This window comes from Pseudomonas fluorescens (assembly GCF_003732425.1).
Taxonomy (GTDB): Bacteria; Pseudomonadota; Gammaproteobacteria; order Pseudomonadales; family Pseudomonadaceae; genus Aquipseudomonas; species Aquipseudomonas fluorescens_BE.
The window spans coordinates 461,373-690,345 of the sequence record NZ_MOBX01000003.1 but is presented as its reverse complement, the minus strand read 5'-3'; the positions used below and the strand labels follow the sequence as shown (position 1 = coordinate 690,345).

The window sequence follows — 228,973 nt, the reverse complement described above, 5'->3', positions numbered from 1 at the left end:
AATGCTCAACGTCACCGGCAGATAAAACAGCGCCAGCAGCAACACGCGCTTGTCTTTCAGCGCATGCAGCGGGTTGCCGTGACGGGTCTGGCCGTATTCCTGCAAATCCTTTTTCAGCTCGCCGGTCAGCCAGTCCTTCTCCGCCTGATCCATCCATTTCACTTGCTGTGGGCCGTCCGGCAACCAGCGCAGCACCGGCCAGGTCAGCAGGATCGCCGGGGTGCCAATGACGATGAACAGCCACTGCCAGCCGTGCAGGCCCAGAACGCCGTCCATGCCGAGCAAACCGCCGGAGACCGGGCCGGTAATCATCATGGCGATGGGTTGGGAGAGGATGAACAGGCCGAGGATCTTGCCGCGATGGCGCACCGGGAACCATTGGGTGATGTAGTAGAGAACGCCGGGGAAAAACCCCGCCTCGGCCGCGCCGAGCAGAAAGCGCATCACGTAGAAACTGTGCGGGCCCTGAACGAAGGCCATGCCGATGGTGATCGCGCCCCAGGTGATCATGATCCGCGCAAACCAGCGTCGTGCGCCGAAGCGTTCGAGCATCAGGTTGCTGGGGATTTCGAGGAGAAAGTAGCCAATGAAGAACAGCCCGGCGCCAAGGCCGTAGGCGGCATCGCCGATGCCAATGTCGGCGCCCATGTGCAGCTTGGCGAAGCCGACGGCGGAGCGATCCACATAGGCGATCAGGTACAGCAGGATCAGGAAGGGAATCAGTTTCAGCGTAATGCGCCGGATTAGCCGCAGTTCCTGGCTCATGAGATCGGTCTCCGATTGTTGTTTTTATAGAACCTCGGGGGACGCCTCTCACGGTTAACCGTCAGGGCCATCCCTCCGTCGAAAACGACTATATAGTAATACTAATTCACCAACAACACTTCCAAACCTAGGATTTTGCGCTTAGATTAAGCCGTAGCTGGAACACTATAGTCATACAATAAGAGAATCGATCATGTCTGATAAGAAACCCACACTGCGCTCCGCCCAGTGGTTTGGCACGGCCGACAAGAACGGCTTCATGTACCGCAGCTGGATGAAGAATCAGGGCATCGCCGACCACCAGTTTCATGGCAAGCCGATCATCGGCATCTGCAACACCTGGTCGGAACTGACCCCGTGCAACGCGCATTTCCGCCAGATTGCGGAGCACGTCAAACGCGGGGTGATCGAGGCCGGTGGCTTTCCAGTGGAATTTCCGGTGTTCTCCAATGGCGAATCGAACCTGCGCCCAACCGCCATGCTCACCCGCAACCTGGCGAGCATGGACGTTGAAGAAGCAATTCGCGGCAACCCGATTGATGGCGTGGTACTGCTGACCGGTTGCGACAAAACCACCCCCGCGCTGCTGATGGGCGCGGCCAGTTGCGATGTGCCGGCCATCGTTGTCACCGGCGGACCGATGTTGAACGGCAAGCACAAGGGCAAGGACATCGGCTCCGGCACCGTGGTCTGGCAGCTCAGCGAGCAGGTCAAGGCCGGCACCATCACCATCGACGATTTCCTTGCGGCCGAAGGCGGCATGTCGCGTTCGGCGGGCACCTGCAACACCATGGGCACCGCATCGACCATGGCCTGCATGGCTGAAGCACTGGGCACTTCCCTACCCCACAACGCGGCGATCCCGGCAGTGGATGCGCGACGTTATGTGTTGGCGCACATGTCCGGCATGCGCGCGGTGGAGATGGTTCGCGAAGATTTGAAACTGTCGAAAATTCTCACTAAAGAAGCCTTCGAGAACGCCATCCGGGTCAACGCCGCCATCGGTGGTTCGACCAACGCGGTGATCCACTTGAAAGCCATCGCCGGACGCATCGGCGTCGAGCTGGATCTGGATGACTGGACGCGCATCGGGCGCGGCATGCCGACCATCGTCGACCTGCAACCTTCCGGGCGCTTCCTGATGGAAGAGTTCTATTACGCCGGTGGGTTGCCAGCGGTACTGCGTCGCCTCGGCGAAGCCAATCTGATCCCTAACCCGAATGCACTGACGGTTAACGGCAAGTCGATCGGCGAGAACACCAAAGACGCGCCGATCTACGGTGAAGACGAAGTGATCCGTACCCTCGACAATCCGATTCGTGCTGACGGCGGCATCTGTGTGCTGCGTGGCAACCTCGCGCCACTTGGTGCCGTGCTCAAGCCGTCCGCCGCAACCCCGGAACTGATGCAGCACCGTGGCCGCGCCGTGGTGTTCGAGAACTTCGACATGTACAAGGCGCGGATCAACGATCCGGAACTGGATGTCGATAAGGATTCGATTCTGGTGATGAAAAACTGCGGGCCAAAGGGTTATCCGGGCATGGCCGAAGTCGGCAACATGGGCTTGCCAGCCAAGTTGTTGGCGCAAGGCGTGACGGACATGGTGCGCATCTCCGACGCGCGCATGAGCGGCACCGCCTACGGCACGGTGGTTTTGCACGTGGCGCCGGAAGCAGCGGCTGGCGGGCCTTTGGCGGCGGTGAAGGAAGGCGACTGGATCGAGCTGGATTGCGCGACCGGGCGTTTGCATCTGGACATTCCGGATGCCGAACTGGCGGCACGCATGGCCGATCTGCAACCACCGCAGCAGTTGTTGGTGGGCGGCTACCGTCAGTTGTACATCGACCATGTGCTGCAAGCGGATCAGGGTTGCGACTTTGATTTCCTCGTCGGTTGCCGAGGCGCCGAGGTCCCGCGCCACTCTCATTAACACCGCCTTCCCTGTTGCTAAACACCTGTGGCGAGGGAGCTTGCTCCCGCTGGGCGGCGCAGCGGCCCCAAAACCGGCAAATGCGATCTTATTGTGAGATCGCGGCGCCCGATTTGCGACTGCTGCGCAGCCGAGCGGGAGCAAGCTCCCTCGCCACAGGTGATAGATTTCAAGCCTGATGATTGCGCCTCTCGCCTGCTATGATGCGCGGCATCTCCATCGCTCAGGATCGCGCCGTTCCCCATGGATTACCGCAAACCCTCCGACCGTAAAAGCATGCACTCGCGCATCGTCCAGGAACTGGGCATGCAGATCGTCTCCGGACGCTTTTTGCCCGACGACAAACTGCCCGCCGAAGCGCTGCTCTGCGAGGAGTACGCGGTCAGCCGGCCGGTGTTGCGCGAAGCCACGCGGGTGCTGGTGGCCAAGGGGCTGGTGTATTCCAGGCCTCGTGTTGGCACGGTGGTCAAAGCACGCCGCGAATGGCACATGCTCGACCCCGACGTACTGCACTGGCTGATGCAAAGCAGTCCGCAGAATGAATTCTTCAATGTGCTGACCAGTGTGCGCAGCATTATCGAACCGGCCGCTGCCGCCCTCGCCGCCCAACATGCGACCGAGGCGGATATTGCCGCGATTGGCGAGGCTTACCAGCGCATGGAAGCGGCGCCGACACCGGAAGCGTTGTTGCAGCCGGATCTGGATTTTCACAGCCGGATTGCCGACGCGACGCACAACGATTTGCTGGCAAACCTGTGCAACATGTTGTCGGTGGCGATTGCCGAGGCGTTGAAGCATTCCAATCAGCGGCCGAATCTGCATGAGCTGGCGTTGCCACGGCACAAGGCGATTCTGACGGCGATTGAAAATCGCGATGCGTTGGGCGCGCGACATGCGACGCTGGTGCAGCTGGATGATGCGCGCAGTGCGTTGAGTGCGGTCCTTGGGGCAGAGCTTTCCTGACGAGCCAGCGCGCCGCCCTCACCTGCCGCTCTGAACCTGGCTGGGTGGTATCCAGATACCGCACCGGTCGAGTGTTCCGGTTTTATTGTGTGCAATCCTCAACGTGCCAAGGATTGCACCATGTCAATTTCCGCAACAGCCGTGATAGCGGACTCAAGCGCTATCGTCGCGCGCGCCGTCAGCGCGCAGTTTGACCACCGCCCCACACTGCGCGCGCAAACCGCTCATTTGCTCAAGGAAGGCCTGCTCGAAAAATACCCCGGGCTCGACTTCGACCCCTACCGAACGCGCCTGGCCCGGCCCCTTCCGGAGGGTGCCTGGAGTCTGTCGTTATTACTCGACGAAGTACTGACCTATCTTGCCACGGGCATAAAGCTCGATCTCTCTGACCAATACGGCCGCCACTGCTTTCTGACCAACAAAGTGCCCAAACAGATGAGCGTCGGCAAAACCACCACGCGGCTGCCCGACATGCAAGTCATCGCCGATGTCATTCTTGACCTCCCGGCAATCCTGTACATCGGCTTGCAAGAGGCCGTGACGACATACTGGAACGAGGACATCGGCGCTGGGGTAAGTCGCTGGCAGTGGCTCGGCGATCTTCTCGCCAGCGCACTGCAAACAGCGGCGGTTCGGCGCAGGGGACTGAACGCCTTGCAGGCCGAAGTGCTGATGGAACTGGCTGAGCTTCCCGATCGCCGGGCGCGGTTGCAAAAGCCAGGGCCGAGAGCGGTCATCCAGGCATGTACACTTCAGACCACTCTGAGCAAAGGCACAGTCTGCGCGACGGTGCAGACACCTGATCTGCTGATCAGTTGTGCTGACACTCACCTGTTGTGCAGCGTGAACGGCAACGTCGAAGTCTATTCCTCGCTCGACGAATTCGCGCTGGCCTGGGCCGAGCGTTTCCAGCAGCACTTTACGACCGACGCCATCAGCTGGAAACGCTTTGAGCCCGATGGCAACATTTTCGATATCCAGGCTGCGCTGTTGCTCAATCAGCAACTGGAGAACATTGCCGCACTGACACTCCCCACGAACCAGCCCTTGAGCGAATTGCAACAGCGCATCGACGCGCTCACCAATGTCGCCGGCCTGTTCCGAAATACGCAGCCATCGCCCACAAACCTTCAACCGATCAAGGCGAGTCTGCCGCACTGGCTGCAAACCGCTGATGGCACCGATCGCATGGCCTACCGGCAGCACGTTCTGGCGCTTGCAAGTCTCAGGCAGCAAACCCGGGGGCGCGCCTTCAACGACGGAATCGATGATCTGCACACCTTTGCACGCAAAGCGCTGCACAAACAGATGCTCGAGGATCACCCGCAAGCGCCTGGCTACAACGCCGATGACCTGGAGCTGACGTTCCATGTCCCGGTCGGTGACCTGGGCAGTGGCTACATCGACAAGGTCACGATGTCGCTCACAGAACTGGCCATCCACAACCTTGCGGGCAAACCCAAGGGGCGCATGACCATTCGGCACACGGGCAATCAACTGATTCAGGACTGGACCACAGCAGCCTATCTGCTGGATCTGGTGAGACGCATCGACGTCGGCAAACACTATCCCGCGCTGCTCGAAAACAGGCTGTTGCGAGACAGTACCGAAAGCCGCGAACGGGAACGCCTGTTTTCGCGGGAACTTGCCATCCAGTTGCCGTTGCAGGCGCTGGAACATTCCATTCGCGCGGAGCACGGCTTCAACCGGTTGGGCTATCGATATGTCAACGCGTTGATGCAGAACACCGCCGCCCGGCGAATCGTCGAGGGGCTGGCGATTGTCATCAGGCCCTTGGCATTTCAACGCAAGGCCCACGCGGACTGGGATGGGGTGACCAATATGTTTGTCATCGAACCCAAAGACCTGAACGCCGAGGGCCCTTGCATCCTGTATCGCCCGATGTATGCCCCGGCGCTGCAGCAATTCAGCAGCCGCCGGGAGCTGCTCAAGGCGATTGCCGTAGCCGGACCGCTGCAAAACAGTGTGTTGATGTGGCTGAGCGATCGCGCCAGGCCGATTTATGCCAACAACGGATTCAATGAGCCGCACATCATTCACTTCCATCCTGGCGACGACTTCACACCTTTCGAAAAACCGGCCCCCGCCATTCTGGTTGGCGACGCCGCTGCAGCAGACTGGTTGAAGGCCGTCGAAGAAAATCGAGTGTTGGCCAGTCTGTTCACCAGCAACGCTCGGGCATTGATTCAAACGGCGGATCAGCAATCGGTGTCCAACGCAGAAAGCCGCTGGGCGCTGATCTGTGAAGGTGGCTGGCTGATCTTCAATATCCTGCTTTTGCCGCTGGACGGCCCGGCCATGGTGGTCGGCTGGATGGTGCAGATCACCCACAGCCTGATCAACGACCTGCCGGCCCTCGACAGCGCCGATGCCGCTGTGCGAAATCAGGCGTGGACCGATTTGCTGTTGAACATCGGACTGGTGCTGCTGCATGTGGCCAAGCAATCCGCGGTGTCGCTGCCCGATAGCGCGGAGGGTCTGGTTCCGGCCGTGCTTGAGCCATTGCGTCACCCTTCTGACGCTTACCCGACGGCGCTTGAACCGGTTATCCGTGAGCAATCTCCTGCGCTGCCCGCTGAGCCTCCGGGCGATGGCAAGACAACAGTGGATTTCACATTGTCCACCGCGCGGGAATCGGCCTCGACCCGATTATTGACCACGCTGACGCAAGCGCACGTCCCATGGCCAGCGCACTTGCCGGCCCCCGTTGCAACCGGTGCCTTCAAGGGCTTGTATCAAATTGACAATCAATGGCATGCCAGTGTCGGCGGACTGCTGGTTCGCGTGCGCACCGTGCCCGGTTTCGGCGAGGTGTATCTGGCTCATCCCGACCATCCCGGCATCCGCTTGAAAAGCAATGGCCGCGGTCAGTGGATGGTCGAGCGCGGCGTGAAACTGCTCGGTGGCGGGCCTAAATCACGAATCAAGGCCCAGCGCGATCAGGCGAAACGTCGTATCGAAGTGCTGGATCAGAACTACGCGACCTTTGTCGGGCAGCAAGAAGAGGTGCAGCGTGGTGTCGACATCGCTGAACGCCTGATGATTCAGCAGCGCGACCTTGCGACGGCTACCGAGCAGGTACGAGCCAGGTTCAGGCAGATCTTCGACAGCAAACTGAGCCAGCAGACCGACCAGTACCTGACGCAGATCGCCGAACTGAAAGAAGTGGCCGTGCTGAAAAAAACCGATCCGATATATACCGCCATCGCCTCCCTGTTGGAAAACAGCATCAACAATGTGCGCAAACGGATCATCATGGCTGATCTGGATCGACAAGCCATGCTGCGTCGATATGCCGAATTTAACCAAGGCACTCGCCAGGTCGCTGCCACGCTGCTGGCCGGGGGCGAAGCCACGCGCGATCGGTACCTGGACTTCCTGCGCGAAACATCGTCCATCAACGAGAACATGATCAAGCTTTACGAGGAAGCCGACGGGCGACTGCTTGAGTTGAAAAATGTACCTCGCCTGGGGCCGGATGCCTGGGAGCGATTGACGGTGGGGCGGGCGGGCCACGAGTTGACGGCATTACGGCTCAAGGCTTTTCAATTACAGATCCTGCGGCCGATCAGTGTGAAGGCCTGGGCTGTGCAAACGGTGCTGGGGCTGGACGATGCCATCGACCCGGTGGTGCTACTGTCTCGTTCCCATGCTGACCTGCAAGGCGTGGAAGTCTATGAAAGCGCTGATCGTATCGCGGTGTTCGATAACCTCGTCGATCGCTACGGCAAGGCGCAGGATGCCCTGGAAAGTATTGGCATTTTCCATGGCGAGGAGTTACAAGCGGCCCACTTCAATCGGATCCGCGAGATCATTGGCGAATTTCGCCTCGACGCTGAACAGCGTCTGGCCGACGAGCTGCAGCGGTTGCCCGAAAACGCGCAGGTGTCAGGCCCGTCGACCGGTGGCGAGCGTTCCCCCGCCAGACCTTCTCCAAAAGCAAGTCGCAAAAAAGTCATCAAGACCAGGACCAAAGGCACGCTGATTGGTGATCTGCGCCCGCGAGTCGCCGACCAGGGTGCCGATATCGTCGACATCAAAAACCCGATGGACGAGGGCACGCTGCTGTCTTTCCACGAACAGGCACCGGACGTCTGGGAAGAAATCACTGTCGAGGCCGAGTACGAGCAGCCAGCAGCTCGGCCGCGTGCCAGGCCTTATGCGCAACTCAAGGGTGATGCCCGCAAGGCCCTTGGAAAGGTCGATCAACAGGTGCAGAAAATCGAGGGTTATGCGCAGCGTGCGAGCTCTCCGATGGAAATCGAGGAACAGATGCAGCGCGAGGCCGAGAAGTTGACGGCTTTCGCCGACACTCTGCAGCGCCATGACGATGCGCCGGTCAATCGCGAGCAGGATATGGCACTGATCAACCAGCTACGGACCAAGGCTGAGGCACTTTTGAACAAGGCGAGCGAGCTGCGCACGCGCATGACTCTGAACAAACCACCGACCAGCGAAGGCGTCGCGTTTCTGCTGGAAAAGCGCGCCATTTATGCCCGCATGGTGGACGGGCCAGTCCAGCTCACCACCGGCCGCAAGGACTTCATGCAGGAATACGTTCTGCTCGACGAGCGGGATCAGCCCGTCTGGTACGCCCACTTCCACTATGCGACCGACTCAGCCGCAAAGGCCGATTACACCCGCGCTCATTTGAAAACCCGGGATCAACAATATGAAACCTATGAGTCGGCCATGTTGAAGGCGACGAATCCGCAACAGAAAATCGATATTCATCGCGGCGCCATCAGCCAGACGTTGGCAGCCACGGTGTTCCTGCCATTGGAACCCCGCTGATTCCGGCAGCAGCAAAAAAGCCGCAACCCTGAGGTTGCGGCTTTGTCGTTTCAGGCCTTCAGATCAATGGGCAAACAGCGAATTGCCCTTCTGCCCCGCCAGTTTCTCCGGCTTGATCAGGAACTTCGCCAGTGCCGGCAGCAGCCACAGCGCACCGAACATGTTCCACAGCAGCATGAAGGTCAGCATCAGGCCCATGTCGGCCTGGAACTTGATCGCCGAGAAGATCCAGGTGCACACACCAATGGCCAGGCACAGGCCGGTGAACAGCACCGCTTTACCGGTGGATTTCAGCGTCTGGTAATAGGCTTCCTGCAACGGCAGGCCCGCGCGCAGGAAACTTTCCAGACGGCTGTAGATGTAGATGCCGTAGTCGACACCAATCCCCACGCCCAGCGCCACCACTGGCAGTGTCGCGACCTTGACGCCGATGCCCATGAACGCCATCAGCGCGTTGCCCAGTACCGAGGTCAGCACCAGCGGCAGGACGATGCACAGGGTCGCCGCCCACGAACGGAAGGTGATCATGCACATCACCGCCACGCAGATGTACACCAGAATCAGGATGGTCAGCTCAGCCTGTTTGATGACTTCGTTGGTGGCCGCTTCGATCCCGGCGTTACCCGCAGCGAGGATGAATTCCAGGCCGTCCTTGTTGTTGTCCTTGGCGAATTCCTGCACCGCGTGCACCGCCCGATCGAGGGTTTCGGCCTTGTGATCGTTGAGGAACACCAGCACCGGCGCCAGCGAGCAACTGTTGTTGTACAGACCGTCAGCGCGGGCAATCGAGTTGTTCAGCACGTCCGGGTTGCGTGACAGGGTTTCCCATTTCAGGTTGCCCTCGTTCATGCCCTTGATCATCTGCTTGGACACGGTCACCAGCGAGATCGCCGACTGCACGCCCTCAGTGTTCTGCATCTTCCACATCAGTTCATCGATCGGCGCCATGGCCTCAAAGCGCGAGCAACCTTCAGCCTTGGTCTTGACCATCACCACCAGCACGTCGGAACTGGTCGAGTAGTTGTTGATGATGAAGTTGTTGTCCTTGTTGTAGCGCGAGTCCGGGCGCAGTTCCGGCGCGCCCTGGTCGAGGTCGCCGATTTTCAGGTTCTGGCTGTACCAGAGGCCGCCGCCGAAGGCGATCAGTGCCAGCACCACCGAAATACGTGCGACTTTCGGGTTGGCGAAGTTCGACAACAGGCGCCAGAACGGGTGTTCGCGGTTCGCGTCTTTCTTGCTCTTGGCAATCGCGCGCTTGCTGATGCCGACATAGGAAATCGCCACCGGCAGCAGGATCAGGTTGGTGAACACGATCACTGCCACGCCGATCGACGCGCCGATGGCCAGTTCCCGGATCACGCCGATGTCGATGATCAGCAGCGTGATGAAGCCCACCGCATCCGCGAGAATCGCGATCATCCCCGGCAGGAACAGTTGCCGGAAGGTACGCCGCGCTGCAGTCAGGGCGTTGTCGGCCTCGCTGGATTGCAGGGCGATGCCGTTGATCTTCTGCACGCCGTGGGAAATACCGATGGCGAAGATCAGGAACGGCACCAGCATCGAATACGGATCAAGTCCGAAACCGAAGAAGTGCATCAGACCGAGCTGCCAGACCACCGCCACCAGCGTCGTACTCAAAACGGCGATGGTGCTGCGTACGCAGTTGGTGAACCACAGCAGCAGGATCAGGGTGATGACGAACGCGATGCCGAAGAACAGCACCACCATCACCAGCCCGTCGATCAGGTCGCCGACTTTCTTGGCGAAACCGACGATGTGGATCTTGACGTTGGGGTTCTGCGCTTCGAACTTGTTGCGGATCTTGTCTTCGAGTTCATGAGAGAACTTGCGGTAGTCCAGTGCGAGCAACTTGCCCTGATCCTGCGGGTCCGGGTAGGACTCCAGCAGCGGGATGTCGACGATACTCGACTTGAAGTCGTTGGCCACCAGACGCCCGACCTGGCCGGACTTGAGCACGTTGTTGCGCAGCAGGTCGAGGCTGTCCTGCGAGCCGTTGTAGCTCTGCGGGATCACTTCACCGCCGGCAAAACCTTCTTCGGTCACTTCGGTCCAGCGTACGCTCGGGCTCCACAGCGACTTCAGGCCGGAGCGGTCAACACCGGAGATGTAGAACACCTCGTCGTTGATCTGCCGCAGGGTCTCCATGTACTCCTTGGAGAAGATGTCGCCGTCCTTGGCTTCCACCGAAATACGCACGGTGTTGCCGAGGTTCGCCAGATCGTTGCGGTGCTCCATCATCTTCTCGATGAACGGGTGCTGGAGCGGGATCATTTTTTCGAAACTGGTCGACGGCCGGATCAGCGTCGCCTGCCAGAATAGGAAAATGCTCACCACCAGACAGATCAGGATCACGGCCGGGCGGTTGTTGAAAATCAGGCGTTCAAGAAACGTCGCCTTGTCCTGCTGAGGAGTGATCAAGGAAGTCATAGCCCCGCCTTCTTATTATTGATCTCGGCACCGTTTGGCAGCGTGGTGTGGACGCCACCCTGCCCGGTCAGAATCAGGTTGCCGTCGCCGGCGGCAGTGACCGACGACAGGGAAATACGGTCCGGGCGGTTGAACACACTGAAGGTTTCGCCGTTGTCGCTGCTGCTGATCACCGAGCCGCCGTTGCCGACGATGACAATGGAACCGTCCTCAAGCAGCGTAGCGCCGGACAGACCAAACTCCAGTGCACCGCGCGCAGCTTTGAGTTCGACCTGTTCCCAGGTGCTGCCGAAATCCGTGGAGCGATAAAGATTGCCGCGCAAACCGTAGGCCAGCAGCGTTTGCGGTTGCGCCGTGCCGATCACGCCAAACAGCGAACCTTCGTACGGGCCTTCGAGTTTTTCCCAGGTCTGGCCCCAGTCAGCGGAGCGAAACATGCTGCCCGACTCGCCGACGATAAACAGCCCGGCGTCTTTTACCGCCGCGATGGCGTTGAGGTGGAATTGATCTTCGTTGTCGAGGCGGTCACTGACGTCTTGCCAGTTTTTGCCGCCGTCGGTGGTCTCCAGCAGTGCGCCGTACGCGCCCACGGCGAGGCCGCTGTTGGCGTCCTTGAACCAGACGTCGAGCAGCGGCGATTCGCGTTTGAGGTCTTCGAATTGCTTGGTCCAGGTCAGACCGCCGTCGGCGCTGGCGAGAATTTGCGCGTCGTGGCCGACCGCCCAGCCGTGCTTGTCGTCGACAAAGTACACCGCAGTCAGCAGTTGCCGGCTCGGCACCTTGGCTTGCGTCCAGGTTTTGCCCTGGTCATCGGAATAGAGAATGTGCCCGCGATCTCCCACCGCCACCAGGCGCGCGCCGGCGTGGACGACATCGAGAATCAGGCTTTTCGCAGCTTTGGCGGATTCGGTGGCATAGACCACGTCGGCGGGTGCCTCGGCGGCAATCACAGGTGCCGATAACGTGGCAAAGCCCAGCAGCGAGAGTGCTGTGGCCAGCAACGCGGTGCTGCGTAACGCCGGCGGGCGGCAACGACTCATAGACCTTCCCCTATTTATTATTGTTAGGCCATCTGGCCTTCAAGGGCGCCGCAAGTGTGCTCCGCTGATGGCTGGTCAGAAGCATAGTCCTGAAACCCGCAATCCAGAGCCACTTCGGAAGCTGACTCATCCTATCGGGCTTTCGAAACGTCTGACAATCGGCGCCACGTTATCTTTTGTTAACCGAAAGCAGCCCTCTACCGACGCTGATTTGCATTGTGGGAGCGAGCCTGCTCGCGAATGCGGTGCACCAGTCACCCAGTTTATTGGCTGACCCACCGCTTTCGCGAGCAGGCTCGCTCCCACAGGCTTTAGAGGCGGTCTTGGGATTTGTGGTTGTCAGTGAATGCAGCGCCATTCGCCGGATGGATGCGGCAAATCTTGCGAGGGGGACTTGCACGATCGGTATTATGGTATACCATCAGACGCACAGACACTCTCAATCCCCCTACGGAGCAGCTCATGAGTTTCGAAATTCGCAAGATCGTCAGCTATGTCGAAGAAACCTTCATTGAAGGCGGCAAAGCCACTGACAAGCCGGTAACCATGGTTGGTTTGGCCGTGGTGATGAAAAACCCTTGGGTGGGAAACGGTTTCGTTGAAGATCTCAAGCCGCAGATCCGCGCCAACTGCTCCGACCTCGGCGCACTGATGGTCGAGCGTCTGGTCGGCATCATCGGCGGCGCGGAAAAAATCGAGGCCTACGGCAAAGCGGCCGTGGTCGGCGCTGACGGCGAGATCGAGCACGCCTCCGCCGTGATTCACACCCTGCGCTTCGGCAACCACTACCGCGAAGCCGTCAACGCCAAGAGCTACCTGAGCTTTACCAACAAGCGCGGCGGCCCGGGCACCTCAATCCAGATCCCGATGATGCACAAGGACGACGAAGGTCAGCGTTCGCACTACATCACTCTGGAAATGCAGATCGAAGACGCGCCGCGTGCCGACGAAATCGTCGTGGTGCTGGGTTGCGCCGACGGTGGTCGCCTGCACCCGCGCATCGGCAACCGCTACATCGATCTGGAAGAACTGGCCGCCGAAAAAGCCCAGTAATCACAATAAAAAGGCATTGCAGGAGCGCTCCATGATTCGGCTCACCGCTGAACTCACCCCGGCGGGCACCAGTTACCTGGCGACCGGCCAAGGCCAGCCCGTGGTTTTGATCCACGGCGTGGGCCTGAACAAAGAAATGTGGGGCGGGCAGATTGTCGGCCTGTCCAGCCAATACCGGGTGATCGCCTACGACATGCTCGGCCATGGCGCCAGCCCGCGACCGGCCAGTGGCACCGCCCTGCTCGGGTACGCCGATCAGTTGCTGGAGCTGCTCGACCACCTGAATCTGCCACAGGCAGCGGTGATCGGTTTCTCCATGGGCGGTCTGATCGCGCGGGCCTTTGCCCTGCATTACCCGGAGCGCCTGCAAAGCCTGGTGGTGTTGAACAGCGTCTTCAACCGCAGCGAAGAACAACGTGCCGGTGTTATCGCGCGCACCGCGCAAGCCGCCGAACATGGCCCGGACGCCAATGCCGAAGCGGCGTTGTCACGCTGGTTCAGCCGCGAATATCAGGCGGCCAACCCGGCGCAGATCGCCGCGCTGCGCCAGACTCTCGCTAATAATGATCCGCAGGGTTATCTGACTACCTACGAACTGTTCGCCACCCAAGACATGTACCGCGCCGACGACCTGGGCAGTATTCAGGCACCGACGCTGATCGCCACCGGCGAACTCGATCCGGGTTCGACCCCGGAAATGGCCGAGCAACTGGCCCGGCGCATCCCCGGTGCGAAGGTTGCCGTGCTGCCTGAGCAACGGCATATGATGCCCGTAGAGTCGCCGCGTCTGGTCAACCAGACGCTGCTGGAATTTCTGCAATTCGCACACTCCCGACAAAACCATATAAAGGGGATCGTTGCATGACACTCGCACGCTTCCAGATGTGCATCGGCGGAGAATGGGTCGACGCCCTCTCCGGCAAGACTTTCGAAAGTCTTAATCCGGCCACTGCCCAGGCTTGGGCAGAACTACCCGACGCCGATGAGGCCGATGTCGAACGCGCCGTGCAGGTCGCCCAACAGGCCTTCGAAAGCCCGGCATGGCGCGGTTTGACCGCCACCGCGCGCGGCAAACTGCTGCGCCGTCTCGGCGACCTGATCGCCGAGAACAAGGAACAACTGGCGCAGCTGGAAAGCCGCGACAACGGCAAACTGATCCGCGAAACCCGTGGGCAAGTCGGTTATCTGCCCGAGTTTTTCCACTACACCGCCGGTCTGGCCGACAAGCTTGAAGGCGGCACGCTGCCGCTGGATAAGCCGGATCTGTTCGCCTACACCGTGCACGAAGCGATGGGTGTGGTCGCCGCGATCATTCCGTGGAACAGCCCGCTCTATCTGACCGCAATCAAACTGGCCCCGGCCCTCGCCGCTGGCAACACGATTGTGATCAAGCCATCCGAACATGCGTCGGCGACCATTCTTGAGCTGGCGCGTCTGGCCCTCGAAGCGGGAATACCGCCGGGCGTGGTCAACGTCGTCACCGGTTACGGCCCGAGCACCGGCGCCGCCCTCACCCGTCATCCGCTGATCCGCAAAATCGCCTTCACCGGCGGCGCGGCAACGGCGCGCCATGTAGTGCGCAGCAGCGCCGAGAACTTCGCCAAGTTGTCGCTGGAACTGGGCGGCAAGTCGCCGAACATCATCTTCGCCGACGCCGATCTGGACAGCGCGATCAACGGCGCGATTGCCGGGATCTACGCGGCGTCCGGACAGAGTTGCGTGTCCGGTTCGCGGCTGTTGGTGCAGGACGAGATCTACGACGAATTCGTCAGCCGACTGGTCGAGCGCGCCCAGCGCATTCGCATCGGTAACCCGCAAGAAGACCACAGCGAGATGGGCCCGATGGCCACCGCGCAGCAACTGGCGGTGGTCGAAGGTCTGGTCGCCGATGCCATCGCCGAGGGCGCGCGTTTGCGCACCGGCGGCAAGCGCCCGACCGATCTCGGCGAAGGCTGGTTCTATGAGCCGACGCTGTTCGAGTGCGACCGCAATTCGATGAAGATCATGCAGGAAGAAGTCTTTGGCCCGGTGGCTTCGGTGATTCGCTTCAAAGATGAAGCCGAAGCACTGGCGATCGCCAACGACTCGCAATTTGGCCTCGCGGCCGGCATCTGGACCCGAGATCTGGGCCGCGCCCATCGCCTCGCCCGCGATGTGCGCTCGGGGATTATCTGGGTCAACACTTACCGCGCGGTGTCGGCGATGGCGCCAATCGGCGGCTTCAAGAACAGTGGCTATGGACGCGAAAGCGGCATCGATTCGGTGCTGGCCTACACCGAACTGAAAACGGTGTGGATCAACCTTTCTCAGGCACCAATGCCTGATCCGTTTGTGATGCGCTAGGAGTCCTGCGAAATGATCGAACCCGGCATTTACAAAGACGTCATGAGCTCATTCCCGTCCGGCGTCACGGTGGTCACCACCCTCGACCCGGATGGCGGCATCGTCGGTATCACCGCCAGCGCCTTCAGCGCGCTGTCGATTGACCCGGCACTGGTGCTGTTCTGCCCTAACTACGCTTCCGACACCTACCCGGTGCTGCGTGACAGCAAGAAGTTCGCGATCCATTTGCTGTCGGCTGACCAGACGGCTGAGGCCTATGCGTTCGCCGGTAAAGGCAAGGACAAGGCCAAGAACATCGAGTGGCACTTGAGCGAACTCGGTAACCCGATCCTGGCCAAGGCCACGGCGATTATCGAGTGCGAGTTGTGGCGTGAATACGATGGTGGCGATCACGCAATCATCGTCGGCGCGGTGAAGAACCTGATCCTGCCCGAGCAACCGGTGACGCCGATGATCTACCACAAAGGCAAGCTCGGCCCCCTGCCGACCCTGGCCTGACGGATTCACACAAATCCCCTGTAGGAGCTGCCGAAGGCTGCGATCTTTTGACTTTGATTTTCAAGAGCAAGATCAAAAGATCGCAGCCTTCGGCAGCTCCTTCACAAGGGATCTGTGGTGACTGGAGGAATGATGAGTAACGAAAAGTACGAAAAGGGTCTGAAAATCCGCACTCAGGTCTTGGGCGAAGCCTACGTGCAACGTTCGATAGAGAACGCCGACGACTTCACCCGCCCTCTGCAGGAAATGGTCACCGAATACTGCTGGGGCCATGTCTGGGGTCGCGAAGGTTTGTCGCTCAAGGAGCGCAGCATGATCAACCTGGCGATGATCTCGGCGCTCAACCGCCCGCATGAACTCAAGCTGCATGTGCGCGGCGCCTTGCGTAACGGCCTGAGTCGTGAGCAAATACGCGAAATTCTGCTTCAGGTCGGTATTTATTGCGGCGTCCCGGCAGCCGTGGACAGTTTCCGGCTCGCCCGTGAAGCCTTCGCCGAAGCCGACGCCGAGGCCTCCAGTTAACCCCTCGGCTGTTTAGATGCCCGTCTGGCATGGACAGCCAACTTAAAGAGCGGACCCCATGAAACGCCAGCCACTCGACGACAGCTTCAAGGTCAATCGCAACCCCGTTACCCTGCGCGAAATCGTGCTGGATAAACTGCGTAGCGCGATCATGAATTTCCAGCTCATGCCAGGGGATCGTCTGGTCGAGCGCGATCTGTGCGATCGCCTCGGCGTGAGCCGTACGTCGGTGCGTGAAGCCTTGCGTCACCTCGAATCCGAAGGTCTGGTGGAGTTCGCAGACGCCAAAGGGCCGCGCGTGGCGATCATCACCCTCGCCGATGCGGTCGATATTTACGAACTGCGTTGCGTACTCGAAGGCCTGATCGTCCAGCTGTTCACCCTGCGCGCCAAAGCCAAGGACATCAAAGCCCTGGAAAAAGCCCTCGACGACAACCGCAAGGCGCTCAAGGACGGCGAATTGCAGCAAGTGATCGACTCGGTGCAGGGTTTCTACGACGTGCTGCTCGAAGGCTCGGGCAACCATGTGGCGGCGACTCAGCTGCGTCAGTTGCAGGCGCGCATCAGCTACCTGCGCGCGACTTCGGTTTCACAGGAAAACCGTCGCGGCGCGAGTAACCACGAAATGGAAAAAATGGTCGAGGCGATCAAGAGCGGCGATCCGCTGGCGGCGCATCAGGCCTGCGTCGATCACGTTCGCGCCGCTGCTGCGGTGGCCCTCGATTACCTCAAGCGCAACCAGGAAGAGACCGGCGCCACGCCGAACATCACCCTGCCCATCGCGCTGAAAGAACCCCGTATAGGTCACTGATATGTTCAGCCCGAGCTATTGCCCGAAATGCGGTGGCCCTGACCTCGGTCAGCAGATACCGGCGGGCGATACGCACGAGCGCCTGATGTGCCGCGGCTGCGGCTACATCCACTACGTCAACCCGAAGATCATTGCCGGCTGCATCATCGAGCAGGACGGCAAATACCTCCTGTGCCAACGCGCGATCCCACCGCGCCCAGGCACCTGGACGCTACCTGCCGGGTTCATGGAAAGCGGCGAGACCACCGAGCAAGCGGCCATCCGCGAAGTCTGGGAAGAAAGCGGCGTACGTGCGGAAATCGTCTCGCCGTATTCGATCTTCAGCGTGCCGAAGATCAGCGAGGTGTACATCATCTTCCGCGCGATCGCGCTGGAGATCACCGGACAGTACGGCCCGGAAACCCTGGACTACAAGTTCTTCGCGCCTGAAGACATCCCGTGGGAGCAGATCTATTACCCGGCGATCCGGCAGATTCTCGAGCGATATATCGAGGAGCGCCAGGCTGGGGTGTATGGGATCTACATGGGCAATGACGACAGCGGCAAAATCCACTTTATCCGCTGATTTCCAGCATTAACCAATCACTGTAGAAGCTGCCGAAGGCTGCGATCTTTTGACTTTGTTTTTGGAAGCAAGATCAAAAGATCGCTGCCTTCGGCAGCTCCTACAGGGGTGTAGTGGTGTCGCTTAGATTGGGGCGATGCCCTCAACGATGATGATTTGCGCCCTCGCCCATTCCTCGCGATAACTCTTCGCTTCCTGATACGCCGCCGAGTGGTAGCACGCCACGGCTTTTTCGTAGCTCTCGAATTCGATCACCACGCTACGCTGAGGTGTAGCCCGGCCTTCCATCGCCTCGCTGCGCCCGCCCCGAGCCAGAAATTTCGCGCCGAATTCGGCGAACGCTGCCGGCGCACGCTGGGTGTATTGGCTGTAGTGCTCGGCATCGGCAATGTCCACATGGGCAATCCAGTACGCCTTCATAGTGACCTCTTTGTTAATTTTGTATTATGGTATACCAATATATTTCCAACGAACCCTGAGAGTCCAGCATGGCCTTCAACAGCATCGAAGAAATCATCGAAGATTATCGTCTCGGCAAAATGGTCTTGCTGGTCGATGACGAAGACCGCGAAAACGAAGGCGACCTGCTGCTGGCCGCCGATTGCTGCACGCCCGAGGCCATCAGCTTCATGGCTCGTGAAGCGCGCGGGCTGATCTGCCTGACATTGACTGATGAGCATTGCCAGCGTTTGGGCCTGGAGCAAATGGTGCCGGCCAACGGCAGCGTATTCAGCACCGCGTTTACCGTGTCGATTGAAGCGGCGGTTGGCGTGACCACCGGCATCTCCGCAGCTGATCGCGCCTGCACCGTGGCCGCCGCCGTCGCGCCGAATGCGCGCGCGGAAGATCTGGTGCAGCCTGGCCATATCTTCCCGCTGCGCGCCAAGGAAGGTGGCGTGCTGACGCGCGCCGGCCATACCGAAGCGGGATGTGATTTGGCTCGATTGGCCGGTTTCACCCCGGCTTCGGTGATCGTCGAGGTGATGAACGACGACGGCACCATGGCCCGCCGTCCGGATCTGGAAGTGTTCGCGCGCAAGCACGGGATCAAGATCGGCACCATCGCCGACCTGATCCACTATCGCCTGAGCACCGAGCACACCATTGAACGCATCGGCGAACGAGAGCTGCCGACGGTGCATGGCACGTTCCGCTTGATCACCTTTGAGGATCGCATCGAGGGCGGCGTACACATGGCGATGGTCATGGGCGATTTGCGCCGTGAAGAGCCGACGCTGGTGCGCGTGCATGTGATCGATCCGCTGCGTGATCTGGTCGGCGCCGAGTACAGCGGGCCGACCAACTGGACGCTGTGGGCGGCGTTGCAACGGGTCGCGGCTGAGGGCCATGGGGTTGTCGTGGTGCTGGCCAATCACGAGTCTTCGCAGGCGCTGCTTGAGCGGGTGCCGCAATTGACCCAGCCGCCACGGCAGTTCAGTCGTTCGCAATCGCGGATTTATTCGGAAGTGGGGACCGGGGCGCAGATTCTGCAGAACCTCGGGGTTGGCAAGCTGCGCCATCTCGGCCCGCCGCTCAAGTACGCCGGCCTGACCGGGTATGACCTGGAAGTGGTCGAGAGCATCCCCTTCACCGAATAACTCCCAGACACAGGTGATTTCGTGTGGCGAGGGAGCTTGCTCCCGCTGGACTGCGCAGCAGGCCCGAGCTCTTTAAAAAAGCGAGGGTCGCTTCGCAACCCAGCGGGAGCAAGCTCCCTCGCCACAGACATTTGTTCGCTGCAGATTCTTGATCGATCAAAAAGCACATTCGCCAGATAACCGGTAAGGCAAAGTGCTTGCACAAAGTTTGGAATACCATAATATGATATTCCATAGACCGGACACTCAAACGAACGTCCATCTACTGCTCCCGACAGGCGGGCAACAACGCAAGCCCGCTCAAAAACACAACAATGAGGGCGTAAAAATGGTGTTGAACAAAGCTGCAACTGCGATCTTTTTCGCGGGACTGCTCAGCGTTACCGGCCAGGCTGCCATGGCTGCCGAGAGCGTGAATTTTGTCAGCTGGGGCGGAAGCACCCAGGACGCGCAGAAACAGGCCTGGGCCGATCCGTTCAGCAAGGCCAGCGGCATCACCGTCGTGCAGGACGGCCCGACCGACTACGGCAAACTCAAAGCCATGGTCGAGAGCGGCAACGTGCAGTGGGACGTGGTCGATGTCGAAGCCGATTTCGCCCTGCGCGCCGCCGCTGAAGGCCTGCTCGAACCGCTCGATTTCAAAGTCATTCAGCGCGACAAGATCGACCCGCGTTTCGTCAGCGATCACGGCGTCGGCTCATTCTTCTTCTCCTTCGTCCTCGGCTACAACGAGGGCAAACTCGGCGCCAACAAGCCGCAGGACTGGAGCGCCCTGTTCGACACCAAAACCTACCCCGGCAAACGCGCCCTGTACAAATGGCCAAGCCCGGGCGTGCTTGAACTGGCGCTGCTGGCCGACGGCGTAGCCGCCGACAAGCTCTACCCGCTCGATCTCGACCGCGCCTTCAAGAAACTCGACACCATCAAGAAAGACATCGTCTGGTGGGGCGGCGGCGCGCAGTCGCAGCAACTGCTGGCGTCCGGCGAAGCGAGCATGGGCCAGTTCTGGAACGGCCGCATTCACGCCCTGCAAGAAGACGGCGCGCCAGTGGGCGTGAGCTGGAAACAGAACCTGGTCATGGCCGACATTCTGGTGATTCCAAAAGGCTCGAAAAACAAAGATGCAGCGATGAAGTTTATCGCCGCCGCCAGCGGCGCCAAAGGCCAGGCCGACTTCTCCAACCTGACCGCCTACGCCCCGGTCAACCTCGACAGTGTGGAGCGTCTGGATTCGACGCTGGCCCCCAACCTGCCGACTGCCTACGCTAAGGATCAGATCACTCTTGATTTCGCGTACTGGGCCAAAAACGGCCAGGCCATCGCGACACGGTGGAACGAATGGCTGGTCAAATGAAAATGGCGGCCACCGCGTCCCGTCCCTCCACTGCCACCGGGAGCGCGACCAGCGCTGCCGGTAAGGCCCACGGAACACAGGCGGTTGCGATGCAGCAAACCCCGTCCCTCAGACAACGTTGGCGCGGCGCCGGCAATCTCGTGCCAGCGCTGCTGTTCATCGGCCTGTTCTTTCTCGCGCCGTTGATTGGCCTGCTGTTGCGCGGCGTGCTCGAACCGACACCGGGCCTTGGCAATTATGAACAACTGTTCGCCAACTCGGCCTACGCGCGGGTGCTGCTCAACACCTTCTCGGTGGCTGGGCTGGTGACGCTGTTCAGCCTGCTGCTGGGCTTTCCGCTGGCCTGGGCGATCACTCTGGTGCCACGCGGCTGGGGGCGCTGGATCCTCAACATAGTGCTGTTGTCGATGTGGACCAGCCTGCTCGCCCGCACCTATTCGTGGCTGGTGCTGCTGCAAGCCTCCGGCGTGATCAACAAGGCCTTGATGGCGATGGGCATCATCGATCAGCCGCTGGAGATGGTGCACAACCTCACCGGCGTAGTGATCGGCATGAGCTACATCATGATCCCGTTCATCGTGCTGCCGTTGCAGGCGACCATGCAGGCCATCGACCCGATGATTCTGCAGGCCGGCTCGATTTGCGGCGCCAGCCCGTGGACCAACTTCTTCCGGGTGTTCCTGCCGCTGTGCCGGCCGGGTCTGGCCTCCGGTGGTTTGATGGTGTTCGTCATGTCGCTCGGTTACTACGTGACCCCGGCGCTGCTCGGCGGCGCGCAGAACATGATGCTGCCGGAGTTCATCATTCAGCAGGTGCAATCGTTCCTCAACTGGGGCCTGGCCAGTGCCGGCGCCGCGTTGCTGATCGCGATCACTTTGGTGCTGTTCTACTTCTACCTGAAGCTTCAGCCGGAATCCCCGGTTGGCGCCAGTAACGCGAGGTAAGCCGACATGCTCCTGACTCCCAATGCGATGAGCCGGCGGATGCGCTTCGGCTTGTATGCAACCACCGGGCTGATCGGTTTGTTCCTGCTGTTGCCGATCGTGTTTATCGTGCTGTTGTCGTTCGGCTCCTCGCAGTGGCTGGTGTTCCCGCCACCAGGCTGGACGCTGAAATGGTACGGCCAGTTCTTCTCCAACCCCGACTGGATGAACGCTGCAGCAGCGAGCCTCAAAGTTGCTGTGCTGACCACGATTTGCGCCGTGGCCCTTGGTTTGCCGACTGCGTTTGCGCTGGTTCGCGGGCGCTTTCCCGGTCGGGAAATGCTCTACGGCCTGTTCACCCTGCCGATGATCGTGCCGCTGGTGATCATCGCCGTGGCGGTGTACGCGCTGTTCCTCAAGCTCGGTTACACCGGGACCATGTTCGCTTTCGTCGTCAGCCATGTGATCGTCGCGCTGCCGTTCACCATCATCTCAATCATCAACTCGCTGAAGCTGTTCGATCAGTCGATTGAAGACGCGGCGGTGATTTGCGGTGCTTCACGCCTGCAAGCGGTGTTCAAAGTGACGTTCCCGGCGATCCGTCCGGGCATGGTCGCCGGCGCCCTCTTCGCCTTCCTCGTGTCGTGGGACGAAGTGGTGCTCAGCGTGATGATGGCAAGTCCCACCCTGCAAACCCTTCCCGTGAAAATGTGGACCACCCTGCGCCAGGACCTGACGCCAGTGATCGCCGTCGCTTCGACGCTGCTGATCGGCTTGTCGGTTTTGGTCATGGTCATCGCCGCCGCATTGCGCCGGCGCAACGAAATCAGCGCCTGAGCGCCCAGGAGTACGACATGAGTGCCGTGATCAAAGACGCTTCCCAGCAGAACGACAAACCCCTGGTCAGCCTGCGCAACCTGAACAAGCACTACGGCGACTTTGCCGCCGTCGACAACATCTCGCTGGACATCAAGGACGGCGAGTTCCTGACCTTCCTCGGCTCCAGCGGCTCGGGCAAGAGTACGACCCTGTCGATGCTCGCCGGGTTCGAAACACCGAGCAGCGGTGAAATCCTCGTCAACGGTCAGTCGCTGGTGAATGTGCCGCCGCACAAGCGCGACATCGGCATGGTGTTCCAGCGCTACTCGCTGTTCCCGCATTTATCGGTGCGCGACAACATTGCGTTTCCGTTGGCGATTCGCAAACTGGCAGCGGCCGAGCGCGACAAACGGGTCGATGCGATGCTGAAACTGGTGCAGCTTGAGCAGTTCGCTCATCGCCGCCCTTCGCAACTGTCTGGCGGCCAGCAACAACGCGTCGCCATCGCCCGGGCGCTGGTCTACGAGCCGCGCATCCTGTTGATGGACGAACCGCTCGGTGCGCTGGATAAAAAGCTGCGGGAAGATTTGCAGGATGAACTGCGCCAGCTGCATCGCCGCTTGGGTATCACCATCGTTTACGTGACCCACGACCAGGAAGAAGCCATGCGTTTGTCGCAACGCATCGCGATTTTCAGTCACGGCAAGATTGTTGGTCTGGGCAGTGGTTATGACCTGTATCAGAATCCGCCGAATGCGTTTGTTGCGTCGTTTCTGGGCAACTCGAACTTCCTCAAGCTCAAGGCGCAAAGCAACGCAGCGGCGAGTTTTGAAGGGCAATCGTTGTCGATTCGGCTGACGGCCGGGTTGCATACCGATCAGGATGTGTTGCTGATGGTACGGCCGGAAAAGGCCTTGGCATTGAGCGTGGAGCAAGCGATCAGCGAACCGTTGCCGTCGGGTTGGAACGAGGTTTCAGCAAAGGTTGTAGAAGTGCTGTTTCTCGGTGAGAGCCAGACCTGCAGCGTGGTCACTTCGGGCGGGACTTCGATGACAGTGAAGGCCTTGTCCGCCGCCGGCATGCCGCTCAAGGCCGGCGATCCGGTGCAAGTGCGCTGGGCGACTGCCGATGCCTGCGTGTACACCGAATGGACCGAAAGCGATCTCAATAAAGCGGCCGGCGCTCACTGAAATCCCCTGTAAGAGCTGCCGCAGGCTGCGATCTTTTGATCTTGCTGTTAAAAACAAGATCAAAAGATCGCAGCCTCGTTTCACTCGACAGCTCCTACAGGAATGCATTCCAAATGTGGGAGCGAGCCTGCTCGCGAATGCGGTGTGTCATTCAACGTTGAGGTTGACTGACACGGCCTGTTCGCAAGCAGGCTCGCTCCCACAGGGGTTTGGTGGCGCTAGACGATCGGGGTAAGACCTTCGATCTGATCCGGCCAGGCGGTGAGGATTTCAAAGCCGGTTTCGGTCACCGCGACCATATGTTCCCACTGCGCCGACAACGAGCCGTCCTTGGTCAGCACGGTCCAGCCATCCGGCATGTTCTTCACATGACGCTTGCCGGCGTTGAGCATCGGTTCAACGGTAAAAATCATCCCGGCCTTCAACTTCATGCCCTGATCGGGAAAGCCGTAATGCAGAATCTGCGGCTCATCGTGATAAACCTTGCCGATCCCGTGCCCGCAGTACTCACGCACCACGCTGAAGCCTTCTTTCTCCGCCAGGCTCTGGATCGCATGGCCGATATCGCCCAACGTGGCGCCCGGCTTCACCACACGAATCCCCGCGCACATGGCGTCGTAAGTGGTCTTGATCAGATGCTGCGCCTCAGGTGTGGCCTCGCCGACCACGTACATGCGACTGGTGTCACCAAACCAGCCGTCCTTGATCACCGCTATGTCGAGGTTGACGATGTCGCCATCCTTCAACGGTGTTCCCGACGGAATCCCGTGGCAGACCACATCGTTGACCGAGGCGCAGACGGTTTTCGGAAAGCCGTGATAGCCAACGTTGGCCGGCACCGCTTTCTGCACGTTGACGATGTAGTCGTTGCACAGTTGATCGAGCTGATCGGTGGTGACGCCCGCCTTCACATGCGGCACCAGCATGGCCAGCACTTCAGCGGCGAGTTTGCCGGCAGCGCGCGATTGCGCGATCTCGGCCGGGGTGTTGATCTTGATCTGGTTTCTCATGCGCTGACGGCTTCCTGAGTCAGTTGTTGCAGATCCAGCCCGCCGTTCTGTTCGGCGCGAATCAGCAAGCGGCAAATGGCGCTGTGGTCAAGGTTGGGGTGCAGTTCGGCGAGCATGCCGATGCGCATCCAGTGCTCGGCCTGCGCGTTGATCGAGCGGCTGAGCGCATTGCTCGAGATGCGCAGATTCTCGTGCATGTCCTCTGAAATCTTTACGATGCCCATATATGGATCCGATACGATGTGTATATGGATCGTATATTAGCCAAGCCTTGCGCGAAATTGCAAATCAACTCAGCGCCGCGTCGAAAAACGATGAGATGAGCCGACTGGAACGCCGCTCTGCCAGACAGTACAGATAGGTCTCGGTAAACAGCTCTTCGCCTTCGATTCTGATCGTGCGGATGTTCGGGTCGGCAATGAACTCCGCTTCCGACACCACACCCAACCCCAACCCGCGCACCACCGCTTCACGCAACGCCTCGCGACTGCCGATTTCCATGGCGATGCGCGGTTTGACCTGCGCGGCGATCAGCGCCTGTTCCAGTACCAGGCGCGTGGTCGAACCCGGCTCGCGTTGCAGCAGTCGCTGCCCTTCCAATTCCTCCAGCCGCACGCTGCCACGATTGGCCAGCGGATGCTCATGGTGCGCGAACAAGATGATCGCGTGCTGCGCATAACGCACCGAACACAACGCTGGATCATCCTGACGCCCAGCCAACACGGCGATATCTGTCACGTAATTTTCCAGATCCGACAGCACTTGCGCCGAGTTGCCGACGCGGATCGATACGTCGATATTCGGATGCTGTTGTAAATAGCTGTCGACCATCTCGATCACATGAAACGGCCCCACCGCACCGACCTTGAGCTGGCCGCTGTCGAGCCGCCCGGAATCGCGCAGCAGGTTGTGCGCCTCCAGTTCCAGCAAGGCAATCCGTTGCGCGATCGGCAGCAACTGCCGCCCGACATCGGAAAGCTCGATCCGCCGCCCGCGCCGATGGAATAGTTCAACATTGTGCTGGCGTTCCAGGGCTTGCACTTGCGTGGTCAGGGTCGGTTGGCTCAAACCCGACGCCCGCGCCCCGGCACTGAAACTGCCGTGACGGGCGACGGCGAGAAAGGCCCGCAGTTTGGCGCTCGACATCCATAGACTCCATCAATAGTTAGCTGCCGTTTCCCATATTGAATTGATTGAATGACTGTCACGTGACAGACCTAGCCTGTGGCAACTCCCAACCACACCGTGGAATGCCATGAAAACAATCAAACAGTTTCTGCGTGTCGCCAGCCTCACCGTTATTGCCTTGGGCGCCAGCCAGGTCTGGGCCAAGGACAAACTGACCATAGGCCTGATTCCCTCGGAAGACTCCCAGGCAATGATCGAATCGAGCAAACAGGTACTCGATGATCTGCAAGCCAAGATCGGCATGCCCGTGGTGCCGTTCGTGGCCACCGACTACAACGGCATCATCGAAGCGCTGCGCTCGGGCAAGCTTGATGTCGCTTACCTCGGGCCCTTTTCCTATGTGCTGGCGACCTCAGTGGCGGATGTCGAGGCGTTCTCAGTGGCGGTGACCAAGAAGACCGGCCAGAGTGCTTACAAAAGCGTGATTCTGGCGCGCAAGGACAGCGGCATTCATTCGCTGGCCGACCTGAAGGGGCATACGTTTGCATTCGTCGACCCGAGTTCAGCGTCCGGGCATCTGTTTCCCAAGGCTGGCCTTGAGCAGGCCGGTTTTGCTCCGGACAGCCTGTTCAAACGGGTGATTTTCTCCGGCTCCCACGACGCCAGCATCCTTGCGGTGGAGAACAAGAAAGTTGACGCGGCAGCCGTGGCTGACCGCATCTTCGCCAGTGCCGTGGCCAAAGGTGTGGTGAAGCAGGATGATTTCGAAATCGTCTGGAGTTCCAAGCCGATCCCCGAATCACCGATGGTCTGGCGCAAGGCACTCGATCCGGAGTTGAAGAAAAAAGTCGCCGACGCGCTGGCTTCGATCAAGGATGTGCCGTGGGGTGATCAGGGCGTGCTCAATGGCTTCCAGCCCACTACTGACGCGTCGTATGACGTGGTGCGCGAAACCGCCAAGGTGCTCGATCTCGATTTGCGGAGCATGAAATGATCAGCATCCGCCAACTGACCAAACACTACGGCAGCAACCCGGTGTTGCGCGGCATTGACCTGGAGGTCGCGGCCGGTGAGTTCGTCGTGGTGCTCGGTCAGTCCGGCGCCGGTAAATCGACCTTGCTGCGCTGCATCAATCGTCTGGCACAGGCCGACAGCGGCACGTTGACCGTGGCCGGTATCGACGCCCTCGCCTGCCCTGACACCAGCGTTCTGCGCCGCGAAGTGGCGATGATTTTTCAGCACCACAACGTCGTGCCGCGCTTGAGCGTATTGAAAAATGTCCTGACTGGACGCCTCGGTTCCGTCGGCACCCTCGCCTCGATTCTGCAACTGTTCCGCCGTGACGATGTGGCGCTGGCCATGCAGTGCCTGGAGCGCGTCGAACTGGCGCACAAGGCTGGCGAGCGCACGGACTCGCTGTCCGGCGGGCAGAAGCAGCGCGTCGGCATTGCCCGCGCCCTGGCGCAACGGCCGCAGGTGATTCTGGCCGACGAACCGATTGCCAGCCTCGACCCGAAAACCGCGCGCCTGGTGTTGCAGTACCTGCGTGATGCCAGCCGAGAACTGGGCATCACCGTGCTGTGCAACCTGCATCAGGTCGAATACGCCCGCGAGTTCGGCGACCGCGTGGTCGGCCTCGCGCACGGCAGTCTGGTGTACGACGGTAACGCGTCGGGCATGACCGAGGCCGATCTGGCGCGAATCTATCCCGGGCAATCTGCGCAGCCATCCACCGATGTTGCGGCACCCACCCTGTCCTATCGCACAGCCTCGAGGGCTTGAACATGCAAGCGCAAAACTATCAGTGGGTGGGCGACCGTCCCCGTGGCCCGCGCAGTTGGCTGACCACAGCCGGTGTTGTCCTGATCGTGTTGTGGACGCTGAACTGGAGCGCCCAAGGCGCGCAACTGAGCCTCGGTGAACTGGCAGCCGGGTTGCCGCAGATCGGCGACTTCCTCTCGCGCACCTTTCCGCCGGACCTGAGCATCCTCCCGCGGCTGCTGGCGCCGGCAGTGGAAACCCTGCAGATCGCCATCTGGGGCACCCTGCTCGGGGTGTTGCTGGCGATTCCGCTGTCGTTTCTCGCCGCGCGTAATCTGAGCCGCAATCGCTGGCTGTTTCACGCCACCCGTCAGGCACTTAACTTCACCCGCAGCATCAACGAACTGATCCTCGCGCTGATTTTCGTTTCAGCCGTCGGCCTCGGCCCCTTCCCCGGTGTATTGGCGCTGGCGCTGCATGGCCTGGGCATGCTCGGCAAGTTCTTCGCCGAGAGCATCGAAGAGATCGACCAAGGCCCGATCGAAGCGCTGCAAGCGACCGGTGCGCGGCCACTGCAGGTGATCGTGTTTGGCGTTTTGCCGCAAGTCATCACCGCGTGGATTGCAGTGATTCTGTACCGCTTCGAGGTCAATCTGCGCTCGGCCACGGTGCTGGGAATGGTTGGTGCCGGCGGCCTGGGTTTCGAACTGGTGAGCAGTCTCAAGCTGTTCAAATATCAGGAAACCGCGACCTGCATCATCGTCATCACTTTCATGGTGATCGTCGCCGACGCCCTATCGAGTCGACTGCGTGCCGCCATCCAGAGCGGTTCAACGCATTAACCGCCGCTGTTATCGGTTCAGCCGATTCAAACCTGCGATTTATCGATTTGTACCGTTGTCGACCGCCCTCGACTATGTGGCCACACGACAACAACAAGAAGGATTGACCATGACTGCCCGCTTCCAGAACCCCGTCGATACCCGTTTCGGCTGGGGCAGCCTGCAAGAACTCGCCGCCATCACCGAGCAGCAGACCGTCGCCCTCGTGACCTTCCCTGAGGCCCGAGGGCTGGGATTGGTGGACCGTTTGCAACGCTTGCTCGGCGAACGTCTGATCTACATTTTCGAAGACGTCCAGCCCAACCCCGACGTCGCCCATCTGCGCAGTACCTACGAGCACTTCTGGCAGCACGCCGGTGACTGCGACGTGGTCCTCGCCGTAGGAGGAGGCAGCGCCATCGATACCGCCAAGGCGTTGATCGTCGGCACCGAATCCGGCCGCTTCGATGAACTGTTGAGCCTGCTGTCGAGCGGCAAACCGTTCACCCCGGCCCGTTGCAAACAACTGATCGCCGCACCGACCACCGCCGGTACCGGCAGCGAAGTCACCCCGTGGGCAACGATCTGGGACAGCGCCAGCCAGAAGAAATATTCGCTGCACCTGGACTGCACCTGGCCACGGGTGGCGATCATCGACCCGCAACTGATGCTCACAGTGCCGGCCGGCGTGACCGTTTCCACCGGGCTCGACGCCCTGTCCCATGCACTGGAGGCGATCTGGAATGTGAACGCCAACCCAGTCTCGGACACCTTCGCGATCTCCGCGATCGAGGACATTCTGGAATGCCTGCCGCGCCTGCACAAAGACCTCTCCAGTCAGGAGTTGCGCAGCCGCATGGCGCTCGCCGCGCTCAAGGCCGGGCTGGCGTTTTCCAACACCAAAACCGCGTTGGCGCATTCGATTTCCTATGAGATGACCTTGCGCCACGGCTTGCCCCACGGCATTGCCTGCTCCTTCACCCTGCCGCTGGTATTGGGTTTGGCCTGGGGCCATGACGCCACTCGCGACCGCACCTTGCAACGGATATTCGGCGATGACCTGGGCAAAGCCCAACAGCAACTGCGCGAGTTCTTGCACAGCCTAGGGGTGAAAACCGAGTTCGCCGATTACGGCGTCTCGGCCAAGGACGCCGAAGCCATCATCCACCTCGCGATGCAGGGCGCGCGCGGCAAGAACTTCATTGGCTCGCAAGCCGCCTGACGCCTGATAACACCCGAGTCACCCAAGCACCGCCAGCGGCATGCAGCCGCGGTGATTTCCTGCCGCACCGAAAAAGAGTGCACCCGCCGCCGACACCCGGCGGGAACCGACAACAATAAGGAAAAGATCATGAATCGTGCCGAAACAATGCCTGGTCTCGCCGTCCGTTCTGCCTCGTTCCGGGTCGCGCAGTGGCGCATGCTGCTGGCGGCGATGTTCTGTTACCTGTTTTTCTACACCGGTCGGCAGACCTTCGGTTTTGCCATTCCGGGGATTCAGGCCGAGTTCGGCCTGAGCAAGGAAACCCTCGGTTGGGCTTCTGCGGCGATGCTTTGGGCCTACGCCATTGGCCAGGCGATCAACGGCAACCTCGCCGACAAGTTCGGCGGCCGGCGGATCATGACCCTCGGTGCGGTGCTGTCCTGCGCGGCGAACTGGGTGACCAGTTTTGCCAGTGGTTTCACCAGCCTGATTCTGCCATGGGGCGTCAACGGCTACTTTCAGGCCTTGGGCTGGGCGCCGGGCGGTCGGCTGATTGCCAATTGGTGGGCGGCGGGCGAGCGCGGCAAGGTGTATGGCTTCTACACCTTCGCCGCCGGTTGCGCGTCGATTCTGTCGTACGTCACCTCTATCGTCGTGCTCGAAGTGCTGCAACTGGAATGGCGCTGGATCTTCCGTTTGCCAGTGCTGCTGATGCTCGCCGGCGGGATCATTTTCTATCTGGTGGCCCGCGAACGGCCACAGGATCTGGGCTTCGAGCCGGTGGCCGACACCGGTGTAGCCAACGCTGACGACAAGCATCAGGAAGCGGCACAGGGCGAAGTCGAGTCCTCGACACAACGCTACAAAGCCGTGCTGAAAAATCCCCGCCTGCTCATCGCCGCGTTGTCACTGGGCTTTCAGAACGCTGCACGCTACGGCTTGATCGTCTGGGTGCCGGTGCACTTTCTCGGTGCTGACTGGAAAACTGGTGACGGCATGATCGATCCGAAATGGATCACCGTCGCCCTCCCTGTCGGCATGGCGGTCGGCGCGTTGAGCAACGGTTGGGTGTCGGACAAGCTGTTCGGCTCCAAGCGATATCTGGCGATCATGCTCTATATGTTCCTCGGCGCCGCCACCAGTTTGTGGATGTGGAGCCTGCCACCCCACAGCGTCATCGGCCTGATCGCCCTGTTCCTTTGCGGCTTCTTCGTCTACGGCCCGGCCTCGAGTTTCTGGGCGCTGTGCCCGGATCTGGTCGGTGCCAAACGCGCCGGTACGGCGACCGGGATCATGAACTTTTCCTCTTACCTGTTCGCCGGATTGGCTGAGCCACTGATCGGGCGTCTGCTTGACACCACGGCAAATACGTCTCTGATCTTCATAGTGGTCACCAGCGCCTGCCTGTGCAGTGCGGCAGTGGCATTGTTCATTCGACGCTGACGGGGCTTGCATGTACCAGTATCACAAGTGGTTGCGTTCGTTCCATGCGGTGGCCAAGACCGGCAGTTTTACCCTTGCTGTTGAGTTTCTCAGCGTCGGTCAACCGACCGTCAGCGAGCAGGTCAACGCGCTGGAAAACACTTTCTCGGTGGAGCTGTTTCATCGCCGTGGACGCTACATCGAAATGAGCGCCGCCGGGCACAAGCTCTACGCCATCACCCAAGGCCTGTTCGGTCAGGAGGATGAAGCCGTGCAACTGTTGCAGAGCTTCAAGCAGCGCAAGACCGGCATGTTGCGCCTCGGCGCAGTGTCACCGCCGATTGCGATGAACCTGACCTATGAGCTGATGCAGCGCCACCCGGATATCGAACTGGAAACCTCGTTTTCCTCGGAAAAGGACACCCTGGCGCGGCTGTTCAACTTCGATATCGACGTGGCGATTCTAGCGCTGTCGGAGTTCGATCAGCGTTTCCACACGCGGCTGTATCACCGTTACCCGATTATCGCCGTGGTCCGCAATGACCATCCGTGGGCCAGTCAGGCGCAGGTTCACGTCAGCGAGATCAGCGGCGAGAAATGGGTAATGCGCGAGAAAAGTGCGCGCACCCGGCAACTGGTGGAGGAAAGCTGTAACCGCCTCGACATCGCACTCAATTGCGTGATGCAACTGAACAGCCGCGAAGCCATCGTTCACGCCATCGTCAAGGGCATCGGCATTGGTTTTGTCTCGGCGGTCGAGTACGCCGAAACCCCGGGGACCAAACCGATCACCTTTGTCGACCACCCGTTTTTCATCGAATACCACCTGTGCTGCCTGGGCATCCGCAGGAACCGGCCAGTGATTGCCGAACTGTTTGATTCGAATCCACCGCTGACCTGATCAGCACTGACCCTTGAACCGCCTACCTCATTGCCGAGGGACGGCCCACGCTTACCTGAAAACGGAGATTGACCATGCAGTACCAACAACCGACTCACCTGCAAGCCGCGATCCTCGACTGGGCCGGCACCGTTGTCGATTTCGGCTCGTTTGCGCCGACGCAGATTTTCGTCGAGGCCTTTGCCGAATTCGGCGTCGCCGTATCGCTGGAAGAAGCGCGCGGGCCGATGGGCATGGGCAAATGGGATCACATCCGCACCCTGTGCAACCTGCCGCAGATTGCCGAACGTTACCGCGCGGCGTTTGACCGCTTGCCGAGTGACGAGGATGTTACGGCGATCTACGAACGCTTCATGCCGCTGCAGATCGAGAAAATCGCCCTGCATTCGGCGCTGATTCCAGGCGCCCTTGAGGCGATTGCGGCGCTGCGCGACAAAGGTTTGAAAATCGGTTCGTGCTCGGGCTATCCCGCGGTGGTGATGGCCAGGGTCGTCGAACTGGCGCGGGAAAATGGCTACGTCGCCGACCATGTCGTCGCCACCGATGAAGTACCCAATGGCCGCCCATATCCGGCGCAGGCGTTGGCCAACGTGATTGCTCTGGGCATCGATGACGTGGCGGCCTGCGTCAAGGTCGACGACACCTGGCCGGGGATTCTCGAAGGGCGCGCCGCCGGTATGTGGACGGTGGCGCTGACCTGCTCCGGAAACGCACTGGGCCTGACCTACGAGCAATACAAGGCGTTGCCGTCCGATCGACTGGCGGAAGAACGTGTGCGGATCGGCAAGATGTTCGCCCCCTCGCGGCCGCACTACATGATCGACACCATCGCCGAGCTGCCCGAAGTGATCGAAGACATCAATGCGCGCCTGGCCCGGGGCGAAACCCCGCAGTCCTGCTAAACACCCACTACCCCTGTAGGAGCTGCCGAAGGCTGCGATCCTTTGATCTTGTTTTTGAAGAGCAAGATCAAAAGATCGCAGCCTTCGGCAGCTCCTACAGGGTCATGCGCAACAAATTTCCGGCAAAAAAAAGCTGCCAAAACTGGCAGCAAAAACTTTAAGAACACGCGATGTATTGGCCTCAGCATAGACGCCGGATAATGACAGTGTCATGACAGCCGCACATTCACTGAACCGCCCCTGCCCCGTCATCAGGATGTCATCAAGATCACGGCAAAATCCTCGCAAACCGTCTTGAGCCTTCGGGCGGATGCTCTGCAAGGATTCCCATGAAAGAAGACGCCTCGCTGTTTGCCGCCATCGACCTGGGTTCGAATGCCTTTCGCCTGATGATCGGCCAATCGGTGCGCAGTCGAAAGGGCCTGCAGATTCAGGAAGTGAAAACCCTGCGCGAGCCGGTGCGCCTCGCCGAAGGCTTTGACGGCGGCGCACTGGATGCGTTGGCCCTGGATCGCGGCTGGCAGGCGTTGGCGCGGTTCGGCAAGAAGCTGCGCGGTTTCGAAGCCGGTCGAGTCCGTGCGGTGGCGACCAGTGCGGTGCGTGAGGCGAACAACGCACAGCTGTTTCTCGCCAGTGCCGAACGGCATCTGGGTTTTCCCATTGACGTCATTTGCGGCCACGAAGAGGCGCGGCTGGTCTACGCCGGTGTAACCCATGCCTTGCCGAGCGCTGCTGACATGCGCCTGGTGGTCGACATCGGCGGCGGTTCGACCGAGCTGATCCTCGGCCAGGGTTCACAACCGTTGCTCACCGAGAGCATCGCCATCGGCAGCGGCACCCTGAGCACGCGATTCTTTCGCGGCGGCGATGTGTCCGCCGGCGCGCTACAGGAGGCCGAACGCTTCGCCATCCTGCAGTTCGAAAACGTTGCCCGGCGCTATCGCGCACAAGGTTGGCAGCAGACCATCGGTTCGTCCGGCACCGCGCGCATGCTCGCCAAAGTACTCAAGGCTAATCGCCTCAACGACTTCGGTCAGGACGGCATCACCTACGGTGGACTGCTGCGCCTGTCGCTGCTGCTGTTGAAGGTGAACAACGTGCAACAGCTCAAGCTTGCCGGCCTGCAACCGCATCGCCAGAGCATTTTGCCCGGCGGTCTGGTGTTGATGCTGGCGGCGTTCAAAGTATTCGGCATCGGGCAAATGCTGCCGTCGGAACCGGGCCTGCGTTTAGGCGTTTTGCACGGTTTGATGAGCCAGCACTGATCCTCGCCACGACAGATTCGGCTCCCCTTCAGCGGCTTGATCGACTACCATGCCGCCGCTGGTTCCCGAACGGGACTAATAGGGAATCCGAGATGCTTGCACAGCATTGATCGGAACTGCCCCCGCAACTGTAGGTGCCGAGCCTGCTCCACAACGGCCACTGGGTAAATCCCGGGAAGGCCGGAGCCAGGCGATGACGCATCAGTCAGGAGACCTGCCGGCACAATGACGACTAACCGGCGGGGTGTCCGGGAAGGACATCGTGCCGTGCGCGTCTTCGATTGCTGCCCGGCCTTGCGCGGTTGCCCTGACCGCGCTCGATGGTGTGTTTCCAGACCGTACTCTCCCGCTCCCCGTACGGTTCCCTCTGGAGACTGCCCCATGCTGCTGCCCCGCGTTGCCACCCTCCTCACCGGCCTGAGCCTTTGCGCCCTGGCGCAGGCGGCACCGACTGTCTATCCGCTGACGATCGAAAACTGCGGCAGTACCCTGACCTTCCCGCACGCCCCGACGCGCACCGTGACCATCGGCCAGGCCGGCACGGAAATGCTCTACGCCATGGGCCTGGGCGACAAAGTGGTCGGCACTTCGCTGTGGTTCAACAACGTGCTGGACAAGTACAAGGCGCAAAACGACCAGATCGAGCGCCTGGCCGACAACGAGCCGAGTTTCGAATCAGTGATCGGCAAGCGCCCGGAACTGGTCGCCGTGGAGCTGGAATGGATGGTCGGCCCGCAAGGTGCGGTGGGCACGCGCGAGCAGTTTCATGAGCTGAAGATTCCAACCTATCTGCTGCCCTCCGATTGCGAAGCCAAGGACAACCTCGTCGGCTCCGATGGCACGCGGCTGGCACCGTTTCGCATCGACACGATTTACAAAAGCGTGAGCCAACTGGCGCAAATCTTCGACGTGCAGGAGCGTGGCCAGCAGCTCAATGATCAACTCAAGGCCAGCCTCGCCCATTCGATTGCCACCGCCCAAGGCAAACAGCTCAAGGACGCCAGCGCGCTGGTGTGGTTCTCCAGCGCACAAATGGACATCGAGCCGTTCGTGGCCGGGCACAAAGGCGCTCCCGATTTCATGCTCAGCACCCTCGGCGTGCGCAACGTGGTGCAGTCGGATGAAGAGTGGCCAACCGTCGGCTGGGAAACCATCGCCAAGGCCAACCCGACCTTCCTGGTCATCGCGCGCATGGATCGTCGACGCTTCCCCGCCGATGACTACGAAAAGAAACTCGCCTTCCTGCGCAGCGATCCGGTGACGCGCAACATGGACGCGGTGAAGCACAATCGCATCATCATTGTCGACGCCATGGCCCTGCAGGCGAGCCTGCGCATGTTCGATGGCATCGAGCAACTGGCCACGGCCATCAACGGCTATGACCTGTCGCAATGAGTGCCAGCCTGATCCGTACGTTGCTGGCCTTGGCGACTCTGTTGTTGGCCGTGATCGCCGGCGTGGCCATCGGTGAAACCTCGATTGCACCGGGCGTGGTGTTGCAAGTACTCGCCAACAAATTATGGGCCGCCGGGCATGTGCTCGACCCTATCGATGAAGGCATCGTCTGGAACTACCGCCTGACCCGCGCACTGGTCGCGGCGGCGTGCGGAGCCGGGTTAGCGACGTGCGGAGTGATTTTGCAGTCGCTGCTGCGCAATCCGTTGGCCGATCCGTATCTGCTGGGCATTTCTGCCGGCGCCTCGACCGGGGCGGTGATGGTCGCGCTGCTTGGCGTCGGTGCCGGGCTGATCTCGCTGTCGGTCGGTGCCTTTGCCGGCGCGGTCACGGCGTTCGTGCTGGTGATTGTGCTGGCGCGGGTCAGCGGCTCGGCCAGCGGCACCGGGCAGATCATTCTCGCGGGGATCGCCGGCTCGCAGCTGTTCAATGCGCTGACGGCGTTTCTGATCACTCGCTCGGCCAGCTCCGAACAGGCGCGCGGGATCATGTTCTGGTTGCTGGGCAATCTCGGCGGCGTGCGCTGGCCGTCGGTGTGGCTGGCGGTGCCGGTGGCCGTGTTGGGGTTGGTCGTGTGTCTGTGGCATCGGCGGGCGCTGGATGCGTTTACCTTTGGCGCGGATTCGGCGGCATCGCTCGGCATTCCGGTGCGGCGTGTGCAGATTCTGCTGATCGGTTGTGCAGCGCTGGTGACGGCGGTGATGGTGTCGATTGTCGGCTCAATCGGTTTTGTCGGTCTGGTGATTCCTCATGCGGCGCGCCTGTTGCTCGGTACGGCTCATGCGCGATTGTTGCCGGCCAGTGCGTTGGGCGGCGCGGTGTTTCTGATTGCTGCTGACGTGCTGTCGCGCACGCTGATCAAGGGCCAGGTGATTCCGGTCGGGGTGATTACCGCACTGGTCGGCGCGCCGGTGTTCGCCTTGATTCTGGTTGGCCGCAGGTCCGCGCGATGAGCAGTGTTCTGAGTTGTTCCGGTCTGAGCTTCAGGGTGCGCGGCGCCGAGTTGCTCAATGGTGTCAGCCTCGAAGTCCAGCGCGGCGAGACATTGGGTATTGTCGGGCCGAATGGCTCGGGCAAATCCACCCTGCTCAAACTGCTTGCCGGCCTGCGCGAACCGAGCGCTGGCGAGGTCCTGCTCGACGGTCAGCGCCTGGGCAAAATGGCCCGACGCAGCATCGCGCAAAAACTCGCGGTGGTCGAACAACAGGCCGACACCGATGACGGCATTCGCGTGTTTGATGCCGTGGCGCTGGGGCGCACGCCTTGGCTGTCGGCGCTGCAACCGTGGTCGGACGCGGACGACGCCATCGTCCAGCAGGCACTCACCGATGTTGACGCCATGCACTTGCGCACGCGCCTCTGGCGCAGCCTGTCCGGTGGTGAACGACAGCGGGTGCACATCGCCCGGGCATTGGCGCAACGGCCGCAGATTCTCTTGCTGGACGAGCCGGCCAACCATCTCGACATTCAGCATCAACTGACCATTCTCAACGTGGTGCAGGCGCTGCCTGTGACCACGCTGATCGCACTGCATGATCTTAATCAGGCATTGAAATGTGATCGTCTGGCGGTGCTGGAGCGCGGGCGACTGGTGGCGCTGGGCGAGCCGCTGGAAGTGCTGACACCGCAGCGCTTACAGCAGACGTTCGGGGTCAAGGCGCATTACCTGACGGACCCGTTTGATGGGGCGCAGATTCTGCGCTTTCACTCATGACGTTGTGCCACTAGGTTGTTCACGGATGCTATTCGGCTAATCGGTGGCAACTACCTCAGGCTGGAACCTGCGCGATGCGCCATCCTCAGATCGGTGGTTGCAGCAGGAAGTCTCAGCCCAGATCAAGCTGTTCGTGCCCATGAAGACGCCCTTTGAATACTCAATGGCGCCTGAATGTAAACGCGCTCGAATCGCCTCACGCGCTTTGTGCTTTAGTTCTATCGTTAGATCGAAATGGCAGTAATTCCAACCTACTAAAGGTTGCGACAGTTGATGTCTGAGCCTATGTTGCACGCGAGTCTTTCCCCGCGAATGGAACGCGATCAACACCACTAAGAGGTGAAGAAATGTCAAAGGAATCACGCCCTGCGGTACTTGGGCTGATAGGCAACACTCCGCTGGTTCAAGTCACCCGCTTCGACACCGGGCCTTGCACGCTGTTTCTCAAACTCGAATCGCAGAACCCCGGGGGGTCGATCAAGGACCGCATCGGTCTGGCCATGATCGACGCCGCTGAGCGTGATGGTCGTCTGCAACCCGGTGGCACCATCGTTGAGGCCACCGCCGGCAACACCGGCCTGGGCCTGGCACTGGTTGGCCGCGCCAAAGGTTATCGCGTGGTGCTGGTGGTGCCGGACAAAATGTCCACCGAGAAAGTCCTGCACTTGAAGGCCATGGGCGCCGAGGTGCACATCACCCGTTCCGACGTCGGCAAGGGTCACCCCGAGTATTACCAGGACGTCGCCGCGCGTTTGGCGAAAGACATTCCCGGCGCGTTTTTCGCCGACCAGTTCAACAACCCGGCCAACCCGCTGGCCCACGAATGCAGCACCGCGCCGGAGATCTGGGCGCAGACCGAACATGACCTGGACGCCATCGTCGTCGGTGTCGGTTCGGCCGGCACGCTGACGGGCCTGAGCCGCTTCTTCAAACGCGTGCAGCCGGATCTGGAAATGGTCTTGGCCGACCCGGTCGGTTCGGTAATGGCGCAATACAGCCGCGACGGCTCCCTGCCCAAGCCCGGGTCATGGGCGGTGGAAGGCATCGGCGAGGATTTCATCCCGTCGATCACCGACCTCTCCAGCGTGCGCCACGCCTACTCGATCAGCGATGAAGAAAGCTTCGCTCACGCCCGCCAGTTGCTCAAGGCCGAAGGCATTCTCGGCGGCTCATCGACCGGCACCCTGCTCGCCGCCGCACTGCGTTATTGCCGCGAACAGACCGAGCCGAAACGTGTGGTCAGCTTCGTTTGCGACACCGGCACACGCTACTTGTCGAAGGTCTACAACGACCAGTGGATGACCGATCAAGGTTTGTTGCAGCGCAAAGGCTACGGCGACTTGCGCGACCTGATCGCCCGACGTTTCGAGGACGGCCGCGTGATCAGCGTCGGCCCTGGCGATACGCTGCTGACCGCATTTCAGCGCATGCGCCTTGCCGATGTCTCGCAACTGCCGGTGCTGGTGGAAGGCAAGCAACTGGTCGGGGTGATCGACGAATCGGACATCCTGCTGGCGGTGCACGAAGATGCCGCCCGCTTCAGCCAATCGGTGTCCAGCGTGATGACCGACAAGCTGCAGACCCTCGCCCCGGGCGCCAGCCTTGCTGAGCTGGAAGCGGTGCTCAGCCGTGGCCTCGTCGCGATCATCGCCGATGCATCGGGCTTCCATGGCCTGATCACCCGCACCGACATGCTCAACCAATTACGGAGATCCCTCGCATGAGTCAGCACGACGATAAATCCCAAGGCTTTGCGACCCGGGTGATCCACGCCGGGCAGGAACCGGACCCGACCACCGGCGCGCTGATGCCGCCGATCTACGCCAACTCCACCTACCTGCAAGACAGCCCCGGCGTGCACAAGGGTTTCGATTACGGGCGCTCGCACAACCCGACACGTTTTGCCCTTGAGCGTTGCGTGGCGGACCTTGAAGGTGGCACCCGCGCGTTCGCCTTTGCTTCCGGGCTGGCAACGATTTCCACGGTGCTCGAACTGATCGATGCCGGTTCGCACGTCATCTCCGGCAATGACTTGTACGGCGGCACGTTCCGCCTGTTCGACAAGGTCCGTCAGCGCAGTGCCGGACACCGTTTCAGCTACGTCGATCTGACTGACCTGGCGGCGTTCGAAGCGGCGCTGCAGGACGACACACGCCTGGTGATTGTCGAGTCACCGACCAACCCGCTGCTGAGCCTGTCGGACCTCGCCGCTATCGCCCGTATCTGCCGTGCACGCGGGATCATCAGCGTGGCCGACAACACCTTTGCCAGCCCGTATATCCAGCGGCCGCTGGAGTTGGGTTTCGACATCGTGCTGCACTCGACCACCAAGTATTTGAACGGCCACTCCGACGTGATCGGCGGGATTGCCGTGGTCGGGCAAAACGCTGAACTGGCGGAGAAACTGGGTTTTCTACAAAACGCCGTCGGTGCGATTGCCGGGCCGTTCGATGCGTTCCTGACCTTGCGCGGGGTGAAAACCCTGGCACTGCGCATGGAGCGTCATTGCAGCAATGCGCTGGACCTGGCGCAGTGGCTGGAACAGCAGCCGCAGGTCAAACGCGTCTACTATCCGGGGCTGGCCTCGCATCCACAGCATGAGTTGGCCAAGCGCCAGATGCGCGGTTTCGGCGGGATGATTTCCGTGGATCTGAACAGCGATCTGGCCGGTGCACGGCGGTTTTTGGAGAACGTGAAGATCTTCGCCCTGGCGGAAAGTCTGGGCGGTGTGGAAAGCCTGATCGAGCATCCGGCGATCATGACCCACGCGACCATTCCGGCTGATACTCGGGCAAAACTGGGGATTGGTGACGGGTTGGTGCGGCTGTCGGTGGGGGTTGAGGATGTTGAGGATCTGCGGGCGGATTTGGCGCAGGCTTTGGCTAAGATGTGATTCTTTGAAGGGGCTGCATCGCAGCCCAACGGGGATAAATCCCCTCGCCACAGGGGTACGCGGGAGATCTGTGGAGAACGACAAAGCCCGCACGAAGCGGGCTTTGGTGTTTGAGCAGGCGGCCAGTGCTGGTCTCTGGCTTACAAGGTTTATCGGGCTTCCCACAGTACCAGGCCAAATTGAAAAGGTACGGCCTCGGCTGCTTCACACGGCATAAGGGCTGGATCTCAGCGCGGAGATCTTTCTAACCGTGTACCTTTCGGAGCGCGCCCCACGCCCCCTTGCTATCCGATTGCGCATCAGTCTGCGTCTTCGCCTACATCTTTGAGCCTAGCAAAGGTTCGTCAACGTGGATCAGTGTTTTTAGACTGATTCGAGCTTTGCCTGAATCGCGCAGGAAGAGAAGCGCCTAACGCTCGTCGCTCCTCCACCGCCCCGGCTCGCAATCGCGATCTATACTCAATCGGTTCGATCATGATTCTGTCGACACCCGCACACCTGACGGTGTGCCCGTGCCTTTCGCCCACCAGACTGACCCAGGCCAATGGTTCGCAGCACCAGCGAACACTTGGCAACAACGCCTTATCGCTTTGCGGCTGCCGGGTCATGGAGAAAACTATGAAACACAAGCTATTGTCAGGCGTGCTTCTGGCGGTCGTGGCGACCGTGGTGGTGCCCAATGTCTGGGCGGCGCAGCCGCAGGCGTTGGCGTCCGATGGATCGGATCATGTGGGTGCCGGGTCGGTAGCTTCAGATGGCTCAGATCATGTTGGCGCAGGTGCGGTCGCTTCTGACGGCGCCGATCATGTTGGCGCGGGCGCCGTGGCTTCTGACGGTGCTGACCATGTCGGTGCAGGCGCCGTGGCTTCTGACGGTGCTGACCATGTCGGTGCGGGCGCTGTTGCGTCTGACGGGGCCGACCATGTTGGCGCTGGCGCGGTGGCTTCTGACGGGGCCGCTCATGTCGGTGCTGGCGCGGTAGCCTCCGACGGTGCTGATCATGTCGGTGCTGGCGCGGTAGCCTCTGATGGCGCTGATCATGTTGGCGCGGGGGCGTTCGCTTCTGACGGTTCTGATCATCTCGGTGCAGGCGCGGTCGCTTCTGATGGCGCTGATCGTACCGGCGTCAACCGGGTTGCCTATTCGCGTGTCGGCGTTGGCTCTGATCGTGTTGCCTCCGCGTTGATGACGGGTAGTTATTCCGACCAGTTCAACAGCCCGCAATAATTCTCCCCAGGCCCGGCAGACGGCTCCAGCGAGCCGCCTGTTGCGCGCCGCACTAGCACATTTGTGCTAGTCGACCGCCCTGTCCGCTGGCGTTATATTCCCCCGCAACCCCAATGTTCCTCAACGTTGCCCGTTCGCAGCGTGCGGGATCGTTGTGCCTGGAAATCAGAACAACACCAAGGAAGAAACACCATGAAATCCCTGATCGCAACACTCAAACTTAGCGCCCTGCTCGTCACCGGCTGCGCCACTCCAAAACAATGGGAAGCCACCGGCGGCAGCAAACGATCGCGTCGTCCAGGTCTCCTATGAACTGGGTCAATTCGAAAGCGGCCAGACCAGCGCCGAACAAGGCCTGACAGTCGCCGCGCAACGCTGCAAGACTTGGGGTTATAAAAATGCCGAGGTCATCGGCTCCGAGAAAAACATCTGCCGGACCATGGAGCAATACAACTGCCTGCAAACCACCATCACTCAAGATTACCTGTGCAAGCGCTGATCTGAAGCTGTAGGAGCCAGCCTGCTGGCGATGACAATGGGTCAGTCATGAAGAGCGCGAGTTGAACGTGCCCTCCCGGGCTGCGGCGACGGTGAGATATTCGGGGGGAAGTTAGCGCTTGTGTATTTGAACCGAGTGATTTTCCAGCGCCTTTTTGGACCTTGGTTTGTCCAGAGAGAAATATGATCTAACGCTCCAGATCAATTCTAGCCCCTCAGCTCGGGCCGTCCCAGCCGCCACTACCACCTGATTTTGAAGGTTTTAGCGGATTGGATTTCGGCTTCGAACCTGACGCATCTGTTTGCCCACTACCCGGGCTATTGTTTTTTGTGATCCTCAAAACCTCTTTCTGAAACCATTCATGCAGTTCACCGACACTGTCAAAGCGTATGGAGAAACATTTGTTTTTCTCGTCTCGCCGTGCAGCTATCAAACAAATTTCACTTCCTTTTTTACCCTTCGTAGTGACGCTGACAAGCATATTAAGATACTCATCAAACTCTTTGGCGGGCAATGCATACAGAGAACCGCCGGAGAACAGATCAACGGCATAATCATACAATTCAATTTCTTTGCTTGGATCACACTTAGTATACAAGCACTTCAATCGCTCTCCGAAGAATCCTTGCAACACTTGCGTATTACATACCGCGTCCCGGTAGATATAGAAAGTCTGCGCACCATCCACATCATCCCCAGCAAAGAAATGGCATTTATTATGAAGCTCCCGCATACGCGAGTTCTCATAAAGCGACTCACAAACCGGGTATACGCGTAAATTCTTCTTTTTTTCAGATTTATTTTTCGACAGGGAATCTTTGAACTCAACCAAACTATAGTTCACTGAATTTGTGAATACAGCATCACCCAATAATTTTCTATCAGCGCCACCCGTTGGATAATGCTTGAAGATTGCTCCGCACTTTGCCGCCAGATTGTTCAGATTATCTACAAAAGCGGAGATCACGCCATTCTCATTATCCATAATGGACCCTTCAGTTGAATTTCCCTAAAAACCGCCGAATCGTACCATGATGAAAGACTCAAAAACGCTGCGAGTACTGTCTGAGTTGAAAACGTAGTCCTGACAAAATTCAGTCAACCGAAAACTGACTGGTTTTCGGATCACCATAAATGTCGAATAGACTGCCGAGGCCATCTGCGCGCGACGCCCTGAGAATCAAATTATCTCTCAGTATCACGGATCCACCTGCGCCATCAGCTCGGGTACTGACTCAGGGCGTTTGGCATAACGCTGCGCCAGCACCGCACAGACCATCAACTGAATCTGATGGAACAACATCAACGGCAGGATCAACACGCCAATCGTGCTGCCGGCAAACAACACCTGCGCCATCGGCACGCCAGTGGCCAGACTCTTTTTCGAGCCGCAGAAAAGGATGGTGATGCGATCATCCTGGCTGAAGCCGAACGCCTTGCCCAACAGCGTCGACGCCAACAGCACCAGCGCCAGCAGAATGCAGCAGACCACCACCAATCCCAGCAGATCAACGACCGGAATCTGATGCCAGATGCCTTCGTTGACCGCCTCGCTGAACGCGCCGTAGACCACCAACAGAATCGAGCCCTGATCAACAAATTTCAGCCAGTTCTTGTTGCGCCCGACCCACGCACCGATCCAGCGACGGGCGATCTGCCCGGCAATGAATGGCAGCAGCAATTGCACGCTGATTTTCAGGATCGCGTCCAGCGTCGAACCGCCGTCACCGTGCACGTTGAGCAACAGCGTGACCAACAATGGCGTGAGGAAAATCCCGAACAGGCTCGATGCCGCCGCGCTGCAGATCGCCGCCGGGATATTGCCCCGGGCCAGCGAGGTGAAAGCGATCGCCGACTGCACCGTGGCCGGCAGTGCGCACAGGTAGAGCATGCCCATGTATAACTTATCGCCGATCAGCGGGGACAACAGCGGTTTCAGCGCCAGACCGAGAATCGGGAACAGCACAAAGGTCAGGCTGAACACCAGCAAATGCAGGCGCCAGTGACCGGCACCGGCGATGATCGATTCGCGGGAAAGCTTGGCGCCATGCAGGAAAAACAGCAGCGCGATGGCGATGTTGGTCAGCCAGCCGAAGCCGACGGCGACTTGGCCGCTGGCCGGCAGGAAACTGGCCAGCAGCACGACGCCGATCAGCGTCAGGGTGAAGTTGTCGGGCAAAAAACGTGGGCGAGTCATGGTCGGTTCATCCGGGGGTTGCCAGTGCGTGCCGACGACTCTAACGTGGCAGCGAATTACCGACTAACGCCGAAGGGCCACAAGATGCCGCCTAAAGGACATGACAAAAGCGTCCGTCGCAGCATTCCCGGGCTGCCCAGCCTGCCGCGTCCACTCTACGGGCGCACCGAATCGCTGCCCAATCGCGCACTGACCCGGCGCCACAGCCACCCGTGGGTGCAGTTGTCCTACGCGATTCAAGGTGTGCTGGAAATACAGACCAGCGCCGGCCGCTTTGTCGCCCCACCGGAGCGCGCCGTGTGGATCCCGGCGGGCGTGCCACATCGGGTGTTCAGCTCGCCGCACACCGAAATGCGCAGCCTCTACATCGATTGCAGCGTCGCCGGATGGGCGCTCGAGCGTTGTCATGTACTCGGCGTCAGCGATCTGCTCAGGGAATTGATCCGCGCGTTCAGTGAGGTTCCGGTGGAATACGACCAAAGCGGCCCGCACGGACGTCTGGCCCAAGTGATCCTCGATCAACTGGCCGAGGCGCCGCAGATCGATCTGATGCTGCCGTTGCCGCAAGATGCCCGCTTGAAGCAGATCTACCTGAGCCTGGAACAACATCCGGAACAGCAGACCACGCTAAGCCACTGGAGCGAAAAGTTCGGTGTCACCGAGAAGACCCTCACCCGTCTGTTTCTGCGCGACACCGGCCTGACCTTCCGCGCCTGGCGTCAGCGTTTGCGCCTGCTCGGTGCGCTGACACCGCTGGAGAAAGGCGAACGCGTCACTGACGTCGCACTGGCCTGCGGTTACGACTCGACCTCGGCATTTATTGCGGCGTTTCGCCAACAGTTCGGGGAAACGCCCGGTGAGTTTTTTCGCTGATCAGCGATCCGCCAAGTCCTCCAGCAAATCCGCCGACGGCACGAAATACAGGCTCCCAGTAACAGCCGTGCTGAAGTCCAGCAACTTGTCGTAGTTGCCCGGTGGCTTGCCGACGAACATGTTTTCCAGCATCTGCTCCATCGGCTCGGGCGAGCGCGCGTAACCGATGAAGAACGTGCCGAACTCCCCTGTCCCTGGCCGGCCGAACGGCATGTTGTCACGGAGGATCTTCACTTCCTCGCCGTCAGCATTGGTAATGGTGGTCAGTGCGCTGTGCGAGTTGCTCGGTTTGACCGCGTCATCCAGTTCGATGTCGGAGAGCTTGGTGCGACCGATAACGCGCTCCTGCGCTTCAACGCTCAGGCCGTTCCACGCGGTCATGTTGTGCAGGTACTTCTGCACCAGCACGTAGCTGCCGCCGCTGAAGCCCGGATCTTCGTCACCGACAATGGTGAAATTCACCGCTTTGCGCCCGACCGGGTTTTCCGTGCCGTCGACAAAACCGATGATGCTGCGCATGTCGAAATAGCGGAAACCCTGAACCTCATCGACCACGGTCACCGCATCGCCGAGAACCGCCATGATTTGCGTGGCCAGTTCAAAACACAGGTCCATTTGATCGGCGCGAATGTGTAGCAGCAGATCGCCCGGGGTTGCCGGCGCGTGCCGCCCTTCCCCGCCAAACTCGCGAAAACCGTGCAGGGACGCCGGGCGCGGACTGCCAAACAGGCGATCCCAGGCGTTCGAGGAAAAGCCGCAGATGCACGTCAGATTGCCTGTCGGTACGCGCTTGCCAACCGAACGCACCAGGCCGGCGACATCGCCGCACCAGTCTTTGACGGTTTGCGCGGCTTCAGCCCCCGCATTCAGCGTCGCAACGATGAAAATCGCGCTGCTGGTGATCGGACTGCACACCGCTTGAGGTTCGAGGATGTCGGTATTCATCGCTGAAAACGCTGCTCCCTAAAAAGTGCCCGTGCTGCTAACGAGGGCTGATAGTTCGTTTTTAACGAACTGTTGCGCAGAAATAAACGATTTTTCTTTGCCGCAAAAGCGTCGCTAGCATGGCCTCGTCTGACCCCAATCCGAGAATAGACAGGGAGCGTGACATGCCAGCCACAAACATTAATATCGGCGAACCATGGATGTGGGGCGCCTTCATCGTCTTCGTGCTTGCCATGCTGGCATTGGACCTGTTTGTCTTCGGTGGGCGCAAGGCGCATCGGGTGTCAGTGCGCGAAGCCTTGTCCTGGGTCATCGCCTGGTGCTTGCTGGCACTGAGTTTCGCGGCGCTGCTCTGGTGGTATCTGCACGGCGCGTTCGGCGCCGAGATCGCCCGGCAGAAAACCCTCGAATTCCTCACCGGTTATCTGATCGAGCAATCGCTATCGATCGATAACATGTTCATCTTCGTGATGATCTTCAGCTACTTCGCCGTGCCGCCGGAGCTGCAGCGACGGGTGCTGCTGTACGGCGTGCTTGGCGCGATCGTGATGCGCGCGGTGATGATTTTTGCCGGTGTCTGGCTGGTGTCGCAGTTCGAGTGGCTGCTGTATGCGTTCGGCGTGTTCCTGATCATCACCGGGATCAAGATGCTGGTGTTTGCCGACCATCAACCCGATCTGGAAAAAAATCCGTTGCTGCGCTGGGTGCGCGGGCATATGCGCATCACCAGTGGTTTTCATGGTGAACGGTTTTTCGTCCTGCAGAACGGCGTGCGCTGGGCCACCCCGATGTTCCTGGTGCTGGTGTTGATCGAGGCCAGTGACTTGATGTTCGCGGTCGACAGCATCCCGGCAATCTTCGCCGTGACGACTGACCCGTTCATTGTCTTCACTTCGAATATCTTCGCGATCATGGGCCTGCGGGCGTTGTATTTCCTGCTGGCGGACATGGCCGACCGCTTTCACTTGCTCAAGTATGGACTGGCGATTGTGCTGGTGTTTATCGGCGGCAAAATGGTCTTGATGCCGTGGTTGCACATGCCGGTGGAATGGTCGCTGGCGGTGGTCGGCGGGGTGATTCTGAGTTCGGTTCTGCTGAGCCTGGTGGTCACCCGAGAACGCGAACGCAGCACTGAATGACACCACACAAAACCCTGTGGGAGCGAGCCTGCTCGCGAAGACGTCGGACCAGTCAACATCGAAGTTGAATGACACACCGCTTTCGCGAGCAGGCTCGCTCCCACATTTTGATTGCGGTGATTGTTATTTATCAGACTTGATGTTGGTCCATACGCGGGTGCGCACGCGCTCGAGTTTCTGCGGCAACGGTTGCACGACGTAGAGGTTTTTCAACGCTTCCGGGGTGGGTGTCAGGTTCGGGTTGTCAGTGATTTCCTTGTTGATCAGCGGAATCGAATCTTTGTTCGCATTCGGGTAACCGAGGAAGTCGCTGATCGGTGCGATCACTTTCGGATCGAGCAGGTTGTTGAGGAACTCATGCGCTTCGGCGACGTTCTTCGCGCTTTTCGGAATGGCGAAGGTGTCGAACCAGATCGGCGCGCCTTCCTTCGGCAGACGCCAGTCGACCACTACGCCGTTTTTCGCCTCTTTGGCGCGATTGCCGAACTGATAGAAGCTGCCGGAGTAACCGATGGCCACGCAGATGTCGCCGTTGGCAATGTCGGTCATGTATTTAGCCGAGTTGAAGTAGGTCACGTACGGGCGAACCTTGAGCATCAGCTCCTTGGCTTTTTCATAGTCGGCGGGGTTCTGGCTATTCGGGTCGAGACCGAGGTAATGCAGGGCCAGCGGCAGGATTTCCGTCGGCGAATCAAGCATCGCCACGCCGCAGGATTTGAGTTTTTCCATGTTCTCCGGTTTGAACACCAGATCCCAACTGTCCACCGGCGCGTTGTCGCCCAATGCTGCCTTGACCTTGGCCGGGTTGAAGCCGATCAGGACGGTGCCGACCATGTAGGGCACGCCGTACTGGTTGCCCGGATCGTTCTTGCCCAGCAGTTTCAACAGTTCCGGATCCTGGTGGCTCCAGTTCGGCAGTTTGGATTTATCCAGTTTCTGAAACACGCCAGCCTTGATCTGCGTTTCAAGGAACTGATTCGACGGCACCACCAGGTCGTAACCGGAGTTGCCGGTCAGCAGTTTGGCTTCGAGGGATTCGTTGGTGTCGAAGGTGTCCCAGGTCACTTTGATGCCGCTTTTTGCGGCGAAATCCTTGGGCACGGACGGCAGGATGTAATCCGCCCAGTTGTAGACGCGCAGTTCGCGTTGCTCAGCCTGGACGGCGCCGGCCAACAGCGTCAGCCCACACACAGTGGCACCCAGAATGCGTTTCATCGTGACCATGGTTGTTCCCCAAAAGGCAGCGTGAGTTCGATGGTTTTTATGTTCTGTACACGGCAGCGGCTGTAAACGTAGCCAAGGAAATAAAAGGTTCAGCGTCTGGTTGTGGCTTTGATTCTTGCTGACAGCGTAGCCGGAGCACAGTGGGGGATGGGCCAAAAGGGGATCGATGTGGCCAATTTGAATGACCATCGGGATGCGGAAGGAGGATGTATAGCACCGCTGTAATACTGTTCAGTCGCAAACAGTAGAAGCCAGGAGTCATTGTGGCGAGGGGATTTATCCCCGTTGGGCTGCGAAGCGGCCCCCTTCATCTACAAGGGCGCCGCGTTCGCCAACTTTACGACTGCTTCGCAGCCGAGCGGGGATAAATCCCCTCGCCACAGCCCAATTGCGCCGCCCTGCTCTGCTCAGCCTGGCCGCGTGTCGCCAGGCAGTAATACAGCGGAACGGTAACCACCAGGCCCACCAGCCATGATAAATCCGCACCCTCGACCAGATTGGCGTAAGGCCCGACGTACAGCGAGGTATTGGCAAACGGTAACTGCACGATGATGCCGATGAAGTAAGCAATGATCGCGTGCAGATTAAAGCGTCCGTAGATTCCACCATCGGCGCAGAAGATCGAGGTAATGTCGTAGCAGCCGCGCTTGATCAGGTAGAAGTCGATCAGATTGATCGACGCCCACGGCACCAGCACCAGCAACAACGCCAGAATCAAACCGATGAACTCGGAAATGAAATCCGCCGACGCACCGAGTGCAACCACGCAGCAACCCGCCAGCACCACGCTCGACAACACTACGCGCACCTTGATGCTCGGCGTCCATTGACTGGCAAAAGTCTGAATCGAGGTGATGATCGAGAGCACCGCGCCATACAGGTTCAGCGCGTTGTGGCTGATGATATTGAGCAGAAACAACACCATCAGAATCGGCCCGAGCCAACCCGTCGATTGCTTGACCGCGACCATCGCTTCGGTGCCTTCCGGAGTGGCCAGCACGGCAACCGCGCCGAAGCTGAAGGACAGAATAGTGCCCAGCGTCGCACCCAGATAAGTCGCCCAGAACGGCTTGGCTATGCCGATATCTGCCGGCAGATAGCGCGAGTAATCGGAGACGTAAGGCGAGAAACTGATCTGCCAGATGATCCCCAGCGACACCGTCGCCAGCCAACCGGACAGGTTGAAGCTGCCACGGCTAAGAAAATCCGCCGGCAAGTCATGGGCAAAGATATAGATGAAACCGGCGAGCAACGCGCCACCCATCACCCACGTACCGATGCGATTGAGCGTGTGAATGAAGTTGTAGCCGATCACGCCAATCGCCGTGGCCGCCAGCGCACCGATCAAAATGCTCAACGGCGCCGGCACCGAGGGCGCGATGCCGACGATGGATTTGCCCGCCAGGACGATGTTGGAAATAAAGAAACCGATGTAGATGAGCGCGGCGAAGAACACGATCAGCAGCGCGCCGTAACGACCGAACTGGCCGCGACTCTGGACCATTTGCGGAATGCCCATGCGCGGGCCTTGCGCCGACGCCAGTGCGATCACCACGCCGCCGATCAGGTGCCCCAGCGCAATCGCCAGCAGCCCCCAAAGCAAATCGAGATGGAACACCTGAACCACCATGGCGCCGGTGACGATGGGCAGTGGCGCAATGTTGGTGCTGAACCAAAGGGTGAACAGGTCGCGGGCCTTCCCGTGGCGTTCCGCGAGTGGGACGTAGTCGACCGTGTGATTCTCGATCAACGGATCTTGCCGGGACATCTGGGACATATGCATGAACTCGAGTTTGTCTGTTCTTATCGTTGTATGAAGCCAAACCGGGAGGACTCTCTGGCCGCCCCTCAGATGCAGACCATATTATGGTATTCCAAAAAATCCACAAGACTGCTCCGTAGTTTACGACGCCAGCTGATACGCAATCCTCGCGGAAACTGCGGCTTGCAGACCAGCCGAAAGCCCCGTAAATGCTGAGTTTCCGACGAACGTGGCACGTTTATCGGTTCAGCTTAAAAGCCCTTGCAAAGATCGAATACTGGTATACCATCAGACCAACAAACACATAAAAACAGCAACACATCACCCGAGGACCGACCAATGATCGATGCCGCCATCTACAAACAAGTCATGGGCTCGTTCCCGTCCGGCGTAACCGTTATCACCACCCTGGACGATGACGGTCAGATCGTCGGCCTGACCGCCAGTGCGTTCAGCTCGCTGTCGATGGACCCGGCGCTGGTGCTGTTCTGCCCCAACTACAGCTCTGATTCCTATCCGGTGCTGATCAAGAACAAGCGCTTTGCCATCCACGTTCTGTCCGGCGGCCAGCAAAGCGAAGCCTACGCCTTCGCCCGCAAAGGCAAGGACAAGGCGCAAGGCATCGAGTGGACCTTGAGTGAATTGGGTAACCCGATCCTCGCCAACGCGACGGCTATCATCGAATGTGAGCTGTGGCGCGAATACGAAGGCGGCGACCACGCCATCATGGTCGGCGCGGTGAAGAACCTGATCGTCCCCGAACAGCACAGCGGACCGCTGGTGTATTGCCACGGCAAGATGGGCGCCCTGCCAGTACTGGCCTGATCGTCAGATCCGCACAAATCAACTGTAGGAGTGAGCCTGCTCGCGATAGCGATTTATCCGATGTCGATGTGTTTTGTGACACACCGCAATCGCGAGCAAGCCCGCTCCCACATGTAGCCTCAACAATAAAAGATCCGAGGAAGCGTCATGAAATTTTCCCTGTTCATCCACATGGAACGCTGGGACGAAAGCGTCAGCCACCGCCAACTGTTCGAAGACCTCACCGAACTGACCCTGATGGCCGAGGCCGGCGGTTTCAGCACCGTGTGGATCGGCGAACACCACGCCATGGAATACACCATCTCGCCGAGCCCGATGCCATTGCTCGCCTACCTCGCCGCCAAAACCACCACCATTCACCTCGGCGCCGGCACCATCATCGCGCCGTTCTGGCACCCGTTGCGCGTTGCCGGTGAATGCGCGTTGCTCGACGTCATCAGCAACGGCCGCATGGAAGTCGGCCTGGCCCGTGGTGCCTATCAGGTTGAATTCGATCGCATGGCCGGCGGCATGCCTGCCTCCAGCGGTGGCCAGGCATTGCGCGAAATGGTCCCGGTGGTCCGCGCCCTGTGGCAAGGCGACTACGCCCATGACGGCGATATCTGGAAATTCCCCACGTCCACCAGCGTGCCGAAGCCGGTCCAGAAACCGAACCCACCGATGTGGATCGCCGCCCGCGACCCGGATTCGCACAACTTCGCGGTGGCCAACGGCTGCAACGTGATGGTCACGCCGCTGATGAAGGGCGACGAAGAAGTCCTCGACTTGAAGAACAAGTTCCAGACGGCGCTGGACAACAACCCGGATGTGCCGCGCCCGCAATTGATGGTGCTGCGCCATACTCATGTGCACACCGCTGATAATCCGGACGGCTGGAAAGTCGGCGCGAAAGCGATCTCACGTTTTTATCGCACCTTCGATGCGTGGTTCGGCAATAAGGAAACTCCGGTCAATGGCTTTCTGGCGCCGAGCCCGGAAGAGAAGTTTGCCGGACGTCCGGAGTTTGAGCTGGAGAGTTTGCACAAGACGGCGATGATCGGTACGCCGGAAGAGATCATTCCGCGGATCAAGTACTACCAGGAACTGGGGGTGGATGAGTTCAGTTTCTGGTGTGACAACAGCTTGCCGCATGACGAGAAGAAGAAGTCGCTGGAGTTGTTTATCAAGCATGTGGTGCCGGCGTTTCGGTGAGCGTCCGAAATTTAGTGTTCGATAAATGAAAAACGCCCCGGTTGATTTGGGGCGTTTTTTGTTTTAGCCGGAGTCGCTCGAGTTAAACGTCAGTTCATGAGCGCGGGCGACACTCGGCCACTGTCGAAGAGCTGCTTGAATATCTCCACGACAATCTCAAAATTTGAGCAGATGGCTGAACCAGCAACGGCGTCGCCTTGGATATGCATGATTCCGGCACGATTTTTATCGCCGCAAAATACTTTGACATCGTAGTCATCGCCATCATCAACGCCGAGAGTCAGTGCGTACTTGCCTGTCTCTGCAACAACCTGCAATGTCAAGAGTTCGAAGCCTGCTAATTCTTCAATATCCAGGGTTACACTCCCCAAATTTCGGCAGGACTCCTCAAGGTGCGCAACGACATCATTCCAAGATGGATCTCTTTGCGTGCCACCTTCACAGGTTCTGCCAAAACCGACCGTCCAAGAGAGAGAGCGCTTCATATTATTTCACCTCTTTTACTGATTTCATTCCAGGGCGCCAATAAAGCGTTTTACCTGTCGCAAGCTCTTTGATGGTAAGTGAGGACAGACCAGACTCGTTAGCCATAGCAGCAATGTCTCCACGGCAGAACCCGCATACTGCCTTTCCAGATACCCTGAGTTCCATACTCGCCCCGACCGTTTTCCCTGCAGTGAACGCCTGCTGGATCACACCAATTTCTGCATGTGCATCAGCCATATTGCCATTTGGGAGAACTTTCTTGGTGGACGTCGCTTTGGTCGTGACTCGATTAGAGAAGGAAACGGGGACAGACCCCATTTACCCCCTTTCATTGTGGCGCCTTGGCCTGGAATACTGGCGTAGGTGCACAGAGTTCGGAGGCAGCGAAGACTGGAAAAGATTGGAGAAAGCTCTGCGCGATGAGGTGCATCATCAGGCGCAGAGCCTGGAGTAGATTTGGATCCCTCAGGGACAGACCACGTTTTTTGAATAAATTGCAAAGCCGTGGTCCGCCCCCTTGTCTAAACGTGGTCTGCCCCCATTTACCTAAAGAGATTTATTGAGCTTTGCCATTCAACTTTCCTACAAACTCTTCAATTACATTCGAGATGAGTTCTCCCTCCTCGGGAGAGACTAAAATATTCATGACTTGCTCATCACAAGTGCAGTCATAAATATCAAAACCCGTCCAGCCTTCAGACCAAAACTCTACAGTTGCCAGTTTCCCAAAGCCTTCCAACTCTACTCGTTCCAAGTCACCAAAATCTCCGCCTGCGAATTTTGAGCTCGTCACAGTGTAGCCTTTGAGCAGAGGCATAATTTTTATTTCAAACTGAAAATAATCCATATCCCCCTCACTTTTTATCTAAGATTTTAATATTTTTCACTTCAGGCAGATGTTCTCCGCCCTGCTTTTCCAACAGATACTGCTGAGACTTACTGGCATCTTGACCAATTGGGCAAAAGGGGACAGATTTATTTTCAATCTGCGATCTGCGATCTGCGATCTGCGAAGTCAGCTTAAGCTTAGATAAAAATAAATCAGTCCCCTTTTCCTCCTCTCAGGATCAGCCCTCATTTACCTTGGTTCAATTTCCGAAAAGACAGTTAAAGTACACAAATGGCAGTTATAACTTGCTGAGGCTCTTCCTCTAGTGGCACCCCCCACCCTGACACTTCAACTAAGCCGAAGCTCTCATCTGTCACAAACCACCCCTCACCTCTATCAAACTCCAAGGACGTATAGGGCATCAACTCTGCAACAACACTTCCCAACCCTATATTCGAGTGCAGCAACCCCTTATAGACAAAATCATTAGCAGGTTCGCCTGGAAAACTAAAGTCATAGATCTTTATTGCGAATACTTCTCCCTGCCTCAGCTGAATAGTTAGCGCAGGAATCCCTCTTTTATTCAAACTAACAATATCGCTTTCAAATAAGTCAAATATATACCCGCGCTCCCCTACCCCCCCCTCAGACCTTGCCATTTTAAGAACCGGAGATCCTTCAAAACGATACAGAGTTCGTTTATCGTCAATCGCATACATTGCCAGTTCTGACTCAAACTCGGCCTCACTCAACCCCAAAGGTATTCCCGCAAGAGATACCCCTGGAGAAATAGCCGCAAACCAAGATATAGAAAAACTATTCATTTAGGCACCCATTTGTTGGTGGCAGGATTAAACGATACTTCCTGCCCCTGCGGATTCATGAAAAGCGTATCCTTGTCGTAAATTGGCTCATTCGGCCCTTTAAACTGCGGCCTATATGTATCGGGATCAACAACTTTCACCGAGGTATTGTCGCCATACGTAATTCTATAGTATCCGCCTATATGTTTTGATTTGTTAGCACTATCAACTGTTGACGGACTATATTGAATTTCCTTAATCCCAGTTGCACTACCGGTAATCTCATACACTTGGGCATTACCTGACGTTTTGCTCTTTGTCGACAAGGTGGCAGTCGCGCCATCCATTGTGAGCGATTGTTTGAGATCTTCGATCGACCGTCCCCACACACTGGATGGATTTCCAATCATATCCCTCGGAATACCCGCCTGTCCTGCGAGATCTTCTCTCAAGCCTACGCGCGAAGTGGCGGATGTGGCAGGAGGAATATCGTCTGTAATCGGACCTCTTGTTGCCGAGGTAGTCGACGCAGATGATTCATTACTTTCTACGATACCGGTCTTAGTCGTTCCTTTACTGCTACCCGGCCTACCACCGCCCGCGGTATCTGCCAATACTTCTGCAGCATCCCCCCAGAAAGCGCCCGCCTCACCATCACGCTGAACAACAACCTCCCTCGTGATCGTATTTTGTGCAGCCTGGTTATTCTCGGTGATGACCCAGCCCACAGTTGCAGCCGCACCTATATCCCCGCTAAGCCGGAGTTGCTCTGCCAGTTCTCGGATTTTCGGTGCATCGGCTTGCAGTTGTGCCGAAAGCTGGTTGCAGGCCGTTATATTTTTCTGGCAAAGGCTGCCCAGCTCTGCATTTCTCTGCTCATCCAGATCGGCATAGCGTTCCCGCACTTCTGTTTTGCAGGTTTCGGTTGCGCACTTTGCCTGCTCATCGAGCATTTCCACGATTTCGTGGTGCATCAGGTAGTTGTAGTTGGTGGCGTCTTTCGCAATCGTGGCGCCGTCTTGAAGGTTACCGTTGCTCAAGGCAGCCGCGGCTACACCCACCAATTGGGAGGACATCGACAACAGGTTGCTGTCGTTCTTCACCAGCGTGGCCAACTGGGTAACCAGGGCCTCATTAGCGCCAGCGGCCAATGCACCCGTTTTGAAATCACCACCTGCTGCTTCGTTCAGCAACCCGCCAACAACTGCGTGCAATGCGATTTTCTCAAGACTCCCGTCCTTCCAACCCTGACTAGCAGCAAAGTCGCCTACCGCGTTGAATGCCGCCGCATTCAAGGTGCTCAACAGAGCACCTGTCAATGCGTTACCGAAATCCGCATGCTGACCAAGAGCCCCCCCCAAGACAGTCGAAGTGGTGTTCTGCAACAGCTGGTTACCGGCGAAACGGCCGATACCTTCCAGACTGCTCAAGTCGGTCATGACTTTGCCGGTAATCGGGTTCGTCGTGGTCTTGAGAACACTGTCGAAGTAACCTGCGGTAAGGCCAGCGGTCACTCCGGAAATCACGTAACTGGCCAGTGCATCCGAGGAAGTTACATCCTGGAATACAGCCCCAAGGTTTCCGCCGTTATTGATGAAGCTTGTCGTGGCATTTGTTGCCGCGCCGGTAGCCACAGCCGCAAAGGTCGCGGCCCAGAACGTGCCCATTCCGCTCAACGCTGTCAGGGCAGCCGGTCCGACGACGGCGGCCATGACGATCGCGATGATCATCTGCGATGCCGGACCAAGCCCCGAGTTGTTGTATTTGAACGACTCGTGAATCTCCTTCACCAGCCGCCAATCCACATCCCCCCGCGCCTCGGCTTCTTTCAACCATGCCAACTGCGGGTCAGCCTTGACCATGCTGTCGATGGTCTGGCTCACGGACTCCTGATTGACATCCTTGATATCAATCTTCAGCCCATCAACGGCCTTGATCACGATGTTGCCCTTGGCAATCATTTGTGTCTGACGCAAGGTCTCATCGGTGTTGCCGCGCCCTTTGGCCGAGACCCACGCGGCGTTGTTGTTGGTTTTGGTATGGCTCTCATCATGCAGATCCTTCACCCCTTCAAAGGTGATGGCGCCGCCGCTGTCGAGAACGATGTCCTTGCCGCTGTCGAGCTTGGCCACTTGATAGAGCTGGTCACCCTTGCTGACGAGCGAGAGGTTGCCACCGGTCTTGATCTCGCTACCCACGTGGGTGACCTGGGTGACTTCGTCGCGCTTGAGTTTCAGGCTGCCGAAGCCTCCCTTCTCTTTCATGTCATAGAGGGAATAGTCCTTGTTCTGCGCGGCCAGCAGGTTCAGATCATTGCCGGCGTAGACGTAGGCTTCATTGCCTGCGCTGATCTTGCTCGCAACCAGTGTGGTGTCGCGGCCGGAACTGGTTTTTACGTCGCCTCCAGCGATGAATTCAGCGGTTTTCTGAACGGTGTGGTTGTCTTCTTCGTGGACGCGTTTCTTGCCGTCCTTGCTGTGGGTTTCGACGTTGTTTTCGTCGCCGGCCGAGGACATGTAAATGTCGCGCTTGGCGTCGGCGTTGAGGTTGCCTTTGGCTTCGGCGGTGCTGGCGACGACGTTGATGTCACGGCCGGCGTCGAGCTTCAAGTTGCCACCGCTTTTCACCGTCGACGCAAGGTTTTCCACGGTGGTGGTGATGACGGAGCGATGGCCGCCATTGAACACTTCGTGCAGTTCGTTTTCGTTGCGCGTCGCCAGCAGGTTGATGTCGCGGGTGGCGCTCAGGCTGGCGTCGCCGCCGCTGCTGATTGAGGACGAATTGACCAGATCGTTGCCGGACTTAATGGTCAGGCTGTCGCGCGCAGTGATGTTGCCGCCCTCATCGACGAGGGTGCGCATGCCGTTGCCGTCACGCACCGCGATGGCGGTACGATCGTTGACGATGTCGCCTTTGAGGCTGGTCAGTTCGACCTGGTTGCCACGGATTTCGCCGGCCAGTGCGTTGCGAATACTGTCGGTGGCCATCAGCTTGATGCGCTCATTGGCTTCGACCAGGCCACCCTGATAGAGGCTGCCCTTCACATCGACAGAAACGTCTTTGCTCGCGCTCAAGGTACCGACGTTGACCAGATCGTTACCGGCCAGCAGTTCCAGATCACGGCCCTGAATCAGGCTGCCGCCACGCACGTTGCGCGATTCGGCCTGGGCCAGGTAGAGCACAGGCACCAGCACTTTCTGGCCGTCGACGATGCGCTCTTCCATCCACACGATGTCGTGGGTCAGTGCAGCGACCTGTTCAGAAGTCAGGCTGACGCCGACCGACAGGTTCAGTTCGTTCTTGCTGGCGAGCGCGTTATCCATCAGGTAACGGAATTGCTCGTAGTCGTTCTCCAGGCCATTGGCGAGGAAACGCTGACCGGTCTGGGCCATGACGGCGTCGCTGATCAGGCGCGATTCATAGCGGCCATCGCCGAGGCGGCGCGCGGTTTCATCGGCGCTGAAATTGAGTTTGCCGAGCAGGTAGTCGGAACTCATGAACGGCGCGGTCTGGGTCAGCTCCGGGTTGGTCTCGATCAGGTAACGGCTCTGTGGATTGCTGCTCTGCACGAACATGCCGTACGGGCCTTTCGGCAGACGGAACGTCGAAGACGCCGTCGGATCAACCGCCGCAAACGGCACACCTTTGAAGTCGACCGGAACAAAGCTGATCTGCTTCACGCCGTCGGCATCGACATGCTCGATGCGAGTCACGGCGGTCGGTGCCTGGACACTGGCATCGGTGCTGCGCTTGCCCAGATTGATGTTGATGCCACCGACCGCATCGGTCTGGTCGCTGGACAACGAACCGGTCAGTTGGCCATAAGTGTTCTCGTACAGCGTGCCGTTCTGAATGCTGTTGGTCACATCCAGCTTGACCTTGCCCCCGGCCTGGAGCACCGCCGCGTAAACGTTGTTGCCGTTGTCATTCCATGTGGTGACGTCGCTGGTTTGAGCAAAGCGCGAATCGCTGGAACGGCTGACCAGTTCTTCGAAACGAGCTTCATCGAAATTGCCCGCCGCAGTCGCCGCGTTGAAGGCCGGGATATCGATGAACTCCATCTGATCCCACAGGCTGTTGTCGATGTGCCCCGGCGTGCCAATCTGCACCACGCGATGGCCCGAACGCGATACCGCGCCTTTGTTCAGCAGACTGTCGGCCGTAATGCTCAGATCACCATTTGCTGCCAGCAGGCTGTAACGGTTTTCCACCTGATTGGCGTGAATGGTGAAGTTCTTGCCGGCGACGAAACGCGCCGCACGGGAGTCTTTGAGGACCCGGTCGTCGAAGTCGGTGGTGATGGTGATGTAGCCGCGTTTCCAGCCGTCACCGCCGCCGCAATGCTGACCGCAGACCCAACTGAGGCTGCCGGACGACTGCCCTGAGGTCATCTCGAATTCCGCCTTGGCGTTTTCCACCGAGACCGCGTTGATGTCGATGTCACCCTCGCCTTCGACGGTGCCCGACAGGTTGCTGAAGACCGCAGCGCGACCACCACCGACGGCGTCGAAGCTGAGGTTGCCACGGCTGTAGATGTCGCCGTAGAAGTTGTTCAGGCTGTTTCCGTGCAGCTTCATCGTGCCGCCGCTGAACAGCAGCGTATCGGCGCCGTTGTAAATGCCGTTGGCGGCGGTGAATTCGAGGTTACCTTGGGCGCCGAGGGTGCCTTTGTTGTTGATCTGCGCCGCCGTCACCATGAGGTTCTGGTTGGCGATGAGGCGGCCGACGTTGTCCAGCGTGCCGCGCAGGGTCATGACGGTATCGCCACCGCTGACCAGTCGACCGTCCTGTTGAATCACGTCGTTGGCGTTGATCGTGAGTTTCTGCTGCGCCGAGACTTTACCGCTGTTGAGCAGATTGCCGCCCAGGTTCAGGGTCAGGTCACCGTCGCTCGCCAATTGCCCGGCGTTGTTCAGGTTGGCGACATTCAGATTCAGTGTCGAAGCACTGGCGATCCGGTCGCCGGCGTTGAGCGTCAGGTCCTGCGCGCTGGTGTAAGTCAGCCCGCCGTTGAGCTGCCAAGTGCCGACGCCATTGACCGCGCCAACATCCCATACGCCCTTGCCCAGACCGGTGAGGCTGCCTTGGGTGCCGGTCAGTTGGCTCAGATCCAGATCGAACAGACCCTGCGCCGCGTGGCGCACGTTGCCGCTGAGGTTATTCAGTTGCGCGCCGGACAGCACCAAGTCCTGGCTGCCGATTTCGATCACGCCGCTCTGATTGTTCAGGTTCCCGGTCAGTTTGATCTGACTTGCGACGCCACCTAACGCACGGATCTGGCCGCCAGCGCTGTTATCCAAGCCGCCGGCAGTGAGTTTGAGGCTGGTGGCCGATTCGATCAGCCCGCCCTGATTGAGAATCTGCCCGACCGCTTCGAGGCCCATTTGATTGCTACTGATCTCGCCGCCGGTGTTGTCCAGGCTGGTGCCGGTGAAGATCAGCTGATCCTTGCCGAACAGTTTGCCGGCGCGGTTGGTCAGACGGGTTACGGTCAGCGTCAGGTCATCGATCAGGCTGGAAATCAGCCCGGCCTTACCGTTGACTGCGCTGTTGTCGAGGTCGGCGCTGGTGATATTCAGCGAGTCGGCTTGCAGGGTGCCGCCCTGGTTCTGCAGACTGCCGGTACCCAGCGCCAGTTCGGCGTGGCTGCCGTTGGCGAGGATGATGCCCTGCTGATTGAGCAGGGTCTGGCCGGTGATTTTCAGGCCGTCGCTGCCGGCGATGATCTGCCCGCCCGCGTTGTTGTTGATCGCCGCGCTGGTGATGTCCAGACGCTTGCCTTGCAGGGTGCCGCCACGGTTGTCCAGCGACGTGAGTTGATCGAGCAGCAGACGCTGATCGCCGGCATCGACCACACCGGTCAGGTTGCTGAACACACCGGCAATGTTGAGGACAACATCACCGCCGTTGCCGACGATGCCGCCCTTTTCATTGTTGCTAAGTTGCGTGGCGTTGATGTCGATGGTTTTGCCGAGCAGGACACCGGCGCGGTTATCGACGACATCGCTTTCGATGTGCAGGTCGGCCTCGCTCTGGATCCGGCCCTTGTGGTTGAGCAGTTGCGATTGGCCCGGCGCGGTTTGCGTGAGGAGCAATCGCGCGCCATCGGCACCCGCCGCCAAAAGGCCGCTGTCACTGTTATCGAGGCTGGCGGCGTGCAGCTCCAGACCGTCGGCGATCATGCGCCCGCCACGGTTGTCGATGTGGCCGTCTTTCGCCACCATCAACAGTTGTTTTGCGGCAACGATACCGCCACGGTTATCGACCGAGCCGGCCTGAATGTCGATGTCAGCCTGACTGGATTGCAAGCGACCCAAGGCGCTGTTCAGGTGTTGCTGGACGACTAGCGTAAGCTGGCCGGTTTCGGCGCTGATCGTGCCGTCATTGTTGCCGGTGAGATTGCGCAGGTTGGCATCGACCACGCCGCCGAGCAGCTTGCCGCTGGCGTTTTGCACATCCTGCGCGGTCAGGTTGAGGCGGTCGGTGCCTTGAATCAGACCTTGGCTGTTGTCCAGGTCTGCGCTGGTGATCAAAGTGTCAGCGGAGGAAATCGTGCCTTGGGCGTTGTCGAGCGCGCCAACGCTGTTCACCTCAAGGGTCTTGCCGGTCAGGCTGGCGTTGCGGTTGTTGATGCTCTGCGCGGCGACCGTCAGGCGTTCCGACGCCTGCACTTTGCCGTCGTGGTTATCCAGATCCTGCGTCAGCGTCAGTTCGGCTGTACCGTTTTCGGCACTGATGACACCTTTGTCGCTGTTATCGAGGCGCGCCGCGGTGACCTTGATCTGGTCAGCCGCCAGCGTACCGCCCTGATTGAGCAATTCGCCGCCAGACACTGCCAGTGTGGTTTTCGCCTGAAGCTTGCCTTTGCCGTTGTCCAGACGCTCACGGGCGACCACTTTGGCGTCGCTCTGGCTGGCGCCGATCAGGCCGCTGCTGTTGTCGAGTTGGCGGGCATCGATGTCCAGGCGCCCAGCGATGATTTTGCCGTCGGTGTTTTTCACTTCTCGGGCATTGAGCTTGAGGCTGCCGCCGGCGATTTCGATGCGGCCGTGACGGTTGTCCAGACTGTCGACCACCAAGGTCGCCGCTTGGTTATCGGCGAAGCGAATCAGACCGTTGAGGTTGACGATGGCCGGAGCGCTCAAGGCCAGGCGAGTCTCACCGTAAATGCGTGCATTGACTCCTTGGTTGACCAGACGCGCAGCGTTGAGGATGACGGTTTTTGCCTGGACGATGCCGTTCTGGTTGTCCAACACAGTCGCTGCCGTGGCATTCAGGGTGCGGCTGGCCAAGACACTGCCAGTGTTGCTCACGGCGGCGCTGTTGATGGCCAGATCACCGGTGGCATTGCGACTGTTGTCGGCATTCACCCCGGCTTCGATCACGCCATTGTTGGTCAGCTTGCCGCCGCTGCTCAGGCTGACGCTGTCGCGGGCGGCCAGGCTTTGGCGGTTGATCAGTTGCTCGGCGGTTTGCACGTTCAGTTGCGTGCCGGCGTACACCGGCCCTTGAGCATCGAGGCTTTTCGCTTTGATGGCGACGGCGTTGCTCGCCGTGACCTTGGCCATGCTCAACTGGCCACTGGCGTCGATCTGGATATCACCGGCACTGGCCGCGAGATCGCCCGCCAGTTTCACGCCGACGCCCTGCTCGGTGCCTACCAGTTTGATCGCACCGGCATACATGCCGCCGAGCGCCGAGGAGTCGATGGCCAGTTGTGGTTTGGCGCTGCCGTCGTCGGCGCGCGCAGTGGCAGCGAGAGTGTCAGCGTTGACGTCGTTGCGGCCGGTGGTGATGTTGAGGTTCTTGGCGTGGATCTGCGCGTTGATCTGCGCACTGCGGGTGATGATTTCGAAGCTGTCGACGCTGTTCGCATCGAGGCCGACACCATCGATGGAGATGCTGCCCTGATCCACCTGAAAATGATCCAGCCGACCGTTGTCGAGCACCGGTTTACCGGTGGTCAGCGTCACGCGCGGGGTGTTGATGAAACCGCACCCGTTGCAACTGATGCCGTAAGGGTTGGCGACGATGACCCGCGCCGACTGCCCCGCCACTTCGGTGTAACCGCGCAACTGGCTCGGGCTGCCGCCGTTGACTTCGTTGAGGATGGCTTGCGCCGCCGCTCCACGCAGATTCTGGTTGCCGAGAATGATCCCGCCCAGTTGCGTCAGTTGTGTGCGCGCGGTGGCGTTGTTGAGGATGACGCCCTGCGCGCCGACGTTGTAATCGTGAAACTGATTGTGCGACAGCCCGCTGGCGTTGGGCGCGGCGATGTTGACGATCGGCACGCCATTGCCCGCGCGATCCAGACTGGTGCCCGGCGCGTTGACCACGATGCCATCCGCCTGCGCCCACATCGGTTGCCAGAACATGACGTTGGCCAGCAGGAACGCTAGGCCGCGTTTAGGCATGCCCCAGAAGTGCTCGCGCGGTTTGACGGCCGCAGAAGGTTGGCCGGCCATGAAGGTCAGGTGGCGAATGTCCATATCAGAATCTCGGGGCAGGCAAAAATTAAATGAAGAAATCCAGACGGAAGTAGATCGGCGCTTCACGCTCGGTCAGCGCGTCCGGTCGTTCCAGGGAATGGGCAAAGGTCACGCCGGCAGAGACGTATTTGCCACGGGCGAACAGGTCCAGCGAGTTGCTCGACATACGGCCGTGCTGATTGCCGTTGTAGCGATCACCGCGAATCACACCCTGGTCGTAACCCAGGCTGGTACCGTATTCGGAGAACACCGGTTGCAGCCATTCGATGGTCACCGGACGCGACCAGCGCAGATCGTTGCGCCAGTAACCACCGCTGTCGCCGGACAGCGATTGATCCTTGTAGCCACGGATCGACGAGGATCCGCCGAGGCTGGTGCGCTGTGAGCTGAACAACACGTCTTCACTGCGCTGGCCGGTCATCAGGCTGCTGAAACTGAACGACTCGCCCCAGAGTTTGAATGGCTGCAAGTAGCTCAGGGTGGCGGTGTATTTGCGGTAGCGCGCATTCGGCTCACCGGGGCCGGGGTCATGGCTACCCTGTGCGTCGAATGCGCCAATGCCTTCCTGCATACCGGCGTCGAAGTTGACGAAGGCACTGCCAACACGGCGACCGTGGTTGAAGCCGAACTGCGCTTCGCTGATGCGGTTGCTACTCAACTTGAGTTTGCTGTCTTCGATGAAGCTGTTGGTGCGCAGGTACGACAGGCCGGTGCTCAGCGAGGTCTTGCTGACGGCGTCGCGGTGGATCACCCGCTCGGCGCGCAACTGATGGTTTTCGCTGTCACCGGTCTGTTTGAAGTTGTAGCCGTTGGCGGCGATTTGTGAGCGGTACTCGCTCTGGCTGTAGGTGTAGCTGAAGGTCCACCAGCCCCACGGCAAGCTGTAATTGAGCATGGCATTGTTGGAGGTGTGCTGGTGATCGGTCATCGCGTCGTGACCGCCGCGCAGGCTCAGTTGATCGGCCAGACCCAACGGGCTGTCCCAGTCAAACGTGGTGCCCCACTGCTGCTCACCGGTGCTGCGCTGGCCGTCGTTGTTGCGTGACAACCCAACTCGCCATGGCTTTTGCGGGGTGTTGTTGACCAGCACTTCGCTGCCACCGACGTTCTGGCCGGGCGCCAGCTCCATTTTTGCCTGGTTCGAAGGCAGACGATTGAGCTGATCGACCATTTGCTCGATTTCGCGCAGGTTGACCAGTTCACCGGTTTTGCCGGGAAAGGCCATTGCCAGTTCGCGCTCCGAGAGCTGGCTGTTTTCCGCACCCTTCATGCCTTCGAGCTTGCCTTCGACCACCAGCACTTGCAGGTGGCCGGTGGACAGATCCTGCTGCGGCAAGTAGGCGCGGCTGGTGACCAGACCTTTCTCGATGTAGTAATCGGTGATGACCTTGAGCAGTTCGTTGAGCTGAGGTACGCCCAGGCATTCGCCGATGTAGGGTTTGAGCAGGCGAGTCTTGTCGCGCTCGGAAAGACTGTCGGCGCCCTTGAGCTCGACGTCTTTGATCGGGAAGCAGCGGGTATCGGTGGGGGCTGCCGGTTGCGTAGGCTTGGCGTCCTTGCCGGGCAGGTCCTTGAGCTCTTCGAGTCGCCGCTGCTGCTCTTCGAGCAGGCGATTCTGGCGGTCACGGATAAGGTCGGTTTCACCGGGTGTAGGAGCCGCAGCGGCAATCTGGAGTGGAGACAGGCACAGCAACGCTACGCACAACCTCGCCACGAGGGCGGGTGAGGACATGTTCGATCCCTCGATACGAAAGTGACATCAAAATAGTGGCGCGATATTAGATGGCCATCATTTTGACGTCAAACAATCGTTTCGACCTTTTGTCGAGTTTGTATCAAGGATTGAACAAGCGGGGCCGTTGCAGCTCCGCAATGCTTCTGACTGGCTTACCCGCGAATACGGTGCTCATCAAAGGCATAATCTTCCTGGCAATCCGCCGAAGGACCTTTCTCCACATTGACGTAATGCACCGTGTCAGCATCGGTAAACTTGTAGGTGTAAATATCAGGCGCAGCGACGCCATTGGTTCTCAGCACACTCTTGCCATTGGTAGCTGCCCAGGTGCCATGCTCGGTTTGCACCCTCTGTGTCTGCTTGGCGTCGCGGAAAAAGGTGATGGAGAAAGTACCGTCGGCGTTGAACTGGTTTTTCCAGGACATGAACTGGCATTTTCCGTTTTCGTCGCGCTGACCTTTCCATGAACCGACCAGCGATGGATCAACGACCGGCTTAGTAGTGGCGCAGCCAGACAATGTGGCGGCCAGAATAATAAGTGCCAGGGAGAGATTCCGTTTCACAGGGTATTTCCTTTTTTTCGATAAATTCAGTGCGCTGTGCATGCCGACTCAACTTTTTACGAGCGTGCGCTGCCGGGGTTGAGTAACGTCATAAACATGCTGTTCGCAATGCTCACCGCTGAACTGGAACTCCACCTGGTAGACCTTGCCACGCTCGGGAGTGAAAACAGTGGTCAGCGGCCCACAGGTATAAATACCCGCCGTAACCCGGCTGTTCGAATACCCCGAAACCTCAAAGGGCTTACCGGCATCCGCTTGTGCCTCCACTTGCGGGAAGCGCTTGACCGTGGCGCTGTTGGCCACTTCATTGAGTTTGGCGATCCAGCCGAAAACGTGGCCCCGACCTGAATCGACGACCGTGCCAAGCACTTCCATTCGGCGATCAGGGTCATCCGCACGCCGGATGGAAAACTCCACCGGATTGGTGCCACCGGAGGCTTTCATGATGACCTTGGCGTGCTGGTCATCCGTTGCCACTTTGTTCTGGCCCAGTTGAACACCATCTTTCAGCAGGCTTGGAGAGGAATCCCGAACATTGGAATGGCAGCCTGCCAGCGTGAAAATCACAGCCAGAGGCAATAATGCGCGTTTATTCACGGACGAAGTTTCTCGATTAAGGACAGGAGCCAGGAATGACATTAAAATAGTGGCGCAATATTATTTGGCCATCATTTTGGCGTCAAACCTTTGTTCGTCAGTGCTCAACACCCAGTCGCGTCGCGACGCCATCGTGTGCAAGCAGGCGACCATCGGCCGCGATCAACTCCAGCTTGCGAATCGGCTGCCGGTTTTGCGCATCAACCATCACCGAACCCGGTTCACCCGGCGCATACATGAACTCACCGCCCCACTGCGACAGCGCGACGATCACGGTCTGCAAGGCTTTGCCGCGCTCGGTCAACACGTATTCCTTATAGGCGCCGCCATCGGCCGCTGGCAGCGCTTGCAGAATGCCCTGCTCCACCAGACCTTTGAGGCGCGCGCTGAGCATGTTCTTGGCGATATCCAGACTCTTCTGAAAATCATTGAAACGCCGAATCCCGTCCAGCGCGTCACGAATGATCAGCAACGACCACCAGTCACCAATCAGGTCCAGTGTCCGGGCAACGGGGCAGGCATTGCCCTGCAAGCTTTTGCGTTTCACGTCGACATACTCCCTCGATTCAGTCCCCGCCGTGCGGCTTTGAGTTGCATCATACAACTCTGGCGCCCATCCACGATTGATCCGACGCAAAACCAGCACCTGCATACAAGTAGCCGGAGCGCTTTGCGCTGATAGTGAATGTCGCCATTCCGGCACAACGTGCGATCCCTGACGCAGGAGTTTCCATGAGCACCTTCACCACGCAAGACGGTACCGAGATTTACTACAAGGATTGGGGCAGCGGTAAGCCTGTGCTGTTCAGCCACGGCTGGCCGCTGGATGCCGACATGTGGGAATACCAGATGGAATACCTGAGCAGCCGTGGCTATCGCACCATTGCGTTCGATCGTCGCGGTTTCGGCCGGTCCGATCAGCCGTGGACCGGTTATGACTACGACACCTTTGCCGATGACATCGCGCAACTGATCAACCACTTGGACCTGCGTGATGTGACGCTGGTGGGCTTCTCCATGGGCGGCGGCGACGTCAGCCGCTACATCGCCCGGCATGGCAGCGAGCGCGTTGCCGGTCTGGTGTTGTTGGGCGCGGTGACGCCGCTGTTCGGCAAGAAAGCCGACTTCCCGCAGGGTGTCGACACCTCGGTGTTCGACGGCATCAAGGCCGGCCTGCTGCAGGATCGTGCACAGTTCATCGCCGATTTCGCCGCGCCGTTCTACGGCACCAACCAAGGCCAGAAAGTCTCTGACGGCGTGCTCACGCAAACGCTGAACATTGCTCTGTTGGCTTCGCTCAAGGGCACCGTGGATTGCGTGACCGCGTTCTCGGAAACCGACTTCCGCCCGGACATGGCCAAGATCGATGTGCCAACCCTGGTGATCCATGGCGACGGCGATCAGATCGTGCCGTTCGAAACCACCGGCAAACAGGCGGCGGCGCAGATCAAGGGCGCTGAACTGAAGGTTTACGCCGGGGCGCCGCATGGTTTTGCGGTGACGCATGCGCAGGCGTTGAATGAAGATTTGCTGGCGTTTCTCGACCGGTAAAACCGTTCAATCAAACCTGACACCACACCTGTGGCGAGGGAGCTTGCTCCCGCCGGGTCGCGAAGCGCCCGCTCTTTTGATTTAAAAAAGACAGGCCTGCTGCGCAGTCCAGCGAGAGCAAGCTCCCTCGCCACAAAATCATCATTGGCTGATAGCCGTGCGTAGCTTCCCCCCGCCGCAACGCCACGTATTTAAAGGCATTCAGCCCTCTGCATCAGAATTTTATCTTCACATCCCAGCTTAATAATATTTTACCGATACCCCCCTCCTCCCTAGTCTGACCTCAAGCCAAACGGACAAGCCAACAGCGGCCCGAATCCCACTGCCTTGCTAGGAAGGATGTAGAGATGACCCCTGAAATAATAAAAACAGACACGCTGATCGTGGGTGCCGGCCAGGCAGGCGTCGCCATGAGCGAGCACCTGAGCAAACTCGGTGTGCCGCACCTCGTGCTGGAGCGCAATCGCATTGCCGAACGCTGGCGCACCGGGCGCTGGGACTCGCTGGTGGCCAACGGCCCGGCGTGGCACGACCGCTTTCCCGGCCTGGAATTCGATGACGTCGATCCCGACGGTTTCGCCCCAAAAGAACGTGTGGCCGACTATTTCGAAGCCTATGCGAAGAAATTCAATGCACCGATCCGCACCGGTGTGGAAGTGAAAAGCGTGGTGCGCAATGTCGGTCGCCCGGGGTTCACTGTCGAGACCTCTGAAGGCGTGATCGAAGCCAGCCGCGTAGTCGCCGCGACCGGACCGTTTCAGAAACCGGTGATCCCGGCGATTGCCCCGCAAGACCAACGTTTGTTGCAGATCCATTCCGCTGACTACCGTAACCCGCAGCAACTGCCGGCAGGCGCAGTGCTGGTGGTCGGTGCCGGTTCTTCCGGCGTGCAGATCGCCGATGAGCTGCAACGCTCTGGCAAGCAGGTTTACCTGTCGGTCGGCGCCCATGACCGCCCGCCGCGCGCTTATCGCAACCGGGATTTCTGCTGGTGGCTGGGCGTGCTCGGCGAGTGGGATCAAGCGGCGATGAAACCGGGGCGTGAGCACGTGACCATCGCGGTCAGCGGCGCCCATGGCGGTCGCACCATCGATTTCCGTGGTCTGGCCCATCGCGGCATGACCCTGGTCGGCGTGACTGAATCGTTCAATAACGGCGTGGTGACCTTCAAGCAAGACCTGCTCGGCAACCTCACTCGCGGCGACGAAAACTACCTGGCGCTGCTCGATGCTGCGGACGCCTACATCGAACGCAACGGCCTCGATCTGCCGGAAGAACCAGAAGCGCGCGAAATCTATCCGGATCCTGATTGCGTGAAAAACCCATTGGTCGATCTCGATCTGGCCAAGGCTGGCGTCACTTCGATCATCTGGGCCACCGGGTTTGCCGTGGATTATTCGTGGTTGCAGGTCGCAGCCTTCGACGACAAGGGCAAGCCGGTGCATCAGCGCGGCGTGTCGAGTGAGCCGGGGGTGTATTTCCTCGGTCTGCCGTGGCAGTCGCGCCGTGGTTCATCGTTTATCTGGGGTGTTTGGCACGACGCCAAACATGTCGCCGACCACATCGCCACCCAGCGCAAGTACCTCGACTACCGCGATGCCGAGCAGCGCGAAGCCGAGTTGCACCAGAACAGCCACAGCAAAGCCGCCGACACCGTCGACGCTTGAAATCCCTTTTTCGCGCCGGCGCCGATTGCGCCGGGCAAACCTTCTTCAGGAGCCTTTCATGAGCCAGCCCACCCACACTCGCATCCGCATGTTCAACACCAAGGACACCTACCCGAACCAGACGCTGGACAACGACCTGTGCCAGGCCGTGCGTGCCGGCAACACCGTGTATGTGCGCGGTCAGGTCGGCACGGATTTCGACGGCAATCTGGTCGGCCTGGGGGATCCGCGCGCGCAGGCTGAACAGGCCATGCGCAACGTCAAGCAACTGCTCGAAGAAGCCGGCAGTGACATGAGCCATATCGTCAAGACCACCACGTACCTCATCGATCCGCGTTATCGCGAGGCGGTGTATGGCGAAGTAGGCAAGTGGCTCAAAGGCGTGTTCCCGATCTCCACCGGGCTGGTGGTGTCGGCGCTGGGACAGCCGCAGTGGTTGATGGAGATTGATGTGATTGCGGTGATTCCTGAGTAAGTCAGGAAACCGAGCCGCGGCCTTCGCGAGCAGGCTCGCTCCCACATTTGGAATGCATTTCCATGTGGGAGCGAGCCTGCTCGCGAAGAGGCCAGTCCAGACACACAAGGAGTTCATTAGATGACCTTTTCAATCGCAGCCCGCTGCGCCGAAACCGGCCAGTTCGGTGTCGCCATCAGTTCCTCCAGCATCGCCGTCGGTGCGCGCTGCCCGTGGCTGCTGCCGGGCGTTGGCGCGGTGTCGAGCCAGAACATTACCCTGCCGTCCCTCGGCCCGGAAGTCCTCGCGCTGATGGAGCAAGGCCTGGCCCCTGACGATGCGCTGGACAAAGTCCTCACGCGCAACGGTTACAGCCAATATCGCCAGATCACCGCGATCAACCACCTCGGCCAGACCGCACATTTCAGCGGTGCGCAAACCCTCGGCGTGCACAATGCCGTCACCGGCGAGCAATGCGTCGCCGCCGGCAACATGCTGGCCGGGCGTTCGGTGATCGAAGCCATGGTCAGCGCCTTTGAGGACGGCGAAGGTCAACTCGCTGATCGCCTGCTCAGAGCCCTGCACGCCGCGCAAGCCCTCGGCGGTGAAGCCGGCCCGGTGCATTCGGCCGCTGTCGTGGTGGTCGGCGAGCAGACCTGGCCGATCGTCAACCTGCGCGTCGACTGGGCCGATCAAGACCCGATCGGCCAGTTGCAAAAACTCTGGGATGCCTATGCGCCGCAGCTTCAGGATTACATCGATCGCGCCCTCGACCCGGCCAAAGCGCCGGGCTATGGCGTGGCCGGGGATGATCGATGAACAGCGTCGAGCTGCTCAAGGCGCTGGTGGCGTTCGACACCACCAGCCGAGAATCCAACTTGCAGCTAATCGAATTCGTTCGCGATTACCTCGAAGGTTTCGACGTACCTTGCGCGCTGATCTACAACGATGAGCGCAGCAAAGCCAACCTGTTCGCTACGATCGGCCCGGTGGATCAACCGGGCATCGTGCTGTCCGGGCACACCGATGTGGTGCCGGTCGATGGCCAGCCGTGGACGCTGCCGCCATTCGAACTGAGCGAACGCGAGGGCAAACTGTACGGCCGTGGCACGGCGGACATGAAGGGCTATATCGCCTGCGTACTGGCGTTGGTGCCCGCGCTGGTGCAGGCATCGTTGCGCATGCCGGTGCACATTGCCCTGTCCTACGACGAAGAGGTCGGCTGCCTCGGCGTGCGTTCGTTGCTCAAGGTTTTGCAGCAACGCCCGATCAAACCGTTGCTGTGCATCATCGGCGAACCGACCGAACTGAAACCGGTGCTCGGCCACAAAGGCAAACTGGCGATGCGCTGCGATGTGCAGGGCCATCCGTGCCATTCGGCCTATGCGCCGCTCGGGGTCAATGCGATTGAGTACGCCGCTGAACTGATCGCCGAGCTGGGCCGTCTCGGTCAGCAACTGAAAGCGCCGGAGCATCACGATGCGCGCTTCGATCCGCCCTACAGCACGGTGCAGACCGGCGTGATCAGCGGCGGCAAGGCTTTGAATATCGTGCCCGCCGATTGCCGTTTCGATTTCGAGATCCGCGCCCTGCCCTCACAGGATCCGGTGCTCGTCGCCGAAGCACTGAAAGCCTATGCCGAACGCGAAGTGCTGCCGCGTATGCGTGCGGTCAGTGCGCAGAGTGATATTCGTTTCAGCGCCTTGTCGGCGTATCCCGGGCTGGGCACCGATGCGCAAAGCGAGGCCGCCGAGTTGATCTCCACGTTCTGCGGTTCAAAGGATTTCGGCACCGTGGCCTTTGGCACTGAAGGCGGGTTGTTTGATGCGGTGGGCATTCCCACCGTGGTGTGTGGCCCCGGCAGCATGAATCAGGGTCACAAGCCCGATGAGTTTGTCAGCCTCGATCAACTGCAGGCGTGCGATGAAATGCTCCAGCGTATGCTGGCGTTTATCACTCTCTGACAAGCGGTTCGGCGGCACTCACGGGTGCAGTCGAGCCAGCTCCTCGCGGCAATGGTCGACAAACAACTGCACCGGTTTGGTCAGTTGCACGCGGCGCAGCCAGGCCGCCGACAATCCCGAACCGGTGACGTCTTCCGCCAGCGGCACACACACGACTTGCTGGCCGTCGTAGGTGTAATCGCTGAAGGGTTTGGTCACCAGAATCGAAAAGCCGAAACCGTTGCCGACCATGCCGCGCACCATCTCGATCGACGGTGAGCTGAAGACAATGTTCGGCGTCAGTCCGCGCTCTTCGAAGATGCTCACGAAATAGGTGCGGCTCGGCACCACGTCGAGCAAGATCATCGGTTCCAGCACCAGATCATGCAGCGAGACTTTCGCCTGTTGCGCAAAGCGATGGCTGGCCGGCAGCAATGCGTAAGGCTGTTGCGGCGGCATCAGCGGCGTGGTTTCGATGGTGCTGTCCAGGTCGTGTTCGAACATCATCGCCACGTCGATGCTGCCGGCGGTGAGGGCCTGCACCAACTCTTGCTGTTCGCCATCACGAATGCGGATTTCCACCCCCGGCCAACGCGCCTTGAAGCCGGCGATCAGGCGCGGCAGGTACAGCGGCGCGACGGTTTCGAAACAGCCGATATCGATCTGCCCCGCGACCACATCATTGTCGGCCAGCGCGTTTTGTTCGAACTCGTGGGCCACCCGCAGCAGCTCCAGCGCCTTGCGATAGAACCGCGAGCCACTGGGCGTCAGCGAAACACCTTGGGCGTGGTGACGGATGAACAGCTGCACGCCGAAACTTTCTTCCAGATGCTTGATCGCGGTGGAGACCGACGGCTGCGCGATGTAGAGCTTGCGCGAGGCTTCGGCGACGCTGCCGCAATCGGCGGTGGTGACGAAGTATTTGAGCTGGCGCAAGTTGTAGGCGGCCATGAGCACCTCCGGTGAAATAAGTCTGGCAGTACTTTTGTGGCGAGGGGATCTATCTGTGGCGAGGGGATTCATCCCCGTTGGACTGCGCAGCAGTCCCCTGCTTTTTTAGATCAAAAGAGGGGCCGCTTCGCAGCCCAACGGGGATAAATCCCCTCGCCACGGGACCCGGCAAGTCTTGATATGAAAACAGGGTTGACCATACCGGAGCCCCCACCACCCGAAGCATATTTTTTTTAAGGTCTGTAGCAACAAACTTACTAATTTATCTATCCCGATGCTTTGCACATGATCACTTCAACAAGAAATGCGCCGCCCGTGCCGGCGCTTGCCGAAGTACGTCCACGTACTCATCCTTGCCTTGGAGTTAGTCATGGCTACCCCTGCAGCATCCTCCGCTCCGCTGATTGAAAAACACACGATAGGCTACGTGCCCCCCGAAGATCGCCACGGAAAGGTCAGGGATCTGTTCACCCTCTGGTTCGGCGGCAACATCGCGCCGTTGCCCATCGTCACTGGTGCGCTGGGCGTGCAGTTGTTTCACTTGAATCTGCTCTGGGGCATCGTCGCGATTCTCGTTGGCCATCTGGTCGGCGGCGTGCTGATGGCGCTGCACTCGGCACAAGGCCCGCAAATGGGCATTCCGCAAATGATCCAGAGCCGCGCCCAGTTCGGCTCCCTCGGCGCCTTGCTGGTGGTGCTGATTGCCGGCGTCATGTATATCGGCTTCTTCGCGTCCAATATCGTGCTGGCCGGCAAGTCGTTGCATGGCGTGGTTGACAGCGTTCCGGTGCCGGTCGGCATCGTCATCGGCGCAGTCGGTTCGGGGATCATCGGCATCATCGGCTACCGCTTTATCCACGTGCTCAACCGCATCGGCACCTGGGTGCTGGGGATCGGCATCGTTGTCGGCTTCGGCTACATCTTCACCCACATCCAGACTGACGACTTCCTCACCCGGGGCAGCTTCAACCTCTCCGGCTGGCTCGCCACCGTGTCGCTCGCCGCGTTGTGGCAGATCGCGTTTGCGCCGTACGTGTCCGATTATTCGCGGTATTTGCCGGCCGACGTGAAAGTCTCCTCGACGTTCTGGACCACGTATCTGGGTTCGGCGCTGGGCTCGAGTCTGGCGTTCATCTTCGGTGCCGTTGCTGTGCTGGCAACACCGGTGGGCATGGACACCATGGACGCGGTCAAACTCGCCACCGGTTCGATCGGCCCGCTGATGCTGGTGCTGTTTCTGCTCAGCGTGATCAGCCACAACGCCCTCAACCTGTATGGCGCGGTGTTGTCGCTGATTACCTTGGTGCAGACCTTTGCTTACCGCTGGATACCTACCGCCAAGAGTCGCGCGGTGATCTCGATCATCGTGTTGCTGGCCTGCTGCTTTGCCGCCGTCGGTGCCTCGAAGGACTTCATCGGCCACTTCGTCGACATGGTGCTGGTATTGCTGGTGGTGTTGGTGCCGTGGACGGCGATCAACCTGATCGACTTCTACGCGATCCACAAAGGCCAGTACGACATCCAGTCGATCTTCCAGGTCGACGGCGGCATCTACGGGCGCTACAACCCGCAAGCGTTGCTGGCTTACGCGATCGGCATCGCCGTGCAGATCCCGTTCATGAACACGCCGCTGTACGTCGGCCCGGTGTCGGCGCACATCAACGGCGCGGACCTGTCCTGGCTGGTGGGACTGCTGGTGACCTCGCCGTTGTATTTCTGGCTGGCCAACCGCGACACCTCCTATCGTCGGCGGATGATGGGCGGCAAACTGGCGAGCAGTCTGTGAGATTGACGCGCTGAAAAATGAAGGCCCGCACTGTGCGGGCCTTCTCCGTTGCGGTGTGGTATTTCTTTACACCTGACAACGATTGGGTAAGGGACATCCAATGCTGCGAATACTCGGTAAAGCCTCATCGATCAACGTGCGCAAAGTCTTGTGGACGTGCGCTGAATTGCAGATCCCCTTCACACGTGAAGACTGGGGTTCGGGGTTCAAATCGACGCACGATGCGCAGTTTCTTGCTTTGAATCCCTGCGCCATGGTGCCGGTGATTCAGGACGGTGATTTCACGCTGTGGGAATCGAACACGATCATTCGTTATCTGGCGTCGCGCTATGACGGTTCACAGCTCTATCCGAGCGAACCGCAAGCCCGGGCGCGGGTTGATCAGTGGATCGACTGGCAAGCGTCGGAGCTGAATCGCTCGTGGTCATATGCGTTTCTGTCACTGGTGCGCCAATCACCGGAGCATCAGGACAACGCCGCATTGTCAGCCGGTTGCCGCGACTGGGCGCGGAACATGGCAATCCTCAATCGACAACTGGAGAAGACCGGTGCCTACGTCAGCGGCGAAGAGTTTTCCCTGGCGGACATTCCCATCGGACTGTCGGTAAACCGCTGGTTCGAAACGCCACTGGCTCACCCAGACTTTGCCGCGATGAAAGCCTATTACGAACGTTTGAGCCTGCGTCCCGGCTACGTGCTGCACGGTCGAAACGGCACGCCGTGATTGAGGTTATTTGCCTTTGAACGCCTCACGCCGCGCCTGCCGTTCGGCGGCGTAGGCTTCTTGTGGCTGGCTGATCAGATCTTCCCGACGCAACGGTTCGCCGCAGTGTTCGCACAGTGGCCCGAGGCCGGCGCTGTGGTTGCAGCTTTTGTGGGTCATGTTCACCGCCAGCCCCTCCTCCGGTGATTTGCACCAGGTCTCTCCCCACGCACGCAACGCAATGATCACCGGGTAGAACGCCTCGCCTTTCGCGGTGAGGTGGTACTCGTAGCGTTTCGGCCGCTCGTTGTATAACCGGCGTTCAACCAGCCCATCCGCTTCCAGACATTTCAGACGCGCGGCGACCATTTGCGGCGTACCGCCGGTCTGCGCCTGGATCTCGTCATAGCGATGATTGGCCATGAACAACTCGCGCAAAACCAGCACGGTCCAGCGGTCGCCGACGATCGTCTCGGCACGTGAGATCGGGCACAGCGTGTCGGGAAGACTATCGTTTACTGCCATCAGGGCTTGCCTCTTTTACAGTTACTATGATTATCATACCTACAAGATGCCGGGACAAGCCCTGTGCACCGATAATCCCATTGCCGGAGCAAGCCGCCATGTCGAATACCCCCTATCCGCTGGACAGAACCGCCTACCTGTTGGTCGATCCGTACAACGATTTTCTCTCGGAGGGCGGCAAGATTTTCCCTTTGATCAAACCGATGGCCGAGCAGAACGGCCTGCTCGACAACCTGCGCAAACTCGACCGCACGGTGCGCGACCTGAACATTCCGGTGGTCATCGTACCCCATCACCGCTGGGAAAAAGGCGACTACGCAAACTGGGATCACCCGACCCCGACCCAATGCAAAATCATGCACATGCATCATTTTGCTCGTGGCGAATGGGGCGGCGAATGGCACCCGGATTTCGCCCCGCAAGCGGGCGACATTGTGGTTCAGGAACACTGGGGGTCCAGTGGTTTCGCCAACACCGACCTGGATTTTCGCCTGAAACAGCAAGGCGTCACCCACGTGATCATCGTCGGTCTGCTGGCCAACACCTGCATCGAAGCCACCGCGCGCTATGCCTCGGAGCTGGGCTACCACGTCACCCTGGTCCGCGACGCAACGGCGGCCTTCAAAGCGGAAATGATGCACGCCGCCCACGAACTCAACGGGCCGACCTTCGCCCATGTCATTGCCAGCACCAACGAACTGATCGCCCGTCTGCAAGCGCGGGGTGAAGCGCAATGAATCTGACCGGCCATTTGCTGATCGGCGCGGCGGATGTCGCCGCCACCGAAGGCACGATGAAAGCGCTGAACCCGGCCACTGATCAATTGATCGAGCCAGAGTTCGCCTTCGGTGGTGCGGCGCAAGTCGATCACGCCGCCCGACTCGCCGACGCGGCGTTCGACAGCTACAGCCACATCTCGCTGAGCGAGCGCGCGGCGTTTCTCGAGAGCATCGCTGACAACCTTGATGAGGTGCGCAGCGAACTGGCCACACGCGCTGCGCTGGAAACCGGACTGCCCGCAGCTCAGCTTGAGGGCGAAGCTTTGCGAGCCGCGACCCAGTTCCGCCAGTTCGCCGACGTGGTGCGCAAGGGCCACTTCCTGCAACTGGCGATCGATCCAGCGCAACCCGAACGTCAGCCGCGCCCACGGATGGATCATCGTCTGCAAAAAGTCGCCATCGGCCCGGTGGCGATTTTCGGCGCGAGCAACTTCCCGATTGCCTACTCGGTGGCGGGTGGCGACACCGCGTCAGCACTGGCGGCCGGCGCGACCGTGGTTCTCAAGGCCCACAACGCCCACCCCGGCGCCTCGGAAATCCAGGCGCGGGCCATTCGTAAAGCGGTGCAGGCGCACGGCTTGCCAGAAGGTGTTTTTTCGATGGTGCGTGGCGGCGGCAATGCCATCGGTGAAGCGCTGCTAGATCATCCGCTGATCAAGGCTGTGACCTTCACCGGATCCGAACCCGGTGGCATGGCGCTCTATCGCCGCGCGCAATTGCGCCCCGAGCCGATCCCGGTGTTCACCGAGATGACCAGCGTCAACCCGACCTTCATCCTGCCCGATGCGCTGGCGGCTCGCGGCGCCGAGATCGGTGACGGCTTTATCGAGCGCATGCTGGTCAACGTTGGTCAGGCCTGTTTGTGTCCTTCGATGCTGATCGCCATTCGCGGTGCGGGGTTTGAGGCGTTGCGCAGCACCATGCGCAAACGGGTCGGCGAAGCACCGGCGCGGACAATGCTGACGCCAGGCATTCATGGCGCTTACGTCGAGGGTCTGATGGCGATGGAAGGGCCGGCGCGCAGGTGATCGCCGTGGGCACGCCGGCCGATGCCACATTCGCCGGGCGTGCGATCTTGCTGGAAGTCGAGGGACACCAATTGCTCAGCAAACCGGCACTGGCCCATGAGGTGTTTGGTCCGTCGGCGCTATTGGTTGCTGTCAACGATGAAGCTGAGCTACTGGCCGTCGCCCGTTCGTTCAAAGGTCAGCTCAGCGCGGCAATTCACCTTGAAGGTACCGACCTGGGATTGGCGCGGCGCCTGCTGCCAATCCTCGAACGCCGCACCGGACGCATCGTGGTCAACGCTTTCGCGCACCCACAGGAAGTGACCTTTGCCACGGTACACGGCGGACCGTTTCCGGCGACCTCGGACAGCCGTTTCACCTCCGTCGGCATGACCTCGATCGAGCGCTTCTTGCGGCCCGTGGCGTATCAGGGGTTTCCGGATGAGTTGTTGCCGCAAGTGTTGCGCGAGAGTAATCCGCTGAATCTGCCGCGCAGCGTCGACGGGCAATAACGGCGCTCCCCGTGCGCGCAGACGCGATCATGAGTCTGCCCGCACCACGCCGCGCTCTTCCAGCAAGCGCACAAACATGCTCAGGCTGCGCGACACCGTGCCCCGCCGCCACACCAGCCACGTGGTCAGATAGCGAAAATCCGACGCCAATGGCCACACACTGACGGTCGCGCTGCCGGGCATGCTCTGCAGCATTTTGCGCGGCATCAGCGCCAGGCCGGCACCGGCGCTGACGCAGGCGAGCATGCCGTGATAGGACTCCATTTCGAAGATCTTGCCCGGCACGGCAGCGTCGGTGCTGAACCATTTTTCGAAGTGATGACGGTAGGAGCAGTTGGAGCGGAAGGCGTAGATATTCTCGCCATTCACATCCGCTGCACGTTTTACGGGCGCGTGATTGATCGGGGCGATGATGACCATTTCCTCCTCGAATGCCGGCACGCCTTCCAGCGTCGGATGCAACACCGGGCCGTCGACAAAGGCTGCCGCGAGCCGCCCGGAAAGAACGCCGTCGATCATGGTGCCGGAAGGTCCGGTGGACAGGTCCAGATCGACTTTCGGGTGCAACTGGTTGTACGCCGCCAGCAACTCGGGAATGCGCACCGCCGCCGTGCTTTCCAGCGAACCCAGCGGAAACGCGCCTTGCGGTTCCTCCCCCGCCACCGTCGCCCGCGCCTCTTGCACCAGGTCGAGAATACGTCGCGCGTACTCAAGAAAACTCCACCCCGCCGGCGACAGGCGCAAACGGCTTTTCTCGCGGATAAACAGATCAACGCCCAGATCCTGCTCAAGCTGCTTGATCCGCGTGGTCAGGTTCGACGGCACGCGATGGATCTGCGCGGCGGCAGCGCTGATGCTGCCGTGTTCGGCAACGGCTTTGAAGATTTCCAGCTGCACCAGATCCACAGTCATTCTCCAATCGTGAAAGAAACGATCTTTATTATTCAGTTTCAAGAAAACAAACACCACCCTACTCTAGGCCCATCCGACGAACCTGCAGGACGATGTCATGAGCCAGATTTCCAGCCAGACCCACGCCATCTCGATCAACCCCGCCACGGGCGAGCAGATCGGTCATTACGCCTTTGAATCCGCCGCCGCCCTCGACGCCGCACTGACCCGCGCCGCTTATGGTTTCGGCAAATGGAAGCGCAAGCCGCTGCAGGACCGCTCACGCTTGTTGACCGCACTCGCCGGTGCGCTGCGTGAAACCAGCGATGCCATGGCCACCATGATTACTCAGGAAATGGGCAAGCCAATTGCCCAGGCCCGTGGTGAAATCGAGAAATGCGCCAAGCTCTGCGAGTGGTACGCCGAGAATGGCCCGGCCATGCTCGACGCTGAACCGACCCAGGTTGAAGGCGGCAAGGCGCGCATCGAATACCGTCCGCTTGGCCCGATCCTCGCGGTGATGCCGTGGAACTTCCCGATCTGGCAAGTGCTGCGCGGTGCTGTTCCGGCGCTGATTGCCGGCAACACTTACGTACTCAAGCATGCGCCGAACGTGATGGGCAGCGCCTATCTGTTGCGCGACGCCTTCACCCGCGCCGGTTTCGCTGATGGCGTATTTGAAGTGATCAACGTCACCCCGGAAGGCGTTTCCACTGCGATCGCCGACCCGCGCATCGCCGCTGTGACCCTGACCGGCAGCGTACGTGCCGGCATGGCCATCGGCGCTCAGGCCGGTGCCGCGCTGAAGAAATGCGTACTGGAACTCGGTGGTTCCGATCCGTTTATCGTGCTCAACGACGCCGATCTGGACGAAGCCGTACAAGCGGCAGTCATCGGTCGCTACCAGAACTCCGGTCAGGTCTGCGCAGCAGCCAAACGCCTGATCATCGAAGAAGGCGTGGTCGAAGAATTCACCCGCAAGTTCGTCGAAGCCACGCGTAAGTTGAAGGTCGGTGATCCGTTGTCCGCCGAGACCTACATCGGTCCGATGGCGCGTTTCGACCTGCGTGATGAACTCGACCAGCAAGTGCGCGACACTCTGGAAGAAGGCGCGACGCTGTTGTTCGGCGGCGGCAAAGCCGAAGGCCCGGGCAACTACTACGAGCCGACCGTGCTGGCCGATGTCACCGACCGCATGACCTCGTTCAAACAGGAACTGTTCGGCCCGGTTGCCTCGATCATCACCGCCCGCGATTGCGCGCATGCCGTGGCCTTGGCCAACGACAGCGAGTTCGGCCTGACCGCCACGATCTACACCGCCAACGTGGCACTGGCCCAGCAACTGACCTGCGAACTGGACACCGGCGGCGTGTTCATCAACGGCTACTCCGCCAGCGACCCGCGCGTGACTTTTGGCGGCGTGAAGAAAAGTGGTTTCGGACGTGAACTGTCGCACTTCGGCGTGCGCGAGTTCTGCAATGCACAGACCGTGTGGCTGGATCGTAAATAATCCAGACACCTGAAACCCCTGTAGAAGTGAGCCTGCTCGCGATGAGGCCGGCCCAGTCAACATCTCCATTGTCTGACTCACCGCTATCGCGAGCAGGCTCACTCCCACAGGGATTCGCAGACAGATTGAAAATAGGTGGCTTGGCACAATCCAAAGTGGGGGCGAGCCTGCTCGCGAAGAGGCAATCTCAGTCAACACATCCGTTGCTGACTCACCGCTTTCGCGAGCAGACTCGCTCCCACAGGGATTCGCAGACAGATTGAAAACAGGTGGCTTGGCACAATCCAAAGTGGGAGCGAGCCTGCTCGCGAAGAGGCAATCTCAGTCAACACATCCGTTGCTGACTCACCGCTATCGCGAGCAGGCTCACTCCCACAGGGATTCGCAGACAGATTGAAAATAGTTGGCTTGGCACAATCCAAAGTGGGAGCGAGCCTGCTCGCGAAGAGGCAATCTCAGTCAACACATCCGTTGCTGACTCACCGCTATCGCGAGCAGGCTCGCTCCCACAGGGATTCGCAGACAGATTGAAAATAGGTGGCTTGGCACAATCCAAAGTGGGAGTGAGCCTGCTCGCGTTGAGGCCAGCCCAGTCAACATCTCCATTGTCTGACTCACCGCTATCGCGAGCAGGCTCGCTCCCACAGGGATTCGCAGACAGATTGAAAATAGGTGGCTTGGCACAATCCAAAGTGGGAGCGAGCTTGCTCGCGAAGAGGCCGGCCCAGTCAACATCTCCATCGTCTGACTCACCGCTATCGCGAGCAGGCTCGCTCCCACAGGGATTCGCAGACAGATTGAAAATAGGTGGCTTGGCACAATCCAAAGTGAGAGCGAGCCTGCTCGCGAAGAGGCAATCTCAGTCAACACATCCGTTGCTGACTCACCGCTATCGCGAGCAGGCTCGCTCCCACAGGGATTCGCAGACAGATTAAAAATAGGTGGCTTGGCACAATCCAAAGTGGGAGTGAGCCTGCTCGCGATGAGGCCGGCCCAGTCAACATCTCCATTGTCTGACTCACCGCTATCGCGAGCAGGCTCACTCCCACAGGGATTCGCAGATAGATTGAAAATAGGTGGCTTGGCACAATCCAAAGTGGGAGCGAGCCTGCTCGCGAAGAGGCAATCTCAGTCAACACATCCGTTGCTGACTCACCGCTTTCGCGAGCAGACTCGCTCCCACATTGGGTTTATGCGGCAGCCTGTTGTGGCTCGGCGACGCTGCGATCCTTGCTCAACAACCCCAACACCACCGCCGCCGACATCAGTGTGATCACGGTCAGGATGTGCAGCAGGTACTGAAACGCCGACGCATAACCTTGCACCAAACGCTCGTTGGCCAGCCCCGGAACGCTGTTGATCGCATGCGCCATATCGCCGGTGGTCACCCGGTGCGCGGTCTCGGCGATCAGCGACGCCTCGGCACTGCCTGTCACTGCGTGCAGGGCACTCGACAGATCAGCGTGCAGCAATGACGCCAGCACTGCCGCGACAATCGCCAGAGCAATCCCCTCACCCGCCACGCGCACGGTGCTGAAGATACCCGCCGCCATACCGGCGCGTTCTTTCGGCACGACACTGACCGACAAACCATCCATCAGCCCCCACGGTAAACCGGCGCCCATACCGATCAGCAGCATCGGCACCACCAACGCAATTTTCGGCTCACCGACGTTGTACAGACTCAGCCAATGCAAGCCCACGGCGGCAATCAGAAACCCGGCACCGGACAAGATGCCGGCAGAAACGAAGCGCGCCAGCGACGCGGCCAGCATCGGCACCACCAGCATTGGCGCCGACAACGCCAGCAACAGCAGACCGGCATCGATCTCGCTCAGGCCCTCAACACCGATGAAGCGCAGCGGCAACATCACCACCAGCACGATGTAGCAGAAACAGGTGCCGATCGGCAGCATCTGCACGCCAATGAATCGCGGATAACGGAACAAGGTCAGATCCAGCATCGGCCGCTCGACACGCATTTCGACGATCACGAACGCTGCCAGCAACACCGCCGAAGCGCCCAATAGACCGAGCACCAGCGGACTGTCCCAACCACTGTCCGGCGCCTGGATCAGGCCAAATGTGAACAGCGCCAGCATTGCGCTGAACAGCAGCGTGCCCGGCCAGTCCAGCCCTTTGGCCTGCGGGTCGCGGGTTTCGCGCATGCGCGGCACCCCAAAAACCAGCGCGATGATTCCAATCAACGCGGTAAAGACAAAAATCGCCCGCCAGTTGAAGGCCTCGATCAGCGCGCCGGCGACCAACGGACCGAAAGCCAGACCAATGCCGAACGTAGTGCCCAGCACGCTGTACGCCCGGGTCCGGGCATGCCCTTCGAACTCTTGCGCCAGCGCCGCCGAGCCACTGGCCAGCGCCGCCGCCCCCGCGACACCTTGAACCGCGCGCAACACGTCCAGCCAGAACACCGAAGGCGCCAGACTCTGCGCGATCGACGCAACGGTGAACAGCAGCATGCCGAAGGTGAACAGGCGTTTGCGTCCGTATACATCAGCCAACGCCCCGGCGGCCATCAGCAAACTGCCGAACGACAACATAAACGCATTGGTGATCCAGGTCAGCGCCACCGGGCTGCCGCCCAAGTCCCGGCCGATGGCCGGTGTCGCCACTGCGCCGCCAGTGAAACTTAACGGCAGGACCAGTGCCGAGAGGCACACGGCCGCCAGTATGAGCAACTTGTCGCGCGTTCCGTGCGGCTGAGTCATAGCGTTCATCATCCCATCCCTTGAGCAATCAAAAAGCTGCATGACGCAGCGAATAAGGCGTGAAAAATCCAGAAAAATCCACCGAAGTTTGCAGACGGTGAATGAGCGCGAGCGGCCTCAAACCTGGTCGAAGTTGATGCGATTTTAAGGCCGTGCTACTGATGCGATAATCCCAACAAATTTGCATGACTTTGTGAAAGGCATTCACAGATGAAATCACCTTCGGCGGCAGATCTGTCCGTATTCCTGTGCACCGCGCAGCATTTGAACTTCAGTAAAGCGGCCATCGAACTGGGCCTCACACCCTCCGCCTTGAGCCATTCGGTAAAGGCCCTGGAAAACCGCCTCGGCGTGCGCCTGTTCAATCGCACCACCCGCAGCGTGGCGTTGACCGAGGCTGGCGAGCGTCTGTATGCGCGGCTGAAACCGGCGTTTCGCGACATCGACGACGCTTTGGAAGACCTCAACCATTTCCGCGACAAACCCTCGGGCAACCTGCGCATCACCTGCGGGCGGCAAGCCTGCGAACTGGTGTTGCTGCCAATTGCCAGCGAGTTTTTGCAGGCGTATCCGGACGTTCGTCTGGAAGTGGTCGAGAGCGATGCCCTGTTGGATATCGTGGCCAGCGGGTTCGATGCCGGCGTGCGCTTCGGTGATCGCCTGGAAGCCGACATGGTGTCGCTGCCAATCGGACCGACCCTGCGCTCGGTGGTCGTCGGCTCACCCGCGTTTTTCGAACGCCACGCGGCACCGCAAAAACCCGCGGACCTGCACGGATTACCGTGTATCCGCCACCGTTTCCCAAGCGGCTCGCTGTATCGCTGGGAACTCGAACGTGGCGGCATCGCCCAGGAAATAGAAGTCAACGGCGCGCTGACCCTCGGCGATGTCAGCCTGATGGTCGGGCCCGCGCTGCAGGGGCTGGGGCTGGCTTATGTGTTCGAAGACATGGTCAGCGAACACCTCGCCAGCGGACGGCTGGTGCAAGTGCTGGCAGACTGGTGCCCCTACTATCCGGGTCTGCACCTGTACTACCCGAGCCGGCGCCACGTGCCGGCGCCGCTGAAGGCGTTTATCGACTTCGTGCGCAACCGGCGTTAGGCCTTTACAGATATTTCAACCAGGCCATGTCGCGGCGCCGGGCCTTCAACGCCGAAAACCAACGCACGGCCGGGAACAGCGCAACCGCCAGAATCACCGCCGCCAACCAGATCGCCGCCACCGACGAAAAGCCGAAATAGCTGCCCTGATTCAGCCCGAACAGGGCCACGCCGATCAAGTACATCACCTTCAACGCGTACAGATGCAGCAGGTAGAAAAACATCGGCGCCGAACCGAACACGGTCAGCCAACGAATCCAGCGACGATCCTGTACACGCTCGAACGCCAGTAGCAGCAACAGCCCGACGCTCACGGTCAGCGCGATAAACAACAACGACGGCGGGTACTTGGTGATGTTGAAAAAGCTCATCAGGGTTTGCAGCAACGTGTCGCCCGCGGTCCATGGTTTTTCGCCATAGCCGTTGATCAACCGCAGCCCGACAAAACCGAGCAGCCCGGCGCTACCCGCGATCAGCAGGTGGCGCTGACGCAAACCCGCTTCAACGCCGCGAGCAAACCACGGCCCCAGCGCATAACCCAGACCGATCACACCGATCCACGGCAACAACGGATAGGACGTGCGCAGACGAAGGTTGTCGCTGACTTCGATCCAGCCGCGATCATGCAAAATCGCCCACGGCACATGCAGCACCGACTCCACTGGAAAATGCACCGCGTCGAGCAGGTTGTGTCCGCCGATGATCATCAGGCTCAACGTCAGCAACAACCAGCGCGGCAGCCACACCAGCAGCGACAAGGCGATCATGCTCAAGCCGATCGCCCAGATCACCTGCAGATAAATCACGCTCGGCGGCAGCTGGAACGTCCACGCGAAGTTCACCAGCGTAAACTCCAGCACCACCAGAAACAGACCGCGCTTGAACAGAAACGCACTGACATCGGCCTTGCCCGCGTACTTTTCGCCGAATAACCATGCCGACAATCCGGTCAGCAACACAAACACCGGCGCGCACAGATGCGCCAACGTGCGACTGAAAAACAGCGCCGGCTCGGTGCTGGCAATGTCCATCGGGTCGACGACCTGGCGATGCAGCAAAAAGGTTTCACGCACGTGGTCCAGCAGCATGAACAGAATGACCAGGCCTCTGAGGGCATCAATGGACAGCAGCCGGCCAGTCAACGGGGCAGAACGGGGGAGCACAATGGTCATGAGCGTTTCGCAATCGAAGGGATAACAGCGGGCGCCGACAAGGACTACCCTGAAAAATTCGCGTTACCTTATAACACCAAAAAGCCAAATCCAAAGCGCAATCGATAGCGATTCTCAGAAAACCGCAGCCGATCACGCCATCCAGGTTGCCCTCCGGCCTCAGGCTTCTATAGTGATCAGGTCCCCCTGCCCTTGCGGCCTGTTGTCGAGCGTTGTCCATGGTCAACACCGAACACCTGATCATTTGCGAACACTGCGACTGCGTGTACGAAAAAGCCGTGCTGGCCAAACACCAGAAAACCTCCTGCGTACGTTGCGGCGGCGTGCTCCAGCGCTTCAACGGTTTGACCGTCGAACAACGCCTGGCCCTGACCTTCACGGCGGCGATGCTGTGGCTGTTCGCCAACTTCTACCCGGTGATGAGCATCAGCCTCAAAGGCCTGAAAAACAGCGCGACGCTGTGGGATTCGGTGCTGGCGCTGAGTCAGGGGCCGATCACCTTCATGGCGATGGTCGCAGCCATTTCGATCATTATCGCCCCGGCGTTTCAATTGGTGCTGCTGGTCTGGGTGCTGAGCTTCGCCCTCTCTTCGCGACGTGCCCCGGGCTTCAAGTTATGCATGCGCTGGCTGGAAACCCTGCGGCCGTGGAGCATGCTCGAAGTGTGTCTGCTGGGGGCGATGGTGGCGGTGTTCAAACTCGCCGGAATGCTCGATGTGTTGCCCGGCATCGGCTTGTTCGCGCTGGCCGTGTTGAGCCTGATGATGATCAGGATTGCCGGCCGCGATATCCGTGATCTCTGGGACATTCCATGAACCGACCCGCGACTGCCAGCGAACTCAACCTGTGCCTGTGCCACAGCTGTGGCCTGGCCTGCGACATGACCGACGGGCCGCACGAATGCCCGCGTTGCGATGCGCCGCTGCATCGGCGCAAAACCAACTCATTAACGCGTACGTGGGCGTATCTGCTCGCCGCGCTGGCGTTTTATGTGCCCGCCAACCTGCTGCCGGTGATGAACACCACCATGCTCGGCAACGGCGCCGACAGCACGATCATGAGCGGCGTGCTGGAGTTCTGGCAGCATGGCGCGTGGGACATCGCACTGATCATCTTTATCGCCAGTATCGCCGTGCCGGGCGTCAAGTTCGTCGCCCTGTCGCTGTTGTTGATCACTGTGCAACGCGACAGTGGCTGGGCACGCCGGGAGCGCTCGAAAATGTTCCGCTTCGTCGAGCTGATCGGCTACTGGTCAATGCTCGATGTGCTGGTGGTCGCACTGGTCGCAGCGTTGGTGAAGTTCCAGACACTGGGCGATATCGAACCGCGATCGGGCATCCTGTTCTTCGGCATGGTCGTGGTGCTGACCATGCTCTCGGCAATGAGCTTCGACCCCCGGCTGATCTGGGACAACGCTCCGGACGATGAACAGCTCAGCGACGCAGAGCCGTCAGCAGCACCTGCAACGGATGGCGCAGTGCCTGATCCGACTGGCGCTTGACCTGACTGCGGCAGGAATAACCGGTCGCCAGTGCTTCGCCCTGCTCTGCCGGCGCCTCTACCTGACGCGCCCACGACTGCTCGTAGATCACCGCTGAAGTTTCACGATTGCGCGCTTCGTGGCCGTAAGTGCCGGACATGCCGCAGCAACCGGTGGTTTGCGTGGCCAGTTTCAACCCTGCGCGCTCGAACACTTGTTCCCACTGCCGAGTCGCGGCCGGGGCATTGGTTTTCTCGGTGCAATGGGCGAGCAGTCGGAACGATGCGGCTCTATCTTGCTGCGCCTGCTCCGGCATGACCTTGAGCAACCATTCCTGCACCAGCGCCACCTCCGGGCATTGCTCCATGCCGGGGACTTTCAGGTATTCCTGGCGATACACCAACGTCATCGCCGGATCGAGGCCCAGTAACGGCACACCGATGTCCGCCAATTCCCGCAACTGCCGGGCATTGCGCAACGCCGCGCGGTTGAACGCCGAGAGGAAGCCCTGCACGTGCAACGGCTTGCCGTTGGCGCTGAACGGCGCCAGATACACCTGATAACCCAGACGCGAAATCAGCTCGACCAGATCGGCCAACAGCGGCGCTTCGAAGTAGCGCGTGAAGGCATCCTGCACGATGACCACGCTGCGTTCGCGTTGCGCCGGAGTCAGCGTCGCCAGGGTCGACACCGTCGCTGGTTGCACCTGCCAGCGGCGCATCGCCGCGTGGAAATCGAAGCGACTGAGCAGCGGCACATCGACCATGCCACCGACCCGTTCCAGCAGGCGGCGCACCCACGCAGCGCCCATCAAACCGTTGTACAGCGCCGGAATCCGCGCCATGTACGGGATGCTGTATTCCAGCGAAGCGATCAGATAATCCCGCGCCGGGCGCAAATAACGGCTGTGATACAGCTCGAGAAAGCGCGAGCGAAACTCCGGCACATTGACCTTGACCGGGCACTGCCCCGCGCAGGACTTGCACGCCAGACAACCGGCCATGGCGTCGTAGACTTCGTGGGAGAAGTCTTCGGCCTGCGCACGACTGTTGCGCCAGCGCTGCCACAACGTGCTGAAAAACGCTGGCTTGCGAATCGCATCCGACAACACATCGACACCCGCCTCGCCCTGCAAACGCAGCCACTCGCGGATCAACGAGGCGCGGCCCTTGGGCGATTGCGCACGTTCGCGAGTGGCTTTCCACGACGGGCACATCGCGTCGTCGGGATCAAAGTTGTAGCAGGCGCCGTTGCCGTTGCAGTGCATGGCCGCGCCGTAGCTCTGCCAGACCTTTTCGTCGATCTGCCGATCGAGTTCACCGCGCAAAGTGACTTCGTCGATTTTCAGCAGTGCAGCGCCAGTGTTGGCCGGGGTGGCAATCTTGCCCGGGTTGAACTGGTTGAACGGATCGAACGCGGCCTTCAAGGCTTGCAGCGCCGGGTAGAGTTCACCGAAAAAGGCCGGCGCGTATTCCGAGCGCAAACCTTTGCCGTGCTCACCCCACAACAGGCCACCGTAACGCTGGGTCAACGCGGCGACGCCATCGGACACCGGGCGCACCAATGCCGCTTGCTGCGGATCTTTCATGTCGAGAATCGGCCGCACGTGCAGCACGCCTGCATCGACGTGGCCGAACATGCCGTACTGCAAACCATGGCTGTCGAGCAGGTCGCGCAACTCGGCAATGTATTCGGCCAGGTGCTGCGGCGGCACCGCGGTGTCTTCAACAAAAGGCTGCGGCCGCGCTTCACCGGCGACGTTGCCGAGCAGGCCCACCGCACGTTTGCGCATGCCGTAGACCTTGTTTACCGCTGCGTGCCCGACCGCCAGCGTATGGCCCAAACGCTCGACAGTGCGGTCGCTGCTCAAGTGCTCGACAAACGCCTCGACGCGGCGTTGCAGCTCTTCGGGATCGTCGCCGCAAAACTCCACCAGGTTGATGCCCAGGGTCGGCCGCTCGGCGCTTTCCGGGAAATACTCGGCGACGCCGTGCCAGACGATGTCTTGCATCGCCAGCAACAGCACTTTCGAGTCGACGGTTTCGATCGACAACGGCTTGAGCGCCATCAAGGCACGGGCGTCGCGCAGTGCGTCCATGAACCCGGCGTAGCGGATGTTCACCAGCATCGTGTGCTTGGGAATCGGCAAGACATTCAGCCGCGCCTCGACGACAAACCCCAGCGAGCCTTCAGCACCGCACAGCACGCTGTTGAGGTTGAAACGGTTGTCCGCCTCACGCAGGTGCGCCAGGTCATAACCGGTCAGGCAGCGGTTGAGATCGGGGAAACGTTCTTTGATCAGCTCACCCTGCTCATCAATGATCTGCCGGGCGCAGCGATAGACTTCACCGACGCGATCTTCGCGGGCGCACAGGGCTTCGAGTTCGCTTTCCTCAAGAGGCAGCCCGTGCAGACGCTCGCCACCGCGCAGGATCATGTCGAGTTCGAGCACATGGTCACGGGTCTTGCCATAGGTGCAACTGCCCTGACCACTGGCATCGGTGTTGATCATGCCGCCGACGGTGGCGCGGTTGGAGGTCGATAGCTCCGGAGCGAAAAACAGCCCGGCGGATTTCAATGCGGCGTTGAGTTGATCCTTGACCACCCCGGCCTGCACGCGCACCCAGCGCTCTTCAACGTTGATTTCCAGAATGCGGTTCATGTGCCGCGACAGGTCGACGACGATGCCGTCCGTCAGCGATTGGCCGTTGGTGCCAGTGCCGCCGCCACGCGGAGTGATCACCACCTGCTGGTACGCCGGTTCGGCGATCAGCCGTGCCACTCGCGCCACGTCTTCGGCGTCCAGCGGAAACACCGCCGCTTGCGGCAGGCGCTGATAGATCGAATTGTCCGTCGCCAGCACGACGCGACTGGCGTAGTCGGCGCTGATTTCCCCGCGAAAGCCGCTGGCTTTCAGGGCTTGCAGGAACTGCTGGTAATTGCGGGTCAGGGCTTTGGCGGGGGACAGCTGGGCAATCATCGGTCAGGTTATCTCGGTCAAAATCGGGCCGCGTGGCGGTGAACAGTTGTACGCAACGAATGATTGCGTCAGGCTCCGCCATCTCATGGTGCCCATGTTCATTGCTGACGAACGCCGGGACAACCGTAAATTCGACCCGCTATTGATGACTTTTACGAATGAATCCGCGCACGCTCACCCCTTCCATGTCGTTATTGCTGGCCTTCGAAGCGGCTGCGCGCCACGAAAGCTACACCCGCGCCGCTCATGAACTGTCGCTGACGCAGAGTGCAGTCAGCCGTCAGGTGCAGATTCTCGAGAAGATGCTCGGCATGCGCCTGTTCACGCGCGAAGGCCGGCAAGTGGTGCTGACCGATGTCGGGCGCATGTATCAGCGCGAACTCGCCGAAGCACTCGGGCAGATTCGCAGCGCCACGCTGCAGGCGATGGCGTTTGGTTCGGGCATTCATAGCTTGCGTCTGGCGACGTTGCCGACCTTTGGCTCGAAATGGCTGCTGCCACGGCTGAAGGATTTCTACACCGCGCATCCGGGCATGACCGTGCACTTGCATTCGCGGATCGAAGCGATCGACTTCGACACCAGCGAAATCGATGCAGCGATCTGCGTCGGCGGTGGTGACTGGCCTGGATTGACCGCACTGCCCCTGCACACTGAAGAACTGGTGGTGATCGCCAGTGCGCAGTTGTCCGAAGCAGAACGCAACGACGCCGAACAGCACATCGCCGGGCAACTGCTGCTCAACGTCAGCAGCAATGCCCAGGCCTGGGCGGAATGGTTCAGTCATCACGGCTTGGCGCACCGCAGCATGCGCATCGGTCCGAGCTTTGAAATGACCTCGCACTTGATTCAGGCCGTGCGGGCCAATATTGGCGTGGGCTTGGTGCCGCGAATCCTGGTTGAAGACGAGTTGTTGAATGGCGAGTTGCTGCAACTGGGCGAGCCGATTACCAGTCGCCGCAGCTATTACCTGGTGTATCCGCCGCGCAATGAAAATTTGCCGTCGCTGAAAGCGTTTCGGGATTGGCTGATTCATACACTTTGAAGAATGAGTTGCCCTCTTCGCGAGCAGGCTCGCTCCCACACGTTGGAATGCATTTCCCCTGTGGGAGCGAGCCTGCTCGCGAAGAGGCCAGCGAGAATGACATCAAAACCTCGGCTTGACCGCCTTCCAGTCCGGCTTGTAGCGCTGCATCTGCCGCACATCATCACGCTGACGAATCCCGCACGTCAGGTACTGATCATGCAGCTTGCCCAACTGATCATGATCCAGTTCCAGCCCAAGCCCCGGCGCGCGGGTGATTTTCACGCAGCCATCGACAATCGGCAGCTTGCCACCCTTGATCACCTCTTCATCTGGCTCCTGCCACGGGTAATGCGTATCGCAGGCGTAATCCAGATTCGGCACGGCCGCCGCCACATGCGCCATCGCCATCAGGCTGATGCCCAAGTGTGAATTGGAATGCATCGACACGCCAAGACCGAACACATCGCACATCTTCGCCAGCGTCTGCGTGTCGCGCAGACCGCCCCAGTAATGGTGATCCGCAAGTACGATCTGCACACTGTTCTGCGCAACGCTGCGGCGGAACTCGTCGAAATCGGTGACCACCATATTGGTCGCCAATGGCAGGCCGGTGCGCTTATGCAACTCCGCCATGCCATCGAGACCCGGGGTCGGGTCTTCGTAATACTGCAGATCATCACCGAGCAATTCGGCCATGCGAATCGAGGTTTCCAGCGACCAGTTGCCGTTCGGATCGATGCGCAACGGGTAGCCGGGGAAGGCTTTTTTCAGCGCCTTGATGCACGCCACTTCATGCTCCGGCGGCAACGTACCGGCCTTGAGCTTGATGCTCTTGAAGCCGTACGCCTCGATCATCCGCGCAGCCTGCGCAACGATCTGTTGCTCGCTGAGTGCCTCGCCCCAGTTGTCCGGCTTGTAGGGCGAGTCGACATGCTGCGCGTACTTGAAGAACAGGTAAGCACTGAACGGCACCTCATCTCGGATGGCCCCACCCAGCAGGTCCACCAGCGGCACATTCAGGTAATGCGCCTGCAAATCGAGGAACGCCACTTCGAACGCCGAGTAGGCATTGCTCACCGCTTTGCTGGCGTGGGAACCGGGCGCCAGTTCTGCACCGGCAAGGCTCGCAGGTTTGTTCGCGGCAACAGTGGCCTGGACGATGGCGCGCAATTGGTTGAGGTTGAACGGATCGAGGCCGATCAACTGCGCCTGCAACTGCTGCTGAATCGCCAGCGCCGGGGCATCGCCGTAGCTTTCGCCGAGGCCGATGTAGCCATTGTCGCTTTCGATCTCGATGATCGAGCGCAGGGCAAAGGGTTCGTGGATGCCGCTGGCGTTGAGCAGCGGCGGATCGCGGAAGGCAATCGGAGTCACAGTTACGCGGGTGATTTTCAAGATAACGCTCCTGATAGATCAACAATCAATTCAATGGCTCGCGGCCGGGCTGGCCGTTGCGACAACGGCGGTCTTGTCATGGGGCTTTGCCGGGGTCTGACCTTTGCCGGCCGGCGCCGTGCGGGCGAAAAAGATCACCACCGCTGCGATCAGCGACGTGGCCGCCAAGCCATACAACCCGCCCTCGATGGAGCCGGTGGTTTGCTCAAGAAAACCGAACGCGGTCGGCGCGACGAAACCGCCGAGGTTGCCGATGGAGTTGATCAGCGCGATCACCGCCGCAGCGATGCGTGCATCCAGATAGCTTTGCGGAATCGGCCAGAACAGCGCCGAAGCAGCCTTGAAACCGATAGCGGCGAAGCAAATCGCGACGAAGGCGAAGATCGGCCCGCCGGTGGTCGACATGAACATGCCGATCGCCGCGATCACCAGCGTCAGCGCAACCCAGGCCTGCTGGAACTTCCACTTGCCGGCCATCGCCGCAAAGCCGTACATGGCGACAATCGAAATGATCCACGGGATCGAGTTGAGCAGGCCGACCTGGAAGTCACCGAGATTGCCCATCTTCTTGATCATGCTCGGCAGCCAGAACGTCGCGCCGTAGATGGTCAGGGCAATGGAGAAGTAGATGAAGCAGAACAGCGCAATCTGCCGATCTGCCAACAGTTTGAACATCGACGGCTTGGCCACCTGCACCGCCTCACGGACACGCTGCTCTTCGGCAATCGCCGCCACCAGTGCTTCGCGCTCTTCTTCGCTCAACCACTTGGCCTGACGCGGATGCGATTGCAGCCAGAACCAGACGAATGCGCAAAGCACCACTGACGCTGCGCCCTCGATCAAGAACATCCACTGCCAGCCGTGCAACCCCAAACCACTGATATGCAGCAGCGCACCGGACACCGGGCCAGAGATCACCGAGGCAATCGCCGAACCGCTGAGAAACACCGCCATGGTCTTGCCGCGCTCGGAGGCCGGCAGCCATTGGGTGAAGTAATAAATGATCCCCGGAAAGAACCCCGCCTCCGCCGCACCGAGAATAAAGCGCAGCACATAGAAACTGGTTTCACCTCGGACGAACGCCATGGCCATGGCAGCGGCGCCCCAGGTAAACATGATCCGCGTCAGCCAGACCCGCGCGCCGTAACGCTGCAGGAGCATATTGGACGGCACTTCGAAAAGCGCATAACCAATAAAGAACAAACCGGCGCCGAGTCCATAGGCCGCTGCACCAATGCCCAGATCGGTCTCCAGGTGACTGCGCACAAAACCGATGTTGACCCGATCGATGTAATTGACGATGAACATCACCACGAACAGCGGCAGCACGTGGCGCTTGACCTTGACGGCGGCACGGGCGAGAACCGTGACGTCCAGCGGACTCTGGAGGGTTTTCAAGGGCGACTCCCGATCTTGTTTTTTTAGGGATGGCGTGAAGCGTGGGACCGATCATGGACGGGGTCATTGATCCCGTCTAATCTAACTTGGCATTCGATTGATACCCGGATTAGATCAATGTTCGAACTGACCCAACTGCGCTGCTTTACCACGGTTGCTACCGAACTCAACTTTCGCCGCGCCGCCGAGCGACTGAACATGACCCAGCCGCCGCTGAGCCGGCAGATTCAATTGCTCGAGCATCACCTCGGTGTCGAATTGTTTACCCGCAGTACCCGCAGCGTTGCGCTGACGGCTGCCGGCCGCGCGTTCTTCGTCGAGGCACAGAACCTGCTGGAACGCGCACAGCAAGCGGCGGTCACTGCCCGACGGTTCGCCGAGGGTGACATTGGATCGGTGAACATCAGTTTTGTCGGCAGCGCGGTGTATGAGTTTCTGCCCAAGGTCATCGCCGAGGCCCGCCTGAAACAGCCGCAGGTGAAAATCGATCTGTCGGAGATGAACACTTACCAGCAACACGAAGCCCTGCGCGCCCGCCGCATCGATCTGGGCATCGCCCGCGCGCCGTTACTGGAACCGGGGTACGCCACCGAGTGCCTGGTGCGCGAGCCGTTTGTACTGGCGGTGCCGAGCAGTCACGTCTTGGCAACAGCGGCTGAGGTATCGGTCAGTGATCTGGATAAGCAACCCTTCCTGATGTACTCCCACGCCGCGTATCCGCCGTTCAATGAATTGCTGACCGGAATGCTGCGCTCGGCCCGGGTTGCGCCGGATTATGTGCAGTGGCTGGGCTCGTCGCTGACGATTCTGGCACTGGTCAACGCCGGCATGGGCCTGGCGCTGGTGCCGCGCTGCGCCACCAGTGTGGTGTTCAAGAATGTGGTGTTTCGCGACATCGATCTGGGTGAAGGCGTGCAGAGCGAACTGCATCTGATCTGGCGGGAGAACAATGACAACCCGGCGTTCGCGATGTTGCTGGAAGCGATTCGCCGGGCGGTGGCTGAGGGTTGGGGCTAAGTGGCTGGCGACGCTGATCAGCGCTTTGGCGGTGGAGGTGCACTCGGCCCCTTGACCAGCGGTTTTGCCAACGGCTTGCCGTCTGGGCCCACGAAGAGACGCGCCACGTGAGGTGGCATGGGATTGGGTGCTTTTGCGCTCATGAAACAACCTCCTCGACAGAATTGAATTCGACCCACTGAACTTTCGAGGAATCTATCACCATTAATTCGGCGCCAAAAGTGAACACCTCGCCACCATCGCCAAGCCATTGCGGATTCAGCAAGATAAATTGCCCTTCCGAGGGACTGGAAGGCCACTCCAAAGGCCAGCCAAACAATCGCCTCTCGTCATTCAGTTGCAAAGTGACAAGGCGATCCTGTCGTTCAAAAGCGCTGTACCACTCACTGGGATGGGAGCTTTTGCGTGTCAGGTGTCGCTTGCGTAGCCACACATGCAACATCCCGTTTGAAGCCAAATAGCAGAAAAGCCCGGCGAGACATACTGAAACAATAAATGCCCACAATGCTTCCGCCCGAGCATCCCATTTCCCTAAAGAAAAGCCTTTCGAACCCACCCACAGACAAATTATCCCGATCCCCAATACCGTGCCCTGAATCACAAACGTAAAAATCAACGCCTGCACAATCTGCCCAAACGTATCGGGTCGCTTGAATGCCGTCAGCGAATAAAAAATCCACGCCGACAAAAAACCGGGAATCAGGTACTGCAATAACGGAATAACTTCTTTGACCAGATCGTCCATGATCCGAGACTCCTTGAAAGACCGGCCGAACTGACTATCGACCGCCCCGCAAAAGCCTAGTGCACACGGAGAAAACCCTTCGTGCGCAACTGTCACCGTTCATTTCGCCAATCAGACCCAGACCTTTCAGCCTCCAGGCAGCCAAAAAAAAACAGAAACCGACGATACGGCTTCTGCTTTTTTTGTCTCTGCAGGCGTCGTTACAGGCAATCACGCACCGATTGGCGCAACGACCCGGACTTGGCCCACGGTGGCCCCTGATACAACGAAACCCGGCTGCCATCCTTGTATTTGACGATATCGAGGATCTCGTCAGCCGTAATGACGCTTGGCGCCGTGATGCGGTAGCCGTTGGAAATCGACGTCTGCGAAGTCTTGGCCACATCCTTCTGCCACAACGGTAATAAACACGCAGCATAGTCCTTGGGTGACTTGGCGCTGGTCTTGCTGATATTCGGCTCACCCGGCACCAGCGATGCCGGCAACGAGCAACCCGCCAACAGGGTCAACGTCAAACTCCCGATCCATATCCGCATGCTGTGTTCCTGATTCTGAAAAAAAGTGAATGTAGCGCGTAAGCGGCTCTACATCCATCGTGGCACCGCGCCCTTCGCGCATTCTGCACAACTTTTCACAACCGTTCAGCCTGCTGACAAACAGGCTTTGCCCATCGACGAAAAATACGACTACTCTTTTCTACCGAGAATGTTCTGGAGGTGATCATGCGGCTCAATGAATACGAACACGAACTTCAACGCGACCTGCAAAGCGTTGCATCGGACTTGAGATGGTCGGCGGTCGACCTGAAACGTATCGCGGAACAATTGCGCAAATCCGGCAACGAGGCAGATGCGCAGACCGTGCTGAGATCCTGCGAAGTGCTGCAAAGCGATGAAGAACGGCTGCAACTCTATGCCCGGGAAGTGAAAGCCCGCGCCATCAGCCGAACCAAGGTCCACTAAGACCACCCTCCCCCCATAACAGAAGCCCCGACACAGGCCGGGGCTTTTTCGTTACAGCCAGACACTCAGTGGCTTTTGTGACTTTGCGCGCGTGGCGAGCGTTTTTTGTAGCCAGGCAGTGCGGCGGCATAGGCCAGCGCCTCCTCCCGACTGCCAAACGACGCCAGCCGATCGCCCTGGGTGCAAACCCGCCATGGGCCATTGTTCACGCTAAGCACGTCATAGCCGTTCATGTGCATCTTGTTCAACATCGGCATGCTCATGGACACCTCCATTTTCGCTAACGGTCAGATCCAGCTTCACGCTTTTACCTTACACCCTGATCCGCCCGAGATGCCGACCGGGTGTCGCACGCCGCGTCCGTCATGGCTCTGGCACTTTTCGCCGCAGCGAACGCTCCAAACTCCAATGAAACCTTTGGCGCTAGCTCCGGCTCAAATATTGCAGTTTTATTACCATTTCGTGACAAGCAGTCAACAGGTAACAGATGAAAGTACGCGCAACCGTTATATGCGAACAGGATCGCCACGTTCTCCTGGTACGCAAATCCCGCTGCCGCTGGACATTGCCCGGTGGCAAGGTCGAGCCCGGGGAAACCCCAGCGCAGGCTGCCGTACGTGAACTGCAAGAAGAAACCGGCCTGGACGCCGACGATGTGTTGTATTTAATGGAATTGCAGAGCGGCAGCACGCAGCATCATGTCTACGAGGCATCCGTGCTGGACTTCGAGCAAGTGCGGCCGCAGAACGAGATCATTGATTGCATCTGGCATCCGCTGGAAGCAGTGCGCAATCTGCACACCAGTGAGGCGACGTTGCGCATTGTTGAAGCGTTTCAACGACGTTTATGAGGCGTTAACCAGCAAAGGCCCGGCGGCCGGCGCTCATTTCGGTGCGTAACTCACCGATGAAGTTGGAAATGTCACGGATCGTGACGAGGTGTTCCGGGGAAACGCCATTGAGCAGCAGTTCAACACGCCCGCTGTCCGGCTCATAAACCTTGATTTGCAGCAGTCCCTGCGCACTCGGAATGCAGTCACACTTGAACGCAGGAAAGCCGGATTCGACAATCCGGCAAATATCGTCAATGGCAAGCATGAGTGCACGCCTCGCAGGCGTCGGTCAGTCGACTCGTTGAGCTTAGATGAGCAATGTGTGGCTCGCCCGATACAAAATGCCAACCCGATCACAACATTTCACCCCGCCCTCAATGCGCGTCGTGATCCCAAATCCAGTTCCACATTCCCGGCAAATTCACCGGCTCCGAGCTTTTTTCCACGGTACGCGCCAGTGCAGCTTTCTCCAGCTCAGCGTGATCATCATAGAAAGGCTTGTCTGCCAGCTTCACGCCCGTCGCGGCGGCGCTATCGAGCAAAATCTGCAGGTATTCGCGCGTGTGCCGCGCGGTATAGCGGTTGAGATCATGAAACGTCACCACCACCGGAATGACCCCGTCCACGGTCGGTAATTCGCCGAGGGCAACACGCTCACGGACTTCCGATAACTGCCGCAACAGGTTGGCCCGACGTCGCGGGCTGGCATTGAAGCCCCAGATCTTGCCGTCGTTGGCGCTTAAATCCGTGAGCAACACATGCAAGCCGTGCTGTTGATAGGCGGCGAAGGTGCGTTTGTCGTAATTCCAGAACGGCGGGCGGAGCAACTTCGGCGGCGCCCCAGTGATGGCAGCGATATCAGCCGTGCCGTTGGTCAGCGATTCTTCAAGCTGCTGCGGGTCGAGCGAGCGGTGATTGGTGTGCCAGTGGGTCGCCGTGTGAAACGCCAGTATGTGCCCCTCCTCATGCTCACGCCGCATGATGCTGCGCCCGATGTCACTGTTGCCCGCTCGTGGCGCGCGCGTCTGCACGAAGAACACCGCTTTGATATTCGGCATCAGCGGATTGTCCTTGAGGCTATCGAGTACCGTGGCCGACGGATTCCAGAAACTAGACGCGCTTGGGCCGTCATCGAACGTCAACAGAAAGCGCACCGGTGCCTGGGTTTTCAGGCGCGTTTCAGTTTGCGTGGTCATTTCTATCGGCGCGGCGATACAACCGGCCAGCCCGAGGGCGATAAGCGCTGCACAGAGAAGTTTGAATCCGGATGTCATGTTTTGCCTTGAGCACGGCGGCTGCCGTCATGTTGTCGATTGGCAAAACTCCCTCGCCCTTATCCATCCCTGCGCTCCGCTACGCGAGCGGTGGTTGGATAAGGTACACAGGGTTTGGTTCCGGCGCTCGCTTAGTGCGCCAGTGCCTGCTGAAAAGACGTGTCGATAATCCCGGCGGTCGCCAACGGCGCCGGCAGCGCTTTCACTTTGAACAGGAAATCCGCAGTACTTTGCAGGTCTGTCGCCGCTTGCTGGTCCACCGGCCCGACGGTCATGTGCGCCTGACGCAACCAGTGGCGCGACACCTGTTGATCGAGATTGGCTTTCTTCGCCCACAGATCGGCATATTCATCCGTGTGGCTGTCGACCCATGCCCGCGCCTGCTTCAGGCGCCCGAGAAAGTCCGCAATGGCGGCACGCTTGCTGTCGATCGACGGCGTGGATGCCGCGATGGCACTGAGCCCCGGCATCAGATTTTTTGCGGTGAGGATCGGCCGCGCGCCCGAGAACACGATCTGCTGGGAAATATACGGTTCCCATACCGGGAAAGCGTCAATGCTGCCCTGTGGCAGGGCTGCGGCCGCATCGATCGGCATCAGCTTGACGAAGTCGACGTAGTTTTCCGGCAGACCACCCTGCTCCAGCGCACGCAAGGTCAATTGCTGACTCCAGGCACCAGGCCAGTAGGCGACTTTCTTGCCTTTCAGATCAGCGATGGTTTTCACCGGCGAATCCTTTGGCACCAGTAGCGCGATGGTGTCCGGGTTCTGCCGCGATACGCCGATCAGTTTCACCGGCGCCTGCCTGGCTGCCAGAAACAGAAAACCGGAATCCCCCAGGAAGCCCAGATCCAGCGAACCGGTCTGCAATGCTTCAGCCAAGGGTGCCGCCGCCTGGAAGTGTTTCCAGTCGACGGTATAAGGCGCGTCTTTCAACACGCCGGACGCCTCCACCGAGGCACGGATGTTGTAGTAGTTCTGATCACCGACGTGCAGGACCAAGGACTCGGCAGCGTAGGACAGTGGCGACGTAAACAGTGCAGCGCTCAACGCACTGCGTAGGAACCGAGAAAGCTTCATGGCACATCCTGCAGAAGGGAAATTTCATAGACGATAACGCTCTTAATAAAAGGTTTTGAAATTCGATTAACGCATAAGCTCATCACTGTCGATTACCACTGTTCGTACAGCAACAGTGGCAAACCACAGTGTTGCCCCATCAACAGTCGAAATCCTCAACCTCGACTTGAAACCCGTGTAAACCGGCACCTCCAGGCACATGGCACAGAGCCTGCAATATTCCATTCATGCAGGAAGCATTCGATAAAAATATCATTTTGGACATAAGAAACCTGTGCCTTTGCCGGAGCGCCCCCATGACATCGTTCTTTCCCCGACTCAAAACCCTGCTGGCTGCCAGTGCCATGGTGCTGGGCCTGCAACCGCTTGCCCACGCGACTGAAATCGCGCCGGCGGAAGTGCATCTCGACTACGCCTATTACTCGCCGGTGAGTCTGGTGCTCAAGCACTTCGGTTTCCTCGAGAAAGCCTTGCCGCAAACCAAAGTCAGCTGGGTTCTGAGTCAGGGCAGCAACCGTTCGCTGGAATACCTCAACAGTGGCGGCGTTGATTTCGCCTCCAGCGCCAGCCTTGCTGCGGTACTGAGCCGCGCCAATGGCAGTCCGATCAAATCCGTCTACGTGTATAGCCGCGCCGAATGGACCGCTCTGGTGGTGCGCAAGGATTCGCCGTTCCAAAGCGTCGCCGACCTCAAGGGCAAAAAGATCGCCGCCACCAAAGGCACCGACCCGTATCTGTTCACCCTGCGCAGCCTGCAGCAGGCCGGGCTGAAAAAAGACGATGTGGAACTGGTCCACCTGCAGCATCCAGATGGCCGCACGGCACTGGAAAAAGGCGATGTCGACGCCTGGGCCGGACTCGATCCGCACATGGCCGCCAGCCAGGTTCAGGCCGGCTCGCGCCTGCTGTACCGCAACCCGGCGTTCAACAGTTACGGCGTGGTCAGCGTCACCGAGCAATACGCCAAAGAACATCCGCAGACCATCGACACCGTGATCAAAGCCTACGAGCAGGCCCGCGAATGGGCGCTGAAAAACCCTGATGAATTCGCCGCCCTGCTCGCCAAGGAGTCCGGCTTGCCGCTGGACGTGGCGAAGTTGCAACTGTCGCGCACTGACCTGAGCAGCCCGCAACTCACCCAGCAGGACATCAGCGCCTCCAAGGCTGCGGCACCGATTCTGGTCTCCGAGGAACTGGTGCGTCGTGGGGTGAATGTCGATCACGTTATCGATCAATTGCTCGACAGCGGTGTGCAGCAAGCCGTCGCCCGCCAGTAACCGATCAGTCTCACGGCAACTGCGCGCCCGTCGCGGAGTTGCCGTGAGCGGAGCCAAATCCATGACCACTCAGAGCAAAGACCTGCCCGCGCCACTTGTCATGTCGCGACAGCACCCGGCAGGTTTCAGTCCGACGTGGCGGCGCCGCTGCAAAGGCCTGGCCCTGCCGCTGCTGATCATCGTCGCGCTGGAAATAATCGTACGCATCGGTTGGCTGCCGTCCTACCAGATGCCGGCACCGAGCGAGATCGCCCTGACCCTCACCGACCTCGCCGAAGGCGCGCTGTGGAAACACATTGGCGCCAGCCTGATCCGCGTGCTGCTAGGCTTTGCCATTGGCGCCAGTCTGGCGCTGGTGTTTGCCGCCTGGGTCGGTTTGAGCCGCGAAGCCGAGGCCTATCTGGAACCGACCTTTGCTGCCCTGCGTTCCATTCCGAGCCTGGCCTGGGTGCCGCTGCTGCTGTTGTGGCTGGGCATCGACGAAACCTCGAAAATCGTCTTGATCGCCATTGGCGCGTTCTTTCCGGTGTACGTCAATGTCGTCGCGGCCATTCGCAACATTGATCGCAAACTGGTGGAAGTCGGCCGCATCTATGGTTTCAGCCGCTTGCAACTGGTGCGACGGATCTTGTTGCCAGCCGCCCTGCCCGGCCTCTTCACCGGGTTGCGCAGTGGCATGAGCCTGGCGTGGATGTTTCTGGTGGCCGCCGAACTGATCGCGGCCACCAAGGGTTTGGGGTATCTGCTCAGTGATGGCCGGGAAACCTCGCGGCCGGACATCGTGCTGGCCGCAATCATCGTGCTCGCCTTGCTCGGTAAACTCAGCGACGGCTTGCTGGCCGTGCTCGAACGCCGCTGGCTGAGCTGGCGTGACACCTTCACCGGGCAGAACGCCAACGACTAAGCTGAAAGCTCCAACCGGAGACTCAGCCATGTGCGGAAGACTCTCGCAGTACCGGGGCATTCACGACTTCGTCGCCGTGCTAAGCATTCCCGACGCATTGATCAATCACGTCGGCGATGCGCTGCTCAATCGCTACAACGCGGCACCAACTACTGCGTTGGCCGTCCTGCATCAACAAGGCCAACAGCTGCAGGCCGACAATCTGCGCTGGGGCTGGCGTCCGCACTGGGCCAAGGATCGCCCACCACCGATTAATGCCCGGGTAGAGAAAGTCGCCCACGGAGCGTTCTTCCGAGCGATCTGGCGACATCGCTTGATTGTGCCCGTGGACAATTGGTTTGAATGGGTCGATAGCGAAGACAAAACCCGACAACCCTGGTTGATTCGTCGCGCGGATCATGGGGCGATTTTCTGCGCTGCCATAGGACAAATTCCGACGGCCGAAACGCCGGCCCGGGACGACGACGGTTTCGTGATCATCACCGCCGACGCCGTCGGCGGCCTGCTCGATATCCATGATCGCCGACCAGTGGTATTCCGCGCAGAGTTGGTGCGCGAATGGCTCAACCCCGCGACACCCGTTGAACGCGCCGAGCAAATGTTGCTGTTCGAAGGTGAAGTCAGTGAAGTGTTCGAATGGTACAAAGTCGGCAAAGCGGTCGGTAACGCACGCAATCAGGGAGCCAGTTTGATTAATGAGCAGGCTTGAACATTGTCCGCCTTCACGCGTTATCAATGGAGGAAGTGCCGCATGATCGTTACAACAGCTGTTTCATCTTTGAAACGCTGCAAATAAAACACACGTTCGAATGAACTAACCGCCTGTCAGACATTTCAACCGTCATACATACATTTAGATGCACTACGGCTAGCATGCGCGCCGCCTTTCCGATTGGTATACCAGTTGACCAAAGAGTCAATAAACCAGGAATCCCCCACAACATCTACAAGCCTTGCAGAGAAATAAGTTGCGCGACGATTTTGCAATCAAACAGGTCAGCGGCCTGGAGTGTATTTATCTGTCCATGACAGAACGCTTTGAACTCGACTGTTTTATCGGCCACTACATCAAGACCCGAAACCTGCGTGGCGTTGCCGATATCGAACGCACCCTGCGTACCACCCTCGAGGCGTATCCCGGTCACCCGCCGGTGATGGTCAACGAGTTGAATGCGTGGATCGACCGAACCTTGGGATATCGGGCCGCACACCCCGATTTCACCCAGCTGGACGATCTCTGAAACCCAAAAAAGCCCCGCATGTGCGGGGCTTTTTCGTAAAAAACATTCAAAACTTGCGGTCAGGATCTGAAAGCTCTCTGCCGTCATCGTGCTTCCAGGTCTGTTCCTTGTGTTTCTCCCGCTCTATTTCTTCTTGGGTCGGTTCATCCGTGTCTTGCTCATCCGTCTCTGGCTGCTTTTGCTCAGTCGTCATCTGCACCTCCCGTCATCAGTCACCCGTCATCCTTGAAGCGTAGAACAGTTTCAAACGGACAACTTACAACCACCAACGCAGCAGAAAAAAGAACGCCATGCTCAACAACATGCTGAGCAACGTACTGCGCGTGTAGATGACCAGAGCGATCGCCACCAGCGAACTAAGCAAGTAAGGATTATCCCACTGCAAATTCAGCTGCTTGTCGGGCATGAAGACAATCGGCCCGCAGATAGCCGTGAGCATCCCCGGTACCGCAAAACCGAGAAACTGCCGCGCATTGCTGCTCAAACGCACCGGCAAACGCGGCTCGAGAAACACGTAGCGATTGAGAAACACCAGAATCCCCATACCGAAAATCACCGCCCAAATCATCATGTGCGCCCCCGACACAGCTTGTTGCAGATAAACCCTGCCGTCATTCCGGCCAGCCCCGACAACACCAGCGCCGAGCCCCATTGCCAGTAACTGAACAACACCGAACAAAACAGCGACACCGCCACGCAAATCACCGTCGGTACGTTGCGCACCACCGGTGTAATCAGGGCGATGAAGGTGGCGGCAATCGAGAAGTCCAGCCCCAGATGCTCAAGCCCCGGAATGCTGCTGCCAAGGACAATGCCGGCCAGGGTGAACAGATTCCAAGCGATGTAAAACGTCAGGCCGACACCCAGTGCATACCAGCGGTTGAACTGCTGACGGTCATGCTGACTGGTCAATGCGAACAACTCATCGGTGAGCAGAAATCCCAAGCCTAGACGCCAGCGCCCCGGCAGCGGCGAAATCACCGAGCGCATGCTCATGCCATAGAGCAGGTGCTGTGAAGTCAGCAGCAGCGTGGTCAACAGAATCGAGAAAATCCCCGCGCCGCCCTTGAGCATGCCGATCGCCACCAGTTGCGCCGCACCGGCAAACACGATACTCGACAGGCCCTGGCCTTGCAGCGGCGTGAGATTGGCTTCGATTGCCATGGAGCCGGCCAGCAGCCCCCAGGGCGCGGTGGCCAGCGACAACGGCATGATCGCCGCAGCGCCGCGAAGGAACGCGCTGCGCGGCATAAGTGAGTCAGACATATCGCTCTTCAACAGTGGAAACAGCAACAGACTCTGCCAGCAAATCCCCTTGTCCGGCTTGAACAATCTTGCGCAATTGCGCTAAATCACGCCGACTGTGGACAGCCATCGGCGTACCATGGGAGCCATTCACAATCGCGTCAGGGAGACGACATGCTGTACCGAATCGCAGCCGACGGGCTGGTGCTGTTTCATTTGTCCTTCATTCTGTTTGTGCTGTTTGGCGGGCTGCTGGTCCTCAAATGGCCACGTGTGATGTGGCTGCATTTGCCGGCTGCCGCCTGGGGTGTGGCGGTCGAGGTGCTGCATTTGACTTGCCCGCTGACCTACTGGGAAAACCTCATGCGCCACGCCGCCGGGCAGACTGAATACGCCGGCGGCTTCATCGAGCATTACATCTGGCCGATTATCTATCCCGCCGGGCTCACTCCGCAGATTCAACTGGCGCTTGGCAGCGTGGTGCTGGCAATCAACCTGCTGGTTTACGGTCGTTTAATCCGTTCGTGGAAACTGCGTCGAGCTGTGTGATCAACGCGACGTCGGCTTCAAGGTTTCCAGCCAGGCCGGATCCAGGCGCGTCTGCTCGGTATCGAGTCCCAGCGCCTGCATCCGTTCCTTGTGCGCTTCGACTTCCCGCCACAGTTGCCCGTGATCGCTGGAGTTGCCGTCCAGTTCGTGCATTTGTGTCAAACCGAGATGATAGAAGCGCAAAACCTTCATCGCCGTCGGATCGTTTTTCTCAACCGCTGCAGTCACCTGATGCATCACATTGGTAATGCTCATCAGACTGCGCTTGAGCCGCCAGCTATACACCGCTGGCGCCATCCAGCTCTGGCTCCAGAAGCGCCCGCGCAGTAACGCTGCGGTCAGCAGAAATGCCACAAACACCCCGCCGACATTGAAGCGCAGGTTATCGCCGCCAGGCTCACCGAACAGCGCCACCGCCACGCTGGAAAACAACATCGCCAGCACCAGGAACAGTACAGCAATGATGATCGTGCTGCGGCGGGTCTGCTGGCGAAAGGTGGCGGCATCCATCGGCTGAATCTCGAACATCACAAATGACTTCCTTGAGCGACAAAAGAGTTAACTGAAAAAACCGGCCGGCGCATTATCGCCTCTACCGCGGATTTAGCTATGCTGGGGCTCCTTTTCATCTTTTCAGCGTCCAACGGGGACATGGCGGTACAGCGCAGATCGTGCCATCTTCATTCATGGATACACACTATTCGGATGCCATCCGCCTGGTTTTGGGATGACATCGTTTTAAGGATCATTGCATGACCCAACGACACGTAATCAATGCCTCGGTCAGCCCGAAAGGCAGCCTGGAAACCCTTTCTCAACGTGAAGTGCAACAACTGAGCGAAGCCGGATCCGGCAGTACCTACACCCTCTTCCGCCAGTGCGCCCTGGCCATCCTCAACACCGGCGCCCATGTCGATAACGCGAAAACCATTCTGGAAGCCTACAAGGACTTCGAAATCCGCATTCACCAGCAAGATCGCGGCGTACGCCTGGAGCTGCTGAACGCTCCGGCCGACGCGTTCGTCGACGGCGAAATGATCGCCAGCACCCGCGAAATGTTGTTCAGCGCCCTGCGCGACATCGTCTACACCGAAAACGAACTCGACAGCCAACGCATCGACCTCAGCACCTCGCAAGGCATCAGTGACTACGTTTTCCACCTGCTGCGCAATGCGCGCACGTTGCGTCCGGGCGTCGAGCCGAAGATCGTCGTGTGCTGGGGCGGTCACTCGATCAACACCGAAGAATACAAATACACCAAGAAAGTCGGCCATGAACTGGGCCTGCGCAGCCTCGACATCTGCACCGGCTGCGGTCCAGGTGTGATGAAAGGCCCGATGAAAGGCGCGACCATCGCTCACGCCAAACAGCGTATCCATGGCGGGCGCTACCTCGGTCTGACCGAGCCGGGCATCATCGCCGCCGAAGCGCCGAACCCGATCGTTAACGAACTGGTGATCCTGCCGGACATCGAGAAACGTCTGGAAGCCTTCGTCCGCGTTGGCCACGGCATCATCATTTTCCCGGGCGGCGCCGGTACGGCTGAAGAGTTTCTGTACCTGCTGGGCATCCTGATGCACCCGGACAACGCAGGCCTGCCGTTCCCGGTCATCCTGACCGGGCCGAAACATGCCGCGCCATATCTGGAACAACTCGACGCCTTCGTCACCGCCACCCTCGGCGAAGCCGCCAAGCAGCACTACGAAATCATCATCGACGACCCAACCGAAGTGGCGCGGCAGATGACGCAAGGCCTGAAAGCGGTGAAGCAGTTCCGCCGCGAGCGCAACGATGCGTTTCACTTCAACTGGCTGCTGAAAATCGACGAAGGCTTCCAGCGCCCGTTCGATCCGACTCACGAAAACATGGCCAACCTGAAACTGCACCGCGACCAGCCACCGCACGAACTGGCGGCCAACCTGCGCCGGGCGTTTTCCGGGATCGTCGCCGGTAACGTCAAGGACAAGGGCATTCGCCTGATCGAAGAACACGGGCCGTACCAGATCCGTGGTGATGCGGCGATCATGCAACCGCTCGATGCGCTGCTCAAAGCCTTCGTCGCCCAGCACCGGATGAAGCTGCCGGGCGGCGCGGCGTATGTGCCGTGCTATCGCGTGGTGGCGTAACTCTTCCGGTCACTACGCAACAAATGTAGGAGCGAGCCAGCTCGCGATAGCGGCATATCAGTCACCGTTTATATTGACTGAACCACCGCTATCGCGAGCAGGCGAAGGCCTACAGGGTTTGTGGCGCACACACATTTTGCATTCACTCCGATCAAATGTGGGAGCCAGCCTGCTGGCGATGGGGTCCGAAAGAACAACATCAGCCCACCAATCGCACAGCCAAAGCCTTGGCCTGCAACGCGACATCCGTCACCGCCGTGCTCTCCCACCACATCCCGCGCAATGGCGGGCCCATGGCGAACAACCGCCCAGCCGCAAGCCCCTCTGCATCCAGCACCGCACCATCCACTGCCGCTGCGATTCCCAACGCCAACGGCCCCGTTTGCACCAAACCCCGCGCCAGCAGTTGCTGCGGCAACGGTCGCGCCACACGGCGCCAGTCGTATTCGATGCCACTGGAGTTGATCAACGCGGCGCCCTGCACCACGCAAGATTCAGACTCGCCGCGACGCCTTATCCGAATCCGGACACCTCTCTCCGGACTCGACTCAAGCCCTTTGAACGACGCCGCCTGAATACGCAACCGCCCTTCTGCATGCAACCGTTCAACCAGCGCCGCACTCAACGGCGGCGAACGGTGATGATGACTTTCCCACCACGGCCGAACATGGCGTACGAATTGTCGACGCTGCGTGTCAGTCGCCTGACTCCACAAACGAGCGATGTGCACCCGAACCGTGTCCAGTGGCGCCTGCCAGTCGATGCCCTGTGCAATGGCTGCCTGGCATTGCCGACGCAATTCGCGCAACAGCTGTCGTGGCGTTCGAAGGCTGTGATCGCTGCCAAGAAAATCCATCCAGACCGGCGGTTGTCGGCGCACGTGGGGCAACAAGCCGTGCCGGGAAAACACTTCGATCGGCCCGCGATGCCCGGCCTGCTCCAGCGACACCACAGCATCGACCATGGTCAGGCCAGAGCCGATGATCAGCACCGTCGATTGCGGATCGAGTTGACGCATGGCCACGACATCCCAGGGATCAAGCGCGGCGGCGTTGAGGCCACTGGAGGTTTTCTGCGGGATTCGCGCGGCCGGGAACATTCCGGTCGCCAGTACCGCGCGGCTTCCGCGCAATGACTGACCATCGCTCAACGTCAGCTGCACCGAATCGGCCTCGACTTGCAGGTCAACGACCTCAGCGCGAATGTGTTCAACGCTCGAGCCATTTTGCGCACCGACGCTGCGCGCTTCGGCCAGGCGCTGCTGCACATAGACCCCGAACAATCCACGCGGCGGAAACAGTTCGCTGATCGGCACATTCTGCTCGGCAGACTCCGGCCAGCCGCCACCGGCAATGTGCTCGGAGAGCCATTGCGTCAGATCATCAGGATTATCCGGATCGACACTCATACGCGCCGCGTTGCCATTGAGCGTGTGACCCAACTCGACCGCGCTATAGGCCTCGCCCCGCCCCAGTTCCGCACGCGGCTCAATGATCAGGACATTGCGCCGGCCCGGCAGACGCAACAATTGCACTGCCAGCATCGTGCCGCTGAGGCCGCCGCCGATAATCAGGATGTCTGCACGCTGATTCATTCAAATCACCACATTACGAACAAAGCGCGCCGGGACATCCCCGTCATTGCGATAGGTATGTGGCTGATTGCTGGCAAACATGAAGAACTCCCCTGCACTGATGTGCTGCGGCTGTTCGCCAAGCATTAACGTCAGGCAACCTGCAAAGACGAAAATCTGCTCGCTCCAACCTTCGGCGTCCGCTTGCGAGGGATAGACCTCACCCGGTTGCAGACACCATTCCCACTGCTCGACTTCGCGAGTTGCCGTGGCTTTGGAGAGCAGAACGGCTTTACTGCCCGGGTGGGTCCCCGCCCAGGCCACCTCGTTGATCCGGCTCGGATCACGGGCGTCGGGCGCCTGAATCAAGTCGCTGAAGGCGACATCGAGCGCTTCGGCGACGCGATCAAGGGTGGTCAGGCTGACGTTCTTTTCGCCCGCCTCAATCGCCACCAGCATGCGCCGACTGACGCCGGACTTTTCTGCCAGCGCGGTCTGACTCAGGTCGGCTGCGTGCCGTAAGCGCCGGACGTTCTGGCTGACGTGTTGGAGGACAGATGCCCGTTGCGCTGAATCTTTGTGCACTATATTGCTCACTCGATGGGGTTGGGCAGTATACTGCGCAACAATGGCCGCATTGTGCGGCCTCCTTTTTATAGTGCGCAAGGTCATGACGTCGCTGAACAGCTCCCCCACTCCCGTCCGCTTGTCCCGTTTCAGTAAAGCCGAGTGCGTGCTGGTGCTGATCACCATGATCTGGGGCGGCACGTTCCTGCTGGTCCAGCACGCGATGACCGTCAGCGGCCCGATGTTTTTCGTCGGCCTGCGTTTTGCCGCTGCGGCGGCCATCGTTGCGCTGTTTTCCTGGCGTCATCTGCGCGAACTGACCCTGTTTGAACTCAAGGCCGGCGCTTTCATCGGCGTGGCAATCATGCTCGGTTACGGCTTGCAGACGGTCGGTCTGCAAACGATCCCGAGCAGTCAGTCGGCGTTTATCACCGCGTTGTACGTGCCGTTTGTGCCGTTGCTGCAATGGCTGGTGCTGGGGCGACGACCGGGGTTGATGCCCAGCATCGGCATCATGCTGGCGTTTACCGGGCTGATGTTGTTGTCCGGGCCATCCGGCGCGGCGCTGAATTTCAGTCCCGGTGAAATTGCCACTTTGATTAGCGCCATCGCCATTGCCGCCGAGATCATTCTGATCAGCACCTATGCCGGTCAGGTCGATGTGCGCCGAGTGACCGTTGTGCAACTGGCAACCACATCAGTGCTGTCGTTCCTGCTGGTGGTGCCGACCGGGGAAATGATTCCCGACTTTTCCTGGACCCTGCTGGTGACTGCGCTCGGGTTGGGCGCGGCCAGTGCGGCGATTCAGGTGGCGATGAACTGGGCGCAGAAGAGTGTTTCGCCAACCCGGGCAACGCTGATCTATGCGGGAGAGCCGGTGTGGGCCGGGATTGTCGGACGGATTGCCGGGGAGCGGTTGCCGGCGATTGCGCTGGTGGGCGCCGGGTTGATTGTCGCGGCGGTGATTGTCAGTGAGTTGAAGACCAAGGGTAAGGTTGCCGAAGCAGAAGCCGACGCTGAGCAGGCGCGGGAAACCCAAGGTTAATCTGCAATGTCCTTAGTGCCTGGGCTATAGCTATCGCGAGCAGGCTCACTCTTACAAACGCGTTCCCCTGTAGGAGTGAGCCTGCTCGCGATGGGGCCATCACAGGCAACGTCCCTTCCCCTGAAACAATGCCAAACAGAAAATTCCAGACTACTTTGTAGGATTCTGAGACATCCTGGCGTTTGGTGATCGGGGAGCTGGCACGTATGATGCTTCACAAACTTCCGCAGATTAGAAGCCTATGTCCCTGATAGTTCTACTGCTTCTGCCATTCATTGGCAGCTGTCTGGCAGCGGTGCTGCCACACAATGCGCGTAATACCGAATCCCTGTTGGCAGGTCTGGTCGCTTTGATCGGCACCGTCCAGGTCGCGATGCTGTACCCGCAAATTGCCCACGGTGGCGTAATCCGCGAAGAGTTCATGTGGCTGCCCAGCCTCGGTCTGAATTTCGTTCTGCGCATGGACGGCTTTGCCTGGTTGTTCTCGATGCTGGTGCTCGGCATCGGCACGCTGGTTTCTCTGTATGCCCGTTATTACATGTCGCCGGACGATCCGGTGCCGCGTTTCTTCGCGTTTTTTCTGGCGTTCATGGGCGCCATGCTCGGTCTGGTCATCTCCGGCAATCTGATTCAGATCGTATTTTTCTGGGAACTGACCAGTCTCTTCTCGTTCCTGTTGATCGGCTATTGGCACCACCGCGCCGACGCCCGTCGCGGCGCCTATATGGCGCTGATGGTCACCGGTGCCGGCGGATTGTGCCTGCTGGCGGGGGTCATGATTCTCGGCCATGTCGTCGGCAGCTATGACCTCGACAAGGTCCTGGCCGCCGGCGACATGATTCGTGCACACGCCCTCTACCCTATCCTTCTACCCCTCATTCTTGTTGGCGCACTCAGCAAAAGCGCGCAGTTCCCTTTCCATTTCTGGCTGCCCCACGCTATGGCGGCGCCGACACCGGTTTCTGCCTATCTGCACTCGGCCACCATGGTCAAGGCCGGGGTATTCCTGCTTGCGCGGCTGTGGCCGTCGCTGTCCGGCAGTGAAGAATGGTTCTACATCGTCAGCGGGGCTGGCGCCTGTACGCTGTTGCTCGGCGCCTATTGCGCGATGTTCCAGAACGATCTCAAAGGTCTGCTGGCTTACTCGACCATCAGCCACCTCGGCCTGATCACCTTGTTGCTGGGCCTGAACAGCCCGTTGGCTGCCGTGGCTGCAGTGTTCCACATTCTCAACCACGCGACGTTCAAGGCTTCGCTGTTCATGGCCGCGGGCATCATCGACCACGAAAGCGGCACTCGCGATATCCGTAAACTCAGCGGTCTGATAAAACTGATTCCGTTCACGGCGACGCTGGCCATGGTTGCCAGCGCCTCGATGGCGGGCGTGCCGCTGCTTAACGGCTTCCTGTCGAAAGAAATGTTCTTCGCCGAAACCGTGTTCATTAACGCCACGGCGTGGGTCGAAGCGGCACTGCCGATCGTCGCGACCATCGCCGGCACGTTCAGCGTTGCTTATTCGCTGCGTTTCACCGTTGACGTGTTCTTCGGCCCGCCGGCCACCGACCTGCCGCACACACCGCACGAGCCGCCACGCTGGATGCGCGCGCCGGTTGAGCTGTTGGTGTTTACCTGCTTGCTGGTGGGGATTTTCCCGGCGCAAATCGTCGGCCCGTTGCTCGCGGCGGCTGCATTGCCCGTGGTCGGCGGCGAGCTGCCCGAATATAGCCTGGCGATCTGGCACGGCCTGAATGCGCCGATGATCATGAGCCTGATCGCCATGTCCGGCGGTATCGTTCTGTACCTGCTACTGCGCAACCAGTTCAAACTCGGGCGCTTCAAGTACCCGCCACTGGTGGGGCGCTTCAACGGCAAGCGCCTGTTCGAGCGCAGTCTGGTGGTGATGATGCGCACGGCCCGGCGGGTCGAGCGACGTCTGGGCACCAAGCGTCTGCAAATGCAATTGTTCCTGATGGTATTGGCGGCAGTGCTCGCCGGCCTGATCCCGATGCTGCACAGCAGCCTGAGCTGGGGCGACCGGCCGAAGATTCCCGGGTCGATCGTTTTTGTGACCCTGTGGTTGCTGGCTATCGCCTGCGCCCTCGGCGCCGCGTGGCAAGCCAAGTATCACCGTCTCGCCGCCCTGACCATGGTCAGCGTCTGCGGGTTGATGACCTGCGTGACCTTCGTCTGGTTCTCCGCGCCGGATCTGGCCCTGACGCAACTGGCGGTTGAAGTGGTCACCACCGTGCTGATCCTGCTCGGACTGCGCTGGTTGCCACGCCGCATCGAAGAAGTCTCGCCACTGCCAAGCAGTCTGCGCAAAGCGCGCATTCGCCGCCTGCGCGACTTGCTGCTGTCGATTGCCGTGGGTGGCGGTATGGCGCTGCTGTCCTACGCGATGCTCACGCGCCAGACGCCGAACGACATTTCCTCGTTCTACCTCAGCCGCGCCATGCCCGAGGGCGGCGGCAGCAACGTGGTCAACGTGATGCTGGTGGATTTCCGTGGCTTCGACACCCTTGGCGAAATCACCGTGCTGGTTGCCGTGGCGCTGACCGTGTTCGCCCTGCTGCGGCGCTTCCGCCCACCGAAAGAAAGCCTGCAACTGCCAGCCCAGCAACGTTTGCTGGCGCCGGACGTGGTCACCGACCTGGTCAACCCGCGTTCGGCCAGCGACACCGCGCTCGGTTTCATGATGGTGCCGGCAGTGCTGGTGCGTCTGCTGCTGCCGATTGCGCTGGTGGTGTCGTGCTATCTGTTCATGCGCGGGCACAACCAACCGGGCGGCGGTTTCGTCGCCGGTCTGGTGATGTCGGTGGCGTTCATCCTGCAATACATGGTCGCCGGCACGCAGTGGGTGGAGGCGCAAATGAGCCTGCGTCCCTTGCGCTGGATGGGTACCGGGTTGCTGTTTGCCACCGCCACAGGCTTGGGGGCGATGCTGGCCGGTTATCCGTTCCTGACCACGCACACCTGGCATTTCACCTTGCCGCTGCTGGGTGACATCCACGTCGCCAGCGCGCTGTTCTTCGACATTGGCGTGTATGGCGTGGTGGTCGGTTCGACGCTGTTGATCCTCACCGCCCTCGCCCACCAATCGGTGCGGGGTCACAAGACCGCATCGCTGCCCAAGTCCGTCGCCAGCAAAGGAGCCGTCTGATGGAAGAAGTCATCGCAATCGCCATCGGCGTACTCGCCGCGTCCGGCGTCTGGCTGATCCTGCGGCCACGGACCTTTCAGGTGGTCATGGGTCTGTGTCTGCTGTCGTATGGGGTCAATCTGTTCATCTTCAGCATGGGCAGCCTGTTCATCGGCAAGGAGCCGGTGATCAAGGATGGTGTCACCCAGGACCTCCTTCACTACACCGACCCACTGCCACAGGCGCTGGTACTCACCGCGATCGTCATCAGCTTCGCCATGACCGCACTGTTCCTCGTCGTGCTGCTCGCCTCGCGCGGTTTGACCGGCACCGACCACGTTGACGGCCGGGAGCCTAAAGAATGATGGCGATGACTCACCTGATCGCCGCACCGATTCTGCTGCCGCTGCTGACTGCCGCCATCATGCTGATGCTCGGCGAACGGCACCGGCCGCTGAAGGCGAAAATCAACCTGTTCTCCAGCCTCGTCGGCCTGTTCATTTCGGTGCTCTTGCTGCAATGGACGCAAACCACGGGGGTGCCCGGTTCCATCGGCGTGTACCTGCCGGGCAACTGGCAGGCGCCGTTCGGCATTGTGCTGGTGGTTGATCGCCTGTCGGCGCTGATGCTGGTGCTGACCGGAATCATCGGCGTCAGCGCCCTGCTGTTTGCCATGGCCCGTTGGGACGGCGCCGGCTCGAGTTTCCACGCGCTGTTCCAGATTCAGTTGATGGGCTTGTACGGCGCGTTCCTGACGGCGGATCTGTTCAACCTGTTCGTGTTCTTCGAAGTGTTGCTCGCCGCGTCTTATGGCCTGTTGCTGCACGGCTCGGGTCGGGCTAGGGTGTCGTCGGGGCTGCATTACATTTCGATAAACCTGCTCGCTTCTTCTCTATTCCTGATTGGCGCGGCGCTGATCTACGGTGTCACCGGCACGCTGAACATGGCCGATCTGGCGCTGAAGATTCCATTGGTACCGGAAGCTGACCGTGGGTTGCTGCACGCCGGCGCGGGGATTCTCGCCGTCGCCTTTCTGGCCAAGGCCGGTATGTGGCCGCTGAACTTCTGGCTGGTGCCGGCCTATTCCTCGGCCAGTGCGCCGGTGGCGGCGATGTTCGCGATCATGACCAAGGTCGGCGTGTACACGTTGCTGCGCCTGTGGACGTTATTGTTTTCCGGGCAGGCCGGGGCGTCGGCGTTTTTCGGCGGCGACTGGCTGATCTACGGCGGCATGGCGACCATGGCCTGCGCGGCGCTGGCGATTCTGGCCGCGCAACGCCTGGAGCGCATGGCCAGCCTGAGCATTCTGGTGTCGGCGGGAATTCTGTTATCGGCCGTCGGTTTCGCCCAGCCGAACCTGATCGGCGCGGCGCTGTTCTATCTGGTCAGCTCGACCCTGGCGCTGAGTGCACTGTTCCTGCTGGCCGAGTTGATCGAGCGTTCGCGCTCGGCCAACGAGATCCCGCTGGAAGACGAAAGCGAACTGCTGCCACGTCCACAGGAATCCCTGCAACCGCCCAAAGGCATCAACCTCGATGACGAGCAGAAAGCCGTGGTCGGCCAGGTGATCCCGTGGACCATGGCGTTTCTCGGTTTGAGCTTCATCGCCTGCGCTTTGCTGATCATCGGCATGCCGCCGCTGTCAGGATTTATCGGCAAACTCAGCCTGATCGGCGCCTTGCTCAATCCTCTGGGCCTGGGCACCGGCGCGCCGATCTCCAGCGCGGCATGGGCGTTGCTGGCGCTGCTGATCCTCACCGGGCTGACGTCGCTGATGGCGTTCTCGCGCCTCGGCATCCAGCGTTTCTGGACACCGGAAGAGCGCCCTTCGCCGCTGCTGCGCAAACTCGAATGCGCGCCGATCTTCCTGCTGCTGGGGCTGAGCATCGCCCTGACCTTCAAGGCTGAGCCACTGCTGCGCTACACCCAGGCCACCGCCGAGGCGCTGAACAACCCGCAACAGTACGTTATGGCGGTGCTAAGCACCCGCGCCGTACCGAGTCCGGAAGCCAAATCGGCGATGCTGGAGGTGCAGCCATGAAGCGCGTGTTTCCTGCACCGTTGCTGTCGCTGGCGCTGTGCGCCTTGTGGCTGACCCTGAACCTGTCGATCAGCCCGGGCAATCTGCTGCTCGGCGCGATACTGGGTTTTGCAGCGCCGTTAATGATGCGCAAGCTGCGCCCGAAACAAGTGCGCATTCGCCGTCCGGGAACGATTCTGCGCCTGTTCCTGCTCGTGGGCCGTGACGTGGTGATGTCCAACCTGATCGTCGCGTGGGGCGTGCTTAACGCCGGCCGCCGCCCTCCGCGCTCGGGCTTTGTCAAAGTCCCGCTGGACTTGCGCGATGCCCACGGCCTCGCAACGCTGGCAATGATCTGCACAGTGGTGCCCGGCACGGTATGGTCAGAGCTGGCACTGGACCGCAGCATTCTGTTGTTGCACGTCTGGGATCTGGATGACGAGGCGCAATTCATCGAGCACTTCAAGACCACCTACGAGCGGCCGTTGATGGAGATCTTCGAATGAGCCCTTTACTGTCGAACGCGATCCTGCTGACGCTGTTCCTGTTCTCGCTGGCCATGGTGCTGACCTTGGTGCGCCTGTTCAAAGGGCCGTCGGCGCAGGATCGAGTCCTGGCGCTGGACTACCTGTACATCGTCGCCATGCTGATGATGCTGACCCTGGGCATTCGTTACTCCAGTGACACTTACTTCGAAGCGGCGCTGCTGATTGCGCTGTTCGGCTTCGTCGGCTCGTTTGCCCTGGCGAAATTCCTGCTGCGTGGCGAGGTGATCGAATGAATGCTGAATTGTCGCTGTGGGTCGAGATTCCGGTGGCGATCCTGCTGGTACTCAGCGGCCTTTTTGCGCTGATCGGTTCGATCGGTTTGTTGCGCATGAAGGATTACTTCCAGCGCATGCACCCGCCGGCACTGGCTTCGACGCTGGGGGCGTGGTGTGTGGCACTGGCGTCGATCATCTGCTTTTCGGCGTTGAAATCCGGGCCGGTGGTGCATGCCTGGCTGATTCCGATTCTGTTGGCGATCACCGTGCCGGTGACTACATTGCTACTGGCGCGGGCGGCGTTGTTCCGTAAGCGCATGGCCGGGGATGATGTGCCGGCCGAGGTCAGTAGCCGGCGGACTGAAAGCGGTAGCTAGTCCAGAGCTTTCCGTGTCTGGACTGGCCCCTTCGCGAGCAGGCTCGCTCCCACAGGGTTTTGGGTGAAATAACACATCTGTGAACACCCAAAATCACTGTGGGAGCGAGCCTGCTCGCGAAGGGGCCAGCCAAGTCATCGCAAATTTCAGATCTGTTTCAAACCCAAGCCACCGCCAACAACCCCGCCCCCAACACCGCACACAACGGCGAATACACCCAGGTGTCAAGTCGCGCAAACCGCGAATCCTTCACTTCCTTGAAAAAACCGACAAGATTCGAATCACCAATCGCCCGGGCGAACATCAACAATGCAATCGCGCTGATCACCCACTGCAGCGCCTTGTGCGTCACCGCTGGCATTCCCCAGCCAACCCGCATACACACCAACGCAGCAATCACCAGCAATGCCGCCGCCACGATCAATGTAAGCCAGCCTGACGGTTTGAACGCCGGCCGCACCGTTGCGACAAAACCGCGCACGGGCACTTGCGGCACCACCACTGCTGCCGCCCACTGCCCACCCAACGCCCAATACACGTGCATCAAGGCGATCACCGCGAACGTTGTCACCAGCCATTGAGCCAACACAAAGGTCATGGTTGAAATCCTTGGAAAGGGATTTGAACAATCATCCTAGTCGGCATTTTTTGAAGTGCACGACCGATCGGCGGTACGGTAAAGTGCCGCCCCATGAAATTCTCCCGTTCCGATCGCTCACTACTGGCCTGGATGCTCTATTGCTGCGTCCTGTTCAACGTGTTCGCCTGCAGCATCGGTCACGGACAAATGGTCGGCATGCAGCTCAACGGTATCGGCGGCCAGTTCTGCACCGTCGACCCGGCCACCCAGGCGCCGCTTGCCAGCAACCCCACCGAAGAACAACTGCCTACCCTGTCCAAAGCATTCGGTTGCCCGCTGTGCTCGGTCGGCGGTGGCGTGGGCCCGGCGTTCAACTCCAGCCTGACCCTGGCGATCCTGCCGGAACAACACAGCCCGCCGCTGGCGCCCATCGTCAGCGCCGACCTCCCTGCCCGCTTCACCTGGCCTTCGGCCAACCCTCGCGCACCACCGCTCGCCTGAGTGTCTCTGCGCTTTTGATTTGTCAGCCCACTGCGCCAACGCGCGGCGTTCGCCCGTGCGCTGACTCCTAGACAAGCATTCAGGATTCAATGATGAAACAACTCACTCTACTGGCGAGCCTGTGCGGCTGCCTGTCCGTTAACGTCTGGGCGCAATCCACCGTGGATCTGGCGCCGATCACCATCGATGGCGAGTCCGGCGCAGAACCGGGTCTGAGCCTCGACCAGTCCAGCGGCATGGCCTCGCGCCTGGGTTTGAGCGTGCGCGACACACCGGCTTCGGTGGCAATCGCCAATCGCAACGACATCGAACGCCACGGCGCACAAAACTTCCAGGATGCCGCTAATACCCTGCCCGGGGTCAACGCCAGTGCACCGCCGGGGTTCGGCGGGTTCGTGTCCTATCGTGGTTTCACCAGCAGCCAGATCACCCAGATGTTCAACGGCATCAACGTTTCCGGCGGCCTCGCGCGGCCAGTCGATTCGTGGATCTATGATCGTGTGGAACTGGTCGGTGGCCCGTCATCGCTGATCAACGGCGCAGGCTCGGTGGGCGGCTCGCTGAACTACGTGACCAAACTGGCCACCCGCGATGAACAAGTGGTTGAAGGCCGGGTCAGCTACGGCACCTACGACACCACTGAAACCGCATTCGGCCTCAACCACGCCCTCACCGACCCGAGCGCCGACGTGCAGCATTACGCGCGACTCGACGTCAGCCACAACACCAGCAACGGCTACATCGACCGCCAGGAACGCGATGCATGGAGCGTGGCATTCTCGCTGCTCAGCGATCTCACGCCCGACCTGTCGCACACATTGGCCCTGGAATATCAGGACGAACACGAAGACAGTCCGTACTGGGGCACCCCCGTGCTCAATCCCAAGGCCGGCGAGTTGAAGATCGATAAACACAACCGCTTCAACAACTACAACGTCGAGGACGGGCGCTACGAGCAACGGACGATCTGGTTGCGCTCGATCATCGACTACCGGATCAACGACAACACCACCCTGCGCAACACGCTGTACCACCTCGACAGCCAACGCGATTACCGCAACCTCGAAACCTACCAGTACAACGCCGATAACACGGCGGTGAATCGCTCCACTGCGTATCAGGTGCGCCATCAGGGCGAGCAGAACGGCAACCAGTTCGAACTGCGTCACGACAACACACTGTTCGGTCTCGACACGACGTGGTCGGGCGGTTTCGAGTACAAGGTCAACCAGACCACCAACTCGCCGCTGAACATCAAAGGTGCGAGCACGGTGGACCCGAACAACTACCGTCCGGGGCATTTCTACGACATTCCCGGCACCAACCCCAAACGGGTCAGCGACAAAACCAACGAGGTCACCACCAAGGCGCTGTTCGTGGAAAACCGGCTGGCGTTGACCGACAAGCTGTCGCTGCTCACCGGCCTGCGTTATGACGACATTGACCTCGACGTGACTAACCATCGCACCGTGACTGCTGCCAATCCCAAGCACCTCAAACGCAGCTGGGAGCCAGTCACCGGGCGCGCCGGTTTGACCTACCAGTTCATTCCATCGGCCAACGTCTACGTGCAATACAGCACCGCCGCCGAACAACCGAGCGGCACGCAGGACTTTGACGTTTCGACTGGCGAGCAATGGGAGATTGGCAGCAAATTTGATTATCTGAATGGGCGCGGCTCGGCGACGATTGCGGCCTATACCATTGAGCGAAAGGACTTCGCCGTGACCGATCCGCTGGACCCGACCAGCAGCATTCCGGTCGGTCAGCAGACCTCGAAAGGTGTAGAGATCGCCAGCTCGTTGCGGATCACCGACAAGCTGTTGGCTGAAGGCAACTTCGCCTGGGTCGATGCGCAATACGACGATTTCACCGAAAAGAATGCCGCCGGTGTGGTGGTGTCACGCAAGGGAAACACGCCGACCAACGTGCCCGATCGGGTTGGCAATCTGTGGTTGACTTATGATTTTTCGCCGCAATGGCAAGGTGGGGTTGATGCGCGGTATGTCGCGTCGGTGTATGCCGACACGGCTAACACCATGACCGTGCCGTCGTTCACATTGTTTGGCAGCTTCCTCAGCTACAAGGTTGATTCGCACACCACCGTCACCGGGCGCGTGCGTAACCTGACCAATGAGGTGTATGCCGAGTTTGCGCATGTTTCGCCGGCGTATTATCTGGGCACGCCGCGCACCTTCGAACTGGCGGTTCAAAGCCGATTCTGACTCACCTGCACATATAACTGTGGCAAGGGAGCTTGCTCCCGCTCGGCTGCGGAGCAGTCGTAAATCAGCCCATGCGCTTTTGCCGGATTTGCGCATGGACTGGTTTTGGGGCTGCTCCGCAGCCCAGCGGGAGCAAGCTCCCTCGCCACAGAGCCAGCTTTAATTCATTTCAGATCAGCCGAAACCTTCTCCGCCACATCCTTCGGCAACCAGGCTTGCCACACATCCGGATGGGTCTTCATGAATGCCAACGCCGCGTCACGCGGCGCGGCGTGCTTCTCACTCATGTCGGCCAACGCCTTGTTCAACGGCTCGATCGGAAAGTCCACTTTGCTGAAGAACTCGGCAATCTGCGGATACTGCTTTTGAAACGGCGTAGACACACCAATCGACAGCTTCGACGCCAGCGACCGGGTCGGTTTTGGATTGGGATTATCGGCGTCAGTCAGCGTCTTCCAGGCTTCGGCATCAAACGGCGGCTCTTCCAGCTGCACCAGTTTGAACTTGCCCAGTAGCGGTGTCGGCGACCAGTAGTAAAACAGCACCGGCTTACCGCGACGAATCGAAGAACTGATCTCAGCGTCCAGTGCTGCACCGGAGCCACTGCGGAAATTGGTGTAATCGTCCTGCAACCCATAAGCCGTCAACTTCTGCTTGTTGACCACTTCCGACGTCCAGCCAATCGGGCTGTTGAGGAAGCGCCCCTTGCTCGGGGATTCTGGATCCTTGAACACGTCCTTGTATTTTTTCAGATCACTGACGCTGCGCAGATCCGGCGCCAGCGGCTTGATGCCTTTGGCCGGGTCGCCCTTGATCACGTACTCCGGCACCCACCAGCCCTCGGTAGCGCCTTTGACGGTATCGCCCAGACTGACGACTTTGCCTTCGGCCTCGGCCTTGACCCACACCGGACTGCGCCCGGCCCACTCCTCGCCAATGACCTGAATGTCATTGTTGGCCAGGGCGGTTTCCAACGTGATGGTGGTGCCAGGCAAAGTGTCGGTCGGCAAGCCATAGCCCTTTTCGACAATGATCCGCAGGACATCGGTGATCAGACTGCCGCTTTCCCAGTTCAGGTCAGCAAAATGGATCGGCGCCTGAGCGGCCATCACCGATGGCACTGATGTCAGCAAACCGAACGTCGCCACGCTGGCGGCCAATAACCGTCGAAATCCGTTCATGCATGCACCTCGTGCTGTTCACAGCAATGGCAGGGTGGCCTGGCAGAAGACCGCAAGCCTCTGAATACTCAGTCAACTGACTGTAGCCGAGGTTCCTGCTTTTTCCGGGTCATGCTGCGGACGAGGTTATGAATCCGACTTTTCCTGCAAGCGTTGCAGCTCGCGTCTGACCATGCTGGCGTATTCCGCGGGACGCAACTGATAGATCTGCGCAGCCACCCAACTCAGCCAGGCGCCCTGCAGTTCAGCCTTGGCGGCGAACAAACGCTGGGCTTCCTCGCGTGCAGTGTCGATGTTCTGCGCATGGAAATCCGCGCGGCTCACTCGCTGGCCTTGAACGTCACCAGCTCACCCTTGCGCCACTTGGCGGCTTTAGCCGTAACGGCTTTCAGGGTTTTGGTCAGGCCTTCCTGCAATTGCTCATGGGCGGCGAACACGGTCACCACGCTATGGCCTTCCTTGAACAGGATTGCGTGCCCGTCAGCGGTCTCGACAAAGGCGTAATCGCCCAGTCCATAGACCGTGAGTTTGATTTCGCGAAAACGCAGATCCATCTTGCCGCCTTCGCGGCTAGGCAAGACCGATGCACTGAAATGATCGCCGACCTTGAGCTTGAGCCCCGGTTTGTCATCGACCACCAAGGCGCTTTCGGTGTCGATTTCGGCAACGTAAATGCCTTCAGCGTTCTGCTCGGTGATGTAAACAAAACGCGACTGAAACAGCTTGACCAGCTTTGCACGCAAATCACCCAACACGAACAAAGCATGCATATCGAGATTACTGACTGCCAAAGAAACATCCCCACATCTGAAAAAACCGCACGCGGAAAACGCGCACGGCAAAAAAACGGCCAGGCCGATGTCACTGCAAATAAATCAATAAAGCCCGAATCGAGCAGAGTGCTGATTCAGCGCGAGGTCCTCAAGACTACTGGATTGTCACTCGCGAAAGTCATCCCGATGTCGCCAAAGCTTGAAGGAAAAATCCTCACCGTTGGCAAGAGCAGTCTGACTACGAACTTTAGGGAAAATTCTCACGAAAAAAAGCACTTTTCCGACATATCGCTGGCGAAAAATTGCTTTAGATAAGCCCTGTCGTCAACAGGTACTGGCGATTCTAGAGCAGCGATGCTCATTACGACTACCCGCAACGGCCGTTAAATCCCGGCCGACTGATGAAAAGGACTTCATATGTGCACTTTGACTCATTTTGCCACGTCGGCTGACGCCCGAATCAACACACCTCTGACGATGCACGTTGCCGGGCTCGATAACCTGTCGACATCTTCTAACAACCACCGAACCTCGCATTTTCAGGTGGTGCCCGCAGGCATCGCCTTCTTTCACATCAAGGAGATATCCACGGGGCGAGTCAGAGGTTTCCGCGGCGACCACAACGAAGCGTGCGCCCTCGCCCGCTCACTTGAGTCAAAAATCGAACTCCTGGCAAGCGGTTCCCTCAGATAAAGAGAGCGACTGATTGCGCCACCCCGGCGCAAATCAAAAAGGAGAACACGATGGATCTGGAAGGTTATAACTTGAAAACTCTGTTCGATCAGTTGGGTCTTGCTTCAGAAGAGCCGGAGATCGACGATTTCATCGAAGCGCACCCTCTCGATGCCGATACCAAACTAGTCGATGCCTCTTTCTGGTCGGACTCTCAAAAGCAAACGCTGCAAGAGTGGATCGGCAAAGACGATGACAGAGCAATCGTCTTCGACGAGCTGAACGTGCGCCTTCACGCCGGCAAGTAATTGCACTCAGTGCAGGCTGTCACCCCACTCGGCTTGCAGTTGCGCAAGCCACGCAGCCTTGCACTCCTCGGCCTCGTCGCGACTGGCAAACGCGGTGCCGCGACGTTCGCCATTGAGCAACACCACCCAGCAGACGCTCTGCCCCAATGCGCGCAAGCCGCTTGGCACGCCACTGCCGATCATTACGGCGACATCAACTCTGCACTGCATGCAGCCCTCCCGAAATCATTAGCAACCTAACTAAGTGGTCAGATTAATGGTTTCTTTCGAGCGGAAACAGCAAGCTCCGTGCACAGATTCATTGCACCAAAAGTAACAATCCCTCAGCGCGGTTTTTCCGGCTGATAGCCCAGACGCAATCCACCCCAGTGCCGCCCCTTGATCATGATCGGCACCGACAGGTCATGCATCAGTTCACCAGTGTCGCGGGTGTAGGTCTGCAATAGCACCGGTTGCTGATGGCTGCCGCAACGGATGCCAGTGCGGTCGGCAAACTTGCGTTTGGTGCGATTGTTTACCGCATCGACCTGCGCGTCGCCGGTCAACGGCTGACTGAACAGCTGATTGTGCGTTGGCACGTAACCCTGCTGCGTACAGGCAATGGCGAACACCAGCCCCTCGTGACGCGGCAACAACGGTTCCTGAATCGCCGGCAGCACCTGATCGGTGTAACGGTCGAAACGGGTTTGAAACTTCGCCGGTTGTGTATTCGGGATCGGCTGATACTGGCGGTCGAACAAGTCCTCAAGGCTGATCCGCCCCTGCTCGACATCCGCCTCGAAACGCGCGGCAATCTGGCTCGCGCCTTCGCGGGCCAGATCGTAGATGCGCTGGTGATAGTCATCCAGACCGACTTCGGCCAGCCGCTCACTGATGGTTTCCGCCTGCCCTTCCATTTGCACTGCGGCTTCAGCGAGGCGGCGAGTCTGTTGATCACTGATCGCCAGATCGCTGCGCATCTGCTCGATGGCCTTGAACAAGCTGTCGAGTTGTTCGCGATTGGTTTCCGCACCCTGGGCGATTTCACCGACCTGGCTTTCCACCCCGGCAGCCAGTCGCGCGATGTTTTCCAGATGCTGACCGGTATGCTCGACCTGCTCGACACCAGTCTGCAGATCGCTCGACAGTTCGCGAATCTGCTCCACGACCTGCGCCGTACGTTGTTGAATATCCGCGACCATCTCACCGACTTCACCGGTTGCCGACGCCGTACGCGCCGCCAGCCCGCGCACTTCATCCGCCACCACGGCGAAACCGCGACCATGCTCACCGGCCCGCGCCGCTTCGATCGCCGCGTTCAATGCGAGCAGATTGGTCTGGCTGGCAATCGACTGAATCACCAGGGTCACACGCTGAATATCGTCGCTGCGCAGGCTCAAGGCTTCGATCAACTCACGGCTGGCATTGGCGCGCTGACTGAGTTGATGCATGCGCGCGATCGAATCCACCAGTTCCGTGCGCCCCGCCGCGCTGCTGTGATGCGCCTCACTGGCAGCGGCCAGCGCTTCACGGCTGAGCTGCGATGTGGCGTGTTCGGTCGCGATCATCACCTCGGCGTTGCTGACGATTTGCGCCGCCGCATCGAGTTGCGATTCGAGTTTGCTCGCCAGTTCCTTGACCGAAAACGCCACGCCGGCCGCTGACAAGGCGTTATGACTGGTGGTATAGGAAAGGTCGCGGGTCAGTTCGGACATGGCGCTGCCACTATCGGCAGGCTGAACATCGGGGATGGCGCGGGCGCGCAGGCGCGGCAGCCAGACAATCAGCACCGCCAGCGGCATGCCAATGTACAGCGACCATTCGGCCTGGGACAGGCCGGCTAGCAACAGCATCAGGGCGATGCTTTGCAGGGTCGGCGCGATCCAGCGGTTTTTCGGCAAAAGCACTGGTGCAGGCAAAGCCCCAACCAGAGATCCATCTCTCGTCATATCAACACCCCACGCTTGTTCTCATTATTGTGACTGCATTAAACGCCACTACAACGCCATTATCCATGGTCCGTTAGTCGTGGGGTCTGTGGCAGATCAATGGAACGGCGCGAGATTATTGGAGACGAGCAAAAACAAAGATCGCAGCCTTCAGCAACGCCCGTGTAGGAGCTGCCGAAGGCTGCGATCTTTTCAAGGCGCCCCTGTTGAAAGGGTCACCCCACAGAATCAGGCCTGACGCTGGTGCTTGTCGATCTGCTCGTGACGCTCTTGAGCTTCGATGCAGTACTTGGTGGTCGGGCTGATCAGCAGGCGCTTCAGGCCAATGGCCTCGCCGCTGTCGTCGCACCAGCCAAAGCTGTCTTCCTTGATGCGCTCAAGGGCTTGTTCCAGTTGCGGCAGCATGCGCTGGTCGCGATCGATCGCGTTCACCAGCCAAGTGCGCTCTTCTTCAACCGAAGCCGCGTCCGCCGGGTCAGCCGGGGTGTCCAGGCTTTCGATGGCGATACGGTTTTGCTCAATGCGCTCGTGGGTTTCGACTTTCATGTTCTGCAACAGCTCAGTGAAGAAAGCGTGCTGCTCTGCATTCATGTAGTCATCTGCCGGCATGGCCAGCAACTTGTCCTTTGTCATTGATATCTCTATAAAAAAACGTGCATTAAGGCGAATTAGGGAGCGTTTCGGCGAACCGCATGCGGTCGGCGAAAAGGCATCGTTTATTGCAAATGCCACCCGGCACTCAATTTACGAGGGGCGGCAGTCTAAGGCCCGATCGAGGCCTCAGCAACTGTAAATACAGGGAATTTGTCCGACAACGCCGGGAAACTGCTCTGACACAGCGCTCACACGGCCATCGGAGTGCGTTTATAGCAAGAAATTCAGTCGAGCGGCTGTATATAGAAGACAAACGGCTAACCACGCGGCGCTCTGACGCAATTTTTTACCACGCACTGCATCGTTTCAGCAAAGCAGAACCGCAAAAGCCCCCCTAATATCAGCCGCATCCCAGCACCTTTGTGGCGAGGGAGCTTGCTCCCGCTGGGGCGCGAAGCAGCCCTGTTTTTTAAATCCGGGGGACTGCTACGCAGTCCAGCGGGACGGTGCGACGATTCGACAAGCTCCCTCCCCACAAGGTGATCGATCAGCCCGAAGGAAGACTTATGCCCCGCCCCGATCTGCCGGCCAATGAAGAGCAACCGCTCGCCAGCCCCCCGATCAATGCCGAGCGCCTGCTGCAACTGATCACCGACGAATACGACGCCCTGCCGCGCCAGCTCAAACGCATCGCCAGCTACATCAGCCAGCAGAGCGACCGGATCATGGTCGACCGCATCAGCGACATCGCCCGCGAGTGCGAAGTCCACCCATCCGCCATCGTCCGCTTCTCGCAGCGCTTCGGTTTCAGCGGCTTCAGCGAAATGCAGGCGCTGTTCCGCAGCGCCTACACGCACAAAGCCTCGCCGGTGCAAAACTACCAGCAACGCATCCGCAGCATGATCGCCGACCAGTCGCAGCAAGCCAGCGCCGGCGACCTCGCCCGCGAATGCATCGACGCCACGCGCTCCGGCATCGAACGCCTGGGCCGTGAACTCGACGACGCCGCGTTCGAAAAAGCCGTCGACCTGATCGTCAACGCCGACAACATTTATGTCGTCGGCGTGCGCCGCTCCTTCGCCGTCGCCGACTACCTCGTTTACAACTTGCAACACACGCAGAAAAAAATTCATCTGGTGTCCGGCCTGGGCGGCAGCTATCGGGAGCAAATGCGCAGCGTGCGTGCGAACGATCTGGTCATCGCCATCAGCTTCGTGCCCTACGCCAAGGAAACTCAACACTGCCTGCGCTTCGCCCGCCAGCAACAGGCCAACACCCTGATCCTCACCGACAGCCACCTCTCGCCACTGGCGAAACTCGCTAACAGCGTATTGCTGGTCAACGAAGGCAGCGCCCTCGCCTTTCGCTCGCTAAGTGCGACGCTGTGTTTGTGTCAGGCGCTGTTTGTGGCGGTGGCGTATCGGCTGGAACTGAATGTTGATGAGATTCACGAACAACCTGGCTTCGACGACTGACAATTGCCTCAGCGTCGGCTAGGTTATGCCTTCCCACCGGTTCGACTTGAAGGAACGCGTCATGAAACTGATCGGCATGCTGGACTCCCCTTACGTGCGCCGCGTGGCGATCTCCGCCAAACGCCTAGGGATCGACCTCGAACACGAGTCAGTCTCGGTGTTCCGCCACTTCGAGCAATTCCAGCAGATCAACCCGGTGGTCAAAGCCCCCACACTGATCCTCGACGACGGCGTAGTCCTGATGGACTCGACCCTCATCCTCGATTACCTCGAAGCCAGTGCCGGCAAAAGCCTGCTGCCGACCGACCTGAAACAACGCGCCCACGCCCTGCGCCTGATCGGCCTCAGCCTCGCCGCCTGCGAAAAAGCCGTGCAACTCTACTATGAACGCAACCTGCGCCCGGCCGACATTCAATACCAGCCGTGGGTCGAACGCGTCGAAGGCCAACTCGCCGCCGCCTTCACCGCCCTCGAGCAAGAACTGGAAAAAACCGGCCTGCCCACCGACGGCACCCTCACCCAGGCCGGCATCAGCCTCGCCGTCGCCTGGAGCTTCACCGGCCTCGTCGTCCCCGACCAGATCGACACCCGCCGCTACCCGCACATCGCCCAATACACCGCCTACGCCGAAACCCTCGAAGCGTTCGTCAGCACCCCGATGACCTGACCATGAGCACCACAGACACCGCCGCCCCGGCGTTAAAGGAAATCTTCAACGCCGAACGCTTGCAGCACATAGCCAGCGAAATGAGCGCCGTGTACCCGGCGTTCAAGGCCAAGGCGTTTCTCAAACACGCCCAGGACGGACTCGCCGAATTATCAGTGATGCAACGCATGGCGCGTGTCAGCGAAAGCCTGCACGCCGTGTTGCCACTGGACTACGAAGATTCCCTCGAAGTGCTTTTCGAACTCGCACCACGGCTGAACAGCGGATTCGTCAGCATGTGTTTGCCGCACTACGTCGCGAGCTACGGCGGCCACGCCTTCGACACCTCCATGGACGCCCTGAAGTACTTCACCACCTTCGGCTCCTCCGAATTCGCCATCCGCCACTTTTTGCGCAGCGACCTGGAACGATCGTTAGAGCTGATGCACGACTGGACCCGCGACGAAAACCACCACGTTCGACGCCTCGCCAGCGAAGGCAGCCGCCCTCGCCTGCCCTGGTCGTTTCGGCTGGACGCGGTGCAGGCGGATCCGCAGTTGGCAGCGGGGATACTGGATCGGTTGAAGGCGGATGAGAGTTTGTACGTGCGCAAGTCCGTGGCGAATCATTTGAATGATGTGACGAAGGTGCATCCGGGGTGGGTGCTGGACACGATTGAAGGTTGGTCGTTGGAGAACAAGCACACGGCGTGGGTTGCCAAGCATGCGTTGCGTAGTTTGATTAAACAGGGGGATTTGCGGGCGCTGACGGTGATTGGCGCGGGGGCGAAGGCTGAGGTTGAGTTGTTGGATGTGCGGGTTGAACCGGCGGTGGTTAGGCTGGGGGAAGCGATTACGTTGTCGTTTGTGGTGAAGTCGACGGTGGCGCATGAGCAGCGGTTGGTGATTGATTATGCGATTGACTATGTGAAGGCGAATGGCGGGGTTTCGGGGAAGGTTTTTAAGTTGAAGACGGTGGTTTTGGCGGGGTTTGAGAGAGTGTGTGTGGGGAGGCGGCAGGTGATTAGGGACTTTACGACGCGGAAGCATTTTGTGGGGCAGCATGGGGTGAGGGTTATGGTTAATGGGGAGGTATCAGGTAGTACCGTATTCGACATCGTTGCTGGATGACACCACAGATAGACTTCGTTGAACTGGCGTTACTTGGTCAGGTATGGATTGACGGCTGGGACTGTTTTCGACCAGCAGCGGACCTCGAAGGGCATTAGGGACCAATCATTAAGTTTAGGAGGAAGCAATGAGCAAAGAGGATCGCTTTAAACAATCAGTCATTGCCACACTGGCAAAAAGAGCAGCTAATCGATGCGCAAATCCTGAGTGCGGAGCCGTTACAAGTGGTCCAGCGGGTGAGCCCAGTGGTTCAGTAAATGTGGGAGAAGCCGCGCATATATATGGGGCCCACCCTGGCTCCGCTAGATATGATGAGAAAATGGCTTCTTCTGATCGCGGTGCGATTACTAACGCGATCTGGCTGTGTGGAAATTGCCACAAGAAAATAGATGATGATGCTAACAAATACCCACCCGGCCTCTTGTTCGAGTGGCAACGTGAACATGAAAAGCGAATTTCTGAACAAGTTGGCAAAACCGCTGCAGAGGCAAGACATAGATATGAGAAAAGACACTTAGAAGAATTTGGAAGGTTAAGCTATCTCGCTGAGCGACTGATCATCGAGAAGGATGCGTATTGGGAGTACTTACTCACTGCTGAGGTGCTAAGGTTTGAAATGGCTCCAACAATACAACGCTGGGATGCGCTGAAGCGTGGATTATATTCAAAACCTATTCAGCGCATCGAGAGAGAAGATACGTTTCCATGGCTGAGTGACAAGTCACAGGAGATACTTCTAATCGTTGCAGCATTCAGCAATCTCACCAATTCAGAATTAGCCCGAGCGTGGGGCAAGCCAGGCGAAGCAGGGAGCGATATGGACATCGTCAGTGTTTGTAGACTCTATGGAGAAGCTTGTTCCAATACATTACTGTGGGAAGAATCAGTTCGTTTCACGAGAGTGGATGACGATTTTTCGGAAGTCCGTGACCTATTCATTGGCGTCGCAGGGGATGTAATTGAGCAAACTGCCAAGATTCCTGGGTTTCTAACAGAAATGGTGGCGCCCAGGCCCACTTCCGGAACTTACAGTCTAGTACTTAACATCGATCTACCCCGTGATTGGGAAAAGAAAGTCACTGCGGGTTTGAAACAGGCTGAGCGAGCATCTCGCCGTTAATCATTTACCCAAACTAATGAATGACATGAGAGGTGAGTCGTGGACAGACCAGCATTAAACTTGGCCTACCCATTTACCTTTGCTTGATGACGTTCTACCAACCCTTGTACGGAAATTCAAACCTGTCGATATGCCGCTTGGACTTTCGCCAACAGGGCACGCACAACATCCTTGACTCTATCTTTAATAAACAGAAAAATTATTTTTTAAACTTCAACTCTTTAAACTCTATCTCTTCGTAGCCCCCCAACTTCCCCCTTATAAAGCAAAATCGAACTCACACCCAGTTCGCACTGTAAAAAATCAACCAGCATTTTTAGCTTGCAGTTTTTATACATAAAACTCGGATAAACCACTGCAGCCTTACCGGGGCTGTCATCGTAAGTCCTAACGAGAAACTCATCCACTTCATTCCGAATCACATAGTTGAAACCACAGTATTCATAGCCCTCGTCGTGTTCGAAATCATCAAATCGTGTAGCGCTTTCAATTTTCAAAATAGCTTTCCGTAATCTGACTAGCGCCAGCCAATCGTTATCCGACACACCGATAGCGTACAAGAGCGGCCTCGTGAAGTGCCTCCCTCAGTGTGACCATGAAGGTCAAAATCAAGCTACTCACCAACTTTCGTAGGGAATGCCGTATTTCTCGATATACCGCTTGGCCTTTTCACTTATGGGATAAGCATACTGACCACCGTTCTTGCCCAACTCGGGCCCCAGCGGCTCCAGCTCAGCCTGAGCGCGGGCTACTTTAATTGGTCGACGACACAAATCTCTGACCCACACTTGCACCACACCACCAGGGGCGAGTCCCAAATAGACGGAGGCCATGAAGCGTGCTGTTTTCTCGGGAGTTTCCGGGCAGCGCTGATGGGTAGACGTCACCATCACTTGCCTGGCTTCTTCAGGGATATCTACCCATGCCCGGTAAGTTTTTTGCTCTGGTATCGATTGCCAGCGGACGAAGATGCGCTTGGGTAGCCCAGCCCCAATAACCGGTTTGCCTGTACCTCCAACACCAATCCAACCACGCGCAGATTCTTTGTCATCATTCGGCTCTGCACCGCTGGCGTTCCCTCCCCCGGCTCGCATAAAGGTCTTACCGTCAATGTCTTCCACGGAGCTGTCTTCAACCCACACGTTCATGAAATTGGGTTTGATGAACGCCAGCTCCCACCACGGGTATTTGGGATCATTTTCACCTGAGTTGGAGCTTGTTGCGTGACAGCCTGTGAAGGCCAAAACGCTCAATAGAGCTACGAGTATTCTCATTACCAAAGCTTCCAATCAGCTACGTGAGGATGCTGCACGCGAATGCCATCGTCCGTGGGTGCATTGATGTAAACGGCTCTCAAACCGCTGCCGTCACGTCTCCCTTGCGGATGATTCCAGTTGGCAGAGGTGTGGATGTATTTCAGTTTCAGCAATTGCTCTTCTTCTGCGGTGGTGCTGTAGTCGCCGGCGATGAATCTGTCACAGAGCGATTGCAGTTCTTGGGGAACGGCATACTCGGCTCGTCCTGGTATGTCGGTGAACGGCACACCTTTTTCTTTGGCCAACTGATACATCACTCTCAAGTAAACCGTTGAGAGTTTGCCACTAACCGGGCGTTTGAGTTGTAGCCCAGCGTATACGCGTTTTTGCTTAGGCCCGAAACGATCTTGCGGATCGGCCGGCAAAGCAAGCGCAGTGGGCGTTACGATTTCCAACAGGTGAGCAGGCCACCCTCCGGCTACCCACTGACTTTTTACCCGAGCGGCATCCTGATAGATCGAGGTTGTTTTCACGTCAGTGTTGCTCCAAACATCAAGCGTTTGCATGGGACTGACCAAAACACACTCTTCGACTTCATCGAGGTAGCTGCCCCCGATATCCGAGTGGACACCTGGAAATGAGTATTCTGGATAGTCGGGTTTGACATTACTGAGGGCGAAGTTGGCCCGACATTCGTCGCGCGCAACCAAGTGGACGACGTCCTTGAAAAAGCGCGGATCAAGGTACAGTTTTACGCCCGGTGCTACGGGGCTTTTCACCCTGCCAAGATTGGTGAAGCCAGCAATTGACGGCACCGTATCGAACAGCCCAATGAAGCCCATTCGGATACTGCCACCGTACTGGTCGACAAAGGTACGGGCGAAATTATTGGCGTAAGTGGCCAATAGATCCCTTAGCGGCCCCTGCTTGCCTCTTACGATTTCATTTGAGAAATGGCGAGCTGCCGCTGCGCCTCGACTGAATCCGAAAGTATCAAAGGTGATAGATGTAATTTCACTGCCGGGATTCTCTTGAAGGGCATCCTCAAGGACTTGTTTGATGAAGGTAAACGAAGTCTGAACACGCCCTGCGACTCCTGTCTCTCCACGCCCCATGCCTTGACCGACCAAACTGTCTTCTTCATTGGATTGAGTACCAATGCCTTCAATGTACAAAGGGCGGGATACCTGCTTTATCGGTCCCTCTCCTTCAGCAATCGGAGATTCGTAATACAGGTCGGCAAGCTTCTTTACATTGGTCGCGCCAGCGCCATAACTGCTGTCAGGATCCCCCATATAAGGCTGACAGCTAGCAGGAATATCTTCCGGCGCAATAGCATGCTGCGCCCCACACAGCAATCCCGCCGCCGTGTTGTTCGCATTATTCCCAGTGCCATCAAAGAAAACCCCAATCCTCAGCGCAATTCCGATTTTCTCAGGTTCGCGCGCAGGTTCTTTCCCGTGTTTCTCATATTCCGCCCAACGCTGGGCGTGAATATCGACGGGTTTGGCTTCTTCGTAACGGTAATTTTTCGGGGGGTTGGGTACGTAGCCACTCATCCGTGATTCCTGGTTCTGATCCTTGAGAACGGCCCGAAGGTTGACAGCCGAGGCTGGGGGGCGCAAGCCGTGGCCGTGTGCCAGCCAGGGCGTGACCGCGGGGTTCGACGAGGGTTTCCCCTCGTCGGGGTGGGGGTTAGCTGGCGATTTCGACGTTATCCAGCGCTTGGTTGACGGCGATTTCGCCGAGCATCACGACTTGGGCGATGCCCAGTGCGGTTTTGCGGTGCGGGGTGTCGAGCATAGCGGCGAAGTTCAGGAGCATTTCGCTGGCGGAGCCGAGGGTTTCGCTGGCGTTGGCGAGCAGGGATTCGCTGTTGTACTTCGGGTTGGCGAGGTACATGCGTTCGGGTTGTTGGGTGCTGGCCATGATTTGGCTGGCGGGTTTGAGGTAGTGGTCGAGGGCGCGTTCGGCGGCTTCGTGGAATCGCTTGGAGTCGGGGGATTCGTAGGGGGATGTGGGGTCGGTTTCGGGTGGGTTGGGTGTTGGTTTGATCATGGTGAAACTCCTAGTTAATAAAAAGGAGCCTTCACATTCGCTACCAAACGAAGGTGGCGGCCATACGCGGGTTGGTAGACCGGTAACTAGGACCCGGCACACCCGAAGGTGTCCTGCGCATGGCCACCATTGAGCAGAGACCTGATGAGGTCTGCGAACGGTTCGCGATGCGACTAGTTATGGCGGGCTACCAAACCCGATCACTGTTTTTCAGCGACCGACAGACGATAGAACCCGCGACCTAGACGCACAAGCCGGCGGATTCTGGCTTAGTCGTAGGTAACGGCGCAAGGCGTTGTAGGGTTTCGGTGGTTACTTGAGGCTTCGTTTAAACAGTGGCGGTTTTTACTGTTTATTTCGGTCAGTGGTTGATGGGGTGAATGGGCGGGCGTCTTCGCGAGCAAGCTCGCTCCCACAGGGGTTTGTGGTTGAGTTGGGATTGGTGGTGGCTGAGCTGGCGTTATCGCGAGCAGGCTCACTCCTACAGGGGATTGAGTCTGGCTTGGGATTTGGGGTGAGTGGGCTGGCGTCTTCGCGAGCAGGCTCGCTCCCACAGGTTTTGTGTTGGGCTTGAGGTTCGCGGCGGGCGGGCTGGCGTCTTCGTGGGCAAGCCCGGGCTCCCACAGGGATTGGGGGATGGTTAGGGTCGGTGGCGTGTCATGTTGATGAGGGCGGAACGTCCACCACCCGGCGCCGGGCGCTCTTCGATGGAGAACGGCACGAAGCCGAGCTTTGGATAGAGCAGCAGGCCGGCGGTATTTTCGTTGAAGCAGGACAGTTGCACTTCCTTGGCCTGGTATTTTTCGAAACCCACTGCGGTCATGGTTTCGACGATGTACCGCGCCACACCCTGGCCACGGGCATATGGCGCGACGATGACGTTGCCAATGCAGCAAATGCCATCGTGCTCAGCGCGGTAGAAATTGGCGAAGCCAACGAACTCGCCGTTGGCCAGAAAAGCCGTGGAGTCGAAGCGCTGGCTGATTGCGCTGTGCATCTGCTCTTCCGTCAGCGGGAAGTTGGCTTTCGGGAACATGAAGAACAGCTCTCGTTCGCCCTGGGGAAAGCTGCACAGGGTGTTGACGTCGTCGGCCGTCACTGGCCGGTGGGAGAAATTCATCGCTGCCCTGCCCTCACTTTTTACCCGCCAGATGATGCGCAACCAAGGCGTTGGCATGGCCGTGGCCCATGCCGTGTTCATCCTTGAGCCACGCCACCAGCTCCATGTGTTTCTTGTCGCTGATGCCGGCGAGCAGGCTCAGCCAGTGTTCGATGGACTGGCCGTACTTCTTTTCGATGGAGGGAAAGTACGACGCCGGGCCTTTTACCTTGTTGTCTTCGCTCATGCTGCAAGCTCCCTGTGGTCACAACGGAGGGTCGGCGGACGCTCCTTGTCGGCAGGTCATAGAGTGGACGCGAAGTGCGATTCCGGCAACTGCCCCGCTCCGCCAGACACCACAAAAACCTGTGGGAGCGAGCCTGCTCGCGAAGGGGCCGTGTCAGCCGACATCATCAGAGGCTGATACACCGCTTTCGCGAGCAGGCTCGCTCCCACAGGGGTTGTAGTCGATCAGGGTTATTCCGTGCGGCCCGGCAGCATCCGCACCAGCGTGTTATCGCGCACCCAATAATGGTGGAACAACCCCGCCAGCGCATGCAGCCCGATCAGCCAGTAACCGGTGCTGCCAATCAGTTCATGCCAGTACTTCAGTTGCTTGGCGAAGTCCGGGTCGATGGCCACGGGTGCCGGGACGTGGAAGCCGAAGTACGGGAACGGTTTGTCGCCCGCCGCGAGCATCAGCCAGGCGAGGATCGGCGTGGCGATCATCAGCCCATAAAGCGCCAGGTGCATCAGGTGCGAGATGCCGGTCTGCCACGCCGGTGGCTTGGGCGTGATCGGCGGGCGTGGGGTGAGGCGGCCGAGCAGGCGGATCCAGACGAGGGCGAAGATGCTCGCGCCGAACAGGCCGTGGAAGCCCATCAGCAAGCCGCGTGCTTCGCTGCCCTTGGGCAGGTAGCCCTTGATTTCGACGCAGGCGTAGACGCCGACGAACAGCGCCAGCATCAGCCAGTGCAGGGTGATAGAGAGTTTTCCGTAACGGGTTACGGCGATGTCGCGGGACATAAGCTGCGCCTCTTGATTGTCATGAGTGACGGCCGATTCGTTCGACCGCCTCGCTCCGGTTGTTGGGCGAACCGACGGCGTTACCCTGCCCGCCCAGTCTTAAGAGAGTCTGAAGACAGACCCTCAGGTTAACCTTTTTTTACCTTCAGACTTCGTTAAGAAATGGCTTGGATACTCCGCTCAAACCTATTGAGGGAGGCGTTCTGCCCATGCCCGAATTTGACTGGAACATCCCCCTGCCCCTGCGCTTCGGTCAAGCCGAAACACCGCAGATGACACTGACCGGCGCGCTGCCCGACGACACTCTGCGAGCGACGTTTGAAAGCTTTATCCAGCAGCGCTTTCGCAAGGCCCACGGTGCCGATATCCGCCATTTCATGCCCGAGCTGTTCGGCATGCACAACGGCGACGGCGAGTTGTGCGCTGTGGCCGGGGTGCGTCGCGCGCATCTGCAGCCACTGTTTCTCGAGCGCTATCTGGATGAGCCGATCGAGCCGTTGATCAGCGCGGCGGCAGATCGTCCGGTCGAGCGCAGCGCCATCGTCGAAGTCGGCAACCTCGCCGCCAGCGACACCGGCAGCGCGCGCCTGAGCATCATCGCCATCACCTACCTGCTGGCCATGGGCGGCCTGGAATGGGTGACGTTCACCGGCAACATCGGCCTGGTCAACAGCTTCCATCGCCTGGGTTTGAAGCCAGTGACATTGTGCGCCGCTGATCCGGATCGATTGGGTGACGAGCGTCAACACTGGGGCAGTTATTACGAAAGTAAACCTTGGGTACACGTCGGCAACATCCGTGCGGGGTTCGTCCATTTGCGCGATATCGGCCTGTTTACCCGCCTGGGTTTGCCGGGCTCGATTGAAGGAGCCTGTCATGTCGCTTGAATTGCAACGCTTCCAGGAAACCCTGCGCGACCATGCCCGGCGCAATGACCACGCGACGGCCCTGTGGGGCGACACGCTGAAACTCGATTACGCCACGCTGTACGCCGAGGTGTTGTATCGCCAGGAGCGCCTGCGCGATGAGCAAGCGCAGGTGATTGCGCTAGCGTTGGATAACGGCGTCGACGCAATGCTCTGGGATCTGGCCGTGCTGTTTGAAGGCCTGACCTGCGTGACGCTGCCGCCGTTTTTCAGTGCGGCGCAACGTGCTCATTGTCTGGAACAGAGCCAGGCCGAACGGGTAATCGCCGAGCCGGAGCTGGGCACCGAACTGCTCGCGGCTGGTTATGAACAACGTGGCGAGTTCTGGTGCCGTTCGTTCAGTGGCCCCAGTCGCATGCCGGCCGGTACCGCAAAACTCACCTTCACCTCCGGCACCACCGGCACGCCGAAAGGTGTGTGCCTGAGCGCCGACAGCCTGCTGCGGGTTGCACGGGAGCTGCATCAGGCCAGCGAAGTGACCGGCCCGCAGCATCATCTGGCGCTGCTGCCGTTGGCGATTCTGCTGGAGAACCTCGGCTGTTACGCCGCGCTGTATGCCGGCGCGACGCTGAGTTTGCCGAGTCAGAAAACCCTCGGCATTCAGGGCGCCAGCGGCGTCGAGATTCCGCGCCTGCTCGGTTATCTGGCCAGCCGTGCGCCGCAGAGTCTGATCCTGGTGCCGCAGTTGCTGTTGTTACTGGTCAGCGCCGCCGAGCAGAAAGCCTTCGACCCGCAACACCTGCGCTTTGCCGCTGTCGGCGGCGCGCGGGTCTCGGAGGATCTGCTGCACCGCGCGCAACGGCTCGGGCTGCCGGTTTACGAAGGTTACGGCTTGTCCGAATGCGCGTCGGTGGTGTGCCTCAATCGCCCCGGCGCACGCCGCCCCGGCAGCGTCGGCCGACCGTTGCCGCATGTCGAAGTACGGCTGGCCGAGGACGGCGAAGTGCTGATCAAGGGCTCGACGTTGCTCGGCTATCTGGGCGAAGAGCCGTACGCCGATGAGTGGTGGCCGAGCGGCGATCTGGGCGAGTTCGACCCGGAAGGTTTTCTCTATCTCAAGGGCCGCAAGAAGCACCAGTTCGTCACCAGTTTCGGGCGCAACGTCAACCCGGAATGGGTCGAGTCCGAGCTGACCCAGCGCCGCCACATCGCCCAGGCCTTCGTTTACGGCGAGGCCTTGCCGCGCAATCACGCCCTGCTCTGGCCGCATCGCCCGGACTGCACCGATGCCGAACTGGCCGCTGCCGTCGCCGAAGCCAACGAGGCTTTGCCCGATTACGCCCAGGTGCATCAGTGGACGCGCCTGCCGCAACCCTTCAGCGCCGCCAATGGCTTGCTCACCGCCAATGGCCGCCCGCGCCGCGACGCCATCGTCGCGCAGTACCACAGCCAATTGACCGAATCCGCTGTTTCCGAGGAGTCCGCATCATGAGTTTTTTTGACACCCTGCAAGAAGCCACGCAACAGGAACGCCACGAACTGTTCAACCTGCCGATCATCGTCGATGCCCTGCAAGGCAAGGTCAGCCTCGACAGTTATCGGGCGTTTCTCGCGCAGGCGTATTACCACGTGCGCCACACCGTACCGCTGATGATGGCTTGCGGCGCACGCCTGCCGACCCGTCTGGAATGGCTGCGCAAAGCGGTGTGCGAGTACATCGAGGATGAATACGGCCACGAACAGTGGGTGCTCAACGACATTGCCGCGTGTGGCGGTGATCGTGATGCAGTGCGCGACGGTCAGCCGTCGTTGTCGATCGAGTTGATGGTCAGCTTCCTTTACGACCTGATCGCCCGGGACAATCCAGTCGGTCTGTTTGGCATGGTCAACGTGCTCGAAGGCACCAGCATCGCCCTGGCCACCCACGCAGCGGGCAGCATTCGCGAACGTCTGGCGTTGCCGGAAACGGCGTTCAGTTACCTGAGTTCCCACGGTTCGCTCGACATCGAGCACATGCAAACCTATCGGCGCCTGATGAATCAGCTGGAAGATCCTGCCGATCAAGCCGCCGTGATCCATGCCTCGAAGGTCGTCTATCGCCTGTACACCGACATGTTCCGTGGCTTGCCGCGTGACGCGGAGGCTCAACATGCAGCTGCGTGACGCGCGGGTGGTACTGACCGGTGCCAGTGGCGGCATCGGTCTGGCCATCGCCGAAACCTTGTGCGCTGCCGGCGCCCGCGTGCTGGCCGTGGCGCGGCATCAGGAGGCACTGCTGCCGTTGCTCAAGCGCTACCCCGACTCGTTGTGCTGGGTCGCCGCTGACCTGACCTTCCTCAGCGACCGGCGCAAAGTGCTGGTCGCCGCCGAAGCCATCGGCGGCATCAACCTGCTGATCAACGCCGCCGGGGTCAATCACTTCGCCATGCTCGAACAGCTCGATGACAGCGACATCAACGCGATGCTGGCGGTGAACATCAGTGCGCCGATGTGCCTGACCAAACTGCTGTTGCCGCTGCTCAAGCAGGCCGACAGCGCGATGGTGGTCAACGTCGGCTCGACCTATGGCTCGATCGGCTACCCGGGTTACGCCAGTTATTGCGCGACCAAATTCGCTTTGCGCGGGTTTTCCGAGGCGCTGCGCCGCGAGCTCGCCGACACCCGCGTCAGCGTGCTGTACGTCGCGCCGCGCGCCACGCGTACCTCGATGAACAGCGCCGCCGCGCAAGCGTTGAACGACGCGCTCAAGGCCAACGTCGACGATCCGCAAACCGTGGCCTCGGCGGTGATCCATGCGATTGCCGGTGATCGCCGCGATCTCTACCTGGGCTGGCCGGAACGCTTCTTCGTGCGCCTGAACAATCTGCTCCCGCATCTGGTGGATCGCGGCCTGCGTAAGCAATTGCCGCTGATCCGCCGCCTCAGTGAAAAACCTGACAATGAGTCGCCAAAACCATGAAAAAACTATCCGCATGCCTGTTGCTCGCCGCCCTGAGTCAAAGCGTCTGGGCACTGGAACCCGCCGACCAGAAACGTCTCGAAGGCATCCAGCAGAATTGGGCGCACATCCAATATGAAGTGACGGAAAAACAGCGCGCCGCCGCGTTCGAGCAATTGGCCAACGAGGCCAACGCGTTCACCACGCAGCGCCCGACGGTGGCCGAAGCGTGGATCTGGAAAGGCATCGTCACCAGCAGCTGGGCCGGCGCCGAGGGCGGACTCGGCGCACTGGGCAAAGCCAAGGATGCCAAGGCTGACCTGGAGAAATCCCTGGCCCTCGACCCCAAAGCCCTGCAAGGCTCGGCTTACACCAGCCTCGCCGCGCTGTATGACCGCGTGCCCGGCTGGCCCATCGGTTTCGGCGACAGCGACAAGGCCGAGCAACTGCTCAAGCAAGCCTTGCAATTGAACCCCAACGGCATCGACAGTCTGTACTTCTGGGGCGATCACCTCTACCGTCAGAAGCGCTACGCTGAAGCCAAAGCAGCGCTGCTCAAAGCCCAGCAAGCCGCGCCGCGCCCGGGCCGGGAAAGTGCCGATGCCGGGCGCCGCAAAGAAATCGCCAGCCTGCTGCTGGACGTGAACAAGAAACTCGACTGACAGGAGTCCGCGTGCGTTTATTACTGGTTGAGGATGACGTGGCGCTGGGTGAAGGCATTCATCAGGCGCTGGGCCGCGAGGGTTACACCGTCGACTGGCTCAAGGACGGCAGCAGTGCGTTGCATGCGCTGCTCAGTGAAACCTTCGATGTCGCCGTGCTGGACCTCGGTCTGCCGCGCATGGACGGCCTGCAAGTGCTGCGCCGCCTGCGCGACAGCGGTTCGAATCTGCCGGTACTGATTCTCACCGCGCGCGACGCTACCGAAGATCGCATCGCCGGGCTCGACGCCGGGGCCGACGACTACCTGATCAAACCGTTCGACCTGGACGAGCTCAAGGCGCGGCTGCGCGCCTTGTTGCGGCGCAGTGCCGGGCGCGCCCAGGCGTTGATCGAACATGCCGGCATCAGCCTCAACCCCGGCACTCAGCAAGTCAGTTATCAGGGCCAGCCTGTGGCCCTGACGCCCAAGGAATATCAGTTGCTGCACGAACTGCTGTCGCCACCGGGCCGGGTGATGACCCGCGATCAACTGATGCAACTGCTCTACGGCTGGAATGAAGAAGCCGAAAGCAACACCCTCGAAGTGCACATTCACCATCTGCGCAAGAAGTTTTCCACCGACCTGATCCGCACCATCCGCGGTGTGGGTTATCTGGTGGAGGAGCGTCGATGACCTCGATCCGCCGCCGCACGCTGACTCTGATTATCGGCCTGTTGCTGGCCGGTCTCGCGGTGCTCAGCACCTTCAACCTGCACGACAGCAACCACGAAATCGCCGAGGTCTACGACGCGCAATTGGCGCAGAACGCGCGCCTGCTGCAAGGCGTGATGCGCATGCCCTTGGCCAGCAAGCAGCACGCCGAACTGTACCAGGCGTTCAACTCGGCGCTGGGCGAAGCGGTGCCGCGTGGCGACGGTCATCCTTACGAACGCAAAATCGCCTTTCAGGTGTGGAATCCTGCCGGTGATGTGTTGGTCCACACCGCTAGCGCACCGTCCTTCAAGGCGCCGCCGACGCAGCACGGCTTCAGCGATGTGGTGGATCTGAACAACCGTCACTGGCGCGCCTTTCTCCTCGAAGACCCACAGAACAACCTGCGCATCTGGGTCGGTGAGCGCGATGATGTGCGCGCCGATCTGGTCGACCGTATCGTCCGCCACACCCTGTGGCCGAACGTGGTCGGCAGCTTGCTGCTCGCGGCGATGGTCTGGCTGGCGATCGGCTGGGGCCTCAAGCCCTTGGCGAACATGGCCGAGACCCTGCGCGCCCGCCACAGCGGTTCGCTGGAGCCGTTGCAACTGGCGCCGCTGCCCAGTGAGCTGGAACCGATGCAGGCAGCGCTCAATCGCATGCTCGCGCAGATTCAGGAAGTGCTCGGCCGCGAACGGCGTTTTATCGCCGATGCCGCCCACGAAATGCGCACGCCGCTGGCGGTGCTGCGGGTGCATGCGCAGAACCTGCAGGAGGCCGGCACCGAACAGGAGCGCCGCGAATCGCTGGCGTTTCTGATCGCCGGGGTCGACCGCACCAGTCGCCTGGTCAACCAGTTGCTGACCATGGCGCGTCTGGAACCGAAACCCAACCCGCCGCCACTGAAATCCATCGACCTGAGCGAAACCGTACGCAACAGCCTGGTGCAACTGACACCATGGTTGCTGAGCAAACACCTGGAGCTGGCCTTTGAAGACAGCGCCCGGCCGTTCAACATCATGGCCAGCCCCGGCACCATCGACATTGCCCTGAACAACCTGATCACCAATGCTGCGAACTTCTCCCCCGAACACGGGGTGATCACCGTGCTGCTCAGCCAGGCCGAGGGCTTCTACCACTTGAGCGTTGAGGATCAGGGGGCGGGCATTGATGAAGCGGACCGGGCGCGGTTGTTCGAACGTTTCTACAGTCGCGGCAATGCCCACGGTGCGGGGCTGGGGCTGACCATCGTCAACACCATCGCCACGCAGTTGGGCGGGCGAATCACGTTGGTCAACCGCGCCGAAGGTGGGTTGCGCGCGACCTTGTCGATTCCCGACGGACAACCGCGCCCCGCGGCGCAACGCAGCACCCGCGAGCCGCCGGGTTAAGCCTGATCGCGGCGCCAGGAGCGCCATCGCCCGGTAAAAACAGTGGTCGCGCGTCGCAATCTGATCCAGATCAGTTCCCGGGGCGAACATCGGCGTAGAACAGAGTTAGCGCACTCCCCCGCGCGTTGCTCGTTCAGCCCCGATGGAGGCTCACCTCATGCTCACTGTCAAAGACCACAATGACCGCGCGGCGCCGGCCTATGCCGCGCACCCCGGTGAATACTGGATCGAGTCGCTCAAGGATGGCCGCCACGTCTTGATCCGCGCACTGGCCGCCAAGGATCGCGAACGCGAGTACGCGTTCATCAAGCGCTTGTCGCCCGAATCCCGGCACCTGCGTTTTCTCGCGCAGATCAGTGAGCCGGGCACCGCGTTGCTCGATCAGTTGATGGACGTCGATTACAAGCAACGCGCAGCCTACGTCGCACTGGTTCACGAAAATGGCGAATTGATCGAAATCGGCATCAGCCGCTACGCCGCCACGGGCGAACAGGACTGCGAATGCGCCGTGACGGTCGCCGATGAGTGGATGCACCTGGGCCTGGGCACGTTGCTGATGCAACACTTGATCAAGGCCGCTCGGCACCACGGTTTCAAGCATCTGTATTCGGTGGATTCGGCCAGCAACACGGCCATGCGCGACCTCGCAAGATCACTGGGCTTTGAAACCCACAGCGATCCTGATGATCCGCACCAGGTCATTCATCGCCTGAGTCTGTAGCGCCATTCCTGCGCCCCGCACCTGTACAAGATGCGGGGCGCGTTGCCGATCACGGCGTGATTGCCACCTTCATCACCCCATCGCGCTGATGCGCGAACAGTTCATACGCGGCCTCGATATCGTCCAGTTTGAAGTGGTGGGTCACCAGCGGCGACAGGTCGACGCCACCGCTTTGCACCACCGCCATCAACCGGCGCATGCGTTCCTTGCCGCCGGGGCACAGGGTGCTGACGATGCTGTAATCGCCCAGCCCTGCCGCAAAGGCTGCGTAGGGAATGCGCAGGTCCGACGCGTAAACCCCCAGACTCGACAAGCGTCCGCCCGGGCGTAACACCCGCAACGCAGACTCGAACGTGCCTTGGGTGCCCAAGGCTTCGATGGACACATCCACGCCGCGCCCGTCGGTCAACGCCATGATTTGCTCGACCACGTCGCCATCCTTGAAGTTGACCACATGGGTCGCACCCAACTGCCGCGCGACGCTCATGCGCTCTGCCACCGCGTCGACGCCAATGATCACGCTCGCACCCTTGAGCCGCGCCCCGGCCACCGCACACAGGCCGATCGGCCCCAGCGCGAACACCGCAACGCTGTCGCCGATACTGACTTCGCCGCGTTCGGCGCCGGAGAACCCGGTGGACATGATGTCCGGGCACATCAGCACCTGCTCGTCGCTGAGCCCGTCGGGGATCGGGCACAGGTTGGCCAAGGCATCGGGCACCAAGACGTACTCCGCCTGACAGCCATCAATGATGTTGCCGAATTTCCAGCCGCCGGTGGCGCGAAAACCGTGACGGGTGTCCGGCCCGTCCTGGGAGCCGCAGCCGCACAGGCAGGCGTAGCTTTGACCGCTGGGGGTGATGGCGCCGGCAATCACCCGTTGGCCTTCGAAAAAACCGCGCACCTGTGAGCCGAGTTTCTCGATCACGCCCACCGGTTCGTGACCGACGGTCAAACCTTTGGCCACCGGATACTCGCCCCGCAGGATATGCACGTCGGTGCCGCAGATCGTCGTGGTGGTGATACGCACCAGTGCATCCAGCGGGCCAACCTCGGGGATCGGCTTATCATCCAGCACGATGCGATTCTTTTCGACGAATATCGCCGCTTTCATCATGGCCATGATCAAGACTCCTGTGCAGGTGTTTGCAGTGAGTTCAGCACCTTTCCAAGGCTGCGCTGAATTGATCGACACAAGGTTGATAACGATCAACCCATGCAGAATTGCGCCCGCCGTTACCGCCCGTCGGGCGCGGGGGTTGCTCGGCTGCGTCATTGACAAAGATCAAGCCGCGCCCGGCGGCCCGGAGCAGCATGAACTGACGCCGCTGGTGCCGTTGCGCCCGCCGTGCAATGCCGCTACCCACAGGAGATTCGTCATGTCCGAGCAAGCACGTTTCATGCTGGTGGCTTCACCGCTGATGAAGCACAGCCCTGCGTTCGATCGGGCCGCGGCACTGGCCAAGGCATCGGGCGCGGCGCTGCATATCGTGGCGTTCGATTTCCTCGAAGGACTGGCGACCGCAGGGCTGGTCAACGAACAGGCCCTCGAACAGATGCGCCTGGGTTATGTCGAGCGCCATCACCAATGGCTGGAGGATCAGGCCCGACCGATGCGCCACCTCGGCGTGACCGTGACCACGGAAGTGGTGTGGGTCGACAATCCGTTGCGCGAGATTCAGATTCATCTCAAGGAGCAGCCGATGGCCCTGTTGATCAAAGATCTGCAGCACGCCTCGTTCATGTCACGGTTGATGTTCACCCCGCTCGATGTTCATTTGCTGCGCGAATGCCGGGTGCCGCTGCACTTCGTCAGCCATGTCCAGAACGCCCGGCCTCAACGGATTGTCGCGGCGATTGATCCGTTTCATCGCGACGAGCAATACGCTGACTTCAACGACCGCATCCTGCGCGAGGCCGCCAAACTGGCCAGCGTCTGCGCGGCCGAACTCGACGTGGTCTACGCCTACGACCTGTCATCGATCAGCGCCGACGAGTTCGGTTTTGGCGACGCCTCGACGTTTTTCACCGCAGGCAAGGCGAAAACCCTGTTCGATGCGCAAGGTGATGCGTTCCGCGAACTGGCCGAGCGCAACGGCATCCCGCCGGAACGCCAGCACATGATCATGGGCAATCCGGCCAAAGTACTGTGCAGCTACGCCGATGCCTATGACATCGACGTGATCGTCATGGGCCGGATCGGCCATCGTGGCCTGGGTCGGTTGGTCGGCAGCACGGTGGAACAGTTGCTGTACAAAATGCCCTGCAGCGTCTGGGTGGTGTCACCGCAAGTGCTGGTCGACTGAACGCAGCCGTCCCTCGCCGAGGGACGGCTTCAGATCGAGCGCTGGTTGACCCGCGCCATCAATTGCTCGGCGCTTTCCTTGCGCTCGGAGTAGCGGTCGACCAGATGCGCCTGTTGATCGCGCAGCAGCACGGTGAACTTCACCAGTTCTTCCATCACGTCCACCACACGGTCGTAGAACGGCGACGCTTTCATCCGCCCGGCGTCGTCGAATTCCATATAGGCCTTCGGCACCGAGGATTGATTGGGGATGGTGAACATGCGCATCCAGCGACCCAACACGCGCAACTGGTTGACCACGTTGAACGACTGCGAACCGCCGCAAACCTGCATCACCGCCAGGGTCTTGCCCTGGGTCGGACGCACAGCGCCGAGTTCCAGCGGGATCCAGTCGATCTGCGCCTTGAACACGGCCGACATCGCGCCGTGCCGTTCTGGCGAACACCAGACCTGACCCTCCGACCACATCACCAGCTCGCGCAATTCCTGCACCTTAGGATGGTCGACCGGAACATCGTCAGGCAGCGGCAAACCGGACGGGTTGAAGATCCGCGTTTCGGCGCCGAAGTGTTCGAGCAGGCGCGCGGCCTCCTCTACCAGCAAACGGCTGAAGGAGCGTTCGCGGGTCGAGCCGTAGAGCAGCAGGATGCGTGGTTTGTGCTCGCCCGGTTTCACGGGTTTGCCGTCATCGAACAGGCTGAGATCGAGGTTGGGTAGATGGGTGGACATGGGTTCTCCAACTCAGAGAGTGCCGATACGATCCAGCTCACGCTGGAGCTCTGCGCGGCTGAGTGTTTTGAATGGGAGGCCGAGGAAGGTTGCGCAGCGCCGTTCGATGATCGTCAGCGTGGCAGCAAACGCTGCGTCCACAGCGGCATCGTCACCGATCACATCCGAGGGATCTGCCAGGCCCCAATGGGATTTGAGCGCGGGACCGAAGTACACCGGGCAACTCTCACCGGCGGCCTTGTCGCAGACGGTAATGACAATGTCTGGCGGATTGTCTTCGAACGCGTCATTGCCTTTGCTGTATAGGCCATCGATGGCAATGCCGGCCTGTTGCAGCGTCGACAGGCTGCGCGGCAACACTTGGCCTTTGGGGAAGCTTCCGGAACTCACGGCCTCGAATCCGGGGCGCGCCAGATGATTGAACATGGCTTCAGAGAGGATGCTGCGGCAGCTGTTGGCCGTGCACATGAATAAGACTCGCATGGATGTTTCCTGACAGTTGAGGGGTCAGCAGCACGCTGCTTCGCGGACGGGGCGTCCATTCATGTTCTGCAAGCGTGCGGCGTTGTCCTTGAGCCAATCGACGTTGGCCTTTGACGTTACTTGCAGGATTTGGTGAACCCAATCGGGCAGCGCCGGGTTGAGCCGGTAATAGACCCACTGGCCCTGACGGCGATCAAGCAGCAACCCATTGCTACGCAGTTGCGCGAGGTGGCGGCTGATTTTCGGTTGGCTGTCGTCGAGCGCACACATCAGCTCGCAGACGCAGAGTTCACCTTGTTCGCAAATGAGCAGCATGGCGCGCACACGGGTTTCGTCAGCGAGGCTTTTGAAGACTTCGGTGGGAGTGATCATGGGACGCGCTCTACACATATGGAAATTCGAATATACGGATATCCATATATAAATCAACCCGGAGATGACACACATCTCGCGTGATATGCGCACACCCCCTGTGGGAGCGAGCCTGCTCGCGAAGGCGGTGGGTCAGGCGAGATTTGCGTATCAGATACACCGCTTTCGCGAGCAGGCTCGCTCCCACACGGGGATTTGGATGCGGCTGGTTTAACCGCGTAAAAGCCCCTGCTCCGCCTCACACAACCCCACCACATAATCCCAGACCACCCGCAGCCGCACCGATTTGTGCAACTCGCGCCGCGTGCTGATCCAGTAACTACGCTCGATGCTTTCATCCGGCAGCAACGGCACCAGCTCGGGATCAGACTCGGCCATGTAGCACGGCAACACGGCAATGCCCAATCCAGACCGCGCCGCCTCCTGCTGCGCGATGACGCTGGTGCTATGGAACACCACGCGCGGGCTGCGGCAGAAGCTGTTGAGAAACATCAGTTCCTGGCTGAACAGCAAATCATCGACATAACCGATCCACGCATGCCGCCCAAGGTCTTCGCGGCTGTGCAGGGGCGGGGCTTTATCGAGATAGCGTTGGCTGGCATACAGCGCCAAGCGATAGTCCGTGAGTTTGCGCGTCACCAGCATGTCCGCCGCCGGCCGCTCCAGATGAATGCTGATCTCGGCCTCACGGTTGAGGATACTGACAAAGCGCGGCACGGCGACCAGTTCCACTTCCAGCCCCGGATAACGCTCGAACAAGCCGATCATGCGACTGGCGAGGAACTTGATGCCCAGTCCTTCGGTGACGCCGACACGAATCTTGCCCAACGGCGCAGTGGATTGGGTGATTTCTTCCTGCGCCAGCAACGCTACGTTTTCCATCGCTTCAGCGTGCTTGAGCAACGCCTCCCCCGCCGGGGTCATTTCGTAGCCTTGTGCATGCTGAACGAACAGCGCGGTGCCGAGGCTTTTTTCAATGGCTTCGATGTGGCGGGCGACGGTGGCGTGGGTGGTGTTGAGGCGGCGGGCGGCGGTAAGCAGGCGGCCGCTGCGTTGCAGTTCGAGAAAAAACCGCAGGTCGTTCCAGTCGAACATGGCGTGTCCTTGTCGGCTATGGTCAATGCAGGCTGTTTAAAAACGCACAGCGGCTGCGCAAAAACTAACATTCTTTTAACGAAAGCTAACAACTAGAGTGTCCGACAATAAAAACAAAAAGCGAGGTCAGGGAATGCAGACTTCCCTTGATGAATACGACTACATCGTGGTCGGCGCCGGCCCTGCCGGGTGTTTGCTGGCCAATCGGCTGTCGGCGGATCCGCAGCAGCGGGTGCTGTTGCTCGAAGCCGGCGGGCGCGACAACTATGCGTGGATTCACATTCCTGTCGGTTACCTGTTCTGCATCGGTAACCCGCGCACCGACTGGTGCTTCAAGACCGAAGAACAACCGGGCCTCAACGGCCGCGCGCTGAGTTATCCGCGCGGCAAAGTGCTGGGCGGTTGTTCCTCCATCAACGGCATGATCTACATGCGCGGGCAAGCCAACGACTACGATGGCTGGGCGGCCGAGGGCAATCCCGGTTGGGCCTGGAACGACGTGCTGCCGCTGTTCAAACAAAGCGAAAACCACTTTGCCGGTGCCGCTGAATTCCACGGCGCCAAGGGTGAATGGCGGGTCGAACAACAGCGGCTGTCGTGGCCGATTCTGGATGCCTTTCGCAGTGCTGCCGAGCAGAGCGGCATCGCCAGCATCGACGACTTCAATCAGGGCGACAACGAGGGTTGCGGCTACTTCCAGGTCAATCAGAAATCCGGGGTGCGCTGGAACGCGGCGAAGGCTTTTCTCAAACCTGTACGTGATCGGACGAACCTGACGGTGCTGACCGGGGTTGAGGTGGATCGGGTGCTACTGGAGGACGGACGCGCCTCGAAGGTCAGTGCGCGTCATGAAGGTCAGAGCAAGCAGTTCAAGGCGCGCAAAGAGATTGTCCTGTGCGCCGGTGCAGTCGGTTCGCCGAGCATTCTGCAGCGCTCCGGGATTGGTCCGCGGCCGCTGCTCGAGCGCTTGGGCATCGGCGTGATTCATGAGCTGCCGGGCGTTGGCGGCAACCTGCAGGATCACCTGCAATTGCGCCTGATCTACCAACTGGAAAACGCGCGCACGCTGAATCAGATCGCCGGCAGTGTCTGGGGCAAGATGGGCATGGGCCTGCGCTATCTGTATGACCGTAGCGGGCCGCTGTCGATGGCGCCGAGTCAGTTGGGCGCGTTTGCGCGTTCGGGGCCGGAGCAAACCTCGGCGAATCTTGAGTACCACGTGCAGCCACTGTCGCTGGAGCGTTTTGGCGAGCCGTTGCATAGCTTTCCCGCCTTCACCGCCTCAGTTTGCGACTTGCGTCCGCAGAGTCGGGGACGCATCGACATTCGTTCGGCGGATCCACAGGAAGCGCCGCTGATTCAGCCCAACTATCTCAGTCATCCCGAAGATCTGCGCGTCGCGGCGGATGCGATTCGCCTGACCCGACGCATCGTCAGCGCGCCTGCCCTGCAAGGCTTCAAACCGGTGGAATATCTGCCCGGCGCCAGCCTGCAAAGTGAAGAAGAGCTGCAGGAAGCGGCGGCGAAGATCGGCACGACGATTTTCCACCCGGTCGGCACCTGTCGCATGGGCAATGACGGCGATGCGGTGGTCGACGCACAACTGCGCGTCCACGGCGTGCCCGGTTTGCGCATCGCCGATGCGTCGATCATGCCGCGCATTACCTCGGGCAACACCTGTTCGCCTACGCTGATGATTGCCGAGAAGGCTGCACAACTGATCCTCAACCCCAACACCAGGAGCAGCACCCCGAAATTGGAGCTGGCCCAAACCCTGTAGGAGCTGCCGAAGGCTGCGATCTTTTGACTTTGGATTTTCCAGATCAAAAGCAAGATCAAAAGATCGCAGCCTGCGGCAGCTCCTACAAGGGACCGCGTTTAATTCAAGGCATCACCCGGACACGCAACACCAGTGGAACAACAAAAACAATCACTGTGAGGGATACCGATATGTCAGAACACGTTCAGCCGCTGGACGCCGTGCGCAGCGCCGAGACCAGCAATGCCACACAAAAAGTCATCTTCGCTTCATCACTGGGGACGGTGTTCGAGTGGTATGACTTCTTCCTCTACGGCGCCCTCGCGGCGGTGATCAGCAAACAGTTTTTCGCTGGGGTCAACGACACCACAGCGTTCATCTTTGCGCTGATGGCCTTCGCCGCAGGCTTTATCGTGAGGCCGTTCGGGGCGCTGGTGTTCGGTCGGTTGGGGGACATGATCGGGCGCAAATACACCTTTCTCGCGACGATCATTCTGATGGGCGTGGCGACCTTCTGCGTCGGCCTGCTGCCAACCTACGCCAGCATCGGCATCGCCGCACCGATCATTCTGGTGGTGCTGCGCATGCTGCAGGGCCTGGCGCTCGGCGGTGAATATGGCGGCGCAGCCACCTACGTGGCCGAGCACGCGCCGATTGGCAAACGCGGTTTCCACACCAGCTGGATTCAGTCCACCGCGACCCTCGGCCTGCTGCTGTCGCTGCTGGTGGTGCTCGGTTGCCGCTACTTCACCGGCGACCAGTTTGAAGTCTGGGGCTGGCGCATTCCGTTCCTGCTGTCGATCGTGCTGCTGGGCATTTCCACCTGGATCCGCCTGAGCCTGCACGAGTCGCCGGCGTACCTGAAGATGAAAGAGGAAGGCAAAACCTCGAAAGCGCCGATCCGCGAATCCTTCGGTAAATGGGAAAACCTCAAAGTCGTGCTGATCGCCCTGTTCAGCATCAACGCCGGGCAAGCGGTGACCTTCTACGCGGCGCAATTCTACGTGCTGTTCTTCCTCACCCAATTCCTGAAAATGGACCCGGCAGTGGCCAACACATTGCTGATCATCAGCGTGGTGATCGGTGCACCGTTCTTCATCATTTTCGGCTGGCTGTCGGACAAGGTCGGGCGCAAACCGGTGCTGATGCTCGGCTTGCTGCTGGCCACGGCGCTGTACTTCCCGATCTTCAAATCCCTCGCCCACTACGCCAACCCGGCGATCGATCAGGCCAGCCGTCAGGCACCGATTACCGTGCTGGCGGATCCGGCGACCTGCACCTTCCAGTTCGACCCGGTGGGCAAAGCCAAATTCGACAGCCCGTGCGACAAGGTCAAAACCTTCCTGGTCAAGCAAGGCCTGCCCTACTCCAGCGCTGCCGCCCCGGCTGGCAGCGGCGTGCAAGTCAGCATCGGCGACGTGAAAATCGACGGCTACGACGAAGCCGCCCTGCGCGGCGCCGTGACCCTGGCCGGCTACCCGCAACAAGCCGATATGCAGCAGATCAACAAGCCGATGATCGTCGCCCTGATCGTCGCGCTGATCATCATCTCGGCCATGTGCTACGGCCCACTCGCGGCGCTGATGGTCGAACTGTTCCCGACGCGCATTCGCTACACCTCGATGTCGCTGCCGTACCACATCGGCAACGGCTGGTTTGGCGGTTTCCTGCCGACGGTGTCGTTTGCGTTGGTGGTGTACACCGGGGACATTTTCTATGGGCTGTGGTATCCGGTGTTGATTACCGGGGTGAGCCTGGTGGTGGGGATGATCTGTTTGCGTGAGACGAAGAATATCGATCTCGACAAGAACTGAAATCGAACTGATTGAACTTGTGGAGAGGGGATTTATCCCCTCTCCACAAATGGCTTCACCACAGAAGCCTGTGTCAGGCATCAGCCTTGATCACTTCGAACTTCACCTGATCAGGATAAAACGCCACGTAGTTTTTGATCGGCTCGACCGAGATTTTCGGTTTCTCATAAGTCCACACCGCATTCGCCCCCTCATGCCCCGGCACTTGCAGGCTGAAGTAGTTGGCATCGCCCTTGTACGGGCAATAACTGGTGTGATCGGTGCGGGCGAAGTACTTTTCGTCGATGTCTTCGCGGGGGACGTAATAGACCGGCGGGTAGTTGGCTTCGTTGAGGATCAGTACGTGGGACGAGGCGGCGACCTGGATGCCGTGGAATTTCACTATCAGGCACCCGACAAGTTGTTCGAGGTTTATGACGGGACTGAGGCCGGAGCTTTTCATGGGGTTCTCCTATCATGGAACCAACTGTGGCGAGGGAGCTTGCTCCCGCTGGTCTGCGCAGCAGACCCAAATCCGGAAATCGCAGTGCATCAGGTATAACGCAATTTCAGGTTTTGCGACGGCTGCGCCGCCGAGCGGGAGCAAGCTCCCTCGCCACACGTTTCCGACCTTGCCCCAAAGTCTTTCAGATCAGGCGACTATGTCGCTCGCCACCGCCTGCCCCACCACACCCACAGCAAAGTCCACCGCCCCCTGCCCCGTCAGGTCAACCATCAGGCTGGTCTGATTAGTCTGCGCGAAGTAGGTCAGGATCGCGTCGCCCGCATGCCCGGTGAAGCCGCTGACGAAGTTCAGCGACGCCGCGCCCGTGGCGAAACCGGCGATCCCCGACAGGTCGATCTTGTCCAGACCGCTGGTGAAATCCATGATCCAGTCCGGCGCGGTCATGGTCGAATCGCTGGCCGCACCAAACACAAAGGTGTCTGCCCCTGCACCGCCCCACAAGGTATCGCCACCGCCACCACCGTAGAGGATGTCGTTGCCGGCACCGCCGAACAGATCGTTGGCGGCCGCATTGCCGATCAGCAAGTCATTGCCCGAACCGCCCACCGCATTCTCGACAGTCACACCGTAAGCAATAGAAACGTTGCCGACCAGGCCGCCGACATCGGAGAACGAACCTTCATTGAGGTTGATCTTCTGGTTCTGGCTGAAGCCGGAGAAGTCCAGGGTGTCGTTGCCGCCGCCATCCCACACCGAGAACACCACTTTGGAAGACGCCGAAGTGGCACTGTAGAAATCGCGCTCGGCATTGGAATTGAAGCCGTACGTGGTGTCATCGGCGCGGGTCGCGTAGTTGGCGCCATAGAGTTTTTGCACAGCGACGATATCGTCCAGCAACGGCGCCGAGGCGTAAGCGCCGCTGCCGTCCTTGCTGAAATTCTGCTCGGTATTGGCTTCGCTCCAATAGCTCATCAGGCTGTAGCCACGGGTGTCTTCGGCGTATTTGGCGTCGTTGTAGGTCGGGTTGCCGTTGCCGGCGTTGTACGCGCCCGGGTGCGACAGGCCGAGGGTGTGGCCGATTTCGTGGGTCAGGGTCTGGCGCCCGTAGTTGTTGGTGTCCGGAGTTTTGTTGACCTGATATTGATCGTTGATCAGGTACCACGACTGACCGTCGTAGCTGCTGCCGCCCGGCAGATAAGCGAATGCCGCGCCACCAGTGCTGACGTCGTAGTTGCCGAAGGTCATGTGGCCATCACCGCCCTTGCCTTCAGTGAAGGTGACGTTGGCAACGTCAGCCCAGGATTGCATGGCCAGCACGGCCTGGGCTTTCTGCTGGGCGCTGAACTCGCTGAAGTTGCCCAGTTTGACGTTGTAGTTCGCCGGTTTCTCGGTCAGGAACGTATAGCTGAGGTCGATCTTGCCATCAGCGTTCTTGTCACCCCACGACAGGTTTTTGCGCAGGATTTCGTCGGCTGCCTGGTCGGCGGTGAACGACGGTTTGCCGTTGACCAGACCATTGCCACGGTCATACAAGTGGCTGAACGTATCGACTTGATCGAAGGCGCTGGTGGTGTTGGATTTGGCTTGAGCCATGGTGGACTTCCTTGTTTCTGAGTAGTCAGTGTCGACAGACCACGGCGATCTTCTGGCGAGATCGTCCTGTCACTCGCGTGTTTTGCATCGCCGAAAAATCTGACACAGGCGCAAACCGGGGGCTAATCGATTTCTCGATAGCCGGGCCTGCGTCCCTGTATTACCCGTCACGTGCTGCAATGCTTTTTATCTGTATATCCATACAGATAAAAGTTGCCCCTGACGCCAAGTCCGGCCATTCTGTGCACCTGTGCGGACCTTGATCGACGATGGTGGTTATGCGGTTGTACCTCTGTGAAAAACCTTCCCAGGCCAAAGACATTGCGGCCGTGCTCGGCGCCAGGCGTCGGGGCGACGGCTGCTGGCTGGGAACAGACGTCACGGTGACCTGGTGCATCGGCCACTTGCTCGAAACCGCCCCGCCGGATGCCTATGACGCCCGTTACAAGCGCTGGGTCCTGGCCGATCTGCCGATCATCCCGGACAAGTGGAAAATGACCGTCAAACCGCGCACCGCCAGCCAGTACAAAGCGGTCAAACGCCTGCTCGGCGAGGCCAGCGAGCTGATCATCGCCACCGACGCCGACCGTGAGGGCGAGATGATCGCCCGGGAACTGGTCGAACACTGTCGTTATCGCGGGCCGATCCGCCGTTTGTGGCTGTCGGCGCTGGACGAAGCCTCGATCCGCAAGGCCCTGGCAGCACTGAAGCCGGGCGCCGAGACCTTCAGCCTGTATCACTCGGCGCTGGGCCGCTCGCGGGCAGACTGGCTGATCGGCATGAACATGAGCCGGCTGTTCACGCTGCTGGGGCGGCAATCGGGTTATCAAGGCGTACTGCCGGTGGGCCGGGTGCAGACGCCAACCTTGCGTCTGGTGGTGGATCGCGACCGCAGCATCGCCGATTTCGTGCCAGTGCCGTTCTGGGCGATTGATGTCGATCTGCTGCACCACGGCATTCCGTTTACCGCACAGTGGCGCGCGCCGCCGGATGTCTGTGACGACCAGGATCGCTGCCTGAATCAAACGCTGGCCCAACAAGCCGCGGCAGCGATCAGCAGCGCTGCCAGTGCCCGGGTGGCCAAGCTGAAAACCGAGCGCATGCGCGAAGTGGCACCCCTGCCCTTCGATCTCGGCACCTTGCAGGAAGTCTGCTCGAAGAAACTCGGCCTCGGCGCGCAGGAAACCCTCGACATCGCGCAGGCCCTCTACGAAACCTACAAAGTCATCACCTATCCGCGCAGTGATTGCGGTTATTTGCCGCTGAGCCAGCACAGTGAAGCGCCGGGGATTCTCGCCGCGCTGCGTCAGGCCGATCCGGGTCTTGAGGCGCTGCAAGGCTTTCTCGAACCCCAGCGCCGCTCCCGGGCATGGAACGACGCCAAGGTCAGCGCGCACCACGGCATCATCCCCACCGCTGCGGCGAAAAACCTTGAACGCCTGAGCGGCAAGCACCGTGCGGTCTATACGTTGATCCGCGCACGCTATCTGGCGCAGTTCCTGCCCAATCACGAATACGATCGTACCCAGGCCGATTTCGATTGCGCCGGTGAAGCCCTGCGCGCAGTTGGCAAGCAGATCATCGAACCGGGCTGGAAACGCGCACTGCCAGAAGCGCTGGCCCCGGCCAAGGGTCGCGAAGCTCCGGCGCCACAAACCTTGCCAGCCCTGAGCCACGGCGTCGAATGCGCCATTGCTGCGGTGAAACTCAAGGACCTGTGGACGCAACCGCCCAAGCCCTACACCGAAGGTGACCTGATCAAGGCGATGAAAAACGTCGCCAAACTGGTGGAGGACCCGCTGCTCAAACAGAAACTCAAGGACACCACCGGGATCGGCACCGAAGCCACCCGTGCCTCGATCATCCAGGGCTTGATTGATCGGGGCTATCTGGTGAAAAACGGCAAGGCCCTCGCCGCCACCCCGGCCGCGTTCAGCCTGATCGACGCAGTGCCCCGCGCGATTGCCGACCCCGGCACCACGGCAATCTGGGAACAGGCGCTGGACATGGTGCAAAGCGGCGAAATGAGTCTGGAAGAGTTCGTGACCAAACAAGCGGCATGGATGAGCAAACAGGTGACGCGCTGTTCCAGCCTCAGCCTGACCATCAGCGGCCCGCCACCGGCCGGCAAAGCAGCGGCCCCGTGGAAGAAGAAACGCAAATCGACCCGCAGCAAGAGCGCCGGCACGACCAAACGCGCAGCCAAATAGCACAAACTCCGCAGCTTGATTGCTTTCTGTGGCTTGATTATTCCCTGTGGCGAGGGAGCTTGCTCCCGCTTGGCTGCGCAGCAGTCGCATACCTGTAACCCAGGTGTAACTGATGCACTGTAATTGCAGCGTTCAGGGTCGCTTCGCCACCCAGCGGGAGCAAGCTCCCTCGCCACAGTGTGTTGAGTCGACAATACTGAAGTCGCAATCTTCAGGAGCATCGCGCGATGGCCAATATCGAACTGCACCCCGCCCAACGCGATGAGCTGGACATCATCGAAAACCTCATGCAGTTCTACATGCACGACTTCAGCGAATGGCTGCCGCTGAAACTCGCCGAGCACGGCTTTTTCTCGATCCAGCCGAAAATCGACTACTGGCGCCATCCCGCTACCCGACCGTTCCTGATTCGCGTCGACGGCGAGCTCGCCGGTTTCGTGACCGTTGATAACGAAACGCACATCGCCGGCGCCGAACACAACATCGGCTACTTCTTCATTGCGCGACGCTTTCGTGGCCAAGGCGTCGCGCAGTTTGTCGTCTCTGCCCTCTTGAGCCACATCCCCGGTCAATGGCAGATTTTCCATATCGACGCCAACCGGCCGGCACAGCGCTTCTGGGCCGGCCTGATTCCTGTATTGAGCGGCGGCGATTTCACCCGGCAGCAGCATGAAGTGGACGGCTATCCGTGCACGTTCTACCGCGTGCGTACGCCTTTTTCCGTTGCCTGAACGGATTCTTTCTCATTCCAAAACAGCTTTGTCCGACAATATGTAGTGACCAAAAATAATCACTACAAAACCGTTGACGGCGTCGTTTTGCTTTTGCATGATGAAGACGTTCCCCGATCGGGAACATGAGTAACACGCTTGAGCAAACTCGTCTGACCGCCGAGTTGTTTTTTCCGGATACACGCTGCCCACAAGGCAGATTGAAGAAGCTGACCTGGCCTGAACGTCCAGTACAAGGACGAGAAGCGCTGGCGAAAATTCTCAAGACGCTTGTGGCCGACACGGTAAATGTCGTCAAGGAGCCTCCCGGTTTTCGCTGCTTCTCCTCGTTGTGACGCTATTGCGTAGCAGTTATTCAACACGACTACATGCAACAGATGCACGACCCCGTACTTCACACGGGCGAGCGCTGACGTCCTGGTTTCGGTGCCAGGGATCAACTAACCGATGGGCTACCTGTATTAGCGAATCAACTTTGAAAGATCACCAGACTGGTCAAGGGGCAATATCATGAATCTGAACAATCAACCTACTATCGAAGAACTGGCTCGTATATTCGCGGCGCAGAAAGACAGCCACGACAGCCATATTCTGTGGATCAGCAAGTCGGGTCAGGTGCATATCGACTGCCTGGCGACCCATGCTGACGAAGACGAGTTCGACCGCAACCATCAGAACCTGCTGGCCCGCCTGAAGATGTACCGCCGCGGCCACGGTTATGTTGGCAAGAAAGCCGCGGCCGACAAGGACTTCATCGGTAATGTTCTGCAAACGCTGAAACAGGCGTGGGATTCGATGCAGAACAACAACGAAGTTCGGGTGATTGATCGGTTCTGCTGAGTCAGTAATTAAATAATTGAAAGGCCTGCTTCCTTAAAGGAAGCAGGCCTTTTTTGGTTCGCTTGCGTTGATTTGGCGTGACTGGAATTGCCCTCTCCCGAGGGAGAGGGTTAGGGTGAGGGGCTTCCCATGCCCAACACCAACTCCACAAACGCCACCGCCGCCGCACTGTGATAATTATTGCGCCGCCGCAACAGCGCCGCCCCGCGCTGCGGCACATCACTCTTGACGCGCAACCGGCGTAACGCCCGATCCTCCGTCGCGATTGCCTGCGGCAGCATCGTCGCCATCGGTGAGTGACGCACCACCTCCAGCAACGTACTCACCGAGTTCACCTCGATCCGCACCTGTGGCGTAATTGCGTGCTGACGGAAATATTCATCCACCGATAACCGCGTGATGAAGTCCGGCGCCAACAAGGCGAAATCCAGTGACGCAATATCTTCCGGCGTCAGTAACGAGTGGCTGTCATACAGCGGATGCTCACGCCCGACCATGATCCCCAACGTTTCGGTAAACGCCGGAATGCATTCGATATCGGTATTGCGCACCGGCGTAAACGCAATCGCAATATCCAGCGAGTCATCTGCCAGACCTGCTTCGATGTCGTCCATCGACAGTTCGAAAATCTGCAAATGAATCCCCGGATAGCGCGCGGCAAAGTCGCGCACCAATGGCCCGACCAGATACGCCATGAACGTCGGCGTCATCGCCAGGCGCAACGTCCCGCGAGATAAATCCTTCACGTCATGCAACGCGCGCTTGCCCGCCTCCAGCTCCACCAGCACCCGTCGCGCGCATTCGATGTAGGCCTCGCCAGCATCGGTGGGTTTGACCGTGCGCGAAGTGCGATCAAACAGGTTCACCCCCAGGGTTTCCTCCAGTTGGCGAATCTGTTGCGACAGGGTCGGCTGCGACACATGCAGGGCCTCGGCGGCACGGGTAAAGCCGCCGTGATCGGCAACGGCCAGCAGGTAACGCAAATGTCGCAGCAGCATAGGAACACCATCTATAGGCAGGGCTTATGCGAAGCATTGTATATCGGTCTTGGACGCTATGGATCAATCGGTAGAAGATGAATCCCACACAGAAAGCCAATCCCTGAAAGGAGTGACACCATGCAACAGTCCCACGCCTACAACGACACCAGCCTGGCCCTGACCACCCGCATTCTCGACGCCAAGGCACGCAAAGATCTGTCGTGGCAGGATCTCGCTGACGACACCGGCCTGAGCCTGGCGTACGTCACCGCAGCCCTGCTCGGCCAGCACCCGTTGCCAGAGAACGCCGCGCAAGTGGTGGGTGACAAGCTGGAACTGAGCGTTGAAGACGTCGCGGCGATGCAGATCATCCCGCTGCGTGGCAGCCTCAGCGGCGTGCCGACCGACCCGACCATCTACCGCTTCCACGAGATGATCCAGATTTACGGCACCACCCTCAAAGCCTTGGTTCACGAGCAGTTCGGCGACGGCATCATCAGCGCGATCAACTTCAAACTCGACATCAAGAAAGTCGAAGACCCGGAAGGCGGCTCCCGCGCTGTGGTCACCCTCGACGGCAAGTTCCTGCCCCTGCGTCCGTTCTGATCCGCACCGGCCCGCACCCTACGTGCGGGCCAACCACCCTCAAATGGCTACCCGTCACCAAACACATCTGGAGGCTGCCCCATGCAAAAAATTCTGTTGACCCTGGCCCTGCTCGGCGGCTTTTCCGTCCAGGCGTTTGCCGCTGACGAGGCCGTCGCCTACCGCTACGGCATGCAACTGGATGTCGCCCAAGTGCTGAGCATTACCCCGGTTGCCGATGTGTGTGGCGTGGTGCCGGTCGAGATGACGTATCTGGACAGCCACGGCGGCAAACACATTCTTCAATACAGCGAATTCGGCAGCGGTTGCTCGAACTGAGAGGACAACACCATGAAAAACCTGATTGATGGCTTCCTGAAATTTCAGAACGAAGCGTTTCCACAACGCACCGAACTGTTTAAGCACCTGGCGACCACGCAGCAGCCTGGCACCTTGTTCATCACCTGTTCCGACAGCCGTGTCGTGCCGGAACTGCTGACCCAGCAAGAACCCGGCGAGCTGTTTGTGATCCGCAATGCCGGCAATATCGTGCCGTCCTACAGCCCGCATCCGGGCGGGGTTTCAGCGACGGTAGAATACGCGGTGGCGGTGCTTGGCGTGACCGATATTGTTATCTGCGGCCATTCGGACTGCGGCGCGATGACCGCGATTGCCCAGTGCAAGTGCATGGATCACCTGCCCGCCGTCAGTGGCTGGCTGCAGCATGCCGAGTCGGCAAAAGTGGTGAATGAAGCGCGGCCGCATGCCAATGACGCGGCGAAATTGAGTTCGATGGTGCGCGAGAACGTGATCGCGCAACTGGCGAATATCCAGACCCACCCGAGCGTGCGTCTGGCTCAGGAGAAAGGCCTGCTGAATCTGCATGGCTGGGTGTATGACATCGAGACTGGCTCGATCGACGCGCTGTCCGCCGACCGCCGCACGTTTGTGCCTCTGGCCGAGCAACCGGCGACTTGCGCGATTCACGCACAAACCACGTATGCTGCCTGAGTGACGAGTTGATCCAACACCTATCCTGTGGCGAGGGAGCTTGCTCCCGCTGGGGCGCGCAGCGGCCCTCGCTTTTTTTGGGTCTGCTGCGCAGCCCAGCGGGAGCAAGCTCCCTCGCCAAAGGGCCGGTGTGGATCAACCATTTTCAGCGTTTTACCGTGAGATCGACCTGGGTCATGCGGCTACGAACAGTAAACACGCCATCCCCCGAAAGAATCGCACTGCGTGCAAACAAGCGCCCGCTCTCCCAGTTCGAAAGGCCCAGCTCCGGCTTGTTCAGCGCGTACTGGCCGTCAACCCAACGGGTAATGCCGTTGCCCACGAACGGCGCGTTGACCGCGTTGTAAAAACGCTCCTGAACCTGCGCGTCTTCACTGATCAGCGACACGGTGAATTGCGGGCTATAGCGGTTGAACAGCGCAATCGCCTGATCCAGATCGTCGACGATCATCAGGCTGACTTCCGGGGTTTCTTCCCATTCCCACTCGCGGCCCAACGCCGATTCCGCCAAGGGTTCGGCCAGTGCTTCAGTCTGATAACCCTCAGCGCGATAGACCTCGACCGTCGCGTTCTGCCACTCACTCGGCAAGCAGCCTTCACTGCCCTCGACGATGTGCAATTTGCAGCCCTGGCCACGCGCGGTGCCGGCCTGTTGCAGCGCATCGAGAAACAACGGCACCAGTTCCGCCGCGCGATCACGCTGGATCAGGCACACGTTGAGGGTGTTGCATACTTTACGGTCCAGCGAATTGCGCACTACGGCGGCGAAACGTTTGGCATCGGCAGCACGATCCGCGATCAACCACGCGCCACCCGTGCCGTGCAGGCTGACGGCGGTGCCGGCCTGCTGGGCAATGCTGCCCAACTGACTGACCGCACGACCCGAACCGCGCGCCACCGCCAACGACAAACGTCGGTCAGCGAACATCGCCCAACCGGCGGCATGATTGACACTTTCGACCAACGACACCGCACCGGCCGGCAGACCGGCATCAGCCAGCGCCGGATTCAACGCATGAGTGACGATGGCTTGCGCGGTGCCCAGCGCATCGCTGCCAATACGCAGCACGGCGGTGTTGCCAGTGCGCAAGACGCCAGCCGCGTCGGCGAATACGTTCGGCCGACCTTCGAAGACAAACGCGACGATGCCCAGCGGCGAGACCACTTGTTCGACTTTCCAGCCATCGTGTTCGACGCTGCTGATGACTTTGCCGCGTGTGGCTGCGGCATCACGCCAGGCGCGCAGGCCGGCGATCATGTCACCGCGCATGCGCTCATCGGCGAGCAGTCGGGTGGTGGAGCGGCCGCGTGCCTTGGCCCGCTCGATATCCGCGCGGTTGGCGGTTTCGATGTGCGCCCAGCACGCCGGGTTTTCCAGACGTTGCGCGAACAGATCAAAAAACTGGCTGATGGCCTCATCAGACACCGCCGACAACGCAGTGAATGCCGCTGCCGCACGCTCGATCGCCACGGACGCCGCTTGCTGATCCGCTACGGGGATCAACAGCAACTCGCCACTGACCTGCTCCACCAGCAGATGGTCACCGGGCTGAAAACGCGCGGCCAGTTCGGGGCTGACCACGGTGACGCGGTTACCAGCGAAAGGGATCGGCGTGCCAGCGACTAGACGTTCGAGCGCGAGAGACATGAAACGGGTTCACCATGCAGGGAGCGGCCGGAAAATGTATAGGAACACAATCCTCCAAAGCAACCGCTAACCCTGTGGGAGCGAGCCTGCTCGCGAAAGCGGTGGATCTGATACATCAATGTTGGCTGAACTGACGCATTCGCGAGCAGGCTCGCTCCCACAGGGTTTTGTGGTGATTGTTGGATCGGGTCAGAACACTGACCAGCCAATCCGCGCGCTAAGCATCTCCAGCGCCGCCATCCCCGCCAGCGAGTTCCCGGCGGCATTCAGCTCCGGCGACCACACGCACACCGTGAACTGCCCCGGCACCACCGCGACAATCCCGCCGCCGACGCCGCTCTTGCCCGGCAAGCCAACGCGATAAGCGAAATTGCCCGCTTCGTCATACAGTCCGCTGGTGGCCATGATCGAGTTAACCTGCTGGGTTTGCCGCCGCGTCAGGATCTGTTCGCCGCTGTGCTTGCAATAACCGTCGTTGGCCAGAAAGCAAAACGCCCGGGCCAGATCAATGCAGTTCATGCGCAACGCGCAGTGACTGAAATAGCTGCGCAACACCGCTTCGACGTCGTTGTGAAAATTGCCGAACGACTGCATCAGATACGCCATCGCCGCATTGCGCGCGCGGTGCTGGTATTCGGAGTCGGCGACTTTGCCATCGATCATGATCTGCGGATTGCCCGACAGGCGCCGGACGAAATCGCGCATCGACAGGGTCGGTGCGGCGAAACGCGACTGGTTGATGTCGCAGATCACCAGCGCGCCGGCGTTGATGAACGGATTGCGTGGCCGACCGCGCTCGAATTCCAGCTGCACCAGCGAGTTGAACGGCTGCCCGGACGGCTCGTGACCGAGGCGTTCCCAGATCGCCTCGCCGGAATGATCAATCGCTTGCACCAGGCTGAACACTTTGGAAATACTCTGCACCGAGAACGGCGTTTCGGCGTCACCGGCGCAGTACATCTCGCCGTCGTTGCCGTACACGGCGATGCCCAGCTGATTGGCCGGCACGGTGCCGAGGGCGGGAATGTAGTCAGCCACCTTGCCCTGCCCGATCAACGGGCGGACAGCGTCAAGGATCTCGTTCAACAGCGCTTGCATGCCGGGTTCCGAAGTCACGCCCCATGGGATTGCGGGGACACTGGGGCTAGACGCTGCACCCGCCCGTCGAATCACACCGGTCGCCATCGCACTGAATGTTCTAGGCTGAACCGGACATTCAAAACGGGAGAGCACCCATGCACCTCGAAGGCTCCTGCCACTGTGGCGAGGTCACATTCAGCCTCACCAGCGCCCACCCCTACCCTTATCAACGCTGCTATTGCTCGATCTGCCGCAAGACTCAGGGCGGCGGCGGTTATGCGATCAACCTCGGCGGCGACGCGACGAGCCTCAAGGTGCGCGGGCGCAAACACATCAGCGTCTACCACGCGAAGATGAAGGACGACGGCGCCAAACGCGCCCATCGCAGCAGCGCCGAGCGGCATTTCTGTTCACTGTGCGGCAGCGGTCTGTGGCTGTTCAGCCCGGAATGGCCGGAACTGATTCACCCGTTCGCCTCGGCCATTGATACGCCGTTGCCGGTGCCGCCAGAACACACGCACTTGATGCTCGGTTCGAAAGCGCCATGGGTGGAAGTCGAGGCCAAAGCGAAAGACAAACAGTTCGACGTCTACCCCGAGGAATCCATTGCCCAGTGGCATGAACGGCTCGGACTGACCCGTTAAATTCGCCACCTGCGCTGCCCTATAGAAACTGCGGTCTTTTGACGTTGAAGATCAGGATCAAAAGATCGCAGCCTCGTTTCACTCGACAGCTCCTACAGGTTTTGTGTGTGTGTGTGTGTGTGACAAAAATCTAATCGGCGCCACAAATCAATGTGGGAGCGAGCCTGCTCGCGAAGGGGCCGGTACAGGCCACAGCATTAATCCAGATGCGCCCAGGTCATCCGGAACGACGCCCCGCCCCAAGGCGAATCACCCACTTCAACCTGGCCGCCATGGGATTGCGAGACCCGGCGCACCAACGCCAGGCCCAAGCCAAACCCGCCGGTGCGGCGATCCCGACTGGCGTCCAGCCGCGAAAACGGTTCAAAGATTTTTTCCCGCCCGTCCACCGGCACCCCCGGCCCATCGTCGTTGACCCGCACCTGGTAATAATCGCCCGTGCGTTCCAGCGTCACCTCCACCCGCCGCTCGGCATAACGAATCGCGTTACGCAGCAGATTGATCACCGCCCGCGCCATAAATCGCGGTTCGATGCGCACGGTGTCGATCCGGCAGTCAGCGATCAACAATTGCACACCCGCCGCCTCGGCCTCCAGCGCCACGCTGCCGACCACGCTGTCGAGCCAATTGGCGGCCGCGATGTTTTCCCGTTTGATCACTGTCGCGCCGCGCTCAAGGCTGGCGTAGGTCAGCAGTTCGGACACCATTTCTTCCAGCTCGCCAAGGTCGGCGTACATGTCGGCAATCAGCTCGCGGTTCTGGCTGGCGTCCGGCTGCTGCTTGAGCTGATCGAGCTCAAACGACAGCCGCGCGATCGGCGTACGCAATTCGTGGGACACGGCGTTGGTCAGTTCCCGCTGATTGGCGATCAGCCCTTCAATACGCGCCGCCATCAGGTTGAAGTGTTCGGCCAGGTCGCGGATGTTCGAGCGCTTAGATAACTGGATGCGCACCGACAGATCGTTGTCGCCAAAACGCTCGGCAGCCAGGCGCAGTTTCTCCAGATCGCGCCAGTGCGGGCGCACCCAGAAAAACAGGACGATGCCGATCAGCACCGCGATCATCAGATAGGCGCCAGCGATATAGAACGGCATCAAACTCGGCTCGGCCGGCAAGCGGATGCTGAGCAACTGCGGCCCCTCGTCGATCGCGCAAATGTACTGGGTGTACTTGTCGCGGATCACCAGCAGCCCTTTGGCCAGCTCGGCTTTTTCCTCGTCGCTCAGGGCCAGTTCAGAGGCGTCGACCAGGGTCAGCCCTAAACCGTAATGCGGACGGATGGTTTCCAGCTGTTGTTCCCGGGCCGGGCCGTCGAGGTCACGCAACTGCTGGCCCAGCGTCCAAGCCTGTCCGCGCACGGCCTCACGGTTGTAGTCCTGCATCTGATAATCGAGCAAGGCATCAAAGGTGCGCTCGACCGTCTGCAACGCCAGCACCAGACCTATCGTCATGACCAGAAACAGACCGAGAAATAACCGCAGCATCTACAGCTCCCACGCGAACGGATTGAACAGATAACCCTTGCCCCAAACGGTTTTGATACACATCGGCTCGCGGGGATTGTCTTTGAGCTTGTTGCGTAATTTGCTGATGTACACGTCGACGCTGCGGTTGAGCCCGTCGAAGGCAATCCCGCGCATGCGATTGAGGATGTCATCACGCGACAGCACTTTGCCGGCCGCGCTGGCCAGCAACCACAGCAGCTCGAACTCCATGGTGGTCATCTCGATGACCTCGCCCGCCAATCGCACTTCACGGCAACTGCGGTCGACGCTCAACTGGCCAAATTCCATAAAACTCACCACATTGCTGTCCGGCACCTGCCGCCGTTGCAGCGCTCGCAACCGGGCCAGCAATACCGGTGGCTTGATCGGTTTGATCACGTAGTCATCGGCGCCGGACTCCAGACCGAGGATATGGTCGAGGTCATCTTCCTTGGCGGTCAGAATCACGATCGGCGTGTCCGACACACTGCGAATTTCCCGACACACGTGCAGACCGCTCTGCCCTGGCAACATCAGGTCGAGCACCACGACCTTCGGCTTGAATTCGAGAAAGGCAGCCACGGCCAGATCACCGCGATGTACCGTGCGCACCTCGTAGCCGTGTTGTTCGAGAAAGTGGGCGATCAGCGCAGCAAGGCGCTCATCGTCCTCCACCAGCAGGAGCTTGCCGAAACCCAGGTTATCCATAACGACCGTCTGCCGCCCATGTGTGAAGTGGTCGGCATTATGGCGGCTTTCGTGGCGCAGGCGTTTGCCTCAGGCAGCAAAAACCGGCCGCTGGGGCCGGTTTTCGGTGATATTTCATACTCTTAAGAGTTTTTTACATTCATGCACTGATCGCTATATCTGTAGGAGCTGCCGAAGGCTGCGATCTTTTGATCCGGCTTTTTCAAGAGCAAAAAATCGCAGCCTTCGACAGCTCCTACACGGAGTCATGCGGTGGCAGGCACACCGCTGTGGAAGCGGAATTCTTCGTCCGGCGACTCGATCAGTTCCTGCTCGGCGGCGCGGACTTTTTCGATGACCTGGGCAATATCCTTCGCATCGCCGTACTGATAGGCCAGTTTCAGGTAACCCTGAAAATGCCGCGCCTCGCTTTTCAGCAGGCCGAAGTAGAACTTGCCGAGTTCTTCGTCCAGATGCGGTACCAGTGCTTCGAAACGCTCGCAACTGCGCGCTTCGATAAACGCGCCGACCACCAGCGTATCCACCAGTTTCACCGGCTCGTGACTACGCACCACCTTGCGCAAGGCCGAGGCGTAACGGCCGGCGTGGAGCTGGCGCAGTTCAATCTTGCGCCGTTTCATGATGCGCATGACCTGCTCGTGGTGCACCAGTTCTTCCCGGGCTAGACGCGACATCATGTTGATCAGGTCGACGTGGGAATGGTACTTGGCAATCAGGCTCAGGGCGGTGCTGGCAGCCTTGAACTCGCAGTTCTTGTGGTCGATCAGCAGGGTTTCCTGATCGGCCAGGGCGGCCTGAACCCAGGCGTCGGGGGTGCGGCAGCCAAGGAATTCGTGGATTTCGGGAAGGATCATGGGGCTCACGGTAAAAGGTGTTCGAGCGAAGGGCGCCGATTATACCGGCCTGTTCGCAGACCACCAGCGGCGGGCGTTGATATGCATCAAGTCGCGCACGGTCGAGCAGCAACTATAGTTGTGCAACGCCGTGCCTTTTCTTTGCTGGAGACTCCGCTCATGCAAGCCATTCGCAGCATTCTGGTGGTCATCAACCCCGAACATTCGGAAAGCCTGGCGCTCAAGCGCGCCAAGTTGATCGCTGGCGTGACCCAGGCCCATTTGCACCTGCTGGTGTGCGACAAGAAGCACGACCACGCCGCCATGCTGAGTGTGCTCAAAGCCGCGCTGATCGCCGACGGCTACAGCGTGACCACCGAACAGGCGTGGAACGAGAGCCTGCACGAAACCATCATCGATGTGCAGCAGGCCGAGGGTTGCGGGCTGGTGATCAAGCAGCACTTCCCGGACAGCTCATTGAAAAAAGCCCTGCTGACCCCGGCGGACTGGAAGCTCTTGCGCCACTGCCCTACCCCGGTGTTGCTGGTGAAAACCAGTACGCCCTGGAAGGATCGAGTGATTCTGGCGGCGGTCGATGTGGGTAATGCCGATGGCGAACACCGGCATTTGCACACGACGATCATTGATCATGGCTTCGACATTGCCAGTCTGGCCAAGGCGCATCTGCACGTGATCAGCGCCCATCCGTCGCCGATGCTGTCGGCGGCCGACCCGACGCTGCAACTGAGCGAAACCATCGAAGCGCGCTATCGCGAACAATGCCGGGCGTTTCAAGCGGAATTCGATGTTGATGATGAACACCTTCACATCGAGGAAGGCCCGGCGGATGTGCTGATTCCGTTCATGGCGCACAAGCTGCAGGCGGCAGTGACCGTTATTGGCACCGTAGCGCGCACCGGGCTGTCAGGGGCGTTGATCGGCAACACCGCGGAAGTGATTCTGGATGCCTTGGAGAGCGATGTACTGGTGCTCAAACCGCAGGAGGTTGAGGATCATCTGGTGGAGCTGACGGTGAAGCATTAAGCGCAAAAGATCGCAGCCTTCGGCAGCTCCTGCATGAGAATGCGTTCTACCTGTAGGAACTGCCGAAGGCTGCGATCTTTTGCTTTTTCAGGCGCCGAAGGCGTCTTTGAGAAAACCGGGGGCGATGTAGCGCTGATAGTGCGCTTCCGACAGCAGGAAGAATTCCCGATCAATGGCATCACGCAACTCCGGCAGGTTCCAGTCGCGGAACTCCGGCAGCAACACCATCCCATACGCTTCCAGATTAATGATCACCCGCGCGCCGCGAGCAATCAGCTGATACGCCCAGCAGTATTCCGACTGATGCGGCACGAAGCGGATCTTGCGCTGTTCCAGTTGCTCGCGCAGGCGCGCCGAATCGAAAATCTCGACCTTGGCCGCCATCACTTGTGACAGCAATTGCTCCAGACGCAGCCACACCGCGCGCTTTTCCTCCTCGTTGTATCCATTCCAATGGATCACTTCGTGGTGGAAACGCTTGCAGCCACGGCACACCAGATCACCGTAAACAGTGGAGCAGAGGCCGACGCAGGGGGTCTTGATGGTCTGATTGGGCATAAGATAGGCAAAACACTGAAACGCGGAACAGGTCGGCATGTTAGCCCTTTGTCGGGCATTGATCACCCCTCAAACATCAGGGTCACAGCCGCGCGCGGCGTTTGCCCCGGCCACGCGCATTGCCACGAAAGTCCAATAGAGCCCGACTTACCTTTAAATTTTTTTTGCCGTAGAATCAGCCAGCCTTTTAAGGCGCCAATGTCCGTTAGAAGCTGTTTTCAAAGCGTCACGAGCACAGTCGTTCCTTCAGAGCGGTGTTGGCGAAGGGTTTTTCCAGCGGGGAAAAGCCCAACGCCAACCCTCATCAGCTCCCCGTTCTGCAGGCGTAAAACTTTGAAAGCAGCTTCTGTAAGGAATTGCCGGTAATTCTGGCCAAACGACCCACAACGTCGTGAGGTGCATGAGTACGGCAATTTCGGGATGAGCGTCCCGGACACCCATTTGGGACCACTGATGAGGGTAATAACTGTGCTTGAAGCCTACCGCAAACATATCGAAGAGCGTGCAGCCCTGGGTATCGTTCCCCAGCCGCTTAACGCCGAACAAACTGCAGGCCTGGTCGAGCTGCTGAAGAATCCTCCGGCTGGCGAAGAAGCTTTCCTCGTTGACCTGATCACCAATCGCGTACCACCTGGAGTGGACGAAGCCGCTTACGTCAAAGCCGGTTTCCTGTCGGCTCTGGCCAAAGGCGAAGTCACCTCCCCTCTGCTGGACAAGAAGCGCGCTGTAGAACTGCTCGGCACCATGCAGGGTGGCTACAACATCGTGACCCTGGTTGAACTGCTGGACAACGCCGAGCTGGCGCCAGTGGCTGCTGAAGAACTCAAGCACACCCTGCTGATGTTTGATGCCTTCCACGACGTGGCTGAGAAAGCCAAGAACGGCAACGCTCACGCCAAGGCCGTGCTGCAATCCTGGGCTGACGGCGAGTGGTTCAAGAAGCGTCCAGTGCTGGAAGACAAAATCAGCCTGCGCGTGTTCAAAGTCACCGGCGAAACCAACACCGACGACCTGTCCCCTGCTCCAGATGCCTGGTCGCGTCCTGACATCCCGCTGCACGCCCTGGCCATGCTGAAAATGGCCCGTGACGGCATCGTTCCGGACGAGCAAGGCAAGACCGGCCCGATGAAGCAGATCGAAGAAATGCGCGGTCAAGGCTTCCCGATCGCCTACGTCGGTGACGTGGTCGGTACCGGTTCCTCGCGTAAATCCGCTACCAACTCGGTACTGTGGTTCTTCGGCGACGACATCCCTTACGTGCCGAACAAGCGTGCTGGCGGTTTCTGCTTCGGCAGCAAAATCGCTCCGATCTTCTACAACACCATGGAAGATGCCGGCGCACTGCCAATCGAGTTCGACGTTACCAACATGAACATGGGCGACGTGATCGACCTGTACCCGCATGCTGGCAAAGTCTGCAAACACGGCACTGACGAAGTCCTGACCACCTTCGAAATGAAGACCCCGGTCCTGCTCGACGAAGTCCGTGCTGGCGGCCGTATTCCGCTGATCATCGGCCGTGGCCTGACCGAGAAGGCTCGCGCCGAACTGGGTCTGCCACCGTTCGACCTGTTCAAGAAGCCGGAAGCCCCGGCTGAAAGCACCAAGGGTTTCACCCTGGCGCAGAAAATGGTTGGCAAGGCTTGCGGCCTGGCAGAAGGCCAAGGCGTTCGTCCTGGCACCTACTGCGAACCGAAGATGACCACCGTAGGTTCTCAGGACACCACTGGTCCGATGACCCGTGACGAACTGAAAGACCTGGCGTGCCTGGGCTTCTCCGCCGACCTGGTGATGCAGTCCTTCTGCCACACCGCGGCGTATCCAAAGCCGATCGACGTGACCACCCACCACACCCTGCCTGACTTCATCATGACCCGCGGCGGCGTTTCCCTGCGTCCGGGCGACGGCATCATCCACTCGTGGCTGAACCGTATGCTGCTGCCAGACACCGTCGGTACCGGTGGTGACTCGCACACCCGTTTCCCGATGGGCATCTCGTTCCCGGCCGGTTCCGGTCTGGTCGCGTTCGCCGCAGCCACCGGCGTTATGCCGCTGGACATGCCGGAATCGATCCTGGTGCGCTTCAAAGGCAAAATGAAACCTGGCATCACCCTGCGTGACCTGGTTCATGCCATTCCTTACTTCGCCATCCAGAACGGTCTGCTGACCGTCGAGAAGAAAGGCAAGAAAAACGCCTTCTCCGGCCGCATCCTGGAAATCGAAGGTCTGGAAGGTCTGACCCTGGAGCAGGCGTTCGAACTGTCCGACGCCTCGGCCGAACGTTCGGCTGCCGGTTGCACCATCAAGCTGTCGAAAGAGTCGATCACCGAGTACCTGAACTCCAACATCACCCTGCTGCGCTGGATGATCGGCGAAGGCTACGGCGATGCACGTACCCTGGAACGTCGTGCTCAAGCGATGGAAGCCTGGGTTGCCAACCCGGAACTGATGGAAGCCGATGCCGACGCCGAATACGCCGAAGTCATCGAAATCGATCTGGCCGACATCAGCGAGCCTGTACTGTGCGCGCCGAACGACCCGGACGACGCCCGTCTGCTGTCCAGCGTTGCTGGCGAGAAGATCGACGAAGTGTTCATCGGTTCGTGCATGACCAACATCGGTCACTTCCGCGCTGCCGGTAAACTGCTGGATCAGGTCAAGGGTCAGCTGCCAACCCGTCTGTGGCTGTCGCCGCCGACCAAAATGGACGCTCACCAACTGACCGAAGAAGGCTACTACGGCATCTACGGCAAGGCTGGCGCGCGCATGGAAATGCCAGGCTGCTCGCTGTGCATGGGTAACCAGGCACGCGTTGAGCCGAACAGCACCGTGGTCTCGACCTCCACCCGTAACTTCCCGAACCGTCTGGGCGACGGCGCGAACGTCTACCTGGCTTCGGCTGAGCTCGCGTCCGTTGCTTCGATCCTGGGTCGCCTGCCGACCGTCGAGGAGTACATGGAATACGCTGGCAAGATCGACAGCATGGCGGCCGATATCTACCGCTACCTGTCCTTCGACCAGATCGCCGAGTTCCGTGAAGCTGCTGCGAACGCCAACATCCCGGTCGTTCAAGCCTAACGTTACAACGCAATAGAAAACGCCGCCCATCGTGAGATGAGCGGCGTTTTTTTATGCCTGTTGAATGGTTGATGCCTGCTCTGGCCTCATTGCTGGCAAGCCAGCGATGGCGGCATGTCAGGCGACATCTCCTCTGATGGTCGCCAGACAGACGAAAAAAAGCCGCTGCACACATCGCGTGCAGCGGCTTTTTCAGTTGCGGTCGCTAGACCGTGCTTTACATCGCCAGCTTGTAAACCAGCGCCGAGATGGACACCAGGCCTACCGCGGTGACAAACACGTTCGACGCCTGACCACGATAACGCGCCATCGCCGGTACTTTACGAATCGCGTACATCGGCATCAGGAACAGAATCGCCGCGATCACCGGGCCACCGATGGTCTCGATCATGCCCAGAATGCTCGGGTTCAGGGTCGCAACGATCCAGCACACGACCAGCATGAACGCCGCCACAATGCGATCCAGCGCCTTGGCGCCGGGACGCTTGCCGCTCTTGACGATCAGGCCCTTGAGGCCTTCGCTGGCACCAATGTAGTGACCGAGGAACGACTTGGAAATCGCCACAAAGGCAATCAACGGCGCAGCAAACGCAATGGTCGGGTTGCTGAAGTGGTTGGCCAGGTACGACAGGATCGACAGGTTCTGCGCCTTGGCTTCAGCCAGTTGTGCCGGCGACAGGGTCAGCACGCAACTGAAGACGAAGAACAGCACCATCACCACCATCAGCAGGTGGGCACGGCAGAGGATCTGCGAGCTGCGCTGCTCAGCATTGACGCCGTAACGACGCTTCTGGTCCACCGCGAACGCCGAGATGATCGGCGAGTGGTTGAACGAGAACACCATCACCGGGATCGCCAGCCACAGGGTGTGTAGCAGCGCCGATGGCGCCGGCACTTGTGTGGCAGTGGTGAGGATGCCGCCATTCCAGTGCGGAATCAGGTACACCGCGAGGAACAACAGCGCGACGATAAACGGATACACCATCAGGCTCATCGCCTTGACGATCGCCTGCTCACCGCAACGCACCACGGCCAGCAGGCCGAGGATCAGTACGAATGACAGCACCGCACGCGGTGGCGGCATGATGTGCAGTTGGTGTTCGAGGAAGCTGGCGACCGTGTTGGTCAGGCCAACGCTGTAGATCAGCAGGATCGGGAAGATCGCGAAGAAGTACAGCAGAGTGATCAGCGCACCGGCCTTGATGCCGAAATGCTGCTCGACCACGTCGGTGATATCGGCGCCTTCGCGACCGGAGAGCACGAAGCGGGTCAAGCCGCGGTGAGCAAAGAACGTCATCGGGAAGGCCAGCAGCGTGAGGATCACCAGCGGCCAGAAGCCACCCAGACCCGCGTTGATCGGCAAAAACAGGGTGCCGGCGCCAATGGCCGTCCCGAACAGTCCCAACATCCACGTGGTGTCATGGCGATTCCAGCTCGAGAGTTCAGCTGGTGCTGCCGCTTCATAGCGCTCGTCGACGCTATTGGCCTGATCATTCATCCGGTCGGATCTCCGCATTCCGGTCACTTGCCACTCGGTCAGGACGCGTCGGAAAAAACCGACAGACATGCTCCGGCCGAAACAGGGGCGCGATTCTCCGCGATAAATGAGCAGAAGCAAAGACTTAGCTGAGGAATGGTTGTGCGGAGCAGATGAGCGAGCTGTCGCTTTCAGGAAATTATCCGTCGGTCATGAGCATGGCTCGCGTCGTTTTCTGACACGTTTCAATGCTGCGCAGGTGGCGCAAGACAGGCTCAGAACGACGGCTCCCGGGCAAACACCAAGACTTTCAATCCCAGTCAAATGATCTAGCGTGAGAGAAGTCCCCTGCCCCCTGGAGTGCCGTGCCATGCCGCTCGTTCGCGTCGAAATCAAAAAACACGCCGATCCGACCTTCGCCAAGCGCATCGGCGAGCAGATCTACGCGGCCATGCGCAAGACGATCAATGTGCCAGAGCACGACAATTTCCAGATCCTCGCCGAACACGACGACGAGCATTTCATCTTTGATCCGCAGTACCTGGGCATTCAGCGCAGCGATCAGCTGGTGATCATTCAGATCACCCTCAATGAAGGCCGAACGCTGGAACAGAAAAAGGCTCTGTACCAGACCATCGCGCAGAACCTGAACAGCCATCTGGCGGTGCGTCTGGAAGACGTGTTCATCAACCTGGTGGAAGTCAAAAGAGAGAACTGGTCATTCGGCAACGGCATCGCTCAATACGCCAGTTGACAGCGCGCTGGCACCAGCAGCAAGATCGGCCGCATGAACCTTCGCGCGCCGCACCTCACCCGTACCACCACGACCGCCATCGGCGGGTCGTGGTGGTACGGGTGAGGTAAATCCCAGCGCTGCAAACCCAAGGCCCCGCCAGCAATGGACGGGGCCTTGTTGTTTCTCCCGTCCGTGCGGCAGTTGTAGCACTCAAGGAGAAAACCATGTCCGCAGCATTGTTGATCATCGATATGCAGGTCGGCCTGTTCCAAGGCCCGGAACAACCGCACAACGGCGAGCAAATCCTGGCCAACATCCAGCACCTGATTGCGCTGGCTCGCCAGCAGCGAGTGCCGATCTTCGCGGTGCGCCACACCGGCCCGCAAGGTTCACCGATTGCCGCGGGCAGTCCGTTCTGGCAGTTGCTGCCGGCACTTGGACTGGACGCGCAAATCGATTCGCTCTTCGATAAATCCAGACCCAATGCCTTCCACGGCACCGAACTGGCGCAGCGGCTGAAAGCGGCGCGAATCGAGGATCTTTACCTCGCTGGAATGAAAAGCCAGTTCTGCATCGACAGCACGTGCCGGGCCGCCGCCGATCAGGGCTTCAAACCCCTGCTGGTCGCTGACGCCCATACCTGCATGGACACCCCGGCACTGCCCGCCCAAGCCATCATCGACCACCACAACGCGACCCTCGGCGGCGCCTTCGCCCGGCTGATCAACAGTGCCGAAGTCACCTTCTGACAAGAATTACCCGGAGCGGAAGCCGTTGCACTTAGTTGCGACGGCGTCAACAAAACAGATGTAACCGGATCAGTTATTCCTACACAGCGGTTTAATTATTTTCCGCGACCAGCGAGACGAGGCATGGACGATAGCCAATCAAAAACTTGCTTTAGAAGCAAAACCAGAAAAACCCTCTATATATTTCAGAAAAGCCCTACAGCGTATATCGACTAATGCAAACACGACAAGGTCGTTACCAGTAAAAAAAATAACGCCGTTTTGTTACAAACAACTACCCCGCCATTGAACAACGCGCCACCCTCGGCCTATATTTTTCCCGCACTCAACCGGAACAACTGATAGCAAGCCACCTTTCTTACATTAAAAAGAGGATGACGCATGCAAAAGAAATCAAGCATCTACTTGCTACTCGCAACGTTGCTTTTCTCCCTGGCCAGCGTGGCACAAACCAAACCCGCTAATGCCGACGTGCGCGAGTTGGCGTCCTCGCCCCGATGGTTGACCACCAAGGTGTATATCGAGGGCGCACCTGAAACAGACGTCAAGGCCAATTATCCCGGTGTAGTGGGTATATCCACGTGGGATCCCGAGCGTAATCGCTATGAGTTCTTTTATGCCGACACGGGAGAATCAAAATACAACCATGGCGGTGGCGGTTACTTTTTTGTGACTGGCGATCAGAAACAACATGTTCTCGTACCTGATGTCGGACCGACTAAAACAATTGTCAGAAAACTGGAAACCCTGAATAAAAACGAATTCACCTACTCCCGGGAAGTGCCCAGGGACATGGTGGAGAACAACGCTTTAGTGCGCATACATGTCGTCCATGCGCCTTATACCGGGACGGTAATCACCCGGTCCGCTCTCGAATAACAATCTGGAGTCAAACATGCGAAAAACAATTAAAACAGTGTTGATGTCCACGGCCCTGATTGCCTCGCTGCACAATGCGGGCGCCAGTGCACAAGCGGCGACCAAGCCTGCGAACAACGCGGTCGCCACACCGGACAATGCCGTCATGCTCACGGTATTCCTCAAGCACGATCAGTCTCGCCCTCTGAGTGAACTCAAGGCGCAACTGGCGCAACAGGGCTTTTACAAAACCTTCCCGCCTGCCGGAGTCGAGGTCGTCAGCTGGAACATCATGATGGGGATCGGCCAAGTGGTCACCGTACGTTTCCCGGCCTCCCGCCTGGCGGAGGTCAACCTCGCGCTGGAAAACACCGCATGGGGCAGCTACAGAACCGAGTTCTACCCCACCTATGATTTCAAGCCGATTGCCCTGGCCGAACAGAACAAAGCCCAAGCGGCACAATGATAATGGCAGCACACTGGATGGCCGGTGTGCTGCTGCCCTTGCTTCTTGCGCGAAGCCGTCCAGAATCAATGCACTACCGCGTGAATGCCAACGATTGCCAAGCCGCCCCGGAATCAGCACTCTGAAACACATTTGATGCCCTCGACGCCGCCGATCACAGGAGCCGTGCAATGCCCGCAACCGTTCTGGTACTGGTTGAAACCATCAATGACTACTTGCCGATTCTCGAACATCAAGGCTTTCACCTGATCCTCGCCCCCACACCCACCGAACGTGCCCAAGCCATCGCCAGCCACGGCCCGCGCATTGACGCGGTGCTGACCCGTGGTCCGCTGGGGCTGACCGCCGACGAGATCGCCGCCCTGCCCGCGCTGAAAATCATCACCGTGATCGGTGCCGGCTATGAGCAGGTCGACTTGCAAGCGGCCAGCGATCGCGGGATCACCGTGACCAACGGCGCCGGGGTCAACGCCTCGTCGGTAGCCGACCACGCGATGGCGATGCTGCTGGCGCTGGTGCGCGACATTCCGCGTTGCGACGCCGCCGTGCGCCGGGGTGAATGGCCGAAAATCATGCGCCCGTCGCTGGCCAACAAACGCATGGGGATTCTCGGACTGGGCGCAGTGGGCTTGGCGATTGCCAAACGCGCCCACCTCGGTTTCGACATGCAGATCAGTTACCACAACCGGCAGGTGCGCAGCGATGTGCCGTACGCGTTCTGCTCGACGCCGACCGAACTGGCGCGGGCCTCGGATTTTCTGATCGTTGCCACGCCGGGCGGGATCGGCACCCAGCATCTGGTGACTCGTCCGGTGCTCGATGCACTGGGCCCGAAAGGCTTCATCGTCAATATCGCCCGGGCCAGCGTGATCGCCACCGCCGACCTGATCAGCGCCCTTGAGCAACGACGTATTGCCGGTGCTGCGCTGGATGTGTTCGATCACGAACCGCAAGTACCGGATGCACTGAAAACCTTGAGCAACGTGATTCTTACGCCGCACGTCGCGGGGCTGTCACCGGAAGCCACCCAAGGCACGGTAGAACTGGTAGGGAAAAACCTCGTGGCGTTCTTTTCCGGGGAGCCGGTGCTGACGCCGATTGCGCTGCCGCCGCGCCTGGGCAATCAGCGGGTGCATTAAAGCACCCCGAGCAAGGTCCACAAGCGCCGCGATTCGGCGTCCGCCGAGATCAACTCGCCGAGTAATTCACTCAACGGTTTATTGCCCCACTCCACACCACGACGAATCAGATACGGCACGGGGCTGTGGGGCTCGGTGCGGGCCAGGTATTCGGCGATCAGCAGCAATTGCCGGTAAGCCTCTTCACGACTGGCCGGCTCGCGAAACACTTGCGCAGCCGGCGCCTCTGCAACCACTGGCTCCAAGGCGACAGGGACCTCAACCACCGCAGGTGGCGGTGCCGGCTGTTGTGGGTGCATGGCAATGAACTCCTGAACCAGCGTCAGCAACGCTTGAATGGTTTCCTGCAACGGGCGAAATCCCGGCCCCTGCTCACCCAGATACGCATCGCTCCAGGCGTCCAGCCGCTGCAGGTGTTGCAGACTCAGCAGCAGGTTGCCCTGCATGCGCAGCCAGAACGCCATGGGCGTGACGCGGATCTGGTCGCCGAGTTTTTTCTGTTCGTTGCGTGCGGAGTCAGCCGAGGTCTTGGCGTTTTTGCTGTCGTTGACCTTGACCTGCTGCACCTGCAAGCGGCGCCAGACGTCCAGGGTGTAGGCCTCAAAATCACTGTTGTGCGCGCCGAACAGCGGCACCCGCGTCAGCAGGACTTCAGTGTAGCGGCGCACCAGCCATTCCAGCGGAATCACCCGCCACGACTGGTCGCCGTCCTCGGCTTGCGGGTGTACTTGCTCGGGGTAGCGCTCACACAGGCCAGCGATCAGTGCGAGGCTGCCGGGCAAGCCGTCCAGTGCCTGTAGATGCAGCCACGCCTCGCCCAGCCACGCGGCGAGCATCAGGTCTTTGCTGCGTTCCAGCAGCAGGGTCGTGGTGAGCGCTTCCACGTGCGGCCAGTCCGCCCGCTTGATTGCCGACTGCCAGACCCCGGTCGGCAGGCTGGTGTCGTCCTCGCGGCGCAGGTCGCGCAACTGGTCGTACTCGCGCTCGTAGCGCAAATCCACCCCGCAGGGTTGCTCGACACTGATGGGCGCCAGTAACTGATCGATCAAGTCCGGCAAAGTCGTCGATGGCAGGCTCACAGCCCCTCCTCTTTACGCACATCCAGTGCCGCAGTGGCGCCGGTCAGTTGATACGGCGAACGCGGTGCACGGGTTGGCAGCGGTGGAATCGCCAGCGGCAGTTTCGAACCCTGACTCATCAGCGACAGGCGCACGAACATCCGCGTGAACTCGCTGGTGATGCTGTCGGTTGCCGCCGTCACCGGCAGGCGCAGCGCCAGCGGAAAGTCGGTGTAATCGAGGTTCGGCTGACGCTGAACGGAAAAGTGCGCACGCATCAGCCGCAGTAACGACCACGGGCCGCCGTACTCCCAACCGGCTTCCATGTCGCGCACCACCAGGTTCGGTTGCAGCGGATCGTTGACCGGGCGCTCCTTGCCGTTACGCGCCCAGCGCAGGGTCAGGCGAATCGGCTGGCCAACCATCCAGCGCAGGTGCGGCTGTTCGGCACCGGGGTAGTTGATCTGCTGATTACCCGCCAGCAGGCCCCAGGCAATCACCTGATCGGCACCTTTTTCTTCCTCGCGGTCGGTGCGCCAGCGCACGTCGAGCTCAACCCCGAGGATGCCACTCTTGTCGCGCACGAACAGCGGCGTCAGCCATACGCTGGCCTGCTTCAGGCGATTGAGAAAATCTTCAGCGGCCAGCCGCTCCGGCGTCTGGCTCAGGACCAGTCCGGCCTGCGCCACCGCCAGACGCTTGTCGATGATTTCCAGAAAGTGCTGGACCCGCGCCGGGTCGGCATCCTGCGCCTGCACACCGCTGGCAAACGGAAAGCGGTCCGCCAGGTATTGATTAAAATAGCTCGCCAGCTCGTTCCACGCCGCCGCAGCCTGCTGCTGTTGCAGGAACTGGCAGCGCTGCATGGCGCTCTGTTGCAACTCCACCGCGCGCATCGCCAGAGTGCCACGGCCACCGGCGATGTTGGCCGACTGCAACATCTGCACGCAGGTGCCGGTGTCCATCTCGACAAAGTCGCGGCTGACCAGCTGTTCGATCTGCGCGGGCGAACTGGCGGGGTTGGCGTCCTTGTACTTGAGCAGTTCGTCGGTGAGCGCACTGAACTGGGTCACCCGCTCGTAATCCAGCGCCGACAGATTGCCCTGCTGGGTCATCAGCCACTGCAACGCCGAGGTGCGCCGCTCGGTGATGCCAAGCATGGTGTTGAATTGCTGTTTGAGGCTCAGCTTCAGGTCCTGCACATCACTGGCCCCGTACAGTTGCAGACCGAGGTTTTTCGAGCCGTCCCACTGGCTGATTTCGGTACGACCGCCGAACAACGGTTGCGCGGTGATTTCCTCCAGGCCGCTGACGATCTGCGCCAGTGCCCGCCGGTTCAACGCTCCTTGCAGGCGCGACGCCAGATCGCTGCGATGCACCTCGACGAAGGCTTTCTGCAGGGCCATGGCCTGTTCCGCCTGCACGTTGAACACGGCGTAAGGGTGAGTCTGATCGTTGTGATCCTTGAGGCTCAGCCACATCGCCTGAGCGGCGGCGCTTTCGGCGGCTTGCAGCAAGGCTTCGCGATACACCGGCGGGATGCGCGGCAACTCTTCGGCGACATAACTCTTGTAGCTGGCGAAATAGCTGAGCGAGGTATTGAGGTCGTAGCCGTCGACGGTCTGGCCTTGCAGGTTGACGTTGTCCTGGCTGGCGCGCATGGCAACCGACACGAAGTCGCGCTTGAACAGCGCCTGCACCGCGTTGTTAAGCTTGACCACTTGTTCCTGCAACGCCAATTGCCCACTGCCCTGCTGCACCAGCAGGTTGCCGCGCGAACCGACCTGGGCGATCCATTGATCACGAAAACTCTGTTGCAGCTTGCTCGCCTGCTGGTCCAGTTGCTGCTCGACAGCCGGCCCGAGCAATGAACTCTTGCGCACCTTGTCGAGGAAATCGCGATAGCCCGGCACCAGTTCCTGGCCCTTGCCGCGACTCCACGTCGAGTTGGTCAGGGCAATGGCCGCCTGCAGATCGTCAATCAGGGCGCGCAGCTCCTCCAGCTCGCTCAGGCTGTTGCCGCTGCCCGCCTCCAATTGCTCCAGATGCAACTTGAGGTAACCGGCCTTGCTGACGAAGTTGTCGGCTAGAAAATACTGATCGAGCCAGTGTTCCATCAGCCCGGTGAAGTTGCTGACGATCAGCGGCCGGTCCACGCTCAGGTCCAGCGCCTGCAAGTCGCCGCTGTCGCCCGCCGCCAGCAGCCGATTGTAGTAAGCGGCGTGGGGCAAGGTGGCGGCGTTGAGGTTCAGTGACAGTGCGCTGTTGCTCAGTTGCACCAGATCATCCAGCGGCACCCGCTGGTTATGCTGTACTTCACCGAACAGCTGGTTTTGTTGCTCCAGACGCAGCGCGCGATCCACCAGGTCGGTTGCTTTCTGATAGTTCTGCCACTGCGCCGGGTCTTCGCTTTCCACGCTGTTGCGCCGCTCGGTGTTGCGGATCGCCTTGATTTTCGCCAGCTCCGCGACCAGCAAGTCGTGCAGCGGTACCAGCATATGGCGCTGGGTGGAGCGGAACAGCTCCTGCTCGATCCGGGTATCGAAAGAGGAAAACCACGAGGTCGGAAACACCAGCGACACGTAATGCCAGTGTGGGGCTTTTTCCAGCACCCGCCAGAAGCTCTGCACGTTGCGCCGGGTCGGCTCGATCCGGTGCGCCTCGTCGGTGACCGCGACATAACTCTTCTGCGCGCCCTGCATCAGCCGCGCCAGCTCATGAGCATCGCGCACCGCGTCGCGCCAGATCCAGACCATCGCCACCGCCCACACCACCCCGACCACCAGCGCGACACCGGCGGTGATCCGCTGCCAGCGCTGGCGCAAACGCAGCAGACGCGGCACGCCCTGGGCCAGGCCGCGTTCGCCCACCAGGCGCTCGCGCCACAACGGGCGCGCGAACGCACTGCGCTGCAAGCCGCTGTCGTCAGCGGAAAAACCGTCCAGCGCATCTTCCGACGGCTGATTGGCGGTCAGATACACGCCACGAAAACACGGCGCCTCACCCTGGGCGTTGCCCTGAAACACCGGTTCGAGCACGCTCTGCAAGCCGCGACGCAATGTCTCCAGACGCTCCGGCAAGGCATACAGATCAGCACTCAAGTGCCCGGACAAGGTGCCGATTTCGATCACCGCTTCCGACACCGCGCGGTGCAGGCGATCCAGCGCCTGATCACTCCACTGGCCCTGCCACACCGCGTCGCGGGCGTAAGGCGACGACCAGCCCAGGGTGCGCTCGCGCGCCTCGTCGGGCAGCGCGCTGATCAGTTCCTGAAACCCGGGCAATTCCTCAAGACTGGTGATGATCACGTAGACCGGCACACTCAAGCCGAAACGTTGCAGCAGATCAATGAAACGTCGGCGCGCCGCCAGACCGAGCTGGGTGGCCTGCTCCAGATTCCCCAGGCGACTGGCCGGCACTGTCCAGACCACTCCGTCCAGCGGGCGTTTGCTGCGCAGACGCAAAATCAGTCCGAGCAGACGCCACCAGCCGCCACGCTGCAGGTGCATGCCGTCGTCGGGCAGGAACAACGCCTGCGGCACCACCAGCACCGCCCCTTCGGGATCGGACCACCAGCGACCGAACCACGCCGGTTTGTCGGTCGGCTGCAAACGCCACTCGCTGACCAGTTGCGTGCCCTGGGCTTCATCGCCGAGCAACAGCAGCCAAGGCATTTGATAACGATCGTGACTGCCCTGCTCTTGCTCCATGTGCCGCACCGCAGCATAAAAACTGCGAATTGCCGCGCCGCTCTGGGTGCGCAACCACCATACGGCCACGGCAATGATCACCAGCAGCAACAGCAACGCGCCCCCCCACGCGACAATCGTCAGGACGCTCATGAGTCTTGCTCCGACGTGATCACCGGATCGCTGATTTGCAGCACTGGTTCAAGCTCCAACCGAATGTCACGCCAGAAAAACTGCCCGAGGCCGGTCAGCAGCAACACCATCGCAACAATGCCCAGCGCCAGCCGAAAACCGTCCGGCAATGCGCTGCGCACCGGCAGTTGCAACGGTGCGATCAGTGAGGGCTGCACCAGCCGCTGACTGACATCGGCGTAACTGGCATCGTCCTGCCAGGCAAAGTTGAACAGCGCCAGGCGCCATTTCTCCAGTTGCGCCTGGCTGTGTTCGCCGCGCAGGCGACCGTGGAAGCCGAGGATCAGGCACTGCAGATAGACGTTGGCCAGATCGCGGCTGGTGGGTTGCTGTTCGTCGAGCAGAGTCTGAATCGCCGCCGGCAGTTGCTCACCAGCCTGCCGACTGGCGTACAGCCGCGACTCCAGCGGTTTGTCCTGCCACGCGGCCTGCCCGGGCCAGGGCGTAAACAGCAGCGTTTCATCGACCAGTGCGACAAACGCGTAAACCAGTGCCTTGACCTGTTCGGTCGCCGAATCACCGACCCGCGAATACGCTGTGCGCCACAACCGTTGCGAAGCCTGCGTCGACAACTCGACCACAGTGTCGACCAGCGCCGCTTCGTCTTCGCTGTCCTTGGGCAACTGGCTCCAGTCCACTTGCCATTGCTGCCAGGTCTGGCGGAACGCGCTGCTCAGCGGTGCGTCCTGCAACCCCAGGCTTGCGGCACTTCCTTGCGACATACGGCGTTCCTTGTGTGATCAGGCACTTTCGCTGTTCTGGGCGACAAACAGCACCACTTGCCACGGACTGCTGGTCAGCTTCGCGGCGGGCGCGGCGATTATCAGCGGCAGTTGCGCGTCGAACCACGCCCCTTGGGCAGTGACCACGAACAGCCGCGTGTCCTCACCGACGCTGTACGCCACCTGCTCGCTGCGGCTCATGGCCTGGTGAGTCAGACCGCTCATGCGCTGACGACTGAGCAAGGCGATGTGCGGCGCCGAAGCGATGATCGCGCCGCGCAGCCAGTCACCGGCGGCCTGCTCGCTGGCACCGTTGGGCATGCGCAGGCCGATCACCAGTCGCTGGCTCGGTTGCTCATCGGGCAACTGAATGGAGAAGCTCTGCTCAGCACGTTCGAATGGCAGGCTGCGATAACCGGCGCGGATCAGTTCGAGGGTAGTTTCCAGCCACGCCAGCACCGCGTCGTAACCGCGCTGCAATTCGAGAAAATCCAGTGGCGCGAACGCCGGCACCCCGGCCAGCGGATCGAGTGCCGACCACGCGCCGGCCAGACCCAGCAGTTGCACATACACACTCTGCGGATGAGCGATGCGGCTGTTGAGTGCGCCCTCGACTTCCGGCAGGCGTGCCCACAACGCAGTCAATTGCCGGCGAATCTCCAGCGCATCGTCCTGATTGCCAGCCTGTTGCGCCTGACGCAGACGCCCGCCGAGGAACATGCATTTCTCCCGCGCCCGCGCGCACAAACCGGCGACACGCCGGCCCAACGGCGCGTCGGGCAACAGCACCGGCGTCGGCGGTGTATAGGCCAATGGCAGGAAACCGCCGCCTTCCTTGCGCACTTTCAACAGCGGCAGACAGATCGAGTCGGCCTTGTTCGCCTGCGTACACAGGCGCGGATTGGGCCGCCACACGGTGATCGATTCGGGAAACTCGCCGCTGGTGAGATCCGGCAACGCCTCGCCGACCACCGACTGCAAACGCCCCTTGAGCGGCAGCAGTTGCCCGGCGCGCCACAACGGGCTGATCGCCAGGTACACAGTGACAGTGGCATCGTCGGTGGCGCTGATTGCCGCGCTGACATCCAGCTCCAGTATCGGCCCGCTGCCGGCTTGCAGATTCACCGGCAAACCGTCGGGCATCGTCCCCTGCAACGACAGCAGCCGCACCACTCCACCGCTCAGCGCCGAAGGGTCGAAGTCCATGTGGTTGACGCCCCAGAACCACGGGTTGCACGCTTGCGCCAGGTGCGCGCCGAGGGCTTCGGCACGCAGGCCCTGCAACTGAAAATGCTGGGGCAGCAATTGCATGCCTTCGTGCCAGCAGACCGCGTCAGGTAGCAGACTCATACGACTCCCTTCGACTGCACCGCGAACCGGCGGCGGACGGTGTGTTTCAGTTTTCCTTGCTGACCAGGCTCATCTCGCGACTGTCGAACCTGAGCCACGCTTCGCTCTGATCATCCAGCCGCAAGCGGTGTGCTCCGGGTGTGTTATAGCTGGCGAAGACCAAAAGTCCAGCGGCCTTCTTGCCCCCCAGCGGGAACGGTTGGCGGTCGATGAATTGCCCCGGCACCAGCTCCACTCCCCACACACTCATCAGCTGACGATAGTCGCGCTGGTACTGCTCGCGCTCGGCAAACCACTGACTGGCACTGATGCCCGACAGTTGTTTGAGCAGGTCCGGGTCATTGACCGCAATGAAATCCACGGCAATCGGCGTGTCGTCATTGGCCTTGGGTGCGACGTCGAGGGTCAGACTGTCGAGATCCACTTTCGGCCCGAACAGGGAACACCCCGTCAGCAGCGCCAACAAAAACGCTACAAAAAATCGTCCGCACAAAATGAATTTTCCTTTTTCCGTGGAAGTCGAAAATTGTTTTTGCTTGCTTTTTTATAGACCTGTTCTAGCGTCTTGGGTAGTTCGGTTCCTACAGCCGAATGAGGAAGGTTTGTCAAAGGAACGACAGGTCATCTGCCACCCTTTCTAACCTACGGTCCAGTAAGGGAAAGCGATGAACGGGCCTCCCCGATGCATTGCGCCCGCCTTCGCATCGGAGTCAGCCACCATGGCAGAAAGTACTCAGCACAAGCTCGACCGGGTTCGCCCGCCCCGAGTGCAAATCACCTACGACGTCGAAATCGGCGATGCCATCGAGAAAAAAGAATTGCCGCTGGTGGTCGGGATCCTCGCCGACCTCTCGGGCAAGCCGCTCGAACCATTGGCAAAACTGACTGAACGGCGTTTTACCGAAATCGACCGCGACAACTTCAACGAAGTGCTCGCCTCGATCGGTCCACGCGCCACCTTGCAGGTCAACAACACCCTCAGCGGCGACGACAGCAAGCTCAACATCGAACTCAACTTCAAACACATCGACGACTTCGACCCGGTCAAGGTGGTGGAGCAAGTCACCCCGTTGCGCCGCCTGTTCGAGGCACGCCAGCGCCTGCGCGACCTGCTGACCAAACTCGACGGCAACGATGACCTGGACAAGCTGCTGCGCGACGTCATCGCCAACACCGAAGGCCTGCAGGAAATCAAGTCGGCTCGCCCAGACACCGCTACCCCGGCCGCTGACGCCGAGGCCCCGGCCGAACCGCAAGCCTGATCGTCCACTTAACGAGGGGAGAATTCGCCATGCCCGCCGCCGCCCAGAACCAAGCCAGCGACAATGCTGCAGCCGAGACTTTATCCCTGCTCGACCGAATCATCGCCGAGGGCCGCATGGCCCACGATGACAGTCAGCAGGACTACGCCCGCGACATGCTCGCGGAGTTCGCCACCCAGGTACTTGACGAAGGCATGGCCATCGACAAGGACACTGTGGCGATGATCAACGATCGCATCAGCCAGATCGACGAGCTGATCAGCGCCCAGCTCAACGAAGTACTGCACCATCCCGACCTGCAGAAACTCGAAGGGTCCTGGCGCGGCCTGCACATGCTGGTGCAAAACACCGAAACCAGCTCCCGCCTGAAGCTGCGCCTGCTCAACGTCACCCAGAAAGAACTGCAGAACGACCTGGAAAAAGCCGTCGAATTCGACCAGAGCGCGCTGTTCAAAAAGATCTATGAAGAGGAATACGGCACTTTCGGCGGACACCCGTTCAGCCTGCTGGTGGGTGACTACACCTTCGGCCGGCACCCGCAGGACATCGGCCTGCTGGAGAAACTCTCGAACGTCGCCGCCGCCGCGCACGCGCCATTCATTGCCGCCGCCAGCCCGCGTCTGTTCGACATGAACAGCTTCACCGAGCTCGCGGTGCCGCGTGACTTGTCGAAAGTCTTCGAGAGCCAGGAGCTGATCAAGTGGCGTTCGTTCCGCGAGAGCGAAGACTCGCGCTACGTGTCGCTGGTGCTGCCGCACTTCCTGCTGCGCCTGCCATATGGCCCGGAAACCTCGCCGGTCGAGGGCATCAATTACGTTGAAGACGTCAACGGCACCGACCACAGCAAATACCTGTGGGGCAACGCCGCGTGGGCGCTGTCGCAACGCATCACCGAAGCCTTTGCCAAGTACGGCTGGTGCGCGGCGATCCGTGGTGCTGAAGGCGGCGGCGCGGTTGAAGGCCTGCCGGCGCACACCTTCCGCACCAGCTCCGGTGACTTGTCGCTCAAGTGCCCGACCGAAGTGGCGATCACCGACCGCCGCGAAAAAGAGCTCAACGATCTCGGCTTCATCGCCCTGTGCCACAAGAAGAACAGCGACATCGCGGTGTTCTTCGGCGGCCAGACCACCAACAAGTCCAAGGTCTACAACACCAACGAGGCCAACGCCAACGCGCGGATCTCGGCAATGTTGCCGTACGTGCTCGCCGCTTCGCGTTTCGCCCATTACCTGAAGGTGATCATGCGCGACAAGGTCGGCAGCTTCATGACCCGCGACAACGTGCAGAGTTACCTCAACAACTGGATCGCCGACTACGTGCTGATCAACGACAACGCGCCGCAGGAAATCAAGGCGCAGTACCCGTTGCGTGAGGCGCGAGTGGACGTCACCGAAGTGGCCGGCAAACCGGGCGCCTATAAGGCGACGGTGTTTTTGCGGCCGCATTTCCAGCTTGAGGAACTGACGGCATCAATCCGCCTGGTGGCGACGTTGCCGCCACCGGTAGCGGCTTGAAGTTAATGAAACCTCTGTGGCGTGGGCGCTTGCTCCCGCTGGGCTGCGAAGCGGCCCGCGCTTTTTGAGAAGCGAGGCCTGCTACGCAAGCCAGCGGGAGGCAAGCGCCCTCGCCACAGGTTCTGAGCTCAGTCTATTTGTGAATTTCTTCAGGAGTTTCAAGCGATGGATGCAATCATTCTCGACCTCGGCGGCGACATCAAAGGTGACAGCCTGCTCGAAGGTTACACGGACAAGATCGAAGTCATGTCCTACAGCCACAACGTGGCGATGCAGGTGACCAACGACGTCAGCAACTCGGAGCGCACCTCCGGCAAGCCGCACATCGGCGAGTTCACCCTGACCAAGTTCGTCGACAGCTCCACGCCGTCGCTCAACGGCTACTGCTGCGCCGGTAAACCGATCCCCGAAGCCAAGATCACCATCGGCCGCAACGCCGCCGAGGGCAGCGGGCAACTGATGCCATTCATCATCTACACCCTGACCAACGTGGTGCTGTCGAACGTCAGTGTCAGCGGTGGCACCGGCGGCAAACCGGTGGAAACCATTTCCCTGAACTTCACCAAGATCAAATGGGAACTCACCGCACAGAAAGACGACGGCACCAAGGAAGGTACGGCCGCCTCGACCTGGGACATGGCTGCCAACAAGTCAGCCTGAGCGGACGCCTAAGCCATGGCCGGCACCGGCATTCTCCCGCCGCTGTTCGAACGCCTCGCGTCCAGCGAGGCCGAGGGCGCGCGGGAATTCAGTCGGCAGGATCTGCTCGACTCGGTGCACGCCGAGCTCGGGCGCCTGTTCAACACCCGCCGTGGCCCGCGCACGTTGACTGCGCCACCCAGCGTGATCGATTACGGCATCGCGGACTGGAGCGCTCTGCAACAACAGCGCAGCGATGACCGTCGTCGACTGGCGCGGGATATCCGCGAAGCCATCAGCCATTTCGAACCGCGCCTGAAACTGGCGGAAGTTCAGGTCAATCCCCTGCCCGACCAGCCCCAACGCCTGAGCATCCGCCTCGTCGGCGAGTTGCGCAGCGGCCTGCAGTATTGGCCGGTGGCGTTTGTCATCGAGCCCGGCGGCGAAGGGCTGGAGGTACGCCATGAGCGACTCGATTGACCCGCAACTGCTCGACTACTACCAGCGCGAACTGACCTGGCTGCGCCATGCCGGCAGCCAATTTGCCGAGCGCTATCCCAAGGTCGCGCGACGCCTGGAACTGTCACCCGGCGAGTGCCCGGATCCGCACGTCGAACGCTTGCTCGAAGGCTTTGCCCTGCTCGCCGCACGCCTGCAACGCAGACTCGATGACGACTACGCCGAATTCAGCGACGCCTTGCTCGAACAACTTTATCCGCTGGCGGTGCGGCCGCTGCCGTCCTGCGCCATCGTCCAGTTCGAGCCCGACCCAGGCAAAGGCAACCTCGACGGCGGCTATCCACTGCCCCCCGACACACCGCTTTTTGTCACCACCAGCAAGGGTGAGAGCATTCACTTTCGCACCTCGGCCGCCGTGCATTTGTGGCCGATCGAGGTCAGCGAAGCGTTGCTGCTCGGCAGCGATGAGGCGCAGGCGCTGACCGGTGTGGCGCAATCGCGTTCGGCATTGCGCCTGAGCCTGCGTTGCCTCGGTGAGAGCCAATGGGCAGCGCTTGGCATCGAGCAACTGCGTATTCATCTGGCCGCATCGCCGGTGATCAACGCCGGTCTGTATGACCTGCTCGGCGCCCATGCCGTGCAGGTACTGGCCGGCTCGCCCGGGCGTATTCCGACGCCGGTAAAAGGCTTGCCGAAGATCGTCGGTTTCAGCGATGACGAAGTGCTGCTGCCCGATGAGGACGGCGTGCACCCGGGCATGCGTCTGCTGGCGGAATACTTTGCCTTCCCGGACAAATTTCATTTCTTTGATCTGCCGCTGAGCGGCGTTTCCAGCGACAGCCAGACGCTGTACCTATACATCGTTTTCGACCGCGCCCCGGCCAGCCGTCTGCATTTGCAAGCCAGTGACATCGCCCTCGGCTGCGCTCCGGCGATCAACCTGTTTCCGCGCACCTCCGAACCGTTGCGCCCGGATGGCACCCGCAGCGAGTACCGGCTGATCGCCGACAGCCACCGCGAGAACAGCGTCGAGATCCACAGCATTCGCGCCATGCGCGCCAGTTCCAGCGCCGGGGTGCAGCGGCTGCCAGCGTATTACGGCAGCCAGCACAGCGGCGGCGATCAACAGCGTTACTGGCACGCACGCAGGGTCAGCGGCATGACCCCGAACCGGCTCGGCAGTGACCTGTTGGTGAGTGTGGTCGACACCCGTTTCGAACCGCAGACCGACCTGCCCGACTACAGCCTCACCGCCGAACTGTTGTGCACCAATCGGCATTTGGCGCAAAGCCTGCTGGCCGGCACGCCGCTGGGTTTCGAACGGCCCGGGCCGGTGGCCTGGGCGCGGCTGCGCAATCCACCGAGCCCACAGAGTCTGCCGCGCCTGGACGGTGACTCGCGCTGGCGGCTGGTGTCGCAACTGACCCTCAATCATTTGTCGCTGGTCGAAGGCCCGCAGGCACTCGACGCCTTGAAAGAGATTCTGCACCTGCACAACCTGCGCGACGAGGCCAGCGCCTTAAGGCAGATCGAGGGGCTGTTGAGCCTGGGTTGCGAACGGGTGATCGGCCATGTCGGCGCCGACGCCTGGCGCGGTTGGCGCAATGGCCTGGAGGTGCAGTTGCAGCTTGATCCACAACACTTCGTCGGCAGCAGCGCGGTGTTGTTTTCTGCAGTGCTGGCACAGTTCTTTTCGGTGTACGCCACGGCCAATCGCTTTGTGCGCACGGTGTTGATGCAGGCCGACAAGGAGGTCAAGGCATGGCAACCCCAAGCCGGCAAGCCCCTGTCGCTCTGAGCCTGAGCCAACGACTGCGCCGCGATCCGCAGGCGTTCGAATGGCTGCAGGCGTTGCTGCTACTCGAGCGCGAGCAACCGCAGGCCGAATCCCTGGGCAGCGGCACCTCGCCCCAGGCCGAAGCGCTGAAATTGCGCGGGCCGCTGACGCCGCTGTTCCCCACCAGCCAGATCGAAAACCTGCACGAAGAACCCGGCCAGCCGCTGACCCTCGACACACCGATGTTCGGCCTCGGCGGCCCGGACGGCCCGCTGCCCTACGCCTATCAGGAATGGCTGCAACAACGGGCACGAGCCAAGGATCACGCACCGGCCGCGTTCCTCGATCTGTTCCAGCATCGCCTGCTCAGCCTGCTCTACAAGGTGATGCGCAAACACCGGGTCGCGTTGGGTTTTGTCACGCCCGGGGCGTCGCCGGTGCAGGCGCAATTGCGCGCCCTTACCGGCCTGTTGCCCAAGGCCTTGCAGGAGCGCCAGGCGATTCCCGATTGCGCGGTGCTGGCCTGTACCGCGTTGTTCGCCGATGGCCGGCGCTCACTGGCCGGGTTCGCGGCGATTGTCCGTGAGCAGTTCGCCGTGCCGGTGGAACTGAGTGCCTATGAAGGCGCCTGGCGCGAAATCCCGGCGGCCAGTCGCAGCGTGATCAAGCCCGGCGGGCGCAACCTGCAACTGGGTCGCAGCGCCGTGGCGGGCACTCGGGTGTGGGATGAGCACGCTGGCATTCGCCTGACCCTCGGCCCGCTGCTATCGACGCAGGCTGCGGGTTTTCTGCCGGACGGCGAGGCTCACCCGGCATTGGCCAGCCTCGCGGCGTTGTACTTCGGCCCGGATCTGGACGTCACGCTGGTACTGCTGATACGCGGCGCCGGGCCAATGAAACTCGGGCGTCAGACGCCGGCCCTGCTCAGTTGGAACGGAGGTTTGCAGCGTCAGGCCAGCCTTGCCGTGCAGCGCATCGAAACCCGTCTTCGTCAGCTGGAGATCACCTGACATGGAACTCGCCAGCCTGATCGGACGCCTCAACCCGGACAACCGCCGCGCCCTCGAACGCGCCGCCCAGCGCTGTCTGCAGCGTGGGCATCACTTTGTCGAGATCGAACATCTGCTGCTGGAACTGCTCGACATCGAGGGGGGCGATTTTGCCTTTCTGCTGCCGCGCTTCGGTCTGGAGCGCGATGCACTGACGGCGGAAATCAATAAGGCGCTGGACCTGTTCAAGGCTGGCAGTACGCGCACGCCGGCGTTGTCCTCGCACACGCTGGGGTTGCTGGAAGATACGGTGGTGCAGGCCAGTGTGCTGGGGCTGGACAGCATTCGCTCCGGGCTTTTATTGCTCGCGTTGATCGATCGCGACGAGCGCCGCAGTCTGCTGCTCAACAGTGCGTCATCGTTGCTGCGGATTCCCAAGGAGGCCCTGCGCGCGAACCTGCTGGAGTGGACGGAAAACTCTCGCGAGCATGTCGGCCCACGTTCCGCGTCAGTGGGGAACCCCGTGCCACGGCAGGACTCGGTGCTCGATCAATACACCCAGGACCTGACGGCCGATGCCCACGCTGGACGCATTGATCCGATCGTGGGGCGCGACGGCGAGATCCGCCAGTGCATCGACATCCTGCTTCGCCGCCGGCAGAACAATCCGATTCTGGTCGGCGCTCCGGGTGTCGGCAAAACCGCCGTGGTCGAAGGCCTGGCCCTGCGCATCGCCGCCGGGGACGTGCCGCCGTCGTTGCAGCAAGTCAGTCTGCGCGTGCTCGATCTGGGTCTGTTACAGGCCGGTGCCGGGGTCAAAGGCGAATTCGAACAACGCCTCAAAGGCGTGATCGACGCGGTGCGCAGTGCCGACAAGCCAATCATCCTGTTCATCGACGAAGCCCACACCCTGATCGGTGCGGGTGGCGCCGAGGGCGGCAGCGATGCGGCCAACCTGCTCAAACCGGCGCTGGCCCGTGGCGAACTGCGCACCCTCGCCGCGACCACGTGGATGGAGTACAAAAAATATTTCGAAAAAGACCCGGCCCTCGCCCGTCGTTTTCAACTGGTGCAAGTTGAGGAGCCGGACGAAATCACCGCCGTGGAAATGCTCCGTGGCGTGGCGGCAAAACTGGAGCAACACCACGGCGTGCAAGTGCTTGATGCCGCAATTCATGAAGCGGTGAAACTCTCGCACCGCTACATCTCTGGCCGCCAGTTACCCGACAAAGCCATCAGCGTCCTCGACACCGCTTGCGCCCGGGTCGCCCTCGGCCAGCACGACGTGCCACCGCCGCTGGAAAGCCTGCGCCACCGGCAGAACAGCCTCAAGGATGAAGTCGAGCGTTTGCGGCGTGAGCAAGCCACGGGGCTGGATCATCGCGAACGTATCACCCTGCTGGAAAGCGAATCCTCCAGCAACGTGCAAGCCATTCGCGAACTGGAAACCCGTTGGAGCGAAGAACGCGTAGCGGTGCGCGAGCTGCTCGACACCCGCCGCGAACTGCTCGACTTGAGCGAGCGCGCCGACAGCGACAAACCTGACGAAGCCACTGACAGCCGCATCGACCATTTGGCCGCCGAGCTGCTGCGCCTGGAAGCCGGACTCGATGCGATCCGCCAGGATGACCCGCTGGTGCCCGAACAGGTCGACGCGAAAACCGTCGCTGCCGTCATTGCCGGATGGACCGGCATCCCCGTCGGCAAAATGCTCGCCGACGAAGCCCATGCCGTTCGCACCCTCGGCACCCGCATGGGTCAACGCGTCATGGGGCAGAGCACCGCGCTCAACACCATCGCGCAACGCTTGCAGGCCTATCGCGCCGGGCTCACCGATCCGCAAAAACCGGTCGGCGTGTTTCTGCTGGTCGGCCCCACGGGGGTCGGTAAAACCGAAACCGCTTACGCCTTGGCCGATGCGTTGTACGGCGGCGAACGCAACCTGATCAGCATCAACCTCTCCGAATACCAGGAGGCCCACACCGTCAGCCAACTCAAAGGCGCGCCGCCCGGTTATGTCGGCTATGGCAGCGGCGGCGTGCTGACCGAAGCGGTGCGGCGCAAACCGTATTCGGTGGTGTTGCTGGATGAAATCGAGAAGGCGCACCCGGATGTGCTGGAAGCGTTTTACAACGTGTTCGACAAAGGCTTGATGGAGGACGGCACCGGGCTGGTGGTGGACTTCAAGAACACCGTGATGCTTGCCACCAGCAACGTCGGTGCTGAACTGTTGCTCGACACTCCCGTGGCGCAACTCGGCTCGGAAGCCTTCAACGAGGCGCTGCACAAAGTCCTGCTACAAGCTTTCCGCCCGGCGTTTCTGGCGCGCATGACGGTGGTTGCGTATCGGCCGCTGGATGAAGCGACGCTGGAAGGGATTGTGCTGGCCAAGCTGGAGAAATTGCGTGGCCGCTACAAGGCTGCGACCGGCAAGCAGTTCGAGTTTGATGCCGGAATCGTCAAAGCGGTGCTCGCCAAATGCAGCGCGGCGGGAGCGCGGGATGTCGAGAATGTGTTGATGACACAGGTGACGGGGAAGTTAGCGGAGTGGGTGTTGGAATAGCACCATTCATTTGCAAGGAATAAAACGGGCCGAGCCATTCGTCATTCGCTGCTTACTTATTCAAAAGGCGTTCAACCATGGGCAATACCTCATCAAGCTCAAAAAAGGCCAATCAGCCTGAAGCATTGCTGTCACTGCTGCGCACAAACCCTGAAGCCTTTTTCGGCAGCCATGCCCTGATTGTGCGAGGCAGTTCCGCCACCCCGAACTGCAATGTTTCACCTGTCCCGACGAGCAATAAAAGTGTATTGCAATTGAACGTCACGGAGACGGGCATCGATTGGTATATCCCCTATAAAAGCTTTGACGCAGGTTCTATCGAGATCCCAAAAGGTCAGGACACAGGCACGCTGGTTGTGACTTGTTCAATGAACGGTTGTGCGCTGTCCGTTCATGAAACGGCAACTGGCAACCGCTTCTTTCATGATGCCGACGGTAAACACATGCCCAATCCGTTACCTGAAGGTGTTGAGCCCCTCCCCAAGTTTCGCCGCTCAAATGAACACTTTTCCGGAAGCGACTCAACCGACCTCAACGCGTTTATCGTCAAAGCCAAAAAGGCTGCCGAGGAAGGCGAGAAGGACATTTCCAAGTTTGTGAAGACCTGGTTTGAGCACACGGTTGTCTCGGTAAAAACCGATGCCGGCTGGTCGGTTTACCGCTGTACCGTATTGATGTGGGGATCTGACTACACGTGGCTTAACAAGAACGAGCCTTTACTGGGAACATTTCTGGATTGACGCCTGGTAAAGCGAACGACAATCAAAGGGAATAGATTTTTTTCCGGTTTTTAGCGTTTACCGAACAAATAAATCCATCCCCTTTTTTGGCTAAACCACCTGTCACTTTTTATTTTTTGAATAATCTGTCGCGAGACAGCCACACCCTGTCGGGTTATCACGTTCAAGGAGAGCATGCATGCCTGTCTACTTAGGCGAATACGACGCCGGTGATTTTTTTCGCTTCCCCAGCTCCAGCGACAAGAAAACAGCGATGGATATGTGCGAAAGGATCGGCGAGTGCGGCAACTTCGTCGTGGACGGACAGCGGCTGCGCTTTCACGGTACGGGCCCCCAGCAGGTCTACGTCAATTGGGAAGGAAGAATTTACGATGACGCCAAAGAAGAGCAGAGCTATCGCCTGGATCTGCAAGCCAAAGCGGTCAATTTTAATGTCAAATCGGTGATATGGAGCGGTACCGCGCCCGGTGCAGACGTCATTTCCAGCATTGAACACCTGTGCCAATGGCAACTGCAATTCGGATTCAAAGGCGACCGACTGACGAAAAAAAACAATGCAGCGATCAGCAACTACCGGATCAATTACAAAGGTGCGGTAGCCGGCGTCATGTTAGCCATGGATCACTGGATCACGATCGATGATTTCAAGAGCGCTCTGCAATTCAGTTTCGACAGGAATGCCGGAGAAGACGGTAAGGGTTCCTGCTTCGCCGTCCTCGCTTCAAGTGATCGCTATGTAGCGCCAGTAGCGGTCGCTGTCGCTTCCTCCAGCCCGAAGGCGTCTTACATCTGCAATGCCACCTACTGTGAACTACACGGCCACAATCAGATAGGTGCGTTCCTGAGTTTCCCACTGAAAGCCAAATACGTTTCGAGTGCCGGTACCAGCGTGACCGCCCCCAAATGTGAAGGGTGTTTTGGCAACCTCACCTTGCAGGCCAACCTTGATAACACCTACCTGGTGGCGCCGACGGACAGGGTTTTTCAAATCACCAAGTAACCGTTTCCTTGAGTTCTGGCCATGCCGCGATCGACTGATAGCAACACCACCCTCTCGCTCACCGCCACCGCGCTGGCGGCGCTTTACCCTGAGTCGCTGTCCGGCGACGAAGCGCTCAACACGCTGAGCGCGCACACCCTCAACGGTCTCAACGACGGCGCCGCGCTCACCCTGACCAGTGCCGTCGCCAGCCACGTCACCACGACTTTTCACAACGACGCGCAACTGCGCCCGTTCGACGCATTGGTCGCCGAAATCCGCCAGCTCCCCGCCGACGCCACCGCCGAGCGCTATCAACTGATCCTGCGCCCGTGGCTCTGGTGGCTGACCCTGGCCAGCAACAACCGCGTCTTCCAGAACCTCGCCACCTCCGACATCGTGACCACCATTTTCAACGCTCACGGTTTCAGCGATTTCAAACTCTCCCTGACCGGCAGCTACACCCCGCGCGAGTACTGCGTGCAATACGGCGAAACCGATTTCGCCTTCGTCTCGCGACTGCTGGAAGAGGAAGGCATTTTCTGGTTTTTCACCCATGACGATGGCAAGCACACGCTCGTGCTGGGTGATAGCAACGATGCGTTCGTGCAGATCCCCAACGGACCGAAGGTCAAGTATCTGGGCCAAGGGCTGGGCGAGCGAGAGCTGCACGGGATCCGTTCCGGGCAGCTGTGTTTGCAGGCAGTAGCAGGTGTGTATCGGGCGACGGATTATGAGTTCACCACGCCGACCACATCACTTTATGGTCAGGCCGAAGCGGTGGCCGGGCCGCGTTCGATCTATGAGCATCCGGGCGGCTACAACGCCAAGGCCCGCGGCGATACGTTGACCAAGCAACGCGTCGACGGTTTGCGCAGCGAGGAGAAGCGGTTTGTCGGCGAAAGCGACTGCCGCTGGCTGATTCCGGGGCACTGGTTCACCCTCGAGGGGCATGACGACGCGAGTCTGAATATCGACTGGGTAGTAACGCGGGTGACCCATGACGCCGGTCATGACAGCTATCGCAACCGCTTTGAGGCGATCCCCAAAGCCACACCATTTCGCCCACAACGCAGCACACCGAAACCGCGCATGCATCCGCAGACTGCCATCGTCGTCGGTAAGTCCGGCGAAGAAATCTGGACCGACGAGTACGGGCGGATCAAGTTGCAGTTCCCTTGGGATCGCGACGGCAAGAACGATGAAACCAGCTCCTGCTGGGTGCGCGTGGTGTTGCCGTGGAGTGGCAAGGGTTTCGGCATGCAGTTCGTGCCGCGTATCGGCCAGGAAGTTATCGTGACCTTTATCGACGGCGACCCGGATCGGCCACTGGTGACCGGCTGCGTGTACAACGGCGACAACGCGCTGCCCTACGCACTGCCGGCCAATCAGACCCAATCAGGGATCAAGACTCAATCGTCCAAGGGTGGCGGCGGTTTCAACGAGCTGCGCTTCGAGGACAAGAAGGACGCTGAAGAGGTGTTTCTGCAGGCGCAGAAAGACCTGAAAATCAACGTACTCAACGACACCACCGCCACCGTCGGCCACGACGAAACCCTCACTGTGCAGAACGCCCGTACGCGTACGGTAAAGGACGGCGACGAGACGGTGACCCTGGAAAAGGGCAAACGCAGCGTGACGATTCAGACCGGTAGCGACAGCCTCGATGTGAAGGACAGCCGCACGGTAAAAGTCGGCGCCGATCAGAACCACAGCACTGGCGGCAACTACACCGACAAGGTCACCGGCGACTACAGCCTGACGGTGGACGGCAACCTGACGATCAAGGTCAGCGGCACCCTCACCCTGCAAAGCGGCGGAAGTTTCACCCTCAAGAGCGGTGCCGACCTGGCGACGTCAGCCAGCACCTCGATCACGCAGAAGGCCGGTACCGCGATGACCAATCAGGCCGGCACTTCGCTGGACAACAAGGCCGGAACGACGCTGACCAACGACGCTGGCATCAGCCTGACCAACAAGGGCGCGGCCTCGCAGACCGTGGACGGCGGCGGCATGCTGACCATCAAGGGCGGGCTGGTACAGGTCAACTGACAGGGAGCAGACATGGCAATCACACCGCTGGATTTGCAGCAGGATGACAAACAGCTCAAGGGCCGCCTGCAGGACGGCCAGCTCGATGGCCCGTTGCAGATCAAGGATGACGGGCGCCGGCAGGCCGATCTGAATTACCACCAGGGTGAACTGCAGGGCATGTCGCTGCTCTATCACCCCAACGGCAAGGTCTCGGCGCAGATGCCGTTCGTGCACGACAAGCTGCAAGGGGTCGCGAGTTTCTACTCAGCCGAGGGCTGGTTGCAGCGCAAGTCCACGTATCGGCGCGGGTTGTTGCATGGCGAGGCGTTCAATTACTTTGCCGATGGGCAGGTGGCCGAGGCCGAGTTTTACCGCGATGGCGTGCGTGAGGGGCGTTATCAACGCTTTCACCCCAACGGCAAGCCGGCGGCAGAGGCACGGTATCTGAACGGCCAGTTGATGGAGCCTGAGCAAGGGTTTGCCGAGGATGGGCGGCCGCTGGGGGCGGATGGCAAGCCGATTTCCCGGGTGCGCTGGTGGTATCAGCGGTGGGCGGATCCGCAGCAGGCCTGATGGTTCTTTATTGGCAGCACTGACCCCTTCGCGAGCAGGCCGCTCCCACAGTTGATCGTGTTTCTTCAGATGGAATGCGGTCGAATGTGGGAGCGAGCCTGCTCGCGAAGAGGCCAGCCACGGCAGCACAGGACTTAGGGAATCAGCATCTGCATCTGCCCCGGCATCACGATCTTGATCACCCCCGCCCAGTTGCACATCAAGGTGCTGTTGGCATCGATCGCCGGCATGCCGCCCAATAACAACGTCGGCGCGCCGCCGGGAATCCACGGCGTGGCGGTCGCCGGTATGCACGGCATCGGCGTCAATACGCCGAGTGCCGCAGCCGTCGCCGCCGCCACCATCGGATTGGCCATGCTCATGCACACCCCGAACGGCAGGATATTGACCAGCGGTATGTGATCCATGATGTTCGCCGCCGGCATCCCGCCGGTCAGCGTGCGGTTGACCGGCAACACGTTGAGCACCGCCGGGGCGGCGCCGAAACTGCATTGCAAAGTGGCGCTGGCACAGACTTGCGGACAGCCCATTTCATAGCTCCTTGCTGGACACGGCATACCCGCTAAACCTTAGTCTGCCGCGGCCCGTCGCGCACATTCCCAAAGGTGATTATCCAGCAACACGCTAACCTATAAGACCGCCCCGCGCTTGTGACCATCCGGGCGCACCATTAGATTAGCCAATGATGTCTGGCCTCCAAAATAAGCAGAAGGGATAAGCATGGCGCTTACTGACCAGTCCACCCGGATCCGCTCTGGCGAAGAACTCGATGCCAGCCTGATCGATCCGTACCTCAAGGCGCACATTCCGGGCCTGACCGGCTTACCTGCGATCAGCCAGTTTCCCGGCGGCGCGTCGAACCTGACTTACCTTCTGGAATACCCGCAGAAGGAATTCGTCCTGCGCCGGCCGCCGTTCGGCCACAAGGCCAAGTCTGCCCACGACATGGGCCGCGAATTTCGCATTCTCAATCAACTGCGCGACGGTTTCCCGTATTGCCCGAAAGCCTACGTGCACTGCACCGATGAGTCGGTGATCGGCGCCGAGTTCTACGTGATGGAACGGGTCAAGGGCATCATCCTGCGCTCCGACCTGCCACCGGAACTGGGTCTTGATTCGGCGAAAACCGAAGCCTTGTGCAAAAGCTTCATCGACCGCTTCGTCGAGCTGCACCGGGTCGACTACAACGCCTGCGGCCTCGGCGATCTGGGCAAGCCGGAAGGCTACGTCGCCCGCCAGATCAAGGGCTGGAGCGAACGCTACGAAAAAGCCCTGACCCCGGATGCGCCGCACTGGGAAAAGGTCAAAGCCTGGCTCAACGACAAGATGCCGGCCGACCACCCGACCTCGAGCATCGTCCACAACGACTACCGCTTCGACAACGTTATCCTCGACCCGCACAACCCGATGCAAATCATCGGCGTGCTCGATTGGGAACTGACCACCCTCGGCGACCCGCTGATGGACCTGGGCAACACCCTCGCCTACTGGATCGAAGCCGGCGACCCGGCACCGGTGCAACTGATGCGCCGCCAGCCAAGCCACGCCCCGGGCATGCTGACCCGTCGCGAGTTCGTCGATTACTACGCCGAGCGTTCGGGCATCCAGATCGACAATTTCGACTTCTACTACACCTACGGCCTGTTCCGTCTGGCCGGCATCGTGCAGCAGATCTACTACCGCTTCTACCACGGCCAGACCCAGGACAAACGCTTCGCGCAGTTTATTCACATGAACAAACTGCTGGAGCAGATGAGCCTGCAGGTCATTGCGAAATCGAGCCTCTGACGGCCCACACCAAGGAACCCCTATGTCCAAGACTCAGTTGTTCGACCTCGACGGCAAAATCGCTTTCGTCTCCGGCGCCAGCCGCGGCATCGGTGAAGCCATCGCCAAACTGCTGGCTCAGCAAGGCGCCCACGTGATTGTGTCGAGTCGCAAGCTCGACGGCTGCCAGCACGTCGCCGACGCGATCATCGCCGCTGGCGGCAAAGCCACTGCGGTGGCCTGCCACATCGGTGAAATGGAACAGATCAGCCAGGTGTTCGCCGGGATCAAGGAACAGTTCGGCCGCCTCGATATTTTGGTCAACAACGCCGCGACCAACCCGCAATTCTGCAATGTGCTGGACACCGATCTTGGCGCGTTCCAGAAAACCGTCGACGTGAACATTCGTGGCTACTTCTTCATGTCGGTTGAAGCCGGCAAGCTGATGCGCGAGAACGGTGGCGGCAGCATCATCAACGTCGCGTCGATCAACGGCATTTCGCCGGGGATCTTCCAGGGTATCTACTCGGTGACCAAAGCGGCGGTGATCAACATGACCAAGGTCTTCGCCAAGGAGTGCGCGCAGTTCGGCATTCGCTGCAACGCCCTGCTGCCAGGCCTGACCGACACCAAGTTTGCCTCGGCGCTGGTGAAGAACGATGCGATTCTCAAGCAAGCCCTGACGCAGATTCCGCTCAAGCGTGTGGCTGATCCGAGTGAAATGGCCGGTGCGGTGTTGTACCTGGCGAGTGATGCGTCGAGTTACACCACCGGGGTCGCGCTAAATGTGGATGGCGGGTTCCTGTCCTGATCCCCATTGCAAACACATAACCCCCTGTAGGAGTGAGCCTGCTCGCGATAGCGGTGTATCAGTCAACATTTATGTATTTGATACACCGCTATCGCGAGCAGGCTCACTCCTACAAGGGTTGTGTATCAGGCAAGGACTTTCGGTAATTGCCAGCCGAAATGCACCGACAGCAAACGCAACAGCAAACACGCCGCCCCCGCCAGCAACGCCGCCGCTACCGGCGAAACGCCGAGCCTGCGACCGATGATCAACGCCGCCGCACCGACAAACGCTGAACTGGCATAGAGATCCGCCTGCAACACCACCGGTACCCGCGCCAGCACAATGTCGCGTATCACACCGCCACCGACGCCGGTAATGGTGCCCATCAGCATCGCCACAAACGGCGTGATCCCGAAATTCAACGCTTTCTGCGCACCCGCCACGGCAAACAGCGCCAAGCCCGCTGCATCCAGCACAATCAGGGTTGAACCGGACCAGCCCAGCACCTGCTCATGAAAGGCAAACGCCAGCCCGCCCATGAAAAACGCCAGTGCTGGGTAGCGCCAGTCGGCCACAGCATTGGGTGGCGTCGCCCCGATCAGCAAATCACGGGTGACCCCGCCGCCGAGGGCGACGATAAACGCAATCACCATCACCCCGAGCAAGTCGAGTTGACTGCGCATCGCCGCAATAGCACCTTCCACGGCAAACACCGCAGTGCCGGCCAGGTCAGCCACCAGCACAATCCGCTCAACCCGGGACTGCCGCCCCGCCGGCGCTATTGCGTGACGCAACGGGTGGTAGTGATGTGTCGAGTAACCTGCCCGTCGGCGTACACGTCACCGGCGACCTCAGTGTTTTCGAGCACCTGACACGTGCGCTCCGGCGGTGGCGGCGGCGCTACCGGTGGAGGGGGTGGAGGACTGGCACAGCCAGCCAGCAACACTGTAAAGAAAGCCAACGGCAACACGCGTTTCCCAGGACTTTTCATAGGACGACCCGCGACAAATGGAAGAGCAACCCCCGCGACCGAACCGACCACGGAAGACCTGACCACTCATTCTTTATAGCCGAGCCCCCCGCAAGCGCCAGTGAATCGGCCGTGTCCGGGGAATGTGGCTGTCGATTTTGCGTTGGGATTCGAGCGGGTTGGCAGACTGAAATCCGTTTTGCCAGTCAGACTGCCATCGCCAGCAGGCTAGCTCCCACAGTGGAATTGAGTACATCCAGCAAAGGATTGGTCGGCCGGCAGGCCGCCATCACTGGCAAGCCAGCCCCCACAGTGGAATTGAGTGCATCCAGCAAAGGATTGGTCGGCTGGCCGCCGTCGCCAGCAAGCCAGCCCCCACAGTGAAATTGAGTGCAAACAGGATGAGCGTTAGCTCGACTGCAGCTCTTGATCTTGATTCACCGGCCGCGTCGGCAGGCTGAGCGGAGGGATTGATCCGGGGGTGGGAGCGCAGCGACCGTTTGGCGAAGCCAAACACAGCGAGAGGAGGTGCAGCGAAGCAAACCGTAGGCGCTACCCCCGGATCGATCCCGGAGCGAAGGAACCCCGAGCCCCAGCGAGCGGGCCGAACGTTGCGGCAAGCCTTTTTGGGTACTTTTTCGGCGTCTGGAAAAAGTGCCTCGCCGTAAGGGCGAAACCGCCAGCCGCAACCCCCGCAGCAACGGATATACACCCAAACCCCAAGAGCATGGTCGGCCCAAAGGCCGCCAAGCCCAAACCCAAACCCAAACCCAAAAGGCCTAAGCCAAATCCGGATCCCGAAAAGACCGCAAAGAATTACTCTCCAACTCATACCGCAATTCTTCAATCAAGGCATCCACCGCCTCCGGCGTCCGCAGCGCATTAAGTTTCAGCCCACTGATCACCAGATCCACCTGCCCCGACACCGGGTGATAAAGCTTCACGGTCAGCGAATGATCGCCATCCACCAGACACTCACACGCCAGCGGCGAAAAACTGCGTTCAAGCTGCGAGCGCAACTGCGCAAGATTCATCATCAGACTGTTCCTATAACGACTGCGAAGGGCCGCGATCCCGAGCCAAAAACACTCGTATCGCACCCCGCCAGACTAAGAACAGCCGTCGACCGCCAACACCTCAATTTGCACCTGTTGAACTAGTGCATTTGCACCTCAGCGCTGGCCCTTGGCGCCCCGCTCCCCGGAAAACAATCCACGCTCGCGCGCCCAGACAATCGCCTCACTGCGGCTGTGTACATCGAGCTTGGAATACACCGTGGCCACATGATTACGCACCGTGTTCGGCGCCAGTTTCAGCCGCGCCGCAATCTCCTTGTCCGCCAGCCCTTCACAGATCAACCCCAGCACATCACGCTCGCGCGCCGTCAGATCAGTGAACGAAACGCTCGGCAGTTGCGGCGAGTTGACCTTCTTCACATTCGCCAGTTTCTCGATCAACGTACGGCTGAACCAGGAAGCGTCTTTCATCACCTCCTCAATCGCCGCCACCAACTCAAGCTCGGTACGCTTGCGCTCGGTAATGTCCATCAGAACCAGCAAATAACATGGCGTGTCCTGAATATTCACGGTATCGGCGGACAGCGCACATTCGAGTAGATCCGCATCCTTTTTGCGTACCCGCACATCCACTCGATCAACCCTGCCGTTTTTCGCCAGCGCCGCCAGCAACCGCGTGCGTGCGCCGCTGTCGTCGATAAAATCCAGTTGCGTCACGGTTTTGCCGAGCACGTCCTCGCTCTCGTAGGCCAGAGTTTCGAGGAAGGCCTCATTGACGTCGATCACCTGCTGCTCATCAGCGCTGCAAATCAGGATCGGCACCGGCGTCAGGCGAAACGCCTTGGCAAAACGCTCCTCACTCTGACGCAGCGCCACCTCGGCCCTGTGCCGCAACTCCATGTCGACAAAGGAGAACAGCATGCAATCCTCATCGTTGAGCGTCAGCGGCTGACCGGCCACGATCACTTGCTTGCTGCTGCCATCGGGCAGGCGCAGCTCGGCCTGCATCTGCGGTATGGTCGCGACATCGCGCAGACGCTGGATCGCCAGATCCCTTTTCTCGGCCTGCTCGAAAATATCGATTTCATAAGCGGAAGTGCCGATCACTTGCTCGCGGGTGTAGCCGGTCATCTCCAAAAAACCCGGATTGACCTTGATGTAGCGCAGGTCGCTAAGGCGGCAGATCACCGCCGGTGCGGGGTTGGCGTTAAACGTCCTTTCAAAGCGTTGCTCAGCGTTGGCCCACTCAGTGACGTCGCTCATGATCAGCACCAGCGACTCGGGCTGCCCTTCGCGATCGGTAAGAATCATGCTGCGCACGCTATGCACCCAGACGCGTTCAGGATCGTCAGTCGGCGACACCTCAATCAATACGTCATTGAAACTCTCACAGCGCGCCACTCGGCTGATCGGGTAGTTTTCGGCGGTGATCGAATGATTGTTGCGATAGCGCAAGTTGAACTTCTTGGCGTATTCGTCGGCATTGTGGCCCAGATCGGTGATCCGGTTGACACCGTGCATGGCCAGCGCGGCTTCGTTGGCCCAGAGAATGCTCTGATCCATCTCCAACAGGATTACCCCATCGGACAGCCCGGCGATGATCTGCTGCAACTGACGGCGATTGGTTTCGGTGGTCAGGACTTCCTGGCTCATTGGATCTCCACAAGTGATACGCCCATGTGAAGAGTACGACCGCAGCGGCCCGTGATCGTGCCGACCATCTAAAAACCACCACAATTCTCCCTGTAGGAGCTGCCGAAGGCTGCGATCTTTTGATCTTGATCTTTAAAAATCAAAGTCAAAAGATCGCAGCCTTCGGCAGCTCCTACCTGGTTCAGTGCTGGCTTGAGTCAACTACCAGCTCACGCAACGTGTCGAGAAACAGCTTAAGCACCGGCGAAGCATCGTCCGCCCGATAAGTGGCATACAGCGGCACCTCCGGCAATGCCGGGGTCAGGCGCCGAAACACCAGCCCCGCCGGGGCCAATTGCTCAATGGACGCCGGCAACAGCGCCACGCCAAACCCGGCGCGCACCAGACTCAGCAAGGTCTGCACCTCGATCACCTGCTGACGAATCTGCGGCGTGAACCCGGCCTGAATACAGCACTGATAAAGAAAATGCGCGAACCGCGACTGTTTCAATTCCAGCGCCACAAACGGCTCCTGCGCCAGATCCGCCGGCGCCAGCACCTCGCGAGTGGCCAGCGGATGATCCGCCGGCATCACCACGTTGATCGGCTCGTAGATCAGCAGTTCATTGCGCAACTGCGGATCGTCATAGCCGACGCGAAACACGCAAGCGTCAATGCGTTTCTCCTTCAACGCCTTGACCTGTGCCGCCGGGGTCATTTCATGCAGACGCCAGTTGACCTGCGGATAGCGTTCGCGAAACAGGTGCAAGGCCTTGGGCAGCACACCGACCATGACCGAACTGATCATGCCGATTTCCAGCTCACCCAACTGCCCGCGCCCGGTCTGCCGCGTCAGGTCCAGTGCTCTTTCAAGTTGCTCGAACACCAGCGGCGCCTGCTCCTTGAGCATCTGCCCCGCCGCGGTCAGTTCGACCCGATGATGGCTGCGCTCGAACAGCGGCGTACCGAGTTCCTCTTCCAGCAAACGAATCTGCTGGCTCAGCGGCGGCTGGCAGATGTGCAGCCGTTCGGCGGCGCGACCGAAGTGCAGCTCATCGGCCAACGCCATGAAGTACCGCAGCAGACGCAAGTCCATGGCGGCTTACCCCAGACTCAGTGGCGTCGAACGCTGGCGCACACCGGTCAGCGCGAACAACGCATTGGCGATAGCCGGCACCACCGACGGACTGCCCAACTCGCCGACGCCGCCGGGTTTGCTCGGCTCGCCATCCAGTACGACGATGTCTGTGGCCGGCATGTCCGACATGCGGGTAACGCGGTAGTCGTGGAAGTTGCTCTGCACCACCCTGCCCTGTTTGATGTCGAGTCGGTCGAACAAGGCATGGCCAAGTCCCCACATCAGGCCGCCGTAGATCTGCTCTTCGACACCGCCCGGCGAAACCGCCAGACCGCAATCGACCACACAGGTGAGCTTCTCGACCTGGGCCTTGCCATCAACCGTCGCCACTCGCGCAACCACCGCAATAAAACTGGTGTAACCCTGGTTGGTGGCGATCCCCAGCGCCGTGCCCGGCGGCAACGGTTTGCCCCAACCGGCGCGCTCGGCAGCCTGTTTGAGCACCGCCACATGCCGTGGCCGCTCCTGCATATTGGCCAGCCGGAACGCCAATGGATCTTCACCGGCCGCATCGGCCAGCTCATCCATGAAGCTTTCCACGGCGAACACGTTGGGGATGAAGCTTACCGAGCGATACCAGCCGCTGGGCACGTTGCTTTCATGCTTGACCCAGTTCAGCTCCAGATGCGGTGGCCGGTAGGCGAAGTCCCACGCGGTGATCGCCTCGGTGGTGCTGTAATCCATTTTGTCCGGACGTTCGAAGTAACCCGGCTCCCACTGCTCCGGCGAGGCCGGCGACACCGCGTGCAGTTGCAGCGCGGTGAGTTTGCCCTGGGCATCGAGCGCGCCTTTGACTCGATGCAGGGTGGCCGGATGATTGAACAGCGCGTGCATTTCGTCTTCGCGGCTATTGAGCAGCTTCACGGGTACGCCGGTTTTCTGCGCCAGATACGCCACTTCGAACAACCAGTATTTGGCTTCCCGCGCGCCGAAACTGCCGCCGGAGACCAACTCATGAATGGTCACGTTGGCCTTGTCGATGCCGCACACGGTTTGCGCCGCTTCCAATGCCGAGGACGGCACCTGCACGCCGCCCCAGTAAGTGATTGCCTTGTCCTTGACCTGCGCGGTGATGCAAATCGGTTCCAGCGGGTTTTGCACCTTGTAGGGCATGGTGTAATCGGCTTCGATCAGCTTCGCCGCTTGCGGCCATTGGCGGCTGACATCACCCTGGGTCATGGCTTTGACGGTTTGTGCTTTCGGGTCGCCGATAGCCTTGGCCTGCGCGCTGGACAGCTGCTCGCTGTCGAACCCGGCCAGCGGCGAATCGCTCCACTTGATCGCCAGCAGATTACGCCCCTGCTGCGCGGCCCAGAACGTATCCGCCAACACCGCGACACCTTCCAGATTGCCGCCGAGCACATCAGGCCGCCCCGGAATCGCCAGCACTTTGCGTACACCCGGCACCTGCAACGCGGCCGCTGAGTCGACGCTGAGCACGTTCGCTCCCACCACCGGCGCGCGCTGGATGACCGCCACCAGCATGTCCGGCAATTGCACGTCGATGCTGTACTTGAATTGCCCGCAGACCTTGGCCGCTGCATCGCGTTTGTGGCGCAGTTTGCCAATGTATTTGAACTGCGCCGGATCCTTCAGCGTAACGTTTGTCGGCGCTGGCAGATTAGCCGCGACACCGACCAGTTCGCCGTAACCGAGGCTGCGTCTGCTCGCAATGTGCACGACCCGCCCTTCTTCAGTGGTGCAACTGTCAGGGCTGACTTTCCACTGTTTGGCCGCCGCCGTGATCAGCAGCGCCCGCGCCGTGGCACCGGCCATGCGCAAACGGTCGTATTCAAGGGAAACACTGGTGCTGCCACCGGTGGAAAACACCTTCCAGACCGGATGAATGTAGGTCTCGAAGAACGGATCTTCCGGGGTGATGACCTGCACGGTCATCGGGTTGACGTCCAGCTCTTCCGCCACGCACGCGGCGAGCGCCGTTTGCGTGCCGGTGCCGGAGTCGTGCTTGTGCACCACCAGTTTCACCGTGCCGTCGGGAAAAATGCGCACCCAGGCATTCGGCTCGAATTCGCTGGCCGGTGCTGGAGCTTTCGGGTCAGTCGCCGCCATGCCGCCCGGCAGATACAGGGCAATCGCCAGGCCTGAAGCAACGGTTGCTGCTTGCTTGAGAAACATGCGCCGCGGCAATTCGATGCGGCTGTCGTCGATAAGACTCATCACGCCTCCTTCGGCGCATTCGCCGCGCGTTTGATAGCTTTGTTGATGCGCCCGTAAGTGCCGCAGCGGCAGATGTTTCCCGACATCGCGTTGCGGATCGAATCGTCGGTGACCGCCGCGCCGGTGTTGAGCAAGGCAGCGGCGGACATGATCTGCCCGGATTGACAGTAACCGCATTGCGGCACATCTTCGGCGATCCAGGCCAATTGCAACGGATGGTTTTGCGTCGGTGACAAGCCTTCGATGGTGGTGATGCGGTGGCCCGCGACGGCGGCCGCCGGCAATTGGCAGGAACGCACCGCGACACCGTCCAGGTGCACGGTGCAGGCACCGCACAGGCCCATGCCGCAACCGAACTTGGTGCCGGTGAGATTCAGTTGATCACGCAGTACCCATAACAAGGGCATGGAGGAGGACGCTTCATCCAGCTCGCGTCGTTCGCCGTTAACCGTGAATGCAATCATTGTCAGGCTCCAAAAGAGCGGCCCGTCTTTGTGCGGGCCTGGTGACCGATTATTGGAACCCTGAGCAAAACGCGGCCAGCGACGATTTCTGCCAACCGCTGTAAGCAGGACTAACAACATGTACAAGCGATACCCGTCGGTGCAGTCCATGAGCGCGTTTATCCACGCGGCGCGCAGCGGCAGTTTCTCCAGTGCCGCGCGCAAACTTGATCTGACCCACAGTGCGATCAGCCAGCAGATCCGCGCGCTGGAAGATTTCATCGGCCAGCCGCTGTTCGTGCGTGAAGGTGGCGGCAGCAATCTGACCGACGCCGGGCAGTTGTTTGCCAGCGTGTTGTCGGACGGTCTGGCGCAGATTGATCGCGCCTTGTCCTCGGTGAAAAACCGCAGCGTGGCGCAACGCCTGACGCTGGACATCGACAGCGAACTGGCGCAGAGCTGGCTCAATCCGCGCCTGCCGCAGTTGCTCGATGAGCTGCCGGATTACGAAGTCACGCTGCTGTCGATGCCGCGCAGTGATCGCAGCACATTTGAGCGGGTCGATCTGGCATTGCGTTACGGGTACGGCGATTGGGACGACTGCGAGATGACGCAAATTTGTGGCGATCGGGTGCTGGCGGTGGCTGCACCGGCGCTGTTGGAACGGCATGGATTGCAAGTGCCGTTGAGCCCGGCGCAGATTCTTCAATTGCCATTGTTGGGCTACACGCGGCGCTCGTGGATTCCATGGCTGGATGCGGCCGGAATGCCGCCGAACGAACCGCCGACGCGGGTGATTTTTGATAATGCGGCGAATTTGATAGCGGCGGCTGAGGCCGGTGTCGGCGCAGGGCTGGTGCGTGGATTACTGGCCGCCGATGCGTTGCGCAGTGGGCGGCTCGTAGCGCTGAACGAGGTGCAGATCGCCGCGCATTACAACCTTTACGCGGTGTGGCCACACGGCCAGGCCGAGCGCGTGGCGCCGGTGGTTGAGGTGATCAAGCAGTTGGCACTGCGCACACAATCTTGACGCTATCGCGAGCAGGCTCACCCCTACAGTTGGAATGCGTTCTCCTATAGGAGTGAGCCTGCTCGCGATTGCACCGGCACATTCACCACAAGACCAAAACCATATCGAACAAGTATCACCACCGCGCCCAATTAATATTGTACGAACCCGACCCCGCCTTCCAATACTCGCCCCCAGCAACCACCCACCCGGGCCGGATGCGAACAGGCGAGGGAATGCGCGTGTCTTGCGCATAGCAACGGCCGATTGCCCGGGACGTGGATGCCGAGAGCCGCAAGGCTCCCTTCCCCGCTATCAGGAGATCGACTGCAATGATCATCGATATCAGCTGCTATCCCACGGATCTCGTGGACCTCGCCTGGAGGCATGACGGTGATCCGTTCACCGGCGAGCGTCTGCTGGAGATGATGGATGGCCCGTACATGGTCAACGGCAAGCCGCGCCGTATCGACAAAGCCTTCATCCAGCCGCCGCAGGGCAACACGATTTACACCTGGACCGACGGCGAACTGTCGGGCCGTGAATCCATCGACGCTTACATGGCCTACACCCTGAAAATGGTCCAGACCTACCCGGACCGCTTCATCGGCTGCTTCGTCTACAACCCGCGCTGCGGCGTGGAAAACGGCGTCGAGGCGATCGAGCGCTACGTCAAGGAACATGGTTTCAAGATGGTGCAAATGCAGGCCAACATGCATGCCTACCGTCCTGACCGTGCACTCGACTGGGTGCGCCCATGCTTCGAGAAATGCGCCGAGCTGGGTATTCCGGTCAAGCTGCACACCGGTGACGGGCCGTACAGCATCCCGTCGGAATGGGTGCCAATGATCAAGGAATTTCCCAACGTCGATTTCATCATGGCCCACTTCGGCGTGCAGACCGGCGGCGTCTATGTGTTCGAACCGATGCAATGGGCGATGGAGTTGCCCAACGTCTACTGCGAATCCGGCTGGTGCCTGCAATCGCGGATCGTCGAATTCGCCAAGGTCTTGCCGACGCACAAGATCCTCTTCGGCACCGACACGCCGCCGAACGAACCGGGCATGTGGCTGCGCCTGCTCGAAGTGCTTTGCCACGAGCCGCCGCAAGGCCTGAACCTCGACGAGGACACCCTCGAAGAGTATCTGGGCAACAACACCGCGCGGATGATCGGCCTTGAGCCAACCCCGCCACCGCGTTCCGTTTCCGAAGCAGAGGCGCAACTCAAGCGTCCCGTCACCACTCAACTGGCCAGGAGCTGAACCGATGATCATCGACACCCATCTGCACCCTACCAACCTGGTCGACGAGGCCTGGCGCCACACCGGCGAACCGTTCACCGGCGAGCGCATGCTCAAGTTGATGGACGGCCCGTACATGATCAACGGCAAACCACGCCGCATCGACATGGGTTTCATCCAGCCGCCACCGGGCAACACCGGTTATCGCGACGGCAACCGCCGGGGCCGCGAGGGCGTGCGCGACTACATGTCCTATGTCGCTGAACTCTGCGTGAAGTACCCGGACCGCTTCATCGGCAACTTCAACTTCAACCCGCGCTGGGGACCGGAAAACGGTGCGGCGGAGCTGGAATTCCACATCAAGGAATACGGCTTCAAGATGCTCAAGCTGCACGCCAACATGCACGGCTATCGCCCGGATCGCGCACTCGACTGGCTGCGCCCGGCGATGAAAGTCTGCGCCAAGTACAACATCGTCGTGCTGATCCACACCGGCGACGGCCCGTACACGATTCCGACGATGTTCTACCCGATCATCCGCGAGTTCCCGATGGTCAATTTCATCATCGGGCACTTCGGCATCCAGACCGGCGGCAACTACTCGTTCGAGGCGTTCTGGATGGCCATGGACACGCCAAACGTGTACTGCGAATCGGGCTGGTGCTTCCAGTCGCGGATCGTCGAGTTCGCCAAGGAACTGCCGCGCAACAAGATCGTGTTCGGCACTGATTCGCCGCCGAACGAACCGGGCATGTGGCTGAGGGAACTTGAGGTGTTGTGCTCACCAGCGCCGCAAGGCCTGGGCATCGATGAGGATCATCTCGAGGATTACCTGGGCAACAACATCGCCCGGTTGTGCGGGATCGAGCCGACACCGCCGCCCAAGGATCTGGTCGAGGCCGACATTCGCCTGACCACTACGTACCTCTGACCTGAAGAAATGCTGCACCACTGTGGCGAGGGAGCTTGCTCCCGCTGGGTGGCGAAGCCGCCCCAAAAAGACAGGCCTGCTGCGCAGTCCGGCGGGAGCAAGCTCCCTCGCCACAGGGGATCTCCAGTGTTTCATGTGGGCAACACAGCGACTTTACAGGCACGAAGATGACCCGGCGTTTCGCTCGACCGGCAGGCCAACGGCTGGCCGCGCGAACGCCCTCTCACCCCTGCGTGCCTGCTTTTTACGAGGTGACACCATGACCCGTTCGACGCTCGGCGATTCCCAGGACTTTCACGTGTTCATCGACGCCTATCGCCGTGAGTACCCGGACGATGTGCTGACTCTCACCCAAGCGATTTCCGCCGATCAGGACGTCACCGCCCTGGTCGATGCCCTCGCCGCCCAAGGCCGCGATCCACTGCTGATCTGCGAACACGTCGGCCATCTTGGCGTACCGGTGGCGACCAATCTGTTTGCGTCCCGAACCCGCATCGCCCGGCTGTTCGGCGTGCTCCCGGCGCAACTGCACGAAACCTTCCAGACCCGCGCCAACCAGCCCATCGCACCATGTTATGTGGAGAACGGGCCAATCCTTGATGAAGTGTTCGAAGGCGAAGCGCTGGACCTCGCGCTGCTGCCGATGCTCAAGCATTTTGACAGTGACCGTGGGCCGTACATCACCAACGCGATCATCATTGCCGAGGACCCGCTGACCGGCATCGCCAACATGAGCTACCACCGCTCGATGCGCCACGCCCGGCAGGCCCTCGCTACCAGCCTGCATTCACGCGGTCATTTGTGGCGGATGCTGCAAACCGCACGCGAACGTGGCGAGGAGTTGCGCGTAGCAATGGTGGTTGGTGCGCACCCGCTGTTCATGCTCGCCGCCGCTGCGCGTCTGCCTTATGGCGCCGATGAACGCGCAGTAGCTGGCGGCTTGTTCGGTGCGCCACTGGAACTGGTGAAAACCCCGCGCTACGGCATCGGTGTGCCGGCGTATGCCGAGTTTGTTCTGGAAGGTGCCATCGACCCGGCGGCGTATGCCGAGGAAGGTCCGTTCGGTGAGTTCAGCGGTTACTCCTCGGATCGCTCGACCAACAACGTGCTGCGCGTGGATACGCTGTTAAAGCGCAAGGACGCCTGGCTGGTCGACGTCATGGGCGGTCGCTACGCCGAACACCTGACCCTCGCCCGCCTGCCGCGCGAGGCCGAGATGAGCGAGAAACTGAAAGCGCGGTTCCCCGCCGTCACCGCCGTGCATTACCCAAATTCCGGTACGCACTTTCACTGTTACGTGGCGCTGGATCAGAGCCGCGACGGCGAGGCGCGGCAGATCATGCTGGCGTTGCTCGGCTGGGATCCGTACCTGAAAACCGTGATCGCGGTGGACAGCGATATCGACATCAGCGATGACAGCCAGGTGCTGTGGGCGCTGGCCACGCACTTTCAGCCGCACCTGGATATGTTCACCATTGATGGCTTGCCGGGCAGTCCGCTCGATCCTTCGTCGTCGGTCAACGGCACCACTTCGCGGATGGGCCTGGATGCCACGCGTGGATCGGGGTTCGACGGGATCAAGGCGCAACTCGATCGGGACGTGCTTGAACGCGCCCGGCAATTGATCAAAGGCCTGCAGTCGTGAACCGCCAACGGATGGTGGTCGGCATCAGCGGCGCGTCTGGCTTCATCTATGGCGTGCGTCTCCTGCAATTGCTCGCCGAACTCGACATCGAAAGCCATCTGATCATCAGCCGCGCCGCGCTGCTGACCATGGCCCACGAGACCGACTACAAGCTGGCCGACGTGACCGCGCTGGCCAGCCACTACCACCGCGCCGATGACGTCGCTGCCGGGATTGCCAGTGGCTCGTTTCGTTGTCTGGGCATGGTCGTCGCGCCGTGTTCGATGCGGACGTTGGCGGAGATTGCCACCGGCACGTCATCGGGGCTGATCGGCCGCGCCGCCGACGTCACGCTCAAGGAACGCCGCACGCTGGTGTTGATGGCCCGCGAAACGCCGCTGACCCTCGCCCATCTGCGCAACATGACCGCCGTCACCGAGATGGGCGGGATCATCGCCCCGCCGGTGCCAGCCTTCTACGCCCGCCCGGAGAACCTGGCGCAAATGGTCGACCACAGCCTCGGTCGCGTGCTCGACCTGTTTGGCCTCGATGCTGGCGTCGTCACCCGTTGGCAAGAACACCCAAATCCCTGTGGGAGCGAGCCTGGTCCGGGCGGCGTTCCGACGAAAGCGGTGGACCAGTCACCATCACCGCTGAATGACACACCGCATTCGCTAGCAGGCTAGCTCCCACAGTTGATCGCACTCCGACAAAAACACAGTTAAGGAGCTTCAGATGAATACCCCATTCAACGCCCCAACCCCGAACACCAAAATCCCCGTGACTATCCTCACCGGCTTCCTCGGCGCCGGTAAAACCACCCTGCTCAACTACATCCTCAAGGAAAACCACGGTCGCAAAATCGCCGTGATCGAAAACGAATTCGGCGAAGTCGGCATCGACGGCGATCTCGTCCTCAGCTCGGAAACCGAAGAAATCTACGAGATGGTCAACGGCTGCGTGTGCTGCACCGCCGAGGTTCGCGAGGACCTGGTGCGCATCGTCCGCGAACTGGTCGCACGGCCGGTGCGCCTCGATCACATCCTCATCGAGACCAGCGGCCTGGCCGATCCGTACCCGGTGGCGCAGAGTTTCTTCATCAATGACCCGATCGCTGAAGAAGTCGAACTCGACGCGATCGTGACCATGGTCGACGCCAAGCACATCGCCCAGCATCTGGAAGATCTGCAACTGGACGGCGTCGACAATCAGGCGGTGGATCAGATTGTTTGCGCCGACCGGATCGTCATCAACAAGGTCGACCTGGTCAGCAGCGACGAGGTGGAAATCCTGCGCGGCAAGATCCGTGGCTTGAACGCCACGGCGGATCTGGTGACCTCGACACATGCGCAAATCGACCTGACGAAAATCCTCGGCATCGGCGCATTCGAATGCACTCAGAAGCTCATGGAAATCGGCGCCGAACCTGAGCACCACGACCACCACGATCATCATCACGAAGCGCCCGATCACGATCACGATCCAAGCGTGTCATCGGTGGGGATCGCCGTGGACGGCGCGGTCAACCTGATGGCCTTCCACCGCTGGATCAGCGAACTACGTTCCTCCCAGGCCGACAACCTGTACCGCATGAAAGGCGTGCTGGCGGTGGCCAACGAGGACCAGCGCTACGTGCTGCAAGGCGTGCACAGCCTGGTGGAATTTCGCGCCTCGACCGCGTGGGGCTCGGAGCCGCGCTCAAGCAAGATCGTGTTCATCGGCCGCGACCTGGACCGCGCGGCGCTGAACCAAGGCTTCGCCGCCTGCCTGGCAGGCTGAAACAAGGCATCGGAGCCGGTGGATGGCGGCTTCGCAGCACGAATGACTGATGCCAATCAATTGACGGTGACACCGAACCTGTGGCGAGGGAGCTTGCTCCCGCTGGGTCGCGAAGCGGCCCCGAAAGGCATGGGCCTGCTGCGCAGTCCAGCGGGAGCAAGCTCCCTCGCCACAGTTTCCTCACCACAGTCGATTGATCGGCATCAGACGAATACCCCTCTCTACCGCATAAAAACAGCCAGAGGTGTTTCCCCATGTCGTCAGCCACATCCCCAGCGCAATCCGCCGCCACCGTGCATCCCGTCGACCGCATTTTACCGGTGCGACAGATGCTCACCCTCGGCCTGCAACACATGGCCGTCTCGTACATCGGCGCCATCGCCGTGCCGTTGATTGTCGCCAGTGCCCTGAAAATGTCCCACGCCGACACCGTGGTGCTGATCAGCACAACGCTGTTCTGCTCGGGCATCGCCACCCTTTTGCAAACCGTCGGCTTCTGGAAGTTCGGCGTGCGCCTGCCGATTCTGCAAGGCGTGGCGTTCAGCAGCGTTGGCCCGGTAATCGCCATCGGCAGCAACCCGGAGGTGGGATTCGCCGGGGTTTGCGGGGCGGTGATCGGCGCGGGGATTTTCACCATGTTGATCGCGCCGTTCGTGGGCCGATTGCGGCGATTCTTCCCGCCGGTGGTGACCGGGTGCATCGTCACCGTGATCGGCTTGCAGCTGTTCCCGATTGCCTATGAATGGGTTGGCGGCGGACGCAATGCGAGCAACTTTGGCGCGCCGGCGTTTCTCGGCGTGGCGGTGGTGGTGTTGCTGACCATTTTGCTGGTCAACCGTTATGGCAGCCCTTTGCTACGCAACATGGCTGTGTTGATCGGCATGCTGGTCGGTGCCGGCCTCGCCTATGGCTTCGGCATGGGCAGTTTTCACAGCGTCGAAGAAGCGCCGTGGCTGACTGTGCCCTATCCGTTCTACTTCGGTCTGCCGACCTTCAGCCTGATTCCGATCGCAACCATGGTGGTGGTGATGATCGTGCAGATGGTCGAGTCGATGGGGTTGTTCGTGGCCATCGGCGACATCGTCGAAAAACCGGTAGAAGACAAACAGGTCATCAACGGTCTGCGCGCCAACGGTTTGGCCAGCACCATCGCCGGGATGTTCGCCGCGTTTCCGTTTATTGCCTTCATGGAAAACGTCGGTCTGGTGATTCTCACCGGCGTGCGCAGCCGTTGGGTGGTCGCGGTCAGCGGTTTGCTGATGTGCTCGATTGCCCTGGTGCCGAAGGCCGGCGCAATCATCGCCTCGATGCCGACCGCCGCGCTCGGTGGCGCCGGCATTGCCATGTTCGGCGTGGTCGCGGCGGCGGGCATTCAAACCCTCGCCAAAGTCGACTACGAGCGCAATCGCTACAACGTGCTGATCGTCGGTTTCACCATCGCCGCCGCGCTGGTGCCGGTGCTCGCACCCACCCTGTTCAAACAACTCCCCGAGTGGTCGCAGCCGTTCCTGCACAGCAGCGTGGTTATCGCTTGCCTGGTGTCGGTGCTGCTCAACGCCGCGCTGAATGGCGTCAGCGTGCCGGAAACCACCGCCAGCAAATCCGCCTCGCACATCCTTTAGTTTGGAGCTGCCCATGACTCAACTTCAGAACATCCTGATCAAGAACCCGATTACGGTGATGACTGGCCTGCGCGGCCCTCGCGCGCGGGCCGGTGCCGTGGACATCCGCGTGGCCAACGGGCGCATCGCCGAAATGGCCGCCAACCTTGAAGCCCAGCCCGGCGAGCGGGTAATCGACGCGCGCCACTGCGTGGTCTATCCGGGCTGGATCAACACCCACCATCACCTGTTTCAGAACCTGCTCAAAGCCGTGCCCGCAGGTTTGAACCAGGATCTGCAAGGCTGGCTGGCCAGCGTACCCTACCCGCGGCTCACCCGGTTTACCCCGCAACTGGCGCGCATCGCTGCGCGGCTGGGCATGGTCGAATTGCTGCTTTCCGGCGTCACCACCTGCGCCGATCACCACTACCTCTACCACGCCCACGGCAGCACCGAGACCGGTGACTTACTGTTTGACCTGGCGGATGAATTCGGCCTGCGTTTCGTGCTCTGCCGGGGCGGTGCGCTGGAGTCGGCCAGCGCCCATCCGGGCTTCTCGAAAACCGCGCTGCAACCGGAAAGCCTCGAGCAAATGGTGGGCGATATCGAACGGTTGAAATCGCTGTACCACCAAGACACCCCGGACGCGATGCGCCGCGTGGTGGTCGCCCCGACCACGCCGACCTTCTCACTGCCACCGACGCTGCTGCGCGAACTGGCGCACACCGCACGCGGCCTCGGCCTGCGTTTGCATACGCACCTGTCGGAAACGCAGAACTACGTGAATTTCTGCCGCGACAAGTACAACTGCCTGCCGGTGGAATTCGTCGCCGAACACGAATGGCTCGGCCCGGATGTGTGGTTTGCCCACGCCGTACACCTGCAACCGGGCGAAATCCGCATGCTCGCCCAGACCGGCACCGGCATCTCCCACTGCCCGGTGAGCAACGCTCGGCTGGGCAGCGGCGTGGCGCCGGTGCCGCAGATGTATGAAGCCGGCGTGCCGATTTCCCTCGGCGTCGACGGCGTGGCGTCCAATGAATCCGGGAGCATGGTCGGTGAAGCCAATACTGCGTGGCTGATCCATCGCGCCGAACAAGGCGCCTCGGCGACCACCGCTGAAGACGTCATCCACTGGGGCACGGCGGGTGGCGCGCAAGTCCTCGGACTCGGCGCCGTCGGCACACTGGAAGTCGGACAGGCCGCCGATCTGGTGATCTACAGCCTCGATCATCCACGCTTCTATGGCTTCCACGACAGCGCCGTCGCCCCCGTGGTGGCCGGCGAGCCGGTCACGGTCAAATACAGCCTGGTAGGCGGCCGCGTGGTCGTGGATAACGGCGTGATTCCGGGGCTGGATATCGAACGCATGCGTGCCGAGGCTTGGGAAGGTGTGCAGCAACTGATGAACGTCGACGACTGACACCGCTCCCCTGTAGGAGCTGCCGAAGGCTGCGATCTTTTGATCTCGCTTTAAAAAGTCAAAAGAGCGCAGCCTTCGGCAGCTCCGACAAGGATGTGGACATTCGCGCAGCCGGCGATCATCGACTAACGTTAATACCTCATCGGATAGAGCCCCTGCCCGCAACACCGGGCTCTTGATCAAGGAGAGACTGATGACGTCGCGTCGCAACATCGAACAGACCTACCGCACCTGGTCCAGCCCGATTCTGCTGGAGCTGAAAAAACGTGAGCACCAAATGGCGCCGGTCGAGCGTCAGGCGCTGGAGAATGTTCTGGTGGAAAGAAGGTTGCTGGACACCGGCAACCCGGAGGGCATTGAGCGGCGCCGTAATAGCGGTGACTGACGCTCGGTCCCATCGGCTTGAGGCTGCTCGCTGAGTGTGTACGCCATCCATTCAGTGGAAGCTAATAGCCGATTTATGGCACGTTCGGACGCTTGATCGGCTTTTTGGATTGTTGCAACATCGGCACAGCTTTTCCAATGGATGGAGTCGAGCATGCTGGATGCAAACGCTAGCCACATTACCTTCACTGTTGAAGGCGACAACGCCGACCTGCAAGTCCTCAGCTTCACCGGTCGCGAAGCCCTCAACGAACCGTTCCGTTTCGACCTCGAACTCGTCAGCGCCCGCCCCGACCTCAAGCTCGAAGAGCTGCTGCATAAGCCCGGCGTCCTGACCTTCGGCCCGACCGGCGAAGGCAAGATCCACGGTCTGGTCTATCGCATCGAGCAAGGCGATTCCGGCAAAACCCTGACCCGTTACAGCCTCAGCCTGGTGCCACAACTGGCCTACCTGCGGCACAACCACGATCAGCAGATTTTCCAGCAACTGACCGTGCCGAAGATCATCGCTCAGGTCCTTGAAGATCGCGGCATCCTCGCCGACGCCTACAGTTTCCAGCTCGGTGCCGAATACCCGCAGCGCGAATACTGCGTGCAGTACGACGAATCCGACCTGCATTTCATCCAGCGCCTGTGCGAAGAGGAAGGCATTCACTTCCACTTCCAGCACAGCAGCAGCGGCCACAAACTGGTGTTCGGCGACGACCAGACCGTGTTCCGCAAACTGAAACCGGTGAGCTACCAGCAAGACTCCGGCATGGCCGCCGAAAAACCGGTGATCAAACGCTTCAACCTGCGCCTGGAAACCCGCACGACCCGCGTCAGCCGCCGCGATTACGACTTCGAAAAACCGAAAATCCTCCCCGAAGGCGCGGTCAAAACCGAGTTCGCCCCGGACCTCGAGGACTACGACTACCCTGGCCGCTTCACCACCCGCGAGCGCGGCAAGTTCCTTTCCACCCGCGCCCTCGAACGCCATCGCAGCGACTACAAACTCGCCGAAGGCAAAGGTGACGAACCGACCCTCACCAGCGGCCATTTCCTCACCCTCGCCGAACACCCGCGCGCCGAATGGAACGACCTGTGGCTGCTGCTGGAAGTCTTCCACGAAGGCAAACAACCGCAAGTGCTCGGCGAAAACGTCACCAGTGACGTCACCGACAACAAAAGCGATTTCCACCAGGGCTACCGCAACAGCTTCCTCGCCACCCCATGGGACGCGCACTACCGCCCTGCCCTTGAACACCCGAAACCAAAAGTCCTCGGCAGCCAGACCGCCGTCGTCACCGGCCCCGCAGGCGAAGAAATCCACTGCGACCAATACGGCCGCATCAAAGTGCAATTCCACTGGGACCGCGACGGCCAGGGCGACGACAAAACCACCTGCTGGATGCGCGTCGCCAGCGGCTGGGCCGGCGCAGCGTACGGCGGCATCGCCATCCCGCGCATCGGCATGGAAGTCCTCGTCACCTTCCTCGAAGGCGATCCCGACCAGCCGCTGGTCACCGGTTGCCTGTACCACAAGGAAAACGTCGTCCCCTACGACCTGCCGGCCAACAAAACCCGCAGCACCTTCAAAACCCTCAGCTCACCGGGCGGCAAGGGCTACAACGAGTTCCGCATCGAAGACAAGAAAGGCGTAGAGCAGATCTACATCCACGCCCAGCGCGATTGGGATGAAAACATCGAGCACGACCAGAAGATTCGTGTGGGTAACGAACGGCATGACACCGTTGAAGCCAATACGCTGAGTGAGTTCAAGGTTGAAGAACACCGGATTACCCATCTGGACCGCAAAAGCGAAATCAGCGCGGATGATCACCTGACGGTTGGCGTGACTCGACACCTGAAAGTCGGCACCGCGCAGTTTGTCGAGGCCGGCAGCGAGATCCATTACTACGCCGGTGACAAAGTCGTCGCCGAGGGTGGCATGGAACTTACGGCCAAGGCTGGCGGGAGTTTCGTCAAGGTCGATGCGGGTGGCGTGACCATCAGCGGTGCCGAAGTGAAGGTCAACACTGGCGGCGCGCCGGGCGTGGGGACCGGCATCGCCATTCTTGCTCCGCTGATTCCCGGACTGGCCGCGACTGACACGGCCGGCAACTTGATGGAACGGGCCAAAACCAATCCCACCTGGCTTGAACTGAACCTGCACTACGACAATCTCGAACCCGTACCCGGCGCGTCTTATCGCGTTGAATTCGCCGATGGTTCGACTCGCGAAGGTGTGCTCGACAGCGACGGATTCGCCCGGCTGGAAGACGTGCCAAAAGGCCCCGCGAAAGTCTATTACGGTGAAGACCCACGTCCCTATGAGCGTCCAGCTGTGGCCGTGGTTGACGCTTCTGACGACAAAATCGACGAGGATCTGCGAAAACTGGGTTTCGACCCCGCCACCGTTGATCTACAGGCATTGGTCGAAAAAGCCGCAGGGAGGCTGGCATGAGCGCACAAACAAGCAGCAACGACGACCGCACCGGGGCTTATCAGGAAGCGGCTATCGAACTGGGCAAAGGCATTGCGATGGGTGCGGTGCCGTTTCTGGGCCAGGCCATTGACGTGTACGACACCATTGAATCCGCCGTTCTGCTGTACAAATCGGACACGCCCGGAGCCAAGGAAGATGCCCAGTTCGATTTGCTCCTGGCAGTGATCGGCTGGATACCCGGCGCCGGTGACGGCCTGAAAAAAAGCATGCGTATCGTCAACCGCAACCCTCAACGATTCGCCCCGGTGTTGTTTGATCTGCTGCGGTTCGTCTTGCAGGAATGCGGCATCAAGACCAGTCCGGAAGAACTCCTGTCACGGATTTTCAACGCCGGCAAACTGCGCGCGGAAATGGACGACATCATTTCCGCGATCAGGAGCTCCTCTGTTTATAAGGGCTCGCCGGGTTGGGTTCAAACCGCCGTGGTGACCGTACTCGCTACCGCCCGAGACAACATGCCGGCGATGCTTGGCATCGTTGAAAAACGCCTGATCAAATGGAAAGGCATGCAGCGCAACAGCTCCGCTGCCTCCTCCGGCTCCAGTCACCCACGACGCGGGGAAAAACCCGCCAACCGCGATTCCACCGTCGGCACCCAAGGCAAGGACGGCGCCAGCGGCACCCATTCCAACCGCGTCGAATCCTCCAGGGTCGGCGTTCAGGCGCCCTCGAGCATTTTGAATGAAGGCCTGGGCGTCAGCGGCGAACATATCGCCGATTACATCTGCGCAGTCGAGTTCGGCTGGGGCAAGGATTGGGATGGACATGACAAGGGGGCGGATGGCAAATGGCTGGAGGGGCTGCCGAGTGCCACGAAAACCGGAAAACTCTCTTCGGGAGGCAGCCCTAAAGCCAGACATGTCCTTTACAAACTGTCTGACGGCGCCAATGGAACCGGTATCGACGCGGTCTGGCGCGCGAAGCCAGCGAACAATGGCGGCGAAAAATTCGCGATTGTCGAAGCGAAGGCGAGCCGTGAAGAAGATGCACCAAAATTCATGCGCAGAGCCAATAACACTCGCAAACCCGGCATCGCCTCCAAACTGGGAGAATCGGGCTTATCGGGCGTAACGCGCATCGCCGATGCAAGCCAATTGCTTGAACCGATCGAAGGTACCCCTGAGGCCGGAGCCAGCAAGCCCTCAACGTCGATGAGAACCGGAAAAAACAAACCACAGGCATCCAGCCGCTCCCCCGCGCCCTCTGCCAAGATCAAAGAAGTACTGGTTCAAATGAGCAGTCAGTGGATCACCCAGAACCTGAATAAGGCAGTGGCTGGTCGCGCACTTGCCGCGCAGGTCCTGGCCTCTTACAGTCGCCATCTGTTTTATTCCCCGCTTTATCATTCCAGCGCAAGTCCGAAAGACCATGCCGAAGCGCGGTTGCAGAATCTTGCAGAGAGCGCCCATCGCACACACAAGGCGTTTCATTACAACGAAACCGAGGTAAAAGCGGCTGTAAACAAGCGCAAAAAATCCTTGGCCAAAAGATATGGTGCGAGGGACTCCCTCAAGCTTGAGGCATGACATCAATGAGCAAACGCCAGAAATTTTTCTCTGATCATCAGTACAACCACTTCCTGAAAGAACACGACGAAGTCATCGAGTTCTTCAAAACCAATCGATTCAAATCCGACTCCGATGAAGAAGAAGCATCCCAACGTGCCCGGTATTTCCAAAGTCTGGCTTTGGACAAGTTGCTGGCAACTTACACCGCAGGAATGGACGTTGAATCTCTGGTTCCGTTGCTTGAGGAACTGATCGAAAAATATGAAGTGCGCCAGCAAACCCTGGCCGATTTCGAAGGAGCGCCACAGATTTCTCCGTTGGCTATCGATGACTGGCCAGATCAGTACGAAGAAGCTGTGCAAGTGATCGGTCTGTGTATTCTGCTGCACCGTAACGACTTGCTCGTACGCTTTGTCAAAATGCTGGACGACGCAGGTTATGCCGGGGACGACACGCTTTACGAAGACCTGTTGAAGAAGGTACTGCCCAACCGTCATGACGTTGACCAGTGGTATCACGACGTGTACACCCCGCTCATACAAGCGATCTACGCCGACACGCGCGAAGAGTCATCCGCCTTACTGAAAAAGTATTGCCAGGGCTGGTACCCCGCTTTTAAACAAGCACCGTGGCACGACACTCATTTACAAGGAGAAGATGGCAATTACGTTGGCTACTGGGCAATCGAGGCCGCCGCCATCGCGTTTTTGTATGGCATCGACGACAGCCAAGTCGACCATATGGTTTATCCGAAAGATCTGGTCGACCACGCGAGAAATCACCAAAGTCCACGAATGACACAAGTCGGCCGAATCGTTGCCGGCGATGCATGCAGCCGAACCGGCTACTGGTTCACGCCAGCTCAGGCGAACTCCCGTCGTCATTTCCAACAGGGTGAACTCATGCCGAAGATCAATGACTCCCGTTGGGGCGATACGCTTTGGTATTGGTCGGGGGAAGCATGAGTGGATTCAGCCGAGCAATCCGGCGCTCTTCAGCAGTTCGTGCAAGCCTTTCGGCACCAGGGGCGCCTGCTCGCTGAAGCTTAAGCTGTCATGCCAGCGCGCGGTGAAGGGCGCGCCGTCGCTTTCATGGCCATCGATCTGTACGTGGTCGTATACGTCCGGATCGACAAACGTCGCGTCGTACACCTGAACATTTTCGTGCCCGGGTTTGCCGTTGGAAGCGAAAAGACTTTCGAATGTGCCGAGCAGGCGTATATCCGGTCGCTTCAGACCGGAGAAATCGTCGCGAGCAGGCCGATCAGAATGGTCAGTGTCAGAAAGCCACCCAGGAAAATCGCCATTTTGTTCATGTTGCTCTCCTCAATGCTGAGCTTGCGGTGCACTGGGCGCTTCGGGATGAAGGACTGCCGCGAGTGCCGAACCGTGGGGCTATTTTGAGCAGATGACTGAGCCGGTAACAGAGGCAGATCCAGTGAAATAATACGGATCAGATGCGTATCTGATCCGCATGGGCCATGGCCCGCTATTCAGTTCGCGGCACAAGGGTTCAATTTCGGCGTGGTTGATCTAGAGTCATTGCCGACGCGACAACAACAAGAAAAATTATGGAGTGAACATGACCGACCTGAACCTGCAACCCAACGTCGCCGCATCGCTAGGCAAATGGCACGAAATGATCCGCACCGGTAACCTCAGCGCCCTGCCCGGCCTGCTCGATGCGCAAGCCGTGTTCCGCTCGCCGATGGCGCACACGCCTTATCCGGGCGCACCGGTGGTGTCGATGATCCTCAACAACGTGTTCGAGGTGTTTGAGGATTTCCGCTATCACCGTGAACTGGCGACTGCCGATGGCTTGAATGTGATTCTGGAGTTCAGTGCGAAAATAGGGACGAAAGAACTCAAAGGCATCGACATGATCCGCTTTGATGAGAGCGGGAAGATTGTCGAGTTTGAAGTGATGGTGCGGCCACTCAGTGGGCTGCAAGCCTTGGGCGAAGAGATGGGACGGCGACTGGGTGCTTATCTGGCAAAGGCCAAATCCTGAGTACATGAAAGCCCTGTAGGAGCTGCCGCAGGCTGCGATCTTTTGATCTCGATCTTTCAAAAGCAAGATCAAAAGATCGCAGCCTCGTTTCACTCGATCGCTCCTACAAAACGCTTTGCCACAAAAAAACCCACTGACCGTCGCCGGTTCAGTGGGTTTTGTGTGTCAGGGTTCTAGTTACAGAGCCATGTCACGTGCAGCGTTTTCCTTCGGAGCTTGAGCTTTTTCAGCTGCAGGTGCAGCCGGAGCAGCAGCCTGACCGATCACTGGAGGTGTCGGCAGTTCGAGGATTTTGGCGGTGTAAGCCCACTCTGCAGCCACTTTGGCTGGATCGCTGTTCAGCTGAGTGCCGTAGCTTGGCACGATCTGGTGCAGCTTGGTTTGCCACTCAGGAGTCGCGACTTTGTCTTTGAAGACTTTCTGCAGCACGCTCAGCATGATCGGTGCAGCGGTCGACGCGCCTGGCGATGCGCCCAGCAGGCCGGCGATGGAGCCGTCTTGTGCAGCAACGATTTCGGTGCCCAGTTTCAGCACGCCGCCAGCGGCTTCATCACGCTTGATGATTTGCACGCGTTGGCCGGCTTGCCACAGGCGCCAGTCTTCGGCTTTGGCGTTCGGGAAGTATTCCTTCAGCGCGTTCAGACGGTCTTCATCCGACAGCATCAGTTGACCGGCAAGGTACTCGACCAGCGGGTATTCCTTGATGCCGACCTTGGTCATAGGCCAGATGTTGTGGGTGGTGGTGCTGGTCAGCAGGTCCAGGTACGAACCTTCCTTGAGGAACTTGGTGCTGAAAGTCGCGAATGGGCCAAACAGGATGACGCGCTTGCCGTCCAGAACACGGGTGTCCAGGTGCGGAACGGACATCGGTGGGGCGCCAACCGAGGCTTTACCGTAGGCCTTGGCCAGGTGCTGTTCAGCGATGGCCGGGTTATCGGTCACCAGGAACGAACCACCAACCGGGAAGCCAGCGTATTCCTTGGCTTCTGGAATGCCCGACTTCTGCAGCAGGTGCAGTGCACCGCCGCCCGCGCCGATGAACACAAACTTGGCGTCGGTTTCGGTTTTGGTGCCGTCTTTCAGGTTTTTGTAGCTGACGCGCCAGGTGCCATCGGCATTCTTGGTGATGTCCTGGACTTCGCTCGACAGTTTCAGATCGAAGTTAGGCTTGGTCTGCAGGTACGTGGCGAACTGGCGAGTGATTTCGCCGAAGTTCATGTCGGTACCCAGCGGGCTCCAGGTGGCCGCGATTTTCTGGTTCGGGTCACGCCCTTCCATCATCAGCGGGACCCACTTCTTGATTACAGCCGGGTCTTCGGAGTACTGCATGCCGGCGAACAGCGGGCTAGCTTGCAGAGCTTCGTAGCGCTTTTTCAGGAACTTGATGTTGTCATCGCCCCACACGAAGCTCATGTGCGGCGTGGTGTTGATGAACGAGCGAGGGTTCTTCAGAACGCCTTGCTGAACCTGCCAGGCCCAGAACTGACGGGAGACCTGGAACGCTTCGTTGATCTCGACGGCTTTCGGGATCGTTACGTTGCCTTTGTCGTCTTCCGGGGTGTAGTTCAGCTCAGCGAGCGCCGAGTGACCGGTACCGGCGTTGTTCCAGCCGTTGGAGCTTTCCAGGGCGACGCCGTCGAGGCGCTCGACCATTTCCATCGACCAGCTTGGCTCCAGCTCATTGATCCACACACCGAGGGTGGTGCTCATGATGCCGCCGCCGATCAGCAGGACGTCGACTTTCTTGGCTTCGTCAGCATTGGCGGATGTCATCCCCATCGCCAAAGCCAGACCCAGCAGGGCTGTGTTCACTTTCTTAAACATCTGTTGCACCTATGATAAAACGCCTTCCGCCCGCCGCTGTTATCTGTATGCGATCCGCTTTGATGACGCTCAGGCTCGCGTCGCAGATTCCGGCACACTTCAATTTTGACGGGTGGGCACACAAGGCCGACATGCTGCATCGACCTCAGTTAATGTCCCTACTGAACTGACTTCTTATCATTATTGGCTCAGCTACTTGAGCGACAGGGATTCCGTCAGCCCGCCCGTTAGGCAAGCAAACTGAATAAGGTCAAACCAAGTTGGCGCGAAGAATATCACGTCAGGGCAAACCCGCGCGTCTGTTCCCGACTTGAGAGTCCTTTTCCGCTCAGGAAGCTATCGGCCGACAAAGACTGAACATGACCCCCGCCAATCAGCGCTCTGAAGCAGTGCCTTATCCAAAGATTATCCGCCATGTTGTACGATGACTGACGAGACCAGTCATCAACTTATAACAACAAGGAAACAACCTCATGACCAAGACCCGACTCCTGCTCGGTTTTCTCTGCGCCTTCAACGGCTACGCCATGGCCGCCTCTGCCCCGGCAGAAAAGGATGTCGCCCAAGCGGTGGATCACCTGACCCAAGCGATGCTGCACAAAGACATCGCCGAACTGAACGCACTCACCGCGCCCAACCTGACCTACGGCCATTCCAGCGGCAAGATTCAGGACAAAAAGGAATTCATCGCCGACATCGAAACCGGCAAGAGCGCGTTCAAGACCCTGGAAATGCAGAACCAGACCATCACCCTGTCCGGCGATACCGCCCTGGTACGCCATCACTTTTCCGCGCAGGCGTTGAAGGGAACCGAGGTAGTGCCGACGGAGATCGAGAATTTTCAGATCTGGCAGAAGCAGGATGGTAAGTGGTTGCTGGTGGGGCGACAGGCGTTCAAGTTCTGATCGGGGTTAACTGACTCTGAATAGATGTTGACTGGGCTGCCGTCTTCGCGAGCAGGCTCGCTCCCACAAGGGAACGCATTCCAAAGGTGGGAGCGAGCCTGCTCGCGAAGGCGGCAGTCCGGCTAACAAAAATGCGCCTGACTGCCATGCCGGTTACAACCGAAACCGATCCACCGACTGCGCCAACTGCCCCGCCAGACTCGACAGCTCATCGGTGGTATTCGCCGTTTGCCCGATTACCCGGCTGTTGCCCTCGGACATTCCGGCAATCATTTCCACCTGATGGGCGATTTCGTTACTGGCCTGACTCTGCTCGCCTATTGTGCGAGTGATGTCGTTGACCAGTTGCGTCGTGCTCAACGTCGCCTCAAGGATTTCACGAATCGCTCGCTCGACATCCGCCGTCACCGCCATGCCCTTATCGACCTGCGCGACGCCTGCCTCCATGCTGCTGACCGCCTCGCGGGTGCTGTGCTGGATGCGCGCGACCATTGCCGCGATTTCCTGGGTTGAAGCGCTGGTGCGTGCGGCCAGACTGCGCACCTCGTCAGCGACCACTGCAAAGCCCCTGCCCTGTTCCCCTGCCCGGGCCGCTTCAATGGCGGCATTGAGCGCCAGCAGGTTGGTCTGGTCGGCAATGCTCTTGATCACCTGAATAATGTTGAAAATGGCTTCGGATTCTTGATCCAGCGTGCGGATCACCTGGGCCGACTGTTGCGATGATCGAGCGATATCGTCCATGTCGCTGACCACTTGATGAATGACGCTGCCGCCCTCCTTGGCCAGGGTTTCGGCCTGACTGGCCATGCTCAGCGCTCGCTCGGCATGGCGGGTGATTTCCTCGATGCTCGCGGTCATCTGGCTGGCGGCCGCCGCCATGGTGCCGGCGGCGACGCTTTGTTGCTGGCTGCTGTCGGCGACCTGATGGCAGCCTTGGCTGAGTTGTTCGCTCATGCCACTGACGCCGTGAGCATTGCGTCGCACCACGTCGATCATGTTGCGCAAGTCGCGCTGCATGGTCGCCAGCGTGCGGATCAAGACACTGGCTTCGTCCTTGCCGGACGGCTCGGCGATCGGCTCGCTGAGGTTGCCGTGGGCGATGCTCTCGGCGATGCGACTGGCGGTCTTCAACGGCCCCATGATGCTCAGAATCACCCAGCGCCCCTGGATCAGGAGCAGTACAAGACTGGCGATCAACACCACGCCGAGCGCGACGTTAGCGCTGCGAATGGCTGATTCGGTACCTGCACTGGTCTGCCGCGTATTGGACTCGATCAACTCGCTCAACGCGGCCATTTGTTCTTCGAGCTGAGTGAATGCGCTGTTGAACGTGCCCAGCGCTTGTTGAGCGCTATCAGGGCTGTCCAATGCCAGCCCGACCATGTGCTCACCGGTGTTGATGTAGGTATCGAGACTCGGTTTGATCTGCTCAAGCGCCGTGCGCAATGTCGGGTTGATTGGCAGCTTGAGATTTTCCTCAAGCACCTCACGAAAATGCCCGGCATGCTCGTTGATCGAATCGCGCACTTCGCTCGCCGTGCTGGTGCTTTTGCCCAGCCCCACCAGCATCGCCGAATAGACATCGGCGCGCAGGGCGTCGTGCATCATGTCCGCTTCCATGTGGTTGCGCAGCGCGCTCATGCTGACCGCGTTATCGCTGACCGCCGAGGCCATCCGCTGATTACCGACGTAACTGACCAGACTCACGATCAAGGCTGTCAGCAGACTTGTCACAATCAGCAACACTAAACGCAGTTTGATCGACACCGGACTTTCCTCTCTCATCACGCCCGTAAGCGCTTGTCAGCCTTCAGTTAAGCCTATTTGCGCAGGTCTGCCGCGCCCGAGCGTGTCCGCAGATGTCGGCATGCTGGCCAAAGGTAGCAAAACTTTCGGATTGCGCGGCAAGTCTCACTTTGCAATGCCGGCGCAAGTGCCTTCATCGCCGGTTAATGCCGGCAGGCTATTGAGTCCGTCGTTCTGAACACTCTTGCAGCAAAAGGAAAATGCTTATGAAACGCGCATTGTGGTTGGGTTTGCTCGGCACCTTCGCCATCGGCACCGCACAGGCGGCGACGGAAAAAGTCGCGATCAATCTGGTCAGCGCCGACGGCGCGCCACAGGCGATCGGCTCGGTCACCATCAGTGAGACGGCGTATGGCCTGTTGTTCACCCCCGAGCTGAAATCCTTGCCGGTCGGCGTGCATGGCTTCCATGTACATGAAAACGGCAGTTGCGAGGCGGGCATGAAGGACGGCGTGAAAGGCGCCGCACTGGCCGCAGGCGGGCATTTCGATCCGCAGAAAACCGGCAAGCACCTAGGCCCATATGCTGACGGTCATTTGGGTGACCTTCCGGCGGTCTACGTGAGCGCTGACGGCATCGCCAATTACCCGGTACTGGCGCCGCGCCTGAAAAAGATCTCCGAGATAAAAGGCCACGCCCTGATGATCCACGCCGGTGGCGATAACCATGCCGACATGCCGAAACCGCTGGGCGGCGGTGGCGATCGCATGGCCTGCGGGGTCATCTGACTCATCGCTGCTTGAAGGACGGGCAACCCGCCATGGCGTTGCTCGCGTCTGTTTTGCAATAACGCAGACTTTGTTGCGCCATGGAACTCCCGCCGCACGCGCCCCTCTCACATTATGTAATCCTTCCCTTTTTGCTTCGCGCTTGTGGAGGAACACCGTCATGCGCAAGTTAGTGCTCATTTCTTCCTTACTCTTATGCCTGCCTGTCGGTTCGGCGTTGGCCCGCGTCGATGCGGGTGATGTCGCCACCTCGGCGGGTGTCTCCGCGTCGCTGTATTCGACCTTCAAGGATCACAAAATGGTGATTCCAGCCCGTGACGACTTGTCTGCATTTGTCGCCAGTGGCGGGGCCATTCGTGGGGTTTATCTTGAATCGGTACTGCAGCAGGCTCGCCAGGACAATCCTGGCCTCAACGCCAGCGATGAAGATCTGGCCAACGCGATTCTGGTGCATTACGAAGGCCTGAATCAGTAACCGTCACGGAAAAAGCAGCCGATGGATGGCCGCTGAAGGCGCATAGGCAAAACTGTCCGACGGCCTCTATGATGGAGGCCATGACGACTTCTGCGCCCTTGCGCTCCCCCTGCCCGCCCGGCGCCTGCATTTGCGGGCGCGACCCGTTGCTGGAGACGCCCGGCGCGGATTTGCGCATCCTGCGTCTGACCCGTGAGGAAGAGAAGCGCCTGCTCGCTCGCCTCGAAATGCTCAAAGACCTGAATGACCTCAAACATCTGCAACAGCGGATGTTCGAGCAACTGGGCATTCGCGTCGACGTCGCTCCCGGTTTCAACGAAGTGCGCACCATGCGTGGCATCGCCATTCAAATCGACGAGTTACCCGGCCTGTGCCGCAAGACCCGTGCAGCAATTCCGGCCGCCATCCGTCGCGGCCTGGAAAACCACCCGGAAATCGCCTTCGAACTGCTCAACGCCCACGACTTGCTGCGCGACACCTGATCACTTTTTCAGCCCCAGGCGTTTACGCATCTCGGCGGTGATGCTCTGGCGGGTTTTCTTCATGTCGGCCCACGGCTCGTCACCGACCTCGGCCAACCGCGAATGAACGTTGTGCACGTTCCACTGATTGCCGCCCTTGATCTCGGCGACCTCTTCACGAAACAGCGGCACCGACACCGGCAAGCCTTCGCGGGTGCGCGCGGCATAAGCGCAGATGGTGGTGGCGCCCAGACCGTTGCGCAGGTAATCGATAAAGATCCGCCCAACGCGGTTTTTCGGCCCGGACACCGCAGAAAAGCGCTCCGGCAACAGCTTGGCGATATGACTGACGATGGCGTGGCTGAAGTCCTTGACTTCGTCCCAGCCGAGTTTGCGGGTCAGCGGCACCACCAGGTGAATACCCTTGCCGCCGCTGGTTTTGAGGAACGCCTTGAGGCCCAGTTCATCGAGCACGGTCAATGTCAGTGCCGTCGCCTCGACCATGCTTTTCCACGGCAGCGCCGGATCCGGGTCGAGGTCGAGGACAAAGCGATCGGGCTTGTCCAGATCGACCGTGGTCGCATTCCAGGTGTGCAGCTCAACAGTGCTCATCTGCACCGCGCCAATCAGCGCTTCGGCGTTGTTGATCAGCATCACCGGTTGCCCGGTGATGTCCTTGTCCAGCGTGGTGATGCCTGGGATCGCCAGGCGTTCGGCATTTTTCTGGAAGAACAACTCACCGGCAATACCGTCCGGAGCGCGCACCAACGCGACCGGACGATCCTTGAGCTGCGGCAGGATCCATTCGGCAACGCTGGCGTAGTACTCGGCCAGTTGCATCTTGGTGGTCCCGCTGACGGCGTCGATCACCCGATCTGGATGAGTGATGCGCACCTTGCCGTTGGCCAGTCCGAGCTGTGACGGCGCGGTATCGGCGCTGCTCGACGGGGCTTTTTTCGGCGTTTTTTTCGTGGTGGTTTTCTTCTCTGCAGTCTTCACCGGTTTCGCTCGCTCCTCAGTGATGGCTTTGGCCGGTTTGTCATTGCGCAAACCATGAAACACGGCGTGGCGCACCGAACCGTCCTTGGTCATTTCCGCAAACGCGACTTCCGCCAGCAATTTCGGTTTAAGCCAGTGCACGCCTTTGACCTCGAAGCCGCTGGGCGGATTGACCACCGCCGCCTTCTTCACCTGCAACGGTTTGAGTTGGGCCAGA

General features: G+C 59.9%; 213 protein-coding genes, 4 pseudogenes and 1 riboswitch (2 of these 218 only partly in view). Of the genes and pseudogenes, 130 read left to right on the top strand and 87 right to left on the bottom strand.

Annotated features, from left to right (window positions below; all coding sequences use genetic code 11):
- Positions 1 to 765: the 5' portion of an MFS transporter gene (locus BK670_RS05985; protein WP_123449013.1), read on the bottom strand. 558 nt of this gene lie to the left of the window's left edge; only the first 765 of its 1,323 coding nucleotides appear in the window; it begins with the start codon at positions 763 to 765; the stop codon falls past the left edge of the window.
- Positions 766 to 958: 193 nt separating this feature from the next.
- Between BK670_RS05985 and BK670_RS05980 the strand changes: the two genes are divergently transcribed.
- The 3 genes from BK670_RS05980 (at position 959) to BK670_RS05970 (ending at position 8,473) form a co-directional block, all read left to right on the top strand.
- On the top strand, positions 959 to 2,695 hold the full coding sequence (locus BK670_RS05980) for an IlvD/Edd family dehydratase (RefSeq protein WP_123449012.1): 1,737 nt from the start codon (positions 959 to 961) through the stop codon (positions 2,693 to 2,695).
- Between the two features lie 243 nt (positions 2,696 to 2,938).
- The gene (locus BK670_RS05975) at positions 2,939 to 3,658 is read left to right on the top strand and encodes a FadR/GntR family transcriptional regulator (RefSeq protein WP_123449011.1); all 720 of its coding nucleotides are present in this window, start codon (positions 2,939 to 2,941) and stop codon (positions 3,656 to 3,658) included.
- A gap of 120 nt (positions 3,659 to 3,778) precedes the next feature.
- On the top strand, positions 3,779 to 8,473 hold the full coding sequence (locus BK670_RS05970) for a dermonecrotic toxin domain-containing protein (protein ID WP_123449010.1): 4,695 nt from the start codon (positions 3,779 to 3,781) through the stop codon (positions 8,471 to 8,473).
- Positions 8,474 to 8,536: 63 nt separating this feature from the next.
- Here the strand turns inward: BK670_RS05970 and BK670_RS05965 are convergent, their stop codons facing one another.
- Together BK670_RS05965 and BK670_RS05960 are read right to left on the bottom strand one after the other, a co-directional pair.
- On the bottom strand, positions 8,537 to 10,921 hold the full coding sequence (locus BK670_RS05965; RefSeq protein WP_123449009.1) for an efflux RND transporter permease subunit: 2,385 nt from the start codon (positions 10,919 to 10,921) through the stop codon (positions 8,537 to 8,539).
- A complete protein-coding gene (locus BK670_RS05960) occupies positions 10,918 to 11,961 on the bottom strand; it encodes a WD40/YVTN/BNR-like repeat-containing protein (RefSeq protein ID WP_123449008.1) in 1,044 nt (347 codons plus the stop codon). Before BK670_RS05960 ends, BK670_RS05965 begins: the two co-directional genes overlap by 4 nt.
- Before the next feature lie 462 nt (positions 11,962 to 12,423).
- Between BK670_RS05960 and BK670_RS05950 the strand changes: the two genes are divergently transcribed.
- The 7 genes from BK670_RS05950 (at position 12,424) to BK670_RS05915 (ending at position 17,753) form a co-directional block, all read left to right on the top strand.
- Positions 12,424 to 13,014, top strand: a complete 591-nt coding sequence (locus tag BK670_RS05950) for an amino acid synthesis family protein (protein ID WP_007917992.1) — start codon at positions 12,424 to 12,426, stop codon at positions 13,012 to 13,014.
- Positions 13,015 to 13,045: 31 nt separating this feature from the next.
- Positions 13,046 to 13,879 carry an alpha/beta fold hydrolase gene (locus BK670_RS05945; protein ID WP_123449007.1) on the top strand — a complete coding sequence of 278 codons (834 nt, stop codon included), beginning with the start codon at positions 13,046 to 13,048 and terminating at the stop codon, positions 13,877 to 13,879.
- Positions 13,876 to 15,357 (top strand): aldehyde dehydrogenase, encoded by a 1,482-nt coding sequence (locus BK670_RS05940; RefSeq protein ID WP_123449006.1) that lies wholly within the window; start codon positions 13,876 to 13,878, stop codon positions 15,355 to 15,357. The genes BK670_RS05945 and BK670_RS05940 overlap by 4 nt, the downstream gene beginning before the upstream one ends.
- A gap of 12 nt (positions 15,358 to 15,369) precedes the next feature.
- Positions 15,370 to 15,855 carry a flavin reductase family protein gene (locus tag BK670_RS05935; RefSeq protein WP_123449005.1) on the top strand — a complete coding sequence of 162 codons (486 nt, stop codon included), beginning with the start codon at positions 15,370 to 15,372 and terminating at the stop codon, positions 15,853 to 15,855.
- Between the two features lie 132 nt (positions 15,856 to 15,987).
- The gene (locus BK670_RS05925; RefSeq protein ID WP_007968634.1) at positions 15,988 to 16,377 is read left to right on the top strand and encodes a carboxymuconolactone decarboxylase family protein; all 390 of its coding nucleotides are present in this window, start codon (positions 15,988 to 15,990) and stop codon (positions 16,375 to 16,377) included.
- A gap of 58 nt (positions 16,378 to 16,435) precedes the next feature.
- Positions 16,436 to 17,188 (top strand): GntR family transcriptional regulator, encoded by a 753-nt coding sequence (locus BK670_RS05920; RefSeq protein WP_123449004.1) that lies wholly within the window; start codon positions 16,436 to 16,438, stop codon positions 17,186 to 17,188.
- Between the two features lies 1 nt (position 17,189).
- Positions 17,190 to 17,753 carry an NUDIX hydrolase gene (locus BK670_RS05915; protein WP_034155593.1) on the top strand — a complete coding sequence of 188 codons (564 nt, stop codon included), beginning with the start codon at positions 17,190 to 17,192 and terminating at the stop codon, positions 17,751 to 17,753.
- A 123-nt stretch (positions 17,754 to 17,876) separates the two neighbouring features.
- On the opposite strand, the gene BK670_RS05910 is transcribed toward BK670_RS05915, so the two are convergent.
- Positions 17,877 to 18,173 (bottom strand): DUF1330 domain-containing protein, encoded by a 297-nt coding sequence (locus tag BK670_RS05910; protein ID WP_123449003.1) that lies wholly within the window; start codon positions 18,171 to 18,173, stop codon positions 17,877 to 17,879.
- A 68-nt stretch (positions 18,174 to 18,241) separates the two neighbouring features.
- On the opposite strand from BK670_RS05910, the gene ribBA reads away from it, so the two are divergent.
- From ribBA to BK670_RS05885, 5 genes are all read left to right on the top strand, one after another.
- Positions 18,242 to 19,351, top strand: coding sequence for a bifunctional 3,4-dihydroxy-2-butanone-4-phosphate synthase/GTP cyclohydrolase II (ribBA, locus tag BK670_RS05905; RefSeq protein ID WP_123449002.1), 1,110 nt, complete (start codon positions 18,242 to 18,244; stop codon positions 19,349 to 19,351).
- 328 nt (positions 19,352 to 19,679) lie between these two features.
- The gene (locus BK670_RS05900) at positions 19,680 to 20,705 is read left to right on the top strand and encodes an ABC transporter substrate-binding protein (RefSeq protein WP_123449001.1); all 1,026 of its coding nucleotides are present in this window, start codon (positions 19,680 to 19,682) and stop codon (positions 20,703 to 20,705) included.
- Complete coding sequence (locus tag BK670_RS05895; protein WP_185036737.1) at positions 20,702 to 21,649, top strand: ABC transporter permease; 948 nt, start codon at positions 20,702 to 20,704, stop codon at positions 21,647 to 21,649. Before BK670_RS05900 ends, BK670_RS05895 begins: the two co-directional genes overlap by 4 nt.
- Positions 21,650 to 21,655: 6 nt before the next feature.
- A complete protein-coding gene (locus tag BK670_RS05890; protein WP_007918021.1) occupies positions 21,656 to 22,465 on the top strand; it encodes an ABC transporter permease in 810 nt (269 codons plus the stop codon).
- Positions 22,466 to 22,482: 17 nt separating this feature from the next.
- Positions 22,483 to 23,637 (top strand): ABC transporter ATP-binding protein, encoded by a 1,155-nt coding sequence (locus tag BK670_RS05885; protein ID WP_123448999.1) that lies wholly within the window; start codon positions 22,483 to 22,485, stop codon positions 23,635 to 23,637.
- Positions 23,638 to 23,855: 218 nt separating this feature from the next.
- Here BK670_RS05885 and map read toward each other — a convergent pair whose 3' ends face one another.
- From map to BK670_RS05870, 3 genes are all read right to left on the bottom strand, one after another.
- Complete coding sequence (gene map, locus BK670_RS05880; RefSeq protein WP_123448998.1) at positions 23,856 to 24,647, bottom strand: type I methionyl aminopeptidase; 792 nt, start codon at positions 24,645 to 24,647, stop codon at positions 23,856 to 23,858.
- Positions 24,644 to 24,871 (bottom strand): ParD-like family protein, encoded by a 228-nt coding sequence (locus BK670_RS05875; RefSeq protein WP_007918027.1) that lies wholly within the window; start codon positions 24,869 to 24,871, stop codon positions 24,644 to 24,646. Before BK670_RS05875 ends, map begins: the two co-directional genes overlap by 4 nt.
- Positions 24,872 to 24,935: 64 nt before the next feature.
- Entirely contained in the window at positions 24,936 to 25,793 is an 858-nt protein-coding gene (locus BK670_RS05870) for a LysR substrate-binding domain-containing protein (RefSeq protein ID WP_123448997.1), read from the bottom strand.
- Between the two features lie 109 nt (positions 25,794 to 25,902).
- On the opposite strand from BK670_RS05870, the gene phnD reads away from it, so the two are divergent.
- The 16 genes and pseudogenes from phnD to yecR all read left to right on the top strand — a co-directional run bounded on the left by phnD (position 25,903) and on the right by yecR (position 41,839).
- Positions 25,903 to 26,769 carry a phosphonate ABC transporter substrate-binding protein gene (gene phnD / locus BK670_RS05865; RefSeq protein ID WP_123448996.1) on the top strand — a complete coding sequence of 289 codons (867 nt, stop codon included), beginning with the start codon at positions 25,903 to 25,905 and terminating at the stop codon, positions 26,767 to 26,769.
- A complete protein-coding gene (phnC, locus tag BK670_RS05860) occupies positions 26,766 to 27,557 on the top strand; it encodes a phosphonate ABC transporter ATP-binding protein (protein ID WP_123448995.1) in 792 nt (263 codons plus the stop codon). The genes phnD and phnC overlap by 4 nt, the downstream gene beginning before the upstream one ends.
- Positions 27,558 to 27,559: 2 nt before the next feature.
- On the top strand, positions 27,560 to 28,378 hold the full coding sequence (gene phnE / locus BK670_RS05855; protein WP_123448994.1) for a phosphonate ABC transporter, permease protein PhnE: 819 nt from the start codon (positions 27,560 to 27,562) through the stop codon (positions 28,376 to 28,378).
- A 109-nt stretch (positions 28,379 to 28,487) separates the two neighbouring features.
- Complete coding sequence (psrA, locus tag BK670_RS05850; RefSeq protein WP_123448993.1) at positions 28,488 to 29,579, top strand: iron-containing alcohol dehydrogenase PsrA; 1,092 nt, start codon at positions 28,488 to 28,490, stop codon at positions 29,577 to 29,579.
- Between the two features lie 129 nt (positions 29,580 to 29,708).
- Positions 29,709 to 31,004: an MFS transporter gene (locus tag BK670_RS05845; protein WP_123448992.1), complete on the top strand. Its 1,296-nt coding sequence runs from the start codon at positions 29,709 to 29,711 to the stop codon at positions 31,002 to 31,004.
- 10 nt (positions 31,005 to 31,014) lie between these two features.
- On the top strand, positions 31,015 to 31,884 hold the full coding sequence (locus BK670_RS05840; RefSeq protein ID WP_123448991.1) for a LysR substrate-binding domain-containing protein: 870 nt from the start codon (positions 31,015 to 31,017) through the stop codon (positions 31,882 to 31,884).
- A gap of 74 nt (positions 31,885 to 31,958) precedes the next feature.
- A complete protein-coding gene (phnX, locus tag BK670_RS05835; RefSeq protein ID WP_123448990.1) occupies positions 31,959 to 32,786 on the top strand; it encodes a phosphonoacetaldehyde hydrolase in 828 nt (275 codons plus the stop codon).
- Positions 32,787 to 33,115: 329 nt separating this feature from the next.
- A complete protein-coding gene (locus BK670_RS05825; RefSeq protein ID WP_123448989.1) occupies positions 33,116 to 34,051 on the top strand; it encodes a Ppx/GppA family phosphatase in 936 nt (311 codons plus the stop codon).
- Between the two features lie 42 nt (positions 34,052 to 34,093).
- Positions 34,094 to 34,287: riboswitch (cobalamin riboswitch) on the top strand.
- A gap of 145 nt (positions 34,288 to 34,432) precedes the next feature.
- On the top strand, positions 34,433 to 35,446 hold the full coding sequence (locus BK670_RS05820) for an ABC transporter substrate-binding protein (RefSeq protein ID WP_123448988.1): 1,014 nt from the start codon (positions 34,433 to 34,435) through the stop codon (positions 35,444 to 35,446).
- Positions 35,447 to 35,454: 8 nt separating this feature from the next.
- Positions 35,455 to 36,459, top strand: coding sequence for a FecCD family ABC transporter permease (locus BK670_RS05815; RefSeq protein WP_185036736.1), 1,005 nt, complete (start codon positions 35,455 to 35,457; stop codon positions 36,457 to 36,459).
- The gene (locus BK670_RS05810; RefSeq protein ID WP_123448986.1) at positions 36,456 to 37,220 is read left to right on the top strand and encodes an ABC transporter ATP-binding protein; all 765 of its coding nucleotides are present in this window, start codon (positions 36,456 to 36,458) and stop codon (positions 37,218 to 37,220) included. Before BK670_RS05815 ends, BK670_RS05810 begins: the two co-directional genes overlap by 4 nt.
- A 347-nt stretch (positions 37,221 to 37,567) precedes the next feature.
- A complete protein-coding gene (locus BK670_RS05805) occupies positions 37,568 to 38,944 on the top strand; it encodes a pyridoxal-phosphate dependent enzyme (RefSeq protein ID WP_123448985.1) in 1,377 nt (458 codons plus the stop codon).
- Complete coding sequence (locus tag BK670_RS05800) at positions 38,941 to 40,113, top strand: cystathionine gamma-synthase (RefSeq protein WP_123448984.1); 1,173 nt, start codon at positions 38,941 to 38,943, stop codon at positions 40,111 to 40,113. The genes BK670_RS05805 and BK670_RS05800 overlap by 4 nt, the downstream gene beginning before the upstream one ends.
- Before the next feature lie 754 nt (positions 40,114 to 40,867).
- On the top strand, positions 40,868 to 41,095 hold the full coding sequence (locus BK670_RS30065; RefSeq protein WP_185036727.1) for a hypothetical protein: 228 nt from the start codon (positions 40,868 to 40,870) through the stop codon (positions 41,093 to 41,095).
- Positions 41,096 to 41,140: 45 nt separating this feature from the next.
- Positions 41,141 to 41,299: a hypothetical protein gene (locus tag BK670_RS29570; RefSeq protein WP_185036726.1), complete on the top strand. Its 159-nt coding sequence runs from the start codon at positions 41,141 to 41,143 to the stop codon at positions 41,297 to 41,299.
- Positions 41,300 to 41,532: 233 nt separating this feature from the next.
- Positions 41,533 to 41,839 (top strand): annotated as a pseudogene (gene yecR, locus BK670_RS30060) (YecR family lipoprotein).
- A gap of 214 nt (positions 41,840 to 42,053) precedes the next feature.
- Here the strand turns inward: yecR and BK670_RS29470 are convergent.
- Positions 42,054 to 42,824: a hypothetical protein gene (locus tag BK670_RS29470; RefSeq protein ID WP_148047004.1), complete on the bottom strand. Its 771-nt coding sequence runs from the start codon at positions 42,822 to 42,824 to the stop codon at positions 42,054 to 42,056.
- A gap of 213 nt (positions 42,825 to 43,037) precedes the next feature.
- On the bottom strand, positions 43,038 to 44,036 hold the full coding sequence (locus BK670_RS05780) for a bile acid:sodium symporter family protein (RefSeq protein ID WP_123448982.1): 999 nt from the start codon (positions 44,034 to 44,036) through the stop codon (positions 43,038 to 43,040).
- A gap of 84 nt (positions 44,037 to 44,120) precedes the next feature.
- Between BK670_RS05780 and BK670_RS05775 the strand changes: the two genes are divergently transcribed.
- Positions 44,121 to 44,909 (top strand): AraC family transcriptional regulator, encoded by a 789-nt coding sequence (locus tag BK670_RS05775; RefSeq protein WP_123448981.1) that lies wholly within the window; start codon positions 44,121 to 44,123, stop codon positions 44,907 to 44,909.
- Here the strand turns inward: BK670_RS05775 and BK670_RS05770 are convergent, their stop codons facing one another.
- Positions 44,910 to 45,854, bottom strand: a complete 945-nt coding sequence (locus BK670_RS05770) for a Dyp-type peroxidase (RefSeq protein ID WP_123448980.1) — start codon at positions 45,852 to 45,854, stop codon at positions 44,910 to 44,912. It lies immediately after the preceding gene.
- A 164-nt stretch (positions 45,855 to 46,018) separates the two neighbouring features.
- On the opposite strand from BK670_RS05770, the gene BK670_RS05765 reads away from it, so the two are divergent.
- Positions 46,019 to 46,993: a TerC family protein gene (locus tag BK670_RS05765; RefSeq protein ID WP_123448979.1), complete on the top strand. Its 975-nt coding sequence runs from the start codon at positions 46,019 to 46,021 to the stop codon at positions 46,991 to 46,993.
- A 123-nt stretch (positions 46,994 to 47,116) separates the two neighbouring features.
- Here the strand turns inward: BK670_RS05765 and BK670_RS05755 are convergent, their stop codons facing one another.
- Positions 47,117 to 48,217, bottom strand: a complete 1,101-nt coding sequence (locus BK670_RS05755) for a polyamine ABC transporter substrate-binding protein (RefSeq protein WP_123448978.1) — start codon at positions 48,215 to 48,217, stop codon at positions 47,117 to 47,119.
- 337 nt (positions 48,218 to 48,554) lie between these two features.
- The gene (locus BK670_RS05750; protein ID WP_123448977.1) at positions 48,555 to 49,994 is read right to left on the bottom strand and encodes a purine-cytosine permease family protein; all 1,440 of its coding nucleotides are present in this window, start codon (positions 49,992 to 49,994) and stop codon (positions 48,555 to 48,557) included.
- A 324-nt stretch (positions 49,995 to 50,318) separates the two neighbouring features.
- Here BK670_RS05750 and BK670_RS05745 point away from each other — a divergent pair, with 324 nt between their 5' ends.
- Both BK670_RS05745 and BK670_RS05740 read left to right on the top strand, forming a co-directional pair.
- Positions 50,319 to 50,804: a flavin reductase family protein gene (locus BK670_RS05745; RefSeq protein WP_095120372.1), complete on the top strand. Its 486-nt coding sequence runs from the start codon at positions 50,319 to 50,321 to the stop codon at positions 50,802 to 50,804.
- 147 nt (positions 50,805 to 50,951) lie between these two features.
- Complete coding sequence (locus BK670_RS05740; protein WP_123448976.1) at positions 50,952 to 51,995, top strand: LLM class flavin-dependent oxidoreductase; 1,044 nt, start codon at positions 50,952 to 50,954, stop codon at positions 51,993 to 51,995.
- Between the two features lie 89 nt (positions 51,996 to 52,084).
- Here BK670_RS05740 and BK670_RS05735 read toward each other — a convergent pair whose 3' ends face one another.
- The 9 genes from BK670_RS05735 to BK670_RS05695 all read right to left on the bottom strand — a co-directional run bounded on the left by BK670_RS05735 (position 52,085) and on the right by BK670_RS05695 (position 66,044).
- The gene (locus BK670_RS05735) at positions 52,085 to 52,480 is read right to left on the bottom strand and encodes a DUF6911 family protein (protein WP_123448975.1); all 396 of its coding nucleotides are present in this window, start codon (positions 52,478 to 52,480) and stop codon (positions 52,085 to 52,087) included.
- A gap of 1 nt (position 52,481) precedes the next feature.
- Entirely contained in the window at positions 52,482 to 52,799 is a 318-nt protein-coding gene (locus BK670_RS05730) for a cytidine deaminase-like fold-containing protein (protein WP_123448974.1), read from the bottom strand.
- Positions 52,800 to 53,037: 238 nt separating this feature from the next.
- Positions 53,038 to 53,328, bottom strand: a complete 291-nt coding sequence (locus BK670_RS05725; RefSeq protein WP_123448973.1) for a hypothetical protein — start codon at positions 53,326 to 53,328, stop codon at positions 53,038 to 53,040.
- A 260-nt stretch (positions 53,329 to 53,588) separates the two neighbouring features.
- A complete protein-coding gene (locus tag BK670_RS05720) occupies positions 53,589 to 54,134 on the bottom strand; it encodes a hypothetical protein (RefSeq protein ID WP_123448972.1) in 546 nt (181 codons plus the stop codon).
- Positions 54,131 to 62,602 (bottom strand): two-partner secretion domain-containing protein, encoded by an 8,472-nt coding sequence (locus BK670_RS05715; protein WP_123448971.1) that lies wholly within the window; start codon positions 62,600 to 62,602, stop codon positions 54,131 to 54,133. The genes BK670_RS05720 and BK670_RS05715 overlap by 4 nt, the downstream gene beginning before the upstream one ends.
- 25 nt (positions 62,603 to 62,627) lie before the next feature.
- Positions 62,628 to 64,334: a ShlB/FhaC/HecB family hemolysin secretion/activation protein gene (locus tag BK670_RS05710; RefSeq protein ID WP_123448970.1), complete on the bottom strand. Its 1,707-nt coding sequence runs from the start codon at positions 64,332 to 64,334 to the stop codon at positions 62,628 to 62,630.
- Between the two features lie 155 nt (positions 64,335 to 64,489).
- The gene (locus BK670_RS05705) at positions 64,490 to 64,900 is read right to left on the bottom strand and encodes a hypothetical protein (RefSeq protein ID WP_123448969.1); all 411 of its coding nucleotides are present in this window, start codon (positions 64,898 to 64,900) and stop codon (positions 64,490 to 64,492) included.
- Between the two features lie 48 nt (positions 64,901 to 64,948).
- Positions 64,949 to 65,497: a hypothetical protein gene (locus tag BK670_RS05700; RefSeq protein ID WP_123448968.1), complete on the bottom strand. Its 549-nt coding sequence runs from the start codon at positions 65,495 to 65,497 to the stop codon at positions 64,949 to 64,951.
- A 97-nt stretch (positions 65,498 to 65,594) separates the two neighbouring features.
- On the bottom strand, positions 65,595 to 66,044 hold the full coding sequence (locus BK670_RS05695; protein WP_123448967.1) for a winged helix-turn-helix transcriptional regulator: 450 nt from the start codon (positions 66,042 to 66,044) through the stop codon (positions 65,595 to 65,597).
- Positions 66,045 to 66,229: 185 nt separating this feature from the next.
- Between BK670_RS05695 and BK670_RS05690 the strand changes: the two genes are divergently transcribed.
- The 5 genes from BK670_RS05690 (at position 66,230) to argE (ending at position 71,133) form a co-directional block, all read left to right on the top strand.
- Entirely contained in the window at positions 66,230 to 67,048 is an 819-nt protein-coding gene (locus BK670_RS05690; RefSeq protein WP_123448966.1) for an alpha/beta fold hydrolase, read from the top strand.
- 347 nt (positions 67,049 to 67,395) lie between these two features.
- Positions 67,396 to 68,715 (top strand): flavin-containing monooxygenase, encoded by a 1,320-nt coding sequence (locus BK670_RS05685; RefSeq protein WP_123448965.1) that lies wholly within the window; start codon positions 67,396 to 67,398, stop codon positions 68,713 to 68,715.
- Positions 68,716 to 68,773: 58 nt separating this feature from the next.
- Entirely contained in the window at positions 68,774 to 69,190 is a 417-nt protein-coding gene (locus BK670_RS05680; protein WP_007910844.1) for a RidA family protein, read from the top strand.
- 120 nt (positions 69,191 to 69,310) lie between these two features.
- A complete protein-coding gene (locus BK670_RS05675; RefSeq protein ID WP_123448964.1) occupies positions 69,311 to 69,988 on the top strand; it encodes a DUF1028 domain-containing protein in 678 nt (225 codons plus the stop codon).
- Positions 69,985 to 71,133 carry an acetylornithine deacetylase gene (gene argE / locus BK670_RS05670; RefSeq protein WP_123448963.1) on the top strand — a complete coding sequence of 383 codons (1,149 nt, stop codon included), beginning with the start codon at positions 69,985 to 69,987 and terminating at the stop codon, positions 71,131 to 71,133. The genes BK670_RS05675 and argE overlap by 4 nt, the downstream gene beginning before the upstream one ends.
- 18 nt (positions 71,134 to 71,151) lie before the next feature.
- Here argE and BK670_RS05665 read toward each other — a convergent pair whose 3' ends face one another.
- On the bottom strand, positions 71,152 to 72,063 hold the full coding sequence (locus BK670_RS05665) for a LysR family transcriptional regulator (RefSeq protein WP_123448962.1): 912 nt from the start codon (positions 72,061 to 72,063) through the stop codon (positions 71,152 to 71,154).
- Between the two features lie 370 nt (positions 72,064 to 72,433).
- On the opposite strand from BK670_RS05665, the gene BK670_RS05660 reads away from it, so the two are divergent.
- Both BK670_RS05660 and BK670_RS05655 read left to right on the top strand, forming a co-directional pair.
- Positions 72,434 to 73,849: a purine-cytosine permease family protein gene (locus tag BK670_RS05660; protein WP_007910838.1), complete on the top strand. Its 1,416-nt coding sequence runs from the start codon at positions 72,434 to 72,436 to the stop codon at positions 73,847 to 73,849.
- 100 nt (positions 73,850 to 73,949) lie between these two features.
- Positions 73,950 to 74,573 carry a glutathione S-transferase family protein gene (locus tag BK670_RS05655; protein ID WP_123448961.1) on the top strand — a complete coding sequence of 208 codons (624 nt, stop codon included), beginning with the start codon at positions 73,950 to 73,952 and terminating at the stop codon, positions 74,571 to 74,573.
- A gap of 6 nt (positions 74,574 to 74,579) precedes the next feature.
- On the opposite strand, the gene BK670_RS05650 is transcribed toward BK670_RS05655, so the two are convergent.
- The gene (locus BK670_RS05650; RefSeq protein WP_123448960.1) at positions 74,580 to 75,077 is read right to left on the bottom strand and encodes a winged helix-turn-helix transcriptional regulator; all 498 of its coding nucleotides are present in this window, start codon (positions 75,075 to 75,077) and stop codon (positions 74,580 to 74,582) included.
- A 98-nt stretch (positions 75,078 to 75,175) separates the two neighbouring features.
- On the opposite strand from BK670_RS05650, the gene BK670_RS05645 reads away from it, so the two are divergent.
- Positions 75,176 to 75,814, top strand: a complete 639-nt coding sequence (locus tag BK670_RS05645; RefSeq protein ID WP_123448959.1) for a cysteine hydrolase family protein — start codon at positions 75,176 to 75,178, stop codon at positions 75,812 to 75,814.
- Positions 75,811 to 77,375: pseudogene (locus BK670_RS05640) on the top strand (aldehyde dehydrogenase (NADP(+))). Before BK670_RS05645 ends, BK670_RS05640 begins: the two are co-directional and overlap by 4 nt.
- 27 nt (positions 77,376 to 77,402) lie before the next feature.
- Here BK670_RS05640 and ptrR read toward each other — a convergent pair.
- Complete coding sequence (ptrR, locus tag BK670_RS05635) at positions 77,403 to 78,281, bottom strand: putrescine utilization regulator PtrR (protein ID WP_123449196.1); 879 nt, start codon at positions 78,279 to 78,281, stop codon at positions 77,403 to 77,405.
- Positions 78,282 to 78,384: 103 nt separating this feature from the next.
- Between ptrR and BK670_RS05630 the strand changes: the two genes are divergently transcribed.
- Entirely contained in the window at positions 78,385 to 79,776 is a 1,392-nt protein-coding gene (locus tag BK670_RS05630; protein ID WP_123448958.1) for an aldehyde dehydrogenase family protein, read from the top strand.
- Positions 79,777 to 80,966: 1,190 nt separating this feature from the next.
- On the opposite strand, the gene BK670_RS05605 is transcribed toward BK670_RS05630, so the two are convergent.
- Positions 80,967 to 82,511: an MFS transporter gene (locus BK670_RS05605; RefSeq protein WP_123448957.1), complete on the bottom strand. Its 1,545-nt coding sequence runs from the start codon at positions 82,509 to 82,511 to the stop codon at positions 80,967 to 80,969.
- 201 nt (positions 82,512 to 82,712) lie between these two features.
- Between BK670_RS05605 and BK670_RS05600 the strand changes: the two genes are divergently transcribed.
- Positions 82,713 to 83,603, top strand: coding sequence for a LysR family transcriptional regulator (locus BK670_RS05600; protein WP_123448956.1), 891 nt, complete (start codon positions 82,713 to 82,715; stop codon positions 83,601 to 83,603).
- Positions 83,604 to 83,607: 4 nt separating this feature from the next.
- Here the strand turns inward: BK670_RS05600 and BK670_RS05595 are convergent, their stop codons facing one another.
- A complete protein-coding gene (locus BK670_RS05595) occupies positions 83,608 to 84,774 on the bottom strand; it encodes an acetyltransferase domain-containing protein (protein WP_123448955.1) in 1,167 nt (388 codons plus the stop codon).
- Between the two features lie 218 nt (positions 84,775 to 84,992).
- Here BK670_RS05595 and BK670_RS05590 point away from each other — a divergent pair, with 218 nt between their 5' ends.
- Together BK670_RS05590 and BK670_RS05585 are read left to right on the top strand one after the other, a co-directional pair.
- Positions 84,993 to 85,589 (top strand): paraquat-inducible protein A, encoded by a 597-nt coding sequence (locus BK670_RS05590; RefSeq protein ID WP_123448954.1) that lies wholly within the window; start codon positions 84,993 to 84,995, stop codon positions 85,587 to 85,589.
- Positions 85,586 to 86,275, top strand: coding sequence for a paraquat-inducible protein A (locus BK670_RS05585; protein WP_123448953.1), 690 nt, complete (start codon positions 85,586 to 85,588; stop codon positions 86,273 to 86,275). The genes BK670_RS05590 and BK670_RS05585 overlap by 4 nt, the downstream gene beginning before the upstream one ends.
- On the opposite strand, the gene ydiJ is transcribed toward BK670_RS05585, so the two are convergent.
- On the bottom strand, positions 86,208 to 89,234 hold the full coding sequence (ydiJ, locus tag BK670_RS05580) for a D-2-hydroxyglutarate dehydrogenase YdiJ (RefSeq protein WP_123448952.1): 3,027 nt from the start codon (positions 89,232 to 89,234) through the stop codon (positions 86,208 to 86,210). The two genes, BK670_RS05585 and ydiJ, sit on opposite strands and share 68 nt — an antisense overlap.
- 158 nt (positions 89,235 to 89,392) lie before the next feature.
- On the opposite strand from ydiJ, the gene BK670_RS05575 reads away from it, so the two are divergent.
- Positions 89,393 to 90,277, top strand: a complete 885-nt coding sequence (locus BK670_RS05575) for a LysR substrate-binding domain-containing protein (protein ID WP_123448951.1) — start codon at positions 89,393 to 89,395, stop codon at positions 90,275 to 90,277.
- A gap of 102 nt (positions 90,278 to 90,379) precedes the next feature.
- Here BK670_RS05575 and BK670_RS05570 read toward each other — a convergent pair whose 3' ends face one another.
- Both BK670_RS05570 and BK670_RS05565 read right to left on the bottom strand, forming a co-directional pair.
- The gene (locus tag BK670_RS05570) at positions 90,380 to 91,654 is read right to left on the bottom strand and encodes a glucarate dehydratase family protein (protein WP_123448950.1); all 1,275 of its coding nucleotides are present in this window, start codon (positions 91,652 to 91,654) and stop codon (positions 90,380 to 90,382) included.
- Between the two features lie 30 nt (positions 91,655 to 91,684).
- Positions 91,685 to 93,052 carry an MFS transporter gene (locus BK670_RS05565; RefSeq protein ID WP_123448949.1) on the bottom strand — a complete coding sequence of 456 codons (1,368 nt, stop codon included), beginning with the start codon at positions 93,050 to 93,052 and terminating at the stop codon, positions 91,685 to 91,687.
- Positions 93,053 to 93,169: 117 nt separating this feature from the next.
- Here BK670_RS05565 and BK670_RS05560 point away from each other — a divergent pair, with 117 nt between their 5' ends.
- The gene (locus BK670_RS05560; protein WP_123448948.1) at positions 93,170 to 94,069 is read left to right on the top strand and encodes a LysR family transcriptional regulator; all 900 of its coding nucleotides are present in this window, start codon (positions 93,170 to 93,172) and stop codon (positions 94,067 to 94,069) included.
- Between the two features lie 139 nt (positions 94,070 to 94,208).
- On the opposite strand, the gene BK670_RS05555 is transcribed toward BK670_RS05560, so the two are convergent.
- Both BK670_RS05555 and BK670_RS05550 read right to left on the bottom strand, forming a co-directional pair.
- Positions 94,209 to 94,814, bottom strand: coding sequence for a DUF6338 family protein (locus BK670_RS05555; protein ID WP_123448947.1), 606 nt, complete (start codon positions 94,812 to 94,814; stop codon positions 94,209 to 94,211).
- 200 nt (positions 94,815 to 95,014) lie between these two features.
- Entirely contained in the window at positions 95,015 to 95,350 is a 336-nt protein-coding gene (locus BK670_RS05550; protein ID WP_123448946.1) for a hypothetical protein, read from the bottom strand.
- Positions 95,351 to 95,536: 186 nt separating this feature from the next.
- Between BK670_RS05550 and BK670_RS05545 the strand changes: the two genes are divergently transcribed.
- The gene (locus BK670_RS05545) at positions 95,537 to 95,776 is read left to right on the top strand and encodes a hypothetical protein (RefSeq protein WP_065259780.1); all 240 of its coding nucleotides are present in this window, start codon (positions 95,537 to 95,539) and stop codon (positions 95,774 to 95,776) included.
- A 65-nt stretch (positions 95,777 to 95,841) separates the two neighbouring features.
- On the opposite strand, the gene BK670_RS05540 is transcribed toward BK670_RS05545, so the two are convergent.
- The gene (locus tag BK670_RS05540; protein WP_123448945.1) at positions 95,842 to 96,039 is read right to left on the bottom strand and encodes a DUF2188 domain-containing protein; all 198 of its coding nucleotides are present in this window, start codon (positions 96,037 to 96,039) and stop codon (positions 95,842 to 95,844) included.
- Between the two features lie 224 nt (positions 96,040 to 96,263).
- On the opposite strand from BK670_RS05540, the gene BK670_RS05535 reads away from it, so the two are divergent.
- Positions 96,264 to 96,626, top strand: a complete 363-nt coding sequence (locus tag BK670_RS05535) for an NUDIX hydrolase (protein ID WP_123448944.1) — start codon at positions 96,264 to 96,266, stop codon at positions 96,624 to 96,626.
- Between the two features lie 4 nt (positions 96,627 to 96,630).
- Here the strand turns inward: BK670_RS05535 and BK670_RS05530 are convergent, their stop codons facing one another.
- The 3 genes from BK670_RS05530 to BK670_RS05520 form a co-directional block, all read right to left on the bottom strand.
- Positions 96,631 to 96,873, bottom strand: a complete 243-nt coding sequence (locus BK670_RS05530) for a DUF1652 domain-containing protein (RefSeq protein WP_123448943.1) — start codon at positions 96,871 to 96,873, stop codon at positions 96,631 to 96,633.
- A gap of 109 nt (positions 96,874 to 96,982) precedes the next feature.
- Complete coding sequence (locus BK670_RS05525; RefSeq protein ID WP_123448942.1) at positions 96,983 to 97,882, bottom strand: polysaccharide deacetylase family protein; 900 nt, start codon at positions 97,880 to 97,882, stop codon at positions 96,983 to 96,985.
- 131 nt (positions 97,883 to 98,013) lie between these two features.
- Positions 98,014 to 98,961: an ABC transporter substrate-binding protein gene (locus BK670_RS05520; RefSeq protein WP_123448941.1), complete on the bottom strand. Its 948-nt coding sequence runs from the start codon at positions 98,959 to 98,961 to the stop codon at positions 98,014 to 98,016.
- Positions 98,962 to 99,257: 296 nt separating this feature from the next.
- Between BK670_RS05520 and BK670_RS05515 the strand changes: the two genes are divergently transcribed.
- The 4 genes from BK670_RS05515 to BK670_RS05500 all read left to right on the top strand — a co-directional run bounded on the left by BK670_RS05515 (position 99,258) and on the right by BK670_RS05500 (position 102,383).
- Entirely contained in the window at positions 99,258 to 100,238 is a 981-nt protein-coding gene (locus BK670_RS05515; RefSeq protein WP_123448940.1) for an aliphatic sulfonate ABC transporter substrate-binding protein, read from the top strand.
- 61 nt (positions 100,239 to 100,299) lie between these two features.
- On the top strand, positions 100,300 to 101,142 hold the full coding sequence (locus tag BK670_RS05510; RefSeq protein ID WP_123448939.1) for an ABC transporter permease: 843 nt from the start codon (positions 100,300 to 100,302) through the stop codon (positions 101,140 to 101,142).
- Between the two features lie 28 nt (positions 101,143 to 101,170).
- Positions 101,171 to 101,851, top strand: a complete 681-nt coding sequence (locus tag BK670_RS05505) for an SOS response-associated peptidase (protein ID WP_123448938.1) — start codon at positions 101,171 to 101,173, stop codon at positions 101,849 to 101,851.
- A 259-nt stretch (positions 101,852 to 102,110) separates the two neighbouring features.
- Positions 102,111 to 102,383 carry a hypothetical protein gene (locus tag BK670_RS05500; protein ID WP_123448937.1) on the top strand — a complete coding sequence of 91 codons (273 nt, stop codon included), beginning with the start codon at positions 102,111 to 102,113 and terminating at the stop codon, positions 102,381 to 102,383.
- Between the two features lie 46 nt (positions 102,384 to 102,429).
- On the opposite strand, the gene BK670_RS29565 is transcribed toward BK670_RS05500, so the two are convergent.
- The 3 genes from BK670_RS29565 to BK670_RS05490 form a co-directional block, all read right to left on the bottom strand.
- Positions 102,430 to 102,576: a hypothetical protein gene (locus BK670_RS29565; RefSeq protein ID WP_185036725.1), complete on the bottom strand. Its 147-nt coding sequence runs from the start codon at positions 102,574 to 102,576 to the stop codon at positions 102,430 to 102,432.
- 63 nt (positions 102,577 to 102,639) lie between these two features.
- Positions 102,640 to 102,951, bottom strand: a complete 312-nt coding sequence (locus tag BK670_RS05495) for an AzlD domain-containing protein (protein WP_185036735.1) — start codon at positions 102,949 to 102,951, stop codon at positions 102,640 to 102,642.
- Positions 102,951 to 103,649 (bottom strand): AzlC family ABC transporter permease, encoded by a 699-nt coding sequence (locus BK670_RS05490; protein WP_123449195.1) that lies wholly within the window; start codon positions 103,647 to 103,649, stop codon positions 102,951 to 102,953. The genes BK670_RS05495 and BK670_RS05490 overlap by 1 nt, the downstream gene beginning before the upstream one ends.
- A gap of 153 nt (positions 103,650 to 103,802) precedes the next feature.
- On the opposite strand from BK670_RS05490, the gene BK670_RS05485 reads away from it, so the two are divergent.
- On the top strand, positions 103,803 to 104,177 hold the full coding sequence (locus BK670_RS05485; protein ID WP_123448935.1) for a DUF2784 domain-containing protein: 375 nt from the start codon (positions 103,803 to 103,805) through the stop codon (positions 104,175 to 104,177).
- Here BK670_RS05485 and BK670_RS05480 read toward each other — a convergent pair whose 3' ends face one another.
- Positions 104,178 to 104,705 (bottom strand): DUF3087 domain-containing protein, encoded by a 528-nt coding sequence (locus BK670_RS05480; protein WP_123448934.1) that lies wholly within the window; start codon positions 104,703 to 104,705, stop codon positions 104,178 to 104,180. It abuts the gene before it with no gap.
- A gap of 224 nt (positions 104,706 to 104,929) precedes the next feature.
- Between BK670_RS05480 and ppnN the strand changes: the two genes are divergently transcribed.
- Positions 104,930 to 106,303, top strand: coding sequence for a nucleotide 5'-monophosphate nucleosidase PpnN (ppnN, locus tag BK670_RS05475; protein WP_123448933.1), 1,374 nt, complete (start codon positions 104,930 to 104,932; stop codon positions 106,301 to 106,303).
- Between the two features lie 199 nt (positions 106,304 to 106,502).
- On the opposite strand, the gene BK670_RS05470 is transcribed toward ppnN, so the two are convergent.
- The gene (locus BK670_RS05470; protein WP_123448932.1) at positions 106,503 to 107,897 is read right to left on the bottom strand and encodes an FAD/NAD(P)-binding protein; all 1,395 of its coding nucleotides are present in this window, start codon (positions 107,895 to 107,897) and stop codon (positions 106,503 to 106,505) included.
- On the bottom strand, positions 107,898 to 108,461 hold the full coding sequence (locus tag BK670_RS05465; protein WP_123448931.1) for a helix-turn-helix domain-containing protein: 564 nt from the start codon (positions 108,459 to 108,461) through the stop codon (positions 107,898 to 107,900).
- An 85-nt stretch (positions 108,462 to 108,546) separates the two neighbouring features.
- Between BK670_RS05465 and BK670_RS05460 the strand changes: the two genes are divergently transcribed.
- The 7 genes from BK670_RS05460 to BK670_RS05430 all read left to right on the top strand — a co-directional run bounded on the left by BK670_RS05460 (position 108,547) and on the right by BK670_RS05430 (position 115,787).
- Complete coding sequence (locus BK670_RS05460) at positions 108,547 to 109,488, top strand: DMT family transporter (RefSeq protein WP_123448930.1); 942 nt, start codon at positions 108,547 to 108,549, stop codon at positions 109,486 to 109,488.
- 241 nt (positions 109,489 to 109,729) lie between these two features.
- On the top strand, positions 109,730 to 112,648 hold the full coding sequence (locus tag BK670_RS05455; RefSeq protein ID WP_123448929.1) for a monovalent cation/H+ antiporter subunit A: 2,919 nt from the start codon (positions 109,730 to 109,732) through the stop codon (positions 112,646 to 112,648).
- Positions 112,648 to 112,992 carry a Na+/H+ antiporter subunit C gene (locus BK670_RS05450; protein WP_007910763.1) on the top strand — a complete coding sequence of 115 codons (345 nt, stop codon included), beginning with the start codon at positions 112,648 to 112,650 and terminating at the stop codon, positions 112,990 to 112,992. Before BK670_RS05455 ends, BK670_RS05450 begins: the two co-directional genes overlap by 1 nt.
- The gene (locus tag BK670_RS05445; RefSeq protein WP_123448928.1) at positions 112,989 to 114,668 is read left to right on the top strand and encodes a monovalent cation/H+ antiporter subunit D; all 1,680 of its coding nucleotides are present in this window, start codon (positions 112,989 to 112,991) and stop codon (positions 114,666 to 114,668) included. The genes BK670_RS05450 and BK670_RS05445 overlap by 4 nt, the downstream gene beginning before the upstream one ends.
- Positions 114,665 to 115,153, top strand: a complete 489-nt coding sequence (locus BK670_RS05440) for a Na+/H+ antiporter subunit E (RefSeq protein WP_123448927.1) — start codon at positions 114,665 to 114,667, stop codon at positions 115,151 to 115,153. Before BK670_RS05445 ends, BK670_RS05440 begins: the two co-directional genes overlap by 4 nt.
- A complete protein-coding gene (locus BK670_RS05435; RefSeq protein WP_007910754.1) occupies positions 115,150 to 115,428 on the top strand; it encodes a K+/H+ antiporter subunit F in 279 nt (92 codons plus the stop codon). Before BK670_RS05440 ends, BK670_RS05435 begins: the two co-directional genes overlap by 4 nt.
- Entirely contained in the window at positions 115,425 to 115,787 is a 363-nt protein-coding gene (locus BK670_RS05430) for a Na+/H+ antiporter subunit G (RefSeq protein ID WP_123448926.1), read from the top strand. The genes BK670_RS05435 and BK670_RS05430 overlap by 4 nt, the downstream gene beginning before the upstream one ends.
- Before the next feature lie 157 nt (positions 115,788 to 115,944).
- Here BK670_RS05430 and BK670_RS05425 read toward each other — a convergent pair whose 3' ends face one another.
- Positions 115,945 to 116,385, bottom strand: a complete 441-nt coding sequence (locus tag BK670_RS05425) for a DUF3995 domain-containing protein (protein ID WP_007910751.1) — start codon at positions 116,383 to 116,385, stop codon at positions 115,945 to 115,947.
- Between the two features lie 93 nt (positions 116,386 to 116,478).
- On the opposite strand from BK670_RS05425, the gene BK670_RS05420 reads away from it, so the two are divergent.
- Together BK670_RS05420 and BK670_RS05415 are read left to right on the top strand one after the other, a co-directional pair.
- Complete coding sequence (locus BK670_RS05420; RefSeq protein WP_123448925.1) at positions 116,479 to 116,868, top strand: DUF2946 domain-containing protein; 390 nt, start codon at positions 116,479 to 116,481, stop codon at positions 116,866 to 116,868.
- Positions 116,869 to 116,960: 92 nt separating this feature from the next.
- Positions 116,961 to 119,093, top strand: coding sequence for a TonB-dependent receptor (locus BK670_RS05415; RefSeq protein ID WP_123448924.1), 2,133 nt, complete (start codon positions 116,961 to 116,963; stop codon positions 119,091 to 119,093).
- 164 nt (positions 119,094 to 119,257) lie between these two features.
- On the opposite strand, the gene BK670_RS05410 is transcribed toward BK670_RS05415, so the two are convergent.
- From BK670_RS05410 to BK670_RS05400, 3 genes are all read right to left on the bottom strand, one after another.
- The gene (locus BK670_RS05410) at positions 119,258 to 120,274 is read right to left on the bottom strand and encodes an ABC transporter substrate-binding protein (protein WP_123448923.1); all 1,017 of its coding nucleotides are present in this window, start codon (positions 120,272 to 120,274) and stop codon (positions 119,258 to 119,260) included.
- A gap of 126 nt (positions 120,275 to 120,400) precedes the next feature.
- Complete coding sequence (locus BK670_RS05405) at positions 120,401 to 120,598, bottom strand: hypothetical protein (protein ID WP_123448922.1); 198 nt, start codon at positions 120,596 to 120,598, stop codon at positions 120,401 to 120,403.
- Positions 120,595 to 121,044, bottom strand: a complete 450-nt coding sequence (locus tag BK670_RS05400) for a hypothetical protein (protein ID WP_176471300.1) — start codon at positions 121,042 to 121,044, stop codon at positions 120,595 to 120,597. The genes BK670_RS05405 and BK670_RS05400 overlap by 4 nt, the downstream gene beginning before the upstream one ends.
- Between BK670_RS05400 and BK670_RS29465 the strand changes: the two genes are divergently transcribed.
- From BK670_RS29465 to BK670_RS05390, 3 genes are all read left to right on the top strand, one after another.
- Positions 121,039 to 121,362 (top strand): hypothetical protein, encoded by a 324-nt coding sequence (locus BK670_RS29465; RefSeq protein ID WP_148047003.1) that lies wholly within the window; start codon positions 121,039 to 121,041, stop codon positions 121,360 to 121,362. The genes BK670_RS05400 and BK670_RS29465 overlap by 6 nt on opposite strands.
- Before the next feature lie 162 nt (positions 121,363 to 121,524).
- The gene (locus tag BK670_RS29795) at positions 121,525 to 121,740 is read left to right on the top strand and encodes a hypothetical protein (protein ID WP_259697533.1); all 216 of its coding nucleotides are present in this window, start codon (positions 121,525 to 121,527) and stop codon (positions 121,738 to 121,740) included.
- 50 nt (positions 121,741 to 121,790) lie between these two features.
- Positions 121,791 to 122,027: a DUF2789 family protein gene (locus BK670_RS05390; protein WP_123448920.1), complete on the top strand. Its 237-nt coding sequence runs from the start codon at positions 121,791 to 121,793 to the stop codon at positions 122,025 to 122,027.
- A gap of 6 nt (positions 122,028 to 122,033) precedes the next feature.
- On the opposite strand, the gene BK670_RS05385 is transcribed toward BK670_RS05390, so the two are convergent.
- The 3 genes from BK670_RS05385 to BK670_RS05375 all read right to left on the bottom strand — a co-directional run bounded on the left by BK670_RS05385 (position 122,034) and on the right by BK670_RS05375 (position 124,588).
- Positions 122,034 to 122,237, bottom strand: a complete 204-nt coding sequence (locus BK670_RS05385; RefSeq protein WP_123448919.1) for a hypothetical protein — start codon at positions 122,235 to 122,237, stop codon at positions 122,034 to 122,036.
- Between the two features lie 113 nt (positions 122,238 to 122,350).
- Positions 122,351 to 123,574: a methyl-accepting chemotaxis protein gene (locus tag BK670_RS05380; protein WP_404942468.1), complete on the bottom strand. Its 1,224-nt coding sequence runs from the start codon at positions 123,572 to 123,574 to the stop codon at positions 122,351 to 122,353.
- A 609-nt stretch (positions 123,575 to 124,183) separates the two neighbouring features.
- Positions 124,184 to 124,588: a TraR/DksA family transcriptional regulator gene (locus BK670_RS05375; protein ID WP_003225981.1), complete on the bottom strand. Its 405-nt coding sequence runs from the start codon at positions 124,586 to 124,588 to the stop codon at positions 124,184 to 124,186.
- Positions 124,589 to 125,115: 527 nt separating this feature from the next.
- Between BK670_RS05375 and BK670_RS05370 the strand changes: the two genes are divergently transcribed.
- The 4 genes from BK670_RS05370 (at position 125,116) to BK670_RS05355 (ending at position 128,920) form a co-directional block, all read left to right on the top strand.
- Positions 125,116 to 126,024, top strand: a complete 909-nt coding sequence (locus BK670_RS05370) for a MurR/RpiR family transcriptional regulator (protein WP_123448917.1) — start codon at positions 125,116 to 125,118, stop codon at positions 126,022 to 126,024.
- 61 nt (positions 126,025 to 126,085) lie between these two features.
- Positions 126,086 to 126,691 carry a glutathione S-transferase gene (locus tag BK670_RS05365; RefSeq protein ID WP_123448916.1) on the top strand — a complete coding sequence of 202 codons (606 nt, stop codon included), beginning with the start codon at positions 126,086 to 126,088 and terminating at the stop codon, positions 126,689 to 126,691.
- Positions 126,692 to 126,693: 2 nt separating this feature from the next.
- Complete coding sequence (locus tag BK670_RS05360; protein WP_123448915.1) at positions 126,694 to 127,800, top strand: DNA alkylation repair protein; 1,107 nt, start codon at positions 126,694 to 126,696, stop codon at positions 127,798 to 127,800.
- A gap of 127 nt (positions 127,801 to 127,927) precedes the next feature.
- Positions 127,928 to 128,920, top strand: a complete 993-nt coding sequence (locus tag BK670_RS05355) for an HNH endonuclease (RefSeq protein ID WP_123448914.1) — start codon at positions 127,928 to 127,930, stop codon at positions 128,918 to 128,920.
- A 221-nt stretch (positions 128,921 to 129,141) separates the two neighbouring features.
- Here BK670_RS05355 and BK670_RS05350 read toward each other — a convergent pair whose 3' ends face one another.
- The 7 genes from BK670_RS05350 to BK670_RS05315 all read right to left on the bottom strand — a co-directional run bounded on the left by BK670_RS05350 (position 129,142) and on the right by BK670_RS05315 (position 134,359).
- The gene (locus tag BK670_RS05350) at positions 129,142 to 129,480 is read right to left on the bottom strand and encodes a hypothetical protein (protein WP_259697528.1); all 339 of its coding nucleotides are present in this window, start codon (positions 129,478 to 129,480) and stop codon (positions 129,142 to 129,144) included.
- 57 nt (positions 129,481 to 129,537) lie between these two features.
- On the bottom strand, positions 129,538 to 130,194 hold the full coding sequence (locus BK670_RS05345; RefSeq protein WP_123448913.1) for a DUF2931 family protein: 657 nt from the start codon (positions 130,192 to 130,194) through the stop codon (positions 129,538 to 129,540).
- The gene (locus BK670_RS05340) at positions 130,194 to 131,735 is read right to left on the bottom strand and encodes a phospholipase effector Tle1 domain-containing protein (protein ID WP_123448912.1); all 1,542 of its coding nucleotides are present in this window, start codon (positions 131,733 to 131,735) and stop codon (positions 130,194 to 130,196) included. Before BK670_RS05340 ends, BK670_RS05345 begins: the two co-directional genes overlap by 1 nt.
- Positions 131,736 to 131,871: 136 nt before the next feature.
- Entirely contained in the window at positions 131,872 to 132,234 is a 363-nt protein-coding gene (locus BK670_RS05335) for a DUF6124 family protein (protein ID WP_016982978.1), read from the bottom strand.
- Positions 132,235 to 132,874: 640 nt separating this feature from the next.
- Positions 132,875 to 133,354 carry a GNAT family N-acetyltransferase gene (locus BK670_RS05330; protein WP_123448911.1) on the bottom strand — a complete coding sequence of 160 codons (480 nt, stop codon included), beginning with the start codon at positions 133,352 to 133,354 and terminating at the stop codon, positions 132,875 to 132,877.
- Positions 133,355 to 133,367: 13 nt separating this feature from the next.
- Positions 133,368 to 133,580: a DUF4287 domain-containing protein gene (locus tag BK670_RS05325; RefSeq protein ID WP_123448910.1), complete on the bottom strand. Its 213-nt coding sequence runs from the start codon at positions 133,578 to 133,580 to the stop codon at positions 133,368 to 133,370.
- A 230-nt stretch (positions 133,581 to 133,810) separates the two neighbouring features.
- On the bottom strand, positions 133,811 to 134,359 hold the full coding sequence (locus BK670_RS05315) for a cytochrome b (RefSeq protein WP_123448909.1): 549 nt from the start codon (positions 134,357 to 134,359) through the stop codon (positions 133,811 to 133,813).
- A gap of 209 nt (positions 134,360 to 134,568) precedes the next feature.
- Here BK670_RS05315 and BK670_RS05310 point away from each other — a divergent pair, with 209 nt between their 5' ends.
- The 8 genes from BK670_RS05310 (at position 134,569) to BK670_RS05275 (ending at position 141,629) form a co-directional block, all read left to right on the top strand.
- Positions 134,569 to 135,246: a thermostable hemolysin gene (locus BK670_RS05310; protein ID WP_123448908.1), complete on the top strand. Its 678-nt coding sequence runs from the start codon at positions 134,569 to 134,571 to the stop codon at positions 135,244 to 135,246.
- The gene (locus BK670_RS05305; protein WP_123448907.1) at positions 135,236 to 136,717 is read left to right on the top strand and encodes an AMP-binding protein; all 1,482 of its coding nucleotides are present in this window, start codon (positions 135,236 to 135,238) and stop codon (positions 136,715 to 136,717) included. The genes BK670_RS05310 and BK670_RS05305 overlap by 11 nt, the downstream gene beginning before the upstream one ends.
- Positions 136,714 to 137,388, top strand: a complete 675-nt coding sequence (locus tag BK670_RS05300) for an iron-containing redox enzyme family protein (protein ID WP_123448906.1) — start codon at positions 136,714 to 136,716, stop codon at positions 137,386 to 137,388. The genes BK670_RS05305 and BK670_RS05300 overlap by 4 nt, the downstream gene beginning before the upstream one ends.
- Positions 137,375 to 138,184: an SDR family oxidoreductase gene (locus BK670_RS05295; RefSeq protein WP_123448905.1), complete on the top strand. Its 810-nt coding sequence runs from the start codon at positions 137,375 to 137,377 to the stop codon at positions 138,182 to 138,184. Before BK670_RS05300 ends, BK670_RS05295 begins: the two co-directional genes overlap by 14 nt.
- The gene (locus tag BK670_RS05290; RefSeq protein WP_123448904.1) at positions 138,181 to 138,825 is read left to right on the top strand and encodes a tetratricopeptide repeat protein; all 645 of its coding nucleotides are present in this window, start codon (positions 138,181 to 138,183) and stop codon (positions 138,823 to 138,825) included. The genes BK670_RS05295 and BK670_RS05290 overlap by 4 nt, the downstream gene beginning before the upstream one ends.
- A gap of 11 nt (positions 138,826 to 138,836) precedes the next feature.
- On the top strand, positions 138,837 to 139,499 hold the full coding sequence (locus BK670_RS05285) for a response regulator (RefSeq protein WP_007910671.1): 663 nt from the start codon (positions 138,837 to 138,839) through the stop codon (positions 139,497 to 139,499).
- Entirely contained in the window at positions 139,496 to 140,908 is a 1,413-nt protein-coding gene (locus BK670_RS05280; protein ID WP_123448903.1) for an ATP-binding protein, read from the top strand. Before BK670_RS05285 ends, BK670_RS05280 begins: the two co-directional genes overlap by 4 nt.
- A gap of 157 nt (positions 140,909 to 141,065) precedes the next feature.
- Entirely contained in the window at positions 141,066 to 141,629 is a 564-nt protein-coding gene (locus BK670_RS05275) for a GNAT family N-acetyltransferase (protein WP_123448902.1), read from the top strand.
- Positions 141,630 to 141,678: 49 nt separating this feature from the next.
- Here BK670_RS05275 and BK670_RS05270 read toward each other — a convergent pair whose 3' ends face one another.
- Entirely contained in the window at positions 141,679 to 142,752 is a 1,074-nt protein-coding gene (locus BK670_RS05270; protein WP_123448901.1) for an NAD(P)-dependent alcohol dehydrogenase, read from the bottom strand.
- Between the two features lie 256 nt (positions 142,753 to 143,008).
- Between BK670_RS05270 and BK670_RS05265 the strand changes: the two genes are divergently transcribed.
- Positions 143,009 to 143,935, top strand: a complete 927-nt coding sequence (locus BK670_RS05265) for a universal stress protein (protein WP_123449193.1) — start codon at positions 143,009 to 143,011, stop codon at positions 143,933 to 143,935.
- Between the two features lie 29 nt (positions 143,936 to 143,964).
- Here the strand turns inward: BK670_RS05265 and arsH are convergent, their stop codons facing one another.
- The 4 genes from arsH to BK670_RS05245 form a co-directional block, all read right to left on the bottom strand.
- Positions 143,965 to 144,663 carry an arsenical resistance protein ArsH gene (arsH, locus tag BK670_RS05260; RefSeq protein WP_123448900.1) on the bottom strand — a complete coding sequence of 233 codons (699 nt, stop codon included), beginning with the start codon at positions 144,661 to 144,663 and terminating at the stop codon, positions 143,965 to 143,967.
- Positions 144,664 to 144,675: 12 nt separating this feature from the next.
- Positions 144,676 to 145,146 (bottom strand): arsenate reductase ArsC, encoded by a 471-nt coding sequence (locus BK670_RS05255; RefSeq protein ID WP_123448899.1) that lies wholly within the window; start codon positions 145,144 to 145,146, stop codon positions 144,676 to 144,678.
- A gap of 24 nt (positions 145,147 to 145,170) precedes the next feature.
- Positions 145,171 to 145,518 carry a metalloregulator ArsR/SmtB family transcription factor gene (locus tag BK670_RS05250; protein WP_123448898.1) on the bottom strand — a complete coding sequence of 116 codons (348 nt, stop codon included), beginning with the start codon at positions 145,516 to 145,518 and terminating at the stop codon, positions 145,171 to 145,173.
- A gap of 210 nt (positions 145,519 to 145,728) precedes the next feature.
- Positions 145,729 to 146,613, bottom strand: coding sequence for a LysR family transcriptional regulator (locus tag BK670_RS05245; protein WP_123448897.1), 885 nt, complete (start codon positions 146,611 to 146,613; stop codon positions 145,729 to 145,731).
- Between the two features lie 133 nt (positions 146,614 to 146,746).
- Between BK670_RS05245 and BK670_RS05240 the strand changes: the two genes are divergently transcribed.
- Together BK670_RS05240 and BK670_RS05235 are read left to right on the top strand one after the other, a co-directional pair.
- A complete protein-coding gene (locus tag BK670_RS05240; RefSeq protein ID WP_123448896.1) occupies positions 146,747 to 148,393 on the top strand; it encodes a GMC family oxidoreductase in 1,647 nt (548 codons plus the stop codon).
- Positions 148,394 to 148,563: 170 nt separating this feature from the next.
- Positions 148,564 to 150,186: an MFS transporter gene (locus BK670_RS05235; RefSeq protein ID WP_123448895.1), complete on the top strand. Its 1,623-nt coding sequence runs from the start codon at positions 148,564 to 148,566 to the stop codon at positions 150,184 to 150,186.
- 73 nt (positions 150,187 to 150,259) lie between these two features.
- Here BK670_RS05235 and BK670_RS05230 read toward each other — a convergent pair whose 3' ends face one another.
- Both BK670_RS05230 and BK670_RS05225 read right to left on the bottom strand, forming a co-directional pair.
- On the bottom strand, positions 150,260 to 150,628 hold the full coding sequence (locus BK670_RS05230) for a DUF427 domain-containing protein (protein ID WP_123448894.1): 369 nt from the start codon (positions 150,626 to 150,628) through the stop codon (positions 150,260 to 150,262).
- Positions 150,629 to 150,817: 189 nt separating this feature from the next.
- Positions 150,818 to 152,224: a serralysin family metalloprotease gene (locus tag BK670_RS05225; protein WP_123448893.1), complete on the bottom strand. Its 1,407-nt coding sequence runs from the start codon at positions 152,222 to 152,224 to the stop codon at positions 150,818 to 150,820.
- Between the two features lie 278 nt (positions 152,225 to 152,502).
- Here BK670_RS05225 and BK670_RS05220 point away from each other — a divergent pair, with 278 nt between their 5' ends.
- The 4 genes from BK670_RS05220 (at position 152,503) to BK670_RS05210 (ending at position 156,005) form a co-directional block, all read left to right on the top strand.
- On the top strand, positions 152,503 to 154,434 hold the full coding sequence (locus BK670_RS05220; protein WP_123449192.1) for a DNA topoisomerase III: 1,932 nt from the start codon (positions 152,503 to 152,505) through the stop codon (positions 154,432 to 154,434).
- A gap of 227 nt (positions 154,435 to 154,661) precedes the next feature.
- Positions 154,662 to 155,165 carry a GNAT family N-acetyltransferase gene (locus BK670_RS05215; protein WP_123448892.1) on the top strand — a complete coding sequence of 168 codons (504 nt, stop codon included), beginning with the start codon at positions 154,662 to 154,664 and terminating at the stop codon, positions 155,163 to 155,165.
- Positions 155,166 to 155,290: 125 nt separating this feature from the next.
- A complete protein-coding gene (locus BK670_RS29560) occupies positions 155,291 to 155,500 on the top strand; it encodes a hypothetical protein (RefSeq protein WP_185036724.1) in 210 nt (69 codons plus the stop codon).
- Positions 155,501 to 155,675: 175 nt separating this feature from the next.
- Positions 155,676 to 156,005 carry a hypothetical protein gene (locus tag BK670_RS05210; RefSeq protein WP_123448891.1) on the top strand — a complete coding sequence of 110 codons (330 nt, stop codon included), beginning with the start codon at positions 155,676 to 155,678 and terminating at the stop codon, positions 156,003 to 156,005.
- 110 nt (positions 156,006 to 156,115) lie between these two features.
- Here BK670_RS05210 and cynR read toward each other — a convergent pair whose 3' ends face one another.
- Positions 156,116 to 157,003, bottom strand: a complete 888-nt coding sequence (gene cynR / locus BK670_RS05205; protein ID WP_123448890.1) for a transcriptional regulator CynR — start codon at positions 157,001 to 157,003, stop codon at positions 156,116 to 156,118.
- Between the two features lie 120 nt (positions 157,004 to 157,123).
- Between cynR and cynS the strand changes: the two genes are divergently transcribed.
- The 3 genes from cynS (at position 157,124) to BK670_RS05190 (ending at position 158,581) form a co-directional block, all read left to right on the top strand.
- Positions 157,124 to 157,591: a cyanase gene (gene cynS / locus BK670_RS05200; protein WP_123448889.1), complete on the top strand. Its 468-nt coding sequence runs from the start codon at positions 157,124 to 157,126 to the stop codon at positions 157,589 to 157,591.
- 81 nt (positions 157,592 to 157,672) lie between these two features.
- Entirely contained in the window at positions 157,673 to 157,909 is a 237-nt protein-coding gene (locus BK670_RS05195) for a DUF2790 domain-containing protein (RefSeq protein WP_123448888.1), read from the top strand.
- 12 nt (positions 157,910 to 157,921) lie between these two features.
- Positions 157,922 to 158,581, top strand: a complete 660-nt coding sequence (locus BK670_RS05190; protein ID WP_123448887.1) for a carbonic anhydrase — start codon at positions 157,922 to 157,924, stop codon at positions 158,579 to 158,581.
- Positions 158,582 to 158,726: 145 nt separating this feature from the next.
- Here the strand turns inward: BK670_RS05190 and BK670_RS05185 are convergent, their stop codons facing one another.
- On the bottom strand, positions 158,727 to 160,229 hold the full coding sequence (locus BK670_RS05185; protein ID WP_123448886.1) for an aldehyde dehydrogenase family protein: 1,503 nt from the start codon (positions 160,227 to 160,229) through the stop codon (positions 158,727 to 158,729).
- A 189-nt stretch (positions 160,230 to 160,418) separates the two neighbouring features.
- Positions 160,419 to 161,327, bottom strand: a complete 909-nt coding sequence (glsB, locus tag BK670_RS05180; RefSeq protein ID WP_123448885.1) for a glutaminase B — start codon at positions 161,325 to 161,327, stop codon at positions 160,419 to 160,421.
- 137 nt (positions 161,328 to 161,464) lie between these two features.
- Here glsB and BK670_RS05175 point away from each other — a divergent pair, with 137 nt between their 5' ends.
- Positions 161,465 to 161,953 carry a GFA family protein gene (locus BK670_RS05175; RefSeq protein WP_123448884.1) on the top strand — a complete coding sequence of 163 codons (489 nt, stop codon included), beginning with the start codon at positions 161,465 to 161,467 and terminating at the stop codon, positions 161,951 to 161,953.
- A gap of 197 nt (positions 161,954 to 162,150) precedes the next feature.
- On the opposite strand, the gene BK670_RS05170 is transcribed toward BK670_RS05175, so the two are convergent.
- From BK670_RS05170 to BK670_RS05160, 3 genes are all read right to left on the bottom strand, one after another.
- Complete coding sequence (locus BK670_RS05170; RefSeq protein WP_123448883.1) at positions 162,151 to 163,437, bottom strand: ATP-binding protein; 1,287 nt, start codon at positions 163,435 to 163,437, stop codon at positions 162,151 to 162,153.
- Positions 163,438 to 164,145, bottom strand: a complete 708-nt coding sequence (locus BK670_RS05165) for a winged helix-turn-helix domain-containing protein (RefSeq protein WP_093437091.1) — start codon at positions 164,143 to 164,145, stop codon at positions 163,438 to 163,440.
- 245 nt (positions 164,146 to 164,390) lie between these two features.
- A complete protein-coding gene (locus BK670_RS05160; RefSeq protein WP_123448882.1) occupies positions 164,391 to 164,999 on the bottom strand; it encodes a MiaE family protein in 609 nt (202 codons plus the stop codon).
- 159 nt (positions 165,000 to 165,158) lie between these two features.
- Here BK670_RS05160 and BK670_RS05155 point away from each other — a divergent pair, with 159 nt between their 5' ends.
- Positions 165,159 to 166,022, top strand: coding sequence for a universal stress protein (locus BK670_RS05155; protein ID WP_123448881.1), 864 nt, complete (start codon positions 165,159 to 165,161; stop codon positions 166,020 to 166,022).
- Between the two features lie 87 nt (positions 166,023 to 166,109).
- On the opposite strand, the gene BK670_RS05150 is transcribed toward BK670_RS05155, so the two are convergent.
- Positions 166,110 to 166,580, bottom strand: a complete 471-nt coding sequence (locus BK670_RS05150) for a DUF1289 domain-containing protein (protein ID WP_064117650.1) — start codon at positions 166,578 to 166,580, stop codon at positions 166,110 to 166,112.
- Positions 166,581 to 167,048: 468 nt separating this feature from the next.
- Between BK670_RS05150 and acnB the strand changes: the two genes are divergently transcribed.
- Complete coding sequence (gene acnB / locus BK670_RS05145) at positions 167,049 to 169,658, top strand: bifunctional aconitate hydratase 2/2-methylisocitrate dehydratase (RefSeq protein WP_123448880.1); 2,610 nt, start codon at positions 167,049 to 167,051, stop codon at positions 169,656 to 169,658.
- Positions 169,659 to 169,875: 217 nt separating this feature from the next.
- On the opposite strand, the gene BK670_RS05140 is transcribed toward acnB, so the two are convergent.
- Positions 169,876 to 171,156, bottom strand: coding sequence for an HAAAP family serine/threonine permease (locus BK670_RS05140; RefSeq protein ID WP_123448879.1), 1,281 nt, complete (start codon positions 171,154 to 171,156; stop codon positions 169,876 to 169,878).
- 349 nt (positions 171,157 to 171,505) lie between these two features.
- Between BK670_RS05140 and BK670_RS05135 the strand changes: the two genes are divergently transcribed.
- The 5 genes from BK670_RS05135 (at position 171,506) to BK670_RS05115 (ending at position 175,083) form a co-directional block, all read left to right on the top strand.
- A complete protein-coding gene (locus BK670_RS05135; RefSeq protein ID WP_123448878.1) occupies positions 171,506 to 171,889 on the top strand; it encodes a tautomerase family protein in 384 nt (127 codons plus the stop codon).
- A 206-nt stretch (positions 171,890 to 172,095) separates the two neighbouring features.
- On the top strand, positions 172,096 to 172,620 hold the full coding sequence (locus tag BK670_RS05130; protein WP_123448877.1) for a cysteine hydrolase family protein: 525 nt from the start codon (positions 172,096 to 172,098) through the stop codon (positions 172,618 to 172,620).
- Between the two features lie 381 nt (positions 172,621 to 173,001).
- Entirely contained in the window at positions 173,002 to 173,499 is a 498-nt protein-coding gene (locus BK670_RS05125) for a DUF4822 domain-containing protein (protein WP_123448876.1), read from the top strand.
- 16 nt (positions 173,500 to 173,515) lie between these two features.
- On the top strand, positions 173,516 to 173,944 hold the full coding sequence (locus BK670_RS05120; protein WP_123448875.1) for a hypothetical protein: 429 nt from the start codon (positions 173,516 to 173,518) through the stop codon (positions 173,942 to 173,944).
- A 170-nt stretch (positions 173,945 to 174,114) separates the two neighbouring features.
- Complete coding sequence (locus BK670_RS05115; RefSeq protein WP_123448874.1) at positions 174,115 to 175,083, top strand: 2-hydroxyacid dehydrogenase; 969 nt, start codon at positions 174,115 to 174,117, stop codon at positions 175,081 to 175,083.
- Here BK670_RS05115 and tssA read toward each other — a convergent pair.
- Genes tssA through BK670_RS05090 form a run of 5 tightly spaced genes read right to left on the bottom strand, consistent with a single transcriptional unit; the run spans position 175,080 to position 182,587 of the window.
- Positions 175,080 to 176,162, bottom strand: a complete 1,083-nt coding sequence (tssA, locus tag BK670_RS05110; RefSeq protein WP_123448873.1) for a type VI secretion system protein TssA — start codon at positions 176,160 to 176,162, stop codon at positions 175,080 to 175,082. The two genes, BK670_RS05115 and tssA, sit on opposite strands and share 4 nt — an antisense overlap.
- On the bottom strand, positions 176,159 to 179,983 hold the full coding sequence (locus tag BK670_RS05105) for a type VI secretion system protein (protein ID WP_123448872.1): 3,825 nt from the start codon (positions 179,981 to 179,983) through the stop codon (positions 176,159 to 176,161). The genes tssA and BK670_RS05105 overlap by 4 nt, the downstream gene beginning before the upstream one ends.
- Complete coding sequence (locus tag BK670_RS05100; protein ID WP_123448871.1) at positions 179,980 to 180,744, bottom strand: DotU/TssL family secretion system protein; 765 nt, start codon at positions 180,742 to 180,744, stop codon at positions 179,980 to 179,982. Before BK670_RS05100 ends, BK670_RS05105 begins: the two co-directional genes overlap by 4 nt.
- Before the next feature lie 18 nt (positions 180,745 to 180,762).
- Positions 180,763 to 182,094 carry a type VI secretion system baseplate subunit TssK gene (tssK, locus tag BK670_RS05095; protein ID WP_123448870.1) on the bottom strand — a complete coding sequence of 444 codons (1,332 nt, stop codon included), beginning with the start codon at positions 182,092 to 182,094 and terminating at the stop codon, positions 180,763 to 180,765.
- Positions 182,095 to 182,140: 46 nt separating this feature from the next.
- Positions 182,141 to 182,587 (bottom strand): type VI secretion protein, encoded by a 447-nt coding sequence (locus BK670_RS05090; protein WP_123448869.1) that lies wholly within the window; start codon positions 182,585 to 182,587, stop codon positions 182,141 to 182,143.
- 226 nt (positions 182,588 to 182,813) lie between these two features.
- On the opposite strand from BK670_RS05090, the gene tssB reads away from it, so the two are divergent.
- The 11 genes from tssB to BK670_RS05035 all read left to right on the top strand — a co-directional run bounded on the left by tssB (position 182,814) and on the right by BK670_RS05035 (position 195,623).
- Entirely contained in the window at positions 182,814 to 183,356 is a 543-nt protein-coding gene (gene tssB / locus BK670_RS05085; protein WP_102357186.1) for a type VI secretion system contractile sheath small subunit, read from the top strand.
- Between the two features lie 29 nt (positions 183,357 to 183,385).
- Positions 183,386 to 184,870 carry a type VI secretion system contractile sheath large subunit gene (gene tssC / locus BK670_RS05080; protein ID WP_123448868.1) on the top strand — a complete coding sequence of 495 codons (1,485 nt, stop codon included), beginning with the start codon at positions 183,386 to 183,388 and terminating at the stop codon, positions 184,868 to 184,870.
- A 165-nt stretch (positions 184,871 to 185,035) separates the two neighbouring features.
- On the top strand, positions 185,036 to 185,530 hold the full coding sequence (locus BK670_RS05075) for an Hcp family type VI secretion system effector (protein WP_123448867.1): 495 nt from the start codon (positions 185,036 to 185,038) through the stop codon (positions 185,528 to 185,530).
- Between the two features lie 15 nt (positions 185,531 to 185,545).
- A complete protein-coding gene (gene tssE / locus BK670_RS05070; RefSeq protein WP_123448866.1) occupies positions 185,546 to 185,989 on the top strand; it encodes a type VI secretion system baseplate subunit TssE in 444 nt (147 codons plus the stop codon).
- Positions 185,973 to 187,766: a type VI secretion system baseplate subunit TssF gene (gene tssF / locus BK670_RS05065; protein ID WP_123448865.1), complete on the top strand. Its 1,794-nt coding sequence runs from the start codon at positions 185,973 to 185,975 to the stop codon at positions 187,764 to 187,766. The genes tssE and tssF overlap by 17 nt, the downstream gene beginning before the upstream one ends.
- Entirely contained in the window at positions 187,730 to 188,755 is a 1,026-nt protein-coding gene (tssG, locus tag BK670_RS05060; protein WP_123448864.1) for a type VI secretion system baseplate subunit TssG, read from the top strand. Before tssF ends, tssG begins: the two co-directional genes overlap by 37 nt.
- 1 nt (position 188,756) lies before the next feature.
- Positions 188,757 to 191,297, top strand: coding sequence for a type VI secretion system ATPase TssH (gene tssH, locus BK670_RS05055; protein WP_123448863.1), 2,541 nt, complete (start codon positions 188,757 to 188,759; stop codon positions 191,295 to 191,297).
- Between the two features lie 77 nt (positions 191,298 to 191,374).
- Positions 191,375 to 192,037 carry a hypothetical protein gene (locus BK670_RS05050; RefSeq protein WP_123448862.1) on the top strand — a complete coding sequence of 221 codons (663 nt, stop codon included), beginning with the start codon at positions 191,375 to 191,377 and terminating at the stop codon, positions 192,035 to 192,037.
- A gap of 178 nt (positions 192,038 to 192,215) precedes the next feature.
- Entirely contained in the window at positions 192,216 to 193,037 is an 822-nt protein-coding gene (locus tag BK670_RS05045) for a hypothetical protein (protein ID WP_123448861.1), read from the top strand.
- 21 nt (positions 193,038 to 193,058) lie between these two features.
- Positions 193,059 to 195,068 (top strand): type VI secretion system Vgr family protein, encoded by a 2,010-nt coding sequence (locus BK670_RS05040; RefSeq protein WP_123448860.1) that lies wholly within the window; start codon positions 193,059 to 193,061, stop codon positions 195,066 to 195,068.
- A gap of 12 nt (positions 195,069 to 195,080) precedes the next feature.
- Positions 195,081 to 195,623 carry a toxin-antitoxin system YwqK family antitoxin gene (locus tag BK670_RS05035; protein ID WP_123448859.1) on the top strand — a complete coding sequence of 181 codons (543 nt, stop codon included), beginning with the start codon at positions 195,081 to 195,083 and terminating at the stop codon, positions 195,621 to 195,623.
- A 134-nt stretch (positions 195,624 to 195,757) separates the two neighbouring features.
- Here BK670_RS05035 and BK670_RS05030 read toward each other — a convergent pair whose 3' ends face one another.
- Positions 195,758 to 196,153 carry a DUF4280 domain-containing protein gene (locus BK670_RS05030; protein WP_025111444.1) on the bottom strand — a complete coding sequence of 132 codons (396 nt, stop codon included), beginning with the start codon at positions 196,151 to 196,153 and terminating at the stop codon, positions 195,758 to 195,760.
- A 190-nt stretch (positions 196,154 to 196,343) separates the two neighbouring features.
- On the opposite strand from BK670_RS05030, the gene BK670_RS05025 reads away from it, so the two are divergent.
- Together BK670_RS05025 and BK670_RS05020 are read left to right on the top strand one after the other, a co-directional pair.
- On the top strand, positions 196,344 to 197,411 hold the full coding sequence (locus BK670_RS05025; protein WP_123448858.1) for a phosphotransferase family protein: 1,068 nt from the start codon (positions 196,344 to 196,346) through the stop codon (positions 197,409 to 197,411).
- Between the two features lie 22 nt (positions 197,412 to 197,433).
- Positions 197,434 to 198,201: an SDR family oxidoreductase gene (locus tag BK670_RS05020; RefSeq protein ID WP_095120260.1), complete on the top strand. Its 768-nt coding sequence runs from the start codon at positions 197,434 to 197,436 to the stop codon at positions 198,199 to 198,201.
- Positions 198,202 to 198,326: 125 nt separating this feature from the next.
- On the opposite strand, the gene BK670_RS05010 is transcribed toward BK670_RS05020, so the two are convergent.
- The 6 genes from BK670_RS05010 to BK670_RS04980 all read right to left on the bottom strand — a co-directional run bounded on the left by BK670_RS05010 (position 198,327) and on the right by BK670_RS04980 (position 205,581).
- Positions 198,327 to 198,920 (bottom strand): trimeric intracellular cation channel family protein, encoded by a 594-nt coding sequence (locus tag BK670_RS05010; protein WP_259697527.1) that lies wholly within the window; start codon positions 198,918 to 198,920, stop codon positions 198,327 to 198,329.
- A 1,012-nt stretch (positions 198,921 to 199,932) separates the two neighbouring features.
- Positions 199,933 to 200,190 (bottom strand): DUF1652 domain-containing protein, encoded by a 258-nt coding sequence (locus BK670_RS05000; protein WP_123448855.1) that lies wholly within the window; start codon positions 200,188 to 200,190, stop codon positions 199,933 to 199,935.
- Between the two features lie 135 nt (positions 200,191 to 200,325).
- Complete coding sequence (locus BK670_RS04995) at positions 200,326 to 201,822, bottom strand: helix-turn-helix transcriptional regulator (protein ID WP_123448854.1); 1,497 nt, start codon at positions 201,820 to 201,822, stop codon at positions 200,326 to 200,328.
- 181 nt (positions 201,823 to 202,003) lie between these two features.
- A complete protein-coding gene (locus tag BK670_RS04990) occupies positions 202,004 to 202,897 on the bottom strand; it encodes a LysR substrate-binding domain-containing protein (RefSeq protein ID WP_123448853.1) in 894 nt (297 codons plus the stop codon).
- A 6-nt stretch (positions 202,898 to 202,903) separates the two neighbouring features.
- A complete protein-coding gene (locus tag BK670_RS04985; RefSeq protein WP_123448852.1) occupies positions 202,904 to 205,117 on the bottom strand; it encodes a xanthine dehydrogenase family protein molybdopterin-binding subunit in 2,214 nt (737 codons plus the stop codon).
- A complete protein-coding gene (locus tag BK670_RS04980) occupies positions 205,117 to 205,581 on the bottom strand; it encodes a (2Fe-2S)-binding protein (RefSeq protein ID WP_123448851.1) in 465 nt (154 codons plus the stop codon). The genes BK670_RS04985 and BK670_RS04980 overlap by 1 nt, the downstream gene beginning before the upstream one ends.
- A gap of 118 nt (positions 205,582 to 205,699) precedes the next feature.
- Between BK670_RS04980 and BK670_RS04975 the strand changes: the two genes are divergently transcribed.
- The 12 genes from BK670_RS04975 to BK670_RS04920 all read left to right on the top strand — a co-directional run bounded on the left by BK670_RS04975 (position 205,700) and on the right by BK670_RS04920 (position 220,513).
- Positions 205,700 to 206,590: a LysR substrate-binding domain-containing protein gene (locus BK670_RS04975; RefSeq protein WP_123448850.1), complete on the top strand. Its 891-nt coding sequence runs from the start codon at positions 205,700 to 205,702 to the stop codon at positions 206,588 to 206,590.
- A 311-nt stretch (positions 206,591 to 206,901) separates the two neighbouring features.
- Positions 206,902 to 207,831 (top strand): amidohydrolase family protein, encoded by a 930-nt coding sequence (locus tag BK670_RS04970; RefSeq protein ID WP_095047475.1) that lies wholly within the window; start codon positions 206,902 to 206,904, stop codon positions 207,829 to 207,831.
- Positions 207,832 to 207,835: 4 nt separating this feature from the next.
- Positions 207,836 to 208,741: an amidohydrolase family protein gene (locus tag BK670_RS04965; protein WP_003224037.1), complete on the top strand. Its 906-nt coding sequence runs from the start codon at positions 207,836 to 207,838 to the stop codon at positions 208,739 to 208,741.
- 259 nt (positions 208,742 to 209,000) lie between these two features.
- Positions 209,001 to 210,386, top strand: a complete 1,386-nt coding sequence (locus BK670_RS04960) for a UbiD family decarboxylase (protein WP_123448849.1) — start codon at positions 209,001 to 209,003, stop codon at positions 210,384 to 210,386.
- An 11-nt stretch (positions 210,387 to 210,397) separates the two neighbouring features.
- Entirely contained in the window at positions 210,398 to 211,051 is a 654-nt protein-coding gene (locus BK670_RS04955) for a UbiX family flavin prenyltransferase (RefSeq protein WP_259697532.1), read from the top strand.
- A gap of 49 nt (positions 211,052 to 211,100) precedes the next feature.
- Complete coding sequence (locus BK670_RS04950) at positions 211,101 to 212,144, top strand: CobW family GTP-binding protein (protein ID WP_123448848.1); 1,044 nt, start codon at positions 211,101 to 211,103, stop codon at positions 212,142 to 212,144.
- Positions 212,145 to 212,398: 254 nt separating this feature from the next.
- Entirely contained in the window at positions 212,399 to 213,766 is a 1,368-nt protein-coding gene (locus tag BK670_RS04945; protein ID WP_123448847.1) for a nucleobase:cation symporter-2 family protein, read from the top strand.
- 13 nt (positions 213,767 to 213,779) lie between these two features.
- Complete coding sequence (locus BK670_RS04940; protein WP_123448846.1) at positions 213,780 to 215,168, top strand: amidohydrolase family protein; 1,389 nt, start codon at positions 213,780 to 213,782, stop codon at positions 215,166 to 215,168.
- A gap of 193 nt (positions 215,169 to 215,361) precedes the next feature.
- On the top strand, positions 215,362 to 215,553 hold the full coding sequence (locus tag BK670_RS04935; protein WP_123448845.1) for a hypothetical protein: 192 nt from the start codon (positions 215,362 to 215,364) through the stop codon (positions 215,551 to 215,553).
- Positions 215,554 to 215,706: 153 nt separating this feature from the next.
- Entirely contained in the window at positions 215,707 to 217,998 is a 2,292-nt protein-coding gene (locus tag BK670_RS04930; RefSeq protein WP_123448844.1) for a type VI secretion system Vgr family protein, read from the top strand.
- On the top strand, positions 217,995 to 219,566 hold the full coding sequence (locus BK670_RS04925) for a hypothetical protein (RefSeq protein WP_123448843.1): 1,572 nt from the start codon (positions 217,995 to 217,997) through the stop codon (positions 219,564 to 219,566). The genes BK670_RS04930 and BK670_RS04925 overlap by 4 nt, the downstream gene beginning before the upstream one ends.
- Before the next feature lie 5 nt (positions 219,567 to 219,571).
- Positions 219,572 to 220,513, top strand: a complete 942-nt coding sequence (locus tag BK670_RS04920) for a PoNe immunity protein domain-containing protein (protein WP_185036723.1) — start codon at positions 219,572 to 219,574, stop codon at positions 220,511 to 220,513.
- Between the two features lie 6 nt (positions 220,514 to 220,519).
- Here the strand turns inward: BK670_RS04920 and BK670_RS04915 are convergent.
- Positions 220,520 to 220,786 (bottom strand): annotated as a pseudogene (locus tag BK670_RS04915) (NUDIX hydrolase); the annotation flags it as partial.
- 343 nt (positions 220,787 to 221,129) lie between these two features.
- Here BK670_RS04915 and BK670_RS04905 point away from each other — a divergent pair.
- Complete coding sequence (locus BK670_RS04905; RefSeq protein WP_123448841.1) at positions 221,130 to 221,558, top strand: nuclear transport factor 2 family protein; 429 nt, start codon at positions 221,130 to 221,132, stop codon at positions 221,556 to 221,558.
- Positions 221,559 to 221,735: 177 nt separating this feature from the next.
- On the opposite strand, the gene mqo is transcribed toward BK670_RS04905, so the two are convergent.
- The gene (mqo, locus tag BK670_RS04900) at positions 221,736 to 223,382 is read right to left on the bottom strand and encodes a malate dehydrogenase (quinone) (RefSeq protein WP_123448840.1); all 1,647 of its coding nucleotides are present in this window, start codon (positions 223,380 to 223,382) and stop codon (positions 221,736 to 221,738) included.
- Positions 223,383 to 223,855: 473 nt separating this feature from the next.
- Between mqo and BK670_RS04895 the strand changes: the two genes are divergently transcribed.
- Positions 223,856 to 224,287, top strand: coding sequence for a nuclear transport factor 2 family protein (locus BK670_RS04895; RefSeq protein ID WP_123448839.1), 432 nt, complete (start codon positions 223,856 to 223,858; stop codon positions 224,285 to 224,287).
- 153 nt (positions 224,288 to 224,440) lie between these two features.
- Here BK670_RS04895 and BK670_RS30150 read toward each other — a convergent pair whose 3' ends face one another.
- Both BK670_RS30150 and BK670_RS30145 read right to left on the bottom strand, forming a co-directional pair.
- Positions 224,441 to 225,166 carry a methyl-accepting chemotaxis protein gene (locus BK670_RS30150; protein ID WP_404942467.1) on the bottom strand — a complete coding sequence of 242 codons (726 nt, stop codon included), beginning with the start codon at positions 225,164 to 225,166 and terminating at the stop codon, positions 224,441 to 224,443.
- A 132-nt stretch (positions 225,167 to 225,298) separates the two neighbouring features.
- Positions 225,299 to 226,072 (bottom strand): annotated as a pseudogene (locus BK670_RS30145) (MCP four helix bundle domain-containing protein); the annotation flags it as partial.
- Between the two features lie 227 nt (positions 226,073 to 226,299).
- On the opposite strand from BK670_RS30145, the gene sodC reads away from it, so the two are divergent.
- From sodC to BK670_RS04875, 3 genes are all read left to right on the top strand, one after another.
- Entirely contained in the window at positions 226,300 to 226,821 is a 522-nt protein-coding gene (gene sodC, locus BK670_RS04885) for a superoxide dismutase family protein (protein WP_123448837.1), read from the top strand.
- A gap of 160 nt (positions 226,822 to 226,981) precedes the next feature.
- Positions 226,982 to 227,296: a DUF2388 domain-containing protein gene (locus BK670_RS04880; RefSeq protein WP_007919602.1), complete on the top strand. Its 315-nt coding sequence runs from the start codon at positions 226,982 to 226,984 to the stop codon at positions 227,294 to 227,296.
- An 80-nt stretch (positions 227,297 to 227,376) separates the two neighbouring features.
- Positions 227,377 to 227,778 carry a hypothetical protein gene (locus tag BK670_RS04875; protein ID WP_185036722.1) on the top strand — a complete coding sequence of 134 codons (402 nt, stop codon included), beginning with the start codon at positions 227,377 to 227,379 and terminating at the stop codon, positions 227,776 to 227,778.
- Here BK670_RS04875 and ligD read toward each other — a convergent pair whose 3' ends face one another.
- Positions 227,779 to 228,973 carry the final stretch of a DNA ligase D gene (ligD, locus tag BK670_RS04870; RefSeq protein ID WP_123448835.1) on the bottom strand. 1,397 nt of this gene lie beyond the right edge of the window, so 1,195 of the gene's 2,592 nt are visible here — the last part of the coding sequence; its start codon lies off the right edge, out of view; its stop codon occupies positions 227,779 to 227,781.

Bases quoted from the DNA above. Each gene is read 5' to 3' on its own strand.
- BK670_RS05980 (WP_123449012.1), top strand. From the start codon at position 959: ATGTCTGATAAGAAACCCACACTGCGCTCCGCCCAGTGGTTTGGCACG.
- BK670_RS05975 (WP_123449011.1), top strand. From the start codon at position 2,939: ATGGATTACCGCAAACCCTCCGACCGTAAAAGCATGCACTCGCGCATC.
- BK670_RS05970 (WP_123449010.1), top strand. From the start codon at position 3,779: ATGTCAATTTCCGCAACAGCCGTGATAGCGGACTCAAGCGCTATCGTC.
- BK670_RS05965 (WP_123449009.1), bottom strand. From the start codon at position 10,921: ATGACTTCCTTGATCACTCCTCAGCAGGACAAGGCGACGTTTCTTGAA.
- BK670_RS05960 (WP_123449008.1), bottom strand. From the start codon at position 11,961: ATGAGTCGTTGCCGCCCGCCGGCGTTACGCAGCACCGCGTTGCTGGCC.
- BK670_RS05950 (WP_007917992.1), top strand. From the start codon at position 12,424: ATGAGTTTCGAAATTCGCAAGATCGTCAGCTATGTCGAAGAAACCTTC.
- BK670_RS05945 (WP_123449007.1), top strand. From the start codon at position 13,046: ATGATTCGGCTCACCGCTGAACTCACCCCGGCGGGCACCAGTTACCTG.
- BK670_RS05940 (WP_123449006.1), top strand. From the start codon at position 13,876: ATGACACTCGCACGCTTCCAGATGTGCATCGGCGGAGAATGGGTCGAC.
- BK670_RS05935 (WP_123449005.1), top strand. From the start codon at position 15,370: ATGATCGAACCCGGCATTTACAAAGACGTCATGAGCTCATTCCCGTCC.
- BK670_RS05925 (WP_007968634.1), top strand. From the start codon at position 15,988: ATGAGTAACGAAAAGTACGAAAAGGGTCTGAAAATCCGCACTCAGGTC.
- BK670_RS05920 (WP_123449004.1), top strand. From the start codon at position 16,436: ATGAAACGCCAGCCACTCGACGACAGCTTCAAGGTCAATCGCAACCCC.
- BK670_RS05915 (WP_034155593.1), top strand. From the start codon at position 17,190: ATGTTCAGCCCGAGCTATTGCCCGAAATGCGGTGGCCCTGACCTCGGT.
- BK670_RS05910 (WP_123449003.1), bottom strand. From the start codon at position 18,173: ATGAAGGCGTACTGGATTGCCCATGTGGACATTGCCGATGCCGAGCAC.
- ribBA (WP_123449002.1), top strand. From the start codon at position 18,242: ATGGCCTTCAACAGCATCGAAGAAATCATCGAAGATTATCGTCTCGGC.
- BK670_RS05900 (WP_123449001.1), top strand. From the start codon at position 19,680: ATGGTGTTGAACAAAGCTGCAACTGCGATCTTTTTCGCGGGACTGCTC.
- BK670_RS05895 (WP_185036737.1), top strand. From the start codon at position 20,702: ATGAAAATGGCGGCCACCGCGTCCCGTCCCTCCACTGCCACCGGGAGC.
- BK670_RS05890 (WP_007918021.1), top strand. From the start codon at position 21,656: ATGCTCCTGACTCCCAATGCGATGAGCCGGCGGATGCGCTTCGGCTTG.
- BK670_RS05885 (WP_123448999.1), top strand. From the start codon at position 22,483: ATGAGTGCCGTGATCAAAGACGCTTCCCAGCAGAACGACAAACCCCTG.
- map (WP_123448998.1), bottom strand. From the start codon at position 24,647: ATGAGAAACCAGATCAAGATCAACACCCCGGCCGAGATCGCGCAATCG.
- BK670_RS05875 (WP_007918027.1), bottom strand. From the start codon at position 24,871: ATGGGCATCGTAAAGATTTCAGAGGACATGCACGAGAATCTGCGCATC.
- BK670_RS05870 (WP_123448997.1), bottom strand. From the start codon at position 25,793: ATGTCGAGCGCCAAACTGCGGGCCTTTCTCGCCGTCGCCCGTCACGGC.
- phnD (WP_123448996.1), top strand. From the start codon at position 25,903: ATGAAAACAATCAAACAGTTTCTGCGTGTCGCCAGCCTCACCGTTATT.
- phnC (WP_123448995.1), top strand. From the start codon at position 26,766: ATGATCAGCATCCGCCAACTGACCAAACACTACGGCAGCAACCCGGTG.
- phnE (WP_123448994.1), top strand. From the start codon at position 27,560: ATGCAAGCGCAAAACTATCAGTGGGTGGGCGACCGTCCCCGTGGCCCG.
- psrA (WP_123448993.1), top strand. From the start codon at position 28,488: ATGACTGCCCGCTTCCAGAACCCCGTCGATACCCGTTTCGGCTGGGGC.
- BK670_RS05845 (WP_123448992.1), top strand. From the start codon at position 29,709: ATGAATCGTGCCGAAACAATGCCTGGTCTCGCCGTCCGTTCTGCCTCG.
- BK670_RS05840 (WP_123448991.1), top strand. From the start codon at position 31,015: ATGTACCAGTATCACAAGTGGTTGCGTTCGTTCCATGCGGTGGCCAAG.
- phnX (WP_123448990.1), top strand. From the start codon at position 31,959: ATGCAGTACCAACAACCGACTCACCTGCAAGCCGCGATCCTCGACTGG.
- BK670_RS05825 (WP_123448989.1), top strand. From the start codon at position 33,116: ATGAAAGAAGACGCCTCGCTGTTTGCCGCCATCGACCTGGGTTCGAAT.
- BK670_RS05820 (WP_123448988.1), top strand. From the start codon at position 34,433: ATGCTGCTGCCCCGCGTTGCCACCCTCCTCACCGGCCTGAGCCTTTGC.
- BK670_RS05810 (WP_123448986.1), top strand. From the start codon at position 36,456: ATGAGCAGTGTTCTGAGTTGTTCCGGTCTGAGCTTCAGGGTGCGCGGC.
- BK670_RS05805 (WP_123448985.1), top strand. From the start codon at position 37,568: ATGTCAAAGGAATCACGCCCTGCGGTACTTGGGCTGATAGGCAACACT.
- BK670_RS05800 (WP_123448984.1), top strand. From the start codon at position 38,941: ATGAGTCAGCACGACGATAAATCCCAAGGCTTTGCGACCCGGGTGATC.
- BK670_RS30065 (WP_185036727.1), top strand. From the start codon at position 40,868: ATGGCTCAGATCATGTTGGCGCAGGTGCGGTCGCTTCTGACGGCGCCG.
- BK670_RS29570 (WP_185036726.1), top strand. From the start codon at position 41,141: ATGGCGCTGATCATGTTGGCGCGGGGGCGTTCGCTTCTGACGGTTCTG.
- BK670_RS29470 (WP_148047004.1), bottom strand. From the start codon at position 42,824: ATGGATAATGAGAATGGCGTGATCTCCGCTTTTGTAGATAATCTGAAC.
- BK670_RS05780 (WP_123448982.1), bottom strand. From the start codon at position 44,036: ATGACTCGCCCACGTTTTTTGCCCGACAACTTCACCCTGACGCTGATC.
- BK670_RS05775 (WP_123448981.1), top strand. From the start codon at position 44,121: ATGCCGCCTAAAGGACATGACAAAAGCGTCCGTCGCAGCATTCCCGGG.
- BK670_RS05770 (WP_123448980.1), bottom strand. From the start codon at position 45,854: ATGAATACCGACATCCTCGAACCTCAAGCGGTGTGCAGTCCGATCACC.
- BK670_RS05765 (WP_123448979.1), top strand. From the start codon at position 46,019: ATGCCAGCCACAAACATTAATATCGGCGAACCATGGATGTGGGGCGCC.
- BK670_RS05755 (WP_123448978.1), bottom strand. From the start codon at position 48,217: ATGGTCACGATGAAACGCATTCTGGGTGCCACTGTGTGTGGGCTGACG.
- BK670_RS05750 (WP_123448977.1), bottom strand. From the start codon at position 49,994: ATGTCCCAGATGTCCCGGCAAGATCCGTTGATCGAGAATCACACGGTC.
- BK670_RS05745 (WP_095120372.1), top strand. From the start codon at position 50,319: ATGATCGATGCCGCCATCTACAAACAAGTCATGGGCTCGTTCCCGTCC.
- BK670_RS05740 (WP_123448976.1), top strand. From the start codon at position 50,952: ATGAAATTTTCCCTGTTCATCCACATGGAACGCTGGGACGAAAGCGTC.
- BK670_RS05735 (WP_123448975.1), bottom strand. From the start codon at position 52,480: ATGAAGCGCTCTCTCTCTTGGACGGTCGGTTTTGGCAGAACCTGTGAA.
- BK670_RS05730 (WP_123448974.1), bottom strand. From the start codon at position 52,799: ATGGGGTCTGTCCCCGTTTCCTTCTCTAATCGAGTCACGACCAAAGCG.
- BK670_RS05725 (WP_123448973.1), bottom strand. From the start codon at position 53,328: ATGGATTATTTTCAGTTTGAAATAAAAATTATGCCTCTGCTCAAAGGC.
- BK670_RS05720 (WP_123448972.1), bottom strand. From the start codon at position 54,134: ATGAATAGTTTTTCTATATCTTGGTTTGCGGCTATTTCTCCAGGGGTA.
- BK670_RS05715 (WP_123448971.1), bottom strand. From the start codon at position 62,602: ATGGACATTCGCCACCTGACCTTCATGGCCGGCCAACCTTCTGCGGCC.
- BK670_RS05710 (WP_123448970.1), bottom strand. From the start codon at position 64,334: ATGTCCTCACCCGCCCTCGTGGCGAGGTTGTGCGTAGCGTTGCTGTGC.
- BK670_RS05690 (WP_123448966.1), top strand. From the start codon at position 66,230: ATGAGCACCTTCACCACGCAAGACGGTACCGAGATTTACTACAAGGAT.
- BK670_RS05685 (WP_123448965.1), top strand. From the start codon at position 67,396: ATGACCCCTGAAATAATAAAAACAGACACGCTGATCGTGGGTGCCGGC.
- BK670_RS05680 (WP_007910844.1), top strand. From the start codon at position 68,774: ATGAGCCAGCCCACCCACACTCGCATCCGCATGTTCAACACCAAGGAC.
- BK670_RS05675 (WP_123448964.1), top strand. From the start codon at position 69,311: ATGACCTTTTCAATCGCAGCCCGCTGCGCCGAAACCGGCCAGTTCGGT.
- argE (WP_123448963.1), top strand. From the start codon at position 69,985: ATGAACAGCGTCGAGCTGCTCAAGGCGCTGGTGGCGTTCGACACCACC.
- BK670_RS05665 (WP_123448962.1), bottom strand. From the start codon at position 72,063: ATGGCCGCCTACAACTTGCGCCAGCTCAAATACTTCGTCACCACCGCC.
- BK670_RS05660 (WP_007910838.1), top strand. From the start codon at position 72,434: ATGGCTACCCCTGCAGCATCCTCCGCTCCGCTGATTGAAAAACACACG.
- BK670_RS05655 (WP_123448961.1), top strand. From the start codon at position 73,950: ATGCTGCGAATACTCGGTAAAGCCTCATCGATCAACGTGCGCAAAGTC.
- BK670_RS05650 (WP_123448960.1), bottom strand. From the start codon at position 75,077: ATGGCAGTAAACGATAGTCTTCCCGACACGCTGTGCCCGATCTCACGT.
- BK670_RS05645 (WP_123448959.1), top strand. From the start codon at position 75,176: ATGTCGAATACCCCCTATCCGCTGGACAGAACCGCCTACCTGTTGGTC.
- BK670_RS05630 (WP_123448958.1), top strand. From the start codon at position 78,385: ATGAGCCAGATTTCCAGCCAGACCCACGCCATCTCGATCAACCCCGCC.
- BK670_RS05605 (WP_123448957.1), bottom strand. From the start codon at position 82,511: ATGAACGCTATGACTCAGCCGCACGGAACGCGCGACAAGTTGCTCATA.
- BK670_RS05600 (WP_123448956.1), top strand. From the start codon at position 82,713: ATGAAATCACCTTCGGCGGCAGATCTGTCCGTATTCCTGTGCACCGCG.
- BK670_RS05595 (WP_123448955.1), bottom strand. From the start codon at position 84,774: ATGACCATTGTGCTCCCCCGTTCTGCCCCGTTGACTGGCCGGCTGCTG.
- BK670_RS05590 (WP_123448954.1), top strand. From the start codon at position 84,993: ATGGTCAACACCGAACACCTGATCATTTGCGAACACTGCGACTGCGTG.
- BK670_RS05585 (WP_123448953.1), top strand. From the start codon at position 85,586: ATGAACCGACCCGCGACTGCCAGCGAACTCAACCTGTGCCTGTGCCAC.
- ydiJ (WP_123448952.1), bottom strand. From the start codon at position 89,234: ATGATTGCCCAGCTGTCCCCCGCCAAAGCCCTGACCCGCAATTACCAG.
- BK670_RS05575 (WP_123448951.1), top strand. From the start codon at position 89,393: ATGAATCCGCGCACGCTCACCCCTTCCATGTCGTTATTGCTGGCCTTC.
- BK670_RS05560 (WP_123448948.1), top strand. From the start codon at position 93,170: ATGTTCGAACTGACCCAACTGCGCTGCTTTACCACGGTTGCTACCGAA.
- BK670_RS05555 (WP_123448947.1), bottom strand. From the start codon at position 94,814: ATGGACGATCTGGTCAAAGAAGTTATTCCGTTATTGCAGTACCTGATT.
- BK670_RS05550 (WP_123448946.1), bottom strand. From the start codon at position 95,350: ATGCGGATATGGATCGGGAGTTTGACGTTGACCCTGTTGGCGGGTTGC.
- BK670_RS05545 (WP_065259780.1), top strand. From the start codon at position 95,537: ATGCGGCTCAATGAATACGAACACGAACTTCAACGCGACCTGCAAAGC.
- BK670_RS05540 (WP_123448945.1), bottom strand. From the start codon at position 96,039: ATGAGCATGCCGATGTTGAACAAGATGCACATGAACGGCTATGACGTG.
- BK670_RS05535 (WP_123448944.1), top strand. From the start codon at position 96,264: ATGAAAGTACGCGCAACCGTTATATGCGAACAGGATCGCCACGTTCTC.
- BK670_RS05530 (WP_123448943.1), bottom strand. From the start codon at position 96,873: ATGCTTGCCATTGACGATATTTGCCGGATTGTCGAATCCGGCTTTCCT.
- BK670_RS05525 (WP_123448942.1), bottom strand. From the start codon at position 97,882: ATGACATCCGGATTCAAACTTCTCTGTGCAGCGCTTATCGCCCTCGGG.
- BK670_RS05520 (WP_123448941.1), bottom strand. From the start codon at position 98,961: ATGAAGCTTTCTCGGTTCCTACGCAGTGCGTTGAGCGCTGCACTGTTT.
- BK670_RS05515 (WP_123448940.1), top strand. From the start codon at position 99,258: ATGACATCGTTCTTTCCCCGACTCAAAACCCTGCTGGCTGCCAGTGCC.
- BK670_RS05510 (WP_123448939.1), top strand. From the start codon at position 100,300: ATGACCACTCAGAGCAAAGACCTGCCCGCGCCACTTGTCATGTCGCGA.
- BK670_RS05505 (WP_123448938.1), top strand. From the start codon at position 101,171: ATGTGCGGAAGACTCTCGCAGTACCGGGGCATTCACGACTTCGTCGCC.
- BK670_RS29565 (WP_185036725.1), bottom strand. From the start codon at position 102,576: ATGACGACTGAGCAAAAGCAGCCAGAGACGGATGAGCAAGACACGGAT.
- BK670_RS05495 (WP_185036735.1), bottom strand. From the start codon at position 102,951: ATGATTTGGGCGGTGATTTTCGGTATGGGGATTCTGGTGTTTCTCAAT.
- BK670_RS05490 (WP_123449195.1), bottom strand. From the start codon at position 103,649: ATGTCTGACTCACTTATGCCGCGCAGCGCGTTCCTTCGCGGCGCTGCG.
- BK670_RS05485 (WP_123448935.1), top strand. From the start codon at position 103,803: ATGCTGTACCGAATCGCAGCCGACGGGCTGGTGCTGTTTCATTTGTCC.
- BK670_RS05480 (WP_123448934.1), bottom strand. From the start codon at position 104,705: ATGTTCGAGATTCAGCCGATGGATGCCGCCACCTTTCGCCAGCAGACC.
- ppnN (WP_123448933.1), top strand. From the start codon at position 104,930: ATGACCCAACGACACGTAATCAATGCCTCGGTCAGCCCGAAAGGCAGC.
- BK670_RS05470 (WP_123448932.1), bottom strand. From the start codon at position 107,897: ATGAATCAGCGTGCAGACATCCTGATTATCGGCGGCGGCCTCAGCGGC.
- BK670_RS05460 (WP_123448930.1), top strand. From the start codon at position 108,547: ATGACGTCGCTGAACAGCTCCCCCACTCCCGTCCGCTTGTCCCGTTTC.
- BK670_RS05455 (WP_123448929.1), top strand. From the start codon at position 109,730: ATGTCCCTGATAGTTCTACTGCTTCTGCCATTCATTGGCAGCTGTCTG.
- BK670_RS05450 (WP_007910763.1), top strand. From the start codon at position 112,648: ATGGAAGAAGTCATCGCAATCGCCATCGGCGTACTCGCCGCGTCCGGC.
- BK670_RS05445 (WP_123448928.1), top strand. From the start codon at position 112,989: ATGATGGCGATGACTCACCTGATCGCCGCACCGATTCTGCTGCCGCTG.
- BK670_RS05440 (WP_123448927.1), top strand. From the start codon at position 114,665: ATGAAGCGCGTGTTTCCTGCACCGTTGCTGTCGCTGGCGCTGTGCGCC.
- BK670_RS05435 (WP_007910754.1), top strand. From the start codon at position 115,150: ATGAGCCCTTTACTGTCGAACGCGATCCTGCTGACGCTGTTCCTGTTC.
- BK670_RS05430 (WP_123448926.1), top strand. From the start codon at position 115,425: ATGAATGCTGAATTGTCGCTGTGGGTCGAGATTCCGGTGGCGATCCTG.
- BK670_RS05425 (WP_007910751.1), bottom strand. From the start codon at position 116,385: ATGACCTTTGTGTTGGCTCAATGGCTGGTGACAACGTTCGCGGTGATC.
- BK670_RS05420 (WP_123448925.1), top strand. From the start codon at position 116,479: ATGAAATTCTCCCGTTCCGATCGCTCACTACTGGCCTGGATGCTCTAT.
- BK670_RS05415 (WP_123448924.1), top strand. From the start codon at position 116,961: ATGAAACAACTCACTCTACTGGCGAGCCTGTGCGGCTGCCTGTCCGTT.
- BK670_RS05410 (WP_123448923.1), bottom strand. From the start codon at position 120,274: ATGAACGGATTTCGACGGTTATTGGCCGCCAGCGTGGCGACGTTCGGT.
- BK670_RS29465 (WP_148047003.1), top strand. From the start codon at position 121,039: ATGCATATCGAGATTACTGACTGCCAAAGAAACATCCCCACATCTGAA.
- BK670_RS05400 (WP_176471300.1), bottom strand. From the start codon at position 121,044: ATGCATGCTTTGTTCGTGTTGGGTGATTTGCGTGCAAAGCTGGTCAAG.
- BK670_RS29795 (WP_259697533.1), top strand. From the start codon at position 121,525: ATGCACGTTGCCGGGCTCGATAACCTGTCGACATCTTCTAACAACCAC.
- BK670_RS05390 (WP_123448920.1), top strand. From the start codon at position 121,791: ATGGATCTGGAAGGTTATAACTTGAAAACTCTGTTCGATCAGTTGGGT.
- BK670_RS05385 (WP_123448919.1), bottom strand. From the start codon at position 122,237: ATGCAGTGCAGAGTTGATGTCGCCGTAATGATCGGCAGTGGCGTGCCA.
- BK670_RS05380 (WP_404942468.1), bottom strand. From the start codon at position 123,574: ATGATCGCGACCGAACACGCCACATCGCAGCTCAGCCGTGAAGCGCTG.
- BK670_RS05375 (WP_003225981.1), bottom strand. From the start codon at position 124,588: ATGACAAAGGACAAGTTGCTGGCCATGCCGGCAGATGACTACATGAAT.
- BK670_RS05370 (WP_123448917.1), top strand. From the start codon at position 125,116: ATGCCCCGCCCCGATCTGCCGGCCAATGAAGAGCAACCGCTCGCCAGC.
- BK670_RS05365 (WP_123448916.1), top strand. From the start codon at position 126,086: ATGAAACTGATCGGCATGCTGGACTCCCCTTACGTGCGCCGCGTGGCG.
- BK670_RS05360 (WP_123448915.1), top strand. From the start codon at position 126,694: ATGAGCACCACAGACACCGCCGCCCCGGCGTTAAAGGAAATCTTCAAC.
- BK670_RS05355 (WP_123448914.1), top strand. From the start codon at position 127,928: ATGAGCAAAGAGGATCGCTTTAAACAATCAGTCATTGCCACACTGGCA.
- BK670_RS05345 (WP_123448913.1), bottom strand. From the start codon at position 130,194: ATGAGAATACTCGTAGCTCTATTGAGCGTTTTGGCCTTCACAGGCTGT.
- BK670_RS05340 (WP_123448912.1), bottom strand. From the start codon at position 131,735: ATGAGTGGCTACGTACCCAACCCCCCGAAAAATTACCGTTACGAAGAA.
- BK670_RS05335 (WP_016982978.1), bottom strand. From the start codon at position 132,234: ATGATCAAACCAACACCCAACCCACCCGAAACCGACCCCACATCCCCC.
- BK670_RS05330 (WP_123448911.1), bottom strand. From the start codon at position 133,354: ATGAATTTCTCCCACCGGCCAGTGACGGCCGACGACGTCAACACCCTG.
- BK670_RS05325 (WP_123448910.1), bottom strand. From the start codon at position 133,580: ATGAGCGAAGACAACAAGGTAAAAGGCCCGGCGTCGTACTTTCCCTCC.
- BK670_RS05315 (WP_123448909.1), bottom strand. From the start codon at position 134,359: ATGTCCCGCGACATCGCCGTAACCCGTTACGGAAAACTCTCTATCACC.
- BK670_RS05310 (WP_123448908.1), top strand. From the start codon at position 134,569: ATGCCCGAATTTGACTGGAACATCCCCCTGCCCCTGCGCTTCGGTCAA.
- BK670_RS05305 (WP_123448907.1), top strand. From the start codon at position 135,236: ATGTCGCTTGAATTGCAACGCTTCCAGGAAACCCTGCGCGACCATGCC.
- BK670_RS05300 (WP_123448906.1), top strand. From the start codon at position 136,714: ATGAGTTTTTTTGACACCCTGCAAGAAGCCACGCAACAGGAACGCCAC.
- BK670_RS05295 (WP_123448905.1), top strand. From the start codon at position 137,375: ATGCAGCTGCGTGACGCGCGGGTGGTACTGACCGGTGCCAGTGGCGGC.
- BK670_RS05290 (WP_123448904.1), top strand. From the start codon at position 138,181: ATGAAAAAACTATCCGCATGCCTGTTGCTCGCCGCCCTGAGTCAAAGC.
- BK670_RS05280 (WP_123448903.1), top strand. From the start codon at position 139,496: ATGACCTCGATCCGCCGCCGCACGCTGACTCTGATTATCGGCCTGTTG.
- BK670_RS05275 (WP_123448902.1), top strand. From the start codon at position 141,066: ATGCTCACTGTCAAAGACCACAATGACCGCGCGGCGCCGGCCTATGCC.
- BK670_RS05270 (WP_123448901.1), bottom strand. From the start codon at position 142,752: ATGGCCATGATGAAAGCGGCGATATTCGTCGAAAAGAATCGCATCGTG.
- BK670_RS05265 (WP_123449193.1), top strand. From the start codon at position 143,009: ATGTCCGAGCAAGCACGTTTCATGCTGGTGGCTTCACCGCTGATGAAG.
- arsH (WP_123448900.1), bottom strand. From the start codon at position 144,663: ATGTCCACCCATCTACCCAACCTCGATCTCAGCCTGTTCGATGACGGC.
- BK670_RS05255 (WP_123448899.1), bottom strand. From the start codon at position 145,146: ATGCGAGTCTTATTCATGTGCACGGCCAACAGCTGCCGCAGCATCCTC.
- BK670_RS05250 (WP_123448898.1), bottom strand. From the start codon at position 145,518: ATGATCACTCCCACCGAAGTCTTCAAAAGCCTCGCTGACGAAACCCGT.
- BK670_RS05245 (WP_123448897.1), bottom strand. From the start codon at position 146,613: ATGTTCGACTGGAACGACCTGCGGTTTTTTCTCGAACTGCAACGCAGC.
- BK670_RS05240 (WP_123448896.1), top strand. From the start codon at position 146,747: ATGCAGACTTCCCTTGATGAATACGACTACATCGTGGTCGGCGCCGGC.
- BK670_RS05235 (WP_123448895.1), top strand. From the start codon at position 148,564: ATGTCAGAACACGTTCAGCCGCTGGACGCCGTGCGCAGCGCCGAGACC.
- BK670_RS05230 (WP_123448894.1), bottom strand. From the start codon at position 150,628: ATGAAAAGCTCCGGCCTCAGTCCCGTCATAAACCTCGAACAACTTGTC.
- BK670_RS05225 (WP_123448893.1), bottom strand. From the start codon at position 152,224: ATGGCTCAAGCCAAATCCAACACCACCAGCGCCTTCGATCAAGTCGAT.
- BK670_RS05220 (WP_123449192.1), top strand. From the start codon at position 152,503: ATGCGGTTGTACCTCTGTGAAAAACCTTCCCAGGCCAAAGACATTGCG.
- BK670_RS05215 (WP_123448892.1), top strand. From the start codon at position 154,662: ATGGCCAATATCGAACTGCACCCCGCCCAACGCGATGAGCTGGACATC.
- BK670_RS29560 (WP_185036724.1), top strand. From the start codon at position 155,291: ATGAGTAACACGCTTGAGCAAACTCGTCTGACCGCCGAGTTGTTTTTT.
- BK670_RS05210 (WP_123448891.1), top strand. From the start codon at position 155,676: ATGAATCTGAACAATCAACCTACTATCGAAGAACTGGCTCGTATATTC.
- cynR (WP_123448890.1), bottom strand. From the start codon at position 157,003: ATGCTGCTGCGACATTTGCGTTACCTGCTGGCCGTTGCCGATCACGGC.
- cynS (WP_123448889.1), top strand. From the start codon at position 157,124: ATGCAACAGTCCCACGCCTACAACGACACCAGCCTGGCCCTGACCACC.
- BK670_RS05195 (WP_123448888.1), top strand. From the start codon at position 157,673: ATGCAAAAAATTCTGTTGACCCTGGCCCTGCTCGGCGGCTTTTCCGTC.
- BK670_RS05190 (WP_123448887.1), top strand. From the start codon at position 157,922: ATGAAAAACCTGATTGATGGCTTCCTGAAATTTCAGAACGAAGCGTTT.
- BK670_RS05185 (WP_123448886.1), bottom strand. From the start codon at position 160,229: ATGTCTCTCGCGCTCGAACGTCTAGTCGCTGGCACGCCGATCCCTTTC.
- glsB (WP_123448885.1), bottom strand. From the start codon at position 161,327: ATGCAAGCGCTGTTGAACGAGATCCTTGACGCTGTCCGCCCGTTGATC.
- BK670_RS05175 (WP_123448884.1), top strand. From the start codon at position 161,465: ATGCACCTCGAAGGCTCCTGCCACTGTGGCGAGGTCACATTCAGCCTC.
- BK670_RS05170 (WP_123448883.1), bottom strand. From the start codon at position 163,437: ATGCTGCGGTTATTTCTCGGTCTGTTTCTGGTCATGACGATAGGTCTG.
- BK670_RS05165 (WP_093437091.1), bottom strand. From the start codon at position 164,145: ATGGATAACCTGGGTTTCGGCAAGCTCCTGCTGGTGGAGGACGATGAG.
- BK670_RS05160 (WP_123448882.1), bottom strand. From the start codon at position 164,999: ATGATCCTTCCCGAAATCCACGAATTCCTTGGCTGCCGCACCCCCGAC.
- BK670_RS05155 (WP_123448881.1), top strand. From the start codon at position 165,159: ATGCAAGCCATTCGCAGCATTCTGGTGGTCATCAACCCCGAACATTCG.
- BK670_RS05150 (WP_064117650.1), bottom strand. From the start codon at position 166,580: ATGCCCAATCAGACCATCAAGACCCCCTGCGTCGGCCTCTGCTCCACT.
- BK670_RS05140 (WP_123448879.1), bottom strand. From the start codon at position 171,156: ATGAATGATCAGGCCAATAGCGTCGACGAGCGCTATGAAGCGGCAGCA.
- BK670_RS05135 (WP_123448878.1), top strand. From the start codon at position 171,506: ATGCCGCTCGTTCGCGTCGAAATCAAAAAACACGCCGATCCGACCTTC.
- BK670_RS05130 (WP_123448877.1), top strand. From the start codon at position 172,096: ATGTCCGCAGCATTGTTGATCATCGATATGCAGGTCGGCCTGTTCCAA.
- BK670_RS05125 (WP_123448876.1), top strand. From the start codon at position 173,002: ATGCAAAAGAAATCAAGCATCTACTTGCTACTCGCAACGTTGCTTTTC.
- BK670_RS05120 (WP_123448875.1), top strand. From the start codon at position 173,516: ATGCGAAAAACAATTAAAACAGTGTTGATGTCCACGGCCCTGATTGCC.
- BK670_RS05115 (WP_123448874.1), top strand. From the start codon at position 174,115: ATGCCCGCAACCGTTCTGGTACTGGTTGAAACCATCAATGACTACTTG.
- BK670_RS05105 (WP_123448872.1), bottom strand. From the start codon at position 179,983: ATGAGCGTCCTGACGATTGTCGCGTGGGGGGGCGCGTTGCTGTTGCTG.
- BK670_RS05100 (WP_123448871.1), bottom strand. From the start codon at position 180,744: ATGTCGCAAGGAAGTGCCGCAAGCCTGGGGTTGCAGGACGCACCGCTG.
- tssK (WP_123448870.1), bottom strand. From the start codon at position 182,094: ATGAGTCTGCTACCTGACGCGGTCTGCTGGCACGAAGGCATGCAATTG.
- tssB (WP_102357186.1), top strand. From the start codon at position 182,814: ATGGCAGAAAGTACTCAGCACAAGCTCGACCGGGTTCGCCCGCCCCGA.
- tssC (WP_123448868.1), top strand. From the start codon at position 183,386: ATGCCCGCCGCCGCCCAGAACCAAGCCAGCGACAATGCTGCAGCCGAG.
- BK670_RS05075 (WP_123448867.1), top strand. From the start codon at position 185,036: ATGGATGCAATCATTCTCGACCTCGGCGGCGACATCAAAGGTGACAGC.
- tssE (WP_123448866.1), top strand. From the start codon at position 185,546: ATGGCCGGCACCGGCATTCTCCCGCCGCTGTTCGAACGCCTCGCGTCC.
- tssF (WP_123448865.1), top strand. From the start codon at position 185,973: ATGAGCGACTCGATTGACCCGCAACTGCTCGACTACTACCAGCGCGAA.
- tssG (WP_123448864.1), top strand. From the start codon at position 187,730: ATGGCAACCCCAAGCCGGCAAGCCCCTGTCGCTCTGAGCCTGAGCCAA.
- tssH (WP_123448863.1), top strand. From the start codon at position 188,757: ATGGAACTCGCCAGCCTGATCGGACGCCTCAACCCGGACAACCGCCGC.
- BK670_RS05050 (WP_123448862.1), top strand. From the start codon at position 191,375: ATGGGCAATACCTCATCAAGCTCAAAAAAGGCCAATCAGCCTGAAGCA.
- BK670_RS05045 (WP_123448861.1), top strand. From the start codon at position 192,216: ATGCCTGTCTACTTAGGCGAATACGACGCCGGTGATTTTTTTCGCTTC.
- BK670_RS05040 (WP_123448860.1), top strand. From the start codon at position 193,059: ATGCCGCGATCGACTGATAGCAACACCACCCTCTCGCTCACCGCCACC.
- BK670_RS05035 (WP_123448859.1), top strand. From the start codon at position 195,081: ATGGCAATCACACCGCTGGATTTGCAGCAGGATGACAAACAGCTCAAG.
- BK670_RS05030 (WP_025111444.1), bottom strand. From the start codon at position 196,153: ATGGGCTGTCCGCAAGTCTGTGCCAGCGCCACTTTGCAATGCAGTTTC.
- BK670_RS05025 (WP_123448858.1), top strand. From the start codon at position 196,344: ATGGCGCTTACTGACCAGTCCACCCGGATCCGCTCTGGCGAAGAACTC.
- BK670_RS05020 (WP_095120260.1), top strand. From the start codon at position 197,434: ATGTCCAAGACTCAGTTGTTCGACCTCGACGGCAAAATCGCTTTCGTC.
- BK670_RS05000 (WP_123448855.1), bottom strand. From the start codon at position 200,190: ATGATGAATCTTGCGCAGTTGCGCTCGCAGCTTGAACGCAGTTTTTCG.
- BK670_RS04995 (WP_123448854.1), bottom strand. From the start codon at position 201,822: ATGAGCCAGGAAGTCCTGACCACCGAAACCAATCGCCGTCAGTTGCAG.
- BK670_RS04990 (WP_123448853.1), bottom strand. From the start codon at position 202,897: ATGGACTTGCGTCTGCTGCGGTACTTCATGGCGTTGGCCGATGAGCTG.
- BK670_RS04985 (WP_123448852.1), bottom strand. From the start codon at position 205,117: ATGAGTCTTATCGACGACAGCCGCATCGAATTGCCGCGGCGCATGTTT.
- BK670_RS04980 (WP_123448851.1), bottom strand. From the start codon at position 205,581: ATGATTGCATTCACGGTTAACGGCGAACGACGCGAGCTGGATGAAGCG.
- BK670_RS04975 (WP_123448850.1), top strand. From the start codon at position 205,700: ATGTACAAGCGATACCCGTCGGTGCAGTCCATGAGCGCGTTTATCCAC.
- BK670_RS04970 (WP_095047475.1), top strand. From the start codon at position 206,902: ATGATCATCGATATCAGCTGCTATCCCACGGATCTCGTGGACCTCGCC.
- BK670_RS04965 (WP_003224037.1), top strand. From the start codon at position 207,836: ATGATCATCGACACCCATCTGCACCCTACCAACCTGGTCGACGAGGCC.
- BK670_RS04960 (WP_123448849.1), top strand. From the start codon at position 209,001: ATGACCCGTTCGACGCTCGGCGATTCCCAGGACTTTCACGTGTTCATC.
- BK670_RS04955 (WP_259697532.1), top strand. From the start codon at position 210,398: ATGGTGGTCGGCATCAGCGGCGCGTCTGGCTTCATCTATGGCGTGCGT.
- BK670_RS04950 (WP_123448848.1), top strand. From the start codon at position 211,101: ATGAATACCCCATTCAACGCCCCAACCCCGAACACCAAAATCCCCGTG.
- BK670_RS04945 (WP_123448847.1), top strand. From the start codon at position 212,399: ATGTCGTCAGCCACATCCCCAGCGCAATCCGCCGCCACCGTGCATCCC.
- BK670_RS04940 (WP_123448846.1), top strand. From the start codon at position 213,780: ATGACTCAACTTCAGAACATCCTGATCAAGAACCCGATTACGGTGATG.
- BK670_RS04935 (WP_123448845.1), top strand. From the start codon at position 215,362: ATGACGTCGCGTCGCAACATCGAACAGACCTACCGCACCTGGTCCAGC.
- BK670_RS04930 (WP_123448844.1), top strand. From the start codon at position 215,707: ATGCTGGATGCAAACGCTAGCCACATTACCTTCACTGTTGAAGGCGAC.
- BK670_RS04925 (WP_123448843.1), top strand. From the start codon at position 217,995: ATGAGCGCACAAACAAGCAGCAACGACGACCGCACCGGGGCTTATCAG.
- BK670_RS04920 (WP_185036723.1), top strand. From the start codon at position 219,572: ATGAGCAAACGCCAGAAATTTTTCTCTGATCATCAGTACAACCACTTC.
- BK670_RS04905 (WP_123448841.1), top strand. From the start codon at position 221,130: ATGACCGACCTGAACCTGCAACCCAACGTCGCCGCATCGCTAGGCAAA.
- mqo (WP_123448840.1), bottom strand. From the start codon at position 223,382: ATGTTTAAGAAAGTGAACACAGCCCTGCTGGGTCTGGCTTTGGCGATG.
- BK670_RS04895 (WP_123448839.1), top strand. From the start codon at position 223,856: ATGACCAAGACCCGACTCCTGCTCGGTTTTCTCTGCGCCTTCAACGGC.
- BK670_RS30150 (WP_404942467.1), bottom strand. From the start codon at position 225,166: ATGGCGGCGGCCGCCAGCCAGATGACCGCGAGCATCGAGGAAATCACC.
- sodC (WP_123448837.1), top strand. From the start codon at position 226,300: ATGAAACGCGCATTGTGGTTGGGTTTGCTCGGCACCTTCGCCATCGGC.
- BK670_RS04880 (WP_007919602.1), top strand. From the start codon at position 226,982: ATGCGCAAGTTAGTGCTCATTTCTTCCTTACTCTTATGCCTGCCTGTC.
- BK670_RS04875 (WP_185036722.1), top strand. From the start codon at position 227,377: ATGACGACTTCTGCGCCCTTGCGCTCCCCCTGCCCGCCCGGCGCCTGC.